This window comes from Mycobacterium sp. URHB0021 (genome assembly GCF_054057895.1).
In genome coordinates this window covers 1,368,108-1,594,276 of sequence record NZ_JBSRZT010000002.1, presented here as the reverse complement: position 1 = coordinate 1,594,276, position 226,169 = coordinate 1,368,108, and the positions used below count along the sequence as shown (strand labels likewise).

Here is a 226,169-nt window from a genome sequence, read left to right as displayed (position 1 = left end):
GCGAACCGCTGGACCTGGATTCCATTCGGCGCGGGCCGGCACCGCTGCGTCGGCGCGGCGTTCGCCACCATGCAGATCAAGGCCATCTTCTCGGTTTTGTTGCGGGAGTATGAATTCGAAAGGGCGCAGCCCGCCGACACCTATCGCAACGACCACTCGAAGATGGTGGTCCAGCTGGACCGGCCCGCCAAGGTGCGCTACCGCAGGCGCGTCAAGCGGTAGGGAAGCCATGGCCTCACATTTGCGGATCGAAGTCGACCTGGACCTGTGCCAGAGCCATGCCATGTGCGAACTCGAGGCGCCCGACTACTTCTCGGTCCCCAAGCGCGGGAAAGTCGAGATCCTCAACAGCGAACCGCCGGAGGAGGATCGGGCGGAGATCGAACAAGCGGTGTGGGCCTGCCCCACCCAGGCACTGTCCATCAAAGAAGAGGAAGACCAATAATGCCGTCACTGCGCCGCGGGGACCTCGACAAATGGGTCGACGAATGGCTGGACGCCAACCGCGCCTGCGAACAGAAGGGCGACTGGAAGCCGCTGGCCGATTTTTACGCCGACGACGCCACGTACGGCTGGAACATCGGCCCTAAAGAGGACGTGATGTGCGTCGGCCGCGACGAGATCCGCGACGTCGCACTGGGTCTGGAGATGCAAGGGCTGGACAACTGGGTCTACGAGTACCAGAAGGTGCTGGTCGACGAGAAGCTCGGCGAGATCGTCGGCTTCTGGAAGCAGATCGTCAACAAGACCGACGGTACCCGCGACGAGATCTACGGCATCGGCGGCAGCTGGTTCCGGCTCGACGAGAAACTGAAGATCGAGTGGCAGCGCGATTTCTTCGACTTCGGTCACGTGTCGAAGATGTTCATGAAGCTGATTGAATCCGGCGATCTCAGCGTTGGAATGCAGAAGCGGATCGAACGCTCCCTGGCCGGCGAGAAGCTGCCCGGCTACTACCCGCTGGGACAGGCGCCGGTAGCTATCTGGTAAACCAGCAATCACACGTGTGACCTAGATAACTTAGTCCGACACGGGGAACCCTGAGAGAAAGACAGGTTGGCGATGAAGACAAAGGGCGCTCTCATCTGGGAGTTCAATCAACCGTGGACGGTCGAGGAGATCGAAATCGGCGATCCCGTCAAAGACGAGGTCAAGATCCAGATGGAAGCCGCGGGGATGTGCCATTCCGATCACCATCTGGTCACCGGCGGCATCCCGATGGGCGGCTTCCCGGTGCTGGGCGGCCACGAGGGCGCAGGCATCGTCACCGAGGTCGGCCCGGGTGTCGAGGACATCGCGCCGGGCGATCACGTGGTGCTGTCGTTCATCCCGTCCTGCGGCAGGTGCAAGTCCTGCCAGGCGGGCATGCGCAATCTGTGCGATCTGGGCGCAGGACTGCTCAACGGCGCGGCTGTTTCCGACGGCACGTTCCGGATCAAGGCCAGGGGCGAGAACGTCTTCCCGATGACCCTGCTCGGCACCTTCTCGCCCTACATGGTGGTGCACAAGACCTCGGTGGTGAAGATCGACCCGTCCATCCCGTTCGAGGTAGCCTGCCTGGTCGGCTGCGGGGTCACCACCGGGTACGGCTCGGCAACCCGGACGGCCGACATCCGGCCGGGACAGGATGTTGCCATCTTCGGTGTCGGCGGCGTCGGCATGTCCGCGCTGCAAGGTGCGGTGAACGCGGGCGCGCGCTACATCTTCGCCATCGACCCGGTGGAGTGGAAGCGCGATCAAGCGCTGAAATTCGGTGCCACACATGTGTATCCGGACATCAACGCGGCGCTGATGGGCATCGCCGAGGCGACCGTGGGCCTGATGGCTCACAAGGTGATCGTCACCGTGGGCGAGCTGAAAGGCGAGGACGTCGACAACTACCTGATGGTCACCGCCAAGGGCGGCACCTGCGTCGCGACCGCGATGGGCAGCCTCCTGGAGAATCAGGTGACGCTGAACCTCGCGATGCTGACTTTGATGCAGAAGAACCTGCAGGGCACCATCTTCGGTGGCGGAAACCCTCAGTACGACATCCCGCAGCTACTCTCGATGTACAAGGCGGGCAAACTCAACCTCGACGACATGGTCACCCGCCAGTACAAGCTGGAGCAGATCAACGAGGGCTACCAGGACATGCTGGACGGCAAGAACATTCGCGGCATCATCCGCTACACCGACGACGATCGGTAGGTCATGTCTCAGGAAACGGTCGAGAAGACACCGGTGGTCGCCGCCTCGGAGGCGTCGTGGCGATGCGTGCAGGCGGGCGACAAAGACGGTTGGCTCGCCCTGATGACCGACGATGTCGTCATCGAGGACCCGATCGGCCCTTCGGTCACCAACCCCGAGGGCACCGGCATTCGGGGCAAGGAAGCGGTCGGCGCATTCTTCGACACGAACATCGGACCCAACCAACTGACGGTGACGCGTGAAGCGACGTTTCCGTCCAGCTCTCCCGCCGAAATCGCCTACATCCTCACGCTGCGGACGAGGTTCCCGAACGGGTTCACCGCGACCGTGCGCGGCGTCTTCACCTACAGGGTGGACGACGCCGGCCGGATCACGAACCTGCGTGGCTACTGGAACATGGACGCCATGCAGTTCGGGCAAGAGGGCGAAGGCGATTAACCAACCGCTGGCGGGCCGCGGTGCGGTGGTCGTCGGCGGCTCACGCGGCATCGGCCTCGCCGTGGCGGAACTGCTGGCCGTGCAGGGCGCCGGTGTCGTCGTCGACGGGTGCGACCGAGGTGCGGTGAACGTCGCGGCGCGACGCATCCCCGGCGCCGTCGCGCATCCGGGGTCCCCGCCGACCCGGAGATCGCCGACGTCCGGATCGACAGGTGGGTAACCGAATTCGGGCGAATCGACATCCTGGTGAACTGTGCGGGCACCGTGGCTGGCCACCGAGTCGATCCTGAAGGTGACCAGCGCACAGTTTCGCGACCTGATCGACGCGCACCTCGGCACGACGTTCGAGACCTGCCGCGCCGCGGCGCCCCACATGGTCGCCCACGGCGCCGGTTCGAGTTGAACGAGCACGGTGTGCGCGCGAACGTGGTCTGCCCCGGCGCGAAGACGCGGCTGTCCACCAGGACTACGAGGGTCACATCACGGCGCTGAACCGCCGCGGCCTGCTCGACGAGTTGAGCACACCGACGGCACTCGACTCGCCACCGTGGTCGGGCGACGAGATCCATCCGATGGTCACGCGGTGAGCTTTTTTGTCGGACCGGCACGGCATAATCGAACATGTGAGCGAATCGAATCGGCCGTCGCGCGAGGAGATCGTCGCGCGCTTTGACCGGTTGTTCGCCAAGGCCAACGCAAGCGATACCGACGAGACCCGGTCGTTGATCGCGCGGATCGGTGCGGCGTCGCGAGCCGAGGCGATGGCCGCCGCCGAGCGGTTGGTGGCCATCGGTGAGCTGTTCGCGGCTCGGCTACGCACGTTCGGCGAGACCGAAGACTGGGCGGTCGACACGACGGAGGTGGTGGCCAGCGAGGTGGCCGCCGAGCTACGCATCAGCCAGGCCATGGGCATCAGCTACCTGCGCTACGCCCGGGCGATGCGCGAGCAGCTTCCACAGTCGGGCGCGGTGTTTCGCTCCGGCGACATCGACTTTCGGATGTTTCAAACGCTGGTGTATCGCACGGATCTGATCACGGATCGCGATGTGCTCGCGGCGGTTGACGCAGAGTTGGCGCTTGCCGCGCCGCGGTGGCCGTCCATGACGCAGGGCCGGCTGGCTGCGCAAGTCGACAAGATCGTCTGGCGGGCGGACCGGGACGCGGTGCGGCGACGCCGAGAAGCCATTCGCGACAGGGAAGTCTGGATCAGCGACCGTCATGACGGACTCTCCGATATCCACGGCACCCTGCTCACGCCTTATGCGCATGCCCTCGGCAAGCGCCTGGCCGGGCTGGCCGCCACGGTATGCGACGCCGACCCTCGCACGGCAGATCAGCGCCGCTCGGACGCGGTGGGCGCCCTGGCCGCCGGCGCGGACCGGTTGGATTGCCAATGCGGCCAGGACAATTGCCCGGCAGGCGGTAAAGCAGCGGGTCCAGTGGTCATCCATGTGATCACCGACCAAGCCGCGCTCGAGGGCCGATCTTCAGGATTCGGCTCTGAGGTCGGCGCCAACGCGTTGATCCCACCAGAACAGCTCACCGAGTTGGCGAAGTCCGCGAAGGTCGTTCCAGTGATCCATCCGTCGGATGCGCCCGCCGAGTGCGGCCGCACGCCGTCACGCGCATTGGCTGACTTTGTGCGTTGCCGCGACATGACGTGCCGCTTCCCCGGCTGTGACCGGCCGGCCACGTGTGCCGACATCGACCACACCATTCCGTCCGGTGATGGCGGGGCCACGCACGCATCCGATCTGAAATGCCTTTGCCGCCTGCATCATCTGCTGAAGACCTTCTGGGGTTGGCGAGACGAGCAACTGCGCGACGGCACTGTGATCTGGACGTCTCCGTCGGGCGAAAAGTATGTGACCACTCCCGGATCGGCACTGCTCTTCCCCAGCCTCTGCCAACCGACGGGTGTTGCGCCCGTTGGCACCCCGGAGTACGTGAACCGTTGCGGTGACCGGACGGCCATGATGCCCGGGCGGGCACGCACACGAGCGCAGAACCGAGCCCAGCGCATCGCAGCCGAACGTCGGCTGAATCGCACGGAACGACAGCTGCAATCGGATCCAGTCGTCGACTACTTCAACCTTCCGCCACCGAATCCCGACGATCCGCCTCCACCATTCTGATCTCCCGTCCAAGGGTCCGAATGGTCTGCAGAGCATCGGTGACGTCACCGTCCGTAGGTCACGGTGGCGGCCGGTGTCAACCGCCTTGGGACTCCTGAAGTCCGATGCACTCACCCGTGTTGGCGCCGGTGCATGGAATGCCATCGACCGCCGGAAGATCTGGGTTACCGGGGATGGACGCCGGCATGTTGGGTGCCGGTGCTGCGCCGCAGGCCCCGGTCGCGGGCTCCGCGACCATCCCGGGCGGGCACTCGGCGACAGGTATCGACACGTTCGGAGTCGATACGGCAAGGATGGCAACCGCTGGGGCCGCCGCAACCGCGGCTACGAACCCACTGACAAGGATTGCTCGCCGTGCTGGAAGGTGAAAGGAAATCATTGGCCACACCTGTTCTGAAGTGCGAACTCTGCGCCCGGCTCGTTCGTCGGCAAACGCCAGTTTCGCTGTTGGGAACTCTATACACCGCATCTGGTGTCTGGTTGTGGAATGGCATTTTGACGAAGACAGACGCGATGCCGCCCGGGGCAACCCCGCATCACTCGGGCAGCCGATGGTCGCGATACTGCTCGCGCAGCTTCAGCTTGAGCACCTTGCCCGTGGCCGTGTGCGGCAGTTCGTCGACGAAGACCACATCGTCGGGTAGCCACCACTTCGCCACCTGGTCCGACAGGTGGGCCAGTAACTCCTCGCGAGTCGCCGAGTGGCCGGATCGCAGCACCACCACCAGCAGCGGACGTTCCTGCCACTTGGGGTGCGGCACGCCGATGACGGCCGCCTCCGCCACCGCGGCATGCCCTATCGCGGCATTCTCCAGGTCGATCGAGCTGACCCATTCACCGCCGGATTTGATGACGTCCTTGGCACGATCGACCAGCTGCAGATAGCCGTCGGGATCGATCGTCGCAACGTCGCCGGTGGGAAAGAACCCGTCGTCGTCGAGCAGGGTTCCGGCCTCGCCCTTGAAGTAGCCGCTGGCGATCCAGGGCCCGCGAACGTACACCTCGCCGAACGCCTTGCCGTCCCAAGGCAACTGGCGCCCACCGTCATCGACGATCTTGAGGTCGACGCCCCACATCCCCCGGCCCTGCTTCACCTTGACCCGGAGCTGTTCGTCGGGCGGCAGCGAGGCATGCTTGGGCAGCAGCCTGCCCATCACGCACAGCGGGCTGGTCTCGGTCATGCCCCAGCCCTGTCCCGCCTCGGAGCCGAAGTCACGCGCGAATCGTTCGATCATCGTCGCCGGCAGAGCCGAGCCGCCGGAACCGGCCCACTGCAGACCGATCTCGCGCGGGTCGATCTCGGGATGCTCGTCGAGGTAGGCGAACAGCATCATCCAGACGGTCGGCACCCCCTGGGTGAAGTTGACAACCTCCTGCTTCATCAGGGCGTACACGCTCTCGCCGTCCAGGTGCGGACCGGGCATCACGAGCTTGGCGCCCACCATCGCCGCCGCATACGGCGTGCCCCAGGCGTTGGCGTGGAACATCGGCACCACCAGGAGAATGACGGAACCGCTGTGGATGTCGCCGGTATCGCGCGACAGCGCGGCCAGCGTGTGCAGCATCGTCGAACGATGTGAATACAGAACACCTTTCGGGTGGCCGGTGGTTCCCGACGTGTAGCACAGCGATGACGCGCTGCGCTCGTCGAACACGGGCCACTCGTATGAGGTCGAATGTGATCCGATCAGATCGTCCCAGCAGAGCGCATCAGGCACAGCGATATCCGGCATGTACTCGTGGTCGGTCATCGCGACGAAGGCCCGAACGGTCGTCAGCTGCGGCGCCAGTTGCGCGACCAGCGATGCGAAGGTGATGTCGAAGAACAACACCTGGTCTTCAGCGTGATTGATGATGTAGACGATCTGGTCGGGGAACAGCCGTGGGTTGACCGTGTGCATGACGGCCCCCGCGCCGGAGACCCCGAAATACATCGCCAGGTGCCGGTCACTGTTCCAGGCCAGTGTCCCGACCCGGTCGCCCGGCTCAATTCCGAGCTGGGACAGGGCGTTTGCCACCTGCTTGGACCGGTCGCGCACCTCGGCCCAGTTCGTGCGCCGGACCGGCCCCTCGGGCAGCCGCGAGACGATCTCGGTATCGGGGTGGAAGGTGGCCGCGTGGTCGATGAGCGACGAGATCAACAGCGGCCGATCCTGCATCAGTCCCAGCATGATCCGAGGCTAGCTTCTTCAGCTGGGTGGTAGGCCCCGAGTCGTCAAGGACAAGCCGCGTAGGGCGGAGATCCCTCCTGGATGGACCGGAGCTGAAGCGACAGGCGCAACAGGGCGAGCCACTCGTTCGTGGACGTATACATCGGGTCTGGGCCATAGCCGCCATGCCAATACTCATCGGCGCTGGTGCGCGTCAACACCGCATTCGGGTCGCGCTGGACGCCTTTCCAGGTTGCCTCCGTGACCGGCGCGGTGAACAGTGCCGGATCTATCACCATGCGCTGGGTGAAAGGGAAACGGAAGAACGGAAAGCCGATGCGCTCGCGCACGCACAGCGTGGGCGCGACGTGGAATGTCCACTCGACAAAGCAGTGGGGATTGTTCCTGGTGTTGACGTGCAACAAGTTCTGAGGGCTGCAGTCGATCCACACTTTCCGCGGCGACAACCCGCTGTTGATCATGAGGCGGCACATCTCATGGGCCCGAGCAAAGCAGCCATCGTCGGGATAGCGGAACGGGATGCAGGGCGGCGGGACCGTCAGAGGATCACAGGTGGTGACAGCCACCGAATCGAACGCTTGCTGGGCACTCTCCCTCGACACGCATTCGAACCAGAACCACCAGGGCCACAGGAGCCACCACCGGATCCACCGCCGCAACCGGGCAAGCCAGTCCAGGTCAGGGATCGGGGTCAGCGGGAAAGGGGGCAACAGCCGCCCAAGGGTATCCAGGTCGTCGGGTGTGAGGGTACGGACGCCGATGATCTGGTGGGAGTCGTCACCGACGACGATGACCGGCTCCGAACCCCTCAGAGCGCCGCGCAATTCACGCTCGAGTTGGGCGAAGTCCGGATTGTCCAGCCTCAAGCGGTGAACGGCGTGCGACGCGTCCAGCGTCACCCTGAAGGCACCTTCGGCGTCGTAGTCGATGCGGGCCACCCTGGCCACCGTGGGAATGAGTAGGCGCGTCAGTGCTTCGGTGTCGGAATCGATCTCCAGATAAGCCGGCAGCCTCTGACTGCCGAGACCGTCGAGGACGCGGGCGAATCCCTCGGAGCGCGGATCGGTCGGGTCCAGGCGGGCGCGACGTTCGTCGTCCAGTTCCACCGAGACGCCGGCACCGCGCCTCAGCGTTTCGAGGGCCTGATCCAGGGGTTGCTCGAGTCGGACGCGGATCGAGATGATGGCGGTCGGCATTCCCGTCACAGTATCGGCGCGATCGGCGCCGCACCGCCATTCGGTGAATCATCTACGATCGTGCGCCGAAAACCCTTCGCAGGGCGATGAATCGGACCAGCGTCGCGACCAAGTTGGCGAGCACCAGCGCCGCCAGCTCCACGCCCTTGCCGACAGTCGAGTCGTAGCGATGCAGCAGAAACAGCGATCCGCTGGTGATGGCCAGGCCGAACGCGAACACCAGGAGGCCGTGCAGCTGATGGCGCGCGACGCCGGTGCGTCCACGAATGCGGAAGGTGAACGCGCGGTTGGCCGCGGTGTTGCCGATCGCGGTGATGAGCAGCGCGGTGAGGTTGGCGGCCTGCGCCCCCATCGCGGGATGGAACAACAGGTACAGCAGCGCGAACGCCACGGTGCTGGCGATGCCGACGATGCCGAACCGCACCATCTGGCCGACCATGCCGTGGGGCACGCCCGCTACGAGCGGCTCCCGGCCGAGGCTGCGCTGAAGCTCGCGGACCGGCAGTGCGCCGGTGGCCAGCGCGCGGCCCACCCGCCAGCAGCCCTTCAGATCGTTGATGGCCGTGTTGACGATGTCGACCCGCGAATCGGGATCGTCGACCCAGTCGACAGGCACCTCGTGGATACGTAGCCCGGCGCGTTCGGCGATCACCAGGAGTTCGGTGTCGAAGAACCAGCCCGTGTCGACGACGTGCGGCAGCAGCTGCCGCGCCACATCGGCGCGGAGGGCCTTGAAACCGCACTGCGCATCCGAGAAGCGCGCGCCCAGAACACTTTTCAGGATCAGGTTGTAGCTGCGCGAGACGAATTCGCGCTTCGGCCCGCGGACCACCCGCGACGATGCCGCCAACCGCGACCCGATCGCGACGTCGGAATGCCCGGAGATCAGCGGCGCGACGAGCGGCATCAAAGCCGAAAGCCCGGTGGACAGATCGACGTCCATGTAGGCGACCACGTCGGCATCCGACGACATCCACGCCTCGTGCAACGCACCGCCGCGGCCCTTGGCATCCAGATGAATCACGTCGACGTCCGGCAGCTCGTCGGCCAGGGCATGCGCCACCGCCAGCGTGCTGTCGGTGCTGGCGTTGTCGGCCACGGTGATTCGCGACGCATAAGGGACTTCGTCCGCCAGATATCGATGCAGCCGGCGGATGCTTCCAGGAAGGTCGATTTCTTCGTTGTAAACCGGGATCACGATGTCGAGGACGTAGCTGCGCGTGACGCGCGAATCCACCTCCGACGGACTGGGCCCCGCCAGGTCGGTCATGGCGTCCACCGTCTCCGAACCAGCTGCTACCCCACTGCGCCGCGGCTGGGAGCTTCCTGGAATGCTCGTGCCCATGGCGACGGTATTCACCAAGATCATCAACGGGGAGCTGCCAGGCCGGTTCGTCTACGAAGACGACGACATCGTGGCGTTCCTGACGATCTCACCGATGACGCAGGGCCACACGCTGGTGGTGCCACGGGCCGAGATCGACCAGTGGCAGGACGTCGAGCCGACGGCGTTCGGACGCGTCATGGAAGTCTCACAACTCATCGGCAAGGCCGTGTGCAAGGCGTTCGGGGCACAGCGTGCCGGGGTGATCATCGCCGGCCTGGAGGTCCCGCACCTTCACGTGCATGTGTTCCCGGCGTACCACCTGACCGATTTCGGTTTCGCCAACGTCGACAACAACCCGTCGCCGGAGTCCCTCGACGAGGCGCAGGCAAAGATCAAAGCGGCACTGACCGAAATAGCCTGAGCCCTAATGGACGTGGGCCACCACGTCGGCGATGCGTGGCAGATTCACCTTGAAGCGGCAACCCGCGCCAGGCGCAGTGGTGATGCTCACCGTGCCGCCGTGCGCGTAGACCAGCGAGTCGACGATCGACAGGCCGAGGCCGGTGCCGCCGCTGGTCCGCGCGCGTGAGGAATCGGCCCGGTAGAAGCGCTCGAATACCCGGTGCGCATCCTCGGTGCTCATGCCCGGGCCCTCGTCGCACACCTCGACCACGGCCTTGTTGTCGTCGGTGCCCACCCGCACCGTGATACCGGCGGTGTCCGGCGTGTGTTGAAGCGCGTTGGCCACCAGATTGCCGAGCACCTGGCGCAGCCGGGCCTCGTCGCCGAGCACCTCGGGGGTGCCGGGCCCGTCGAGGACCTCCATGGTGATGTCGCGCTGCGGTGCGATCGACTGCGCGTCGTGCACCGCGTCACTGGCGAGCGCGAGCAGATCGACGCGATGCCGTTCGAGCGGACGCTGCGCGTCCAGACGGGCCAGCAACAAGAGATCCTCCACGAGCAGACCCATCCGGCGGGACTCGCTTTCGATGCGGCTCATCAGCATCTCGACGTCGCTGGCGGCGCCCTGCCGGTAGAGCTCGGCGAAGCCGCGGATGGTGGTCAGCGGGGTGCGCAACTCGTGGCTGGCGTCGGTGATGAACCGGCGCATCCGGTCCTCGGAGCTGCGGGCGTGTTCGGCCGAGGACTCTGACGACGCCACCGCACGCTGGATCTGGGCGAGCATGCCGTTGAGCGCCAGAGAAAGTCGGCCGACCTCCGTACGCGGGTCGCGCTGTGGGATACGGCGTTCGAGTTCTCCTGCTGCGATCGCGGCGGCGGTCTGCTCGACTTCCACCAGCGGCCGCAGACTGCGGTGCACCACCGCGTAACCCACGACACCGAGCACCAGCAGCACGGCCGCGCCGATGCCGACCTGGGCGTAGGTCAGCGCACGGACCGTCGACTGCACGTCGGAGAGGTCGATCGCGACGGTGGTGAGCTCACCCTGCGGGCCGCGTACCGTCATCGCCCGCCACTCGACATTCGAGTGGGCGATCGATCCCAGGGTCACCGGCACGGGGCCCACGTCGTTGTCGGCGGGCAGATTGGGTTCGGCCTCACGGTCGTTCACGGCCATCCACACGTGACGGTCGGGGTCGATGCCGCGGACGTAGAAGTTCGATGGCGGCCTGGCCGGGTTGGGCCCTTCGATCGGCGGTGTCGGCATGCGCCGCGGTGCCTGCGCCCAGCTGCGGGAGGCGTCCAGCAGAGTCTCGTCGACCCGGCTGATGAGGTCGTGGCGCAGAATCGAGGTCACCGCGATTCCCGATGCCAGCAATCCACCGGCCACCAGCACCAGCGTGGCGGCCACCAATCCGACCCTCAGGGGTATGCCTCGTCCGCGCAGTACGGCCACCCCTCTATTCTTCGCCAGAGATCAGCGCACTTCCCGGCTCTTCGCGCAAGCGCTCATCGCGGTTCGCGGAGGACGTATCCCACGCCCCGCAGTGTGTGGAGCAGGCGCTTCTCACCGGTGTCGATTTTACGGCGCAGGTACGAGACGTAGGACTCGACGACGTTGACGTCGCCGCCGAAGTCATAGCGCCATACGTGGTCGAGGATCTTGGGTTTGCTCAGCACGGTGCCCGCGTTGATGATGAAGTACCGCAGCAAGGTGAACTCCGTCGGCGAGAGTGAAACCGGCTGGCCGGCCTTCCACACCTCGTGGGTGTCCTCGTCGAGCTCGATGTCTGCAAAGGTGAGCCGGGCGTTCCGGGGCTCCTCGATACCGCGGCCCGACCTGCGCAGGATCACCCGAAGCCGCGCCACCACTTCTTCCAGGCTGAACGGCTTGGTGACGTAGTCATCGCCGCCGAGCGTCAGGCCGGCGATCTTGTCCTGCAGCGTGTCGCGGGCGGTCAGGAACAGCGCGGGTGAGTCGATTCCGTCGGCGCGCAGCCGGCGCAGCAGACCGAACCCGTCCATTCCGGGCATCATCACGTCGAGGATGACGGCGTCGGGGCGCACTTCGCGCGCCTTGTCCAGGGCCGCGGGCCCGTTCGACGCGGTATGGACCTCGAAACCCTGGAACTTCAGACTCACCGACAGAAGCTCGACGATGTTCGTCTCGTCGTCCACGACGAGGACGCGGGCCTCCGGAGTGTTGTCAGGTAGTGCAGCCATCGCCATTCCGCCAATGTTCGCGACTTCCCTTGGAATCATGCTGCAAGAAGCCTGTCAACTTCCTGTGAGTTTGATTCCCGTTAGTCGCGACGAAGCATCCGGTGACCTGACCATACGCCCATAAACTGGGTCGATGAACCTCGGCAAAACCCTTACGGACCTGGCGACCGCACCGATGCGCGTCGGCCTCGCGGTCGCCGACGCCGGCCTGGGAGTGGCCAACGGCGCCCTCGGAGTCGCGCAGCGCACGCTCGGCGAAGCCAACACGAACACCTGGTCAGGCTCGGCTTCGGTGGCGCATATCCTGGGGATCGACGACGCGGTCGAGCGGGCGAACCGGTTGGCCCGGCTGATGGACGAGGACCAGCCGCTGGGCCGGGCGCTCGCCCCGGACGGACCGATGGATCGCCTGCTCAAGCCCGGTGGCCTGGTCGACCGGCTGACCGCGCCCGGTGGCGTGCTGGACCGGCTGACCCAGGAGAACGGCGGGCTGATGCGCGCCATCGAGCCCGGCGGCCTCGTCGACCAGCTGCTCGACGAGGACGGCCTGATCGAGCGACTGCTGGCCGAGGACGGTCTGGCCGACCGGCTGCTTGCGGAAGGCGGCGTGGTCGACAAGCTGACCGCGCGCAACGGGCCCCTGGAACAACTCGCCACCGTCGCGGACACCCTGAATCGGCTGGCGCCGGGGCTCGAAGCGCTGGAGCCGACGATCGAGGCGCTGCGCGACGCCGTCATCACGCTCAGCCAGGTCGTGAACCCGCTGAGCAGCATCGCCGACCGCATTCCGTTTCCCGGAAGGCGGCCGCGAGGACGGCCGACGACCCGGCCGGTGACATCGCAGCGCATCATCGATGCCGACGAGTGAAGCCCGATAAGCTTTGAGCCCGCAGGCCTCCTTAGCTCAGTGGTAGAGCACTCGCCTTGTAAGCGAGCGGTCGTCAGTTCAATCCTGACAGGGGGCTCCACTCGCGGCTTGATCCGGCGGCTAACTGTCGGTGGCGAGTCATAGCGTCGAGCGCATGAGACAGTGCCGCGGCTGGTTCAGCACTCTGGAAGCGGCCTGAATCCGGCGAAGCGCGGACTGACGGCGTTTTGGACCGCAAGTACCGCCGACAGCGATACGCCAACGGTCAGTCGGACTGGCATGGGCTCCGATGGCACTGATCACGCCGGCCGGATCGGCCTCCGGAATGCGAATAGTCCCACGGCTGGCACCGGTCTATGCGGATTAGATCCGGTCTATGCGGATTAAATTCAGCCCTACCTGTGCGTAAGCGTCCGGCAGGACGGACCAGCGCCGCCACGCCTCTTTCACGCTTCCAAAGTCGTACGGGAGTTCACCTACCTCACTTACCAGGTCCACCAGCAGAGCGTAGGTTTGCGTAAAGAGTTCTAGGTTTCCGTTGATCGTAGAAGGTATCAAAAGTGAAAGGGTGCTACCGGGAATCCACGTGGAGCTCTGCAAAAGCGCTTTCTCGATACGGTTGGCCACACTTCGATCACGCCCCATACGCCCCTCTTGTTCTGCGTAAGCGGCGAAAAACGCCGTGAACTGCGGAAGCATCGGGTAGAAGAAGCGCACGGAATCATTGGCGTCGGTTATCAGTGCTGTTCCGCCGGGCCGAGTCAGCTGCGAAACGCAGTCGAGTGCTGCCGGAATATCCTCAAGATGCTGAAGCAAAAGGCGCATCAGGACGAAATCGTACGTACCATTGTGATCAAATAGATGACTTTTTTCAAATGAAATATTATTGGTGCGTGTCTCCTGATTGGCAATACCGACAAGCTCAGGGGAGATGTCAATGCCGGTGTAACTCTTGTCGGGGAATCGTGCCGCGATCTGCTTGAGGTAATATCCGTTTCCGGTTCCGACATCAAGCACAGTACGAGCCTCATGCCATTGAGGTGACGTGTAATAAAAGCTGAGTTCTTGAGCGATTGCAAACTCGGTCTGAAGCCGCTGCATCTGGTCCCAGATTCTCTGGATAACTGCTTTGTGGGTACCGAAGTGCGGATCGGGTTCAGCGTCGGATTGTCGAGTAGTCATCCCACACCCCGCGTAGGGAGATGTGCTGTCCCATTACTAATTTCAATGTACGCGATCAGCAGGTACATCCGGTGGGGCCCGTTGAAGTCGCCATCGATCACCTCAGCAGCCATGCAGGGAAGGAAAGACTTACAGCTAAATCGATCATCTGGGTGAGAGCTGTTGATCCTTAGTGGAACAGTCGCTCGAGCGAACCCATAATTCTTAACCACGGTTTCGGTTAGCTTCAGCTGCTCCTGCAAGAACTCGTTCCAGTCCTCGCTGTCTGAAAATTTCTCCATCCGTTTGAGCAATCGGTCCAATGTAAGCGGTCTGTCCCCCTTCGCGGCGGTCTTGCCTGCATAACCGTAGAGGCGGCTAAACTCTTCATCAAAGTCGACAACTCTCGTCGGGGCATTCGGGTCGTCGAACTCGCCATATCTCGAGAATGTGACTTCGACAACCGAAAACGGATAGAACCGGGTGATCGACTCAGACAGCATGCCACGGAGTTTCTGCACAGGATCAGGTGACGGCGCCTCAAACTTACTTTCGATTTCTTGGAGAGCCAATTGCAAGTTACTTATAAGTGTGTCATCTTTAGCATCGATCACATCCTTCAGAGCTCCGGGTATATCTACTTGGAAGTCGTCTAAAGCGGGAAAATCGTTGCCCGCAATGGAGTCGATTTCCTCCAAAACCTTGTCCTGTCTCCATTCCTGATAAGCCACTGCAGACTCATAAACGGGAAGATCGTCTTTCGAGTCGACCATCAGAATCACGGGGGTTTCGTTCTCGCGGGCGCGACGATATCCAAGTTCGTAGGTCACGGTGGGATTACGCTCCGACAGCAGCGCGATCAGAATATCAGCGTTATAGATCTGCGAGAGCGCATTTCTGGGGATCTGATCCGTAACGGCCCTCGCCACTTCCACGTCGTAAGTTAAACGCATTCCCGTCGTGTGAGAGCCGGTAGGGACCACCTGACACTTCTCTTCTATAATGTATTTGAGGCGTCTGAAATTCAGAATTGCCTTCCTGCGTTCCGCTCCCGGCCTGCCAAAAGGCATCGCCACCACCACATTCCTTTGCCTCATTTCCACACCTCTTTCTTTTTACTCGGGAGTGGGAGCGGCTCGACCAAACAGATTGAGATCGTCATCACCGGCGAGAGGCCCAGATGAAGCTTTTGAGTGAGGCGATGGCCGATGAAAGCGGCGAGCGCCTGTTCGACGTCGCTCATGTCCGTGCTCTTGTTCTTGATCGTGCCTTTTGACTGTGACAGCAGGCCGTTGGTGGCCCTTGCCATGCATTTCGGCCGCCGATCCAGCTATTCGACGTCCTACAGACTCCGGCGTCGCTGTTCTTCATCGCCCGGTTCAGCTCATCAGTCCAGTGCCGACCGGGACGCACCATGTCGGCGTTGAAAAGGATGTCGTTCGCCGGCGGCGGCTCGTGCCGTAGCAACGACCTGCGCGCGTTGTCCTCACCGAACTCGGCGCTGGCATGACTAATGAAGATTCGGTACATGGCCGTGCCAAATCAGAAGGCGCGCCGTCGCCGCGCCGGTGTTTCCCCGATCGTTCACCGCTACCCCTCACGTCGGTTGGTGGGAGTGTATGCAGGGCTAACGATCGGGGAATAGAGTAGCGAACTACCTGCTTCGCGCGGTCTTGTGGCATCGACAAACTTCCCCGGAATGCCATTCTTTTCTCCGGCTCGAGCTCACCCGCCTAGAGGCGATGGAGCGTGACGCCATCGTCCGTAGCCTGTCGGAGGGCGACGTAGCAAGGTCGACGCCGCCGAGACGACGTCCCACGCCACGATCTACCGCAAGATCAAGACTTCGGCATCACCTGAAGGTTCAGACCGACGGGGTGCAGCACCCTGGCCGCACCACAGTCCCTAACAGGCGGTGTTCGGTGTTCGCCGGTGGATTCGACCTCCAAAGTCGATGCGCGGTCGCGGGATTCGATCAGATCGACGACTCCCCCGGTGCTGCGTGCGTCTGCGTGAGTCATGCGGGCGGGAAGTGTTGGCGCCCCGCATAGACACCAGTAAGGAGTCGCGGCGATATCGAGAAAACTCTCGCAGGCCGCGTGTACGCGGTGGTCCACCTACATCGTGCTGCTGATGCATCTTGGGTTCGATTAGCGTGGGCCGCGGCTATGTGCCTCCGCGGCTGGCCCGCGCCGATGCCCGCTCGGCCGCCTGGGTGTGCTCGGCGGCGGTGACTATCACCGCATCCGAGCCCGGATACACCGTGGCCTCGTGGCCGGTCACGAGCCAGCGCACCACATAGGGTGGCGAGCCGTCTTGCGAGCGGACCTCGATGATCTCCGCATGCTGATCATGCCGTTCGGTAGTCGAGCCCTTGACCACCAGGAAGTCGCCCACCTTCGCCTTCATCGCCCGCTCCCTTCCTCAACCGTGTGAGATCGCAGACGCCTCCATCGTGCGCGCGATTCGAACTCGGCGGAAGCGGATCGGACAAGGTGAGTTCGAAAGTCCGTCGTCCCGGCCTACGCCACGCCAGGATCTACCGCACGATCAAGGACTTCGCATCACCTGAGGATCCTGCGCACCATCTCTTCCCAGGGCGCCAGTCCAGTCGCAACAGCTTTCGAGAGACTTGTCCGTGGACTGGTTCGCGACTTGCGTGACAGCCCGGGCACCCAGATACACATTTCCACTTTCCCGGCCGCGGACATCGCCTCGTCAGGTCAATCCTGACAGGGGCTCCGCGTTCAGCGCACGGACGAATATGGTTCGGCCCGCCCCCGCGGGAATCTGAGGGGACGGGCCGAAACGAGCAGATTCCTATTTTTTGAATGCGTCTTTGACCTTCTCGCCTGCATCCTTCAGACTCGACTTGGCCTGATCGGCCTTGCCCTCGTTCTCGGTGCTCTTATCGCCGGTTACCTTGCCCAGACCTTCTTTGGCCTTACCGCCTAGGTCGTCGATCTTGTTGCTTGCCTTGTCGTCGGCTCCCATGATGCGTCCACTTCTTTCTGGTGAGTTCGGGACTCGGAATTGAGCCTCACAGTTCGGATACCTCACCCTGGTGATTCCGAAACGCCGCTGTGACATGAAACTCGCCGGTGGACGCGGAGCGGCCTCAAACCGCGAGCAGTCGGTCGAAGAATTCTCGGTAGCGTTTGAGGGCGACTCGAAGATCCTCGGTGGACGCTTCTTCGCCGCGACCCCAGTGTTGTTCGAGGCGCGAACGCGCCTCTGTGAAGCCCCTCGTCAGGTGTTCGACCACATCCGACACCAGACCATCAGCCTTGTGCACGCAGTCTTCGGGGTCGTCGACGAAGCCTTTCTGGACGTGGTCCCACCGCGCACGGAGTTCGGCAAGCTCGCCCTCTGCGAAGAGCGGTCGGTCAGTTGATGCTTGCGTTCCAGACTGGACTGGATCTGCGGTCTCGCCGGCCGGTTCGGTACGTGTGATCACCGGGCCGCTGTTGGCGGGCGACGAAAAAGCTTCATGCCCAGTTTGATTGGCGATCGGACCCTCCGTCTGTACGTGCTCAGTCGGCGCGTTCGACAGACCGAGGGGAGGCGTGGTCTCGTTGCGTTGATCGTGCGTGGTCATGCCCGTGCCTCCTGTGCCTTATCGGTGCCGTGCGGCCTGCCATTGTTGTTGTCCGCAGAGAGCAGCCTCTCGAAGAGCGCGCGGTAATGGACGAACGCCTGGCGCTGCTTCTCGGTGCCGACGTCCACGTTCTGCTGCGACAGGTGAATCGTGTGCGCAGCCCGGTAGTTCTCTACCACCGCTGGGTGATCGACGGAGATATCGGCGGCCCGCTGATCGAAGTCGTCGACGGGGTACCCGCGTTCGCGCATGACTTCGGTCACGAGCCGATCGGCTTGGCCCACCGCGGCCGCCGGACTATCGACGAATGCAGTCTGTACTGCGCGCCAGCGGTCCGCGTACCCCTCTAACGCAGCCCGTGTCAGTGGACGGATGTCGAGCTTGTCTCTCTTGCGTTCGCGCGCGACAAGTTCTTTTTCGGCCGCCTTTTGTTCGCCAGCCTCGGCAACTGTTCGCTCGTACTCGGGGCCGAACTGTTCTTTGAGGCGTTCCGTCCGTTTACGCCTCGCCGCCGAAACGGCGAGGATGAGACAAGCGACGGCTACCACGACAATCGCTGCGATGAAAAACCATCCCCAGATAGGCATTTGGAGCTCCTTTCGTTGATTGGTGAAGCGTGGGGAACCTCGGCGGTCAGTAGTAGTGGCGGCGGCGACCAACAGCTCGGCCGGTCGTGTGCAGGAGTGCGGGCAAGATGAGCCCGAGGATGACGAGAATGATTCCGAGCACGATCATGGTTCAACCTTCCTGGCTTGGCGCCGGATGCGGCGCTTCATAATTCGGACCGGTCAACAGTGCTTGGCACTGAAACCAATGAAAGACCCTCTGGGGAGGTTGCAGTACACCCCTAGGGCGGTAATCTCTGGCACAGCCTCAGCGACCGGGAATCCGAGATCCTCGCGCGCATCGCGGGAATCAACAGCAACGGGTGGCCGGGATGGACTCGCGTGAGCCAGCCGATCAGCCGCGATCGTCGACGTGCGGTTCACGGAACACGTCGACGCGATAGCGTCCGGTCGCGGGTTCGCGGAGCCATGTCTGGTGGTGGTTCGCCAGCTGTTGGGGGAACGGCCACATCAGGCCGTCGTGACGTCCCATTCCAAGCCGGGGAATGCGGCCATGATTCGCCGAATCGCATTGCTAGTACGGCTATTACGAGATCGCCGCGGGCACGGGCGGCGACACCGGTGAACAACTCCAGCCCCACCCGGCCGCGAGGTGCCCACGGCGCCGTGACCCCCGACATACGCCGGGCGACTTGAGTGGCTGTCCACGCCTCCCACAGATCGCTGATCTCGGGCTTCACGCGTCACCGCTGATCGTGCGCATTGCGATCGCGATCGCGCCGCGTCCTCGGCCAACCAATCGAAACCCCTTTCGTTCGTATAAGTGCGCCGCCGGGTTCCGTTGGTGCACGTTCAGCATGATCGCCTCGTACCTGCCCGTGCAGCGCACGATCAACTCGTCGAGCAGCGCGCCACCGACACCGTTTCCGCGCATCCCGGGCCTGACGGCGATGGTGAGTTCAGGAAGCGAAACGGCGTCCGCGTCCACCAGAAGCGGAGGGTCGTGGTGAAAGGTCCAGACGGCTCCTGACCTGAGGTCGGTCGCATCTTCGGCGACAACTGCCACGTCGTCGCTGCCCGGCAGTAGGCTTTGCGTCTCTTCCGAGTCCACGTCCGGAAGGGGCCAATCCTCGATGACGCAGGCATGGCGAGCCATCTCGACGATGAAGGCGCCATCTCGTGCGGTTGCGGCGCGCAGCCTCATATCCGCAGTAAGGGGCATTCGTCCAGCCGACGGTCGAGTATCGCTCTACTCCACCCCTGGCGACGTACGCGAGTGACTATTGATCGATCACCACACGCGAGAGGGCTCACCGATGCTGCCTGACGAGACATTCGGCGCGGATATCGCCGCAGTCCAACCCATGACGCCGGTACTTGAGCTCAGGGGCGTCGGCAAGACGTACCGCAGGGGCGACGAACAGGTGCAGGTGCTTGTCGACTTTGACTTCACGCTGGACGCGGGGGAGTTCGTCGTCGTGACCGGGCCCTCGGGGGCCGGCAAATCGACCCTCCTGCATATTGCCGGCGGATTGGACGCACCGGACAGCGGCACTGTGGCGGTGACCGGCCAGGATGTGTGGTCGATGAGGACCGGCGCACGCGCGGCGTTCCGTCGGCGCAACCTCGGATTCGTGTTCCAGTTCTTCAATTTGGTGCCGATGCTGACCGCTGTCGAGAACGTGTCGTTGCCGCTGGTTCTCGACGGTATACCGGCCCGATCAGCCGACGCACGCGCGCGGGAGCTACTGGAACGGGTCGGGCTCGGCGACCGCGCGCGGCATCGGCCGGCCGAATTGTCGGGTGGACAGATGCAGAGGGTGGCGGTGGCGCGCGCGCTGGTGGCCCGGCCGTCCCTCGTCCTCGCCGACGAGCCGACCGGCAATCTGGACAGCCATTCGTCGACCGAGGTTTTGAAACTCCTACGCTCACTGTCAGACCAGGACGGCACGGCGGTCGTCCTGGTGACACACGACCAGGCGGCCGAACGCTACGGCTCGCGCAGGCTGAATCTCGTCGACGGGCGTGCGTACGCCGTCGACGCCGCCACGCCCGGCGGTGAGCAGTGATGCAAGCGCTGCGCGCCGGATGGCTGACTTTCCGGCGGCTCCACGTCGCCGCGTTGATCGCCGACCGGCGCCGGACGCTGCTCAGCGCGATCGGCGTCGCCTTGGGCGTCACGGTGGTACTCGGGACGTTGATGCTCAAATCCGAGCTCGTCCGCCCGTTCGAATCGTTCGGCCCGGCCCTCACTCACGCCGCCGACAGTGGCGTCATCGAGGTCAGCCCGAACATCAACGGGCGGTTGCCGATCGAGACAGTCAACCGCTTACGCGCCGAGGTCACGGGTGCGGACGCGGTCATCCCCATCGTCGCCGCCCTGATGCCCGTGGACATCGCCGGCAACAGTCACGGGTTCTTCCTGCTCGGCGGTTCCTGCCAGATCGAGTTGCTGGTCGGCCCCTTCGATTGCGAGCAGCGCGCCCACAGCGTCGGCCCCGCAGCCGGACCCGGGGTGCCGCTGCAAATGCCCGAGGCCATTGCCCAGCGACATGGCCTGAAGCTCGGCGAGGAGGTGCGCATCCCCGGCCTGCCACCAGGTTCGGCGCACCTGGGCTGGACATTCCCGGAGTTCGACCGCGTCGAGGGCATCAACGACGGCTACGTGTTGTTGGCCCCTTCCGCGGACATTGCGGCCGGCATGCTCTCGACCCCCGGTTACGCCACCGCCGCGTTCGTCCTCCCGAGCCACGGCACTTACCGCACCGCCATCACGGCCGACATCGACCGCGCCATCTCCGGCGTCGCAACGGCAGGCCCACCTCGCCCGCACCTGCCTGCCGTGTTCGAGAACAGCAAGCAGAGTTTCGACCTCGTCGCGTTGGCCGGCATCATCGTCGGCATCCTCATCGCCGTGAACACCATCCTGCTGGCCGTGGAGGACCGGCGAGCGGTGATGGGGACGATCGGCGCGATCGGCGCCAAACCTCTCGGGTTGTTCGGCGGGATGCTCTGCGAAGGCGCCTTGGTGGGCCTCCTCGGGGGACTGCTCGGAGTCCCAGGCGGTTTCCTGCTAGGGACGTATCTGGTGGACAGGTTCGGGAAGGCCATGTTGGCCGGGTCCGGCGGCACCATCACCGCGGACTTCACGCCGAACCTGATCGTGATCGGGGCAGCCGCGGGCGTCGTGTGCGGGGTCCTCGCGATGATCGGGCCGGCCGCCAGGTTGGTCCGCGACGGGCCGCTGGCCTCGATGGCGAGCGCCGGCGGGGTGCAGCGCGCCAGGAAGATACCGGTGTGGCCGCTGGTCGTCGGGGTTGCTCTCCTGGCGGGCTCCGTCGTCGTGTTGAAGATCTTCGAGCGCGGGTCGCTGCCGCTGAGCGTGGGCGTCAACGGCATGACGGTGGCGTTGTGCGGGGTGGTGCTGGTGACGGTGTGGATCGCCCCGCGTGGCGCCCGGCAATTGACCGAGTTGCTCACGATCGCGCGCCCCGCCGTCGGGCGTCTGCTGGACGCCGATATCAGGCGCTACGCGCTGCTGTTCGCGCTCTCCGCCGCGCTGCTCGCCGAGAGCACCAGCCTGGCCATCGGCTCACAAAACATGCAACTGCTCGGCGCCAGGCAGATTGCCGCGCAGAAGGCTGACCGGTTGCCCGGCGCCTTGTTGATTTCCGCCCAATCGGTGCTCGATCAGCGGGACGGCCGGCTATCCGACTCCACGTTCGATGTGGTGACCGAGGCCGCCGACGGGCGGAGCCTGTCTTCGCGCTGGCGGTCGACCATCTCGTCGGGGACGTCATCGCGCCTCGTCGTCGGCGTCACACCGGGCGATTGGTACAGCCAAGCGTTGTATGAGCCGACCGATGTCCCTGACGGGTTCTGGCAGGGTTTGCGCGACGAGGAGATCGGCCTGAGCGAGATTGCCGCCAGCCGGCTCGGTGTCGGCAGGGGCGACACCGTCGAGCTGCCCACCGTCAAAGGGCCGAAGCAGTACCGGGTGGCCGGCATCGTTGCGCCACGGATGGTCGATGACGCCGCAGTCGGCGATATCGTGCTGGTCTCCGAAAGATTGGCGCGCACCGACTGGGCTGCCGTACGCGACCAGGTCGCGGTTGCCTATCCGTCCGTCGTCGACGCGACGGCCCACCGTGCCGATTTCCTCGACCTCGGCGCCGGATTGTGGGTGTATGACAACGAAGAGTGGCGCGCGGTGGCCACCACGGGGATCACCCGGTTCCTGGAGCCGCTCACGATCGCGGGGTACGTGGTGATGCTTGCTGCCGGCTTGAGCCTGCTGAACGTGTTCGTGCTGGGACTCGTCCAACGCAAGCGTGAGCGAGCCGCGTTGCGGGCGATCGGGGTGACCCCGGGGCAAGAACAGGCCGTGATCGTCGCCAACGCCGCACTGCTCGGCCTGCTGGTCGCCGGCCTCGCCGTGCTCGGGGGTATCGGCCTCACGTATCTGTGGTCGTTGGGCTCATCCGTGTACTACGGCATCAAGATCGAATGGGATGTGCTACCGCTGCCGCTGTGGACCGGAGTGGCGGCCGTGTTCGTGCTCGTCCTGACCGCCGCGGTTTATCCGGTGGTGCATGCGCGGCGGCTGGAGACCGCCGAGGTACTGCGAAGCAGTTAGCCGAGAATCCGGGCCGCGTTGACGGCCGTGGATAGACGATCAGAGTTCGCTGCCTTCGCGAGTACTCATGTTCACACGAGTACCCAGCACCTATGAAAACAGGTAGTGCAGTACTGATTTCGTCCGCTTCATGGCACGGAAGTATTCACGGTGAGCGTGATCCGCTCAGCACCGCAGCCGAGAACGGAGCACGTCATGAACACAAGGCGGCCACGGTGATACCGCCCCGGGTTGCGGTCGGCGCCGCCGGCAGGCTGGCGTGGCGAGTGGGGCGCGCCGCCGTCGTGCAGGTATCTGAAGTCGCGCTGGTCGCCTCGGTGGCCACCAACATGGTCCGGCAACTCGTCGGGGTAGACGACGACAGGACAGGCGGCTCGTCGCCGACAGTGGCCTCACGCGGTGACCCGTTGCCGCGCCCCGTGCTGTTGGTGCACGGATTCTGCGGCACGCAGTCCAGCTGGTCTGTCCTGGCCGAAACCTTAAGCGCCCATGGCTTGATCGTCGTCGTGGGCTCCTATCCGTCATTCGGGACGTCGGTGGAACAGCTCGCCGATCATCTGGTAGCCGAGGTCGAACAGATCGTGGAGCACACCGGCGCACAGAAGGTCCATCTGGTCGGACATAGCCTCGGAGGGGTCGTCATCGCCCAGGCGATCGCCAGCGGTCGGCTCGACGGGCGTGTCGATACGGTCGTCACCCTGGGATCACCGTTCGGCGGCTCTCCGTGGGCGAGTCTGTTGCCGTTCGGCGGCATTGCGCGCGCGCTGCGAGGCGGTTCACCGCTGCTGCGCCGGCTTGCCTCGGCGCCGGTGCCCGAGGGTGTGCGATGGCTGTCTTTCACAGCGTCGTTCGACATGATCGTGCCCGGTCTGCGCTCGGTGCCTCGGAACAGCGATGTCCAGAGCCTCACTGTTGGCGACGTCGGACACAACGGAATGCTGATGAACACCAGGGTGATTCGGCACATCGTCGACGCTCTGCCGGGCTGCGGTCATGGACCGCATGCCTCGGCACACGCGGTGCCCGCATAGGAGCGGAAGCACCGCCCATCGGCTCCCTTTCCGACTGAGACGCGGCCGTCAGCCGTGAACGTCGCGGTGCAATCGTGGAATGTCGTCGCCTGCGCGCCGAAACCGGTGCATGTGTAGCCGAATCGCGGGGCTCGATGCCGCTTCGAATTCCCGGGGCGGCAATGACATCTGGAAGACCAGTCCGCGGCCTGCCGCCCCGTCCACGAGGGCACCGAGTCCGGCGACGGGTAGTTTCAACACCAGCGTGCAGTAGGACGGAAAGGTGTCCTCGAACTGGATGCGATAAACGCCGACGCCGCTCAGGTTCGTGACAAGAGGGTTCCACCGAGCCGAATTGAACGCCGTGGATACGCAGCGAGCGGCCCGCCACGCTCCGGCAGCGTCCAAGAACTGTTGATTGACGCGCATGTCGCAGTGTTCGTCGGCGAAATGGTTCACCATATGGCGAATGCGTTCGGCAATCGAACTGGCGGTCTCTCCCTGGTGTACGTCCACGTTGAGCGTCGTGATGATATTGCCGATGAGCATCGGGTCGAGGCCACAACGATTCCGCGCATTCACGGCGATCGCGAGGATACGATGCTCCACCGCGGGATCGGCATTCATGAGCGCTTCCGAAACATGTGCGCATACCACGTCATTCGCGGACAAGCGCATCCGGTTGCCATACGCGTCTCGCATTCGGGCGATTTCTTCTTCTCCGAAGTACAGACTCAGCGTCCGCTGTCTTCGCGCATCCTTCGCGAGGTACAGCGCACTGCGGGCAAGTTCGGGAAGCCCCAGGCAACGTACGCCAGGCTCGCGAGCCCCATCCGCAGGGAGATGCTCATCGAGGTAGGCGGCGCGGTCTTCGACGATCAACGGCTGCGAGAGTGGCGTTGCTGCTGCGGCGGCGGCCCACGCGTTCATAAAGTGCATCAACGTCTGCATGTCGCCGATCGCGTGGTGCCATGAGAAGCCGATCGCGGTCGCATCGTCCGCAAGATGGGTGATACGCACCTTGCACAGGGGACCCCATCCCCATCGAGCGATCGCGCCGTTCACCGGGTCGACGAGCCATCCCCCGCTGTCCTCGGACCGAACGGATCGCTTCACGAAGCGTGCGACCGGACGATACACACGTGAAAGGCACCCCATGTCCCGCACATTGGATTCGCATCCCGCCGACACCCATGGCCATTCGACCCGCGAAGACCGGAAGGTTCTCCAGCGCCTGCGCAAACGCATCGGCGAGCAGTTTGGTGTCGAGATGCCGCTCGAAGAAGAAGACAACATGGATCGCCAAGTTGGCGACAATGGCATCGCCGACATTGCAGCGGATTTCGAACCGCTCTGTGCGCCTTGGTTTGATCAGTTTCGTCGACACGGTGCGCTACGTTCGGCGATTCACTGCTCGGCGGTCAACTGCGATGCGGCCGCCGAGTTTCGGAATATGAGCGACTCCCCGGAAGTACGACTTCTCGTCGGCGGCGGCATCGGTCCGGACCCGGAAATTCCGGAGCACCGTCCGCAGCACGATGTCCATTTCGGCGATCGCGAACTCAGCGCCGATGCACCGCCGGGCTCCGCCACCGAACGCCAACCATGCCGGTGCCGCCGGCCCGGTGCCGCGGAAGCGATACGGATCGAATTGTTCGGGGTGAGGGAAGATTTCCGGATTCTCGTGAAGATCGGCGATGCGCACGACCACTGTGCGGCCGTGCGGAATCCGCCACTCGCCGAGGTGGAAGTTCGGCGCGCTGACCCGGCGGCCGGCCACATCGATGACGGTGCGTACCCGTAGCACCTCCGAAATCGTGGCCCGACGGAAGTCGCTGCCTCCCTCGTCGACCTCTCTGATCAGTCCGGCCAGCACGTCCGGGTGCCGCCGCAACCGCTCGAACGCCGAGCCCAGTGCCGATGACGTGGTTTCGTGGCCCGCACCGATGAAGGTCAACAGTTCGTCGCAGATATCCAGCCGCGGCAGCCTACTGCGCACCAACACGGCCAGGATGTCGGTCCGCTCATCGAGACCCGGATCGGCATAGGCGTGAGCGATCAGCGTCAATGCGATCCGGTTGAACGCCTTGCGGAACTCGTCCAGCTTCCCCCACGGACTGTGACGTCGGACCGCGGACGGCGGCGCCGGCGCGAAAGCCACGAGCTGTCCGAGTTTCATATAGGGCGGGATGATCCCACGGAGTTCTTCCAGTTCGTCGCGTTCCGACTGAGCAGCGTCGAACAGCGTGTGCAAGACCACGTTCAAGGTGATCCTGTTCATCGGTTCGAGTATCCGGAATTCTGTACCCTCAGGCCAACTCGCGCTTTCACGCAATGTCGCGTCCGCGACCACCGTCTCGTAGCTCTTGAGGCTCTGACCGTGAAATGCCGGTGCGAGCAGCCGGCGCCGATCGCGATGCCGGCTGCCGTCGAGCCCAAACATCGACCCGGGCCCGAACCAATTGCTCAGATTCGGCTGCACGTTGACCAATTCCTCGGCGCCCGCGGCACACACCGCCCTCACCAGAGCCGGGTCGGAAACGACGACCGACCGGCCAAAGAACGGGATGTTGATTTCGAAGATGGGGCCGTGCCGCTTGATCCAATGCCGCATCGCCGTGCGGCGAAACACCGCGAACCCCACACCCTGCGCGACCTTGGGTAAGCGCACTGCCGGCGGGTACAACCCGTTCGGCGTCGACGTTCGGCACGGATTCGCGATGGCCGGATCGGTCATGCGCTCCCCAAACTGCGATGTGGCCTCGGCACCACCGCGGGTCACCAAACGTACTCCGCGTCGCGCACCGGAGAGATCGCTCGACGACATTCGTCCAAGTCGACTCGTCAGGACCGGACGGCTTGCACCGCATCGGCGATGGCGTCCGACGGCAAAGTCCAGATCCTCGTCCACCATCGGAGTGGAAAGTGCCAACACGCGTTCGTGCCGGCCTTGAGGGCACCGGTGACTGCGCGCTCGATGGGCTCAAAGCGGTGGCCGAGGACCAGCGACGTATAGTGTTGTTGCAGTCCAGGATTCGAGCGCCGCTTTCGTCGGTGAGCCACGCGCCCTGGCCGCTGCGCGCCATTGGAACGGCCAGCGGGACGAAGAGCGTCGACCGGGATGTCCCACTGGGGATGACCGCGCGAGCGCGGGCGGAGAGATCCGCGGGGAACTCGGTGGTCGGAGAACGAGCAAGCCCTTCTCGAAGCAACGGTTCTGGACAAGGTTGGCCACCTGGCCGTCGGGAACCTCGACGCCGATGAACAAGCCCACCCCGCGGACGTCCCTGACGATGTCGGGGCCACATCGCGCAGCGCGCTGCACATCTCGGAGTAGATCGGGAGATAGCAGTCGGAGGCCGAGTGGTGGAGGATCTCGGCGGCTTGCCGCTGCACAGGCTTGAGGTCACCGTGATCCCGGCGTTGAAGTCGAGAAAAACGTTGCCGTCGACGTCCTCGACATTGCACCCGTGGCCGCGCTGCGGGACGAGGGGATAGGCGCGCGGCAGGGACGGGCTGATGACGGCGTTGTCCCGGGCCAGGACTTCACAGGCGCGGGGGCCGGGCAGCGCCGTCCGGATTCGCGGCGAGTTCGGGTATGCGTCCTGTGCGGCGGTGATGTTCAACAGGTTTCTCCTTTGAGGTCTGTACGCGGCCCGCTAACTGTCTCGGCGCAGCCGCCAGATCGCCTCCGCCGGCCAGCGCCGGGCCCAGGCCAGCGCCGCGGCCGACCGGTACGAGCTGATGGCGTCCGGCGCAGGCCGCGGCTCCATCAAGTCCTCGACCACGAACCCGTTCGCGCGAAACAGCCGGATCCATTCGCCGTACGGCAATTGGAAGCACACTTCTTCCCCGTAATCGATGGTGTGCATCCCGAAGTAGTCGAGCGCCAGCCGCTCGCCGACCTCATCGGCGTCGAGTGGCCAGCAGATCGTCTCGAACGGCGAGTGATGGTTGAATGCGAACAGCCCGCCGGGACGGAGCAGGCGCGCCACTTCGGGGACGGTCCGGTATGGGTCCGCGAAAGTCATTGCACCGTGGTCGCAGAACACCACGTCGAAGCTGGCGTCCGGGAGCGGCACCGCCTCGGCGCTGGCATGGACGAGCGGGAACTCGACGCCGGCCTCGGCCATCAGCCGGCGAGCGTGCTGGAGCTGGCGATCGGACAGGTCCAAACCGACCGGACGGGCGCCGAGCCGGGCCAGCGCGATCGACCATTGCGCAGCGCCACAACCGAATTCAAGGACGTCGCGACCGGCGACATCGCCGAGCACGCGCAGCTCGGATTCGGACATCTGCGTCGTTCCCCAGGCGTACCCGCCGCTGGCCGCCAAGTCGTCACCGTGAGTGGACTGGTACTCGTCGCTGTAGTCGTCCCACATGGCCCGGTTGCGGACGGCGTGTTCGGTCAGGGTGGCGGGGTCGGTCGGCGGGGCGGGGTCGCTCGGCATTCAGTCATGCTAGAGAGACCCCAGCCCGTCCAGCGCCGAACCGACCAGCTGGCCCAATGTCGGTAGATGGTAGCCGCCCTCCTGCACGACAACGGTGGGAAGTCCGAGCGCGCCCAAGGCATCTCCGGCCCGCCGGTAGCCGTCGACCGTCACCTGCAACGGACTCTCGGGATCGTCCACCGCTGCGTCCACCCCGAGGGCGAGCACGAGGGCGGTGGCGCCGCAGTCAGCGGCGGCGTCTGCGGCGCGCTCGACGGCCGTGAGCCATTCCTCGTCCCCGGACCCCGGCGCGACCGTGAGGTTGAGATTGGCATTCTGTCCCGCGTTCCGCCCCGTCTCGTCCGCGAAGCCGACGTGATGTGGGAACCAGCCTGCACCCGGATCGACGTGCACCGATGCCGTGAAGACATCGGACCGCTCGTAGAAGATCGCCTGGGTGCCGTTGCCGTGATGGGCGTCGATATCGATGACAGCGACTCTCGCGTAGCCGGCCTCGCGCAATCCCTGTGCGGCGATCGCCGCGTTGTTGAGGTAGCACGACCCGCCGTACGCCGACCTCGTCGCGTGGTGACCCGGTGGCCGCGTCAGCGCGTATACACAGGGCGTGCCGGAGGCAACAAGGTCCACCGCCGTGCGGGCCACGTGGGTGGCTGCGCGCATCGCCCGCCAACTGCCTGGGCCGATCAGCGTCATCGTGTCATAGCAATACATTCCCACCTGGGCATGCAGTGCCGTGGGCATCCGACTTGGGAGCCCGTGAAGCAGTTCCGCGCTGGGTAAGAGATACGGCACCACGCGCTCCGCGCCGAGGTCGGGGTAGCCGGCGGTGACCCACCGGTCCCACACCGTGGCGAGATGGTCGATCAACTCGGCCGAATGCACGCGGGTTAGCCAGGTGTCATCGAACTCGCGCGCACGCACCACGTCGTGGCCTAGCCCGCGCAGGGTCGATTCGATGACGGCGACGCGTTCGGCGACCTCGGTGCCCGGAGTGGTCACCCCCAGCCAGATCTCCGCCCCGGGGTCGTGGTCGCGGCAAAGCGGGTCGACGACCAACGGAATCCGCCCCGCCACCTGCGCAGCATGACACGATGCGCGGATGAGCGGAAGTGTTCGCCTGGCCGACTGGTCGATCACCATCGGCACGCTCCCCCGTGGGCACACCAACTCGGTACTGGATGTGCCGGGCGTCGGGCTGGGCCACGCGACGGTGATTTCGGATCAGCCCGAGCCGCCGGCCGGCGCGGGCATCGCGCGCACCGGCGTCACAGTTCTCGATCCCGGCGGGGATCTGTGGGCTTCTCCCATCCCGGCGGGAGTGTCAATCCTCAACGGCGCAGGCGAATTGACAGGTCGCACGCAGATCGACGAGTGGGGCCTTGCCGAAACACCGGTCTTCCTCACCTCCACCATGCAGGTCGGTCGGGTCTACGACGCGGCGTGCCGGCTACTCATCGACGAGCAGCCGCGGATCGGAGTCGACGACGTGGTTATCCCGATCGTCGGTGAATGCGACGACTCGTGGCTGACCGACAGCCGCCGCATGCACGTGCAGTACGACGATGTGGCGTCCGCCCTCGCGGCGGCACGCCGGTCGGTCGGCGGCGATCACGTCGGCCTCGGCGCCGTCGGTGCCGGGACAGGGATGTCCTGCTTCAGCTGGAAGGGCGGCATCGGGTCGGCGTCGCGGTTGCTTCCGGACGGCCACGTCGTCGGGGTTCTGGTGCTCGCCAATTTCGGGTGGTGGGATCGACTCACGATCACCGGGGTGGCTGTGGGCCGCGCCCTGGGTCCGCCGCCGCATATCGCACCGCCACCTGCCGGCTCGTGTCTCGGTGTGGTGGTCACCGACGCGCCGATCGACGCCGCGGGTTGCGCCCGGCTGGCGGCGCGGATGGGCCTCGGGCTGGCCCGCACCGGATCGACCGCCCACCACGGCTCCGGTGAGATATTCCTAGGCCTGGCACAAGGTTTGCGCATGGATCGATCGACCGCCAGGGCGGCGGCCGCCATCTGCGGCACAGGCCTCGACGCCTACTTCGAAGCGACCGTCGATGCGACCGAGGAGGCCGTGCTCGACGCGCTTCTGAGCGCCACGACGACCACCGGAGTCGGCGCCAGGACCATCGAGGCGCTTCCGCTCGATCGAGTGCGCACGATATTAGGAGTGCAGTGACAGGTACCCGCCGCGACGAGTGGATCCCGATGTCCGACGGTGAGCGCCTCGCTGTCACGCTCTACCTTCCCCAGAGCGGTGTGCGGCCGTGCATCCTCGAGGCGCTGCCGTACCGGAAGGACGACCTCACCGCATCCTTCCGCCCCGAATACACCCGCCTGCGAGACGAATTCAGCTATGCGGTAGCACGTCTGGATGTCCGCGGCACGGGCAGCAGCAGCGGACGCGCGACCGACGAATACCCGTACCAAGAGCAGCGCGACCTGGCGGAGGTGATCACCTGGCTCGCCGCCCAGGACTGGTGTGACGGCAACGTCGGCATGTACGGCACGTCCTACAGCGGCTTCAACTCACTGCACATGGCCGCCGAGCACCCGCCCGCGTTGAAGGCCGTGATCGCGATCTACGCCACCGACGATCGCTTCACCGACGACGTGCACCTCTGCGGCGGTTCGCGACGTTGGCTGGACCTCGTTGACTACTGCCACTACATGACGCCGATGAATGCGCTGCCACCCGTGCCCGCGCTATGGGGTGACGGGTGGCGCCACGAGTGGGCGGCGCGGATCGCCGAGCACGAGCCGTGGCTGTGGCGGTGGCTCGAGCACACCCGCCGCGACGGATACTGGGAGCACGGATCGATCCGCCCGTCCTACGACGACATCGGGTGTCCGGTGCTCATCGTCGCCGGCTGGGCGGACGGCTACCGCAACAACTCGTTCCGCACCGTCACGGCGTTGCGCGCGGCGGGACGGCACGCCGAACTATTGGCCGGACCGTGGCCGCACGCGGCGACCTCCTCGTGTCTACCGGGCCCACGCATTGACCTGGTACCGGAGATGGTCGCGTGGTGGGACCGGTGGCTGCGTGGCCGCGCTCCGACCGTCGAACCGCCGCCCGTGCGCTGGTACGCGAAGGCCTCACACCGGCCGGCGCCCGACCTCGATCACGTCCCCGGCGCGTGGCGAGCCGACGAGTGGCCGACGCCGCGCACGAGGGATCGAAAATGGCCGCTGTCGCCGAAGCCGCCGTACCAGGTGGTCGCCGATATCGGGCTTACCGCGTGGCTCTCGTGCAGTGGACACCTGCCTTGGGGTCAAGCCGACGACCAACGCGTGGACGACATCCGGTCGCTGACGTGGGACTGGCCCCTCGCCGACGCTCTGGAGATCGCCGGATATCCACTTGTGCGACTGCGGATTTCGGCGACCGCATCGGTAGCCGGTGTCGCCCTGCGACTGTGTGACGTGGCACCGGACGGCACGTCGACGCTGGTGTCGCGCGGCTTTCTGAACCTGACCCGTCGCGGGGGGATGGCGACGGCGGCGCCTCTCGTCCCCGGTGAGGTGTACGACGTCGACGTCGAGATCGACGCCACCGCCTGGCAGTGGACACCGGGCCACGTGCTGCGACTCGCGTTGGCCGGCGCCGACTGGCCGAATGTCATCGCACCTCCCTCGCCGTCGGCCCTGACGGTCCACGGCGGGGAGATGGTGCTGCCGGCCTACGATCCGGCCGGGAACCCTTATCCGGCACCGGTATTCGAACCGGGAGACGAGACGGCCGACGAGGAACCCTCCGCCGTCACCTGGCGGACGTCGCGAGACGTTCTCGCCCGGGTCACCGGTGCGTTCGTCGAGCACGGCGGCGCGCCCTACGACACTCCGTATGGCCGCGCCGGCGAACACTACGTGGGCGAGGTGACCGTGCAGACGGAGACATTCGCGCAGTCGGCGCGATCTGACGTCACGTTCGTGGTGCACTACGACGACGATGGGTCGGGCGTAGCCGTCGACTGCGTAGCCCACTCGTTGCTCCGCGTCCAGGCCGACGGGACCGATCTCGACGTGACGATTGAGCTGACTTGCACGGAAGGGCAGCAGGTGGTCGGAGAGCGGCGTTGGCATCGACGGTTCAGCCGCGATCTCGCATGAGCGGTGGTGTTGACCGGCTGCGGTGATTGAACCTAATTCAGTGTGGGTGGTGGTTGGGGTTGGAAGGGTTGATACCACCAGCAGTGGGCGCGTTCGCCGGTGGGTCCCGGATACGGTGGGACCGCCGATGGGGGTTGGGTTGGGGGGCGGGCCAGCGATCCCGGGGTCAGGGTGCGCCCGGCGCTGTCGGTGACGCACAACTGGGCTGGGGGTCCGGTGATGGTGATGCCGCCGCGGTGGTGCAGCCGGTGGTGATAGGGGCACAGCAGCACCAGGTTGTCCAACTCGGTGGGGCCGCCGTCTTCCCAATGCCACAGGTGATGAGCATGCAAACCCCGGGTGGCCGCACACCCGGGCACCGCGCAGCTGCGGTCGCGGTGCTCCAGGGCGCGGCGCAGCCGGCGGCTGATCACCCGGGTCGCCCGCCCCGCCCCGATCGGCTGACCGGCGCGTTGGAACCACACCTCGCAGGTGGCATCACAGCTCAGGTAGCGCCGATCGGCAGCCGACAGCAGCGAACCCAGATGCAACTGAGCGACCTGGTCCTTGACATCGACGTGGACCACCACGGTGGTGTGCTGCCCGTGCGGGCGGGCCGCCGCCTCGGCGTCCCAGCCGGCATCCACCACCGCAGAAACGCCGCGCCGGTGGACGGGAGCGGCGGCCGCCGCCCGGACGCGTCACCGCCGGCGGCGTGATCGCGTTTGCCCTCGGCGACCAGCGCCTCACGATGAGACCGCAGGGCCGCGTCGAACTTCGCCGCCTCCAGATGCGGCAACGTGATCCGATACTGGGTGCACGTCTCATCAGAGGTGGAGCTGATCGAAACCCGCGGCTCGGGGTCGGGCCGGGGCTGGGGCTGGGACTCGGGGCCGGGCTGGACGTCGGGCTGGACGTCGGGGTCGGGGTCGGGGTCGGGTCGGGGTTCGAGCTTGACCGCGGTGCGCAACTGCGACACCGAGGCGACACGGGCGAACTCCGCGTAATGCTCATCGGAGCCATCGGCGGCGCCGCCGGCGATCACCCCGACCTGATCCAACGACAGCCGACCCTCCCGCATCCCCTGCCCGCAGCGCGGAAACACCGGCAACCGGTGCGCGATGGCGGCGATCGTGGCGGCGTTGCCCGACGAGGCGCCCAGCTTCCAGGCCACCAACGCCGCGATCGACCGCGCCCCCGTCGACCCGCACAACCCGTCGTGATCCAACTCCGCGACGATCTGCACAATGCGCCCATCAATGGCATTGCGCTGCCCCGCCAACTCCGACAACTCCCCGAACAACACCTCAACCCGCTCCCCAGCCCGCACCACCGCCACCTCAAGCGACGCGGTCGAAGACATAACCCCATCATCGCAGCCAGGTCCGACAAATTCGGGCCACCCCAACCGGCCGTCAGATGTCAACAGGCTCAGCATGTTCGGCCACCAACCGCTGCGCAGCCGCGCCAGGAAGTCGAGGTTCACACCATCCAGTTCGCGACGTAGGAGGGATCGGTGAGCGCCGGCCGGTCGAGGTGAAAAGCAGAGAGATCATAGGAACTTTTGCCCTCAACCGCCATGTCGGCGAGGAGGCGTCCGAACAGTGCCGCGAACTTGAACCCGTGCGCCGCGCCGAGACCGACTGTGCTGGGATGTCCGGGAAGTCGATCCACGACGAAGTCTCTGTCCGGAGTGAGCGTGTAGAGACAGCGTTTGGACCGGGCCGGGCAACCGGAACCGGGCAGGACGTTGCGCACGAACGCCGAAAGTCGTTCGCGCATCACTTCGTCAGGCTCGCCACTCCGGTCATCACCCGTGACGATGGGGTCCGCCGCAGTCCTGTGCGGCCTTGACCGTCGCTTCGCCATAGGTGGGGAACCCGTAGTAGGACGGCTCGTCCATCCAGATCCAGACCGGAAACACGTCCGGACCGAACTCCGAAGGCCGGGACGGAGGGAAGTAAGTGACCTGCTCCTCGGTGACGGTCACAGGCAGGTCGACGCCGAGCGGGGCGAGCAGGCCGGCGGTCCACGCATCGGTGGTGACCACCACCCGTCCCGCGCTGACCACGCCGTTGGAAGTGACGAGCTCAACATCGTCGGCGCCGGGCACGATCGCCTCGACATGCGTGTGGTCATACAGAGCGGCGCCGAGTTGGCGGGCGCGCCGGGTCATCGCGGCGGTTCCCGCGGCGGCGGGGACAATTCCGGTGCGGGCCTGATGGATTGCGGTCGTCCCGGCGGGCAGCACGAACGCCGGCCACCGTTCGCCGACCGCGTTGACATCCAGAACGTCGTAGGTGATGTGATGTGCCTTCATCGACGACGTGTAGTCGCCCATGGAGATCTGTCCGCCGGGCGGAAACAGGTCCAACCCACCGGTGACCGTCATGAAACTCTCGCCGGTCTCGTCCTCGAGGCGGGACCACTCGTCGTAGGCGCCGAAGGTCAGGGCGACGTAGGCCGGGCTGTGGTAACTGTGCCGGATGATCCGCGAGGTGTCGTGCGAGGCGCCGCGCTCGTGCCCGAACTCGAATGCCTCGATGCCGACCACACTCAGCCCGCGGCTCGCGGCGTGCCATGCGGTCGAGCTGCCGAGCGCCCCGAGGCCGATGACAGCCAGGTCACAGGTCTCAGCCATGGCCGGTCGAGCCGAGGCGTTGGAGCCGGGGAAGCAGCCAGCGTCGGATGTCGAGGGAGGAATCCTCCATCGGCGCGAACCATCCCTGCGTGTAGTACCGCGACGACATTCCCCGCTGCACCGATTCGCAGATGGCCCAGTCCTGCCGGTTGACCAGATCCCAGAGATCACCGGCGTCCGTGGGGTCGAAACCCGGCTTCGCGGCCTCGTCCGGCGCGAAGAGCAGATCGCAGGTGATCTCGGTGCGGTCAATCCCGTTGGGCTGCAGCATGAATGCCGCAACGTGTTCGGCCGCCAACGACAACAGCAGGTTCGGGTAAACCAGCTCGCCCTTGTGCCGCACCCGTTCGGCGTCGTCGAGGTCGGGGAACGGCGCCCGGTCGGTCGTGCCGGACAGGGTGAACGTCCAGGAGCCCTCGCGGTGCGGGATGCCGTCGTCCCACGCGAGATCGGCGGCGCCGCCACCGAACGCGGGCACCAACCGGGACAGTTCCGGGTGAACCGGGCCGCAGTGATAGCACTCGTTGTAGTTCTCGGCGATCACCTTCCAGTTCGCCGCGACCGAATAGGCCAGCCGCATACCCACCACCAACGTGTCGAGTGGATAGCGCCGCACCCGTTCCGGCACCGGACTCAACGCCTCGACGACGGCAGGCGCCTCCAGATCCTCGGTCAGCCAGAGGAATCCGCCCCAGGCCGCGGCGCGCAATGCCCGTAACCCGAAGGCCGAGGTGTCGAAGTCGACGTCCTCGGTATGCGGCGCATGCAACAGCCGGCCGTCCAGCCCGTAGGTCCAGGAGTGGTACGGGCAGCGCAGTGATTTCGCGTCGCACGGCCCAGGCGGCCTGCCCGGCTCGACCGGCACGACCTGGGAGCCCCGGTGTCGGCACACATTCGCGAACGCGTGCAGCGATCCGACTCCGTCGGCGGTGACGATGATGGACTCCCCCAGAAAGTCCACGACCGTCCGGCGATCGGCACGGACGTCGCCCGACGCGGCAAGACCGAGGTCGTCGAGGCGACCGACACACATCCACTCCCGCCGCAGCATTTCCGCCTCGCGCACGAAGGACGACGGGTCCGTGTAATGGTGCCGATCGAGGGCCGGCTGAAGTCCTCGCAACGGTGTCGGCGACACAGCGTCACCTCCCTGCGTGCGCCGTCACGAGATGACAGGCGCTGGCATGGATGTCTGCGCCCGCATCCGAGGCGAGCACGGGCAGCGCGACATTCCGGCAGTTCCCATCGACCCCTGCGGCCGCGGCCGTGCCGTCTGCCAGCGCGGGGCAGCGGGTGTGGAACCGGCAGCCGGCGGGAATCCGGGCGGGGTCGGGCGCCTCGCCGGCTAGCACGATCGGCTCGAGGTGAGCTGTCTCCGGAACCACCGAGAGCAGCGCCTTGGTATAGGGGTGCTGCGGCGAGGACATGATCTCCTCGGTCGGGCCCACCTCGATGATTCGACCGAGGTACATGACCGCCACCCGGTCGGCGATGTTCCAGGCCAGACCGAGGTCATGCGTGACGACGAGCAAGGTCAAACCGAGTTCGTCGCGCAGGCGCAGCAGCAGCGCGAGGATTTCCCCCCGCACCGATGCGTCCAGGCTCGACACCGGCTCGTCGGCGACGATGATATCGGGGTCGAGGACGAGAGCGCCCGCGATCACCACTCGCTGGCGCTGGCCGCCGGACAATTCATGCGGATAGCGCAAATAGAAGCGCTCCGGCGGACGCAGCCCCGCACGCGAGAGGGCGTCGGCCACCTTGGCCTCCTCGCCCACGTGCAGACCGTGTATCCGCAGGCCCTCGGCTACCGCCTCGTACACGGTGTGCCTGGGGTTGAGCGCTCCGGACGGGTCCTGCAGGATCAGTTGCGCCCGCCGGCGGTATGCCTTCAGGTCGCGGGACCGGTACGACAGCGCCTCGCCCGCGACGTAGACCGCTCCCGACGTCGGCCGCTGTAGGCCCAGAATCGTACGCACCAATGTCGTTTTCCCGGAACCGCTCTCGCCGACCAGGGCCAGGATCTCGCCGCGGCGGACGGCGAGGGCGACGCCGTCGACCGCGCGCGCCACCCCACCACCCCGGATACGGAACTCGACCCCCAGCTCACGCGTTTCGAGTGCCGCGGCGCCCGTGTCGGACGTTGTCGTCACACGAGCACCTCCCGTACGCGATGGCAGGCGGCGTCCCGATCGCCGTAGGTCTCCAGCACCGGCTCCGATGTTGTGCACCTGTCACCCGCCGACGGGCAACGCGGGTGGAACGGACACCCCGCAGGCAGGTCGCCCGGGAATGGCGGATCACCCGGCACACCGGCCGGCGCGTAGCGGAACTGTATGTCGCCGATCCGGGGAAACGCCGCCGCGAGCGCTCGGGCATAGGGATGCAGCGGCCGGGTGAAGACGTCGCCTGCCCTGCCCTGCTCGACGATCCGGCCCGCGTACATGACCGCGACCCGGTCACACCTCGCGGCCAGCACGGACAGGTCGTGGCTGATGAATACGACACCCAGGCCGAGATCGGCAACCAGCGACGACAGCAGGTCGAGAACCTGCGCCTGAACCATGACATCGAGCGCGGTGGTGGGTTCGTCGGCGATCAGCAGGCGGGGGCGGCAGGACAGGGCCATCGCGATCATCACCCGCTGCTTCTGCCCGCCGGAGAGCTGGTGTGGGTAGTCGCGGGCCCGACTTGCCGGCAGACCTACTTGCTCCAAGAGCTCACAGACACGCATGGATGCGGCCTTCGGTCCGACGTCCTCGTGCAGCAGGATCGGTTCGGCGAGTTGGCTTTCGATGCGCTGCACGGGGTTGAGCGCGTGCATCGCACCCTGGAACACCACCGCGGCCTGCGCCCAGCGAACTGCACGCAACTGGCCGAATTTCATCGCCATGACGTCCTCGCCATTCAGGCGGACCTGGCCGCTCACCTGCGCAGACTTCGGCAGCAAGCGTAAGACGGAATTGGTCAATGTGGTTTTCCCGCAGCCGGATTCGCCGGCGATGCCGATTGTCTGGCCCTGCGGCACGGACAACGACACATTGCGGACCGCGGGGACCGGACCCTGCCGGGACTGGTAGGTGATGCTGACGTCGTCGAACTCCAGAAGCGTCATACGTGGGCGCCTCGCGGATCGAGGATCTCCTCGAGCGTTCGCCCGATGAGATTGAAGGCCAGAACGACCAGTACGACGCAGATGCCGGGGGCCGCCAGATACCACCATGCGCCCGATGAGATGGCCCCGCCGGCGAAGGCGTCGTCGAGGATCGTTCCCCAAGACACCGCGGTCGGGTCGCCCAGCCCGAGGAACGACAGCGTCGTCTCGGAGAGGATGGAGATCGACACGGCCAGCGTGGTATTCGCCAGCACGAGCGGCATGACGTTGGGCAGAATGTGCCGCGTCATCTGGTGCAGGTCCCCCCCGCCAAGGGCCTTGGCCCGCTCCAGGTACGGCCTGCCCTCGACGGAGAGCGTCTGAGCCCGGATCAGCCGGGCGGTGGCGGGCCACGAGGTCACGCCGATCACGATGATGATGTTGAGCAGGCTCTTGCCGAGAACGGTGGCGAGGACGATGGCGAGCGGCAGGAAGGGGATGACGAGGAACCAGTCGGTGAGCCGGTTCAGGACTCCGGCGACCAGTCCGCGGTAGTGCCCGGACGCGATACCGACGGCGGTGCCGATGACCATCGCCAGCACGGTGGCGCACATCCCGACGAGCAGGGAGATGCGGGCACCCCACATCACCATCGCCAGCACATTCCGGCCTGCGTCGTCGGTGCCGAGCCAGTACTGCCCCGACGGGGATTCATAGGTTCCGCCGGTCGCCTTGGTGACGTCGAGTTGCGACTCGTCGAACAGGACCGGCGCGAGAAGGGCGAGCGCCGCGAAGATGACGAAGATCGTCAGCCCGAGCATGCCCTGCCTGGACCGGCGGAACTGACCCGCCAGGTTGTTCCATGACCGGCGTCGACGGGCCCAGACGATCGAGCGAGACGACACACGAGCAGTGGCGGTGCTTGTCGGCTCTCCCCGTGCCCTTCGGGGGGGCGGTTCCCCGACGCGCGAGCGCTCGTCGGTGGTCATGTTCGCACCCGCGGATCGAGTCGGGCGTAGAGCAGGTCGGCGACGAGGTTGGCGAGAATCACGGCCGCGGAGAACAGCAGGAACAGCGTCTGTAGCAGGGGTATGTCCGGCCCGCGCAAGGCCTGCACGGTCAGCGAGCCCAGGCCCGGCAGCGAGAACACGTACTCGATCGTGATCGCCCCGCCGATGACGAAGCCCAGGTTGAGGAAGATCAGCGTCGTCGTCGGCAGCATGGCGTTGGGTACCGCATGCCTGCGGCGTACGTCGGTATCGCGCAAGCCCTTGGCGCGTGCGGTCTGCAAATAGTCCTGGCCCATCTCGTCGATGAGTGAGGCTCGCATGACCAGGGCGTACTCGGCGAGATAGACCACGGTGAGGGTGAAGACCGGCAGGACGAGATGCCAAGCGACGTCGGCCAATCCGGCGAAGGTGCCGGTGTCGATGCCCGGTGTGGACAGCCCGCCGACGGGGAAGATCCCCGGGAGTCCGAACACACCGACCGAGAACACGATCAAGAGGATCATCCCGAACCAGAACTCCGGCATCGAGTACAGGACCAGAGTTGTTGTGGTGGCGACCTTGTCGAAGCGCTCGCCGCGTTTCCAGGCGCTGCGGATGCCGAGCCGGACTCCGAGGACGGTGGCGAGCACGGTCGCCGTGCCGACCAGCAACAGAGTCGGCCCGATCCGCGGGATGATGACGTCCCAGACCGGCACGCTGAACTGCTGCGAGGGCAGCTCAGGCACGAACGGGTTCTTGATGTACTGGACGAACTGGTCGGCGATCGGCGCGTTGAACTTGGCCTGCATCTGCCTCCTGATCTCCGGATCCACGTCCCGCCCTCGGGTGTAGAGGGCGATGGGATCGCCGGGCAGCAGTCGGAAGAGGAAGAAGTTGAACAGGATGACGAAGATCAATGTCCCGATCGACGACAACACCCGTGACACTGCGAACCGAGCACCCGGCCCGAAGACGCGCCCCCGCCCCTTGGCCGCAGGAATGGGCGCGGCATCGGGTGCGCTGATCAGCGCCATGATTCTGTCACTCCCGGTCGTCGGCTGCCCCGGCGCGACGCCGTCGCAACAGTAGGACGGCGACCCCACCGAGGACCACGACGGCTGCCACGATGCCGCCGATGAGCGCGGGCGACGGGCCACTTGACTGCCCAGCCGCCGCGACGGGCTTCAGGTTCTCGTAGGTCCATGTCCCGTACTGGAACAGATAGGAACCGTCAGGATCGGGCTGCGGAATGAAGCCCTCGAACTTGTCCGTGCGGTAGGCGACCAGGTTGTCGTAGTAGTAGGTCAGCGCGTACGGCCAGTCGTTGTAGAGAATCTGCTGCATCTGCTTGACGATCTCGGTGCGCTTGGCGACGTCGGTCTCGCTGCCTTGGGCCTCGAAGAGCTTGTCGTACTCGGGATTGCAGTAGAAGGAATCGGACAGGCCGGCCAGCACGCTTCCGTTATCCTCGTACGACCTGCTCTCGCAGGTCATGGTGGACAGCTGGTAATTCGGGTCGGGCTCGACGACCCATCCCCATTCGAACATGTCGTACTCGCCCTGGCCGATCTTCTCGGTGAGCGCGTCCTCCGAGATGAGCGTGACATTGGCTGCGATGCCCACATCGGCGAGATAGCCCTTGATGTACTCGACGGCCTTCTTGGAGAACGGGTTGTCCGACCGGCCGAAGAGACGGAAATCGAGCCGCGCGCCGTTGTCGGCGCGGCGGACACCGTCCGGTCCCATGCGGTAGCCCGCGGCATCCAGGAGCTGCCTGGCCTTCTCCGGGTCGTAGCTTGCCTGGTTGGCCGGCGTGAGGTGCAAGCTCGCAAACATCGGCGGGATGATGGTCGAACCCGGGCTGCCGTGTCCCCCGAGAACCTTGTCCGTCAACGTCTTTCCGTCCAGCGACCAGCCGATCGCCTCACGCAGGCGCTTGTCCTTCAGCAGTGGGTTGCCGTCCCCGATCGGCTTGCCGTCTACCAGCGCGGCCCCGGTGTTGAAGGCCAACTCGTTGAACCCCGAGTAGAGCTGAGACTTGCGTTCGATGTTCGGCGTATCGGCCAGGGAGTCGTAGACATTGGGCTGCAGATCGTTGGCATAGTCGATCTCGCCCTTCTTCAGCGCCTGGCCGAGGGCGTCCGGGTTCGCATAGTTCTTGAAGACGACCTCGTCGACGGCGGGCTTGCCGCGGTAGAAATTGGGGTTGGACACCAGCCTGGTGAACTGGCCGACCTGGCGCTCGGCGACCAGATATGGCCCCGCTCCGACGATGGGTTTGCCGCCTTGAGGTTCGTTGTTGTAGCTCTGGATGGCCGTTTCGTCGATCTTGGAATAGACGTGCTCGGGCAGGATGTAGACGGCGAGCGTCTGCATGATCGGTGTGGGTTTGTCGACGCGCAGGATCAGCGTGGTGTCGTCGGGTGCCTCGGCCTTGGTGATGTTGCTGACGTAGTTGCCGTAGTTGGTCTTCTCGAATGTCCCGTTGATGATGCGGTTGAAGGTGTATGCGGCGTCCTTGGCGGTCAGCGGGACGTCGTCGCTCCACTTCAGACCCGGCCGCATCTTGTACGTCCAGAACGTCTTGTCCGGAGACTCTTTCCACGATTCCGCCAGCCCCGGCACGACGGCGAAGGTCTTCGCATCCCACTCGGTCAGTGTCGGATAGACCATTTGGAACATGTCGTAGGCGGCAACCGTCACCCCGATGAACGGGTTCAGCGAGTCGACATCCTGCACCACCCCCACGGTGAACACCGACTTGGGCGGTGGGTCGTCGGCGGCGCTGGAGAGTCCGGTTGCGAGCAGGAGCAGCCCCACAACGGTGGCAATCGCGGCAACGAGGCGGGCGGGCCCCCGGGATCGTGACAAGGATGTCATCACATGCCCCTCAAACTTGAACGGCGGATCAGGACGCACCAAATACACCATGAACTGTCGAGTTTTGGAGGCAGTCTGGTGATCTTGAGGATTTCCATCAACACAGTCCCGGAGGTTCCGTGCCTTATCACCATGATGCTGACTCCGCCCTCGCACCGCCGGTCGCGCGGACCGCAGATGACGGCCGCGACCCGTACGGCTGGATCACCGAGCCGACGGCGGAGCTGATCGAGCTGCTCGACGCCGAACGCGCGTACTACGAGATGCGGACCGCGCCGCTCGCCGGACTGCGCGCGACGCTCGCCGCCGAAATGACCGCGCGAGTTCCTGACACGTCCGAATCCGCGCCGTGGCGGTCGGGCGCCTTCACCTACCGTGAAGTGCACGCGGCGGGGGCCGAATTCCCCACCCTGGTGCGGCGAACCGACGGCGGCCGGGATGAACCGCTGATCGACCTGCAAATGGTGGCCGACGCTCATCCCGACGCCGAGTTTCACCGCGGCGAGATCGAGGTGAGCCCCGACGGACGACTGTTGGCCTGGTCGTACGACGTCGTCGGCGACGAGCGGTACGGCCTGCGGTTCCGCGACCTGCGGACCGGTGCGGATCTGCCTGGTGTCATCGAGGCGACGTTCCCCAGTGGCGGGTGGAGCGCGGATGCGACGACGTATGTGTATCTGCGCACCGACGCTGTCAATCGGCCGCACCAGGTGTGGTCGCACACGCTGGGCGCCGATCCCTCCACGGACGTCATGGTGTTGGAGGAGCCCGACGAGCGGTTCGAGGTCAGCGTCCACGTCACTCGCTCGGGGGCGTGGTTCGTGATCACCGCATCGTCGCGGAACACGTCCGAGGTCCACCTGCTGTCGACCGCGCACCCTGCCGGCACACCGATTCTGGTTCGTCCCCGCCAGGCTCTCGTCGAGTACTTCGTGGAGCACGCGCCGGGACCCGAGGGCGATCGCATCCTCATCGTCACCAATAGCGTCACGCACAGTGACCCGGAATCGTTCCGCATCGCCACCGCACCGGTCGATGCACCGGCGGACTGGAGCGTCTGGGGTTGGACTGACGACGTCGCCGAGGAGGATCCGGCGATGCGCATTTCAAAGGTGGATGCGTTCGAGTCGGCCGTCGTGGTGTCCGCCCGGCGCGCGGGCGTCGGGATGCTGACTGTGTGCCCGTACGGCGCTGCGCCCTACCACGTCTGGCCCGATCAGGCCGGCGGGCTGGTGACACTGGGCCGCAACGAGGTGTTCGACGCCGACTTCGTCACCGTCGTTGCGCAGTCGTTCATCCACCCGACCCGCCACGAGGACATCGAGATCGCGTCCGGCCGACGCAGCCTGCGTCACGTCGAGCGGATCGTCGGGGTGGACACCGACGCCTACGGCAGGAGCGTCACCTTGCCCCGGCAGCGGACGGTAGCCGGGTGCCCGTCGTCGCCGTGCACCGACGCGACGTCGACCTCGACGGCACGGCGCCACTCTATTTGTACGGCTACGGCTCCTACGAAGTGTGCATGGATCCCGATTTCGGCTTCGACTGGTGGCGCTCACTGCCGTCGCTGCTCGACCGCGGGGTGGTGTGCGCGTTCGGCCACCCCCGCGGCGGAGGCGAGCAGGGTCGACGATGGTGGCTCGACGGTCGTCTGCGCGCGAAGCCCAACACTTTCGACGATCAGGCCGCCGTCGCCGATTTTCTCGCCGGGAGGCTGATCGACGGCACACGGATCGTGACCCGCGGGCTCTCGGCAGGCGGCTTGCTGCAGGGGGCGCTGTACTCACGGCGCCCCGAACGCTTCGCCGGAGTGGTCGCCGAGGTGCCGTTCGTCGATGTGGTCACCACGATGCTGGACCCGTCACTGCCGCTCACCGTCCCCGAGTGGGACGAGTGGGGCCACCCCACCGATCCCGATGACTACGCCGTCATGGTGTCGTACTCACCGGTCGACAACCCGCCATCGGTGGACGCACGGCCGGCTCTGCTCGTCACGGGAGCCGTCCACGACACCAGGGTGCTCGTCCGGGAGCCGGCGAAGTGGGTCGCGACGCTGAGAGCCGGCGATCCCGACCACGGCGCCGGCATCGATCCGACCTCGGCGGTGTCCCGGCGCACGGTCCTCTTTCGCGCCGAGACCGGCTCCGGCGCCCACGCCGGCCCTGCCGGGCGCTACTCCCAACTCGAGTACGAGGCCGAGATTTACGCCTGGATCCTCACGTGCTTCGCTGACGAATCGGCGCGTGCTCGACAATTGCGATCGCAGCGCTGATTCTGACTGGCGCCGATGACGCATTGAGAGGAGAACCCCATGTCTGAAGCCGCGGGCGATGAGATCCCGACCTACACCGATGTTCCGGTGGGTATCCACGCCCAGGGATCGCGGGACGAGTTCGACAGCCTCGGATCTGTCGACGTCCCGGCGGATCGGTACTGGGGTGCTCAGACACAGCGTTCGCTGATCCACTTCTCCATCGGGAACGACCACATGCCGATCGAGGTCTACCACGCCTACGGTCTGGTCAAGAAGGCCTGCGCGCTGGTCAATGAGCGTGCCGGCCGGCTGTCCGCCTGGCAGGCGAAGGTCATCGTCCAAGCGGCCGATGAAGCCATCGCCGGGAAGCTCGACGACGAGTTCCCGTTGTTCGTCTGGCAGACCGGTTCTGGAACGCAGAGCAACATGAACGTCAACGAGGTGCTCTCCAACCGCGCCATCCAGCTTCTCGGTGGAGAACTCGGCAGCCAGCGGCCGGTCGGCCCGAACGATCACGTCAACATGGGACAGAGCAGCAACGACACGTTCCCGACCGCGATGCACATCGCCGCCGTCACCGAACTCGATGACCGGCTGATACCCAAGGTTCAGGCGCTCGCGGGCGAGATCGACGCCAAGGCAACGCAGTGGGCCGACGTCGTCAAGATCGGTCGCACCCATCTCGAGGACGCAGTGCCGCTCACCGTTGGACAGGAATGGTCGGGTTACGCCGCGCAGTTGCAGGCGTGTATCGACGACCTCCGTCACGTTCGCGAGGGCCTTCTCGAGCTGGCCGTCGGCGGAACGGCCGTCGGGACCGGACTGAACGCGCCCGCCGGCTTCAGCGCGGATGTCGCGGCTGAGTTGGCGAAACTCGTTGGGGCACCGTATGTCACGGCTCCCAACAAGTTCGCGGCGTTGGGATCGCTGGATCCGATGGTCAGGGCGCACGCCGCGCTACGTGGCCTCGCGGTCGCGCTGATGAAGATCGCCAATGACATGCGGTGGCTGGCTTCCGGCCCACGGTGTGGCCTGGGCGAACTACTGTTGCCTGCCAACGAGCCGGGCTCGTCGATCATGCCGGGGAAGGTAAACCCGACCCAGTGTGAAGCGTTGGTGATGATCGCGATTCAGGTGCTGGGCAACGACACTGCTGTCTCGATCGCCGGTTCCCAAGGTAACTTCGAACTCAATGCCATGCGTCCGGTGATCATCAACAACTTCCTGCACTCCGCCCGGATACTCGGCGACGGCTGCCAGAAGTTCCTCGAATTCTCGGTTCGGGGAACAACTCTCAACACAGAGCGGATAGCGAAGTACGTGTCCGAGAGCCTCATGTTGGTGACCTCCCTCAGTCCGTCGATCGGTTACCAGAACGCCGCGCACATCGCTGAGGACGCGCTGGCCAGGGGAACGACGCTGCGCGACGCCGCGGTGGCGTCGGGCCACGTGACCGCAGAGCGGTTCGATTCGCTAGTCAACCCCCTCGGCATGGTCGGCGACGGCGTCGGCGGCGCTTGATGCCCGGTGCTGATCGACCCGGTGAACGAACCGCTTCGGTCGATGGACGCGATGCCGTCGACATCGTGATGGATGCCGCGGTACTGCTCCATCTCAACGGTCAGTCCACGAACATGACGATGACCGCGGTGGACCGGTTGAATCGCGGGCTGGGTACGACGAGCACGCTCATTCCGTCGTGGGCGTCGCTTCTTCTCGTCGGCCCGGAAGTCTCGACACGGGTAGCGGCGGTGTCACCGACCGGTATCAGCATGCGGCGGGTCGCGACGGCGATGACAATCATCGACAAGGCCCAAGACGGCCCACTGGACCGCGATGCGGTACGCAAGGGATTGGCTGCGGCGCACCGGGAATCAGTCTCGAACACCCTCATCTTCAGTGGCGCCTGCGCCACGGGAGCCGGTGCACTGGCGGTGATCTTCGGCGCACAACACCCCCTCACGGTGCTGATCGCCGCAGTCAGCGCGGCGCTGGGTGGCCTGGCGCGACGCGGTCTGGCCCGCGTCGGAGCCGGCATCCTCACCCAGGCGTTCGCCGCCGCGCTGATAGCGGGGTTGATCGGGGTTACCGCCGCACACCTGCGCGTCGACGGTGCGTTGGGACTCGTGGTGCTCTGCCCCGCCATGGTGCTGGTACCAGGACCGCACATCCTCAACGGAGCGCTGGACCTGCTCGCCCTGCGGGTGACGCTGGGCATCGGCCGCCTAGGCTACGCCGCGCTGATTCTCGCCGCGGTCGCTGCCGGGCTCATCGTGGGACTCGCCGTTGATGGCCGCAGTCTCGCGGTAGCACAAACCAGTTCGGCCGTACCGCTGTTCGTCGACGTGATCGCTGCCGGAATCGCCGCAGGGTCGTACCCCATCTTCTTCTCCATGCCGTACCGGATGATCGGTTGGCCCGTCGCCGTCGGAATGCTGGTTCATGCCGCCCATTGGTGGGCACTTGCGCACTGGCACATCGACATCGCCACCGCCGCCCTGATGCCCTGCCTCATCGCGGGAGTCCTCCTGGTCCCGATAGCGCACTATCTCCGAATGCCTTTTGCGGCTGTCGGATTCGCGTCCGTCGTCGCCATGGTTCCGGGTGTCTATGTATTCCGCATGCTCAGCGGGCTGGTGGACTTCGCGCACCGGCCGACATCTGACCTACTGACCACCCTCACGTCCGACGGCGCCGTCGCGACGCTCGTCATCACCGGCATGGCGAGCGGTCTCGCCGTACCCATGCACGCCTACGCGGTACTGGCCGCAAATCGATCGTGGACTTCATCGTCGACAGGAACTTGACGGACTTCGTTCTGGTCGAGCACGGCTACGGCGGCTGGCATCCCGACAAGATCGTCGAGGCGAGGTGCGGCCAGCGGCGCCACGAGTTACGCCCATCCTCAATCGGAGGACATGTCCTCAGGGAGTTCGGCGTAATTCCATTGATGCTGACGCGCCAGGGCGCACGCTTCGTCGATGGCGCCATCGATCAGCGAATCGAGAAGAGCTTGATGATCGGTCGCTATCGCGCCGAGGTCCGGAGTGGTCGCCATTATGGTCACCGACGTCCGAGCCTCGATCTGTAGGTTCTCCCAGGTGCGCTTGATGAGCTCGTTCCCGGCCGCCTCGATGATGTGGCGGTGGAACATCACGCTCTCCAGGCTGACCGCTTCGGTGTCATTTTCTCGTGCCGCGCGCTCCATCCGGGCGACGTCGTCTCGGAGTCGCTCGAACGGAACATTCCCGGCCATGAGTACGAGCCGGGTGGCGGTCTCCTCGAGCGCGGCACGTAACACATAGCTTTCATGCAAGGTCTCCCGAACGAACGACCGCACGAACGTGCCGCGTCGCGGCTTGATCTCGACGAGTCCGAAGGTTTCCAGCTCCCGGAGCGCTTCCCGGACGGGGGCCTGGCTGGTGCCGAACGTGGCCGCAACTCTGGTCTCCACCAACCGCTCGCCGGGTTCCAACTCGCCAGACACGATCTGACGCACGAGCGTGTCCCGGATCCGGTGACTGAGCGTCTGCGGAAGGTACGACGGATGGCTCGGCGGCATGTTCTGAAGATACGGAGTCGGACGGCCCGACTACAGGTCGACGACCAGCACAGCACTCCTGGATCTGGAAACGCACGGCAATATGACCTGGTTCGAGTCCCGCTCGGCGTCGCTGAGAATGTCATCGTGGTGTTCGGGGATGCCTTCGGCAACGCCCAGTTCACACGTACCGCAGATGCCGGCACGGCACGAGTTGTCGATGTCGAAACCCGCCTCTTCGAGTACTTCCAGGAGTGTCCTGTCCGCCGGTACCCGGAGGCACTTTCCTGACCGTGCCAGCCGCACATCGAACTCGCCGTCATCACAACTGCCCGAAACGTCTTTCGGCGTGAAGCGCTCCACGTGCAGCGCGCCTGCCGGCCACCTAGTGCACCGCTGCTCGACCGCTTCAATCAGGGGACCGGGGCCACAGCAATACACCGCAGTGTGCGTGCGGGGGGCGCCGATGAACCGATCCAGATCCAACAAGCCGTGTTCATCCTCGGGCATGACCTGCAAGTCACCGCCCGATATCTCGCCCAACTCGTCGACGAAAGCCATCGACGCGAGTTTTCGCCCTCCATAGAGCAGCGACCACGGTTTGCCGCGCGTGGCGACCTCTCGGACCATCGGCAGGATCGGCGTGATGCCGATTCCTCCCGCAATGAAGAGGTACCGATCCGAATCCACCAGGGTGAAATTGTTGCGGGGTCCCCTGGCGGACACGACGTCGCCCGGGCGGATGGTCTCATGAATAAGCTTCGAACCACCCCGGCCGGCCGGCTCGCGCAGTACGGCAATCCGCCATAGTTGGTCGTCATCCGGGTCGCCGCACAGGGAGTAGTGGCGAACGATTCCGTCCGCGAGTTCGATCTCGATATGCGCCCCGGGAGTCCATTCAGGCAGTGACGCCCCGTTCGCGGCGCGGAGTTCAAGGCTCAGAACACCGTCGGCCTGTCGATGCATGGATGCAATCTGCAGTCGCGACTTCAGCGTCCTGACCGAAAGCAGCAATGGTTGTGCCATGACGAAACCTCGTGGACCGACCGTCCTCAGGACGTCAGCAGACGCGTTGCGGACTCCGGCGTGAACATACTCATGGCGATGTCGTGCATGCCACGCATCGCCCGCAGAATCTCGTTCCGGTCCTCATCGGTTTTCGCGTAGCGTCCGAGGACCTGCCGCCCCAGCCCGACATGGAATTTCTCGTCCATCTCGATCTTTCGGTGCACTCGGACGACCTCGTCGAAGCCGTGACGCTCCCCGGCCAGGAAGGTCGGTTCCAAGCTCCCGGTCGCCGAGGTCTCCGAGGCGTTCCACGCCGCGACCGCGGCGAGGGGATGGCGGTCGAGGCACTCCCAGAGGAACTCGCTCCATCGCTGAGAGTCCGGAGGAACAGACGTCGGTGCGGTACCGCCGAGCGACTCGACCGCATTGCTCACCAACTCGTAGTGCTCAGCCTCCTGGAATGCCTGCTTGGCCAGCAAGGTGATGTGTTTGCGTTCGAAGCCCAACCCGTATCGGTGGATCTCCTCGTTCAGCAGGAACACGTAGTCGATCTCCCGCCAGGCACGAGTGGCCAACCACTCCGCCAGAACGATGGGTTGAGGATTCTTGTCGAAAGACTCGAAGAACTCTTCGCTGGTGCGCCTCGCATTCGCGAACACGGAATCGAGAATCTCGTCGACTTCGCCGCTGATGGGATCGAGGCCTGTGCCGCCTCTGACGTTCCTGACGTTGACCATTGCGCTCGGCATCCTCTCGTTTATCGATAATCGATTGTAATGTGAGACGACGGTCACAGTCAAGGCTCGTTGCCGCCGTACTCGACGGAGCCGACCCGCGTGAGCGGGTCGGCTCCGGTCGAACTGGCGGACCTACTTCTGCAGCCGCGAAGGCACGTTGCGATCGGCGGGCGATGCCAGGGGGTCGCGTGGCGCAAACATGCGTCGCATCGCCAGGTAGATCACTGCCGCGACGATGCCGGACACGAAGTAGCTCAGGTCGGCGCCATCAAGGCTGGCACCGATCGGCCCGGTGTAGAAGTCGTTGGCCATGAAGGGCACCGAGACGAGGACGCCCACCAGCAATGCCACCAGTCCCGCCACGTTGAACCGCCCGAACGCGCCCGTGGGGGTATAGAAGTTCTCCACCGGCAGCATTCTCCGTCCGGCCCGTTGGACGACGTAGTAGTCGATCAGCAGGACCGCGACCCACGGCGTGATGTAGTACGACAAGACGTGCAGGAAGAGCAGGAAGTTCGCCTGGAACTGGTCTCCGCCGAACACCAAGGCGATCACCAGCCCGATGAGACCCGCAATCGTCACCGTCACCCACTGCGGCAGTTTCACGTCACAGGTCAGCGTGTTCATCGCGCCGCTGTAGAGATTGACGGAGTTGTGCGGGATGGCCGACAACCCCAGGGTGAGCAATACGACGTAGCGCAGCCAGTCAGGCAATGCCAGGCCGAAGGTGTCGAGCACATCGCCGTCCGGCAGGAGCGTGATGAGTCCGGCGCCGAGGCACATCATCCAGGTGGTCGACGCGAACAGACCGAGGGTGGCTGCGCCGAAGATCGACACCGGCTTGCTGTTCTCGGGCAGATATCGCGAATAATCCGACGCGTACGGCGCCCAGCTTGCCGTGTAGCCGAATACGGCCGTGAAGAGCACCGACCACGCCAGCCAGTAGTCGGCGCCAGAGGCGGTGGCCTCCGTTCCCGGTCCGCCGCCGTGGAAGAGCAGGACGACCGAGACGACGGTCAGTACGACGATGCTCACATTCGTGATGATCTTGCCCATCGTGTGCAGGATGCGGTATCCGAAGATTGCGATCAGGATGCTCACGGCAGCGACGACCACGACGGTGGGGGCGTACGGGGCGTTCAAGAGTCCGGCCAGCGACTTGGCTCCCAGCACCGTGCCGACGCTGTAGTAGCCGATGCACATCAGGAGTGTGAGGAACGCGGGCAGATAGTTCCCGAAGTACCCGAACGGGGCTCGTCCCATCGGCAGCTGCGGCATCCCGAGTCGCGGGCCCATCACTGCGCACAAGCCGGTGACGATCGACCCGAGGATGTTGGCGAGAACGATCGCCGTGACGCTTCCGGTGAAGCCGAGACCCAGGGGACCGCCGCTGGCGCCCAGGTAGATGCCGGCGAGATAGATGACGGGCGCGAATCGCACCGTGAACTGATTTCGCGGGTTGCCGTAGCGCCGGTCCGTCGGGACGTGGGCGATGCCCCGCCGTTCGAGCGCCAAGGTCCTGCCGGGCTTCTCAGCGGAGGGCGACTTCAGGCTTGTCGTCATGTGCGCGCTGTGGTCATTCATCGGGTTCCTCGATTTCCAGGCCAGGAGGAAGGTGTGATGGCAATCACGCTAGAGTCGGCGCGTGCTCTTGCACACATGATCGAGAGCCAACTTCGACGCCGAATCTTTGTCACGAGGTGCCAACCGCCACGCGGCGAGCGGCAATTTCAGCAAACTGCGCACTATCACAAACGAGAAGGATGCGTGTGGTATCAGGACCGAGAAGAAAGCGCTCCGGCGCCCTGCCGGACGTCCGCCCCGAGCCCGAAGAAATCAGCCGCCGCGGCCGTGTCACCGACGTGGGCGAACACATGGCTCATGGACATCAGGGCAGCCTCTTGGCGCGGAGGACACGTCGCGTCCACCGCGTCCCGAAGCACATAACACCGGTAGTCGAGATTGCGCGCCGTGATAACCGAGGACAGCACGCAGATGTCGGTACAGACCCCCGCGAAGATGAGGTTCTCGATCCGGAGCCCGCGCAGGAGCAAATCCAGCTCGGTTCCGAGGAACGCGTCGTACCGGCGCTTGGCCGATATGACGAAATCGGCCTTGTGCGGTTCCAGACCGGCGACGATCTCGGGCCCCGTGGTTCCTTCGAGACAATGGGGCGGCTCGAAGCAGCCTTCGATGCCGAAGTCCTCGAGCTTCGGTCGGTGCATCTCCCGCGTGTAGACAACCGGGAAACCACGCTGTCGGCACGCCTGGGCGAAGGCGGCGATGATCGGAATGAGCCCCGCGGCGCCCGGCGTCGACAGCTTGGCCTCCGGGCGGACGAAGTCGTTCTGCATGTCGATGATGAGCAGCGCCGTCCGGCTGGGATCGGCGATGACCTCGCACGCGCTGACTGATGCCGCCTCGATCACGCTCTTGTCACCGACAGTGCTCACAAAATCCCCCCAGGTCACCGGTATGACTCAGATCACAGTGCCTTTGAAGCCTAAGAGCTCCACCGCCACCCGTCATTGTCACCTGTCGCCAGTGCAGGGCTTCGCGCTTTGGCGCCTCACCCCATCGCCGCCCCTATGCCGAGATGCGTCACCTGGATGCCGGCGTGGGTCTTGTTGCGGATGTTGATGCCGATGAGGACCGGGGTGAGTCCTTCGAGAAGGCGGCTCATTTCGAGCGACCCAGCATCGACGACACGGAGGCCGTCAATACACTCCAGGGCCTCGGTGACCACAGCCTTCGCCGCCCGATCGCCGCAAATCAGCGTGTCCTGATCGAGTGGACGGCCGAGATTTCGCAGTGCCGCTGCGCTGATCGTGTGCAGTCCCGAGGCGACGGCGACATCGCCACTGATCGCTGCGCGTGCTTGCTGCGCGGCCGAGCCGTGCCAGGGCTCGACCAGATGGGTCGGGCGTCCACCCACGGCGGTGGCCAGCGGAACCGTCGTATCCAACAGCACCTGACCGGGCCGCCACCGGTCGGCGACGCCTTGCAGGATCGCCACGTGGCTCGCGAACGGCACGGCGGCCACGACCAGCCGATCGGCCTGGGCAACCGCGTCGTCGTTCAGGCAGCCGATGAAGTTGTCACGGCCGATCAGGTCGTGTGCCCGCCGGGCGGCCGCCCGTGCCCGCTCAGGGTCACGAGACCCCAGGCAGACCGAGTATCCGGCGACACCGAGGCGAATCGCGAGCCCGAAGCCCAGGTTGCCCGTGCCACCCAGGATCGCGACGGTCTCGCTCATGAGACGGCCACCGACCCGGCATACCAACTCTGCTGCATGATGCTCCTCCTCATCGGTACCGCGAGCGTCGGCGCACGCCGGCCGGTATCCAGGACCATACGAACTGTGGCACGGGGAACCCATGGCTACTATTACGAAAAAGTGCCGAAATCGTTGGCAGTCTGCGCCTAGGCTGGCAGCCCATGGAGCAACATGACGCCGCGGCCGAAACCTCGGGCCAGACCCTCACCCTTGCCGAGTTGCTCAACGACGAGGTGCTGACCGGCGCCAGCCTGGTTGCCGGACGCGCCGGTCTAGGACGATCCATCAGCGCGGTGAACGTCATGACGGTTCCGGACATCGGTCGGTGGGTCAGGCAGGACGAGTTCCTGCTCGCAACCGGCTATCCGCTGCCCCGCGACAATGCGGGGCAGGGCCAGCTGCTGACCGACCTACACCGCCTCGGGCTGGCGGGATTCGGCATCAAACTCGATCGGTACATGCCCGAGCTCTCGCAAGAGATGATCGACATCGCCGACCAGCTCGGCCTGCCGCTGGTCGTCATCCCGGAACGCATACGGTTTGACGACATCTTGAGCAAGGCGTTTGCCACCATCGTGAACCGGCAGGCCGCCGCGTTGGCCAGAGCCCAAGAGATCCACCATTCTTTCCTCGAGATCACACTGTCCGGAGGTGGTCTTGCCGAGTTGGCGCGCAAGCTGTCCGGTCTTCTCGGCGACGCGAGCGTCGTAATCTCGGATCCCCAGGGAAGCGTCGTGACCCTCGCGGGAGACGAGGCTCCCTTGGCCAAACTGCGTTTGCTGACCTCGGACTCGGTGGATGTCATGCGGCTGGGCTCGGCGGGCACCCACACCGACGAGTCGACGGGGAAGCGTTGGGCTTCACATGAGATTCGCGCCGGCCGGCTCCATCACGGCTTCGTGATCGCCGTCGAAGCGGACCGGCCGTTCGGCGAGTTCAGCATGGTGGCCGTCGAGCAAGCCGCGATCGTGGCAGCACTCGAGGTGACGCGTGACCTCGCGGTCGGCGCCGTGGAGCGCCGCTTCGCGTCCAACGCGCTGTTCGAGCTGATCACCGGCAGCGATTTCGAGTCCGCGGAATACGCCACCCTGGGTTCGGGCTTCGGATGGGATCTGGAGCGCAACATCGTCGTGCTGGTGGGCCGCAGGGAAGGCAAGGAAGGCACTGCCGACGAAACCCATCGCAGCAAACGCCAGTCCCGTCTGGCGGACGAGCGGGCCATCGAATTCTGGGCGTCCGCGGTGCGGGGCAGGGACCGGTCAGCGGCGACCGCCGGCCTCGGCTCCGAACTGGTGGCAGTCATCGGAGCAGACAAGGACGTGCTGGCCATCGCGCGCTCGGTGCAGGCCGAGGTGGCGCAGTTCGCGCACGGCGCGTACGCCATCGGCGTCAGCCGTAGATACGGGGGGCCCGGCGGCATCTCGACCGCGTACCAGGAGGCTCGCACCGCTTTACGGCTGGGATACCGGGTGTCGGGGAAGAACGCGGTGACCGCGTATGGCGAGCTCGGGCTGTTCAGACTCCTGGCTCAGGTCGGCGACGAGGACCTGCGCACGTTCGCAGAGGAGACACTCGGGCCGCTGATGCGCCTCGGCGAGCCCGAGAGATCAGAGATGTTCCAGACGTTGGAGACGCTGATCGAACACAACATGAATATGGCGGAGGCGGCGCGTCACCTCCACTACCACTACAACACCCTGCGCTACCGGCTGGCCAAACTCGAACGGCTCCTCGGTCCGTTCAGCACGAGCACACCGGTGGCGATCCAGGTAGGCGTCGCACTACAGATCACCGAGATGCAGAAAACCCTTGTGCCCCAGCCAAGGTGAGGCCTGGGGCGGCCAAAGTGCGGTCGGGTGTCTCGTGGATCGCGCCGGCTGTCTGGTTGAGGTGCCGCCCGGTGCCGCCCCAGCGCCGGGCGATGATCTCGGCGACGATGGAGATGGCGGTCTCCTCCAGGGTACGCGCACCGAGGTCCAGGCCGATCGGGCTGAACAGCCGATCCAGCTCCTCCTCGGTGAGCCCGGCCCGCCGCAACCGATCCATCCGATCCCGATGGGTGCGTCGCGACCCCATGGCCCCGATGTAGGCGATCTCCGGCATTCGCAGCGCCACCTCGAGCAGCGGCACGTCGAACTTCGGGTCGTGAGTCAGCACGGTGACCACAGTTCGCGGGTCGATCCTGCCGGCCTCCTTTTCGGCGCTCAGATAGCGATGCGGCCAATCCACCACCACCTGGTCGGCCTCAGGGAATCGGCTGCTGGTCGCAAACACCGGCCGGGCGTCGCACACCGTCACGTGATAGCCCAGGAAGGAACCAACCCGGGCTACCGCGGCGGCGAAGTCGATCGCACCGAACACCAGTAACCGTGGCTTGGGTGCGAACGCCCAGACGAAGATCCGCATCCCCGCTCCCCGGCGCTCGCCGTCGCAGCCGTAGGTCAGCGTTGCGCTGGTGCCGGCGGCCAGGAGCCCCAAGGCGTCGTCCCGCACCGCGTCGTCGGCGCGCGACGATCCCAGTGTGCCCTGCGACTCGGGCGCCCCCTCACGGCCGGGACGCACGACGAGCCGTCGTCCCAACCACGACGGATCGGGGTGCTCGATCACGGTGGCGAGCGCGACCGGGCGGGCGGCCTCGACGCACTGAGCAATCTCGCCGAGTTCGGAGAAGGTCTCCCGATTCACCTTCTCGATGTAGACGTCGAGAATTCCGCCGCAGGTCAGTCCGATCTCGAAGGCGTCGTCGTCGGAAACGCCGTAGCGCTGCAACACCGGATCCCCCGATTCGACGACCGACTGCGCGAGGTCGTACACGGCGCCCTCAACACATCCGCCGGATACCGAGCCGACCGCCGACCCGTCCGGGCAGACCAGCATCGAGGCGCCGGGCGGCCGGGGCGCCGATCGGAACGTCGCGACCACCGTGCCGAGGCCGACGGTCTCGCCCCTCTCCCACGACTTCATCAACTCGGGTAGCACGTCGCGCATGCGGCAGTCCTTTTAGCCGCTCGTCGTGGGCTCGGGATGCACTGCGGCAGTCGGGGCGGTGCCTCCTCGCGCCAGCGCTCTCTTGCGCGACAACGCCCAGGGGTAATAGATCGCGAACGACACCAGCGCGCCGGCGAAGAGACTCAGGTCGGCGCCGCCGAGAAATTCCGTCATGAGTGGCGACGCGAAAATGGGAGTGTTCGCAAAGGCCACGGAGACCACGAGGCCCAGCACCCAGGCAACAATCCCGGGGGTGAAGAACCGCCCGGCGACACCGTTTTTCGCGACCAGGTCGGTCTCGGTGTAGTGGCCGCGGTGGACGAGGAAATAGTCGGTCATCGTGATCACGAACCACGGAGTCAGCCACATCACCAAGGTCAGCATCCACGCCTTAAAGGTGGACCCGAACTCGGGCTGGTAGATGCCGACGACGGCGATGGGGGTGCCGACGAGGGCGGTCACGAGCACGCCCTGGAGGCGATTGAGGCGCAGGCCCGCGGTTTTGAGCACCGCCGGTCCGACGAACAGGTTGACGAGGTTGGCCGGCAGGAGGCCGAGAGTCATCACCAGCAGGACCGGCCAGGCCACCGCTTCCGGTAGCGCCGCCTCGACCGTCTTGCCGACATCGAGGCTCGACGCCGCGCTTGTCGCAATGATCGCCGAGAGGGAGAAGGTGCAGAACGTGCCGACGTACATACCCGCGCTCGCCATCAGAAAGAGCTTGCGCTGCGGCGCGTCTCGGCGGACATACCGGCCGAAGTCGTGTGCGAACGGGGTCCATGAGACGCCCCACCCGATGCCCAGGGCTGTCACCAGCACGGCGATCGCACCAAGCCGCTCCGCGCCGTAAACGGTTGCGGGATGGCCCCAGTCGACACCGCCCGCGAAGGCGCCGATGGCGATGACCACCAGCGAGAGCCCCATCCCGATGAACGCGACGCGCTCGTATTTCGTGATCAGTCGGTACCCGTAGACGGCAACAAGCACGAGCAGGATGGTCAGCACCACCAAGAGCACCACGTCGGTTCCGCGACCACCGGCGACGCCGAACTGCCCAGCGATACTCCTGGCGGCCGTGACGCCGAAGTAGCTGTTGACGCCGAACCATCCGGCGGTGGTGAAGAACAGCAGTACCGCAAGCAGCCGCGCACCTTCGAACCCGAACGCCGGTCGCGCGTTGACCATGACCGACGCGCCCGTTCGCTGTCCCTGCAGGACGCACAGACCCACGCAGGCCGACCCGACGAAGGCGCCGAGGAAGTACACCAGCAGGACGTCGGCCAACGACAGTCCCAGCACGATGCCCAGCGCGCCGACGGCGAGGTTGGTCACCGCGACGTTGACACCGGCGAAGACGAAGAACATCTCCCGCGGCACGCCCCCGCGCTCGGCCTCCGACGTGAAATCCAGATCGTCGGCACCCGGCTTCGCACTCATATCGCTCGATTCGCTCATGGCTTCCTCGCAGATTCAGGGGCCGACGGCGGTCGTCAGCTCGGCCGCACGCGAATGCTCAGCCGCTCCAGGAAGTCGGCGAAACGAGTTCTGGTGACCGTCCAGAGCAACGAAAAGACCTTGATTTCACTCGTCGCCGCCTGATCGAGTGGCGGCCGGCCGGGCGCTGCCGCGGTCGTCGTGGCCGTTGCGGCCTCCCGGTGCTGCGCCCTCGGCGCCGGGGTGGTCTGGCCGGGGTGCTCGACGCGCGCGCTGAGCTGATCGGCGAATGCGACGAACATCGTGTTCGAGACGTCGCGAATCCCCCGCCCCAGCGAGGCGATTCGGCCGGTGAGATCGATATCGGAGACGACGTCGATCCGGCTGCCCGAGTCGGTGGGGGCCACCTGCAGCTGGACGTGGGCCGCGACGGAGCCGGAGCCGCGTCGGTCGCGGCCGCTGGCGTCGAGCACGATGCGGTGCGTTTCGGCGTCGCGCTCCACCACCGAGGCCTCACCCGCGTAGTTCATCTTGAGCGGTCCGATACCGACCCGCAGCACACCCTCATAGCGGTCGTCGCCGAGGTCGTCGACGAGCTCGGCGCCGGGCATGCACTGGACCACCGCCGGCGTGTCCTGCAGGAACGCCCACACGTCTTCGGGTTTGGCACCGACACTGGTCTGGTGTTGAAGCTTCACGGACGCTCTCCATTCTTGGTCGCCTGCCGGGCGCGTTGGTCGAGCAGTGCCAGCACCCGCTCGGCGGTGATGGGCAGTTCGGTGGGCCGAATACCGATGGCGGCTTCCACGGCGCTGGCGATGGTGGCCGCGGGTGGGCCGATCGGGGGTTCGCCGACGCCGCGGGCGTTGAGCGGGCCTCGGCCCTCGCCGCTTTCGACGATCGCCACCCCGATGTCGGGCAGATCCATGGACGACGGGATCAGGTAATCCGCGAACAATGACGACATGGGATGGCCTTCATCGGTGACACAGTCCTCCATCAGCGCGTAGCCGATGCCTTGCGCGGCGCCGCCGATGATCTGGCCCTCCACCCGAACCGGGTTGATGGCTCGTCCGACATCGTGGCAGGCGGCGTACTTGAGTAGCTGGATGTCGCCGGTCTCGAGGTCCACCTCGACCTCGGCGGCGTGGGTGCCGAAGGTGTAGTCCGGGAAGGTGTGGCCCTGGCCCTCGTTCGGATCGAAACCGCCGGTCCGTGCCCGCCAGGTGTTCAGCACGGAGGTGTCGACCCGCGCTTCGTTGGCGACGCGGACAAGCTCGGGCAGGCTCAGGCCGGTATCGCCGCCTTCGGTGCGCACCATCCCGTCGGCCCAGACCAGTGCGTCTTCGTGGACGCCGAGTTCCTTGGCCGCCAGCGGGGTCAGCTGGTCGCGCAGCTTCCGCGCCGCCCGCAGGATCGCGTTGCCCGACATGTAGAGCTGACGGGTGGCGAAGGTTCCACCGGCCGGCGGGTTCAGCGCGGTGTCTCCGATATAGACGCTGATGTCGCTCAGCGCGACGCCGAGGATCTCGGAGGCGATCTGGCACAGGCTGGCGGCTTGGCCCGCGCCCAGATCGGTCACGCCGCTGCGGATCAGCAACGTGCCGTCGGCCTGAAGCGTCACCCATGCCGCAGCGTGGTCGCGGAACCAGATCGTGCGCCCATAAGGCTGCATGCCGCAGCCGAAGCCTTGCCCGACGACCTTGTGTGGGCCCCTGGGCCGGTTGGGCTCGCCGAGCATTTCCAGGACGGCTTGCCTGGTTTCACGAACGGCGACCGCGGTGGTGACTGGTTCACCAGCAGCGGTGAGATCGCCTTTCTCTATGTAGTTGCGGTCGCGTACCTCCTCGCGGCTGAGCCCGAGCTGTGCGGCCAGCGCATCCATCTGGGATTCGTACGCGAAGTGCACTTGCATGGCGCCGAAGCCGCGGAAGGCGCTGGCAGGCACGTTGTTGGTGAAGACGGCCCTGGATCGGACGCGGACCGCGGGCACCCGGTACGGACCCGTCGACAATGCTGCCCCTGCGAACAGCACCCTGGCACTGAGGCAGGGGTAGGCACCGGCGTCGCCGACGATGTCGGCCTCGACGGCGAGGATCTTGCCTTCCGCGGTGGCCGCGGTGCGGTAGTGCATGGTGAACGGGTGCCGCTTGGTGCTGGCCAGGATGGACTCCTGCCGCGACCAGACCATCCGCACCGGCCGGCGGGTCCGCCAGACCAGCAGGGCGATATACGGCTCGACGGTCATGTCCTCCTTGCCGCCGAAGCCGCCGCCCATATACGAGGCGATCACGCGTACCTGGCTCTGCGGCAACCCCAGGATGTTCGCGATCTCGACGGCGTGCTCGATGACCTGCGTCGAGATGCGCAGGGTGACCACGTCGTTTTCGAGCCAGCCCACACCGGCTTCCGTTTCGAGGTAGGCGTGCTCGACATGCTGGCTGCGGTAGGTGTTTTCGACGACGACACTCGCTTCAGCGAATGCCGCGTCGATGTCGCCGCGATCCAGGTGCCAGTTGACCAGCACGTTGCCTTCGTCGTGCACGAGCGGAGCGCCATCGGCCAGCGCGTCCTGCGGGCTGTACACGCCCGGCAGGGGTTCGTAGTCGACTTGGACAAGGTCCGCGGCCTCGGCCGCGGTCTCCGGGTCGGTGGCGGCCACGATCGCGACCGGCTCTCCGACGTATCGGATCCGGTCGACGGCGAGCACGGGCTGCTCGACGGTGAGTTCGCCGAGTCCACCGCTGGCGTGCTCGACGATCGCGTTGTGCGGCACGTCCGCCGCGGTCAGGACGGCAACCACGCCCTCGAGGCGCTCGGCGGCCGAGGTGTCGATGCTGACGATCTTGGCGGAGCCGACGTCGGAGCGGACCACTCTTCCGTGGACCATGCCCGGCAGGCTCCAATCGGCGGCGTACAACAGGGTGCCGCGGACTTTGTTGACGAAGTCGTGGTGCGCCGGTGACTGGCCGACGATGCGGAAGTTCCGCTCGCGTTCCTGAGGCCCCGAGTCGGCGTCCGGGTTCCACTCGGCAGGGGCGTGAGGCGGCTCGGTGGTGTCCGGTGTGGTTCCGGGCTCGACAGTGGTCATTGGGCACCGCCCGCCTCGGCGGTCTGGTCTGCCAGCGTATGAAGATGGTCCTCGACCGCGTCCACGATCGCCTGGTAGCCGGTGCATCGGCACAGGTTGCCGACCAACTCGTGGCGGATCTCCTCTCGAGAGGCCCCCGGGTTTCGCTCGGCCATGGTGGCCGCGGTGAGCAGCATGCCTGCGGTGCAGAAGCCGCACTGCGAGGCGCCGCGCTCCAGGAACCGCTTCTGCAGCGGATGCGGCTCGTCCTGGGGGTCTGACCAGCCGCGCAGGGTGACGATCTGATGGCCCTCTGCCTGGACGGCGTAGACGGTGCAAGCGCTGACGGGGTCGCCGTCCATCAGGACGGTGCAGGTGCCGCAGACACCCTCGGCACAGCCGTAGCGGACGTCGGGCATCCCGAGGTCGTCGTGCAGGACGTCGAGCAGGGTGCGGTCGTTGCGCACCCAGACCTCGTGCTCGCGGTCGTTGACGCGGAGCGTGAGTTGGGTCCGGATCATGCTGCACCTCCCTCGGTGAGTACGTGCTCCAGCAGGCGCCGGGTGTGGACGGAGACCAGACGCCGTCGGTAGTCGGCGGTTGCGTGTAGATCGGTGTCGGGGTCCAGGGACGCCGCGATCGCCTCGGCGCTCTCGCGGGCCCGATCGGGGTTGCCGGGGTCGCCGAGCACCGGCTCGAGCAGGTTCTGCTCGACGAGGATCGGCCGGTCGGCGACGCCGCCGAGCACCACGCGTAGCTGCGGAGGGCCGCCCGTCGGGTCGGGCCTCGCGAGGACGCTGACGCTCACGGTGGCGAAGTCGGAGTAGCGGCGGACGACCTCGTGAAAACCCCAGCGGGCATCGCCGGCGACCGGAAACCGGGCGCCGGTCACCACCTCGTCGGGTTCCATCGCGGTCGTGAGGTAGGTGATGAAGAAGTCTTCGGCGGCGATGGTCCGCTCGCCTGCCGGTCCCTGCACGACGATCTCGCCGCCCGTGGCCAAGGTGATCGCCGCGATCTCGGCGGTCGGATCGGCGTGCGCGAGCGAGCCACCGAAGGTGCCGCGGTTTCGCACCCGCACGTTGCCGACGAACTGGACGGCGTGCGCCAGCAGCGGGGCATGCGTGCGGACGGCCTCGGAACCGGCGAGCACGCGGTGGCGGGTGTTGGCGTCGATCACGAGGTGGTCGCCCTCGACCCGGGGTTCGGCGGCCGCGACCGGGTTCACGTCGATGAGCGCGGCCGGGAACGCCAGACGCAGGTTCAGCATCGGGACCAGGCTCTGGCCGCCGGCCAGGATCTTGGCCTCGCCGTCCCACAGCCCGAGCAGCTCGACGGCGTCGGCCCAGGATTCGGCCCGCTGGTATTCGAAACAGGTCGCCGGGGTGCGGTCGGCGGGGGACACCGTCTCTTGAACCGTCATCGCGATGCCTCCCTGCCACCCTCTTGCGGACCGCCCACGAGGTGCCGGAACAGCGCGAGCTCGTCGTCCTCGACCGGGGGTAACTCGTCGAGCGGATCGTGCACGAGCAATTCGAAGCCGGTGGATTCCTGTACCTGATCGAGGGTCACGCCGGTCTGCACGGCCCTCACCCTCATCCGGTGGGACTCGGGGGCGAAGTCGAGCAGCGCCAGATCGGTGACAACCCACCGCGGGCCGCCGTGCAGGAGCCCGCTGTCGCACCGGCTGGTTCCGCCGGTCAAGTAGCCCGGGCTGGTCACGAAGTCGACCCGCTCGACGAAACGGCGGCGTTCATGCTGGGTGACGACCACGACCTGGTTGCACATCGACGCGATGTCGTTGGCGCCGCCCGGCCCGGGCAGCCGGACCGTCGGCTTCGCGGGGTCGCCGACGACGCTGGTGTTGACGTTGCCGTACCGATCGACCTGCGCCGCGCCGATGAATCCGTAGTCGAAGTAGCCGCGCTGCGCCATCAGGAAGATATCGGTGGCGGTGGTGAGCATCTGGGCTCCGACCGCCGCGCGAACCTCGTTGGTCGAGGCGGGCAGTTCGCCCGGCATCAGCTCGATGCCGATCATGCCGCCCTCGAGCAGGACGGTGAGGTTCGGCGCCTGGCGACGCTTGGCGATCGCGGCGGCTACCAGTGGCTGGCCGATTCCGGCGAACAGCACCTTGCCGTCCTCCAGGAGCCGGCTCGCGGCGACGGTCATGATCTCGTCGGGCCGGGCATCGGTGTGCTGGGGGCCGACCCGCGGGTAGGTCACTGAATCTGTCATTGCGGCAGCATCTCCTGAGCGGTTCGCCGGACCACCGCCAGCCGCGCCGGGTCGATGGAGGCGAGGTAGGCGTCGTGATCGGGGTGGGCGATCAGCGCCGCGACGTACGCGCGCGCGCCGTCGACGCCGCCGGCCTTCACCGCCCGCATATAGGCGGTGAACTCATCGCCATCGGCCTCGTAGTGGCCGTAACACTCGTGCGGGTAGGCGCCCATCGGTTGGTGGACGACGGCGTCGACGGCGAATCCGGGGATGACGGTGCGGGCGGGGTCGCGGCGGAACTGGTCGGTGGTGACGATCTCCTCGGCGGTGACGATCACCCGACGGGCGGCGAGCACGAGGTCGGTGTCCATCAACTGGTAGCCGTCGATCTGCGCGTTGCCGAGTTTGTCTGCGCGCTGGACGTGCACCAGCGCCACGTCGGGGTTGAGGCTCGGCACCGCGTTGAGGAGCTGGCCGGTGTAGGGACAGGTGACCTTCGCCAAGTCCAGCTGCCGGTCGATGTCGGAGCCGAGCATGCTCACGGTCGGGAGGTAGGGGACTCCCATCGCCCCGGCCTTGTAGCGGAGTCCGATGCCGAGGTGGCTCCACTCCTCGAATGTCGCGCGCCCGTTCTCGACCAGATGACGCAACACCGGGGCGAGCCCCCAGCCGTGGCCGATGCCGACCCAGCTGGTCATCACCCGGTCGGCCATCCCGGTGGCCAGCATCAGCTCCACTTCGAAGCACGACAGCGGGCGGGTCATCGTCAGCCCGGTACGTCCCTGCCGGAGCACCTCGATCAGCAACGCCATGGGTGTGCGGGCGTGGTTGGTGCCGCCCACCCCGATCACCGCGTCGTCCGGCACCAGCCGACGAACGGCTTCCGCGGCCGTCGTCAGCTTGTCGTCGGTGGTCCGGGCGAGCTCTTCGAGCTCGGCGCGTGCGACGTCGACGCCGGGCGTGGCCAGTCGTGCGCTCACGCCGCCCCCTTCGTCCTGCCGAGCAGCGGCAGCACCTCGGCGGCGCAGCGCTCCATCTGCTCGGGGTCGTACCCGTGCGGGATCAGGCAGATTTCGCCGACGCCGGCGTCGAGGTGCGCCGCGATCTGCTCGGCGCAGTCCTCCGGAGTCCCGCAGATGGCGCTGTCGGGTGTCGCACTGCTCCACTCCGGCGTGTCGAAGTACGACGCGAGCCACGGGCCGGTGAGGGCCTGGGCCCGCTCCTTCGAGGAGCCGATGCAGATCGGCAGCTGGTTGACCGAGCGCAGTCCGGCAGGGTCGCGGCCGGCCTCCTCGGCGTACCTCCGGATCTTCGACCAGGATGCGGTGAACGCCTCGGGTGTGTAGAAGTAGGTCAGCCAGCCGTCGCCGAGCGTGGCGACACGCTTGAGCACCCGGTCGACGTACCCGCCGATGAGGACCTGGGGCCGCGGCTGCGGGACCGGGAGCATCTTCACGCGGCGGAACGACAGGTCGTCCCAGGTGCCGGTTACCTCGTCCTGCGTCCAGAGGTTCATGCAGATCTCGAGGTTGCGCTCGAAGATGCGGCCCCGGGTCTTGAACGGCGTGCCGGTGGCGTCGAACTCGCGCTGGTACCACCCGGCCGCCACCCCGAGCCGTAGCCGCCCGTGCGAAATCGCCTGGATCGTGGCCGCGGTCTTGGCCAACAGCGCCGGATCGCGGATCGGCAGCACCAGGACTCCGGTCCCGAGCTCGATGGTCTTGGTGTGGGTGGCCAGCACCGCCAGCGTCGACAGGGCCTCCAGTTGCGGGAAGGGCTGTCGACTGCCGAGGAAGAGATGGTCCCACGCCCAGAGAGAGGTGAACCCGAGCTGCTCGGCTCGGCGAGCCGTGACGAGCAATTCCTCGATCCGGGGCGTTTTCTGGGCGGAGGTGAAGTTCTCCAGGGCCAGCCCGAAAGTCGCCGACATGTCGTCCTCTCTGTTTGCGAGGCCTATGAAAAACCCACGCTATTGCAAATATTGACTGTGCTCCATGTCACAGATAGCCAACTGACATCCGTCCATTTGTCACCTGTTCACAGCTCTGCGTGGCGGCGTGGCTGGAACCGGATGCGCGTGCCGGGCACTGCTTGCGCGGCCCGGTTCACGCCCGACTGTGGCACCACTCCGATGACCGGGTACCCGCCGGTCACGGGCCGGTCCGCGAGGAACAACGTCGGCCGGCCCCGGGTCGGCACCTGTAGCGCGCCGAGGACGACACCTTCGCTGGCGAGTTCCCCACAGCGAAGCCGCGGCAGGTCTGGACCGTCCAACCGGATGCCGATGCGGTCGGCATCGGAGGTGACGGTGAACTCGTCGGCCGCCAACCGATCGAGCGCCTCACCGGTGAACCAGTCGTCGCGCGGGCCGAGTAGCAGCGGCAGTTCGAGAAGTCCGGTTGGCATCGCCGCAACGGGCGCGAGATCGGTGGCCGGCCACTCCGCCGCGACATTGCCGACCTCCAGGACGTCGCCGGGTTGCAGGGGCGGCGTCCCGAGCTGGGCCATGGTGTCCCACGACGCCGACCCGAGCACCTGCTCTCCCGCGATGCCGCCGCGCACCGCGATGTAGGTGCGCAGACCGGTCGTCGGCGCCCCCAAGGTGACGGTGTCGCCCGCGCGGGCCGGGAAGGCCGCATTGACCGCCTGGGCCCGGGCGCCGCAGCGGATGGCGACGGCGGCTCCTGTCACCGCGACCAACGCCGGCGCGTCGACGCGGAACGCGAGCCGGCCCAGCGTCGTCTCGATGCACGCGGCGCCCGCCCGGTTGCCGACCAACCGGTTCGCCAGGTCGCAGGAGGCGCGGTCGGCGGCGCCGGATCGTCCGACGCCAAGGTGCGCGAAACCGCGGCGGCCGTGGTCCTCGACGAGAGCCAGCACGCCAACGGATTCGACGATCAGCCTGGTCATCACGTCACGTCGCGGAACTGGACCACCGCGCCGGGCCGCAGCAGTGCGGGCGGGTCGGCGCCGGCGTCCCACAACACCGCGTCGGTGTGGCCGAGCAGCTGCCAGCCGCCGGGCGAGACGCGGGGGTAGATCGACGAGAACTCGCCCGCGATGGCGACGGCTCCGGCCGGCACCCGGACGCGCGCCTCGTCGCGCCGCGGCACGCGCAGCCGCGGGTCGCCGCCGACGAGGTAGGAGAAACCCGGCGCGAAACCGCAGAACGCCACCCACCACGGCTTGCCGGTGTGGGCGTCCACCACTTCGGCCGCGGACAGTCCGGTGAGGCGGGCGACATCGTGGAGGTCCGCGCCGTCGTAGCGCACTTCGATGACATGTCGCTCGTCGCCGCTCGCCGTCTCGGAGCCGGGCTGGAGTTCGGCGAGCGCGGCACGAAGGGTGGCCGCGCTGGCGACGTCAGGATCGAGGCTGACCAACAGCGTCGTCAGTCCCGGAACCACTTCGCATACGCCTGGCAGGCCGGCCTCCCGCACGGCGGCGGCCCAGCGGTGGACCAGCCGATTGTCACCGAGATCGAGCAGCCACGCCGCGTCGCCGCACGGGCGAAGGACCGGCGCGGACGCCGGGGACGCGGTCACCGAATGGGAACGAGCTCGACCCCCGCGGCCTCCAGTGCAGCACGGGTCTTGCGCGCGATTTCGACAGCGCCGGGGGTATCGCAGTGCACCAGCAACGCCTCGGCCTTGACGTCGACCTCGCTGCCGTCGTTCGCCGTGAGGTGGCCTTCGGTGACCATCTGGACCGCCCGCGCGGCGGCCTGGTCGGGATCGGTCAGCAGCGCGTTGGGCTCCAGGCGGGACTGAAGCAGGCCCTCCGGCGTGTAGGCCCGATCGACGAACGCCTCGGCGATCATGCGGAGGCCCGCCTGCTCGCCGAGCCGCCAGACTTCGGTGTTCGGCGGCGCGAGAAGCGGAAGATCCTTGTTGAATTCGACGGTCGCGTCGACGATCGCCTGGGCATGTTCGGTGTCCTTGGTCATGACGGTCCAGAGCGCCCCGTGCGCGCGGACGAAGTCGACCTGACCCCCCGCGATCCGTGCGAAGACTTCCAACGCCCCCATCTGGTACAGCAGATCGTCGCGCAGTTCGGCGCCGGGGATGGCGATGTATCGGCGTCCGAAGCCGTGCAGATCGCGGTAGCTCACCTGAGCGCCGATGGCGACGCCGTTCTTGACCGAGATGGCGCATGTCCGGCGCATGGTGCCCGGATCGCCGCCGTGGAAGCCGCATGCGATGTTGGCGCTGGTGACGATGTCGAGCAGGGCGTCGTCGTCGCCGAGACTCCAGCGACCCAGTCCCTCACCGATGTCGGTGGTCAACGCTACTTGTGCGGCCATGCGTCCTCCTGCCCTCGTCGGGGTCGTTATGGCCCAAGTATCACCGTCACGGCAGCGCCAGAACAGCGCCGGTCACTGACTGCTATTAGTCACTGAGACTGCCGATTCCGGAATTGGCCGCGCAGTGCGCCCCGAACCGCCCGTACCGACGGATCCCCCTCCCTGGCTTCTCGGGCCAGCGACACCAGGGTGCGGGCCCATCCCGTCTGCAGCCGGGTCAGCGCGGCGGTCTCCCTTTGCGGCGGCAGCACCAGACTCGGCAGGATGCTCGCCGCCGCACCCTGGCGGACCAGCAGCAAAAGCAGGTCGAGATCGTATGACTCGTACTGGACCTGTGGACTGAAGCCGAGTCCGAGGCAGTGCTGGACGGCCCAGGCGCGGGATGCCGCGCCGACGGGCTCGAGGGCCCAGGCGAGGTTGCCGGCCTCCTTCAGCAGGTCGCGTCCCCTCAGCAGCGACGCGGCCGCCACCACCTCCAGCGGATCGGTGCCGAGCACCTCGCGGTTGACGTGACGCGGTGGTTTCGAGCTGTTGCCCGGATACTCCTCGCTGACTACCAGGTCGAACTCTCCGCTCAGCAGCGCCGGGACCGCCACCTCGGGCTCGGACTCGACCAGTTCGACACGCAGGCCCGGGTGCTCCTGCTGGCAGTCGAGCAGCGCCGGGACGAGGGCACGGGCAGCGCTGCCGAAGGCGGCGACCCGGCAGGTGCCGGTCGGCGGATCCTCGGAGGAGCGCAGCTCGGCCTGGGCCAGTTCCAGGGCGGCCAGGATGTCCGCGCCCCGTTCGGCGAGCCGGCGACCCGCGTCGGTCAGCCGCACGCCGCGACCGACCCGCTCGAGCAGCGCCGCCCCGGCCTCGCGTTCGAGCAGGGCGAGCTGTTGGGAGATGCCGGACGGGCTCATGTGCAATGCGTCGGCCACCGCCGCGATGGTCCCGCGGTGGCTGAGCTCGACGAGAAAACGGAGCCGCCGCACATCCAGCACCGCACGAGTGTAGAAGATCCTTCAGTGATACTGCCGGATCAGCGGCAGCAATCTGTGATGTTGTTACGGCCCGACCGTGCCTAGGGTTCGGAAGCAGGAGGTGTGCCGTGCAAACCACCGAGCCATTTTTGCTCAACTCCCGCTGGACTCCGGGTGGCGCCGCCGAGCCGCGCGAGACCGAGAGGATCCGTCGATTCCATGAGGGTCTGCCCGATTACGCCGTTACGCCGTTGGTCCGGCTCCCGACGGTGGCGGCCGCCTTGGGCCTCGGCTCAGTGCTGCTCAAGGACGAGTCACTGCGGCTCGGGCTGCCGGCGTTCAAGATGCTCGGCGCGTCCTGGGCGGTCCACCGAGCACTCTCAGGTGAGCGCGACAGGCGCCGGCTGGTCACCGCCACCGACGGCAACCACGGCCGGGCCGTCGCGCGGATGGCGGCGCTGCTCGACCTCCCCGCCACGGTCGTGGTGCCCGACGGCGTCTCCGAACAGGCCATCGCGCTGATCCGCAAAGAGGGAGCCGAGGTGAGGGTCGTCGACGCACCCTACGACGACGCCGTGCGGGAGGCAGCGCTGCTCGCCACGGCCGACCCGGACGCGCTGCTCGTGCAGGACACCTCGTGGCCCGGCTATGAGGAAGTGCCGCAGTGGATCGTCGACGGCTACGCGACCCTCTTCGACGAGGCCGCGGAGCAGGCAGCGAAGCTGGGCACCGGCATCGACCTCATTGTGGTGCCCGCCGGGGTCGGCTCGCTCGCCCATGCTGCCGTGCTCTTCAGCCGCTCGCGCCCGGGCTGCCGCGTCGTCGCGGTCGAGCCCGACGTCGCCGCCTGCCTCCGCGCCAGCCTGGCCGCCGGTGCACCGACCACGGTGCCAACCGGTAGCACGAGCATGGCCGGGCTGAACTGCGGTACGCCGTCCTACCTGGCCTGGCCGGACCTCGAGCGGGGGCTGGCCGGTGCGGTGGTCGTCGACGAGACGGCCGCCACGCAGGCCATCTCCGAACTGGCGGCCCTCGGCGTCGACAGCGGGCCGTGCGGCGCCGCGAGCCTGGCCGCCCTGCGAGTGCTGGCCGCCGAGCCCACCCGCTCACTTCTCGGACTAGGACCCGACTCGTCAGTCGTGCTGCTCAACACCGAGGGTTCCGACGCGTCCGGATAGCGACCGGACGAGCTGCGGCACCTCATCCAGGCGCACGCTCGGATGTCTCGCCGAGGAGGGCCCGACGTAGATCGACGCCATTCCCACGCCGCGCGGCCCCGCGGCTTGCGCGAGCCGGCGGTCAACGAGGTGATGACGCGATCGATGGCGGTATGCAGGCCGAAGCGTCGGACCAGTCGCGGCACGAGCGACGGGTGATGGGTGTTGCTGACGATGCTCAGCCGGTAATCCGCTGGGAGGTCGGTGACGCATTCGAGGGCGTGGGCCGCCGGCGATACATTCTGCGACCAGGCGTCGAGGTACTCGGCAGTGAGCTTCTCGATAGCGCCCCCGGCCAGCGAGGGAGCCGCGATCGAGCGCCAATACTGCTGGGCCACTTGATTCATCGAGTATTCGCGTCCGGTGCCGACGTCGTGCGCCTCGAGGCGTTCCCAGGCTTGCTGCCAGTGCGCGTCGGATGCCGTCTCGTCGATGGTGGATCCCGCGCGGCGCGCGAATGCCAGGGTGCGTTGTATGCAGGGCGTACGGACGGGTTGTAGTCGACGAGCGTGCCGAAGAAGTCGAACAAGACGTGCTTGACCAAAACGATCCCTGCCTCTTTGTCTTGATGGTGTCATGCCCATCGGGCAGCTCGCGGCACATCGGTGCGTCAACACGGCCGCTCCCGGTGTGATGATGGACCCATGACGACTGGCAGCCTGACGGTCATCTACCGCAGCTATCTTCAGTGTCTGAACGAGCGGCGGTGGAATGGCCTTGGTGAGTTCGTCTGTGACGACCTGTCTTACAACAAGAAGCCGTTGAGCCTCGCCGACTACCGGGCACTGCTGGTCGCCGACGCCGACGCAATACCGGATCTGCGATACGAGGCAGAGGTCATCGTCGCCGAAGGCGACTTCGTGGCCTGTCGGCTGGCTTTCCGGTGTACGCCGCGGGCCACCTTCCTGGGCTTCGAGCCGACAGGCACGTCCGTCGCGTTCGCCGAGCATGTCTTCTACCACTTCTCCGACGGCAAGATTTCGGAAGTTTGGTCGCTGATCGACCGGGATGCCCTCGCCGCTCAGATCTCCGAGTGAGGGGATTACCACGGGTGGCTTCGCAACGGCGGGAAGTCGTTGCGCAGGTCGAGGTGGACAGCTGAGCCATGCGCTCGGGGCGGACCAGGTCACGAAGCGTACGGCAGCCGAAGTCGATCAGCCACGAGTGCGCGGGGAGCGATTCACCGATGAGATCCCTTGTCGCGCCGGACATCAACGTCTGGCCTCCGTGGGCGAGCTCGCGTATCCGGGCCGCGCGGTTGATCGTCGGCCCCATGTAGTTGCCTTCATCGCGCAACTGCACTTCACCGGTGTGCACGCCGATTCGCAGCCGGATGGGTGCCAAGCCGGCCTGCTGTAGGGCGAGTGCGCAGGCGACGGCATCGCCCGCGTGGGTGAAGGCCACACGAAGTCGTTTCCTTCACGGCCGCACGCCGTCGGTGGCGGCAACGAGTACGGCCAGCACGCGATCCATGGTGGCAGCGCGGCCGCCATCCGGTCTGGGTCGGACTCCTGAAGGCGGGTGGAGCCGCTGAGACAACACCATCCGTCGCGCGACCGTTCGGTTGCTGGAACCGGTGGCCAGTTCGGCGAGCACCGCCCGTTCTCTGGGGTCAACCGGCTCAGCGTCGCGGCGGAACGCGGTTGGGCAGTCCGGGTGCGCGGTCCGGATCCACCGCGCCAGCCGAATCCCTTCATCGGTCGACGTGGGTGGCATGCGGATGTCACTGACCACGATCGCAGGCCGGTGCTTCTCGACGAGTTCGACGGCCGAGTCGTAATCCTCGGCGCCACCGACGGCAGTTAGATCGGGCGTGGTCGACAAGGCCCGCTCGAGGCTGTCTTAGACCAACAGGGAATCCTCGGCAATGAGGATCGGAATTCGATCACTCATCTTCTCGAGGTCCCTTCCCGGCCGATCATGATCATCAATACGGTATAGCCCGGCCTTCCTCCCGTTACGCAACGCCGCCCGGGGCCGACGGTATCGAGATGGTTACCGTGGCGGTATGGGGTTGTGGATGGCGGATCCGCCCTTGTTCAGCGGCGCCGGAGAGGGTCTGCGTCAGATCATCGAATTGGTGGTGGCCTTCGGCCTGACGTCATTGATCGGGCTGGAACGCCAGCTACAGGGCAAGAGCGCGGGTTACGTACGCAGAGCATTGTCGGCACGTCGGCGGCGCTGATCCTACTGGTCAGCAAGTACGGCTTCGCCGGCGTGCTGACGCCCGGTCAGGTCATCCTTGATCCGTCACGGGTGGCGGCTCAGATCGTCTCCGGGATCGGGTTTCTCGGCGCAGGCATCATCATCACCCGTCGTGGGGCGGTGCTCGGGCTCACGACGGCGGCTGCGGTATGGGAATCGGCGGCGATCGGCATGGCCGCCGGGGCCGGACTGCTGCTTCTCGCGTCTGTGACCACGGTGCTGCATTTCATCATCGTGCTGGGGGTCGCGCGGCTCGCCGTCCGGCTGTCGACGCGTCTGCACGGTTCGGTCACACTGCATGTGATCTATCGCGACGGACGAGGTGTACTGCGTCAGCTCCTACGGGCCTGTGACGAGCATCGGTGGCAGTTGACCGGCGTGGCAGCCGATCCGCCCGGCGCCGCGCGCACGGCCGAGTCACTGAGCCCTCCGGCGGCCGGCGACGTCGGCATTGTGCTGACGCTGTCCGGCGGAGGTGTCGGCGCAGCCGTCAATGTGCTGGCGGCGACAGACGGCGTCAGGAGGATCGCCAGACTCGACGATGACGTGGACGACGTGGAATGAGTCGCGGCTATGTCTCGTCGGCGACCTGTTCCCGGCGCTGGTGCCCGCCCGGCGCTTCCGGATCCTCGTGCTGGTGATCGAGCTTCTCTTGCAGCTCCTGCTGCTCTTCGGTTGCCTTGGTGGCGTCCTTCGGCGTGGACGGCGGATTGTTGGTGTCTGTCATGGCTGACCTCCTGATCACTGCGGACCGCGGCTTCATCACATGAGGCCAGGCGCCCGGCGCGGCGGCCGAACACCATGCCCGGGGATCGACTCACGGGAGTCCCGAATGACGAGAATGCCAGCGGATAGCCCTGGCGTTCAAGGCGGGTTGGTGAGCGTACGGTTCGACTGGTTGTCGGGTGTGAAGGCATCCCATTGCACGCTGTGTGCGGTCGACCAGTCGCCACCCGGCGGTCGTCGACCACCAACGCCGTCGCCCGGGTGCCGTACCGGACCTCCGTGCCGAGTTTTCGCCGCGGCGCGGGCGTGGTCGGCGAATGCAGCCAGCGGACGGTGTCCTGCGCCTCGGCGACCAGGACACCGGCCAGTTCGGCGTCGGTGCGACCCTCGGCGACCTTGCTCAGGTCGGCGAGATCTCGGCCGGACTGTAGGGCGGCACCTCGGAGTGCTGGTGTCGTTCGCCGGGTTCGATGAAGTCCACGATGTCGTCAAGGCCTGCGTGGTTGATGCGGGTCGCGCCGGCGGTATAGAAGCCCCGGTCGCCTCGATCGCGTTGCCGCTTTTTCGGCGCCGACGGGCGAAGGCCGAGGGCCCCTCTCAGCCGTGTAGCTTGGCGAGCTCGCGCTTTGCGTACCGCTCCACGAACAGCGGGACGAAGTCACGAACGGGTCTGCCGTTGAACCGCTCGTGCTCCTGGCGGACCACCCGCGTCACGGCCTCCGGCGGGACCTCGGGGTGGATCCCGGTCAGCCGTTCGGCGATCTGATCAATGATCTGCTGCTCACTCAACGCGACCATGGGATTAGGGTGCGCTCAGAATCGACGGTCGGTCAACGTGAGGAAGTCGGTCTCGAAATTGCGAATAACCAGCCGTCCATGCGGCGTTAAGCGGTAGTCGGTTGTTCATTCATCATCAGCTCGCTGTTCGGTCAGGTCGGCGAGCACGTCCGAATCAGGATGCCAGACGCCGCATGTCGATGGACAGCATCGACGCGTTGCGCTCCAGCGCCGGCTTGAGCGCGTCGACATCTCTGCGCGACGGCGAACCGAGTCCCAGCACCGCGACGTCCCCGGACGGCAGCTCCAAGGGCGTCGCGATGGCATAGCAGTTCGGGTGCGTCTCGCCGTAATCCGTCACCAATTGACCCCGCTCCAGCGCGCCCCAGAGCGCCTTCGTCGACTGCTCAGCCGACGCCACCTGCTCGGCCACGGTCATGATGCCGTTGAACAGCCGTCCGTAGGACCGAGAGACCGGGGTCAGGGCGTCTCCCGACTTCGCGTAGAGGAACACCGACGCTCCGGTGGCCTGGGTGAACGCGTACACCCTCGGATGGGCGGCGGCACCGAGATCAGAGAGCCTACGGTCGACCTGACTGAGGCCCGTGCCGAGCGACCACTTGTGATCGTGGCGTGTGACGACGCCCTCCAATGCCAGCTGCTCGAGCAGTCGGTGTGCCGTCGTTTTGGCGATTCCCAGCTCGATGGCAAGCCGCGTGACTCCGACCGGATGTTGCATACGGCCGAGCACACGAAGGAGAGCGAATGTCCGGCGCACCGTAATACCCTGGGGCGCTTCAAGATCAGCCACATTGACCAGAACGCCCCGCGTGCACCACCTGATACCAATCGGAACCTGTGCCGGCGTGCCGGCAAGGGACCTGCAGTGAAGACAACCGCCGAATCCGTGGATACGGCTTCTATGCCGCTGCAGTTCCGTGTTGACGGATGCTTTCTCGCCTTGGCGCCGATTATGCGGATACCATGTCGTCGTGCCGATGATCCGCGTTCGCGATGCCGCCGACCTGCTGGGAGTCAGCGACGACACCGTCCGGAGATGGATCGACGACGGCGCGCTGCCGGCCGATCGTGACCCGTCGGGCCGCAAGGTCGTCTCGGGCGAGGCGTTGGCTCAGTTTGCCGTCGCACATTCGGGCGCGGCGCCGAAGGATCCCTTGGGCGTCGCCAGCTCGGCGCGTAACCGCTTCACCGGCCTGGTCACCAAGGTTGTCGCCGACGGCGTGATGGCTCAGGTCGAGATGCAGTGCGGACCGTTCACCGTCGTGTCGCTGATGAGTTCCGAGGCCGCGCGCGAGTTGGAGTTGGCACCCGGCAGTGTCGCCGTGGCCGTTGTGAAAGCCACCACCGTGATCGTGGAAACCCCGGGCGGATTGTCGTGAAGATAACGCTTTTCGGTGCAGCGACGGCCGCATTACTGCTGTGCGCGGTCAGCGGTTGCGGCTCGAGCGAGCAGGCTTCGTCGACGTCTTCGTCGGGCGCATCGAGCAGCGCCGCCGCCGGTGGCAAGCTCATCATCTTCGCCGCGGCATCGCTCAAGCAGCCGTTCACCGACATCGGTCAGCAGTTCGAGAGCGGCAACCCGGGCAGCGCCGTCGAGTTCTCGTTCGCCGGCTCGTCGGATCTGGTCACCCAGTTGACGCAAGGCGCTCCGGCCGATGTGTTCGCCTCGGCCGACACCACCAACATGGACAAGGCCGCCAAGGCCAACCTGCTGGCAGGCGACCCGGTGAACTTCGCGTCCAATACGCTGACCATCGTTGCGGCGCCGGGGAATCCGAGGAAGATCGCCTCGTTCAACGATCTGACCGCACCTGGGTTGTCGGTGGTCGTGTGCGCGCCGCAGGTGCCGTGCGGGTCGGCCACCAGGAAGGTCGAGCAGGCTTCCGGCGTGACACTGAACCCCGTCAGCGAAGAGTCTCAGGTGACCGACGTACTCACCAAGGTGACCTCCGGAGAGGCCGACGCCGGTCTCGTCTACGTCACCGACGCCCGGGGCGCGGGCGACAAGGTCACCGCGGTGGCGTTCCCCGAGTCCGCCGACGCCGTCAACACCTATCCGATCGCGGTGCTGCAGCAGTCCAAGACCCCCGAGCTGGCCCGCAAGTTCGTCGATCTCGTCACCGCCGAGGCGGGCAAAAAGGTCTTGACCGCTGCGGGTTTCGCCAAGCCCTAGGCGCGGTGCTACTTGGCGGCCGCGGACTCGAGGACCCAGTCCTCGTACCGTGTTTCGCCCAGGGTCGCACCCTCGCCCGGGGTCAGGGTGTATTCGCCGACCGGGGCGCCCCAGTAACCCGCCGACGGATCGGCGACGACAATGCGGGGATCCCGGCGTGCGGCCAGCGCGGTCCTGATGAGCTCGTCGAGCCGGACTTTCTCAGGACCGCCGATTTCGCGGATGCCGTTCAGCGGTGCGTTGACGGCGGTGATCGCGACGGCCTCGGCGACGTCGCCCGAGGCCATCGGCTGGAAGTACACCGGGGCAAGCCGGACGGCATCGCCGTCGGTCGCCTGGTCGGCGATGCCGTTCACGAATTCGAAGAACTGGGTGGCGTGCACGATCGAGTACGGGACGCCGGACTCGGCGATCAGCTCCTCCTGGGCCAGTTTCGCCTTGAAGTAGCCGCGCTCCTGCGCCAGCTCCCTGGTGCCGACCACTGACAACGCGACGTGATGCCCGACGCCGGCCGCCCGCTCGGCGGCGAGAAGATTCGGTGTCGCGGCCCTGAAGAACTCCTGCGCCGCGTCGCCGTCCAGCGACGGCGAGTTGGATACGTCCACCACCACGGCGGCACCGGTCAGGGCCTCGGCCAGCCCTTCGCCGGTGAGCGTGTTCACCCCGGTGTTGGGCGAGGCGGCAACTGCTTCGTGCCCCTGCTCATCGAGCAGCCGAACCACCTTCGAACCCACCAGGCCGGTTCCCCCGATGACGACAATCTTCATGCTGAGCCCTTTCTCGTCGCTGCACGGCCACCAGTAGCCATCCAGTCGTAAGCAAGGACCGGACAGCCGCCGGATTCGTGACAACGCCTGCGGGCACGACAGCCGAATGTGGCGGCATCGATCCGTCACACCCGGCTCCGCGCCGGCGAGAATCGCTCGAGTTCGGCGGGCGGTCCCTCCAGCCCGGGCGGTGGCAGTTTCAGCGGGACTCCGTCCATGACTCTGGTCACTTCAGAGCTGGACCGGTCATAGTTGAGCGTGCCGTGCTGGAAGTTCTGCACGATCCACTCCGGCTGCTGAATCTCCCCGCTGGTCGGCAGGCCGAGCGCGCCGCGCTCGTAACCCAGGGTGGCCCAGGCGTCGTAGATCGCCCCCATCAGCGGGTGCGCCCCACACTCGGGCGACCAGTAGACCGCCCCCCTGTCGAAGGTGACGTATCGCGCAGAACCCGCGCCGAAGGCCTCCGGTGAGGTGGGCGCACCGAGAACACCGTGCATGCCGCCCATGGCCTGCCAGCACGAATATATGGCACCGCCTCGCAGTGAGTCTGCGAGTTCCTGCGCGTTGGCCGGTTTGTTGTACCGGGCGGCGAATTGGCGGATCGTGTCCAGGGCGGCGTAGCCGAATCGGCCGGGACACGCGGTGTCTCCGACGTCGCGATGACCGAAGATCGTCGCCAAGGTGGTCGTGACGCCCCGCGGGAAATGGGTGTAGGGACCCCCGTGCGACGTCATCGCCACACTGCCGAATGGCTTCACCGCATCCATCGCCAGTCGCCAGCCCAGTAGCTGACCCACCGCCTGTAACTGGACCATCGGTGGCGGAATCTCATCGAAGTTGCCGATCATGGCCACCGCCCAGGTGTTGGTGTTGAAGCCACCGGTGTGGGTGCCCTCGACCGGGCGGGTGATGCCGCCGAAGAGCCCCTCGAACACCTGCCCGTAACGGTCCACCAGCGCGTTGTAGGCGATGTCGCCCCAGCCGAGGGTGGCGGTGTGATAGCGGTAAATGCCCCGCACAATGCCCGCCGAATCGCCGAGCGCGTAGTCGTTGGCAGTGGCGGTGTGGTGAACTACCCCGGCCCTGATGCCGTTGTCGAACACCGGCGTTCCGCGCCGCATCGATTCGTCGGCCCCCCACTGGGCGCGCCCGATGATGCGCGGCGCCGGCCCGAGCCCACCGGGCGCGGAGGACAGTGCCGGCTCGGCCCGCGCTCGCGACAGCCCTGCCGAGTTCGACATCGCACTCAAGCCCACCAGAATCGGGGCGACCGCCAGGTACTTGAGAACACCGCGCCGCGATAGCGTCGATGACGATCCGCATGGGCAGCGATCTGTCACCGCGGCAACATAACTCGTACATCCGAACCAACGCAGCCGACCCGCCGCGCGCGGTGCCGGCAGCGTCGGACGAGGTCGATGTGATCCCGCCCTCACTCGTCGTCTCCGATGTCACAGATCGCGCTACTGCTCGGTCCTAACTTTCATGAAGACTTTCGAGCAGCAGATCTGCGCGTCCGTTCTCGTCATCGGGACGGGTGGATCGGGCCTGCGGGCAGCAATCGAACTGGCCGAACGGGGCGTCGACGTGCTGGTAGTGGGCAAGCGGCCCAAGGCCGACGCTCACACCACCCTGGCTGCCGGCGGTATCAACGCGGCGCTGGCAACCATGGATGCGCAGGACAGCTGGCAACAGCACGCAGCGGACACGTTGAAGGAAAGCTACTTCCTGGCCAACCCACAGACGGTGCAGATCGTCGCGGAGGGCGCCGCGCAGGGGATCGCCGACCTCGAACGCTGGGGCATGAACTTCGCCCGCGAACAGGACGGCCGAATCTCGCAACGCTTCTTCGGCGCGCACACGTTCCGCCGCACCGCCTTCGCCGGTGACTACACCGGTTTGGAGTTGCAGCGCACCCTGGTGAAACGCGCTGCGCAGCTCGACATCCCGATCTTCGATTCCGCCTACATCACCAGACTCCTCGTCCGCGACAACGTGATGTTCGGCGCATACGGATTCGATCTGGGCGACGGCACCCGCTATCTCATCCGCACGGACGCCGTGATCCTCGCTGCCGGTGGCCATACCCGCATCTGGCGGCGCACCTCGTCACGACGAGACGAGAACACCGGCGACTCGTTCCGGTTGGCCGTCGAGGCCGGCGGCCGGATCCGTGATCCCGAACTCGTTCAGTTCCACCCATCGGGGCTGATCGAGCCGGAAGACTCCGCGGGGACGCTGGTCTCGGAGGCAGCCCGCGGCGAGGGCGGAATTCTGCGGAGCGACCTCGGCGAGCGCTTCATGAAGCGATACGACCCGGACCGGATGGAACTGTCGACCCGTGACCGGGTGGCGCTGGCCGCCTACACCGAGATCAAGGAGGGCCGCGGCACTCCCCGCGGCGGCGTCTGGCTGGACGTCTCGCATCTCCCGCGGGAACAGATCATGGACCGCCTGCCTCGCGTCTATCAGACGCTGATGGAACTGCAGTTGCTCGACATCACCACCGCGCCGATCGAGATCGCGCCGACCGCGCACTACTCCATGGGCGGCGTCTGGGTGCGCTCCGAGGACCACAGCACAGGTGTGGACGGCCTCTACGCCATCGGCGAGGCCTCCAGCGGACTGCACGGCGCGAATCGGCTCGGCGGAAATTCGCTCATCGAACTCCTCGTCTACGGCCGAATCGTCGGCGCTGCAGCGGCGGAGTATTCGTCGGGGCTGAGCGCCCAACAGCGAAGCGCTGCAGCCATTTCCGCTGCCCGTGACGAGATCGACGCACTTCTGGCCGCCACCGGAACCGAGAACGTCCGATACCTGCAGCGCGGCGTCCGCAACACCATGACCGAGCACTGTGGCGTCGTACGGGATGAGGATGGTCTGCGCGCCGGACTCGGCGAGATCGCCGCCATCGCCGACACCGCGGAGCGCATCGGCGTGCACCCGGACATCGCCGGATATCAGGACCTGGCGCACGCATTCGACCTCCGATCGAGCATCATGGCGGCGACCGCGACGCTGGAGGCCGCGCGGAAAAGACGCGAATCCCGCGGCTGTCACAACCGGTCCGACTACCCGCAGACCGATGAATCGCTGACGGCCAACCTCGTCTGGTCCGCGCCGGGACAACTCGTCCGCGAACCCATCCCCGCCATCGCGTCCGACGTCGCCGGCCTCATCCTCGACGTGTCCACCCACGGCAAGCTCGTCGAATAGCACCGGCTGTCACAAATCGGGCATCTGCCCGGTCTTACCCCTAGTAACCGGAAACAACGACCGAAGGAGCCGGCATGGCCAGCGACACGGCAGCACCGCAACCCGCGTGGATGAACGCGCTCACCGTCCTGCAGGAGGTGACGCCGCCGGCCATTCCCGAAGGGGCGCATGCGATGACCGTGACCATCGAGTACCCGCCCGGTGATCCCGGCACCCCGGCGCACCGGCACAGCGGGCCGGCGTTCGGCTATGTGCTCGAGGGTGAGATGAGGTTCGAACTCGAAGGCGAGGCACCCCGGGTCGTGCGGGCCGGCGAAACCTTCTGGGAGCCGGGCGGCGACGTGATCCACTACCAGGACGGCAACGCCCGCGACGACATCAAGGTCCGCTTCCTCGTCACGATGCTGTGCGTTCCGGGCCAGCCCATGCTGACATTCGTCGACGACGAGGAACTCGCCGCCCGCCGGGACCGCCGCGTCCCGGCCGAAGAGAACAACAAGTGAGGGAACAGACTCCGATGTCGAAGATCCTGCTTCAGACGACCATCGTCGAATATCCCGACGACTGGGACATCAGCCGCTTCTCGATGCTCGCCGACGAACTGCGGTCCGCCGGCCACCAGGTGACGGCGCGCAACCGGCTCAGCCGTGCCGACGACTGTCCGATCCTGAGCCGCCTCGATGAGCTCGACTACGACCAGCTCTGGCTGATGGCCGTCGACATCGGTGACGGCCTGACCGCTGCCGACTCCGAGGCGATCGTGCGCTTCCGCGAGAACGGAGGCGGGGTGCTGACCGCCCGCGACCACCAGGACCTGGGCAGCTGCCTACTCGGGCTCGGGTCGCTGGGCGAGGTCAACCAGTTCCACGACAAGAACCCCGACCCCAGCGCGATGTGCGATGACCAGGACACCCCCACCATCTCATGGCCCAACTACCACTCCGGCGCCAACGGCGACTATCAGCCGGTGTTCGTTGAAAGGCCGGTGCACGAGTTGCTGCGCACCACGCGCAGCGACAGTGGACGGATCGAGTGGTTTCCGGCGCACCCGCACGAGGGCGCGGTGACGGCACGGGCGCCGTACGCCGCTGCCCTCGCGCAGGGCCGCAGCACCGCGTCGGGGCGGCGATTCAATCTCGCGGTCGTGCTGGACGGCGAACCCGGTCCGGCCGGCCGGCCGATGGGCCGGGCGCTCGCCGCGTCGACGTTTCACCACTTCGCCGACTACAACTGGGATCTTGATCGAGGAGCGCCGTCTTTCGTCACCGAACCGCCGGGCACCGCGATCAAGGCGGACCCGTCCCGGCTGGCGACCTTCAAGGACTACGTCCGCAACATCGCATCCTGGCTGCATCCCGTAACCGACCGTCATGGCGTCGGAGCCGCGATCACAACGTCCGCGGCCGCCGCGGCGATTCTCGACTAGAAGGCGTCGTCGCTGAGCTCCATGACAGCGAGATCGTCATTCTCGATCGTGAGCCGAAGGGCGGACAGATGCGGCAGCACCGTGGCGGCGAAAAACCGTGCCACCGCCACCTTTCCACGATAGAACTCCCGATCACGAACTGCGTGTTGATCGAGCGCCCGAAGCGCGATGCCGGCATGGCGAAGCAGAAGCCACCCGATCAGCAGGTCACCGAGGCCCAGAAGGAACGGCACGGACTGCAATCCGATCCGGTAGAGGAGCCTGGCATCGCTGCCCGATTCTCGGTGGAGATCGGCGAAGCGCGCCACGATCGCGTCGATGTCGGCAAGAGCCACCGCCAACCGATCCATGCCGTCCCGCAGGCGCGGATGCACGGTCGTGCTCTCGGCTTCCTGCCGCACCTGCGACAGGACATGATCCAGCGCGCCGCGTCGATCACGAAAAATCTTGCGAAACAACAGGTCGTGCGCCTGGATCCCGGTGGTGCCCTCGTAGAGTGAGTCGATCTTGGCGTCGCGGATGTACTGCTCGAGCGGGTAGTCGGTGAGGTAGCCCGAACCACCGAGGATCTGCAACGACTCGGTGAGGTACTGGTAGCTCCGCTCCGCCCCCGCCCCTTTGACGATGGGTAGAAGCAGGCCGTTGACGCGCGCTGCCATCTCGGCGTCGGCTTCCGACACGATCTGCGCCGCCGCGCCGTCCTGGTGCGCCGCGGCGTAGAGATACAGCGCACGCAGGCCCTCGGCGTATGCCTTCTGCATGAGAAGCGATCGGCGGACATCGGGGTGACCGACGATGGCGATGCGGGGCGCGGCCTTATCCGTCATCTGGGTCAGGTCGGCGCCCTGCAGGCGGGTCTTGGCGTAGTCGAGTGCGTTCAGATATCCGGTGGAAAGGGTGGCAATTGACTTGATTCCCACCATCATTCGCGCGAATTCCATGATCCTGAACATCTGCACGATGCCGTTGTGGGTGTCCCCGACGAGCAGGCCGACGGCGGGCACATCGTGCTGCCCGAACGTCAGCTCGCACGTGGCCGATGCGGTCAGCCCCATCTTGTGTTCCAGCCCGGTGGCGAAGACGCCGTTGCGTAACCCGGGCTCGCCGGTTTCCGGGTCCGGCAGATATTTGGGCAGGACGAACATGCTCAGGCCCTTCGTACCCGGCTCGGCGCCGACCGGCCGTGCCAGTACGAGGTGGGCGATGTTCTCGAAGAGGTCGTCGGAGTCCCCCGACGTGATGAACCGCTTGACACCGTCGATGTGCCAGGTGCCGTCACCTTGGTCGACCGCCTTGGTGCGGACCGAGCCGACGTCCGAACCGGCATCCGGTTCGGTGAGCACCACGGTGGCGCCCCAATTGCGTTCCATGCCGAAGGCTGCCCAGCGGCGTTGTTCGGCGTTGCCGACGCTGTAGAGCACGTCGAACATGGCCGGCCCCACCAGGTAGAAGAAGGCCGCCGGTTGTCCGCCGAAGAGGAACTCGTTGATGGCGCACACGACCGTGCTGGGAGTGCGCACGCCGCCGGTGGCCTCCTCAAGGCCGACGCGGGACCAACCCGCGTCCATCCAAGCCCGCACCGCGGACTTGAACGCATCGGGCAGAGTCACCCCGTGTGTGCGCGGATCGAAGGTGGGGGGATTGCGGTCCCCCTCGGTGAAGGGTTCGGCCAACGGTCCCTGCGCCAGCCGCGCGGCCTCGCCGAGCATGTCCCGGACCGTATCGCCGTCCAGGTCGCCGAACTCGCCGCCGGCCAACGTCTTCTCGAGTTCGAGCTACCTCGAACAGATTGAATTCCAGGTCTCGGACGTTGGGCTTGTAATGCCCCATCGTGCCCCCCATCGAGCCCAGGTCTCTGCCGGGGGCCGACATATCGATCGTTTCCCCGAGCGGGTTCGAGGGTAGACCCCCACACCCGGTCCTGGCACCGACGGCATAGCCGACATCGCGCCGACGTTGCGCCGAAGTTGCGCGCTTTTCTGCCATGGTTGTGTCGGCTGGTAGAGGAGAGACATGGCTGAGGCGGGATTCTGGATCGCGTGGGGGTTGCCGGCGCGTGGCCGCGAGAGGCAGGCGCTGGAGCTTCTGCGGGAGTCCACCACGGGCTACCTCGAGCGACTCCGGGACGACGGTCGGATCGAACGTTTCGACACCGCGATCCTGAAACCGCAGACCACGGAGCTGGGCGGCTTCATCCTCATCCAGGGCAGCCAGGAGCAGATCGACTCGCTGCGCCGCGACCCGGATTTCCAGACCTGGGTGAATCAAATCCAGCTGGTCGCAGACCGGGTCGGGATGGTCGACGCGTGGGTCAATGCGGGGCTCGGCGAGGCCATCGGCCGGTACGAGGAGGCGCTGCGGCGGCTGGAGTGAATCTCGCACCACCGCTATTGCTGCCGCTTTTCGGCTGGAGACAAAGCCCAACAAGATCAGAAACTGCAGCGACGGCTGAGGTTCATGGGACATTTGTCCCTTTTTGCTGTGCGGTGGTTTCGCGTGCTATTTAATAGCCCTGATTGTCGGGGAAGGAGCAATCGGAGGAACACGCATGGGCGCAGCAGCCTATATCGGTCGAGTCGGCGGCCTTGCGGTCTGTTTGGGGGTCGGCACAGCGATCGCCACCGGACACGGCGTCGCATTCGCCGACGACACCCCGTCGGACACATCGAACTCGACGAACTCGAACACCTCCTCCGGCACTGGAGCGGATACCGGTACGAATTCCGGTACCGACTCGACGGGCGCTGAGTCGGCGACGGCAACCACGCCGGGAGCCTCCACCACCCAGTCGACCCAGTCGACCGAACCGGCGCAGACCGGACAGTCCGGCACCGCCTCCCAAACGGGGACGGCCCAGAACACCCAGACGCAGACGTCGACCACGACATCGACGACGGTCGCCGACGGCGTCGTGGTCAGCGCCCAGACCAACACCGGGTCCAGTGGGTCGACCGCAGCGACACCGACGCAGAGCGCCGAACCGGAAGAAGCCGAACTCGTCGAGCCCGAAGAAGTCGACCCCGCCGACGAGACCGACGAGACCATCAAGACCGTCGAGCCCACCAGACTCGAGGTCACCCCGGCGCTGTCGGCTCCCCCAGCGTCGTCGATGGTGACGTCGAATTCGAAGGGGGAGAACAGCACCGTGGCCCCAGGGCCGAGCGCGACCACCACGGTGAACGCGCGAACCGTGGCGTCGCTCAACGATCCGGGCACCAACATCGGCGCGACCGACAATGTTGCGGTGTTCACCGATGCGCGCGTGCTAGCCGCCGCGGCGCCGACGAACGTTTCACCGATGATGGCGGCCCTGGCCGCGACGCCACCGCCGCCGGCCGCGTTGCCGGATCAGCTGACGGCGATCGCCAATGTCGTTTCGAACGTGGTGGACTGGGTGCTCAATCCCTTCGCCGGCGCGGTACCGAGCACGCCCGCGCAGCCCCCTTTCATCTGGGGCCTGCTCGCCTTCGCCCGGCGAGAGTTCGACAACTTCTTCAACGCGTTGACTGGCCGGTCCGCACAGAACGTGTCGACGCTGCAAACCACCAGCCTTCCCGTCGACCAGCTGTACCTTCCGTTCCCCGGCCAGGTCAGCCCGTCGACACAGTTCGTCAGTTGGGTGACGGGCGGCTATGCCTACGAGGACCCGACCCTGGCCAACACCCTGGCCCGCTACTCGATCTACGGCACCGACCTCGGGATCATGTGGGACAACGGCATTCCCGACGATCCGGCGACTCCCGACATCGACGAACACCAGGTGCTGATCGCGGTCGGCGACACCTTCGGCGGCCCCAACTCGGCCGACTGGCGGGCGAACACAATCCTGCGGAGTTCCGACACCGATCTCACGAACGGCATCACCATTCCGAATGGACAGTGGTACACCGGCAACTGGTTCGGCGGAGCGCCTTTGGGCCCCGATGGGTTCCCGACGAGGGCGCGACAGGTGATCTTTCCCAGCGGCCTGCCCGCAGGAGTGACGCTGATCCCGACCGCGGGCGTCTCCGTCCTGACCCCGGGTGTCGGAGATTTCGGTGTCACGCAGTACATGAGCTTCATGTCGGTCACCCAATGGGGTGCGCCCGGTCAGTGGTCGACGAATTACTCCGCGCTCGCCTACTCGATTGACAACGGCGAGAACTGGACGGTCGCGCCCCAGACCGTGCGGTACAACCAACCCTGGAGTGGAAACCAGAACTTCCAGCAGGCCGCGTTCGTCCGGCCCGGGGATGGCTACGTCTACCAGTACGGCACCCCGAACGGGCGCCAGGGCGCCGCGTATCTGTCGCGTGTCACCGAAAAGGACATCCTCGACCTGACCAAGTACGAGTATTTCAACGCGGGCTCACCCGGTGGGTGGTTCGGCTGGGGAGCGACGCCCGCGGGCTGGTATGCGAACAATCCGGCCGCGGCGACACCAGTGTTCGGTGTCGACACCGGCGCGTGCGGCGTCGCCAACGCCGGCAACCAAGTCAGCGAGATGTCGGTGCAGTACAACAAGACACTGAAGAAGTACGTCGTGCTCTACGGCGACCAGTTCAACAACATCGTGATGCGCACATCCGACACGCCGCAGGGCGGATGGTCGGGCGCAAAGGTGTTGATGGGGCAGCAGAACGGCGGCATCTACGCGCCGATGATGCATCCGTGGTCGCCGTCGACCCAGGGCACGGGCACCGACCTCTATTGGAACCTGTCGCTGTGGTCCTCGTACAACGTCATGTTGATGAAGACTGATCTGACCAAGGTGTAGTCAGGTGCACCGGACCGCACTTGCCGCCGCCGCGCTACCTACGGCGCTGCTGTTCGGCGCGACAGCGTGGGCCGATCCCATTACGCCGCAGTCGGACACGCCATGCGCACCCGAACTGTCCGGTGTGATGACGTGGCCGCAGAACGACACGCTGCCGCTGGTGTGCGCCGATGAACCCGGTGGCCGTCAGTGGCAGCGTGTCACCACCCCACAGCCGCCCAACGACCGATGGTTGAGCACCGGGCCCGCGGTGACGCTGCACGGCGAAGGCCAGCGAAACCCCAATGTCGAGTCGGGCAACTGGACCGCGACTCCGCAGGACCCGGCCGGCCGGTGTCGGGCCGAGCAGCGGGTGGTCGTCAGCCCGGGTGTCCTCGGAACGCCGACAGTGTCGGAAGGCGAGCCTGGACAGCCGCTTTCGTTCCAGGTGCCGCCGCGGCTCTTCACCATCGTCTTGAGCGGCAATTGCCTGTGGGCGCACGGCTAGGTCGCGAAAGAGACTGCCGCTAGCCGACCGGGACATCGAGAATCGGCCGGTCGACCGACGCGCCTGGACCGTCGAAGTGCCACCACTCCCCCGAATACACCGTCAGGCCACCGGTTTTCATCGCGTCGCGCAATCGCGCCCGGTTCGCCTGCTCCGCCCCGCTCACGCCGTCGGTGGCATACGCGAGACCGCGCGGAGAGAAGTCGTCGAAGTCGGTGCCCATGTCGACAAGGGCGCCGTCTTTGGCGAGCGTCACGTCCACGGAGCGTCCCGCCTCGTGGCTGCGCGCGTAAGAACCGGGCCGGGCCACCCAGGCCGGGTTCGGCACCGCGTCGAACATCTTCACCTGTACGGTGTGCGGCCGGTAGCAGTCCCAGAAGACGAGTACCTCACCGCCCGCCCGAAGTGTCTGCGCGGCCGCGGCCAACCCGGGCGCCATCGATTCGTGGACCAGGCAGCGCGCATCGGGCGGGTACAGAGGTACCCCGACGAAGTTGGTCGACGACGCGTACCGAAGGTCGATGACGGCGTCGGGCACAACGGTGCGGACATCGACCAGACCGGCGGCCTGCGCCGCATCGGAAACCGGGGGTACCGGCGCCGCCGTCGCCGTCCCCGCCGCACCGAGGACCGCGGTGCACGCGCTGATCAGAATGGCGGCCACCCGGACCCGCACAACCCACCCCCTCCGCCATTGAGGTAGGCGCCCCCACATTCAGGTACTCGCCTACGCTATCGGCCCACCTTATGCGGCCTGACGATGAAGGCGTCCGCGTACAGGAGGCCATCATGACTGTCGCCACCGTCGAACCGTCGTGCCCGAGCGTGTTCGAAGCCGACCTGCCCGCCCTCTCCTACGAACAGGCGCCCAACCTGGAAGCCGCGTACCAGGACATCCAGCGGGCGCTGGGACAGCGACCGATCGCCATGGGCTCGCACGGCCCCGAGGTGCTGGGCTACGAATTGGTCCGCACCACGCTTCGCGACGTCCGGTTCTGCCCACCTCCCGGACTTGGCCTCGAGGCACAGGGCACCACCTCCGGGCTCCTGTGGGACCGCGTGACCACCAGCCTGCTCAGTGTCAACGGCGCCGACCACGCGCGTCTGCGCCGGCTGGTGTCGAAGGCCTTCACACCACGGGCCGTCGGTCGGCTCGACACGACGATCACCGACATCATCAACGAACTGATCGATCCCCTCGCCGCCACCGGACGCTGCGAGGTCGTCGCCGACATCGCCCGGCCATATCCCGTTCCCGTCATCTGCGAACTGCTGGGCGCACCGCGCGGCGACTGGCAGCTGTTCTCCGACTGGGCCGACTCGTTTTTCAAGACCTTCACCTGGAACGCCGCCGAGTATGAGCCCGAAATACTGGCCGCCTGGGGCGAACTCGACGACTACGTCGACGGCATGGTGGCCGAGCGGCGCCATGATCTGACCGATGACCTGATCTCCGATCTGATCCGCGCGGAGGACGACGGCGACCGGCTGACCATCGAAGAACTCCGGATGCTGGCGGGCGGCGTTCTGATGGCCGGCACCGACACGACCCGAAATCAGGTGGCCGCCGCGGTGGACGCCTTCTGCGACCATCCCGCCCAGTGGGAGTTGCTCGCCGAACACCCCGAACTGGCCATGAACGCGGCAGAGGAGGTGATGCGCTACTACCCCGTCGTCTTCGGTGCGATGCGCATGGCGACCGAAGACGTCGAGATCGGCGGAGTGGTCATCCCCGCGGGCACATTCGTGACGGTGAATACCGCCTCGGCCAACCGCGACCCCGGCGTCTACGACGAACCGGATCGGCTCGACATCACGCGACAGGGTGCGCCACCGATGCAGACCTTCGGTGCGGGTGCGCACTACTGCCTCGGCGCGAACCTGGCGCGCCGCGAACTCGCCGAGGCGCTCGCGGTGATGTCGCGGCGGATGCGCAAGATTCGCCGCGCGGGCCCCGCCACGTGGAAGCCGATGATCGGAATCACCGGCCCGGCGTTGCTGCCAATCGAATTCGACGCCATTTGGCCGGGCTACCATCCCCCGGGATATTCCATGTGGCAGGCATAGACTGCGACAGTGCGTGACGTTCTCGATGACTTGCTCACGGTCTGGCAGAGCGGCGGCACAGCGGGTGTCGCAACCGTCGTGCGGACCATGCGCTCCGCGCCGCGACCGCCGGGCGCGATCATGGTCGTCTCCCCCGACGGCACGGTCGCCGGGTCGGTCTCCGGTGGCTGCGTCGAGGCCGCGGTCTACGAACTCGCCAACGAGGTGGTCGAGTCGGGTCACCCCGAGCTTGCCCGATACGGCGTCAGCGACGACGACGCGTTCGCCGTCGGACTCACGTGCGGCGGGATCATCGACATCTTCGCCGAACCCGTCTCGCGCCAAACCTTTCCGCAATTGCAGGCGATCGCCGACGACATCGCATCGCACCGACCGATCGCCGTCGCCACTGTCATCGCCCACCCCGACGGCGGCCGGCTCGGACGCCGGCTGGTCGTCGGCCCGCACGCGGTCGAAGGCTCCCTGGGCTCGGCGCGTGCCGACGACGCCGTCGCCGACGACGCACGGGGGCTGCTGGCCGCCGGCCGCACCACCGTGCTGTCCTACGGACCCGATGGTCAGCGGCAGGGAAGTGGCATGGAGGTCTTCGTGGCAAGCCACGCACCGCGGCCCCGGATGCTGATCTTCGGCGCGATCGACTTCGCGGCTGCGCTGGCCCAGCAGGGGGCCCTGCTCGGATACCGGGTCACTGTGTGCGATGCCCGACCGGTCTTCGCGACCAAGGCCCGCTTTCCCGGCGCCGACGAGGTAGTCGTCGACTGGCCCGACCGGTACCTCGCCGCCCAGGCCGAGCAGGGTGCGATCGACTCGCGCACCGCGATCTGCGTTCTCACCCACGACCCCAAGTTCGACGTACCGGTGCTGCAGGTCGCCTGTCGCCTGCCCCAGGTCGACTACATCGGCGTGATGGGCTCGCGGCGTACCCACGACGACAGGATGGACCGGCTGCGCGAGGCCGGCCTGTCGGACGCCGACCTGGGTAGGTTGGCCAGCCCGATCGGCCTCGACCTGGGCGCCCGCACCCCCGAGGAGACCGCGGTGTCGATCGCCGCGGAGATCATCGCCCGTCGCTGGGGTGGCGGCGGCCGGCCACTGGCGGAGGTCGACGGCCGAATCCATCACGAGCAATGAGACAAAACCGCTGTAGATGCCGCTCTCCGATGCGATAACGTCGCTCTTCTAGCGGCGATGGGAGTGATGGATGACCGCAGCCCGGGTGGGGAGCGTCGCCACCCGCTACGCGGGCACCCGGGTCTCTCGTGTCGAGGACAACCGCCTTGCGCGGATCCGCGGGCGAGGAGGCTGTCGTCGGCCGCCCGATCGGCGATATCGCAGCCGACGAGATCGGCCTGCTCGCGATCGGCGCTGTCGGTGACATTCCCGCCGATCTGCAGGGGTCGGCCGCCTACCGGGCCAGGGTCGGGGCCACGATGGTGGCTCGCGCCTGGGAAGCTGCGACGGCGGAGGCACGCCATGCATGACCGGCCCGTGCAGGTGTCCGTCAACGGGCGGGCGACCGAGGCGACCGTCGAACCGCGCCTCACGCTCGCGGACTACCTCCGCGACAACTGCGGCCTGACGGCACCCACCTCGGCTGCGAACACGGTGCGTGCGGGGCGTGCACCGTGCTCCTCGACGGGCAGGCCGTGCGGTCCTGCCTGATCTTCGCCGTGCAGGCCGACGGCACGGAAGTGACGACGGTGGAGGGTATCGCCGCCGAGAATGGCGAGCTATCAGCAGTGCAGGCCGCGCTGCGGGAATGTCACGGTCTCCAGTGTGGATTCTGCACTCCAGGATTCGTCACGACGATCACCGCCCTGCTGCGCGACAACCCGAACCCCACCGACGACGAGATCCGGGAGGGGCTGTCGGGGAACTTCTGCCGCTGCACCGGCTATCAGGGCATCATCAACGCCGTGCGGCGGGCGGCCGAGATGCAGACGTAGCGGTTTGCTGAGGTACGTTTTCTTCGGGCGGGGTCCTTCCATGGGGGTGACGAATGAAAATTGGGCATTTGTTGGCTGCGGCCGTGGTCGCTGTCGGCACCGCGACCGTGCTTGCCGGTCCGGCACATGCCGACGACCAGCTCGACCAGCAATTTCTGCAGACCTTGCGGGACAAGGGCATCACCGTCAAGTCCGATGCCTTCGCGCTCGACCTGGCCCACTCGACATGCACCGTGCTCAACGGCGGCGGCTCGGTGGAGCAGGCGCTGCGCAAGATCAAGTCCGAGACCAAGTGGTCGGACAAGAAGTCAGTCGACTTCGGCGGGCTGGCGGCGTACGCCTACTGCCCGGACAAGCTGCCAAAGTAATTCGCCCGATCAGTCTTCGAGTTTGGCGACGACCGCCTGGATTCGAACGTGCCCGGGTGTCGGCTTTCTCGCCTCCAGCACGGACCGCTCGGCCTCCTTGCGGTACGTATAGGAAAGCTTGTCCCACGACGCGGCGGCGCTCGCTGAACCACCGCTGGTGGACTCGTTGCCACGCTCGGCGCTGAACGGCAGCAGATATCTTCCGCCCATCGGCGCCACCGTCGATCGGTACTCGTAGCCATTGACGTTGACCACGACAGCCGGCCGCTTGCCCGCCACGAGCGCGGCCACGATGTCGGCAGACACTTCGATGCCGGTGTTGTTTCCCTGCTGGAACATCGTCGTCGAGAATTTCATTCACACAGGATTACCCGGCATCGTGGACACCATGAGAATCGGGTTCATCGGACTGGGCAACATGGGCGCCGGCATGGCAGCGAATCTGCTGGAGGCCGGCCACGAGGTGACGGCGTACAACCGCTCCCCGGACAAGGTCGCGGCGCTGATCGAGAAGGGAGCGAAGGCGGCGCACACGGTGGCGGAGACATGTGGCGGCGAGGTCGTCATCACGATGCTCTCCGACGATGAGGCCGTCGAGGCGGTCGCATACGGTGAGGGTGGCATCCTGGCATCCCTGGGCCGCGACGCCACGCACATATCGTCGAGCACCATCAGCGTCGCGCTGTCCGAGCGATTGACCGCCGAGCACGACGAGGCCGGCCAGCGCTTCGTCGCGGCGCCGGTGTTCGGTCGTCCCGAAGCCGCCGCGGCGGCAAAAGCTTTTCGTAGTCGCAGCGGGAACCCCCGAGTCTGTGCAGTCGGTGTCGTCCCTGTTCGACGCGATCGGTCAGCGAAGCTTCGTGGTTTCGGAGGAACCCAAGGATGCCAGCCTGGTGAAGCTCAGCGGCAATTTCCTCATCGCCTCGGTCATCGAGTCGCTCGGCGAGGCGATGGCCCTGGTCGGCAAGGCGGGTGTCGACAAGGAGCAGTACCTCGAACTTCTGACGTCCACACTGTTCAGCGCACCGATCTACAAGACCTACGGCGGACTAGTCGCCCGCGAGGAGTTCGAACCCGCCGGCTTCGCGGCGCCCCTCGGGCTCAAGGACGTACGGCTTGCCCTCTCCGCGGGTGACGCCCTGCAGGTCCCGCTGCCCATCGCCAGCCTGTTGCGCGATCGGTTCCTGACGCTGCTCGCCAACGGCGGCGCTCACCTCGACTGGTCGGCCATCGGCGCGCTGTCCGCATGGGAAGCCGGCGGACCGAATCCCGCCGCGAGTTAGAAGGGTGGGGGCTTGTTGTGTTCGGCGGCGTGCTCGTTGTTGAGTCGGCGTTGGGCTTGGATGCGGTGGGCGCGGTTCTGTGCACGGGTGCGGGTGCGGCGGGGCATGGCCAGTCCGCGGCTTGGTGGATCTGGGGGCATATCGACCCGCGCGGCCGGCGCATTGATGGGTGCGGTGGGTGTGCACAGGGTGGGGAACAGTAGCCGGCTGCCGGGGTGGGTGGTGTAGGTCTGGCCGCTGGGGGCTGTCCGTTGCACGGTGCCGTCGGGTAGTTGGCGGTCTGACCAGTCCCAGAACGTGTTGAGCAGGTGGTGTTACCGACTGGCTGAAGTACATTTTTGGGCAGCCCATTGCCGTGGCGCTACAGTGGCGTCGCCTGAGCCGACCGGTATATTCACCACGGCTGTACGAGTGCGAGGGGCTTGTGAGTACGCGAGCAGTAGTCGAGCGTTGGTTGTCGCTGTTCAATGCTGGCGATGCTGACGGTATTGCGGACCTCTACACGGAAGATGCCGTCAATCATCAGGTCGCTTTACAGCCGGTTGAGGGACGCGCGGCCATCAAGGAATTGCACCGCGGCGTCTTCGCCGCAAAGCCGGTATGCACGCCGATCAACCTCGTAGTTGATGGTGAGTGGGCGGGGCTTGAGTGGGTTGATCCTGAGGGCTTCCGAGGATGTGGATTCTTTCAGGTGCACGGTGGCCTCATCGTGCACCAGCGCGGGTACTGGGACAGCGCGCAGCTAAAGGTGACTCACCCAGACATGCACTGATCGGACCTAGGAGCGGTTATAGGGTCTTCCGCCCCAGGTGTTTTCGGCATAAACATTTCAGGTTGGAGGCGCAGGTCGGGCCGGCCGGGTAGGCGATGGTGTGGTCGAGGTCGCAGATGTAGGCGGGTTCCTCACAGCCCGGGAACCGGCACGTCAGATCCCGGCAGGGCACGAAATCGGCCAGCGCCCGCGACGGGGTGTAGCGCGGTTCGGGCCCCGCGGCGCCGGGATGGACCAGCCGCCGGAGGGTGGCCGCGCCGGCCACCTTGGCCGCCAGCAGCGGCGCGGGCAGCAGCCCACCGCCCACGATCACCGCCGGGCTGGTATGCGCGGTTGCGCCCGGGGCCGGCGGGGCCGGCTCGGTCAGCGCCTCGGCCGGGGTCTGCTCCCGCAGCGGTGGGGCGGCTCGGTCCGGCGCCGGCGGGGCCCCGTCGAGTACGGCCGGGGTGTCGTCGGTCAGGCTGTCGGCCTCGGCGATCACATGCACCACCGCCGCCGCCGATGGGCCGCCCCCGCCGCCGGCCGGGCACGCCGTCGCCCCGCACAGGCAGGCGAGGTGGTCCTGGCCGCGGCCCAACGCGCCCAGCGCATCGGCGCGGCGCTGCTGGCCGGTGCGCGGATCCGCGGCGCACACCGCGGCGGCCATCACCGCCAGACGCTGATCCAGCACCGCGGCGTCCGGGGCGAACAACACCCCCTCCACCCCGGCCGTGCCGGCACCCCCCGCACCGTCGAGCACGTCGAAGTGGCGGCCCCGGGCCCGGCGTTCCCACCGCCGCAGCGCCTGCGGGTCGTGACGGTCCACCAGTTCATCGAGGGCCCGTTCGGTCCTGGCCACCGACCACGGCCCCCACCCCACGGCCTGAGCGGCGATCTCGATGTCGACCTTGGCGCGGGCATCGGGGTCGGTGATCAGGGCGGTGCGGTAGACGATGGTGTGGACCAGCCGAGCAGAAATCAGTCCGGCGGTGAACACCTCACCCACCCGCGGCAACCGCTCCCGCAGCGCCCAGGCCAGCGTCAGCTGATGCGAGGCCACCCCCAGCGACACATTGAACGCCGCGCCGATCTCGGCGCAGACCGCATCCCAGTTGTCCAGACACCACTGCTCGCGCTCGGCGCTGCCCTCGGCGCCCCACCGCCGCGCGAGCCCATCGGCCATCGCCGCCAGCTTGCGGGCGCACGCCGCGTTCTCCACCCGCGCCCACGCCCCCACCGCACCGCCACCCGGCACACTGGCCGCCGCCACCAACTCATCGAACATACGATCGAATCTAGGCGCGTCCACTGACTCAAACTTTTTGGCAGGGTCGCAAGTTGTGGATAACTGCGGCCATGGCTGAAAGGTGGTGGACATGGTTCGGTCGCGACGGACGAAGATTGCCGCTGAGGAGAAGACGCGGTTGGTGGTGGCCGTATTGGCCAACGAGATGACCTGTGCCGAAGCAGCGCGCCGGTGCGGGGTCACGGCGGTGACGATGACCAAGTGGAAACACCAGTTCTTGGCCGCCGGTGCTGAGCGGCTCGAGGAGGTTCCCAGTGGCCCGCCGGGTGCTCGAGGCACCCCCGAGCAGCGGCGGTTGCAGATTGAAAATGAGCAGCTCAAGCTGGCGTTGGCCGAAGCGACCGTACAGCTGCGGATCTGGCAGCGCGGCGCAGCTTTGGCCGATCAGGTCCCTTCACCGACCTCGAAGCCCTAAGAGAAGCAGCGGGGCTGCCGGTTTTGAGGTACTGCGTGTTGGCCGGCATCCCCGAGCGCACCTACCGGCGACGCCTGGCTCGGCTACACCACCACGACCCGCCCAAGGGCCCGTGGCCGGCGCCGGTGGTGGACCGGATCGAGGCGCTGGCGGCCAAATACGCCGAAGCCTGGCCGGCCTGGGGCTACCGCAAGGTCGCTGCACTGATGCGCGCCGATGGCCACGAGGTCACCAACTCCTCGGTGGCTCGTGCGCTACGGCGCCGTGGACTGCTTCTGCCGCAAGGATTCCGGGCCGACCGCAAATCCTGGGCGGTACTGCGCCGAAAAGTGTTTCGGGATCCACCCACCGAACGCAACCGGGTCTGGCAGACCGACTTCTCCGAATTCGAAACCACCAACGGCGGTATCTGGCGCATCTGCGCCGTCATCGACTACGTCACCAAATACTGCCTGGCCATCACCGTCACTCCGACCGGCCGCGGCATCGATGCGCTGCACTGCCTGCAACATGCCGTCACTGAAGCCCAACGCCTACTCGGCCTCGACGACCTGCGTGCCGACCGCGGCGTCATGGACATCCTCGACGCTAACGACACCGTCATCGGACAGGCCCCAGCCCCGATCGCTGTGGTCTCTGACAACGGCCCCTGCTTTCGCGGGAAAACCTTCCAAACCGCCTTCACCGATGACGACCCCCTGTTACGACACGTCCGCACCCGGGTCAAGTCACCCCAGACCAACGGCGTCGTCGAGCGGTTCTTCGGCACCCTCAAATACGAGCACCTCTACCGCGGCTACATCGGCGACGGCGACGCCCTCGACATGGAAGTCCACCGATTCCGGATCATCTACAACACCATCCGACCCCACCAAGCCCTAGGCGACCGAACCCCCAAACAGGCCTACCTCCACCAACAAAACCTGCCAACTTCTTGACTCAAGACACGCACACCACAACGAAAACACCCCACCAAACATCAGCCTGTGCACAAAACACCACTGTGGATAATCCGGGCAGCACCCGCGGAACTAGCCGGTCACGACCCCGCGCAGGCCGTCAGCGCCGAAGATCGGCTCGAGCATCGACGAGTAATCGGGCCCACGGCGGAGCAGCAGCCCGCCGTCGACGTTGATGACCTGGCCCGTGATGTAGCTGGCGGCATCGCTGAGGAGGAACACCGACGCGGACGCAACGTCATCGACGTCGCCGGGCCGCGGCAGCGGTGTACACGACGCGTAATCGGCCCTCAGCTCGGGTGATTCCAGGACCGGCGCAACAAGCTCGGTCCGAATGAGGCCTGGGCGGATGCAGTTCACCCGCACCCAGGATGCGCCGAGTTCATCGGCCGCCAGCTGCATCAGGTGGTCGACGCCCGCCTTGCTCACCCCGTACGCGCCGAACCATCGGTGGGTGTTGCTCGCCGCGATCGAGGAGATGCCGACGAACGAGCCTCCGCCACCGCGAACCATCTCGCGCGCCGAGTGCTTGAGCACATACATGGTGCCGTTGATGTTCAGATCGACCGTGCGCCGCCACAACTCCGAGTCGATCTGGGTGACCGGGCCGATCGTCTCGCTGCCGCCGGCGCAGTGCACCACCCCGTGCAGCCGGCCGGTCCACGCCGTCGCGGCGTCGACCACCCGGGCGACCTCGTCCTCGTTGGTCACATCGGCAGGCTCGTAGAGCGCCCGCCCGGCGCCGGAGCCACCCAGACCGGTGATCTCATCGGCTGCAGCGCTCAGCTTGTCGGCGTTGCGACCGACCAGCATCGCATTGCCGCCCGCGGCCACCACCGCCGCCGCCACACCCTTGCCGATTCCACTGCCACCACCCGTGACCAGGAACGTTCGATCGGACAACGACAACTGCACCGCGACCCCTTCGTCGAGTAACTAGAACAGGTTCCAGTTATACGTCAGGGCGTGTCCGGGCGTGCCGGCTTCGGCGCTCCCAGCGTCCGCCAGTCGGGGACGTCCGGCGGCAGCCCGACCGGGTACCGGTTCTCGTTGTGAGCCGCCCAATGCGCATGATCCAGTTCGTGGATGTGGAAACCATGACGCAGCGCTTCGGTGAAGCCCATCGCATCTGGCCGCATTCACCAAATCCTTGATCAGAAGCGCCGCCATGGTGGGTCGCTCAGCGATTCGGCGCGCGAACTCCAGCGTTTTGTCCTCCAGCTCACCGCGAGGGAACATCTTCGACACCATGCCAAGCGGTAGGCCTCCTCAGCGTCGACCGAATCACCGGTCAGCAGAAGTTCTTTGGCCTTGCGAGGGCCGAATTCCCATGGATGCGGGTAGTACTCGACTCCCGGCATGCCCATCCGGACACCGACGACGTCACTGAACTTCGCATCGTCGGCGGCGATGATCAGATCGCACGCCCAGATGAGCATCAGCCCCGCCGAGATAGCGTTGCCCTGCACCGAAGCGACGGTGATTTGCGCAAATCACGCCAACGACGGGTGTTTTCGAAGAAGTAATGCCACTCCTGGAGGTAGGTTCGCTCCGCAACGGCCGGCACGGTCGCTCCGTGTGACTGAAAGGTCGGGTACTGCGCCGGCCCCGGCATGTGTTCGAGCAACGCTTCCTCGGAACCGAGACCGTGCCCGGCCGAGAAGTTCTTGCCCCGCGCCGCGAGAATCACCAGGCGCACCGCATCGTCGGCGTCCGCCCGGCCGAAGGCGTCATCCAACTGCACCAACAGCGTTCGCGAGTGGGCGTTTTTGCGCGTCGGGGCGGTTGAGCCAGATCCACGCAATCCGTCCCTCGCCAAGGGTTTCGTAGGCCATCTGTCGGGGTGCATCGCCGCCGGCGGGTTCGGCATTGCTCGGATCAGGACTCGCCACAGCGGACCACCTTGTTCGCTTGGGTTTCGTTCGACGACCTGCACATTACGGCGTCACAAGCCGCCTCAGGGAGGGGACGCCACAGCCGATTGACAGCAACCTTTCAGAAATGGCACATCCGCACCACTTTTATCGACGATGGCGAGGCATTCCGCAGTTCATCGGCGTAATCTTCAGGCGTCGAGCAAATCTAGAGAAAGTGACGATGGCCATCATGAAGCTTCAGCGACTGATAATCGCCGGCGGATTTGCGGTCGCGGTTGCAGCCGCCCCGGTGATTGGCGTTTTCGCGGTGCCCACCGCGGGCACATCCGCACCGCATATCTCCGCGTGCCCGGGCGGCGAGTCAGAGGACACCTTCACCGGCGAGTGCACTCCCGATCTCGTGCCGAATTCCCCCGAGTTCAGCCAGACCTCGCCTGGCGGGCTCCCGGCGATCGACAACATTCCGTGCACTGGCGGCAACTCCGGTCAATGCATCGGGCTGGGCGAAGAGCAGCAGTCCGAAGGGCCGCAGCCCGTTCCGCACTCCTCGGTGAGTTCGAGCCCGTAACCGAATAACAACGAAAAGCCGGGGACTATTGGCCCCGGCTTTTTTCGTGCGCATGTTCTCGGGGCCGACATGCATTTTCCGGCGATCGCGAGAATGCGCTCAGAAATCTTTTAGCTTCCATACAATTCAGCCGACCCGACATTTCATCGACGGAAGGCAGACACGATGGCGAGTGAGTGGGGAACGGTGCGACGACTTCTGGTCGCCGGTGGATTCGCCTTGGCGCTGGCCGCGGCGCCCGCCGTCGCGATCGTCGCTCAACCCGCCCCGAGCACACCAGTCGCCGCCTGCGATTCCGGTGAGGAAGAAGACGTCTTCACCACCAGCTGCACCCCGATGCTGGTGCCCAACTCGCCGGAGGGGTTCACGACGAACGCGGCGAATCCGGACATTCCGGAAATCGACGGGGTGCCCTGCACCGGGGGCGATTCGGGCGCCTGCATCGGGCTGGCCGAGAACGCCGAGGCGGAGGGGCCGCAGCCGATCCCGCGCTCGACGATCAGCTCGAGCCCGTAGACCCCTCCCGGCCGCCACCGCAAGACCAAAACGCGAATTCCCAGGGAACTCGTGGAACTTGTGCAGATTTCCCGCAGCTTCCATAGAATTCGGGCGACGACTCGGTCAATAACAACAGAAAGCGTGACGATGGCGACCTTCGAGCTAGCACGACGACTGATCATTGCCGGTGGATTTGCGGTCGCTGTTGCCGCCGCCCCGGCGATCGCCGTCGTCGCAGCACCCAGCGAATCTGTTCCGCTGGCCCAGTGCCCTTCAGGTGAAGAGGAAGACCTTTACACCGGTGAATGCGTCCCCCACACCGTGCCGAATTCTGGCTCGTCGTTCAGTTCCACCCTAGGCAATCCGGAGCTGCCATCGGTGAACGTCCCGGGTGGCGGTGGCTCGATCCCGTGCACCGGCGCCAACTCCGGGCAGTGCATCGGCCTGGCGGAGGAAGCTCAGGCCGAGGGTCCACAGCCCGTCCCCGAGTCCACGGTGGGCCACAGCCCGACCATCACCGGCGGCGAGTGACCAGCCGCTGACCAGGGCGACAGCGCCGTCGCCTACAGTTGTCGTATGCCTGCCAAATCTGATCCCGCCGAGCTCGGCGACGTCGAGCCGCTTGCTGACAGCACCGCCCGACAGGCCAGGCGCGTGGTGGCTGCCTACGCGACCGACGCCGACGAGTGCCGGGTCTTCTTGTCGATGCTCGGCATTGGACCCGCGAAACTCGAGGCCTAAATGACTCCGGAGGGCGGCCAGAAGGTCGGCTCCGGGAATTCCGATTTCGTCGTGGTGGCAAACCGGCTACCGATCGACATGGAGCGCCTGCCCGACGGCACCACAACGTGGAAACGGAGCCCGGGCGGCTTGGTGACCGCGCTGGAGCCGTTGCTTCGCCGGCGACGTGGCGCGTGGATCGGCTGGCCGGGCGTCCCCGATGTCGATGAAGAGCCCATCGAGCAGGATGAGATGACCCTGTACCCGGTGCAGCTGAGCACCGAGGACGTGGCCGAGTATTACGAGGGCTTCTCCAACGCCACCCTGTGGCCGCTGTACCACGACGTCATCGTCAAGCCGACCTACCACCGCGAGTGGTGGGACAGCTACGTCGACGTCAACCGGCGCTTCGCCGAGGCCACCGCGAAGGCCGCCGCCCAAGGAGCGACGGTATGGATCCAGGATTACCAGTTGCAGCTGGTGCCCAAGATGCTGCGCATGCTGCGGCCGGACCTGACGATCGGCTTCTTTCTGCACATCCCGTTTCCCCCGGTCGAGCTGTACATGCAGATGCCGTGGCGCTCTGAGATCATCGAGGGCCTGCTCGGCGCCGACCTGGTGGGCTTCCACCTGCCCGGTGGCGCGCAGAACTTCCTGATCCTGGCCCGCCGTCTGGTGGGTGCCAACACATCGCGTGGCAATGTCGGCGTGCGGTCCCGCTTCGGTGAGGTCCAGATCGGTTTCCGGACCGTGAAGGTCGGCGCGTTCCCGATCTCCATCGACTCGACGGCGCTCGACCAGCAGGCGCGCACCCGCACGGTCAGGCAGCGCGCCCGGGAGATCCGTAACGAGCTGGGCAACCCACGCAAGATCCTGCTGGGCGTCGACCGGCTCGACTATACGAAGGGCATCGACGTTCGGCTGTGGGCGTTTTCGGAGCTCCTCGACGAGCAGCGCGCCAAGCGGGACGACACCGTGCTGGTGCAACTCGCGACGCCGAGCCGTGAGCGCGTGGACAGTTACATCGAGATGCGGCAGTCCATCGAGCGCCAGGTCGGCCACATCAACGGCGAGTACGCCGAGGTCGGCCATCCGATCGTGCACTACCTGCACCGACCGGTCCCGCGCGATGAACTCGTCGCGTTCTTCGTGGCGGCCGACGTCATGCTGGTCACCCCGCTGCGCGACGGCATGAACCTCGTCGCCAAGGAGTACGTGGCGTGCCGCAGCGATCTGGGCGGGGCGCTGGTGCTCAGCGAATTCACCGGTGCTGCAGCTGAACTCCGCCAGGCCTACCTGGCGAACCCACACCATCTCGAGGGGGTCAAGGACGCCATCGAGGCCGCGTTGAACCAGACTCCTGAAGAAGGCCGACGACGGATGCGCGCCCTTCGCAGGCAGGTTCTCGCCCACGACGTCGACCGCTGGGCGCGGTCGTTCCTCGATGCGCTGGCATCCACCAGGGGCGACGGCGCTAAATCGGAGTGATGTACTTGATCAGCCACTTACCGTCGATCTTCTGATAATCGACGCGCAGCCGGCTGCCGTCATACACCGGCTGCTTGGACTTGTCGGTGATCGTCCGATTCAAATACACCATCACCGAGGCCGAATTCCGTTGTGCGTCGAGCACTCCGACGCCCACCACATTGGCCTGGCTGACCAGCTTCCTCTCCCGCGCCTGCGGGATGATGTCCTTGGTCGCACGGTCCTCGAACTCGTGGCGGTAGTCGGGTGTCAGCAGTGGGTACACCGCGTCGAGGCTGCGTTCGACGGTCTGGTAGTCGTAGCCGAACACCTGCGGAATCTGTTGCGCCGCCAGGGGTCCCAGGACCTCGCGGGCGGTCTGTTCGCCGTCGAGTTGCACCCGGTTCCAGTAGAACCAGCCACCGACCCCGGCCAGTCCGACGAAGCCGACGGCCAGCAGCACCGTGAGCACGCCGAGCAGCGTGGCGGTCCGGCTGCGCGCCCGCGCCATCAATTGCCCCCTTCGGGGTATTTGAGGTCATAGGCGGTCATGTGACCGTTGTCGTCTTCGTGCACGATCACCCGCAACCGGTACGGCCGCGACGGGGTGTTCACCCCATCGAGGTCGGTCACGGTGACCCGCACCGACACCAGCACGGCGGCGTTCTTGGCGATTTCGTCGACCTTGCCCTCGAGGGCGGCGCCGTTGATCACGGCCTCGGAACTCGCGTTGGTGTCGCGGAAGATCGCCTTGAGGTTGTCGACGTTGCCGCTCTGGCTCATCATGTCGCGCAGCGGTCCGCTGGTGCCGTCGACGAATCGGTTGACGCTCTCGTCGATCGTGTTCTGGCTGTAGCTGAACATGTTCACCACGGTCTGTGACGCCGTGTCGACGAACTGTTGTTTGCGGGCCAGCGCGGCCTCGGCGGCCCGGTCTCCGTCGAAGGCCAGCCAGGTGAACAACCCGGTGACGGTCGTAACGACCAGGACGACAGCCAGTGCGACCGCGGCGACCAGCATGCGGTGCGGTTGGCGTCGCGGCGGGGGACCCAGTTGCGGCATTCGGACCTTGACGGTCGTGGGCGCCTCCACCCGAACGTCCTCGGACGTGGCCGCCGGCACCCCACCGGCCGGGCCCGCCGCCCGCGACGCCCGGCGGCGTACGGTCTTGCGCGCCTCGGTTTCCTCCGCCATCACGCCTGCCTCGGAGCCAACATCAGATCAACCCAGTTCTCCGCAGGCGCCAGTTTGTCAGCACCGGGCGCGAATACGCCGGTTCCGCCTGCTGGGTCGACGAACTTACCGTTCCGGTCGTACGTCGCCACACCCGGCCCCGAGGCCAGCGGCGGCGACTCCGCCGGAAGCGGCGCGTCGGCGGGCGGCGGCGCGTCGGCGGGCGGCGCCCCCGGAGGCGTGCGTCCGTACGGCGGCACAACCTGGTCCGGTGGCGCGAAATACGGCCACGGCGGCGGTGGCGGTCCCGGCTCGTTCGGCGGCACCGGCAGCGGGAACGGCGCGTGCGGCGCGGGGCCGGGTCCCGGCGCGACACCCGGCGGCAGCTGCACCACCGGCGGCCCCGGATCGGGGTCCACCTGCGGCGGGATGTACGGGAATTTGTTGGGCGGCAAGGTGTTTCGCCCCGGGGGTTCGTAGTGGTTGTCTTCCCGCTGATCCATCGGGGTCCCGACCGCAATCGGCGGACCGCGCCACGGGTTGTTGCCGATCGGCACGTAACCATTCGGGTCGCGGCACAGCTGAATGGTCGGCGCCCGCTTGCCGGGGAACTCCTGGCACGGATAGTTGCGGGCACCGCGCACCACGGCGGGATCGTTCTGCGGTGTCTTGCAGTACATATCGGTCGGCAGTTCGCGCAGCGTGGTGTCCGCGGGCGAGCGAATCTCCGACGGCGGGATGAAGCCGGTCGAGCAGGGCGGCGGATCCTGCAGCTGGACTTTGAAGTCGAGCTTGCCCCCCTCGTCGAACGGGAGTCCGCCGGCGACGGTCAGCAGCGCGGCCATCAGCGCCGGGAAGATCACCAGGGACTGCTCGAGCGACTTGTGGTAGATCACCCCGATGCGCCCGAAGTTGGCGAGGTTGGCCGCCAGCATCGGGAACGTCGGCCGGATGCCTTCGAAGGTGGTGTTGGCGGCCGCGGTCGCCCCGGGCACGTTCTCCAGCACCGACCGAAGCTGCGGGTCGGCGTCGGCGACCTCGCCGGTGAACCTCCCGAGCCCCTCGGCCAGGAGCTTGATGTCATCGCCGCTCTGGATCTGGGCGTCCAGGAACGGGCCCGCCTGCTGGATCAGCTGGTTGACCTGCCCGTAGTTCGCGTTCGCCTCGTCCACCAGCAGCCGTGACGACTGGATCAGCCGCGCCAGCTCGGGACCGGAACCGTTGAACGCCTTGAAGGTTTCGCGCAGCAGGTCGTGAAGGCGACTGTTGCTCACGCTGCTGACCAGGGTGTCGGCCTCGGTCAACAGGCCCGAGATGTCCTGTCCGATCCGGGTGTTCGCCTGGTCGATGTTGGAGCCGTTACGCAGGGTGCCACGGGCGGGTTCGTCGGGCGGCACCAGGTCGACGTACTGCTCACCAACCGCCGAGACGCTCTTGACGGTCGCGGTGACGTTCTCCGGGACCGGCGTGCCGCTGTTGAGCCTCATGTGCGCGACGACGCCGTCGTCGGACAGCGCAAGGGATTCCACCCGCCCGACGGTCACACCGCGATAGGTGACATTCGCGTTCTGGTAGAGCCCGCCGCCCGCGACGAAATCTGCGGTCACCTTGTAGGACCCGATGCCGACGGCCGCGGGCAGGTGCAGGTAGAAGATCGCGATCGCGCCCACGGTGAGCACGGTGACGACCGCGAAGATCGACAGTTGAATGCGGGTCAGCCGGTTCAGCATCAGGGCGCCTCCGTGTGCTGCGTGGCCGTGCCCGGAGGGATCTTGAACGGGTCCGCCGCCTGACCGGACAGGTTCGCCATTGCGCCGGTGAGGAAGTCGGGCGGGTTGACGACCTCGCTGAGGTGCTTCATGTTCGGGTCCAGCCCCAGCGAGGTGGTGAACACCGACTCGCCCATGCGCCGCAACGTCAGGTCAAAGGTTACGAAGACGTTCAGGTAATCTCCGCGGACGGCGCTCTGCAGGTACTTGTAATGGAACGGGAACGTCGGCAACAGCTCCAGATCCTTGATGACGTCGTCGGCGTTGTCGTTGAACGCCTTGATCACCGGATACAGATCCTTGATGTCGGCGGTGAAGTCGTCCTTCGTCTGCGCCAGGATCCGGGCGCCGACGGTGGCGAAACTTCGCAGGGCGGTGAACGCATCGACGATGTTGGCCCGATTGTTGTTGAGCACGTTCAGCGCCTCGGGCAGCGAGTCCAGCGTGCGGCCGATGTTGTCCTTGCTCTTCGCCAGGATGTCGGCGAAGCGGTCCAGCCCCTCGGCGGCCGCGATGATGTCGGTGGTCTGCCGGTCCAGTGAAAGGGTCAGCTCGGCCAGCCGGGGAAGCAGATCGGTGAACGAGCCCGCGCGGCCGGCGACCGCGTTGTACGTCTCGTCGGTGATGTCTTGCAGTGCGCCGAGATTGCCCTTGTTCACCACCACACCGAGGGAGGACAGCACCTCCTCGGTGGTCGGATAGCGACCGGTGCGGTCGAGCGGGATCTCGGACCCTTGCTTCAACTTGCCTTCACCGGGCTGGTCGGCCGGGGCCGCGAGCTCGATGTGCTGGGAACCCAGCAGCGACGTCTGCGCCACCTTCGCCGTCGCGTTGGCGGGTAGGTTGACATTGCTGTCCAGCGAGAGTTGGACGGCGGCGTAGAACGTGCCGTCGGGACGCTGCACCGCGTCAATGCCGGAGACACTGCCGACGGTGACGTCGTCGATCATCACCGGCGAGTTCTGCGGCAGCGTCGCTACGTCCGGCAACTGGACGACGATGTCGTACGAACCGGGCCCGTGCCCCGCCGTGCCCGGCATGTCGAGCGAGTTCAGTCCGCCGAACTGACAGCCCGCCAGGAGCAGCGCCGCAGACGAGATGGCAAGTGGGGCGCGAATCTTGCCCATCAGCCACCACCCGATTCGGTCGGCTGCCCGGGTACCGGCTGCGGTGCCGGCGGAGCCAGTAGCGCGCTCAGGTCGGCGTCGGCCGCCATCTCCGGTGGCGTCACACCGGGCGGCGACTGCCATTGCAGATACGGCACCGGGGTCTGGGCCTTGGCCTCGGTCTCCGGGGTGTCGTAGATGATCTGGCCCTTGTAGGCGGTGATGCTGTTGATCGGGTGGAACATGATTGGCGGGTAGTTCATCGTGATGCGCTTGAGCACCGGCCCCATCCGCTGCCGGCAGATCTCGGCGCGCTTGTAGTTGTCCGGTGAGGCCCCGACGTCGAATGTGCCGCCGCAGATGAACTGAACGGGGTTGGCGAAGTTGGGCAGTGTCAAAAGTCCGCCGACTGTGCCCTGGGCGGGGTTGTAGATGTTGTAGAAGTTGGCCAGGCCGTTGGGGGTGATGTGCAGGATCTGCTCGATGTCGTCGCTGTGGTCGGTGAGGATCTGGGTGAACTGCCCCAGTTTGGAGATCTGGTCGATGAGCGCCTGGTTGTTGTCGTTCAGGAAGCCCTTGATGTCGCCGAGGGCCTGGTTCAGCGTGCCGAGGGTGTTGCCCAGATCGCTCGAGCTGTCGGCCAGCACCTGCGATACCGAGGCGACGTGGTTGGAGAACTGCACGATCTGTTCGTTGCTGTTCGACAGGGCGTTGACGAGCACCTGCAGATTCCGGATGGTGCCGAAGAGGTCGGTGCGCGAATCGCCCAATCTCCCCGCGGTCTGCGACAACTCGCGCAGCGCCTGCCGGAATGAGTCGCCGTTCCCATCGAAGGTGTCTGCGGCCTGGTTGACGAACGCGGCCAGAGGGCCCTGCACGGAACCCTGCTGCGGCCCCAGCTGCGTGCTGAGCTGCGTGAGCTGCTCCTTCACCTCGTCCCACTCGACCGGAACCGCCGTTCGATCCAGCCCGATCTCCGCACCATCGGCGATCGCCGCGCCGCCGGTGTAGGCGGGTGCGAGCTGAATGAAGCGGGCGGACACCAGGTTCGGCGCGATGATGAGCGCCTTGGCGTCGCCGGGGATCTTGACGCCGTCCTGCATCGTCATGGTGATCTTGACGTCGGTGGCCCGGGGTTCGATCGAATCGACTCTCCCTACCGGGACGCCGACCACCCGGACCTCGTCGCCCGGGTACAGACCGACCGCCGAGGTGAAGTAGGCGACCACCTTGTGCCCGACGCGGGACGGCCAGACCAGGTACACGCCCACCAGCAGCGTGACCACCAGCAGGGCGGCCAACGCCGGACGCAGCCAGCGACTGCGCCCCACCGATGAATCAGCATGTGTCATGGCGACTTCGGCCTCAGGATCAGTCGCTCGGAGATGTACCCGCGCAGCATGTCGGCGAGGCTGTCGGGCAGCTTGCCGGGTTGGAAGTAGAGATCCAGGAGGACCTCCGAGGTGCTTGCCGGCGGCAGGCCGTACAGGTTGATCTGGAAACCGGGCCCCGATCCGACCACCTCACCGAGCGCGGTCGCATACGGCGGCAGGCGCTTCAGTGCCTCACCGATGTGCTCCTTGCGCTCGAGCAGGTTGTCCATCACCAGATTGAGCTTGTCCAGCGCAGCCTTGAACTCTTTGCGGTTGTCGGTGACGAAGCCGGAAAGCTGTTGTGACACATCGTCGATGCCGGCGATCAGATTGCTCAGTGCCTGACGGCGCTCGTCCAGCGCGGCGAACAGCAGGTTGCCGTCGGTGATCAGCTGGTTCACCTGACCCGCCCGCTGAGCCAGGGTGTCGGTGACGTTCTTGGCGTGGGTGAGAAGTTGTTCCAGCGCCTCGTCACGTTTGTTCAGGCTGCGTGACAGGTTGGCGACCCCGTCGAGCGCGCCGCGCAGTTGCGGCGTCGCATCGCGCAGCGTATCGGTGAGCGTCTGCAGCGCCTGTTCGAACTTCGGTTTGTCCAGCTGGCTGGCGGTCTGGCCGAGGTCCTGCAGCGCGGTATTGAGCGTGTAAGGAGTCGTGGTGCGGCCGATCGGGATCACTGTCGACTTACCCGCCCCGCGAGGGGTGACGGCCAAGGACTTCTCCCCCAGCACGGTATCGGTCTTGATCGAGACCAGGGACTGGTCGCCGAGCTGGATCTTGCGGTCGACGGTGAAGGTCACCTTCGCGGTGTCTCCGGCGAGCGCGACGCCGGTGACCTTGCCGACATTGATGCCCGACACGTTGACGTCGTTGCCCGGCGAGATCCCGCCGGCGTCGGTGAAGTAGGCCTCGTACGGCTTGCCCTGCGGCCAGAACGGCAGGTTGGTGTACCCGAACGACACCAGCACCAGACATGCCACCAGGGCGATGCCGAAGATCCCGGTGCGCAACGGATTGCTGTCATCCGGCCTAGCCATTCTCTGAACACCTCCCCTTCGACGGGTCCGGCGGGCCACCGAACGGGATGAGGATGTCGCTGCCCGCCGGGCCGTTGATCTTCATCCGGATCGAGCAGTAGTAGATGTTGAAGAACGACCCGTAGGCGCCGAGCGCGTTGAGCCGCAGGTAATTCTCGGCCAGCGGTTCGATCACCTTGTTGATGTCGCCCCTGCGCTCGTCGAGTCGCTGCGCGAACGGTCGCACGTTCTCGATCACACCCTGCAGCGGACGCCGCGACTCCGTCAGCATCTCCGTGAGATCGTTGGACGCCGACGCCAGCGGCGGAATCGCACCCGCGATGGGATCGCGGCCATCCGCGAGACCGGTGATCAGCTTCTGCAACTGGTCTACGCTGGCGTTGAACTGTGCGCCCTTGGCGTCGACGGTGCCCAGCACGGTGTTGAGGTTGTGGATCACGTCGCCGACGAGCTGATCTCTGGCAGCGAGGTTCTCGGTGAAGGCGCTGGTGGTGGACAGCAGATTCGACAGCGCACCGCCCTGGCCCTGGAGAAGCTCCATGACGGCGTTGCTCACCTCGTTGATCTTGGCGCCGTCGAGACCCTTCAGTACCGGTCGCAGGCCACCGAGCAGGGCGTCGAGGTCGAGTGCGGCCTGCGTGTTCTGCTTCGGGATCGTGGCCCCGCGCGGAAGCTTGCGCAAATCACCTGGGCCGGAGGCGATTTCGAGGTAGCGGTCACCCACCAGGTTTTCGTAACGCACCACCGCCCTGGTCGAGGTGTACAGCTGGTAGCGCTCGTTGACGTCGAACGCCACGTCGACGGTGTTGTCGGGGTTCAGCTTGACGTCCTTGACGGAGCCGACCGGCACGCCGGCGATCCGGACGTCCTGACCCGCCTTGAGCCGCGAGGCATCGGTGAAGGTCGCGTGGTAGGAACTGTCGGAGGCGAACCGGAACTCGCCGAACACGATCACCAGCACAGCGGCCACCAACACCATGGCCACGGTGAAGATCGAGACGTTCAGAAGCGTCCTGTCCCGCGCCATCAGAAATCATCCCGCTCGGCAAAGGCCCCGTTGAACAGGAACTGCAGCGTCGAGGGCGCGTCGAACTGCAACTCGGTGTTCGGCTGGTAGGGCAGGTAGGCGTTGTCGGTGACCAGAAATGGCGTGTGGTACCAGGAGCCGCCGTACTGTTTGGTCGGAACATTCGGAAGGCCACGGCAGTTCGGCCCGCCGGATGCGTTCACGATCGGCAGGCTTTCGGGATAGGTGTAGGCCGGCGCGCCGGGCAGGAAGTTCGACGCGACGAACAGGCCTGGCCGGATGCCGCCGATGATGGGGGCGAAGGTCTCCACAGCGAGGCGGATGCCCTGGAAAAGGCAGCCGAATTCGGGCGAGTAGTCGGAGGCCACCTGTAGCGGCGCTCGCAACCGCTGGATCGCGGCGATGTAGTCGTCCGCTGCGGGCTGCAGCGTCGCGGTGCCGTTGTTGGCCAGCCCGGTGGCAGCCAGCAGGGTGGCGTTGAGGTTGTCCTGCTGGTCGACGATGGTGTCGGCGATCGCAGGCGTGTTGTCGAAGATCCGCGCCAGATCGGCTCCCGCATCGCCGTAGATATCGGCCACCACCGCTGTCTTCTGAATGTCGTCCTGCAACGTCGGCAGGTTCGGATTCAGCTGCTGCAGATAGTAGTTCAGCCCCGACAGGGTCGCGCCGACGTCGTCGCCGTTGCCGCGCAGTCCCTCGGCCAGCGCTGACAAGGTCGCGTTGAGGTTGATCGGGTCGATCTTGTGCAACACGTCGGTCAGGGTCTGGAACAGCGTGTTGACCTCCAGCTGCACATCGTTGGCCTGTACCTGCGCACCGGGGCGCAGCGAGGTGGGAAGCGGCTGGTCCGGCGGCACGAACTCGACGGACTTCGCGCCGAAAATCGTTGTTCCCGCGATGCGCACGATCGCGTTGGACGGGATGTACTTCAGCTCGTCGCTGCGGATCGCCAGCGTGAGCTTGGCCTGATCCCCGGTATAGGAGATGGTCTTCACTTCGCCGATCTGGATGCCACGGTATTTGACCTTGGCGTCGCTCTCCATCACCAGGCCCGCGCGCGGTGAGGTGACGGTCACGGTGTCGGTGGACGTGAAGGCGGCGGTGTACGACAGGTACGTGAACACAGTGGCGGCCACCAGGATCGCAGCCAGGATCGCCGCAGCAATCCGCACATGGCTGCGCTTTGCGTCACGGTCGGCCATCGTCTGGCACCTACCCGGAGAGGTTGAAGTTGCCGGACGCGCCGTAGACGGCGAGCGAGATGAACAGCGTGATGGTGACCACGACGATCAGCGAGGTGCGCACCGCCTGACCCACCGCGATACCGACGCCGACCGGTCCGCCGGATGCGTTGTAGCCGTAGTAGGTATGCACCAGCATCACTGCGACCGCCATCACGATCGCCTGCAGGAAGGACCACAGCAGATCGGTCGGGATCAGGAAGGTGTTGAAGTAATGGTCGTAGAGGCCGGCGGACTGGTTGTTGATGAACACCGTGGTGAAGCGGGCGGCGAAGAACGCCGCGAGGACCGACAGCGAGTACAGCGGGATGATTGCGACCATCCCCGCCATCAAGCGGGTGGAGACCAGGTAGGACACCGAGTGCACGGCCATCGACTCCACGGCGTCGATCTCCTCGGCGACCCGCATCGCGCCCAGTTGTGCCGTGGTGCCCGCACCGATCGTGGCCGCCAGGGCGATGCCTGCGATCACCGGCGCGACGATGCGCACATTGAGGAATGCCGAGAGGAACCCCGTCAGCGCCTCGATGCCGATGTTGCCCAACGACGAATAGCCCTGCACGGCAATGACACCGCCGGAGGCCAGGGTGAGGAACGCAGCGACGCCGACGGTGCCACCGATCATCACCAATGCGCCGGTGCCCATGGTCATCTCGGCGATGTTGCGGATGGTCTCCTGGCGGTACTTGGTCAGCGCGCTAGGGATATAGCGGATGGTCTCGCCGTAGAACAGGGCCTGCTCGCCGACGGCATCGATGGCCTTCGGCACGCCGCGGAAGAAGCGGCGCAGGCGGACGGTGGCGTCGTAACTCATGATCGTCTGTTCTTCGCGCGAACGCTCATCACCTCACCAAGACCCTCACGCCGATCGCCGTCATGATCACGTTGATCACGAACAGACAGATGAACGCGTAGACGACGGTCTCGTTGACGGCGGTGCCGACGCCCTTGGGGCCACCCTGCACGGTCAGCCCGCGGTAGCAGCCGACCAGCCCCGCGACGACACCGAACAGCAGGGCCTTGATCTCGGCGAGCACCAGTTCGCCGAGGCCCGTCAGGACGGTCAGGCCGTTGATGAAGGCACCGGGGTTGACGCCTTGCAGGAAGACGGAGAAGACATAGCCGCCGGACAGCCCGATCAGGCAGACCAGGCCGTTGAGGAGCAGCGCGACGAACGTCGAGGCCAGCACGCGGGGCACGACGAGCCGCTGGATCGGGTCGATGCCCAGCACGCGCATAGCGTCGATCTCTTCGCGGATGGTGCGGGCGCCGAGGTCGGCGCAGATCGCGGTCGCGCCCGCGCCTGCCACCACCAACACGGTCACCACGGGTCCGAGCTGGGTGATGGTGCCGAACGCGGTGCCTGCGCCGGAGAGGTCGGCGGCGCCGATCTCGCGAAGCAGGATGTTGAGCGTGAACGCGACGAGGACGGTGAAGGGGATGGCCACCAACAGCGTCGGCACCAGCGAAACGCGGGCGATCATCCAGGTCTGTTCGAGGAACTCCCTGAACTGAAAGGGGCGCCGGAAGATCTTGACAAACGTGTCCAGAGACATCTCGACGAACCCGCCCACGGCCCTGGCCGGTGCCGCAAGCTGTTCGATCAACCTCGGCTCCGTTCTCGGCGCGGCGTGTTTGATGAAAAAATGCCACGGCGAAGAGTCGAAAACTGCTTGCCGCGGCGCTTCTCCCACCCCTTGGTTAAGCGTTGCTCTCAGTGAGCCGGATCATACTAACTAGAACATGTTCGCAGTGTCAAAGAACGCTTCTCACAGTCGCAAATGACCCTTTTACGAGGTCAGAGCAAGTGTGACGTACGTCATTCTGCAACGTGTTCTAGTCGCCGCCGGACCGTGACAACAGGGGCTGTCAGTGTCACTCGCCCATCAGCGCGGTGGCCGAGAAACTCCGTTCGGGATCGCGCCCAGCAAAGTAGCCCTGCAACGTATTCGATAGCTCAACGGGGTCCCAGGCATCGGAATCGGCAGTGAACTGCTTTTCGGCCACCGGTGCCGCAACCAATGTCACCGTCGGACCATAGACGATGAACAGCTGCCCGTTGACCCCGTCCGAAGCCGGCGACGCGAGGAAACGAACCAGGTTGACGACGTGGTCGGTCGACAGCGGGTCGACCTGCCCGTCGGACAGCGCCGGCACATCACCGAACACCTCGGCGGTCATCGCCGTGCGGGCCCGCGGGGCGATGGCATTGGCGCGGACGCCGAACCTTTCGAGCGCCCGGGCCGCCGACAGGGTGAGTGCGGTGATGCCCGCCTTGGCGGCGCCGTAGTTCGGCTGGCCGATCGGACCGGACAGTCCGGCCTCCGACGACGTGTTGATGATGCGCCCGTAGACCGAGCCGGAGCCCGCCTTGGCCTTCGCCCGCCAATAGGTCGCGGCGTTGCGGGACAACAGAAAATGTCCCCGCAGGTGCACGGCGATCACCGCGTCCCACTCGTCGTCGGACATGTTGAACAGGATCCGGTCGCGGGTGATGCCCGCGTTGTTGACGACGATGCCGAGCCCGCCGAGGCCGTCGGCGGTCTCGACGAGCTCGTCGGCCGTCGCGCGCTCGCTGATGTCCCCCGCCACGGCCACACCCTTGGAACCGGCCGAGGCGATCTCGTCCATGACATCCGATTTGTCGAGTGCGGCGCCGATGTCGTTGACGACGACGGTGGCGCCGGCGCGCGCCAGGCCGACGGCTTCCGCACGCCCCAGGCCGGCGGCCGCACCCGTGACCACCGCGACGTATCCCGAGAGGTCGGTCGCGGCCGATCCCTCTTTATCCGTTGTCAATTTATTACTACCTCTAGTCTCTACGGATCAGGGCGGCTCGGGGGCATTCGGCGATCGACTGCTCCGCCAGTTCCTGCTGGTCGGCCGGCACCGGGTCCGTTTTCACCACGGCGTAGTCCTCGTCGTCGAGATCAAACAGGTCCGGCGCAATTCCGATGCACACCGCGTTGCCCTCGCAGCGGTCGCGGTCCACTTCAACTCGCATCCCAACCTCCTCGCCGATCCGCCTTCTGCAGGGCGCCGGGGTGGCACCGCCCTGGACCCCAAGACTAGAACGTGTTACAACCGGTTGTGAATCGGGGCCAGGCGAAGGGTTCCTGAACACAAGAGAGATTAGGACGAGGCGATGCGGATCGGCTACAGCCCAGAGCAGGAGGAGTTGCGCCGCGAACTGCGCGCGTACTTCACCAAGCTCATGACTCCGGAACGCGCCGAGGCGCTGGCTTCCAACGACGGTGAGATGGGCCGCGGCAACGTCTACCGCGAGACCGTCGCGCAGATCGGCAAGGACGGCTGGCTGACGTTGAGCTGGCCCGGGGAGTTCGGCGGCCAGGCCCGCCCTCCGATGGACGGACTGATCTTCAATGACGAGGCGGCGATTGCGAATGTGCCCGTTCCGTTCCTGACCATCAACAGTGTCGCGCCGACGATCATGGCGTTCGGCACCGAGGAGCAGAAGAAGTTCTTCCTGCCCAAGATCGCGGCGGGTGATCTGCACTTCTCGATCGGCTACTCCGAACCCGGCGCGGGCACCGACCTCGCCGCCCTGCGGACCACCGCGGTTCGCGACGGTGACGACTACGTCATCAACGGCCAGAAAATGTGGACCAGTCTCATCGCCTACGCGGACTACGTCTGGCTGGCGGTCCGCACCAACCCGGAAGCCAAGAAGCACCGCGGCATCTCGATGCTGATCGTGCCCACGGATGCGGACGGCTTCTCGTGGACGCCGGTGCACACGATGTCCGGTATCGACACCAGCGCAACGTACTACCAGGACGTCCGCGTGCCCACCGGGAGTCTGGTGGGTGAGGAGAACGGCGGTTGGAAGCTGGTCACCAACCAGCTCAACCACGAGCGGGTCGCCCTCGTCTCGGCTCAGCCGATTTTCATGGCACTCAACGGCGTTCGCGAATGGGCGCAGAACACCAAGGACACCCACGGTAACCGGCTGATCGACTCCGAGTGGGTACAACTCAACCTGGCCCGGGTGCACGCCAAGGCCGAGGTGCTCAAACTGATCAACTGGGAGCTGGCCTCCACCGAGGATGCCGCGCCGTCGCCGGCCGACGCGTCGGCGGCCAAGGTGTACGGCACCGAGCTGGCCACCGAGGCTTACCGCCTGCTGATGGAGGTGCTCGGCACCGCGGCCACGGTGCGGACCGACTCCCCCGGCGCCCTGCTGCGCGGCCGCATCGAGCGCATGCACCGGTCGTGCCTGATCCTGACGTTCGGCGGCGGCACCAACGAAATTCAGCGTGACATCATCGGCATGGTCGCCCTTGGCCTGCCCAGAGTGAACCGGTAAGGACTGACAATGGATTTCACGACGACCGAAGCGTCGGACGATCTGGGCGGCCTGGTGCGCACCATCACCGAATCGGTGTGCACGACGGACCACCAGCGTGACCTCGACGGGCAGGACGAACGCTTCGACCGCGACCTGTGGAGCAACCTGATCGACGCCGACATCCTGTCCACGGCCGCACCGGAATCGCTGGGCGGCGGCGGTTTCGGCGTCCTCGAGCAGGTCGCGGTGCTGGTGGCGCTCGGCCGCCAGCTGGCCGCGGTGCCGTATCTGGAGTCGGCGGTGCTGGCCGCAGGCGCGCTGGCGAAGTTCGGGTCCGAGCAGCTGCAGCAGGAATGGGCGGTGGCTGCCGTCAACGGCGAGAAGATCCTCACCGTCGCACTGGACGGCGACATGGGCGACGGGCCGGTGCGGGCCACCGGCAACGGCTCGGAGTACCGCCTGACGGGGACACGCACCCAGGTAGGGTACGGTCCGGTCGCCGATGCCTTCCTGGTACCCGCCGAAACCGATGCGGGTACACGTGTTTTCCTTGTCTCGGCAACCGATCCGGCGTTGACCGTCACCTCGCTGGACACGACGGGCCACGGCAGCGTCGGACATCTGGAACTGCAGGGCGTCGAACTCGGAACCGACCGGATCGTCGGCGGCGATCAGGTAGGCGCGGTCGTCGCGTGGCTCACCACTCATGGCACCCTGGGCCGCAGCGCCTTTCAGCTGGGTGTGCTGGAGCGGGCGTTGGAGCTGACGGCCCAATACGCCCGTGAGCGCGAACAGTTCAACCGACCGATCGGCAGCTTCCAGGCGGTCTCATCGCGACTGGCCGACAGCTACATCGACATCAAGGGGCTGCGGCTGACGATGACGCAGGCGGCGTGGCGGCTGTCCGAGGACTCCCGCTCAAGCGGCAAGGACCCCCAACCTGCGACGATCGACGTCAACACGGCGGCGTTCTGGGCGGCCGATGCCGGACACCGGGTCGCGCACACCACCGTGCACGTCCACGGTGGTGTCGGAGTCGACACGGATCATCCCGTGCACCGGTACTTCCTGGCGGCCAAGCAGACCGAGTTCGCCGTCGGCGGCGCCACCGGACAGTTGCTTCGCATCGGTCGCGACTTGGCCGACACCCCGGCCTGAACGTGAGCGAGCGGCTCCCCACCGTCGCCGGCCTGATCACGCCACTGGCCGAGGTCGACGATCGGGGTGTGTACTTCGAGGACACGTTCACCAGCTGGCGCCACCATCTCGAAAACGGTGCCGCGATCGCGGCGGCGCTGCGGGCTCGCCTCGATCCCGACAAACCGCCCCACGTCGGGGTGCTGCTGCAGAACACCACATTCTTCTCGGCGGTCCTCATCGCGGCGGGCATGACCGGCATCGTCCCCGTCGGCCTCAACCCGGTACGCCGCGGCGCGGCACTCGCTCGCGACGTCATGCACGCCGATTGCCAACTCGTGCTGGCGGATTCGGTGTCAGCGCCCGTCCTGGACGGCGTCGGCCAGATCGTCGACCACGTCGTCGACCGAATCGACGTCGATTCCCCGCAGTGGGCCGCGGAGGTGGCGACCCACCGCGGCGCACCGGTGGCGGCACGATCCGCCGATCCGGCGGATCTGTTCATGCTGATCTACACGTCGGGCACCAGCGGCGAGCCCAAGGCGGTCAGGTGCAGCCAGGGCAAGGTGGCCATCGCGGGGGCGACGATGACCCAGCGCTTCGAACTCGGACCCGACGACAGGTGTTATGTCTCGATGCCGCTGTTCCACTCCAACGCGGTGCTCGTCGGATGGGCGGTGGCGCTCGGCTGCCGGGGCTCACTTGTGTTGCGGCGCAAGTTCTCGGCGTCGCAGTTCCTGCCCGACGTCCGCCGTTATGGCGCGACGTACGCCAACTACGTGGGTAAGCCGCTGTCGTATGTGCTGGCCACGCCCGAGCGCGCCGATGATGCCGACAACCCGTTGCGCGCGGTGTACGGCAACGAAGGAGCCCCGGACGACCTCGACCGGTTCGCGCGAAGATTCGGCACCGTGGTGATGGATGGGTTCGGATCGACCGAGGGCGGCATCGCCATCGCCCGTACACCGGACACGCCGCCCGGCGCGCTGGGCCCGCTGCCCGAGGGCACCCAGATCATCGACGTCGAAACGGGTGAATGCTGCCCGCCGGGTGTGACGGGCGAACTGGTCAACGTCTCCGATCCCGGCCGTTTCGAGGGTTACTACAACGACCCGGCGGCCGACGCCGACCGGATGCGCGGCGGCGTCTACCACAGCGGCGACCTGGCCTACCGTGACGAGGACAACTACGCCTACTTCGCCGGCCGGCTCGGCGACTGGCTACGGGTCGATGGCGAAAATCTGGGGACGGCGCCGATCGAGCGAGTGCTGTTGTGCCACCCCGACGTCGTCGAGGTGGCGGTCTACGGGATCCCCGCGACCGATGATGTCGGCGATCAGGTGATGGCGGCCCTGGTGCTCTCCGCCGGCGCCGAGTTCGACGCCGAGAAGTTCCGTACCTTCCTCACCGAGCAACCTGACCTCGGGCCCAAGCAATGGCCGTCGCTCGTCAGGATCAGCGGCGCACTGCCCCGTACCGAGACGTTCAAGGTGGTCAAACGGCAATTGTCGGCCGAGTCCGCCAACTGCGCCGATCCGGTGTGGCCGATCCGGCGCTAGCCTGGGAACGTGGGCTACCGCGAATACGCACCGCCCGCTGCGCTGCGCGACACCGTCGAGTGTTCGTGGGTGGTGGATGGTCCACCCGCTCCGGTGCGGGTGCTGCCCGACGGGTGCATGGACCTGATCCGGATGAACGGCCGGATCATGGTTGCCGGGCCGGACACCAACGCGTCCGTCAGTCCCCGCGGCGATGGCGAACCCTTCGTGGGCCTACGGTTCCTCCCCGGTGCTCTGCCGCGCCTGCTCGGCGTGCCCGCGGCCGAACTGCGCAACCAGCGGGTTCCGCTGGGCGCGCTGCGACCGGTGGCGTCATATCGCTCCTTGGTCGACGTGGCCGTCGCCCTCGACTCGGAAGCCGCCCGGCCCGAAACCGCGCCGTGGTCGCTGCCGTTGCTGCGTCATGTGACCGCCGCACTGGCCGGCGGCGCCACGGTCAGCACGGTGGCGCGCGACATCGGCTGGTCCACCCGCACGCTGCAACGCCACTGCTCGGCCGTCTACGGCTACGGGCCGGCGACCCTGCGCCGCGTCCTGCGTTTCCGGCGCGCTGTCGCACTGGTCAACGACGGCAATGCGCCGGCAGAGGTGGCCTCCCGGGCCGGCTACGCCGATCAGCCGCATCTGCACCGCGAGGTTCGCGAGCTTGCCGGCGTCGCGCTGAGTCAGCTTGCGAGCGGCGCGAACAGATCCACCCAGTTGCCGTCGGGGTCCGCGACGGTCGCATAGCGCTGTCCCCAGGGCGCGTCGTAGGGCTTCAGCGGTCCGGCGTGGCCTGCGGCGGTCACGGTCTCGAAGAGCTCATCGACCTGCGCGGGGGCGTCGACGCCGAACGCCAGCGCGAGCCTGCCGATCGGCGAAGACGGCGGCGTCCAGCCAGGATGCATACCGGCGATGGTGTCCTCCGTGTCGAACGACAGTGTGTTTCCACCGGGGAGGTCCACCGCGACGTGGGTGTCGCCGGATACGGGCACGGGCAGGCCCAGTAGCCGGTAGAAGGACAGCGATCGGGCTACGTCGTGCGCGAAGATCTGGAACACGGTCGATTTCGGGCGAATGTTCATGCCCGGCACGTTAGATCGGTCACGCCGGCGTTGTCATGAACAAATCGGACACGACGGCCCGGCCCCGCACAACCCGGCCGTCAGCAAACGAGCTTCGTCGTCACCGCAAACGTGCAGCATTTCCGGCTACGCTTCGCTACGGCGCGCACACAGACTGTGTTTGCCGTTGATGCGAGCTTGCGTACAACAAACTGACAGGAGTTGATCCATGGGGCGTACAGCAATCTCTGGCATCGTCGCGGTGGCCGCGGCGCTGGCAATCATGCTGTCCGGCTGCGGCTCTGACACCAAGACCGAACCGAGCACCTCGGCTTCGGCATCGACGACCACCAGCTCGGAGACGAGCACCAAGGCGGCGGCCCCGGCGACGAAGTCCAAGATTGCGCCGCGGGACGAGGACGCCGCGGGACCGAACCCGACGATCGCCAGCTACATCGCCGACAACAACATTCAGGAGACCCCGGTCAAGATGGGCGACCCCGGCGCACCCAAGATCGATCTGCCCGCCCCCGATGGCTGGGAGCCCGGCGGCGAGAACACCCCGGACTGGGCCTACGGCGCCATCGTCTACAACGGCCCCGACGCAGGCGATTACACACCGAGCATCGTCGCGCTGATGTCGAAGCTGGCCGGCAACGTCGACCCACAGAAGATCATCGACCTGGCACCGGGCGAGTTGCAGAACCTGCCGGGCTGGAAGGCGATGAACGAGGGTCAGGCCAGCACGCTGGGCGAGTACCCGGCCTATCAGCTGGGCGGCACCTGGAGGCAGGACGGCCAGACGAAGATCGTGGCGCAGAAGACCGTCGTCATTCCGGGTTCCGACGGGCTCTACGTTCTGCAGCTCAACACCGACGGACTCGAGGACCAGGGTGACATCGTCGGTTCCGCAACGGATGTGATCGACCAGCAGACCAAGATCACACCCTGACGAACTCGATCAGCTGTCGCGGATGCCGTCCAGCCGCCGGGCGGCATCCGCGAACCCGGCCACCAGCTCGGCGATGATGTCGGCGACGGGGCGGATCTCGTTCATCCGGCCCACGATCTGGCCGACCGGCATCGCCACGGTGTCGGGATTGTCCGATTCGTTCATCCGCTGGTGCGCCTCGCTGACGAGGATGTTCTGCAAGGGCATCGGCAGGGGCTCCGGCGCCTCCGGTGCATCCCAGGCCTCGGTCCACTTCGTCTTCAGCAGACGGGCGGGCTTGCCGGTGTAGATCTTCCGGCGCACCGTGTCGGCGGAGGTGGCGCGCAGCAGCCCCTCCTGGATCGTCGAGACACCGCCGGGCCTGCGGTGGCCGAGATCGTATTCGGCCGATGTCAGGAACGCCGAGCCCATCCACACCCCGGACGCTCCCAGCGCCAGTGCGGCGGCCACCTGCCTGCCGGTCCCGATGCCGCCGGCGGCGAGCACCGGCGTCTTGCCGTCGAGGGCATCGACGATCTCCGGCCAGAGCACCACCGAACCGATCTCACCGGTGTGGCCGCCGGCCTCGTGGCCCTGCGCGACCACGATGTCGACGCCGTTCTCCACATGCCGCAGTGCGTGTTTGGCGCTGCCGGCCAGCGCCGCGACGGGCACACCGGCCCCGTGTGCCTGGTCGATGACGTCCTTCGGCGGCGAGCCGAGGGCGTTGGCGATCAGCTTGATCGGATGCTTCAGGGCGACTTCGACGTGCGAGCGCGCCACCGAATGCAGCCAGCCGAGTACCCCCTCGGACCGTTCCTCGCCCTCGGGCAAAGGTGGAACACCAAGGTCGGCAAGGGTTTTGGCGACAAAGTCGCGGTGTGACTGCGGAATCAGCTTGTTGATGTCCGTTGCCGTGCCCTCGGTCGGCACCTTGGCCGGCATCACGATGTCGACACCGTAGGGCCTGCCGTCGGTGTTCTCGTCCATCCAGCACAGCACGTTCTCGAGGTCGTCGGCGTCGTTGAACCGCACGCAGCCCAGCACGCCCAGCCCGCCTGCCTTGCTGACCGCGGCCGCGACCTTCTCCGACGGGGTGAAGACGAAGATCGGATAGTCGATGCCGAACCGGTCACACAGGTCAGTGCGCATCTATTTCACCCCAGCGTGTTTGGCGTGCACGTCGTCGGCCGGCCTCGCCTCGGTCTGGTCCTTGGCCCACCGGTAGTCGGGCTTGCCCGCCGGCGAGCGCTTCACCTCGTCGACGAACCAAAGGCTGCGCGGCACTTTGTATCCGGCGATCTCACTGCGGACGAAACTGTCGAGTTCGGCCAGGCTCGGCCGGGCACCCTCGCGCGGGTGCACGACGGCGGCTACGTGCTGGCCGAAGCGCGGGTCGGGAACACCGACCACCAGCGCGTCGAAGACGTCGGGATGCCCCTTGAGCGCGGCCTCCACCTCTTCGGGGTAGATCTTCTCGCCGCCGCTGTTGATCGATACCGAACCGCGACCGAGCATGGTGACCGTGCCGTCCCCCTCGACCTCCGCATAGTCACCCGGGATGGCGTAGCGCACGCCGTTGAACGTCTTGAACGTCTCGGCAGTCTTGTTCTCGTCCTTGTAATAGCCGACCGGGATGTTGCCCTTCTTCGCGATCACACCGCGCACGCCGGAGCCGGGCGCAACCTCGTTGCCGTCCTCGTCGAGCACGACGGTCCGGTGGTCGATCGTCACCCGCGGTCCACCCATGTGGTGTTCGCCCTTGGCGACGATGCTGGTGCCGCCGAATCCCGTCTCGGACGAGCCGATCGAGTCGGTGATCACCCGGTTGGGCAACAGTTCGAGCAGCTTCTCCTTGATGCTCGACGAGAACAGGGCGGCGGTGCTGGCCAGCAGGAACAGCGACGAGAGGTCGTAGGTGTCACCCGCCTCCTGGCGGGCCTCCAGCGCGTCCAACAGCGGGCGCGCCATCGCGTCACCGGTGAAGAACAGCAGGTTCACCTTGTGTTCGTGGATCGCCTTCCAGACCTCGTCGGCATTGAATTCCGGTGCCAGCACGGTGGTCTGACCGGAGAAGATCGACATCCAGGTGGCCGATTGGGTGGCGCCGTGGATCATCGGCGGGATCGGGTAGCGGATCATCGGCGGGTTCGCCGCGGCCGCCTGGGCCAGGTCGTACTCGTCTTTGATGAATTCGCCTGTGGCGAAATCGGTTCCGCCGAAGAGGACCCGGTAGATGTCCTCGTGCCGCCACATCACACCCTTCGGGAAGCCGGTGGTCCCGCCGGTGTAGAGCAGGTAGATGTCGTCGGCGCTGCGCTCACCGAAGTCGCGTTCGGGTGAGCCGTGCTCCAGCGCGGAGTAGAACTCCACACCGCCGTAGCTTCGGTAGTCCAGAGCTGAACCATCCTCGACAACCAGGATCGTCTTGACGTTCTGGGTCTCGGGCAGCACGTTGGCGACCTTGTCGGCGTACTGGCGCTCGTGCACCAGCGCGACCATGTCGGAGTTGTCGAACAGGTAGCGCAGTTCGCCCTCGACGTAGCGGAAGTTGACGTTGACCAGGATCGCCCCCGCCTTCACCACACCGAGCATCGCGATCACGATCTCGATGCGGTTGCGGCAGTACAGCCCGACCTTGTCGTCCTTCCTGACGCCCCGGTCGATGAGGTAGTGAGCCAGCCGGTTGGCCCGCTCCTCCAACTGGGCGTATGTCAGCTGTTCCGCGCCGCAGATGAGCGCGACGCGGTCCGGTACGGCGTCGACGGCGTGCTCGGCGAGATCGGCAATGTTCAGGGCCACAGGACCTAAACTAGAACGTGTTACATTTCGTGACAAGTCTGTGGCATCTACGCAGGAAGGCGGACATCCGTGACCGAGGCAGGTGCTGGTACCGGAACGGCCCCCGACAAGGGCCCCGACGCCCTCATCGAGCAGCGCGGACAAACCCTGATCTTGACGCTGAACCGGCCCGAGGCGCGTAATGCGCTGTCCACCGAAATGCTCTCGATCATGGTAGCCGCCTGGGACCGGGTCGACGCCGATCCCGAAATCCGGACCTGCATCCTGACCGGCGCGGGCGGCTACTTCTGCGCAGGGATGGATCTGAAGGCGGCGACCGCCAAGCCACCGGGTGATTCGTTCAAGGACGGCAGCTACGACCCGTCGCGGATCGACGCCCTGCTGAAGGGCCGCAGGCTCACCAAGCCGCTCATCGCGGCCGTCGAGGGCCCGGCCATCGCCGGCGGCACCGAGATCCTGCAGGGCACCGACATCCGCATCGCCGGCGAGAGCGCCAAATTCGGCATCTCTGAGGCGAAGTGGAGCCTGTACCCGATGGGCGGCTCGGCGGTCCGATTGGTCCGCCAGATTCCGTACACGGTGGCCTGCGATCTGTTGCTGACGGGACGGCACATCACGGCCGCAGAGGCCAAGGAGATGGGCCTCGTCGGATATGTCGTGCCGGACGGCTCAGCGCTGGAGAAGGCGTTGGAGATCGCCGAGGTGATCAACAACAACGGCCCGCTGGCGGTCCAGGCGATACTCAAGACGATTCACCAGACCGACGGCATGCACGAGAACGACGCGTTCAAGATCGACACCAAGATCGGTGTCGAGGTGTTCCTGTCCGACGACGCCAAGGAAGGCCCACTGGCGTTCAAGGAGAAGCGCGCACCCAACTTCAAGATGAAATAGTGGCTTATCTGCCGCCGGTGTGAGGAATGGCGATGTATGACTTGGACGAAGCCATCAACGCCCGTCGGTCGTCGCGTCTCTTTCTACGGGACAAGCCAGTACCGCACGCACTCGTGCGGGAGGCACTTACCCTGGCGATGCGCGCGCCGTCGAACTCCAACGTGCAGCCGTGGCACCTCGTCCTCACGTCGGGACCGGCCAGGGACCGTCTGGTCGAGGCGCTGCTGGAGGAAGCCCAGGCCGAACAGCCGAAGGTCCCCGTGCTGCCCGAGTCGTTTGCGCACATGCGCCGCGACCTCGGCGCACTGGTGTACGGGGCGATGGGGATTGCCCGCCACGACGCGGAGGCCCGAAGGATCGCCGTGTTGCGCAACTGGGAGTTCTTCCGGGCACCACTGGCCGGAGTCGTCTGCATGCACCGGGATCTCGACTATGTCGACGCCCTCGGCGTCGGCATGTTCATCCAGACCCTGCTGCTCGCGTTGACGGCACGTGGCCTGGGGACGTGCGTCCAGGTGTCCATCGCCGGTTACCCCGAGATCGTCCGGGCCCAGCTCGGCATCGGCGAAGAGATGCGGGTGCTGTGCGGGCTGGCCATCGGCTACCCGGATCCGTCGTTTCCGGCCAATTCGTTGCGGGTGCCTCGCAATCCGGTGGAGGCCAATGTGGTGTTCGTCGAGGACTGACCGGCGAGGTATCGGGCGCGGCTCGCTCGCCGGGCCAGCTTGCCGCTGGTGGTCCGCGGAATGGCGCCGGCGGGTACGAAGCGGACTTCGGACACTGCGAGCCCGTGTTTCCGCGACACCGCGGCGCGGACGGCCTCGACCGCGGGCTGCGGATCGGCGCGACTGGTGCCCGCGGCACGCTCGGCGATGATCACGAGGCGCCCGGCGTCGTCGGTGAAGGCCGTCACGTAGCCCCGCCGCACCATCGGCGACGCCTCCGCCGTGGTGGCCTCGATGTCCTGCGGATAGTGATCGAAGCCGTCGATGGTCACCAGGTCGGCGCGTCTGCCGGTGACGTAGAGCTCACCGTCGAGATAGACCCCGAGGTCCCCGGTGCGAAGCCACTCGCCGTCGCCGGGGGCACCGTGCGCATGGGTGCCCGCGGGTAGCCGGGTCCGCAGACGCGCGCCGAACGTCACTCGGCTCTCGTCGGGCCGGCCCCAGTAGCGCCGGCAGACGTTGTCACCGTGCAGCCAGATCTCGCCGACCCTGCCGTCGGGCAACTCCTCACCGGCACCGGAATCGACGATCACGGCCCACTGGCTTCGCGCCACCTGGCCGCACGCCACATGCGCGACGGCGTCGGGATCGTCGGCCGCGGCACGCACGGCCGCACCGGCCCCCAACCGTTCGCGGTCGAGGTAGAGCACGGTCGGCTCTGCTACGGGGTCGATGGTCGAGACGAACAGTGTCGCCTCGGCGATTCCGTAGGACGGCTTGAAGGCCGATCGCGGTAAACCAAAGGGCGTGAAGGCCTTGTCGAAGGACCGGATCGCATCCATGCTCACGGGTTCGGACCCGATGATCAACACCACGTTGCTCAGGTCGACACCGTCGGCCGGGTCGGGCACGCCGCGCTGGGCGGTCCATTCGTAGGCGAAGTTCGGCGCGGCGGTGATCACGCGGCCTTCGCGGGATCCGGCGGACAGCGCATGAATCCATCGTTGCGGCCTGCGGATGAACGCGGTGGGCGCCATCAGCGTCGAGTGGCCGCCGTACACCGCGGGAAAGCCGATCATCGAGAGGCCCATGTCGTGGTAGAGCGGTAACCAACTGACGCCGTGGGTGTTCCGGTCCAGCAGGTCGATCGAGAGGATCATCTGCAGGAGGTTCGTGCCGACCGCCCGGTGGGTCACCTCGACGCCGACGGGAGGCCGCGTCGCACCCGAGGTGTACTGCAGATGGGAGATGTCGTCGACGTCGATTGCCACCGGGGCGAAATCCTGCGCCGCCGAGTCGGTTATCTCGTCGATGACGAGGACGTGCGGTCGTCGCGCGGGCGGACGCACGGCCAGGAACGCTTCCAACGCTTCCCTCGCGGGCGTCGTCGTCAGCACCACGGTCGGCTCGGCGTCGTCCAACGCGGTCTGCAGCCGCTCCACATGGCCGGGCAGTTCGGGCGCGAACAACGGCACCGCGATGGTGCCCGCCTTCACCGCGGCGAAGAAGCCCGCGACGTAATCGAGGCCCTGCGGCGCCAGGATCGCCACGCGGTCTCCGCGTGCGGCAACCTGCTGGACGCGCGCCCCGATGGCGCGCAGCCGGACCCCGAGTCGCGTCCAGGTGATCTCGGTGGGCTGCCCCGCGTCCGAACCGCTGAAGTCGAGGTAACGGTAGGCGACCGAGTCGCCGACGTTGGCGATGTTGCGGTCGATGAGCGATATCAGGTTGACCCCCGGCGGCAACACGATGTCGCCATCGGCGTTGAGGCAATCCTCGATCTGCAGCAACCCGTCGCGCCGAACGGATTGCGGCGGCACGCCACCATCCATGCCCGCAGTTTATTCATCGGGGCGCGCTGTGGCCGCGCCCCGTGATGGAGCTCTCGCTATTCGGCGAGCCTGGGCTTGGTCGGGGTGAAGACGACCGGCATCGTCTCCAGGCCGGAGACGAAGTTCGCGGGTCGCAGCGGCAGCGCGTCGTCGGAGGCCAGCCGCATGTCCGGGAGCCGCTGCAGCAGTTTGGTCTGCATGATCGAAAGCTCGAGCCGGGCCAGCTGGTTGCCCAGGCAGAAGTGCGTGCCGAAGCCGAACGCGAGGTGGTTGTTGGGATAGCGGTCGATCTTGAAACTATCCGGCTCGTCGAACACCTTCTCGTCGAAGTTCGCCGATTCGAACAGCAGGATCATCTTCTCGCCCTGCTTCAGCTCGGTCCCGTGGAACTCGGTGTCGGCAGTGACCGTTCGCGCCATGTTCTTCACCGGCGCGGTCCAGCGCAACATCTCCTCCACGGCATTGGGCAGCAGCCCGGTGTCGCCGAGCAGCCGCCGGTGCTGATCCGGGTGGCGCAACAGCTGCCGGGTGCCACCGGACAACGTGTGCCGGGTGGTCTCGTCGCCACCGATCAACAGCAGCAGAACCTCGGTAACGATCTGGTGGTCCTCGAGCTTGGCGCCCTCGACCTCCGCGTGCACCAGAACACTGACCAAGTCGTCGGTGGGCTGTGCCTTGCGGGCCTCGATCATTCCCATCATGTACTGGCTGTAGGCCGCGAACGCATCCATCGAGACCTTGAACTGCTCCGGGTCGGCCGTGCTGCTCAAGAAGCTGACCAGGTCGTCGGACCACTTGAGGAACATCTCGCGTTCGTCGGGTCGGACGCCCAGCATGTCGCCGATGACCGCCATCGGCAGCGGCGCGGCCAGATCCCACACGAAGTCACACTGGCCGCGCTCGCAGACCGCATCGATCAGGGTGTCGCACAACGGGCCGATCGAGGACTCCAGATCCTTGACCCGCTTGCGCGTGAAGCCGGAGTTGACAAGCTTGCGCCGCAACAGGTGTTGCGGGTCGTCCATCTCGATCATCATCTCGACACCCGGCTGGTCGGGCCGGATCCCGCCCGCGTTGGAGAACAGCTCCGGGTTCCGCTCGGCCGCGATCACCGCCGCGTATGTCGAGGCGGCCGCCAGGCCATTGCGGTGGCGGAAAACCGGTTCGTTGCCGCGCATCCACTTGTAGACGGACCGCGAGGCACCGGCGTAGAACGCGCCGTCGGTGAGATCCACATCCGGTCTTGTCGCCGGCATCGTCGCCGTCATGGTGAAACCTCTTCCGCGTCGCCGAACGACATCTCCACGTTGCCGGCCGCACTCGATACCAGCGCGCGTTTCGGCAAGCCCAGCGAGGCGAGTTCCCTGGCGTAGGGATGTGCGCCCAGGCGGACCCGGGCGCCGCCGAGCCGGTAACGCACGCCTTCGAACGACACCTCATAGGGGCTCTCACGCGTCAGGCCGTCGAGGCACGAGTACGCACGCAACTCCTGTGAGCGTGGCGTCAGCGCAGACGGAACCGCAAGCCCGGGAGCGAATTCCATGCCGATCACAAATCGCCCGTCGATGCTGGCGTCGAAACCGAACTGTCTGCCCTCACGGAGAGTGAAGTCCGCCATGACTTTCGGGAAGCCCCAGATCGTCCGCCCGGCCTCCAAGGTGAAGGCTTGGTCGACGAACATGTGTGCAACAAACGCGGATTGCAACGCCAGGGCGCCGGCACCGGGAGGCCTGACCATCACACACGTGCTGTATTCGTAATACGGGCCGAGGTCGCCATCGATGAAATGAGTCAGTATCAGCGTCGCGATGGCGCGGCCGGGAAACGGCCGGTAGACCCGCAGTCCGCTGTGGTCGATCAGTCGCTGTGCGGCGTCCGCGTCCACCGCGAACATGGCGTTGTGCTGTTGGGCTTTGCGGATTCGCACCGGCATGGTGAGCACAGTGTCGGCGATGGTGTACACCGAAGGCATTACGGTATCGGCCATCCGGCCAATCTAGAACGTGTTATAGACAAGTGGCAAGAACTGGCTATACCAGGGTTGCGAGCTCCTGGATCTGTTCGGCGTTGCGGCCGGTGACCACCATCATCGTGACGCCTGCGGCCTCCCACATCTTGATCTGTTCCCGGACATGGCCGACGTCGCCGACGATCGCGGCGTCATCGACCAGCTCATCGGGTATGACGGTCGCGGCCTCGTCCTTGCGGTCGGTGCGGAACAGCTTCGTCACATCGTCGACGACTTCGGCGTAGCCCATCCGGCGATATACGTCGGCGTGGAAGTTGGTGTCCTCGGCGCCCATCCCGCCCATGTACAACGCCAGGAACGGCTTCATGGCCTCGAAGGCGGCGCTCCGATCGTCGGTGATGACGATGTTGGCCGTCGCGCAGATCTCGAAGTCCTCGCGACTGCGGCGAGCGCCGGCCCGCGCGAATCCCTCGTCCAGCCACTCGTTGTAGGTGTCGGCCATCCGCGGCGTGTAGAAGATCGGTAGCCAGCCGTCGCATATCTCGGCGGCCATCGCGACGTTCTTGGGTCCCTCGGCGCCCAGCATGATCGGGATGTCCGCGCGCAGCGGGTGGGTGATCGGCTTGAGCGCCTTGCCGAGGCCGGTCGTGCCGTCGCCCGACAGCGGCAGGGGATAGTGCGGGCCGTCGCTCGACACCGGCGCCTCGCGCGCCCACACCTGCCGGATGATGTCGACGTACTCACGGGTGCGGGCCAGCGGTTTGGGGAACTTCTGGCCGTACCAGCCCTCGACGACCTGCGGTCCGGAGACGCCCAGCCCGAGAATGTGCCGCCCGCCCGAGAGGTGGTCCAGCGTCAGCGACGCCATCGCGCAGGCGGTCGGGGTGCGCGCGGACAGCTGCACCACCGAGGTGCCCAGCCGCATCCGGCTCGTCGCGGATCCCCACCAGGCCAGTGGGGTGAACGCGTCCGACCCCCACGCCTCGGCGGTGAACACGGTGTCGAATCCGGCGTCCTCGGCCGCGGCCACCAATTCCCCATGGTTGGCCGGTTGCTGCGCGCCCCAATATCCCAGCTGAAGTCCGAGCCTCATCAGAGCTGCCTTTCCCAGGGGTCCCTGCGGCGCCTTGAAACCGTTCTTAGAACCTGTTCTACTCGATGCCGTGACGACCAGCCAAGGCAGCCCGGTGCAGATCGATCATCATGAGCCGCCACTTTCAGCGCCGCTGAGGCTCTCATTCGACTACACCCGTTCAGTCGGACCACTCCTCAGCCAATTCTTCACCGCCCTGCGCGCGCGTCGCATCGTCGGCGTGCGGGGCTCGGACGGGCGGGTGCACGTGCCGCCGGCCGAGTTCGACCCGGTCACCTATGAACGACTAACCGAGATCGTACCGGTGGCCGGAGCCGGAACAGTGGTGTCGTGGACGTGGCAGTCGACACCGCTGGAGGGCCAGCCGCTGGACCGGCCGTTCGCGTGGGCGCTGATCAAACTCGACGGTGCCGACACCCCCCTGCTGCACGCGGTCGCCGCGCAGCAGGGCGAGGTCAGCACCGGTGCCCGGGTCCACGCGCACTGGGTCGACGAACCCGTCGGCGCGATCACCGATATCGCCTACTTCGCACTCGGCGATGACGAGGAACCCGCGGCCGACACGGATCACGACGACCGCGACGCGGTGACGATGCTCGTCGTCCCGACCTCGATCGAAATTCAGCACACCGCTTCGCTTCCCGAGAGCGCGTTCCTGCGGGCACTGGAGGAGGGAAAGCTGCTCGGAGCCAGGACCGGGCATGGCGGGAAGGTGTACTTTCCTGCGCGCGAGGCGGATCCGGCCACCGGCCAGCAGCTCGACGAGTTCGTCGAACTGCCCGACAAGGGCACGGTGACGACCTTCGCGATCATCAACATCCCGTTCGCCGGCCAACGCATCAAGCCGCCGTACGTGGTGGCTTACATTCTGCTCGACGGCGCGGACATCCCGTTCCTGCACCTGGTCACCGAGATCGACGCGGCCGATGTCCGGATGGGCATGCGGGTCGAGGCGTTGTGGAAGCCCCGCGAAGAGTGGGGGCTCGGCATCGACAACATCGACTACTTCCGGCCGACGGGTGAGCCCGACGCCGACTACGACACCTACAAGCACCACCAGTAAGGGCTCCCCAATGACTTCTCATGACGTTGCCGTCGTGGGCTTCGCGCATGCACCGCATGTGCGCCGCACCGAAGGCACCACCAACGGCGTCGAAATGCTGATGCCGTGCTTCGCCGAGTTGTACGCCGACCTGGGCATCAAGCAGACCGACATCGGGTTCTGGTGCTCGGGCTCCTCGGATTACCTTGCCGGGCGGGCCTTCTCGTTCCTGTCGGCGATCGACGCGATCGGGGCGGTGCCGCCGATCAACGAGTCGCACGTGGAGATGGATGCGGCGTGGGCGCTCTACGAGGCCTACATCAAGATCTTGACCGGCGCGGTCGACACCGCGCTGGTGTACGGCTTCGGCAAGTCGTCGGCAGGCGTCCTGCGCCGCGTGCTCGCGCTGCAAACCGACCCGTACACGGTCGCTCCGCTGATGCCCGACGCTGTGTCGACAGCAGGACTGCAGGCCCGGCTGGGACTGGACTCGGGAAAGTGGACCGCCGAGCAGATGGCCCAGGTCGCATTGGACTCGATGAGCGCGGCACCCCGCACCGACTCCGTCGAGCCGGCGAGCTCGATCGACGAACTGCTGGCCCGGCCGTACTTCGCCGATCCGCTGCGCCGACACGACATTGCACCGATCACCGACGGCGCGTCGGCGATCGTGCTGGCGTCCGGCGACAAGGCGCGCGAACTCCGCGAGCACCCGGCCTGGATCAGCGGAATGGAGCACCGCATCGAGACGCCGGTGCTCGGCGCCCGCGACCTCACCGCCTCGCCGTCGACCGCGGCGTCGGCGGCGGCGGCCACCGGTGGTGATGCCGGCTCGATCGACGTGGCCGAGCTCTCTGCCCCGTTCACCCATCAGCAGCTGATCCTCACGCAGGCCATCGGGCTGGGTTCGTCGACCAAGATCAACCCGTCCGGCGGCGCGCTGGCCGCCAACCCGATGTTCTCGACCGGCCTGGAGCGCATCGGCTTCGCGGCCCGGCACATCTTCGACGGTTCGGCGCAGCGGGTGCTGGCGCATGCCACGAGTGGTGCTGCGCTGCAACAGAATCTAGTCGCGGTCATGGAAGGGAACTAGGTCATGGCAGGCAAGCTGGCCGCGGTGCTGGGCACCGGGCAGACCAAGTACGTGGCCAAGCGCAAGGACGTCTCGATGAACGGCCTTGTCCGCGAGGCCATCGACAAGGCGCTCGAGGACTCGGGTTCGACGTTCGACGACATCGACGCTGTCGTGGTCGGCAAGGCGCCCGACTTCTTCGAGGGCGTCATGATGCCCGAGTTGTTCATGGCCGACGCCGTCGGCGCCACCGGTAAGCCGTTGATCCGGGTGCACACCGCCGGGTCGGTCGGCGGCTCGACCGCCATCGTGGCGGCCAGCCTCGTGCAGTCCGGCAAGTACAAGCGCGTGCTGACGATGGCGTGGGAGAAGCAGTCCGAGTCCAATGCCATGTGGGCACTGTCGATTCCGGTGCCGTTCACCAAACCGGTCGGCGCCGGCGCCGGCGGATATTTCGCCCCGCATGTGCGGTCCTACATCCGGCGCTCGGGGGCTCCGACGCACATCGGTGCGATGGTCGCGGTCAAGGACCGGCTCAACGGCGCGAAGAATCCGCTGGCCCATCTGCACCAGCCCGACATCACGCTGGAGAAGGTGATGGAGTCTCAGATGCTCTGGGATCCCATCCGCTTCGACGAGACCTGCCCGTCATCGGACGGCGCCTGTGCGCTCGTCATCGGCAACGAGGAAATTGCGGATCGGCGCGTTCAGGAAGGCCACGCCGTCGCGTGGGTCCACGCCACCGCGCTGCGCACCGAACCGCTCGCGTACTCCGGGCGCGACCAGGTCAACCCGCAGGCCGGCCGCGATGCCGCCAAGGCGCTGTGGCATGACGCCGGGATCACCAGCCCGATCGACGAGATAGACGTCGCCGAGGTCTACGTCCCGTTCTCGTGGTTCGAGCCGATGTGGCTGGAGAACCTGGGCTTCGCCGCGGAGGGTGAGGGCTGGAAGCTCACCGAGACCGGCGAAACGGCGATCGGCGGTCGTATTCCCTTCAACCCGTCCGGCGGAGTGCTGTCGAGCAATCCCATCGGCGCGTCGGGCATGATCCGGTTTGCCGAATCGGCGATCCAGGTGATGGGCAAGGCCGGCGACCACCAGGTCGACGGCGCCAGGAAGGCGCTGGGCCACGCATACGGCGGCGGCTCGCAGTACTACTCGATGTGGGTTGTCGGCAGCGAAAAGCCCGTAGAAAGGCCCGTAGCCAAGCCGGTGGACAGGCCATGAGCAGGATGCAGTACACGTGCAGCGTGGCGATGAGCGCAATCAACGATCTCGTTGAGATCGCCAGCACCGCCGAGGAACTCGGGTTCGACTCGATCGCACTGCCGGACTCGATCTTCTACATGGAGAAGCAGTCGACGGACTATCCCTACACCCCTGACGGTTCACGGATGTGGAACGCCGACACCGAGTGGGTGGACCCGCTGATCGCCGCGGGCGCCATGGGCGCGGTGACGTCGACGCTGCGGTTCTACACCAACGTGATGAAGCTCGGCTCCCGCAACCCGCTGCTGCTGGCCCGCCAGGTGGGGTCGGTCGCCAACCTGACCAACAACCGGTTTGGGTTCGGTGTCGGGATCGGTTGGGCGCCCGAGGAATTCGAGTGGTGCGGCGTGCCGTATCCCGAGCGGGGCAAGCGCGTCGACGAGATGATCGACGTGATCAAGCTCCTCCTGGGCGGTGGCATGGTCGAATTTCATGGTGAGTTCTACGATTTCGACAAGCTGCAGATGAGTCCCGGGCCGTCGAAGCCGGTGCCGTTCTACGTCGGCGGTCACACTGATGTGGCGCTGCGCCGGGCCGTACGGATCGGTGACGGCTGGACCAGCGCGATGATGAAGGGCGAGCAGATCGCGGAGACGATCGGTGCGCTCAAATCGCTGCTGTCGGAAGCCGGCCGGGCCGATGATCCGTTCGAATACCAGGTGGTGTGCATCGACAAGTTCGGCGTCGACGGCCACCGTGAACTCGCCGAGTCCGGTGTCACCGACTACATCACCATCCCGTGGATGTTCGAGGGATTGGGCTTCGACCCGCCGCTGGAGCAGAAGAAGGATGCGATGAAGCGCTTCGCCGACACCTATATCCACTCCGGCTGGCAGGAGTGAAGTCGAGGACCCGATGAGGCCGTCGCACTTCCACCCGGAAGGCAACGGCCATCGGGGCAAGGAAGCGATATCTCGCTTCTACGACATGGCCATCACCCGCAGCGAACTCGAATTCAACTTCGAGAGCTCTCAGTGCGGCAACGAGGAAGCCACGTCCACACCATCGTGATCAGGGCCGGCGGTACGAGGTCGTCGCCGAAGGCGAGATCTGTCGCTCCGCGCGTTCTGGGACCTCGACCGGGCCACCGCCGCCGCGCGCAAGATCTTGGGCATGCCTGACCAGTGTCCCGGGTGTGGCGCCTGAGGCTTGGGGTACGTCGCTTTTCAGCTGCTTTCGGATGCTCACTGGTCGATATGGCCGGGCACGAAGGCGGCAACGTCATTGAACGCCGTTTGAGCCTCGTCACGCAGTGGCGTGGTCTGGCCCACCCGCTGCGACAGACGCGCAAGCATGAGGCCCGCGGTTCGTATCCGAATGCAAGTTCTCGAGTTCTATGTCCGGGCGGCCGGCGATTGCTAAGCGAGCCTTGCGACGCGTATGGTTCGCTCACATGGTGAGGCATGGCCCACAAAGTAGGTAGCGCAGAGATGGCGCTAACACCGGAAGGACAGCACGCGATGACGATGGTGGCGGATGACAATCCGATGACGGTGGCTGAGATCGGGCATCGCCTGGACGCGCTGCCGATCGGCCGCATTCACCGCAAGGTCGTCGTGGCGGTCGGTCTGGGACTGTTCTTCGAGATGTACGAGATCTTCCTGTCGGCCACCATCAGCACCACGCTCAAGACCCAGTACCACCTGGACGGGATGACGCTCAAACTGCTGCTGGCGGCGTCGTTTTTGGGAATGTTCCTCGGTGCCGCGGCGCTGGGACGGTTGGCCGATCGGGTTGGCCGCCGGCGTGCGTTCCTTTTCAATCTGGCCTGGTTTTCGCTGTGGACCCTGGTCGGGGCTTTCGCTCCCAACCCATGGTTCTTGGTGGCGACCCGATTTCTAGCCGGTATCGGGGTCGGTGCCGAATACCCCGTCGCCGACGCCTACCTATCCGATGTCCTGCCGAAGTCACATCGCGGCCGGCTGGCAGCCTGGGCCTACACTTGCTCGTTCACCGCCGTGCCAGTGCTGGGCTTCCTCTCCCTCGCCCTGAGCGGGCGCAGCCTCGCCGGGATCTCGGGCTGGCGGTTGTTGCTGGTAGTCGGTGCGGTTGGCGCGTTTGCGGTGCTGTTGTTGCGGCGCGGCCTGCCCGAATCACCGCGCTGGCTGGCCGGTGTCGGCCGCACGGCCGACGCCGAGGCGGCGATGCGCAAGTTCCAAGACGGCGCCGGTCCGACGCCGCTCGGTGACGCCGGAACATCGGACACTGCGGACGCCGCACCGCACCCCACCACCGTTACCGAGTCACGCGCCGGCATTCCAACGAATCCGGCTCGGCGCCTGTCGGTTTCGCCGTATCGAGAGCGTTTGGGCATGTTGGCGGTGTTTCACACCTTCCAGGCATTCGGCTATTACGGCTTTGGCACCCTGGCCGCCCTGGTCCTCGTCAGCCGCGGATACGATGTCACCGCCTCGCTCCTGTTCACGTCGCTGTCCTACCTCGGCTACCCGATCGGCTCGCTCGTGGCTGTCCCGCTGCTGAAATGGTTCGAGCGCAAGTACCTGATCATGGCGACGGTTGCTGCCATGGCGGTGTTCGGTCTGCTCTTTGCGGTGATCCACAACGCTGCGCTGATCGTGGTCTTCGGATTCCTCACCACCGCGGCCAGCAACGCCTTCTCCAACGTCTACCACGTGTATCAAGCCGAAATCTTTCCCACCGATGTGCGCGCTACCGCCGTCGGCTGGACGTACTCTCTTTCGCGGCTGTCCAGCGGCGTGCTGCCCTTCATCTTGATCCCGGTACTCGACAACTACGGCGCTGCGGCCATGTTCACCGTCGTCCTGGCGGCGCTGGCCGTCACCATCGGCGTCGTGGGCTGGATCGGTCCCCGCACCAGCCGGCGCAGCCTCGAAGAGATCAATCCGGTATGAGCGCTCAATATGGAAGGCGGCCGCCGAGGGGCCCTCGGGGTTGAGCCGCCGGTTACCTTCCCGGCGACGGCGCCGCAGGTGTCCGCTATCGATCATGTTGACAGGCACCGGCTCTCAATAAATCAGCTGTTCGAGCCGACGATGCGTCTGCAGGGCAAGGCAATCCCACCGTCGAGCGCCGGTAACCCGAGTTGGCCGCCCGCTCCCACGCGACGCTGACGAGCTCGATCGACAACACCGATGACGTCATCACCTACCTCGGTATCACCAAGGCCGTTGAGTCCCCGGCCCACCTCCAACGAAGGAGAACTATGCTGAATCGCTTTGCCGCACTGGCCGCCTGCACACTGCTGCCGCTTGCGACGGCGCCCATCGCGTCGGCTGACCCGTCGCCCGCCGCGAATCCGGAACCGGAGCCGGACAACGGCGTGGTGGCGTCCAATCCACCCGGCGTGGTGACGAGTCCGGACGGTTGGGTGCTGAACGTCGCAGCGACAAATGAGACTCAGCTGCCGGTCGCGCCGCTGACGACCGCGACGTCATCGCGCGAGTATCTCGTCGGAGGCACGTTCACCGGTACGGTCACGGGCGTCGGCAAGACGAGCCTCCACGGCGGCACGCTCGAGGCGGGCTACCAGATCGGCTGCGGCATCGACCTTGCCTGGGTCGAACTCTTGGGCCAGGCGGGTGCAGGGCTCACCTTCGGGTCGGCGACCGGTGTGGTACCCACCGGCGTCAACTTCCCGGTCTCCGGCACCATCGCGATTTCCCCGAGGCCCGGCACGGTCTCCACCGTCGTCGTCGACAAGAAGTCCTTCAAGGCCGCGCCCGCGCGCGTCACTCTCAAGGACGTCCGCATCAAGGACGACGGGTGCATCGGTCAGTCGTTCCTGCGGTCGTACGCAACGCTTACCAGTGCGACGACCGACACAGACGACGTCGTCGCCTACTACGGCGTGATCAAGGCCATCTGACGTCAAGCATTACGCGATGGCTTCGGGCAGGCGAATATGTCCATCACCGCCGCAGCCGTGGCTCGGCGACCACTAGCTCCCCCGGTTCGACGATCACCTTCAGGCCCCGCCGGTCGGCGGCGACGGCGAAGGCCTCTTCGACGCTGTCGAGACGGTAGCGATGGGTGACAATCGAGGAGACGTCGATGAGGCCCTCGCCGACCAGCCGAATCGCCCGCGGATACGCATCATTCATACGCCGCACCAGCACCAGCGTGAGCCCCTTGCGCCGAGCCGTCGACGCTTGAAAACTGGTCCGGTCGCCATCCGGGATTCCGCCGAGCACCACCCGCGCACCGGGCCGCGCGGCACGCACGGCGGCCTCGACGGCCCTGTCGGAACCGGCCATCTCGAACACCACGTCGGCGCCGAGGCGAGCGCCCGCGCCCGATAACGCCTCCGTCAGCAGCATGTCATCACCGGCCTCCGTCGACCCGAGCGCGACATCGGCCCCGAAACGGAGCGCGGCGTCGCGGCGGTGCGCCAATGGTTCGACGACCACCACCCGGCCGGCGCCGGACCGCCGGGCGGCCTGCACCAGAAGCAGGCCGATGGGCCCGGCACCGATCACGGCGACGGTCGACCCGATCCGCAGATGTCCCAGATCCAGCGCGTGCAGGGCGACTCCGAGCGGCTCGAGCATGGCGCCGTCGGCGGCGGACAGCGATTCGGGCAACGGGTGCAGCGCCGACGACGGCCACGCGATGTACCGCCGCAACCCGCCGTCGACGCCGCCGTGGCCGGCGAAGACGATGTCCGGGCACAGATTGTGATCACCGCCCACACAGACCTCGCACCGCCGGCAGGGCAGCGCAGGGTCCACCGCCACCGGCATCCCGTCGCGCGGGCCGCCCTCGATCACCCCGGCGAATTCGTGCCCGGGTATCAACGGTTGGACCAGCCGGGCGTCACCGATGCCGGCCTCGGTGAACCAGTGCAGGTCCGAGCCGCACAGCCCGACCGCGTCGACACGCACCAGCTCCTGGCCGGCGGCCGGGGACGGGACGGCGTCCGTCCCCGGCCGGACGTCGCGCACGCCGTGCAGGCGGGCGACGGGTGAGGTGCGGGATGCGTTCAACATGGATCTCCTGGAAACACGGTCGACGGGATTACGATGCGACGACCACCGACTGGCTATTGACAGGCCCCTGACGGCTCGGGAGGAGGTCGCGGAGATGGCACAGACTCCGGACCGGCCGACGCCCGATCAACGCCGTCCCGTCAACATGTTCGACGTCGCCAAGTGGGCCGGGGTATCGCATCAGACCGTCTCGCGGGTGCTCAACGATCCGGGGGCGGTGCGGGAGTCCACCCGCCACCGGGTGAACACTGCCATCGAGGAACTCGGTTATCGCCGTAATCTCGCCGCGCGCGCCCTCGCGACGCACCGGTCGAAGACCCTTGGCGTGGTGTGTTTCGACACCACGCTCTACGGGCCGGCGAGCATTCTCTACGCGATCGAGCACGCCGCACGCGCCGCCGGTTACTACGTCAGCGTCGCCAGTGATTCCACGGTCGACAGCACGACCCTGCCCAGGGCGTTGAGCCGCCTGGCCGAACAGTCGGTGGAGGGCGTCGTGGTCATCGCCCCGCTCGCCGAAACCCGGCAGGCCCTGGTCCTGTCGCGCAGCGCCACCCCGATCGTGGCGGTTGATGCCATCGGTGGTCTCGGCCTGCCGATGGTGAGCGTGGACCAGTTCGACGGGGCGCGCCAAGCCACCCGCCACCTCCTGGATCAGGGCGCTTCGACGGTGTGGCACGTCGCGGGGGCGGAGGGCTGGACCGAGACGGAGGCCCGGCTGGCCGGCTGGCGGGACGAGTTGATCAGGGCCGGCCGGTCGATATCCGAACCGCTGCAGGGCAACTGGTCGCCCGCCTCCGGTTATCGGACCGGCATCGAACTGGCCGCCCGGACCGACGTGGAGGCCGTCTTCGTCGCCAACGACCAGATGGCACTCGGTGTCTTGCGGGCATTCGCCGAAGCCGGTCGCCCGGTACCCGAGGATGTCCTGGTGGCCGGCTTCGACGACGTGCCCGAGTCGGCGTACTACTCGCCGCCGCTGACCACCGTCCGGCAGGACTTCGCGACGGTCGGCCAGACGAGTGTCGAGTTGCTGACGGCGAGAATCGATCAGCCCGACAACCCGCCTCCGGTCGGCGAACCGATCCTGGTGCCTGCCCAACTGATGATCAGGCAGAGCACAACACGTCGATGAGATCGGGCCGCGGCCGCGGTTCAGCGTCCGCCCTTGCGCTTGTTGTACACGTCGAATCCGACCGCGGCGAGCAGCACCAGCCCCTTGATCATCTGCTGTACGTCGCTGCCGATACCGAGGATCGACATGCCGTTGTTCAGCACGCCGAGCACCAGCCCCCCCACGATCGCACCGAAGACGGTGCCGACTCCGCCGCTGGAGGACGCACCGCCGATGAAGGCCGCCGCAATGGCCTCGAGTTCGAAGTTGATGCCCGCCTGCGGGGTCGCCGAGTTCAGCCTCGCCGCGAACAACAGGCCCGCGACCGCGGCCAGCATCCCCATGTTGACGAACACGAGCAGGGTGGTCCGTTCGTTACGGATTCCGGAAAGTGCTGCCGCGGCCTTGTTTCCGCCGACCGCGTAGATCTGCCGCCCGAGGACGGTGTTGCGCATGACGAAGGCGTACACCAGCGTCAGCACGACCAGGATGATGCCCACGATCGGCACCCCACGGTAACTGGCCAGCAACAGCGTGACGACCGCGAGTGCGACCACGATCCCCGCGCATTTCGCAACGAACAGCGCGATCGCCGAAACCTCTTGGCCGTAGCGGATCTGGGAGCGCCGCCGACGTATCTGCACCGCCACCGAGGCCACCATCATCACCACGCCGAGGATGACCGTCGGCCAGTGGTAGACCGCGTTGACCCCGATCTCGGGCAGAAAGCCGCTGCTGACCTGTTCCAGCCCGTGCGGCATGGGCGCAATCGACTGACCTTCCAACAGGTACTGCGTGGCGCCGCGGAACACCAGCATGCCGCCGAGCGTGACGATGAACGAAGGGATGCCGACGTAGGCGATCCAGAAGCCCTGCCACGCACCGATGATCGCGCCCATGCCCACGCACAGCGCCACGGCCACCGGCCACGGCATGTCATTACGCACCATCAGGACGGCGGACATGGCACCGATGAATCCGGCGATCGAGCCGACGGACAGATCGATGTGCCCGTTGATGATCACGATGACCATCCCGATCGCCAGCACCAGGATGTAGCCGTTCTGCTGAATGATGTTGGTGACATTCAGCGGCTTCAGCAGGATGCCACTTGTCCAGATCTGAAACAGGGCGACGATGGCCACCAGGGCGACCGCCATCCCGGACTGGCGCACGTGGGACATCAGGAACGCCGAAACGCGTTCCCGTAAACCGGGCGGTGTCGGCGCCGCACCGCCTGGGCGCTGCGGTGCCTGTGGATTTCCGGACGGCTGTTCGACGGTTGTGGTCACCTATGTCCGCCCTTTCATCATGTACTTCATCAGCGTCTCCTGAGAGGCGTCGGCCCTCGGCACCTCGCCGGTGAGGCGACCCTGGCTCAGGGTGTAGATACGGTCACAGAGGCCGAGCAGTTCGGGCAGCTCGGACGAGATGACGATCACGGCCTTCCCGCGTGCGGCGAGTTCGTTGATGAGCGTGTAGATCTCGTACTTGGCGCCGACGTCGATGCCGCGCGTCGGCTCGTCCAGGATGAGGATGTCGGGGTCGGTGAACAGCCACTTGCTCAGCACGACTTTCTGCTGATTGCCGCCGGAGAGCTTGCCGGTGACGGCCGATACCGAGGAGGCCTTGATCTTCATCGAGGTGCGGAACCGCTCCCCTACGCCGGCCTCCTCGTGGTGGTTGATGACCCATCGCCGGCTGACCTTGCGCAGTGAGGCCAGTGTGATGCTCTCGGCGATGGTGTCCATCAGGTTCAGGCCCAGGTGTTTACGGTCCTCGGTCGCGTAGGCGATGCCGTTTCGGATCGCCTCGGCTGCTGTCCTGGTTCTGATCTCCCGGTCACCCTTGAAGACCTTGCCACTGACGTACTTTCCGTAGGCGCGACCGAAGACGCTCATCGCAAGTTCGGTGCGGCCAGCGCCCATCAGACCTGCGATGCCGACTATCTCACCCGCGCGCACGTTGAGCGACACGTCGTCGACCACTTTCCGGTGCTGATCGATGGGATGCAGGACGGTCCAGTTGGACACCGCGAAGGCGATGTCCCCGACCTCGCGTTCCAACCGCGGCGGAAACCTGTGGGTGAGGTCGCGGCCGACCATGCCGCGCACGATGCGATCCTCGGTGAGCTCCTCATCGACGCCGATGGTCTCGATGGTGCGCCCGTCGCGGATGATGGTGATGGTATCCGCCACCTGCATCACCTCATTGAGCTTGTGCGAGATGATGATCGACGTGATGCCGTACGTACGTAGCTCCACGATCAGGTCCAGCAGGTGGCGGCTGTCCGAATCGTTGAGCGCCGCGGTCGGTTCGTCGAGGATGAGGAGCCGCACCTTTTTCGACAGCGCCTTGGCGATCTCCACCAGCTGCTGTTTGCCCACGCCGATGTCGGCGACCCGGGTCTGCGGGCTCTCGGCAAGCCCCACCCGTTCGAGCAGGGCCTGCGCCTCGGTCAGGGTCCGGTCCCAGCCGATCACGCCGTATCTGTTGACTTCGTTTCCCAGAAAGACGTTCTCGGCGATCGACAGGTAGGGCACCAGCGCGAGCTCCTGGTGGATGATCGCGATACCACATCGCTCGCTGGAGCGAATGTCCTTGAACTCACACGGCTTCCCGTCGAACAGGATCTCACCCGCATAGCTGCCGTGTGGGTGAACCCCGGACAGCACCTTCATCAGTGTCGACTTCCCCGCCCCGTTCTCCCCGCAGATCGCGTGGATCGCGCCGGCGCGCACCGTCAGGTCCACCTCGGAGAGCGCCGTCACGCCGGGGAACTCCTTGGTGATGCCGCGCATCTCGAGCAGAGTCGTCACTGCACGTCGCTCTGGCTGTAGTAGCCGGAGTCGATCAGCACCTTCTGATAGTTCGACTTGTCGACACTGATCGGCTGCAGCAGGTACGACGGCACCACCTTGACCCCGTTGTTGTACGTCTTCGTGTCGTTGACCTGCGGCGCACCACCGGTGAGCACCGCATCACCCTCTTGCACAGCGGCTTTAGCCAATTCCCTGGTGTCCTTGAAGACCGTCTGGGTCTGTTCGCCGGCCACGATGGATTTCACCGACGCCAGCTCGGCATCCTGACCGGTCACCACGGGCAGCGGTTTGGCGGCGTTGCCGTAACCGGAACTCTTCAGCGCCGAGATGACGCCGCGGGAGATACCGTCGTAGGGCGAGAGCACCGCGTCCACGCGCGCCGTCGTATAGGCCTGACTCAGCAGGTTGTCCATCCGGGACTGGGCCAGCCCGCCGTCCCAGCGCAGGGTGCCGACCTGGTCGAAGGACGTCTGCCCACTGCGCACGACGAGCGCTCCCTTGTCGATGTAGGGCTGCAGCACGCTCATGGCACCGTCGAAGAAGTAGGTCGAGTTGTTGTCGTCGGGCGAACCGGCGAACAACTCGATGTTGAACGGGCCCTTACCCTGAGCCAGTCCGAGCTGGTCGACGATGTAAGTGCCTTGCAGCACACCGACTTTGAAGTTGTCGAACGTCGCGTAGTAGTTGACGTTCGGGGTGCCCTTGATCAGCCTGTCGTAGCTGATCACCGGGATCTTCATATCGGCCGCGTGCTGCAGCGTGTTGGTCAGCGACGAGCCGTCGATCGGCGCGATGACCAGCAGCTTGACGCCCTTGGTGATCATGTTCTCGACCTGCGATACCTGGTTCTGGACCACGTCGTCGCCGTACTGCAGATCCGTGCTGTAGCCGAGCGCCTTGAACTGATCGACCATGTTCTTGCCGTCCGCGACCCAGCGCTCCGACGACTTTGTCGGCATCGCGATACCGACGGTGCCCTTGGCCCCGTCTCCCCCGCCTCCCCCGGCGGTGCCGGTATCGGCCGCTCGCCCGCATCCCGAGAGCATGACAGTGATGAGCATCGCCAGCGCCGCTGCGAGCCAGGTTATCTTCCGCACGAAATCCTCCTGAGTGGGCCGCGCGCGCGGTATCCACCCGCGGCAGCAACGATCCAGAAAGCCTGCAGGTCGTGCCGCAGGCCTTGGCATCCCGACCGAAATGTGAGCGTTAACATTCCGCGTGTCAGTATGTGAGCCACTTCACTGGGTTGTCAACAGTCTATTCCGTAATCGTGGTTGAACTGGTAATTCCCGCCCATATCGAGATCGGCGGGCCAGTGACAGGTGAATCGTGCCTTCGTGGAACAGACCGTTGACAGGCGGAAAATGTTAGCGCTAACATCCTGCACTGTTACGCGGGTCACATCCGCGGTCGGGGTCTGCTTCACCACCCCGGCCTTTCGGCAAACGACCGCAGCCAGTCCACAGACCAAGGAGTCGTGATGAGACGAACAATCACAGCCGCGCTCGCAGCGGTGACGGCGTGCGCGGCGGTCGCGTGCGGCAGTGGGCATGCGCCCGGTAGCGGCGGCGCGGATGACGGCCGGCTCACGTTGGGCTTCTCCCAGGTGGGCGCCGAGAGCGGATGGCGCACCGCCAACACCAAATCCATTCAGGACGCGGCCGCCCCGGCCGGCATCGACCTGAAGTTCTCCGACGCCAATGGCAAGCAGGAGAACCAGATCTCGGCAATCCGGTCGTTCATCCAGCAGCACGTGGACGTCATCGGGTTCAGCCCTGTGGTCCGCACCGGCTGGGATGCGGTGCTACTCGAGGCGAAGAACGCCGGTATCCCGGTGATCCTCACCGACCGGGCCGTCGACACCCAGGAAACCGATGTCTACAAGACTTTCGTCGGCGCCGACTTCGTCGAAGAGGGCCACCGGGCCGGGGACTGGGTGGTCTCCCAGTACGCCGCGGCGCAGGCGCCGGTCAATATCGTCGAACTGGAGGGAACCACCGGCGCCGATCCCGCCATCGACCGGAGTAAGGGCTTCTCGGAGTCCATCGCGGCCAACCCGAACCTAAAGGTAATCGCTTCGCAGACAGGCGATTTCACCCGGTCGGGCGGCAAGCAGGTGATGGAGGCGTTCCTCAAGGCGAACCCGAAGATCGACCTGGTCTTCGCACAGAACGACGATATGGGCCTCGGCGCGCTCGAGGCCATCGAAGCTGCCGGTCTGAAGCCGGGACAGGACATCAAGATCGTCGCCGTCGACGCCACCCATGACGGCATGCAGGCCCTGGCCGACGGCAAGTTCAACTACCTCGTTGAATGCAATCCCCTGCTCGGGCCGCAACTGATGGATCTCGCCAAGAAGGTGGCCGCCGGTGAATCGGTGCCGCCGCGGGTCGTGACGCCCGACCAGACGTTCACCCAGCAGCAGGCCGCCACTGTCCTTCCGGATCGCAAGTACTGAGCGCATGTGTGCGACACCCAACGAGGCGCCGCCCGCGCCGGTGGTCGACATGCGCCCCGTGGTGGAAATGAGTGGCGTCAGCGTCTCGTTCCGCGGCGTCAAGGCCCTCGACGGCGTGACGATGCGGCTGCTGCCCGGAGAGGTGCATGCGCTGATGGGCGAGAACGGGGCCGGCAAGTCGACGCTGATCAAGGCACTCACCGGCGTGTACGGCGTTGACAGTGGGCACATTTCGGTGGGCGGTCAGGCGGTTCGTTTCTCCGGTCCCCGGCAGGCGCAGGACGCAGGCATCAGCACGGTGTATCAGGAAGTCAACCTGTGCCCCAACCTCAGCGTGGCGGAAAACATCATGCTGGGTCGTGAGCCACACCGATACGGCCGCATCGATCACCGCGCCATGAACCGCAAGTCCCGCGAGCTGCTCTCGCACCTCGAGCTCTCCGTCGACCCGCGGTCGACCCTGGGCAGTCATCCCATCGCCATCCAGCAGCTCGTCGCCATCGCCCGGGCCACGGCGGTATCGGCCCGGGTTCTCATTCTCGACGAGCCGACATCGAGTTTGGACTCCGGTGAGGTCGCCGAACTGTTCCGGGTGGTCCGCCGACTGCGGGACGCCGGCACGGCAGTGCTGTTCGTTTCGCATTTCCTCGACCAGGTGTACGAGATCTCCGACCGGATGACGGTGTTGCGCAACGGCCGCCTGGTCGGCGAGTTCCGCACCGCCGACCTGAGCCGTCACCAGCTCATCGCCGCAATGCTGGGCCGCCAGCTCGACGTCCTCGAGGACATCGGCCACCCGGCCGCCGGCGTCAGCCGCGACGACAGCGTGGCGCCGATGCTGCGTGCGGTCGACATCGGGCGCAGACCCCGTGTCCATCCGCTCAGCATCGACATCCATCGTGGCGAGGTGGTCGGGCTGGCTGGTCTACTCGGCTCCGGCCGGACGGAACTGGCGCGCTTGCTGTTCGGCGCAGATCGTGCCACCGGCGGCCAGATTGCGATCGACGGGAAGCCGACCCGACTGCGCTCACCGCGGGCGGCGATCGCCAGACGCCTCGCATTCACTTCTGAGGACCGCAAAGGCGAGGGCATCGTCGGCGATCTGACGGTCCGCGACAACCTGGTGCTGGCGCTGCAGGCCCGGCGCGGTTTCGCCCGGCCACTTCCGATGAAGACCAAAAATCAACTGGTCCAGCGTTATATGGAAGCCCTCGATATCCGCCCACGGGATCCGGACGTGCTGATCAAGAATCTCAGCGGAGGCAACCAGCAGAAGGTACTGCTGGCGCGCTGGCTGATCACCGGGCCGAGGCTGCTCATCCTCGACGAACCGACCCGCGGTATCGACGTCGGCGCGAAGGTGCAGATCCAGAAATTCGTGGCCGATCAGGCGACGGACGGGATGGCCGTGCTGTTCATCTCGGCCGAGCTCGACGAGGTCGTCCGGATCAGCGACCGCGTCGCCGTGATGCGCGACGGGCACAATATCGCTCAAATCGACGGTCGTACCACTGTTTCTGAGTTGACCGCCCTGATCGCAGGCGGAGACGTCGCATGATCCGCCGCCTGACCGCCTCACCGCTGCTGTGGCCCGCACTGGCGCTGGTGGCGTTGCTGGCGGTCAACGTCGTTATCACCCCGTCTTTTCTTACCGTCCGGATCGAAGACGGTCATCTCTACGGCAGCCTCATCGACATACTGCGCAACGGCGCACCGACGATGCTTGTCGCGTTCGGTATGACACTGGTCATCGCCTCCCGCGGTATCGATCTCTCGGTCGGCGCGGTGGTGGCCATCGCCGGCGCGCTCGCGTGCGCGCATGTCGCGTCGGCGGCCGACCCGACGAGCGTGACGACCATCGCGGCAGCGATGGCGATTGCGCTCGGCGCCGCGGCCGTTCTGGGGTTGTGGAACGGCATGTTGGTGTCTGTGTTCGGGATTCAACCGATCATTGCCACCCTGGTGCTGATGACCGCCGGTCGCGGCATCGCTCTGCTCATCACCGGCGGCCAGATCGTCACTGTCGAAGGTGAGCCGTTCAAGGTTCTGGGCGCGGGGTACGCCCTCGGTCTGCCGGTGGCGATCCTGGTGAGCCTCGCGGTGTTCGCCGTGGTCGGGCTGGTCACCCGGCGCAGCGCATTGGGCATGCTGCTCGAATCGATCGGGGTCAACCCTGACGCCAGCCGGCTCGCCGGGGTGCGATATCGCACCATCGTCTTCGCGGTGTACGTCTTCTGTGCGTTGTGCGCGGGCATCGCCGGGCTGATGATCGCCTCCAACATCTCCGCCGCCGATGCGAACAACGCCGGACTGTGGATCGAGATGGACGCGATTCTCGCGGTGGTCATCGGCGGCACCTCGCTGCTGGGCGGTCGCTTCAGCCTGACCGGGACCATGTTGGGTGCGCTGATCATTCAGACGCTGACCACCACCGTCTACACCGCTGGGATCACCCCCGAGACGACGCTGGTCTTCAAGGCGTTGGTCGTGATCGCCGTCTGCCTGATGCAGGCGCCGAAGTTTCGTCATCTGCTGGCCCGGCGACGCGCCGGCTCGGCGACGGGGTTGGGTGCCGCAGCCATGTCGGCCCCGGCTTCCGCGTCCTCGACACCGAATCCCGACAAGGTGGGTGCCGCATGAGTGTCCCCGTTCTGCGCCGCCCGGATATCACGCTGTCCACCGTCACGGGACGGGCCAGGGGCCGTTACCTGTCACCCATCGCATCCCTGGTGCTCTTCATCGCGCTGTTCACGATCGTCGTCGTGCGCTACGACTTCGCCAGCCCCGCCCAGGTTTTCCTCAACCTGCTCGTCGACAACGCCTACCTCATCGTCCTGGCCGTCGGGATGACGTTCGTGATCCTCACCGGCGGAATCGATCTCAGTGTCGGGTCGGTGGTGGCGCTGTCGACGGTCATCCTGGCGAAATCCCTGCAGTGGGGCTGGCCGACACCCGTCGCGATCGTGGCCGTGCTCCTCGTCGGTCCGCTGTTGGGGCTGCTGATGGGGACCATCATCGAGGCCTTCGACGTCCAGCCGTTCATCGTGACGCTCGCCGGCATGTTCCTGGCCCGCGGGCTGTGCTACGTCATCAGCGTCGACACGGTGGCGATCAAGGACCCGCTGCTGCGTGCGCTCGGTCTGGACTACCTCTATCTGTACGACGACAAGTTCATTCGATGGACGGTGGTCATCGCGCTGACCTCGGTCGTGGTGGCGGCCTATGTGCTGCACCAGACCCGCTTCGGCAGAACGGTTTACGCGATCGGCGGCAGCCGCCAGTCCGCGCAGCTGATGGGTCTGCAAACCGCCCGCTCCCGGGTGTCGGTGTATGTCATCAGCGGGTTCTGCGCCGCGCTGGCCGGCATCCTGCTCGGCGTCCAGAAGCTGTCCGGCTACAGCCTCAACGGGGTGGGCCTGGAACTCGACGCGATCGCCGCCGTGGTGATCGGTGGCGTCCTGCTGTCCGGCGGCGTCGGATTCGTGCTCGGTTCGCTGATCGGCGTTCTGGTGCTCGGCACCATTCAGGTCCTGGTCACCGCTGAGAATCTCGACTCCTATTGGACCAGGATCATGACCGGCATCCTGCTCCTCGGATTCGTCCTGGTGCAGCGCGTCCTGGTCAGGGACAGCAGATGAGGACAGACCCGATCCCGCGACGGCCGGTGATGGCCGATGTGGCACGCCTGGCCGGCGTCTCGCACCAGACCGTCTCCCGGGTCATCAACGGCTCCAACAGCATTCGACCCAGCACGCGGGCGCGGGTGGAGCGGGCGATTGCCGATCTGGGGTATCACCCCAACACCGCCGCGCGCGCACTGGTCACCCGCAAGTCCAAGATCATCGGGATCATCGCCAGCAACACCGCGCTGTACGGACCGGCCAGTATCCAGTACTCGATTCAGGAAGCCGCCCGGACCGCCGGTTACTTCACCAGCCTGGTGACGCTGTCCGCGGTCACCCATGACGAACTGCGCGGCGCGCTGGAGCATCTGAACCGTCAGTCGGTGGAAGCGATCGTGATGATCGTGACACAACAGGACGCACTCGCGGTGGTGCGCTCCGAGGCCACCGCAACGCCGCTGATCGTGGTCGAGGGTGAACTGTCCGGGCGGGGCATGAGCGTCGGGGTGGACCAGACCGCGGGCGCGCGGTTGGCGACCCAGCATCTCGTCGACCTCGGCCACCGCGACATTGTCCACATCAGCGGTCCGCTGAGCTGGACCGAAGCCCGTGCCCGCCGCGCCGGATACGTGGAGACCATGCGCGAGGCGGGCCTGCCGGTGCGCGCGGACCTCGAAGGTGACTGGAGCCCGGCTCGCGGCTATCTGGCCGGCCGGGAACTGGCCAGGCACCGTCAGTTCTCGGATTTCTCGGCGGTATTCGTGGCCAACGACCAGATGGCGATCGGCGTACTGCACGCCTTCGCGCAGGCGGGCATCGACGTGCCCGGTGATGTCAGCCTGATCGGCTTCGACGACGTACCCGAGGCGGCGTATGTCAACCCCGCGCTGAGCACGGTCCGGCAGGACTTCCACGCCGTGGGGCAGCGGGCGATCGAACTGCTCACGACCGGCCAGGCCGGCGTCGAATCGGCCACCCCGTTGCTCGCCCCGGAACTCATCGTACGCGACAGCACCCGATCACCCGCCCCCAAACCATGAGGACAGGCATGTACCGTGAGAAGTTTACTGTAGGAGTCGATTTCGGCACACTGTCCGGCCGCGCGGTGGTGGTCCGGGTCGATGACGGTGAGGAACTGGCCACCGCCGACCACGTCTACGAGCACGCCGTGATGACCAGATCGCTGCCCGTGGGCGCCGCACAACTGCCCGCCGAATGGGCGCTGCAGGTGCCCGAGGACTACCGGAACGTGTTGCGGACCGCGGTGCCCGACGCGATCGCCCGCGCGGGTGTCGACCCCAGGGACGTCATCGGCATCGGCACCGATTTCACCGCTTGCACCATGGTCCCGGTGCGGGCCGACGGCACGCCGCTGTGCGAGCTGCCGCAGTTCGCCGAGCGGCCGCACGCCTACGCCAAGCTGTGGCGACACCATTCCGCGCAACCGCAGGCCGACCGGATCAACGCGGTGGCCAGGGACCGAAACGAACAGTGGCTCAAGCGCTACGGCGGATCGATCTCCAGCGAGTGGGAGTTCGCCAAGGCCCTGCAGATTCTGGAAGAGGATCCGCAGGTGTACCGCGCGATCGACCGCTGGGTCGAGGCCGCCGACTGGATCGTCTGGCAACTGTGCGGGACATACGTGCGCAACGCGTGCAGCGCGGGTTACAAGGGCATCCTTCAGGACGGCCGGTACCCGTCGGCGGGCTTCCTCGCCGCCGTTGCGCCCGGATTCGCCGACTTCGTCGAGACCAAGTTGGCCCACCCCGTCGGTGCGCTGGGGCATGCCGCGGGCAGTCTGACCGCCGAGGCCGCGCAGTGGACAGGTCTGCCCGCCGGGGTACCCGTGGCCGTCGGCAACGTCGACGCACACGTCACCGCGGCGGCGGCGGACTCCACCGAGCCGGGCCAGCTGCTGGCCATCATGGGCACGTCGACCTGCCACGTAATGAATTCGGATGTGCTGGAAGCGGTTCCGGGTATGTGCGGCGTCGTCGACGGTGGCATCGTGGCGGGCTACTGGGGCTACGAGGCGGGGCAATCAGGGGTCGGTGACATCTTCTCGTGGTTCGTCGACAACTGCGTTCCCGAGTCCTTTCAGCAGCAGGCCCGGCAGCGCGGGGTGTCGGTGCACGATCTGCTCACCGACCTGGCCACCGGGCAGCCGGTCGGCGCCCACGGCCTGGTCGCCCTGGACTGGCACAGCGGCAACCGCTCGGTACTGGTCGACCACCAGCTCTCCGGCGTGATCGTCGGGCAGACATTGGCCACCACGTGTGTGGATATGTACCGCGCCCTGCTGGAGGCCACCGCCTACGGGACCCGGATGATCGTCGAGACCTTCGTGAAGAGCGGCGTGCCGGTGCGTGAGCTCGTGGTCGGGGGCGGCCTGCTGAAGAACCGGCTGCTGATGCAGATCTATGCGGATGTGGTGGGAATGCCGCTGTCGACGGTCAATTCGGCGCAGGCGCCGGCGCTGGGTGCGGCGATTCACGCCGCCACCGCCGCCGGCGCCTACCAGGATGTGCCCGCCGCGGCCAAGCAGATGGGCGGCCGGACCCGCGACGCCTACGTTCCGATCCCCGACAACGTCGCCCGATACGACCGGCTCTTCGCGGAGTACGTCAGGATGCACGACTGGTTCGGTCGCGGTAACGCGATGATGCGCACCCTGCGCGCGATTTCGGCCCCCGCCAACATTGGAGCGTCCCGATGACCGTCACCTCGGAGATCACCACCGCCGTGGCAGCGCTGCGCCGGGAGGTGTGCGACCTGCACGCGCAGCTGACGAAATACCAGCTGGTGACGTGGACGGCGGGCAACGTCTCGGCGCGCGTACCCGGCCATGATCTGCTGGTGATCAAGCCGTCGGGGGTGGATTACGACGCGCTGACCGCCGACGACATCGTGGTCTGCGACCTGCACGGCAATCTGGTCGACGGTGCGCTCGCGCCGTCGTCGGACACGGCGGCCCACGCTTACGTCTACCGGCACATGCCCACCGTCGGCGGTGTGGTGCACACCCACTCCACCTACGCGACGGCGTGGGCGGCACGCGGTGAGCCGATACCGTGTGTGCTGACGATGATCGCCGACGAGTTCGGTGGCGATATCCCGGTGGGGCCGTTCGCACTCATCGGTGACGACTCGATCGGCCGCGGCATCGTGGACACGTTGCGCGCCAGCCGATCTCCGGCGGTTCTGATGCGCAACCACGGGCCGTTCACCATCGGCCGCGACCCGCGCGCCGCGGTCAAGGCCGCGGTGATGGTCGAGGACGTCGCGCGGACCGTGCACATCGGCCGCCAACTGGGCGCGCTCGACCGGCTCGACGGCCGCGACGTCACCCTTCTTTTCGACCGCTACCAGAACGTGTACGGCCAATCGTCTGCCAACGTGCACGGCGTGCAGGAGAGGTGAACGCTCCCATGATCGATTCGCGCATCCACGACAGCGAGGTGTGGTTCGTCACCGGGAGCCAGTCGATGTACGGCCGGGACACGCTGGATCAGGTCGCCCGGCAATCCCGCGACATCGCGGAGCGCCTCGACGGCTGTTCGGAGATCCCGGTGCGCGTGCACTGGGTGCCCACCGTCGTCAGCGCCGACAACATCGCCGCGGTGATCCGCGCGGCCAACGACGACGACCGCTGCATCGGGGTCATCGCGTGGATGCACACGTTCTCCCCGGCCAAGATGTGGATCCGGGGCTTGCGCAGCCTGCAGAAGCCGCTGCTACACCTGCACACCCAGTACGGCGTCGAATTGCCCTGGGAGTCCATCGACATGGACTTCATGAACCTCAACCAGGCCGCGCACGGCGACCGCGAGTTCGGCTACATCCAGACGCGGCTGTCCACGGCCCGCAAGACGGTCGCCGGGCACGTGGACGACGAACGAACCCGCGTCCGCGTCGGGGCCTGGACCCGCGCCGCCCTGGCCACCGCCGAACTCGCGACACTGCGGGTGGCGCGCTTCGGCGACAACATGCGCGATGTCGCGGTCACCGAAGGGGACAAGGTGGAGGCCGAGGCGCACTTCGGTGCGTCGGTCAACACGTACGGAGTCAACGACCTAGTCGCCACCGTCGGGCGAGTCTCCCCCACCGAGGTGGACAAGCTCGTTCGCGAATACGAGCACGCGTACCGCCTGGCACCCGAACTGCGGCCCGGCGGCGACCGTCACACCTCGCTTCGGCACGGCGCGCAGATCGAAGCCGGTTTGCGGAAGTTTCTGGAAGCCGGCGGCTTCCACGCATTCACCACGAACTTCGAGGATCTCGGCGGGCTGCGCCAACTGCCGGGGCTGGCCGTGCAGCGGCTGATGGCCGACGGATACGGATTCGGCGGGGAGGGTGACTGGAAGACCGCGGTGATGTTGCGGGCGGTGAAGGTGATGGCCGAGGGGCTGCCCGGTGGCACCTCGTTCATGGAGGACTACACCTACGACCTGACCGCCGGAGCCGAGCGGGTGCTGGGCGCCCACATGCTCGAAGTGTGTCCCTCCATCACCGATGAGACACCGACCCTGGAGGTGCATCCGCTGTCCATCGGTGACCGCGAAGACCCGGTCCGGCTGCGTTTCACCGCGACGCCGGGCGACGCGGTGATCCTGGGCATCAGCGATATCGGCACGCGATTCCGCCTGGTGCTGAACGAGGTCCGGGTGGTGCAGCCGACGGCGCCGATGCCTCGGCTACCGGTGGCATGTGCCGTCTGGGAGCCCAGGCCCAGCTGGTCGGTCGCCGCCGAGACCTGGCTGATGGCTGGCGCACCCCACCACACGGTGCTGTCCACCGCGGCGGGCACCGACATGATCGAGGACTTCGCCGCGATGACGAACACCGAACTGCTGGTCATCGACGCCGACACCACGGTTCGCGGGTTCATCAAGGAGCTGAAGTGGAACGACGTGTACCACCACGCGGCCGCGGGGCTGTGACTCCCGGCGGCGGGCGCCCTTAGACCTCGGTCAGTCCCGACAGGTATCGGCGGGCGAGGTCCTGGTACGCGGCGGGATTGCCGTCCACCCAGATCGCGGCGCCGGTGCCGGCGATCGGGCCCCTGACCTTCGCCGGGGCGCCGGTCACCATGACTTCGTCGGGGATCTTGGTACCGCCGACCACCAGCGAGTGCGCGGCGATCAGGCTGCGCGAGCCGATGACGGCTCCGTCCAGCACCGTGCACTGGTTGGCGATCACCGCCTCGGCGCCGATGTGCACCCCGTGAATCACGCAGCCGTGCGCGATGGTGGCGCCCGGGCCGACGTCGACGGGGATTCCGGGCGGCGCATGCAGTACGCAGCAGTCCTGCACGTTGGCGCCCTCGCGGACGATGATGGGGGCGAAATCGGCCCGCAGCACCGCGTTGAACCACACCGAGGCGCCGGCCTCCACATGGACGTCGCCGATCAATGTCGCGGTGGGGGCGATGAAGGCGCCGGGGTCGACCGTCGGTGAACGGCCCTCGAATGCGTACAGGGGCATTGTCTAGATATACCGCAGGTAGAAACTGATGAGATTGCGCGCCGTGAGGTAAAAACTGTAACGTGTTCTAGTTGGAGAGCACAGATTGGGAGGCCACAGGTGAGCACCGAAACCGCAGGCATTCGCGAGATCGACACCGGCGCCCTGCCCGACAGGTACGCACGGGGCTGGCACTGCCTGGGCCCGGTCGGGGATTATCTGGACGGCAAACCCCACTCCATCCAGGCCTTCGGCACCAAATTGGTGGTGTTCGCGGACTCGCACGGGGACCTCAAGATCCTCGACGGGTACTGCCGTCACATGGGGGGTGACCTGTCGCAGGGAACCATCAAGGGCGATGAGGTGGCCTGCCCGTTCCACGACTGGCGCTGGGGCGGCGACGGCAAGTGCAAGCTCGTGCCCTATGCGAAACGGACACCGCGACTGGCCCGCACCCGGGCCTGGTCCACTGACGTCCGCAGCGGCCTGCTGTTCGTCTGGCACGACCACGAGGGCAATCCGCCGACACCCGAGGTGCGGGTCCCCGACATTGCCGAGTTCGCCAGCGATGAGTGGACCGACTGGCGGTGGAACTCGATCCTGATCGAGGGCGCCAACTGCCGGGAGATCATCGACAACGTCACCGACATGGCGCACTTCTTCTACATCCACTTCGGCCTGCCGTCGTATTTCAAGAATGTGTTCGAGGGCCACATCGCGTCGCAGTACCTGCACAACGTCGGCCGGCCCGACGTCAATGATCTGGGCACCTCGTACGGCGAGGCTCATCTCGACTCGGAGGCGTCGTACTTCGGGCCGTCGTTCATGATCAACTGGCTGCACAACAACTACGGCGGCTACCAGGCCGAGTCGATCCTGATCAACTGCCACTACCCGGTCACCCAGGATTCGTTCGTGCTGCAGTGGGGCGTCATCGTCGAGAAACCCAAGGGCCTCGACGAAGCGATGACGGAGAAACTGGCCACGACGTTCACCGCAGGAGTCAGCAAGGGTTTCCTGCAGGACGTCGAGATCTGGAAACACAAGACCCGTATCGACAACCCGTTGCTCGTCGAAGAGGACGGCGCGGTCTATCAGATGCGCCGCTGGTATCAGCAGTTCTATGTCGACGTCGCCGATGTGTCGCCCGATATGACCGACCGCTTCGAGATCGAAGTCGACACCACCGCCGCCAACGAGAAGTGGCATGTCGAGGTCGAGCAGAACCTCAAACAGCAGGCCGAAGCGAAGGAAGCCGAGGAGCAACCGGCGACATGACCCAGACGCCCGACGTCGACCGGCTGGTCCGATCGATGTTGCAATTGCACGGAGACCACGACGACGAGGGTCAGCCGGCAGGCAGTGGCGAGTCCGTAGTTTGGGGCGGGAGTTGGTCCAAGGCACCGGATTTCGCAGCCGACCCTGACCGCGCCGCGGCCGTCCACCAGGCGACTCGACGCGATCGCGACCGCTATCTCACCGCGGGCCTGACGCCCGTCGACTGCCGGTTCTGCCATGTGGCGGTCGACGTCAAGAAACTCGGGCCGGGGCATACGGCCGTGCAGTGGAACAGCGAGGCATCGCAACGCTGTGCGTACTTCGCCGAGATCCGGGAGTCCGGTGGCGAGCCGGCCCGCGCCCGGTCCTGCCCGAAGCTGGCCGACAGCATCAAACACGCCGTGGCAGAAGGCTGTTTGGAGGAGGTATCGAGCGCGCCGTCACCCGGCGACGGCTGAGCAGGACCCCGATATCTGGAATGCCGTCCGTCTTTCAGGGATACGGGGGTATGGGTGGCAGCACGTCCGGTGCCACGACGCTCGAACGTGGGCTGGGGCTTCTCGACCAGGTGGCCAACGGCGCCGTGCGGCTCGACGACATCGCCCGCGCAGCAGGGTTGAGCCGTTCATCGACCCATCGAATGCTGACCACGCTCGTCGACACGGACTTCCTCAGTTTCGGCGTCAACCACCAGTACCGCCTTCGGATCAAACTGCTCCAGTTGGGCGGCTACGCGCAGGCAACCATCGATGTCTCCCGCGAGATACAAGGTGCGCTGGAAGCGGTTTCAGCCCGCACGCTGCAATACCTGCGCGACTCCCGGCCCGCGCTGACGCCACTGCTACCCGCACGCTTCCAATCACATTGGGGCGCAGCCCCCAGCGCGTAGGCGTTCGCGCGTCATCGTGTTGCGTCCGCCTCGGTGAGCAGGTCTCGGTCCGCGGTTTCCAGCGCGCGGATGGTGGCCACCACTGTGATCGCCATGATCGCCATCATGTAGATCGCTACCGGCACCCCGTGCAGTGACTCAGAGTCCCTTGAAGCGTTCCTTGACCTGTTGGTCGGTCAGACCGTAGTCGGCAAGCGAGTAGGTGTGCTTCGGCGCGCGCGGCCCCTGCTTGCTCTCGGCGTCGCCGGCCTCCATCGCCGACCGGGCCGCCTCGGTCATCTCGATTCCGAAGTACCGGTAGACGGCTTCTACGGTCCGCACCGGGTCGGCAATGAGTTCGAAGTAGTCCATGTCGTAGAACTGAGCCGGATCATGTTTGGCCCGTTCGGCATCGAACAGTTCCAGGCCGCGTGACCAGGTCTCGAGTGAGTCCCGGCCGATCGTGTCTCCCACGAACGAGTTGGACCAGCCCTCGGTCGTGTGCTGCGCCAGCGAGCACATCGACGCCATGATGGTCTCGGCGGGCCGGTGGCACTGGATCACCAGCGCATCAGGATATGTGGCGAGCAGTGCGTCGAGCGCGAAGAGGTGGCTGGGGTTCTTCAGTACCCACCGCTTCCCCGCGTCGTTCAGCCCGATCAGCTGGAGATTTTTGCGATGCCGCCGATAGGGCCTGGTCCAATCCTGCTTCGACAGCCACCGCGAATAGGTCGGGATGTGGGCCAGCGTCTGGTAGGACACCGAATGCAGCGACTGCCGCAGCAACTGCCAGCACTCCTCGACCTCGTCGGCGGTCATGTAGTGCAGGCCCGTGTAGTCGGGGTTCGCCTCGTGGGCCTTGGTGAATTGGGCGTCGATCTGCTGGAAAACCGGGTTCTGAGACCATGTTTCGCGTGGCGGACGCGGTTGTGGAAATTCCGCGAGCCACAACTCGAGCCCCTGATGCCTGGGATCGGCAGTCAGCAGTCGGTGCACCGCGGTGGTGCCGGTGCGCGGCAGTCCGGTGACGAAGATCGGGCGCTCGATCGAGACGTCGGCGTGCTGGGGATACTGCTTGAACGCCGCCTCCGACACCAGCCGTGCCACCAGCGCATTGCGCACGAAAAACCGTTGCATCTTGCTGCCGATCTCCGTCAGATCGGCGTCCCGGGCATAGGAATCGAGCAGCACACCCAGGGCTTCCCGATAGTTGTCGTCGTCGTCGCCGAAATCGTCGAGACCGCACGCCTTCGTCGCCGAGACGTGCAACTCGTCGACGGTGCCGACATCGGTCCTGATGGTCATCAGGCCTTGTACTCCCCGCAGTTCACATCGAGGGCTTGGCCGGTGATCCCGCTGGAGAGATCGCTTGCCATGAAGAGGATCGCCGAAGCGACCTCATCCTCGGTGGGCAGTCGCTTCAGGTCGGAGGCGGCGGCGGTGGCCTGGTAGATCTCGTCGACGGTAGTGCCGTATTTCCCGGCCTGGTGGCTGAAGTAGCTCTCCAGCGTGCTTCCCCAGATATATCCGGGGAGAACCGAATTCACTCGGATGCCCTGGTCACCCAGTTCGGTCGCCAGCGACTGGGACATCGCCAGCAGCGCCGACTTCGCCATCTTGTAGGCGCCGTACTTCGCCTGGGAGTGCCGGACCACCATCGAGTTCACATTGACGACCGAACCCTTGGCTTCGGCCAGTGCGGGTGTGAAGCCCTGAATCAGCCGTAGCGCACCGAACACGGTCAGCTCGATCGCATCGCGCATGTGGTCAAAGGTGGTGTTGGCCAACGTCTTCATCGACGGCACGCGGAATGCATTGTTGATCAGCACGTCGACCTTGCCGTAGGCCTTCAGCGCCTCGTCCACGAGATTGTCGACCTGAGCCTCGTCGGTGATATCGGTGCCGACCGAGACCGCGCGCCTGCCGAGGTCGGTGATCTGCTTGGCCACATCGTCCAGGCGCTCAACGGTCCTGGCGGCCAGCACCAGGTCGGCGCCCGCCTCGGCGCATCTCCGGGCGAGTGTGGTGCCCAGCGCCGGCCCTACCCCGCTGATCACAACGACTTTGTTGTCCAGCATCAACCCACCATCCTGTCGGCAATCTGCTTCTGGCGCAGAGCGATCCGCGCGCGCCAGTCCCCCTCGGAGATCTTGTTGGACTCGTGATACGGCAGCGCCGCCGCGACCTTGTCCAGCTCGACGAGTTCCACAGTGGGACCGTCGGCCGCGGTGAGTTCACGTGACAACCGCTGCCAGCGGAACTGCAGATAACCCTTCCGGTGTCCGACGGTCTCGACCCAGTTCGTCACGCCCGGGTTGCCATCGGCGACCACGTAGCGGATTTTGCCGTCCGGATCCGCCTGCGCCTGAGTTCCGTTCAGCGAGGTCTGGTGGTTGATGTAGTCGAGCGAGATGTACCACAGGCTGCCGAGCTGGAAGCCGAGGTACGGCGCGTCGGTGACGGGCAGGGTGATGATCAGCGCCTGTTCCGGCGTCAGGTCGAAGTGCCCGACCGACGAGTATTGCGTCGCGAGTCCTCCCGGCGTCAGGCGGGGCGCAACCATCGTGTTGACGGGAAGGTTGTTGTAGAACCATTGCGGGAACTGCAGCCAGGTCTTGACCCGTTGCACCAGTTGCTTTCCCGCTACGGCATAACGCTTTTCGATCAGCTCCCGGGTCAGTGGTGGCGGTGCGGTGCCCGCGGTGTCCGTTCTGGCGATACCGATGTATCCGCGCTGGGCGGACCAGTCGTTGTACACCTCGCGCACGACCAGCTGCGAGGGACTGTCGGGGGTGATCCGCCACTCGAAGAATCCGTCGTCGTCGATGTCGAGTTCGCGGTCGTCGAACGCCGCCTGGCTCTCGGGCACGTTGTCGTCGGTGTACTCACCGCCGAGCATCTGAAAAACGAGGTCGGTGGTGGTGCCCCGCTTGCCGGTGACGACGTACTCGTGTCCGGGCTGCACGCGGGTGCCGAAATACATCGCGTCCGGGTTGTCCAGCCCCATCTTGGTGAACGGCCCGGTGCCGGACTGCATGAACGGATGGTCCCGCTCGTAGTCGAAGGCCAGATGCGTGCATCCCGCAATGCAACCGGCGAAGTACTGGAGGCCCTCGAGGAGGTCGGGTTCGGATTCGATGAACGGAGCGGCGGCGATGAGACTCTCGGCCTCGGTGATCGCATCGGTCAGCGGCTGGGAGTACACCCCTAGAAACTAGAACGTGTTTCTGTTTTACGTCAATAGCGAACTGTTCAGCACGTCGGCCGGTACCCAGCAGGGCTAGTAGGTATAGGTGTTCGCGGGCTTGTCGATCCGCTGGGCGCTCTCCACCGCCACGGTGGGGATGAAGTTGCTCGATGGCACAGACGTCCCGGGGACAAGCCGGCCCTCCAACTGCAGCCAGGTGTCCTCGGGGTAGCCGGAGACCTCTGCCTCACCGGGGCCGGACAGATGGATCCGGGCCAGCTGGGCGTCGGCCGCGCAGCAGACGATCACCACCCGGCCGAGGTCGGTGCCCTGCGGGTACTTCAGCGTGAAGCCAGTGACCGTGACGCGTCGCCCGTCGAGGCTGTTGGTGGAATCCGCGGCGGCCCGCATGACCAGATCGGGCAGCGAAACCGACGGGGAAGGTCCGGCCGGTAGCGGCGGGAAGGGGCGGCGTTGCGGTTGTGCCGCCGCGACCGCCTCCGGGGTGGCGCCGCGGGCACCGATCGGCGGCGGCACCACGAAGGTGATGAACGCGATCGGTACCACCAACAGCCAGCCCGGCCAGGACCGGTGCCGATGACCGTCGTCCGCAGGGTGGTGCGACCCGTGTCGCAGATCCGACACGATCGCCGTGACCGCGAGCACGACGAGCACGACGGCGGCGGCGACCAGCCACGGCAGCAGCGATGGCTTGACGTAATGCAGATACGAGCCCTTGAACACCATCACCGCGGCACTGAGGCCGACGAGCAGCAGCACGGTGTTCTGCGTACCGCGGCTCATCGCGTACCGCCGAGGATCACCAGGCCGACAGTCGTGGCGACGGCGGTGGCCACCACGAACGTCGTGGGCCCGAAGCGGATTGCGAACGGACGGCCGAACATGCCGGCCTGCATTGCAGCGAGTTTGACGTCGATGGCGGGTCCGACAACGAGAAACACCAGTCGTGGCAACACCGGCAGCATCGTCAGGCTGGCGGCCACGAAGGCATCCGCCTCCGAACACAACGCCAGGATGACCGCGAGCAGGGCCATGCTCAGCACATCCAGGACGAGGTGTCCGGCCAGGTGTTCGAATACCCACGCGGGCACCACGACTCGCAATGCGGCCGCGGCCGCGGCGCCGACCACGAGAAAGGACGCCGCCTGCAGGAAGTCGTGGCGGGCGGCTTCGGTGAACACCGTCCAGCGTGAGGCGTCGGGCGCATGAGCCACCGGCAGCCTGCGGGTCACCCATTCGGCGCGACCCCACCGCAGCCACAGCAGACCCATGAGCACGGCGGTCACCAGTGAAGCAACGCAGCGGGCCAGCACCATCGCGGGCTGGCCGGGGAACGCGACCGCGGTGGCGACCAACACCACGGGGTTGATGGCGGGTGCGGACAGCATGAACGTCAGCGCTGCCGCGCCCGAAACGCCTTCGCCGAAGAGGCGGCGCGCCACGGGCACCGAACCACATTCACATCCGGGCAGGGCCGCACCCCCGACACCTGCCACGGCAACGGCGACCGCCGGGCGGCGGGGCAACCACCGGGCTAGTCGCTCTGCCGAGACGAAGGCGGCGATGAGTCCACTGACCACGACGCCGAGCACCAGGAACGGGAGCGCCTGCACGAAGACTCCGCAGAACACCGTCGCTGCCACGCTCAGGTCCGCGTTGCGTGCCACGAACGAACTCATCGCGCCGGCGGCGAGTGCCAGCGCGATGAGAGCTACGAGCAGGACCTCCATCGACCCGGCACGTCGGCGGCGGCGATGATCGGTGAGGGAGGCGGTCACCGCCCCATCTTGCCCGCACTACCTGGTTGTCAGACCTGGCAAGCACATTGGCGGCGTCGAGTGAGCAAGACCGCCGGTCAGACCTCGGCGAGTAACCGCCAGCGCATCGATGGGGCCACCTGCAGCCCCCAGGGGTCATTGAAGGCGTCCGACGGCGCCTGATTGGCCGCGGAGGCCGAGCTGTTACCGATGGGGCGCAAGTGGCTGGTCAGCTGGTGCTGGCGAGGGCAAAGGGCAGCACCTCTGGGGCGCCCGCCGCGCGCACGACGCGGGCCGCCATCGTCACCGTCCATCCGGTATCCGACAGGTCGTCGACCAGCAGCACCGGTCCACCGGCGCCCGCAACGGTGTCCGGGTCGGGCGGCACCCATGATCCGTCCAGCGCGGCGACACGGTAGGCGGAGTTCGCGGCCGTCACCGGCCGGCGCCCGGGCGCGTACTGCAGTGTGCCGAGATCGGTCAGCCGGCCCAGCCGGGCGAGTTCCCGGGCCAGCGACGAGATCAGCTCCGGACGGCGGTCCGAGTCCAGCGCCATCACCGCGGTCGGTCGGGCCGCCCAGTCCCACGATGCCAACACCTTGACCGCCGCCTGTACCACGTCGTCGGACACCTGCCCGTCGGGCTGATCGAGGAGCGCGCGCAACCGGGCGCCCCAGCCCAGATCGGTGAGCCTGCCGATGACGCGGCCGGGTGCGGGTCCGTCCCCGATCTTCCCGCTCAGGCTCACGCCGAGCTTGGCCAGACCGGACGGCCATTGCCTACGCGGCGCCAGCTCCACCCCGGGCCGCATGAGCCGCTGCCTGGTGTCCTCTGCGGTGGACGCGTCGACGTCGGCGCTGGCGCGGACCCCCGTGCAGTTGTCACAGCGGCCGCAGCGCTCACCCTCACCGAGCTCCGGGTCGTCCAGTTGGCCGCGCAGAAACGCCATTCGACAGCCCTCGGTCACCTGATAGTCGAGCATGGCCTGCTGTTCGCGCCTGCGGGCTTCGTCGAGTTTGCGGTAGCGCGGTTCGTCGTAGGCCCACAGTGCTGCGGTGCCGATCCAGCCGCCCTTGACACGCCGCACGGCGCCGTCGACATCCAGCACCTTCAGCACCATCTCCAGCCGGGTCCGGCCGAGGTCGACGAGGGGCTCCAGCGCCTGCGTCGACTGGGGCCGATCCGGTTCCAGAGCTCGAATCACGTTGCGCACCATGGATTCCGACGGGAACGCGACCGAGGAGAAGTAGCGCCAGACATCCTGATCCTCATGCCCGGGCAACAGGATGACCTCGGCGCTGGCCGTCGACCGGCCGGCGCGGCCCACCTGCTGGTAGTACGCGATCGGCGACGACGGCGCGCCGAGGTGCACGACGAAGCCGAGGTCGGGCTTGTCGAAGCCCATACCCAGCGCTGACGTGGCGACCAGTGCCTTGACCCGGTTCGCCAACAGGTCCGCCTCGAGCTGTTCGCGTTCGGCGGCTTCGGTCGAGCCGGTGTACGCCGCGACCTGATGACCCTGTTCGCGCAGGAGCGCTGCCACGTCGTGGGCCTGGGCGACGGTGAGCGTGTAGACGATCCCGGATCCGGGGAGCGAATCGATGTGCGCAGCAAGCCAGGCCGCGCGCTGTGCGGGATTGCCGGCCTTCACCACCGACAGCCGCAACGACTCACGGTCGAGCCCACCGCGCAACACCAGGGTGTCCTGCCCGCCCACACCCAGCTGCGTCGCCACGTCTTCGACCACCCGGTCGTTGGCGGTGGCCGTGGTGGCCAGCACCGGGACGTCGGCGCCCAGTTCGGCGATCAGCGTGCGGATGCGCCGGTAGTCCGGACGAAAGTCGTGACCCCAGTCCGACACACAGTGCGCCTCGTCGACCACCACGAGGCCGGCGTCATGCGCCAGCGCGGGTAGCACCTCGTCGCGAAAGTCGGGATTGTTCAGCCGCTCCGGGCTGACGAGCAGGACGTCGAGTTCGCCCGCCCGCACGCGATCGTGGATCTCGGCCCAATCGGCGACATTGCTCGAGTTGATGGTCGCGGCGTGCACACCGGCACGCTCGGCGGCGGCCACCTGGTTGCGCATCAACGCCAGCAAGGGCGACACGATCACCGTCGGTCCGTGTCCCTGCGCGCGAAGCAGCTTTGCGGCGATGAAGTACACCGCCGATTTTCCCCATCCGGTGCGTTGCACGACGAGCGCGCGCCTGCGGTGCACCACCAGCGCCTCGATGGCCGTCCACTGGTCGTCGCGCAGCGTCGCGCCGGATCCGGCCAGTTGTTCCAGGACCGTCTGCGCCTGCTCGCGGGTCGTCATGCCCCCATCGTGCCCGCATGGTCTGACGACTCGAATGCGCCGCCGATGCTCGCCCCGCCATGACGCGTCGCGGCTGGACAGCGCAGTTTTTTCGTGCCCGCTGAAAAGTTCGTTGGTGTCGCTAGCGCGCGGCCGGCTGGCCGCTGTCGCGTTCGCGCTTGATTTCCAGTGCGATGTCGATGAGCTGGTCTTCCTGGCCGCCGATGAGTTTGCGCTGGCCGGCGCGGTGCAGCAGTTGATGTGCGGGCACACCGTAGCGCTCGGCCTGCCGGATGGCGTGTTTGAGGAAGCTGGAGTAGACGCCGGAGTAACCCATGATCAGCGCGTTGCGGTCCAGCAGGCATTCGGTGGGCATGGCCGGGGCGACGACCTCTTCGGCCGCATCGGCGATGTCGAAGAAGTCGATGCCGGTCTTCACCCCGATCTTGTCGAACACCCCGATGAGCGCCTCGACCGGAGCGTTGCCTGCACCGGCGCCGAAGCGGCGGCAGCTGCCGTCGATCTGCTTGGCACCCGCCCGCACCGCCTCCACACTGTTGGCCACGCCCAGGCCGAGGTTCTCGTGGCCGTGGAAACCCACTTGAGCAGCCGACCCCAATTCGGCGACCAGCGCCGAGACCCGGTCGGCCACCCCCTCGAGGACCAGGGCACCCGCCGAGTCCACGACGTAGACGCACTGGCAGCCGGCGTCGGCCATGATCCGCGCCTGCTGCGCCAGCTTCTCCGGGGTGATCGTGTGGCTCATCATCAGGAAGCCGACCGTCTCCAGTCCGAGCTCGCGGGCCAGCCCGAAGTGCTGGACGGACACGTCGGCCTCGGTGCAGTGGGTCGCGATCCGGCAGATCGAGCCACCGTTGTTCTGGGCCTCTTTGATGTCTTCCTTGGTGCCGACGCCCGGCAGCATGAGGAAGGCGATCTTGGATTCCTTGGCGGTCTCGGCGGCGAGTCTGATCAGTTCCTGCTCCGGGGTCTTGGAGAAGCCGTAGTTGAAGCTCGACCCGCCGAGCCCGTCGCCGTGCGTCACCTCGATGACCGGTACACCCGCGCTGTCCAGTGCCGCGACGATCGCGCGCACTTCCTCTTTGGTGAATTGGTGACGCTTGTGGTGCGAGCCGTCGCGCAGCGACGTATCGGTGATCCGGATATCCCAGATGGGGTTGAAGAAGATGTCCGTACTCATGCCTGGCCTCCCGCTCCGGTTGTCTGCTCCTCGCGCGAGCGCTCGTCGGCGGTTGTCTGCTCCTCGCGCGAGCGCTCGTCGGCGGTTGTCTGCTCCTCGCGCGAGCGCTCGTCGGCGGTTGTCTGCTCCTCGCGCGAGCGCTCGTCGGCGGTTGTCTGCTCCTCGCGCGAGCGCTCGTCGGCGGTTGTCTGCTCCTCGCGCGAGCGCTCGTCGGCGGCGACCAGGGACTCCCGGGCGATCTCCTCGCCGACCTTGGTGGCCGCCGCCGTCATGATGTCCAGGTTCCCCGCATACGGCGGTAGATAGTCGCCCGCGCCCTCCACTTCGATGAAGGTCGTGACGAGCGCCTGACCGCCGGAGTTGATCGACGGGTCGTCGAACTGCGGCTCGTTGAGCAGCCGGTACCCCGGGACGTACGTCTGCACTTCAGCGACGACATCGTTGATGGACTGCGCGATGGCGTCGCGGTCGGCGTCTTCGGGGATCGCGCAGAAGATGGTGTCGCGCATGATCATCGGCGGCTCGGCGGGATTGAGGACGATGATCGCCTTGCCGCGCCTGGCGCCGCCGATGACCTCCACGCCTCTGCTGGTGGTCTTGGTGAACTCGTCAATGTTCGCCCGGGTACCCGGGCCCGCCGAGGCCGAGGACACCGACGCCACGATCTCGCCGTAGGGCACCTCGACGACGCGGGACACGGCGTACACGATCGGGATGGTGGCCTGGCCACCGCAGGTGACCATGTTGACGTTCGGCGCGTCGAGGTGTGCGCGCAGGTTCGCCGGTGGTATCACTCCCGGTCCGACCGCGGCGGGCGTCAGGTCGATGGCGCGGATGCCCGCCTCGGCGTAGCGCGGCGCGGCGTCGCGATGCACGTAGGCACTCGTCGCCTCGAAGACCATGTCCGGCTTCTCGTACTGGGCCAGCAGCCAGTCGACGCTCTCGTGGCTGGTCTCCAGACCGAGCTTGCGCGCCCTCGCCAGGCCATCGCTGTCGGGGTCGATGCCGATCATCCAGCGCGGCTCGAGCCACTGCGACCGAAGCAGTTTGTACAGCAGGTCGGTGCTGATGTTGCCCGAACCGACGATGGCGACCGAAACCTTCTGCGGCATGTGTCGTCTCCCTTATCCGAAACTCAGTCGTACTGAACCCAACCCGCTGAAGTCGGCGACGAAATTGCTCCCGGGCAGGGCATCTATCGCACGTGTGCACGAGCCCGGCAACACGATGTCTCCGGCTTTGAGACGGACACCGAAACCCTCGACTTTTCGCGCCAGCCACGCCACGGCGGTCACTGGATTGCCCAGCACCGCATCGCTACGCCCCTCGGCGACCACCTCACCGTTGTTCGTCAGCACCGCCTCGATGGCGCGGATATCGACGTCCTTGGGCGATACCCGGGCCTCGCCCAGCACCCATCCGGCCGACGAGGCGTTGTCGGCAATCGTGTCGCAAAGCTTGATCTTCCAGCCCTTGATGCGGGTGTCGATCAGCTCGATCGAGGGCGCGAAGGCGGCCGTCGCCGCCAGCACGTCGTCGTCCTCGGTGCAGCCCGCGCCGGGCAGATCGTCGGCCAGGATGAAGCCGACCTCGACCTCGACCCGCGGGTACAGATAACGGCCGGCCGGAACGGGTCTGTCTTCAAAGACAGCCATCTCGTCGAGCAGGTGGCCGTAGTCGGGCTCGTCGACGTTCATCATCTTCTGCATGGCCTCCGACGACAGACCGACCTTGTGCCCGATCACCCGGGCGCCCTCGGCGACGCGCTGGCGGATGTTGATCAACTGGATCTCGTAGGCGTCGACCACATCGATATCGGGATTGCCGGTGGTCAACGGATTGATCGCGACGCGGCTCCGTTCGGCCTGCGCGAGGTCGGCGGCCAGCTCGTCACGCACCTCGACACTGAGCATCTAGCTGAAGTCCCCTCGTATCTTCGACCGGGTCAGTTGTCCCCGAGCCGGGCAATTCTATAACGTGTTCTACATGAGTGGTCAGGAGTACGACGTCGTTGTGGTGGGAAGCGGCGCCGCCGGCATGGTCGCCGCCCTCACCGCGGCCCACCAGGGATTATCCACCCTAGTCGTCGAGAAGGCCCTGCACTATGGCGGATCGACGGCACGGTCCGGCGGCGGAGTCTGGATTCCGAACAACGAGATCCTCGAGCGCGACGGCGTCAAGGACAGCCCAGCCGCGGCGCGCGCGTACCTGCACTCGATCATCGGCGACGTCGTCGAACCCGAACGCATCGACACCTACCTCGAGCGCGGCCCGGAGATGCTGTCGTTCGTGCTGAAGAAGTCGCCACTCAAAATGTGCTGGGTGCCGGGATATTCGGACTACTACCCGGAGACGCCGGGCGGACGGCCCGCGGGCCGTTCCATCGAACCGAAGCCGTTCGATGCCCGTAAGCTCGGCGCCGATTTGCCCGGGCTCGAGCCGCCGTACGGCAAAGTTCCACTCAATGTCGTTGTGATGCAACAGGATTACGTGCGACTCAATCAGCTCAAGCGCCATCCACGCGGTGTGGTGCGCAGCGTCAAGGTCGGCGCACGCACGATGTGGGCCAAGGCGACCGGCAAGAACCTCGTCGGCATGGGACGCGCGCTGATCGCGCCACTGCGCATCGGCCTGCAGAATGCCGGTGTACCGGTCCGCCTGAATACGGCCCTCACCGACCTCTACGTCGAGGACGGGGCGGTCCGCGGAATCTACGTGCGGGACACGGCTGCGCCGGAATCCGCTGAGCCGGAACTGGTCCGCGCTCGTCGAGCCGTGATCCTCGGATGCGGCGGATTCGAGCACAACGAGCAGATGCGGGTGAAGTACCAGCGCGCACCGATCACCACCGAGTGGACGGTCGGCGCCAAGGCCAACACCGGCGACGGCATCCTTGCGGCCGAAAAGCTCGGCGCGGCATTAGAAATCATGGAGGACGCCTGGTGGATCCCGACGGTGCCACTAGAGGGTGCGCCGTGGATCGCGCTGTCGGAGCGCAACTCCCCCGGTGCGATCATTGTCAACGCGGCAGGCAAGAGGTTCATGAACGAGTCGATGCCCTACGTCGAGGCCGGCCACCACATGTACGGCGGCACATACGGTCAGGGCCAGGGGCCGGGCGAGAACATTCCAGCCTGGCTGGTCTTCGATCAGCAGTACCGCGACCGCTACATCTTCGCGGGTTTGCAGCCCGGGCAACGTATTCCGAGGAAATGGCTCGAATCCGGCGTCATCGTCAGCGCCGGCACTCTTCAGGAACTGGCCGCCAAGACCGGCCTGCCCGCCGAGTCCTTCGCCGCCACGGTCCAGCGCTTCAACGGATTCGCCCGATCGGGATCGGACGAGGACTTCCGGCGCGGCGAGAGTGCCTACGACCGCTACTACGGCGATCCGACGAACAAACCCAACCCCAACCTCGGCGAGATCAGCCATCCGCCATACTACGCAGCCAAGATGGTGCCGGGTGATCTCGGCACGAAGGGCGGTGTCCGCACCGACATCCACGGCCGTGCCCTGCGCGACGACGGCTCGGTGATCGAGGGCCTCTACGCAGCGGGCAATGCGAGTGCGCCGGTAATGGGACATACGTACCCGGGCCCCGGCGGAACGATCGGTCCGGCCATGACATTCGGGTACCTGGCAGCCTTGCACGTCGCGGGGAAGAACTGATGCCGATCAATCTCGACGAGGCGCTCGGCGCAGAGCTCGAGCCGGCCGAATTTACCTGGACGAGTAGCGATGTCCAGCTCTACCACCTCGGACTCGGCGCGGGTCGGGACCCGATGGACAAGCGCGAGCTGCGATACCTCGTCGACGACATCCCACAGGTGCTGCCGACGTTCGGCAATGTGGCGCAGAGCCTTCACATGACGGAGCCACCCTCGGTGAAGTTTCCCGGCATCGACATCGACCTGTCCAGGGTGCTACACGCAAGCGAGGCGGTGTCGGCTCCCGGCCCGATCCCGCCGTCGGGTACAGGTCGGGCCGTCACCCGGTTCACCGACATCTGGGACAAGGGCAAGGCCGCGGTGATCTGGTCGGAGACCACCGTCACCGCACCGGACGGAACCACGCTGTGGACGCAGAAGCGGTCGATCTTCGCCCGCGGCGAAGGCGGCTTCGGCGGCGAGCGCGGCCGGTCCACATCTTCAGAGCCGCCAGGCCGCGCACCCGATCTCGAGCTGGCCATTGCCGTGGCGCCGCAGCAGGCCCTGCTCTACCGGATGTGTGGTGACCGCAATCCGCTCCATTCCGACCCTGACTTCGCTGCGGCGGCCGGGTTTCCGCGCCCTATCCTGCACGGCTTGTGCACCTATGGGATGACGTGCAAGGCCATGGTCGACGCCCTGTTCGACGGCGACGCCGCGCGCGTCGGCGGATACGGCGCACGATTCGCCGGCGTGGTGTTCCCCGGCGAGACACTGAAAGCCAGCATCTGGAACGAAGGCGACAGCTTCCGGGCGGTCGTCACTGCGCCGGAGCGCGACCATGCGGTTGCGCTGGCCGGCGTGGAGTTGATGCCGGTCTGATTCGTGGCTCCTCAAACGGACGCGAGGCTGCGGATAGTAAGCTACCCGCAGCCTCGCTGCATGTAAGTCTCGGAAACTCGTTACGCACCAAGCAGTTCGGGGGGTTCCTGCTGGAGCGTCGCGCACAACCAACGGATCGTGCGTCGAACACCCTCCGCGAGGTCGACCGCCGGGGTCCAGCCCAGTTCGTTTTTCGCCTTGATCGCCTCCAAGGCGATGGAGTCGGACTCGGCGCCGACATCCACGGCGAAGCCGGACGGCGACGGTCCATCGAGGATCGCCGACATCAATCCGTGTACCTCGGTCAACGTGACGTGCCGGCCGTTGCCGATGTTGAAGGTCCCGGTCATTTCCATGGGAGCGGAAGCGGCGCACATGAACGCGTCGACGGCGTCGTCGACATAGACGTAGTCGTGTGTGACCGCGCCGTCCCGATAGGCCACATAGGGGCGGCCGGTGACCATGGCGTGACCCAGACCCGCGATCACCCCGCCAGCCCCGTGGGGATGTTGCCGGGGACCGTACACGCTGGCCAAGGCGAGGCAGATCGGTGCCAGGTCATACATTTCGGCATAGGCACGCAGATACAACTCGCCGGCGAGTTTGGCGACCGCAAACGGTGACAGCGGATCGACGCCGTTGCTTTCGTCAACCAGAGAACTTCCGGGTGCGCCGTAGCGCGATTCACCTGACGCGGCATAGACGATCCGTCGAACACCGGCCCGCCTGCTGGCTTCGCACAGGTTGATCGTGCCCAAAACGTTGCAGCGCGCGTCGAACTGAGGGTCGGAAACCGACGCGTCCTCGTCGACCTGTGCCGCCAGGTGGAAGATCACCTGCGGATTGGCGCCCGCGACGATGTCGCAGAGTTCGGGCGCCAGAATGTCGCCCTGTACAAACGTGAACTGGCGCGGACTCGACTCGGTGCAGCCGAATGCGTGCTCGAGATTGGCGGTGACTCCCGTGCGAAAGTTGTCGATGCCTATCACCTGATGACCGTCGGCCAGCAGCCGGTCGACAAGACTCGAACCGATGAATCCCGCTGCGCCGGTGACCAGGGCGCGCATCAGGGGGCTCCGAATCGATCACTCCGCAGTTCTGGCACGGCATACCCTTCCGACCGGGGGCGTCATCGCAACATGTTACGGATTAGCTGTCAAGATGCTGGACGGTTTCTGATCCCGTAATCTATCATCGGCAGGTCATCGCGAACATGCAATTTAGCAAATTTTATTCTCGGTGCACCGGTTGCTCGCTCCTCGCGAGGTCAATGTAGGAAACAGCATCACCGAGCGCAGGCAAGAATGGACGTGCCGAACATCGGACAAGTCGGATCTTCGTCTGGAACTGTGCTGGCACCACGTCAGTTAGCAAATCAAACTTGAAGACGCAAAGGTTCATGGAATCGAGACGCCTCCGCGAGACACCTGCGTCGCTATAGCATCACTGGCAACTACCCCCAGTGATTGCCGAGAGGAGACCCATGCCACCTCTCCTCAACGTGAAGTCCTACGCCAGAAGGCTGGCTCCGGTCGAGACACTACTGGCCAGGAGGCGCGGGGCCGTCAGGGCAAACTTCCTCGAGCGGACCATTCCGCACGGCGGCATCGGAGCGGAGATCGGCGTCTACAAGGGCCACTTCACCCGCTTCATCCTCGACGCGACGGCGCCGGCGAAACTTCACCTGATCGACCCGTGGTACCTGATCGGCGAAAGATGGCCGTGGGCCGACGGAAACAAATCGACCGTCGACGCACTGGCCCGCGTGCTCCGAACGTACGCCGCGGAACTCACCTGCGGCAGGGCCATACTGCATGTCGGATACGACCTTGAGGTGCTCGCCACATTCCAGGACGACTATTTCGACTGGGTCTACCTCGACTCGACGCACGATTACGAGCACTCGGTCGACGAACTCGAACTCCTCGCAAGAAAAGTGAAGGCGATTGGTGTCATCGCGGGGGACGACTGGCAGACCGACCCCGCCCACGTTCATCATGGCGTCTGCCGCGCGGTGCGAGAGTTCGTCGGCCGCGAGCCCTATGAGTTGTTCTATGCCGATGATACGAACAAGCAGTGGGCGATCCGCCGGCGTCAGAGCACGACGCCGGACCTCTGACGCACCAACCTGGGGACCCACAGTAGGTCCGGCAAGACCTGTGCGGCAAAGATGCCCAGTGCTGCGGCACAGGCGACCCCCACCGCTCCGAAGTGGTAGGCCACCAGGCAACCCACGGCGACGCTCACCACCGCCATCGCCATGGTCCACCGCGCCTGCCACCGCGCCTCGTCGGGCCTGGTCAGCAGCACGAAGGTAGGCAGGTGTATCGCCTGCCCCAACAGAATCACACCGAATGCCATTGCAAGCCAAGGTGATACATCGATCCGGCCGCCCGACAGCACCTTCGCGGCCCACGGCCCGAACGACGCCATACACACCATCGCGACAATCGCGCAGCCGGCCAGCGCTGCGGTGAGCCGCCACCACAGTCGAACGGTCTCCTCAGTCGCCGCGCGCCGTTTGACGAACACCGGCCAGTACGCGAGCGCGGCCGTCGACACGACCTGCCAGCAGATGGCGTAGAACTGTGCCATCAGCGCATAGCCAGACAACTCCACCGGCGTCGACAAGTGGGCGAGCACAAGCCGTCCGGACTGCGTGCCCGCTGCCAGCCCGACCCCCACCGCGAACAACCACATGCTGCCGGCGAGCAGGCGGCGGCGGGTAGCCGATGGTGTCACGCGCGCGAACGCCGATCGGCCGAGCCCGGTGATGCGCAGCGCGAGCGCCGTCCCGATGGCCTGACCGATGACAACACCGCCGAGTCCCGAGACGGCGTACCAGATTCCGTCGGCATCGATCACGTACAGCAAGGCCGTAAATCCGAGTGCGAACACCGGGCAGCTCATGAAAATCAACGTGGCCAATGGATTCCGATCGATACCGATCAGGATGCGGACTCCGAGGCCGGTCGGAATCGTCAGCGCGAAGACACATGCCGCTACCGTGATCGCCCACCGGTCGGACGGACCGCTTGCAAATCCGACGAGGTAGGCCCAGCCGTTCACCGCCATGACACCGAGCGCGGCCACGACGATGACCGCCGCTACGGAGCACAGCACGTGGTAGGCCCGGCGGATGACATCCACCGCGGCCGGGTCCCGGCCCGGCCCCGTCAGTTGCGCACTCGCGCTGAGGACAGTGGCACCGATACCGAGATCGGCGAACGGAAACAACAACGTCAGGGTCGAGATGAGCGCAACCAGTCCGTACACCGCCTCGCCCGTCTCGCGCACGATGACGGCGGTGTTGATCAGGCTCAGCGCGGCGACGACGGGTGTGCCGATGACCCGATAGAGCGGGCCGTACAGAAATGCCCGACGCTCGGCGGGCGCAAGGCGGGCCAGGCCGGCGGTCATCGGCCGACTGCGGCGCGTGATGGACGCATCACGATCCTGGCCGCGTTAAGGACCGCGTAGCACAAAGCGAAGGCCCCGGGTTGTCCGTATCGCAACCCGGACTGCATCGATCGGCGCACTCCGGCCAGTGATCGCGCGGAGACTGCGGCGCTGACCGGACTGGTGCAGAGATAGTCGCCGAGCACTCGCGGTGACTCGTTGGCCAAATACTCGAGGCCCCAATCGATGTACTCATCGGTGCGGTCGGAGGTGTCTCGCGACACCGAGGCGTTCGCGACGTTGTAATCGCTGAGCGCCTCTGCCACCTGGACCACTCGTACCTCGGGGACCGTGCGCTGAACGCGGATCAGCCAGCTCGGTTCGTCATGCGGTTCGTCCGCGTGCGCGTCCCATCTGACCTTGCGGGCGAGTTCTACGGGGAAGCACAGGGTGGAGGTCTGTAGCGCCGCACCACCGAACCCGAGTTGGGTGAACCGGAACAAATAGTCGGCAATCGGTTCGCCCGGTTCGATGAGCCGGCGCGGCCACGTTCGTCGACGAGTACCCGGGCCGATTGCCACCAGGCGCGACGACGCGATCCAGGGCCGGCCCGTCGCCGGTCCCACCGCATCGAGCTGCTTCGCCAGCTTTGTCGGGTACCACTCGTCGTCATCGTCGAGCAAGGCGATCACCGAGCCGCGAGCCGCATCGATGCCGAGCTGTCGACACCGCGCCGGACCACTCCGAGACCCGCTACGGAGCAGCACGATCCGCTTGTCGGGCGGCATCGGCACGGGCCGGTCGGTATCCACCACGACGACGATCTCCGTCACCGGATATGTCTGATCGAGGACGGACTGCAACGCACGGCCAAGCGAAGGCCGCCCGATCGTGGGTATCACCACACTGACGTCCGGAGTCACGGCGGGCTCGGCTCCCTACGGAAGTGCACGGCGCAGAACAACAACGCGATGCAGGCGTGCTCGGGGATCATGTTGTAGGTCCAGGAGGTGTACATCAGATCCCAGATGCCCTGGAGGCCGACAGTCACCGCCAGCGGGGCCCATGGGCCAAAACGCGGGTAGTTCCAGACGATTCCCAGGCACGCCACCAATAGCCACAACGGAAGAAGCACGGCGAGCACGCCGCCCTCGGCCCAGGACCCCATGAGGACGGAGTGGGTCGCGGAGTAGTCGAAGACCGGCAACCGCCAGTACACGTCGAAAGGAAATGTCGCCGGATAGCCCATTCGAACCGCGAGATGCTCTGCCTGCGTATACAACTCGGTCGTGAAGTTTTGGCCACTGCCCCACCCGAGGATCGGACGCTGAAGTATCGCGGCGATGTTCATCGGTGGCTCTGTCCGGCCGACCAGGAGCAATGGCAGGTCCGTGGCGTCCTGCTCCATCGTCTTCTTCTGAAGCGCAGTGCCGAACAATCCGGTTCGGGCCACGATCGGCATCACATAGGCGAACAGCAGTCCGAACACGAGGATGACCGCGAATCGCCAACCCCGCCGCAGCCGTGAACCCAGGAATCGGTGAGCGAAGAAGACGGCCGCGGCAAGCAGGCAGACGAGCGCGTGTGACCGAAAGTTGAGGCCGAGGCTCACCAGCCCGAGCAACGTCAACGCGATGGCCGGTACCAGCGGCGCCACCCGCGCCTTGATGAGCCCGTAGAGAACGAGGATGGTCACCGCATGGGCGATCCCGTACTTCCACAGGTTTCCGAAGCCGCCGCTGTGCGTCAGGTCGATCCCCTGGAAAACGAAGAACGCGACCGAACCGGCGGCGACGCCCGCAAGGAGTGTGGCGGTGCGGTCCACACTGCGGCCGGTGAGCACGGTGAAGCCCATCAGATACAACGAGAAGCCGGCCGGCGCCATCGCGTTCGGCCACAGCACGCTGACGTCGTTCACCAGACCGGACGCCAGGAACGAGATCCAGCCCAACGCCGCCAGCACCAGCGGCACCAGGTCGACCCCGCGGTGCCTCATCAACAGAAAACCCGGCACCACGAGCAGGCACACCAGCGACAGCGCCGTGACCGAGATGTTGGCAACCTGGATAGCTGACAGGGCACCGACGGCCAACAGCCCGGCCTGACCGATGAAGCTTCGCCGGATATGCTGCACGTCTGCACCCGTCCGGACGGGAATCACCCCGTCATCGGTCGCGACGTTTGCACTCGTGGCGGTCACTGACACAGACTAGACGATAGCTGTTGTTGAAAATAGATGCGGATTATGCACAATTTCACTAGTGTGAACGCCACCAGAAATATTTGCCAGCAGAGAGGTGAGTCCGTGTCGTACGTGCGACCGACCCGATCGCTCGGAGCGGCCCGCGGTCGTTCCTACGACAAGGGCCGCGGGTTTGCCGCACAGGCGCTGTGGGTGGCGGTCTCGACACTGATCTTCACCAAGGTCTGGTGCCCCAACCGGCTGCGCTGCGCGATCCTGCGCTGGTTTGGCGCGCAGATCGGCGAAGGAGTGCTGATCCGGCACGGTGTGACGGTCCAGTGGCCTTGGAAGCTGTCGGTCGGCGACAACTCATGGATCGGCGTCGGGACGGAGTTGAGCAACCTCGAATCGATCGTGATCGGCTCCGACGTGTGCATTTCGCAACGCGCGTATTTGTGCACCGGGAGCCACGATCGTTCGTCGCCGATTTTCGAGTTCGACAACGGCCCGATAGTCATCGAGGACGGAGCGTGGCTGTGCGCCCGCACCACGGTGCTGCGAGGCGTGACCATCGGTGCCGATTCCGTCGTCGCCGCCACCTCGCTGGTTTCCCAGGACGTGCCGCCGCGTTCCATCGTCCGCCCTCCTCAGCCGAGCATCAGTCAGATCTAACGGACATGCGGATATTGCAGGTGGTCAGGCTGGCCAGCCCGGACGGAACATCCGGCGGGACGATACAAGTCGCGCTCAACCAGAGCGCAGAGCTGATCCGCCGCGGCCACCAGGTGACCGTTGTCGCCGCCACGCGCGGCTATGACGTGGTCCCCGACGAGCTCGACGGCGTGCCGGTAACCCTGTTCCCGGCTCGGACATTGGTTCCCGCAACGGGTTTCGCGGGCATGGGCTCGCCCGCGCTGAGCAGATGGTTTCGCGCCAACTGGACGCGCTTCGACATCGTCCACATTCATTTCGCCCGCGACCTCGTGGTGCTACCGCTGGCGCTGGCCGCGCGCCGACGGCGTCTTCCGTGTGTGCTCCAGCCTCACGGGCAGGTGGTGCCCTCGACTCATCCGTTCGCAGCACCGCTGGATGCGATGTGCACCCGGAAACTGTTGCGCGCCGCGGAAGCGATTTTCTATCTGACCCCAAAGGAGCACGATCAGCTGGTTGCGGTCGGAGGTCCGGACCTACGGTTGACCCAGCTGGGCAATGGCGTGCCGGAGTACCCCAGCGCCGTGCCGCCTGCCGGGCCGCCGGAGGTTCTGTTCGCCGCCCGCATGCACCCGCGCAAGCGGCCGATCGCCTTCGTCGAGATGGCCAAAGCGCTGCTGGAGGCGGGCGTGGACGCCCGGTTCACTCTCGTCGGGCCCGACGACGGCGAGGGCGTGGCGTTACGTGCTGCCATTCAAGGACAGTCGCGGATCACGTGGGAGGGTGCCCTTTGTCCCGGGACGGTACCGAAGCGGATGGCTTCCGCCAGTGTGTACGTGCTGCCGTCCGTGCGTGAGCCCTACCCCATGGCCGTGCTCGAGGCAATGTCGGTCGGACTGCCAGTGGTGATCTCCGCCGATTGCGGTCTGGCCCAGCTGGTTGAGCGCGCGCGCTGCGGTGTCGTGGTCGAACCCGAAGTGCCGGCCTTGGCGGCTGCGGTCGGTTCGATCCTCGCCGATCCACCGCTGGCGTCGGCGATGAGTGGCCGGGCGCGCGAGGCCGTGCGGGCCGAAGTCTGTATGGACCAGATCGGCGACCAGTTGGTCGACACGTACACCCGAGTCGCAGGTGGTGTCCGATGACCGCTTGGCGCAATGTGCTGTTCGCCGTCGTTCTGCCGGTGGTGTTGATCACCGAGCTGGTCGTGGCGTCCGTGCTGGCGTTCAGCGCAGAAAGCAAGGCGACACAGTCGTCGTCGCTGAGCATCGCGGTGGTTGGCGACTCCTATGCCGCCGGGCGCTACAACCGTGCGGTGTGGCCGACCCTGCTGGCCGAGCGAACCGGTTGGTCGGTCGCCAACTTCGCGCTGCCTGGCGCCGGATACGACGCCGACGGTCAGGGCGGTTACGCGTTCACCTACCAGGTCGACCGCGCGCAAGGCGTCCAACCGCAGATCGTTCTCTTCGCCGGGGGTCTGGCAGATACCAGTCTGGCCGATACCGCGAGAATCACCGTGGGCGCCATCGACGCGATCAACAAGACCAAAATCGAAGGGCAACGGGCGCTTGTCGTGGGCCCCACCTGGTACGAGACGCCCGTGCCCGACGCCGTGCGGCACGTGTCGGATGCCGTCCGTACCGTCGCGGATCAATCCGGGGTGCCGTTTCTCGACGCCCTCGACCCGCCATGGCTGACGCGCGACGAGATGCGCGACGACCTGAGCGGACCGACCGACGCGGGTCAATCGGTGATCGCCGACAAGATCGCGGCGTGGCTGCGAGCCGAGGTCGTCGCATGAACCGAATCCGTTGGATCGACATGGCCGCGATCGTCGCGACGATCGCCATTATCGCCGGACTCGGCTTCGCGATGCGACCGGTCGACACTGCCAAATCGACGATCCAACCTACAGCCGCGCACACCGAGCGCCCGCGACCGTTGGATGCCAGTCGCCCGACGGCGTTGTTCATCGGCGACTCGTATCCGCTCGGCACCGGCTCCGCAGAGATGTCGTATGCATGCATGGCTGCGGTACGCGTCGGGTGGTATTGCAAACTCTCGGCTCTGCCCGGCACCGGATTCATCAGCGGAGGAACGGCGAATCGGTTCCTCGTCGACCCGTACCTCGGGAACTCGACGTCCTTCATCGAACGCATACCGCACTTGGCGGACCTCTACCAACCCGATGTCGTGGTGTTCGACGGCGGCCGGAACGATCAGATGGCGCCCGTCGAAGACGTTTTCGACGTGATGAGAGGCACGATCGAGCAAGCCAGACAGGTCTGGCCGAAAGCCACCATGGTTCTCATCAGGCCGAGGTTCCTCGCGAGGCCAGATGACGACCTGGGATACGACGACGACTTCTTCACCGGACTGGTGGACGACATCCCCGGTCTGGTTGTCCTCGACCCCCTCAAGAAATTCTCCGACTACGACACGTCGGCCATGTTGAAGAAAGACCGCATCCATCCGAATCGACTGGGAGACCTGGCAATTACCGCAACACTGGCCGAATCCCTGTCATCTCACCGATTGGCCAATCCGACATGAACACTGCTCTTAGCGCTTACGGTCGAATACTTCGCGCGCGGTGGCGCTGGCTGGTGTGGGGCGTGCTCATCGCTGTCGGCGCAGCCACCGTGCTGTTGATCGTGCAGCCACCTCTGTACCGTTCGGAGGCCACCATTTTCGTGCGAACGCCCGGGGACGTCAGCCAGGTCGTCGACGGGGGCGACACATACGCGCAGGCCCGCGCCAAGACCTATGCCGCCCTGGCCGGCAGTACGAGCGTTTCGGCTCGCGTCATCGCCGATCTGGGGCTGGACCTCGATTCCGAGACCCTGTCGCGGCGTGTTCAAGCGTTCAACCGGCCTGGGACGGCGCTCATCGACATCGCGGTCAGTGCACCGTCCGCGGCCGAGGCCCGCCAGACCGCGGAAGTCATGATGTCGGAATACTCGGCGACCGTTCGGACGCTGGAGTCGGTTCCCGGATCGCTGGTACCGCGGGCGGAACTTGTCACCGTCGACCCACCGCGGGAGGCGGTGCGCGTAGTGGCGTGGGGCGCGCCCGTCCCGCTCGTCCTCGCGGCCGCGACCGTGATCGGGCTGGTGCTCGGATCGCTTGGGGCCGTGATCCGTTCAGTTTTCGAAAGTCCGTCTCGCCATAGGGGCGACGCTTCTCAACCGGAGCAGGTGACAGTGTGAACCTGAAAGAATTCTCCGCTGCTGTGGCTCGATACCGATGGACGGCCGTGGTGGCGGCGGCGGCGGTACTGGTCTTCGGCCTTGCCGTACTGCTTCTGCTCCCCGCCAAGTACGTGTCCAACACGCAGCTGCTGGTGACCATCGAGGGAGCGACCACCGCTGACGCGTACCAAAACGACGAGGTGGTCGCGGGACGGGTCAATTCCTACGTGGGGCTGTTGACGAGCGGCGCCGTCGTTCAACGTGTCATCGACTCGCTGCATCTGCCGCTGGACGCTTCCACTCTCGCAGCCAAGATCAGCGCCACCGAAGTTCCACCGAGAACATCGCTCATCGATGTAGCCGTCACCGACGATTCACCGGAGCGGGCGCAACAGATCGCCACCACACTGACCCGCGAGTTCATCAGCTACACCGACGCGCTGGAGACACCGACCGGTCAAGACGGCCAGAAGGTGCACACCAGGGTCGTCACCGAGGCCAGTCAACCGCACGCGCGCACCGCCGAGCGTCTGATGCTCGGCGCGCTGATCGTCCTCGCCGCGCTGCTGGCGGCGGCCGTGGCGGTATGGGTCCGGTCGCGAACCGACCCTGTCCTCCGGTCACCGGACCAGGCCGAAACCGCCGCAGGTGCTCCTGTGCTCGCAAACCTCATGACGGACGGCGACCGTGCCTCCGAGCTCAACGAATACCGCCGGCTGCGCACCCGGCTGGGATCGATCGCCGCACCCGCGAGGGACGACGGTCGCGGACGTGTTCTCGTCTTGGCCTCGGCCGCAGACGAGCTCGATACGCCGTTAGTCGCTTCCAATCTCGGTCGCGCGATGCAACTCTCGGGCGGCCACTCGATCGTGCTGGATGCCTGCCCAACTCGATCCCTGGCCGATGAGACGGACACCGAGCGTCCACCCGGCCGGCATGCAGACCTGCCGGAAACGCGTCCCATGCGTGCGTGGGTGGACGAACCGAATCAGTTGGCTACCAGGGTGGCGGCGGAATTGATCGATGAGTTGCGCGGAAAATACGACAACGTGCTCATCGCCACTCCCCCCGTACTGTCCACGGTCACGGCGTCCACCGTGGCCGAGTACGCAGACGCGGTCGTGCTCCTGGTATCCCCGGGGACGACCGCCAGGCGTGGTGTCGCCCGTGCCGCAGCCGACCTGCGCGCGACCGGGGCGCCATTGATCGGCACGATCGTTTGTCGAGCAGGAAACCCGTACCAAGCGCCGCTCCGGCCGGATGCCGGGTCGACTGTCGAAGAGTCGAATAACGAAGTGCTGCGTAGATTTGCTTCATCCCAACGAAGGGGGTCGATGACTTGGACCTGATCGATGTCATACGTGCGTGCGTTCGACGCTGGTATGTCTTCATCCCGCTGCTGGCCTTCGTGGCCTGGTTCAGTTACTCGTCGTACAGCGCGATCAAGCCCGTTTACTACGCGAATGCTCTGATAAGCGTTGCGCCGCCGAGCACCAGGATCGACAACGCCCCGGCCGGGGTCGCCATCCCCCGAAACGGGCTCCTCGATGTCGGTGGGGCGGCACTGATCGCCAACATGGCGACGTTCAGCCTGCGCGAACCGAGCGTGGTGAACGAGGTGGTCGCCGCCGGCGGTCAGTCCAATTACACCGTCAGATTGCTGCCGGCGCAGGGCACGACGGCACCACAACCGGTCATCATGATCGAGACCTACGAAGCGAATCCGACCGACGTCACCACGACGCTCGAGTTGGTCATCGCCAAGGCTGACACGTCTCTGCACAACCTTCAGCAGAATGCGAGGGTTCCCGAGGATCAGATGGTGGTGCCCTTCGTGGTCTCACCGCCCGGCGCCCCGGCAGCGGAGATGCCGTCGTCCCCAGCCCGTTTGGCCATAACGATGTTCGCAGGCGGACTCGTGGCGGCCGTCCTGACCGCACTGCTGGTTGACGCACTGCTCGGTCGTCGCAGACGCTGGATCAGGGCACGTGCTGCACGGACGACGTCGACGGTGGCCGGTCCGGCCTGTGACTACACAGCAACAGACCTCACCAAGCGCGATGGTGCCATTCCGATCAATCACAGTCCGGTAGACGCACACTGAGGGGCACGCTAAGCCCCGAGAATTCGCCGAAGGGCCTCTGAAGCCCTTGTCCCCACCAGGGTTCGTCGCGGCGGTCCGTTCAGCCGACTCGCCGGTGCATGACCTCGACGGTCCCACTCAACCGCGTCGGCACGCTGAAACACGCAGCGCGAGAGGCGGCCCCAGCTGAGAGCTGGTCGAAGATCCATCGGTAGGTGCGCTCGAGGCCCTCCTGCAGATTGATCGTCGGCTCCCAGTTGTAGAGCTCTTTGATCATCGTGTTGTCGCTGTTGCGTCCCCGCACTCCGCGTGGGGCGTTCAAGCGGTAGGTGCGGTCAACGGTGATTCCGGCGATCCGCTCGATGATGCTGACCATTTCGTTGATGCTCACCCGTTCGACACTGCCGACGTTGACCGGCAGCGCGTTGTCGCCGGCCATCAGTAACAGGACTGCATCGACACAGTCGTCGACGTAGAGGAAACTACGCGTCTGCTCGCCGTCGCCCCAAATGTCGATCTCGTGCCGCCCGGACAGCACGGCCTCGGCGATCTTGCGGCACAGAGCGGCGGGGGCCTTCTCCCGACCGTCGTCGTAACTGCCGTGAACGCCGTAGATGTTGTGGAAGCGGGCCACCCGCGTTTCGAGACCGAAATCCTCATGGAAGTGCCGGCACATCCGCTCACCGAACAGTTTCTCCCAGCCATAGCCATCCTCGGCCATGGCGGGGTACGCATCGGATTCCTTGAGGGGCGTGACGTCGGGCTCGGCCTGTCGGTTCACGTTGTACACGCAGGCCGAGCTGGCGAAGAAGTAGCGGTGGACGCCGGCATCCCGAGCGGCAAGCAGCAAGTGTGTGTTGATCAGCACCGAGAGCATGCATTCGGCCTTGTGCGAATTGATGAACCCAATGCCACCCATATCGGCCGCAAGGTTGTACACCGTGTCCATGCCGCGGACAGCCTGCTGACAAGCGTCGAGCTTCGATAGATCGAGCCGTAGGCACTCAACACCTACGGGCATCTGATGCCATTGGTCGAAGGGTTTGATGTCGACGGCTCGAACAAGAAAGCCCCGTTTCACAAGCGCCGCGGCTAGATGGCCTCCGATGAAGCCACCACCACCCGCGACGAGCACGGCCTGTCGTCCGCTTATCAAGTGCATGCACTCCCCACACGTTTGCCCACTCCTGCGGATCCAGTCGCGCAGTGAGCACCACATTACGGGTCGCAAGCCGAAAATGCATGCGTGTCCGCAAACTCCGTTTTCTTTGCTTAACCTACAGATTTGTGCGGTTATTAGACATGTAGCCCCATTGGCGGACATGGTTTACCTGTTGCTGTAGCTACGGTTGGCGAGATAGCTAACTCGGCCTACAGCGTCCGTGCCCAGGCCTTCGACCAGCTGGCAAACATCCGATCAGGCGGTGCCGCAACCGGCGAACCGCAGCCGCCGGCCGTCATCAGCGGCGCGCCCCGACGGCGAAGCTCAATAAATTAGCTGCTAGGCTGCCAGCGAGCGAATCTTCAGCGTGTCAGCCGCGAGGTATGATGCGTCTCACCTGCAGAACCTTCCCGGGAGCTTCGCCTTGACCACGCTCATGAACGCCGTGAACGCGACATCGCGGACGCCATAGATGGCAAATTCGACATTTCCGCCGACAGAGACGCCCGGACTCGCCGCGCCCCGCAAACGACGGCGTTGGCTCCGGCGCTTCATCACAGCCGCCTGCGCGCTGCTCTCCGCCGCCTTGATCGGTGGCTTCCCGGTCTACGTGCGACCACAGATGGATCAGCTGCGCCATGCCGACGCGATCCTGATCCTCGGCGGCTACGGCGATTACCGATACATCTACGGCCTAGAGCTCGCGAGAGCGGGATGGGCGCCCAAAGTCGTGGTGTCGAACCCCCGCGGCGAAGACGATCGTTGGCTGACGGACTACTGCGCCACCCGGCACGCCGAGTTTGATTTGAACTGCTTCGCCCCGAACCCGCCGACCACCAAAGGTGAGGGTCGAGAGCTGCGACGACTCGCTTCGCAGTACGGGTGGCGGACCGTCATCGTGGTGACGTTTCCGCCGCATCTATCGCGAGCACGGTTCATCTTGGAGCGCTGTTTCGACGGTGATCTCGTGATGGCGGCCAGCCCGGATCGACTGTCGGCTGTCGACTGGGCCTTCGAATACGTCTACCAGACCGCGGGCTACGCGCGCGCGGCGTTACAACCGGGATGCTGAGCGCCGCGCGGCCCGCGAGCATCGGACCATATCACTTCCGTCAGATTCGCTACGCTTTGTCCGTTGCGCTTAAATGCCAGCACTTGATAGGTTGATCGGGTATCTTTGGCGTTGCCACGGCTCGGCGCACCGGATCTTCAGCTAATCCCAACAAGAGTCTGGATGCAGAAGGGGAACTGACTTGGACCTATTCGATGTGGCGGGGTCATGCGCGCGGCGCTGGTATGTATTCCTACCGCTGCTTCTCCTCGTCGGCTGGTTCAGCTATGACATCTACAGCTCGGTCAAACCGGTGTATTACGCGAACGCCGTGATAGGTCTGAACCCTCCGAGCAACAAGATCTACAACGCGGAACCGGGCGTACCGCTACCACGCAACGGTCTTCTCGATGTCGGCGGAGCAGACCTGATCGCCAACATGGCTGCGGTGGGTCTCCGCGAACCGTCGACCGTCGATCGCGTGGTCGCCCAAGGCGGCATGGCCGATTACGGCTCGAGAATGTTCCCGGTGCCCGCCAACACTGCGCCGTTGCCACTTGTGATGGTCGAGTGCACCGCCCCGAATGCGGCGGCGGCTACTCGAACCCTTGACCTCGTCATCGCGCAGGCCGGCGCGACGCTGCGAACACTTCAGCAGCAAGCACAGGTCCCAGAGAGCCAGATGGTGGCACCCTTCGTGGTATCGCCCCCGGGCGACCCCGCCCCCGGTATGCCTTCCCGAACGCGTTCGACCGTCGCGATCTTCGCCGCGGGAGCCGGGCTCACGGTCGTCTTGACGGTCATCCTGGACGTGCTACTCGTTCGCCGAAAGAGCAGAAAGGTTCTTGGGCCGGCCGAGCCTGGCGAGGGCTCCAAACCCGCCGACTCGAGCGTTGATGACACCAAGCCGACGCAGGTCACCACCGCCCCCGAGGCCGCGCTGGAACCCCGATGACAGTCGTTCATCGCACCCCGGCGGAGCCGGACCGTGATACCCCCAACCAATTCCGCACCGACACAACGCAAACCATGGACTCGCGCGAACGAACTCCGTGGCTGCTCGGCTTCCTCTGTGTGCTGATTTCAATTCTGCCCGCATTCGTCGTTCCTGCGGGGCCGTTGAAGAGCAACGGCTCGCCCGCGAAGTTGCTCGCGGTACTGTTTTTCGGCCTGGCCGTGGTCGGCTTCATCTTCATCCGGCGAACCGCCTCGACACGGACGCTTCGCCCAGGTGTCGCAATTGTCCTGGTCTACTTTCTGCTTCAAGTCGCTGTCTATGGAGTGGGACTCACCCATGACGACAGCACGATCGTCGAGGCGAACAAGACCCGGGCGCTGATTATTCTGGTCGCGAGCGTCGGCGTTGCGCTTTACACCTTGAGTCGGATCCGGACACTTAGGCAACGTAACTTTGTTCTCGGCTGTCTCGCAATAGGTCTCACCTTCGCCTGTCTGGTCGCACTACTCCAGGCACTGTCCCCCATCGACCTGCGGTTCCTGTTCCAGCCGCCGGGTTTCGTACAGAACATTGACACCGAGAATCTACGTTTCGATCAGCGACTCGGTGCCACGCGCGTCGCCGGTACCTCGCTTCACCCCATCGAATTCTCCATACTGGCCGCCATTTCGGTGCCTCTGACAATCTATTTCGCTCGCAACGCGGCGGCACGGGTGGTCCGCTGGGCCGCCGCACTGGCATGCCTCTTGGCATTGACATCAATGCCTGCGGCGGGCTCGCGGTCCGGCGTGGTTGCGCTCGCCGTGTCCCTTTTTGTGTACATGTGGAGCTTCACAGTCCGACAGATCGCCACCGCGTTGTTCGCCGGGATCACCGCGGTGGGGATCTACGTCGCTGTGTTCCCCAACATGGCCCTGGCCTTGTGGCACGCGATAACCGGGGCGCGGGAAGACGACAGCATCAAGGATCGGATCGCAGACTACGCGCAGGTGTCACAGACTTTCCACGATCATCCGGTGTTCGGCCTGGGCCTCGGCGGGGCACCACCCGATGTATACGGACTGCTGGACAATGAGTGGCTCCGGGCCATTGTGCAGGGCGGCGCGGTAGGGGTCATCGCTATGATCCTCCTGGCGGGCGGCGGCATCTTCGGCATCACGGCCGCGCTGCGCGCCGCCACCAATCGCACCGAACGCGAGCAGGCCTACATGCTCGGTGCCGTATTCGCCGCAATCCTGTCCTGCAGTTTCACTTTTGACCTCTTCTTCTACCAGCAGGCAACCTTCATCATGTTCATGGTCTTCGGTCTGCTGTGGTCGAATTACACCGTTCCGGTGGCCCCAGGCCCTGAACCAGCAACGGCTCGGCCCACGAATCACTTCCGGGCTTAGTCGCCCTTTGCCGCGGTTTGAGTGGACAAGCGTGCGCCGCGCAGGCGGCGGGCCATCTGGCGCAGTCCCGGCCCGGCCGGCGAGGCCTTGGCGGCGTTGATCGTGGCGTGGCGCGCCTTGCGCAGCTTGTGCCGCGCCCTACTGCGATTGACGCTCCCCTGGCTCACGCTGACCTCGCCCGTCTTGGCACGTCGCTTGTAATCGTCGTCGCCTCGGCCGAGGTCGATCCGGTTGATGCCGAGAGTCGGGGTGGCGGAGATAAATTCACGCAAAAGAATCCAGCCCGGAGACAACGGGGCGAACTCGCGATCGTAGACCGGAAACCACCAGTGCAGCACATGGTCGGAGCGGATGCCGAAGTGTGCGCCCATCAGACGATCACCAACATGCACAGTAGACAGCACGCCACCGAAGGCAATGTCCCGAGTATGCAGAAGGCGATGGATCAGCTGGGTCCGCTCCGGCTTGCCGAAGTAGTCCCGACTTCCAGTGGCGGCATACTGCGCGCGCTTGAGAGCGATCACCTGGTCGAGCACGGCGTCATCGACTACGTCGGCGGCAAATCGCATCAAACCATGGGTGCGTTCTGCTTTAGCGAGGCACCGCCGCGCTTCCTTCATCTTGTCCTTGCCGCTGCGTGATGCGCGCGACAGGTACCCGTCGAGGCCTCCGGTCGTGTCCAGATACGGCGACGGCTGGCGAGCGATGACCCAGGGATCGAACTCGGGCCCCGGTGGAAGCAGATGATCGAAGTCGAACTCTCGTATGCCGTCGACGAGAAACTCCGTCGGGTGCAGTTCTGTGCCCGGCTCGAGGACGGGTCCCTGAAAGTCGGCGCCGGGCCACCCGACCGGCCGCAGACGCCTTCCCTCCCGATGACCGGGCAGCAGCGCAGACACCTTCCCCGCCGCGTCACGCATCACCACCACAGAGACGGGTGGACCACTCGCATGCACGGCCGCGGCGAACCCCGGGTGGAAGTACGGGCTGTCCAAGCCCGGATTGGCCGCCCGCAGTGCGCGCCAGGAGCCGAGTTCCTCATCGGAAAGGGCGTCAAATGGCACGATACGGTTCACGTCGCCAGCTCCCGCACCCGGCGCGACGGCCGCACAAGGGCCAGAAAGGAAGCGCGAGACGTGCGTCGGCCTGCGGCCGCCCGGAGCCCCTCACCGACCGCCACAGCAGCGAAGTAGGCCGCCGAGCGCAACCGGCTGTGGCGGCGGCGGAACAGCCTCACCTTGTTGACCGTAAGCAGCGAAGCGAGCGCGGGATTGGTATCCGAGGCGCCGCCGACGTGCTCGAAAACCGCCTTGGGCTCGTACCACGTGCACCAGCCCTCATCGGCCGCGCGCAAACAGTACTCGGTCTCCTCGCTGTAGAGCAGGAAGGACTCGTCCCATGGGCCGACCTCGCGCAGCGCGGGCACCGACAGCAGCATTGCCGCACCGGTCGCCCATGCAGTCGTGCCTGGCCGCTCGTATGTCTCGAGATCCGTGATCAGCTCGCCGATGGATCCCAGACGTCCGGCGAGTTCACCGGGCAGCATCGCGGCGACCAGTGCTCGGCCCACCGTCGGCGTGCGGTGCAGGGTCCGTTGCATGAAGCCGTCGGGCTGAACCAGGCGCGGCACGATGATGCCGCGCCCGGGATCGCGGAGCGACGAGGCGAGCACGGCCAGCGAACCGGGCAGCACGCGGCAGTCGGCGTTGAGAACCAGAATCGCGTCCAGCCTGATCAGCTCCAGCACTGCAATACCCGCGTTCAGCCCCGCCGCATATCCCGCGTTGCGTCCGAGTTCGACGACCTGAACGGGAAGCCCGGCGAAGTTCTTCGCGATGTCAACTGTGCCATCCTTGGATGCGTTGTCCGCCACCACAATCGCGGCCAACGGCGTCTCCTGCTCGGCCAGCGAGGTGAGACAGTCGCCGATGACGTCGGCGCTGTTGTAGGTAACGATGACGACAGCCACCTGTGTCGGGTGTGTCACGCGGGTGCTCCTAGTCCCGAAAGGGACCTTCCACGAAGCCGTTTCACGGTCCGCGCGGCGCCGCCCCGAGCGCGCTGGATCAGCGGAGTGCGAGCGGCGAGCAGGTGGGCGATCCAAGCGGCGTCGGTGTCTTGACGCAGGCTGTTACGCGGCTGCAACCAGGCGTCCGGCCGCGCGCGTCCGCCATCACTGGTGAACGCGCGCGTCACCCCAGCCGCCCGCAACCGACGGAGCACATGGCGGTCGTAAGAACCGAACGGGATTGCCACGCGCGACACGGGGCGACCGATGACCTCGCTCAGCGCTTCGGAAGCCGCGGTCAACTCTTCCCGCGCCTGGGCGTCGTCCATCCGCCGCCAGTCCCTGTGCAACCAGCCGTGGGACCCGATAGCCATGCCGGCGTCCAACAGTGCGCCGATAGCGTCACGGTCGACCCGTCCACGCTCGCCCAGAAGGCCTGCGAGCACAAAGAACTCAGCCGTGAGGCCGCGCTCCACAAGCCGGGGCAATGCAATCTCCACATCGGAGGAGTTTCCGTCGTCGAAACTGATCCTCACATCTGGCCGGTCCACCACCGCATCGAGCAGCCGCTCGAACTGGGAGGTCCCGATCCAAACCTGATCCTCGCCGGGATCGAGTTGGCGGTCGACGGGACCGATCCCATGGACCACGATGTTGACCACCGAGCGCGCCATCAGACTCGACTCCGAATATAGGGTTTCCGCAATGGCCCGGGCGACAGGCCCAGTTTCGGCCGCAACTTGAGGAACCACCCGCGGTAGTACGCGAATTGCAGGAGATCTGCCCAACGCACTACCAGCACGGTACGCCAGCGCGCAGATCTGGTTCGCCCGCTGATGACGACCCGGCGCAACGAGTGTTCTTCGGCTCCGAGCCGGAGCTTGTATTCGTAGTGCCCCGGTCCCCCTTCGACCATTCGCTGCCCGCTCTCGATCAGCATCCGGAACATCTCGGTGAGGCTCACTCTGCCGATGCGGAGCTTGTCCAACTCGGGATCGGGATCGCGGGCAGGCAACCTCCAGTAACACCGGTCGCCGAGCACAAAGCAATACTCCATGGCGAGCACGCGGTCGTTCTCGCCGGCGACTTCGTAGAAGCGAACCCGTCCGGTCTCTGCCATGGCGGCAATGAGATCTCTGTTGAACTCGGCGCCCGCCGGCCAGTCACCGAAATGGCCGAGCTTGCCCCGCTGCTGCCAGTACGCGGCGTGCAACTCGGCGAAGCGGTCGAAGTACGCGACCGCCTCGCCACCGCTGACCGTTCGAAAGGTGATGTCGTACTGGCTCTTCAGCTTCCGTAGATAGCGGCGGTGAGTCTGACGCTGTGAGCTGCTCAGGTTCTGGAGGTACTCGTCGAATGATGCCGGGAACCGGAAGACCGTGTGCACACCCGGACTGTCGGAGCGCACGATTCCGAATCCTTCACCGACGGCGGCCTGCTCAGCGGCGCCTGCTGCGCGTGATAGTCCCGACAACGGCGAGAGACTGACGGCGTCACAGCGTGCGTCGAACAGCGATTTCAGGGCGAGACGCATCACCTGCTCCTCGAAGCCATCCACAAGGGCCGGCGTGAAGACCGGGAGAGTCGAGTCGGCCCCGACGAATTTCGCCAGCCGCACCGGTGCCGGCCCGGCCCAAACCCGTTGAACACAGAAGGGCAAGACGCCAACGATCCGCCGACCGTCCCACACGACGACGCCATGAAACGTTCGTCGTTTCCCATAATGCTTCCACCATGTCTCGAGCCAGTCGACCGTGAAGTAGATGTCGCTGCCGCTCTGCTCGACGAAGCCGTCCCACTCGTCGCGGATCCGCGCAAGTGCCTCAAGCGAATCGACGAGTTGGACGTGCAGACCAGGAGCGGTCTGTGCGGGCGGCTCCACATCACTGTTGGTCCGGCTGCTCTCGTCGCGTTCCCACCCGCGTGCCCTGCGGGGACCCCGCCGCTTGGCCAGCGCCATGCCAAGGAAAACCGCAGCGTCGACCGCTGATTGAGGACCGCGGATCGTACGCACGACCGCGGCCGCCGTGCCCGCGCTCGCCTCACGCTTGCGCATCTCCGGTCCCTGCCCAGGGGTCGAGAGTTCGGCGGTGCCTCGGCGGCCGCGGCGTAGGATCGCCAGCAGGCTCTTGGTATCGGTGGGCGTCTTGACGACCGACGGTTCGGTTGCCACCACGGCCTTCTCCGCCTGGTCGAAATGAAGTTCGACATACAAGTCGTCGCTCGTGACCATCGGGAACGCGCCGATGCGCCGATGCCCTTCCGCACTGAGGCCGTACGCGCCAGCGCCCCACATCGCACGCCCGTGCTGCGGGATCCGCGTACGTGCCCGGTAGAAGCTGCGCACAAGCGCACTGGCGCCATCGGTGTCGTATCTGCAAACGGGGCGGGCTGCCAACACATCTCCGCGCGCGAGCCGATCGAAAACCGCGAAAACAGCGGCGGCGGAGATTTGGATGTCCGCATCGAGATACAGTCGCGGCCACAGCGTTGCGCTCTCATCACCGGCGTTGAGCGCCGCGGGCTTTGATCCCTGCTCCAACTCCACGACCCGCACCCCGGGGACACTTCGGGCAACGGCGGCGGTGTCATCGACGCAACCGTTACACACCACGATCAGCTCGATGACTCCGTCGACTGCCGCGGCGCTCAGTGGGGCGAGCGTACGCTTGATCACCGACGCTTCGTTATATGCCGGAATGATCACCGCGCCGCGCCGAACTTGTGATACGAGAACTTGGTTCAGTGTTGTTCTCGAGCCGTCGACGAGCTCCTGCTGACCATTCACTCTCATGCCCTCACTGCTGTTGGTATACGCGGATGTAGTCGACTTCGAGCTGGTCGACGAGCAGCTGGTCGGTGAGAACCAGCCCCGCCTCTCGCTCCCAATTGTTGTCGACCATCATGTGGAGAATCAGTTGCATGGGCCCGTTTTCTATGCGCGAGGCGTCGGTGAACTCTCCGCATTTGACTCCGTTGATGTACCAGGCGATGTGGTCCGGTTGCCAGTCCACGCCTAACCTCGTCCAGTCCCGCGAGTAATCCCGGACCGGGCAGGCACCGTTATCCGTTTTGTCCGGCGCCGAATTGACCTCGGACTCCTGCTCGCGGTTGTCGTAGTGGTAGGTCATGTACACCTGTTCGGGATCCCCGCCCAGAATCTCGGCGATATCGATCTCGGTCCGGTAGTCGTATGACGGATCGGTCGGCAGCATCCAGAACGCGGTGAAGAAACCCGGGACGGCGGGGTATTTGATCCGGGACTCCACATATCCATAGGTGAACGGAAACAGGTATTTGCCACCCTTGTCGGCGTTCGGCCGGGCGGTGGAGAGTAATCCGGCCTTATAGGTACACATGTTCTCGTAGCACGCATCTTCGGGCACCGGCGGAACCAGGGGTTCGGCAACGAGTTTGGCCGTGCCATCGCTCACCCGGACCTGCGCCGGCCGGTACGTTTCCTTGCCCTTGTTGAAAGTGTCGGTGCAGGCGTCCGCGTAGTTCCAGTCGAAGCACGGCGTCAGCTTGTTGTGGTCGAAGTCATTGCCGTTGAACTCCTCGGAGAAAACGAGATGCCACGTCTTGCCAGGAGCCGCGGGGGCGGGGGGCGCAGTGACGCAATTTGGCGGCGAGCCGATCTCATCGGTGGCGCAGACTTCGGCGGTCGTACCGATCGAGCCGGATACACCGCACGACGGCAGCATCAGCAGGACCGCGACCATGGCGAGGCCAACCCTGCACGCGCGCAGCACAGCACCGGCCAGATGCGCTCTTCGCATCGGCTTGCGGGCCTTCGAGCCGGTGGCCTCAACGACGTGCACGGATTACTCCTCCAGGGCAGACCCGCGGATCGTCGCACATCCGGGCCCCCTTCGTATGTTGATTGCCAATTATGCATCTAGCTATTCGTGCACGCTATGTTGCGGCGGGTTTTCCCTTTCGGGGTTGCGAGACCGCAGGGGCGGCATCGCCGCAGCCGATGGTCATCCGTCGGATTTGGGACCTGATCAGCCGTCCTTAATACAAGATCGAGCTGTTTCACAGCGGTACCACCAGGCGCGATGGCGCCCATGAAGACAGCGCGGACTGACGTGGAAGTGAATATCTATGGCTATCATAGCCAAGTTCGCTGACTTGCAGCACCCGGGAAATCTAACGACCCGCGCGCCGCATATCCGCCAGATCACCGATCCAGGCTTCGTAGCGATCCAAAGCGGCATCTTCCGACAGCTGCTCGCTGCAGTACCGCTGACCGGCCTCACCGAGCTCGGCGGCAAGAGCGCGGTCGGTGCCGAGCCGAAGTGCCTCACTGAGCAAGACGTCAGGTTGGTCAGCGGCCACCCAAACACCGGCACCCGACGCCGCCAGTTCCGCGGCCGTCAAACCGGCGGGATCGGTGGCGGCGAGAATCGGCTTGCCGGAACGGTAATAGGAAGTCAGCTTGCTTGGCACCGCCATCTGCGCAACACCCGGACGCTCGTTCACCAGCAGCACGTCTGCAGAGCCGAGTGCGGCGGGAAATTCTTGTTCGCTCACGGGATCCAGGAACTCCAGATTTCCCACTCCGGCACCCGCCGCCTCCAGATTTGCGCGCTGATTGCCGTCGCCGAGAAGGACGAACCGCGCCCGACTGTTGCTGCGAGCGGCGAGCTTCGCCGCGGCGATCACGTTTTCCAGGCCTTGTTTCACTCCCATGTTGCCCGCGTGCAGGACCACCACGTCGTCGGGGCTCCAGCCATGTGCATGTCGAAAAGCGGCGCTTGCGCACGGATCCGGTGCGGTGATGTGAGTCCAGTTTTTAACCTCGCGGACCTTCTGCCGGTCGACGCCGAGGTGATCGACCAGATCGGCGGTGAATCCCCCATGGATCACTCCCACCCCGTCGGCCAGCCGGATCGCCGACGACTCGACGACGCGCACGGCACGGGCGACAAGACCGGATGCGGCGCCGGTCTCGGCAACACCGCGGCTGTACGAATCGTGCAGCAGGACCCCGATTGCGGGTCTTGGCCGGGTCAACCGGCCGCGCACCGCCGACATCGCCGCGGCCAACAGCGGCGGGGTAACACAGACCACGACCTCCGGCCTGCCCCAACCAGCGGTGAGCAGCTGCAACCCGAACGTCAGCTCCATCGCGGCCCGCCCGGGCCAAGTCACCTTTTCTGGCACGTGATGGTTGAACCGGCGAATACGTACGCCGTCGATCTCGTCGTCGGATCGGAAGCCGGCACTGCCCCGGTAGCGCTTCCACTGAGGATAGTGCGGATAACCAGTCAACACTCGGACGTCGTGTCCCCGTTTGGTCAGACCTGACGCGAGCCCTGTCGTATAGGGCGCTATTCCCGTCGGTTCCGGCGTGTAGTTAATACCCAGAATCGCCACTCTGACCGCGCGACGAGACATGTCGTCGAGCTTAGTTGGCGCATGCGCGCAGGTGAGGGCGTTTGACATCGCCGCCCGATCTTGACGGGTCGACGAGCGCCCAGGACGCGAATCGGGATGCCGCAAAGATGCTCCAACACTCTCTGGTGATGCCGGCAAGCCCGTGGACCCACTCGGCAATCCGCACGTCATTTTAGTTCTGGCAATGTATCGCCAGTTTGCCAACTGGGCTGTAGCATAGGCAACTGACGGCCCGCCTGATGATGACCACCAGGATTGCGATCCCGACCAACGGGTTTCGCGTCGCATGGTCCCTCTGGGTGTGGGGAGCAACAATATCGAGGGGATTTCGCGATGAGTCGTCCGTATCGTATCGCCGTCATCGGCGCAGGTTATTGGGGTCCTAACCTGGTCCGGAACTTCCGTGGCTCACCAGACTGGGATTTGGTCGCGGTGTGCGACCTCGACGAGGCGCGCGCCCGTAAGGTCGTCGGTCCGCGGACCATGGTCGACATCGAGACATCGGTCGAGCGCCTGCTCGCCCGCGACGACGTCGATGCCGTTGCTATTGCCACTCCGGCGAAGACGCATGCCTCGCTCGCATTGACGGCCTTCGCTGCAGGCAAGCATGTCGTCGTGGAAAAACCGATAGCGCAGACAACCGAAGAGGCGGCCGCGATGGTGCGGGCCGCGGACGAGGCCGGGCTGACGCTGATGGTCGATCACACCTACTGCTACACGCCGGCAGTCCAGTACATCCACGACACCATCCGGCGGGGCGTACTCGGCCACATCCTCTACGTGGATTCGATCCGCATCAATCTTGGTTTGATCCAGCCCGACATCGATGTCTTCTGGGATCTCGCCCCCCACGATCTGTCGATCCTGGACTACATTCTGCCGGGCGGACTCCTGCCGGAGGAGGTGTCTGCCACCGGCGCCGACCCGTTGCATGCGGGCAAGGCATGCGTGGGCTATGTGACGATGCCTCTCGCTACCGGCGGCACCGCACATGTCAACGTCAATTGGATGTCGCCCACCAAGATCCGTCAGATGGTGATCGGCGGCAGCCACCGAACCCTGGTGTGGGACGACCTTAATCCCCAACAGCGCGTGGCGATCCACGACCGCGGCATTGACCTGGCGACCCAGGGCACCCGCGACGCCGATCAGCGCCGGGCCGCCGCCATCTCGTATCGACTGGGTGACATCACCGTTCCCGCATTGCCGGAAAAGGAGGCCTTGTCGTCGATGGTGACGGAGTTCGCCTCCGCCATTCGTGAGCAGCGTCCACCGCGGACGGATGGACGAGCGGGTCTGCGGGTGCTCTCGGTGCTCGAGGCCATCTCGGAAAGTCTGGTCGCCCGCGGCAAACCGGTGAGCCCGGAAACACCGGTGGCCTTGTTGGACGGCACGCTGGCGTGAAAGTTCCTCTGGTAGATCTCGGCGCGCAGCACCGGGAGATCGCGGACGAGATCACGCCGCAGTTGCAGGAAATGCTGGAAAGCGGCGCCTTCATCGGCGGTGCCGCGGTTGCGGAGTTCGAACGGGAGTATGCGGAGTTCGCCGGGGTCAGCCACGTCGTCGGCGTCGCCAACGGCACCGATGCGCTCGAACTTGCCCTCCGCGCAACCGAAGTGATGCCGGGTGACGAGGTGATCGTCCCGGCCAACACCTTCATCGCCACGGCTGAAGCGATCAGCCGCATCGGAGCAATCCCCGTACCGGTGGACGTCGACCCCGAATACCTGTTGATCGATCCGGTCCTCGTGGAGAAGGCGATCACCGGCAAGACAAAAGCCATCGTGCCGGTCCATTTGTTCGGGCAAACCGCGCCAATGGACAAGCTGCTCGATGTCGCGGGCACGTACGACCTGGCGATCGTGGAGGACGCCGCTCAATCGCAGGGCGCCACACGCGCGGGCAAGGCGGCCGGCAGCTTCGGTGTCGCCGCGGGCACGAGCTTCTACCCCGGAAAGAATCTCGGCGCAGCCGGCGACGCGGGTGCGGTCCTGACCGATGACCCGGACATCGCGGCTCGGGTCCGCACCATCGCGGCACACGGCAGCGACCGCAAATACGTGCACGACGTCGTCGGCTTCAACTCGCGCCTGGATGCCATCCAGGCGGTGGTGCTGCGGGCGAAGCTGCGGCGGCTGAGTAGATGGAACGATCTGCGGCGAGGCGCCGCCGCGAAATACCTTGAACTGCTTCGCGAAGTGCCCGAGGTCCGCATCCCCGTGACCGATCCCGCCAATGAGGACGTGTGGCATCTTTTCGTGGTCCAGATCGACGATCGCGACCAGGTGCTCACCGAGATGAATGCCGCTGGCATCGGGGCCGGTATCCACTACCCCACGCCGGTTCACCTCACTGGCGCCTTCGCCCCGCTCGGCTATCGCGCGGGCGACTTTCCGGTTGCCGAGGCAGCGGCGAAGCAGATTCTCTCGCTTCCGCTGTACCCGCACATCACCCAGGCGCAGCAGCAGCACGTCGTGGCCACGCTATCCGCGGCGGTCAACCCAACCTGACGAGTCCCGTGGGTTCATCCTGGTAGGAGAGCCCGCACGCGCAACGCAGACAATCATCAAGCCGCGTTCCGCATTCGCACGCCCAGCCGATCACACGACCGGGGTTTCCGACGACAAACCCATGCGCGGGAACGTCTTTGGTAACCACTGCGCCCGCCCCGATGAATGCATGCGCACCAATCGTCGAACCGCACACGACGACGACACCGGCCCCCAACGTGGCGCCCGCCCGGACCACCGTCGGAAGGAGGCCTTCGCCGCTGCGCTTGATCGCCGCCCGCGGTCGCATGTCATTCGTGAAAACGACCGCCGGCCCGAGAAATACATCATCCTCGACCGTCACACCCTCGAACAGGAGGACACGATTCTTGACCGTCACACGGTCGCCGATCGTCACACCGCCTTCGACGTAGGCATGGTCACAGATATTGCAGTCGCGCCCTATCTCAGCGCCACCCAGGACGTGCGCGAACGCCCAGATCCTGGTTCCGGCGCCGACATGCTCACTCTCGCACAGTCCGTGTGGATGGACGAAGACTCCGTTGGGGGTTCCTGAGTTCATGACAAATCTTGTCTGACAGACAGTTTCGACTCTATCGAGCGACATTCGCCGGCAGGCCGATCAGTTGCCGATAGAACTCAACCAGCTTTCGGCTGGATACGTCCCAGGAGAGTTCTTCCTGGACACGTCCGCGCCCCACTTCACCCATCGAACGCCGCCGCACCGGATCCTTCAATAACTCATCGATCGCCAGCGCGAAGGCGTACTCGTCGTTGCACGGGACGTACACGGCTGCGTCACCGGCCGAAACGCGTTCCTCGGCAAGATCGAATGCCACGATCGGCCGGCTCATCGCCATGTACTCGGCGACTTTCGTCATCGTCGACACATTGTTGAGGGGACTCATGGGGTCTGGCGCCAGGCATACGTCGGCGCTGGACAGACCGCGTTGAATGGCGTCGTCCCCCACCCAGCCGGCGAACTCCACCATATCGGTGAGCCCCAATTCGTCACTCAACGCGACCATCTCGTCGAGCGCGTCCCCCGAGCCCATGAAGAGACAATGGACGTCGTCACGCCCGATCTTGTCTTTGAGCAGCGCGAGTGCGCGCAGAGCGTAATCAACCCCGTCCTGGGGCCCCATCACGCCCAGATACGCGAGCAGGTAGTCCTTGCCACGACGCAAGTTCGGGTCCGGATCACGTTGGGCGAAGCGGCGGAGATCGGGCGCGTTGCGGACCACCACGACCCGGTCGGGAGACATCTTGCCGCGGTCGATTGCGATCTTGCGATATGTCTCGTTGGTCGAGATCACCGCATCGGCGGCGGCGAAGTTGAGTCGTTCGGCATACCTCACCAGCCGGTGGAGAATGCTCCCGCCGTCGGGGAATCGGGACTGAAAGAGCTCGGGCACCAGATCGTGGTGATCGAAGACGAACCGCGCGCCGAACGGGCGCAGCACGAGCGCGATCAGGAACAGCAAATCGGGCGGGTTGCACGCCTGCACGACATCGATGCGGCCTTCCCGGCGCACTTTGACCGCGAGGCGCAGGATATGCCACAGCGCCATCGTGTACTCCCGGAAGTAGCCGACCACGCCCCCTGCCGCCGGCCGCAACGGGAATCGCAGGATGCGAATCCCGTCGATCACCGTCTGGCGTTCACGATCGCGGGTGGGGCCAACCGGGCAGATCACCGTCACCGCGAAACCCGCCTCGACCAGCGCACGACTCTCCTGCCACACCCGCCGGTCGGACGGCACCGACAGGTTCTCGACGAGGATCAAGATGTGGCCTGCCCTCGGAAATGAAGGGGGGCGGGCGTCATCGAGTACTTCGCTGTCACCAACGTCATCAGCCATCAACGGACCTCCCCGGCACCCATCTCAGATTCCCAGTGGATTGATTGCGGAAATATACTCGCACGGGCTTGTCACGCAGCATACGGCCAATATCGACGGGAGTCATAGCATTGCCCGTCCAGTTCCTCCCGGATCGCATGGGCAGTACACTTCGGGCCACTCCCGAAGTTTGCGATCGGGGGCGGTGTCTGGCCAGCTCCGCCCGGGTTTTCGGATCGCAGCACCGCATGAATACCGCAAGTGGCGGTGCTGGCAACTGTTCATAGGTTTCCTGCAATCGAAACTATCGTCAGCGTCGCCGAGTGATCGCCTCCGTCCACGCTTGATCGCGCTGCCGGTGGGACAGTGGTCGACGTCATGCACTCGATGGACCGCCACCCCACCCATTCGTGCGGCACTACTTCCCTGATAGTGGCCTTCAGGTCACCAGGGAGCGTCACGCTGTGAGCATGCTGTGAATATTCGGTCCGGCGTGCCGCCGGGGCAGGGCCGGCGCGATGCGAATTTAACTGACTTCAGAAGACACGAGGCCTTCGTCGAGCTATTATCGGTTGGCTGGTAGCCATCACAGCAAACACATGCTAGTTTTCACGCGTGCTTTCAGCATCTATTTGAGTCAGCCGGCCATAGCGGCGGCGGATAGCGGCGGCAAGCGCCAAGGGGGTAGGACGAAGTGGTAACTAGGACAACGCGGCTGGCGACCACCGCGACTGCATCGGGATTACGAGTCGGCGATCTTGTCGAGGTGCGCAGCTCCGACGAAATCATGGCAACCCTCGATGAACGAGGTGAGTACGAGCGTCTGCCGTTCATGCCGGAGATGCTCAAGTTCTGCGGCCAGCGCCTCACGGTGAACAAGGTGGCACACAAGTTCTGCGACACCATCAGCGGCACCGGCCTGCACAGGATGGAGAACGCGGTGCACCTGACGAATTCGCGCTGTGACGGTGCGTCGCACGGCGGCTGCCAGACCGCGTGCCTGATCTATTGGAAAGAGGCCTGGCTCAAGCGCGTTGAGCCGGGTGATGCGGCTTCTGCGAGCCCCGGCCGGATCGATTTGCCGCTGCTGGAAGTCAATACCCGCAGGGAGCCCGGACCCGACGGTGAACCGCGGTACTCATGCCAGGCCACTGAATTGATCCGCGCCGCCCCGATCTGTCTGCCCACTCGCAAGCTCGGCCAGTACGTCACCGACGTCAAGACCGGAAACGTCACAGCCTGGGCGTCGTTCATGGCTTTCCTGGTGGTGATGTTCAATCGGCTGCAGAACCTCAACAAACAACTGCTGCCGAGGCGGCTCTGGTTCCGCGACGGCCTGCCATGGGGCTTCGTGAAGGGACGCGTTGTCGGCACGACACCGACCGAGCGGCTCAATCTGCAGCCCGGCGAGATGGTCCGCATCAAGACCAAGGAGCAGATCGAGGCAACGCTCAACAAGGACAGGCTCAACCGAGGGATGGGCTTCGAGGAAGAGATGGCGCGCCTCTGCGGCCAAACAGCGCGGGTGGCGGCGCGGGTGACCAAATGCATCGACGAGGAGACCGGGAAGCTGCTGACCATGAAGACCCCGTGCATCATGCTGGAGGACATCGTCTGTAGCGGCGCGAATCACGCGAGCTGCCCGCGCCAGTTCATTCCTTTCTGGCGGGAGATATGGCTTGAGCGTGCCTGAGGGCGCTAATCTGGCGGCCACCGACACGAACGCGGAGCACGTCGAACAGATCGGCCGGAAGGCGGGCCGGGGGCTGACGTGGAGCCTGGTCGGGCAACTCATCACGAAGGTGTTCTCGTTCGCCCTGGGGCTGGTGCTGGCCAGGCTGCTGTCCCCTGCGGACTTCGGGGTGTTCGCAGTGGCGCTCGCCGCGAACACCTTCGCCATGGTGGTCAATGACTTCGGCATCATCGCGGCCTGTGTGCAGTGGCGCGGCAAGCTCGAGGACATGGCGCCGACCGCAGCCCTGATCGCCCTTTTCTCAAGTCTTTTCGTCTACGGGATGCTGTTTTGGACCGCGCCTGCCATCGCGACGCTGTCCGGCGTCCCGGAAGCCACACCGTTCATACGGCTACTGACACTCATCATCGTCGTGGACGGCATCACCGCCGTGCGCGCGGCCGCGTTGATGCGCCGATTCGAACAGGACCGGCTGACCAAGGCCAACGTCATCGGCATGCTGGCCAATGTGGCGGTGGCCCTGCCGATGGCTGCCGCGGGGGCGGGCGCGTACAGCATGGCGACGGGGCAGGTCGCGGCGGCTGTCGTCACGGGCATCATCGTCTTCAAGATGGGCGATCTGCCCATCAGGCTCGGGCTGGACCGCACGGTCACCAAGAGGCTGCTCATCTACGGCGCACCGCTGGCGGTCAGCCTCGGCATCGAAGCCGTGCTCCTGAACGCGGACTTCGTGCTCGTCGGCAATGTGCTCGGCGTGGTGGCACTGGGCTACTACCTGTTGGCATTCAACATCTCCAGCTGGGTACCTGGCCTCGTCGGCACCGCGGTGCGTTACGTGTCGGTGCCGGGCTTCTCCCGGCTGGCCGAGCAGCATGATGACGCGCTCGCGCTCGGTGTTCGCCGATCGGTGCCACCGCTGGTGGCGGCGATCCTTCCCGTCGCGGTGGTGATGGCGACCCTCGCCCCTGAAATGGTCGATTTCCTCTACGGCGAGAAGTGGGAACCGGCGGCCCTCGCGGTGCGCTTTCTGTCCATCCTGATGATCGTACGCATGCTGACGTCATTCGCATTCGACATTCTGATGTCCGTGGGCTCTACCAAGGCCACCGTGTGGTTGAACGCCGGTTGGGCCGCCGCGCTCGTGCCCGCGCTGTGGATCGGTGCCCGGCTGGATGGCATCCAGGGAGCGGCGATGGCCCACGGCATCGTCGGGGCGTTCGTCGCCATGCCGCTGGCGGTGTTGGCGCTGCACCGTGCCGGCGTCAGCCTCAAACCGACACTGCCGGCGTTGGTGCGACCCCTCATCGGCGCCGCCACAATGGCGGGTGTGATCCTGCTGATCGAATCGTTTCTCGACGGAATTGCATTCATCCACCTGCTGCTTGCCGGCGGAACGGGATTGATCGTCTACATCCTGGCCGTCGTTCCACTGCACAATTTTCGCCGGGTAACCGCGCTGCGGCACCACTTCCGGTAAGTGACAAGGGAGTTCAAATGCGCGACACCAAGTCGTTGGTCTCGATCGGACTACCGGTCCGCAACGGCGCCCACCTAATCGAACGCGTAGTCAAATCCGTGCTGACCCAGGATCACGAGAATCTGGAACTGGTGATCTGCGACAACGCCTCCACAGACGAGACCGAGGAGCTGTGTCGCGGATTCGCTTCGAATGACAACCGAATCGTCTATCACCGCCACCCAATTAATATGGGGCTGCTGAACAACTTCATGAGCGCGATGAGGCTCGCGACGGGCACATACTTCCGCTGGGTGGGCGACGACGACTGGTTGGAGCCGAACTGCGTTTCGCGGGCGCTGGAGGCGTTCGAGACCGACGCTCGGCTGATCCTGGTGACCAGCCAGATCAGTTACGTCGGCCCGGACGGTCTGAGCCAAACCGCTGCATACGACGGCGCCGGGCTCGGCTCGGACGATCCGGTCACCCGTTTCTCCGAGATGCTGAGGCTGCTCAACGAGAGCTACCTTCTGATGGATCCTCTGTACGGCATGTTCCGGCGCGAAGCCGTGATGGGAATCGAGCGGCGCAACATGCTGCGCGAAGACGAGGTGTTCGCCACCAAGCTCGCGCTCGCCGGGCCGTGGGCGCACGTGCCAGAAATACTGGTGAGGCGCAATTGGGGACATGAGCCTCTGTCGGTCCTCGCGCGCAGGCTCGAAACGCCCTCGTGGCATGCGCGTTTCGCGACCACGTTGCAATGCCGGGAGATGCTTGGCTGGCTCGAGAGGTGTGACCTCGACGATCAGCAGCGGAGCCGGGCCAGGTCGGCGGTTCTCCGGATGTACGTGCGTCGCCAGCGGCGGGTGGCCGTGCGCCGAGGTCGCAAACTGCTGAGCATCGCGCGGGGACTGGTCAGTTGAGTCGTTCGATGATTCGACTGACTGCGTCGACATCGGGACCGAGATTCCAATAGGTGATACCGAACCGATCCCGCCACTCCAGGAGTTGATCGGCGCACTCCGCCGCCGTGCCCTCCAGGACTGCGGGAGAATCCTTCAAGTGGTCCTTCTCGGCCTCGACGAAAGCCGCCCACGATGAACGTGGGCCCTGGCGGTCGGGTGCATCCGTGACGCGGACGTAATGACAGCTGAACTGCAGACGGGGCGCAGGCCGTCCAGCGGCATCGGCGGCTGCGCGCACCCGCCTGATCTTGTCCTGGAGCGAATCGGCCGTCAGGTCGGCGACCACGGACCTGCCGATCCGTCCCTCGCCCATATACGCATGGATACCGACGATGTCAGCCTTCCTTCCGGCCAGCTCGAGCATCCTCGGTCCGCCTGCCCCGACCAGTATCGGTGGATTCGGCCGCTGCGCACATCGCGGCAATGCCGCCAGCTCTTCTACACGATAATGCTTGCCTTCGAAATCGACTGAAGCGCCGTTGAAGTAACGCCGGATGATCTCCAGCGACTCGGTCAACTTCTCGACTCTGTGCCGCCCACTACCGAACACATGCCCAATTGACGTGTAATCGCCTTTATCCCAGCCTATTCCGATGCCCAGTTCGACGCGGCCACCGGACAGCACGTCGATGGTCGCGATGTCCTTGGCCAGCAGCGCGGGATGAAAGAGACCGTTCTGGGCGACGAGGGACAGCACCCGCGTCCGCGTGGTGCTGGCAGCGATGAACGCCATCGCGGCGATCAGGCCGAGTTGCCAGCCTCTGGTGAGGTGGTGGGATACGGAGATGGTATGGAAACCGAGATGTTCCAACCGCTGAACCTCAGTGACGAAACGTCCGCCGTCGAACGACAACGGTGGCATCGGTGCAATGAATCTGAGTGGATCACCCATCCACCGTCAACCCTTCATAGCCGAGCGCAACGTCCTCGGGCATCCGCTCGAGATCAGATGCGCGCAGGAAGTCCCGCAACGATGTTCCCGTGCACTCGGAATCGACATTCGGTGCCTCATTGCGGGTCAACACGTCGTCGATGTTCACCGTCCGGAAGTCGATGCTGAACCTGGTCCGACCCGATGTGTTGGGCACTGTCGAGTGCAGCTGGTTGCCGGAGAACAGCATCACACCACCGCCTTCCGGCACGACCCGGACATGGGGCTCCAGTTGCACCGGCTCCTCGGGCTTCGGTTGGTCGCGCGTGTCGGATGTGATGTGCTGAGCGGCCGTCTGGCGGCTCGTCTGGTTCCATTCATAGTAGTTGTAGCGCCGAGATCCGTTGCGTACCGGATCGCGCCAGTGCTGGGGGTGGAAGGCCATCACGTTCTCGGGTACCACCGGGTAGATCGGCATCCACCAGTTCAACTGGCTGAACGGCGCGGAGTACCAGGTGTCCCGATGCGGATGGAACGCATACGAGATACCTGAGGTCAGATAGCCATCCGATGTCGAGGTGCGCAGGCGAGGCACGTCGAAGTAGGTCCGGTCCGGGTTGCAATGGTAGGAGGACAGTAGTCGCCTGATCAGTTCCTTGGACTCGGGATGATGAATGAACTTCGGCTTCAACTCGGCCAGCAGCCGCGCGTACTCCTCGACCGGCATCTCCGCCTGCGCGGTTTGCGGATCGAGGGTGCCGAACGCCTCGGTGATGAGATCGCGTGCGTGCTGCACGAGAGCAAGGGACTCCGGGGAGGCGCCGTACACCAGCACCTGCCCGTTGTACAGACGCGCGCGTCGCTCGTCATCGGTGGCGGCGGGGTTGAAAAGGATTGTGGTCACTGGGGTACCTGCCTTTCTGGTGTTGTCATGGTCCGGCGATCTTCCACCGACCGTCGAGTTGCGGGTACCGGGCGCTGACCTCGGGTAGCAGATCAGGCAGCGTCAGCAGAACCCGATGCGGGTTCGCCCTGATCAGTTTTTCCGGCGACACGATCGGAATGTTGGTGCCCGGCATGCGTCTGCCCTGCTTCGCAGGTGAGGCGTCGGCGACGGCAGCCAGAAGTTTGGAGGTGAGTCCCGCACGGCTGAAGAGGGCCACCGCACGCGATGCCGCGCCGTAGCCGAAGATTCTGCGTCCGGCGTCCGCCTCTTCTTCCAGCCAGATTCGCAACGAGTCGATGTGCCAGTCCGCGGTGCTCTGCAGGCTACCGACCACGACCGGACTGGTGATACCCATCGCGTTCTCCGTGTCGAGGATGCTCAGCACAGACTCGTCAGGATCTGCCTCGCCGTGCACGGCGGCGATCAAGACCGTTCCCCCGTACAGGTCGAATTCCCATGCCGTGACAACGCTGAGTCCCACCTCGCCGAGCAGGCGCATCAGTGTTGTCATCGAGTAGTACGCGAAATGCCCGTGCCGCAGCGCATTCCATTGCCCGTCCTCGACGATGGTGACGATCGAGTGATATTGGAGAAGCAGCACCCCATCGGGGTGCACGACATCCGCACGCCGGGCGAAGGCCTCGCGCTGGTCGGGTTCGTGCATGATGCCGAAGCAGTCCAGCACCACATCCGCTCCCGATTCCACCGTGCTGTACCCGCGCTCCGTCAGCAGCGGAAGCCAGCTGCCGCCGTGCGGGCTGCCGAATTCCAGCACTGTGTGCCCTCGTAGATAGCCGTCCGCGTCGACGCGTGCGACGGCATCCTCGGCCTGATCCTTGAGCGCCTGGGGTTCCACACCGCGGGGCTCGTCGGCGACGGTCTGGTCGTCGGCGAGCTGCGCCAATCCGCAGTCGCCGCACAGATCCATCGCCAGCTCGTGCGACTCGTCCTGGCGCTTCGATTCTGACGCGAGCGGGAAGTAATCAGCCGCCGGCACCTTTCCGAGATCAAGGACCCGGCTCAGATTTGTTTTCGCGCATCCGCGGCACACACTCATGACACCATTTCCATGTGGATGTTGAAGAGACTGATCTTGCCGACGTCGTGGTACTGGTGCCTCAGCCGTTCAGGGACGATCGTGGCCTGTTCACCCGGACTTTCGATGCAGACGTCTTCGATGCTCACCTCGGCGTCCCGGGGGCCGCCGCCTCGTTCGTCCAGGACTCGCAGTCCCGGTCGGCGAAGGGAGTGATCCGGGGTATGCACGGCCGTTCGGGACGCGGTGAGGCCAAACTGGTCCGCTGCGCCAACGGTGCGGTGCACGACGTACTGATCGACATCCGAAGAAAATCGCCAACCTTCGGTCGGCGGCAGGCTTTTCTCCTCGATGACAGCGATTTCCGTCATCTTTACGTACCGCCCGGCTTTCTGCATGGGTTCCAATCGCTGACCACTACTGCCGACGTGTGCTACCGCATCGATCGGCCGCACGACCCGTCCGAGGACCTCGGGGTGGCATACCACGATCCGGACCTGGCGATCAGCTGGCCGCTGCCGGTTTCGACGGTCTCCGAGCGTGACGCCAACGCCGGAAGCTGGGCCGAATTGCTCAAGCATCTGTCGTGATTCGTCGCATGGATTCATCGAGCACGCCACTGTCGCGGAGAGCTTCCAGATGAGGAAGGCGGGTGAACTTCTTCGCGAAGTCCCGTTCGGTCAACCCCGCCGAGATGTATTCCTTGTAGAGTTCGGCGGCGCCTTCGGGCACCGTCCACGCCGCCTCGTATCCCAGCGCCTGACGGATTGCGGAGAAATCCACCCGATAGGAACGGGGATCGGCGCCCGTCTCACCGGTGATCAGTAAGTCGGCCCCCGGAACCACGTCAACCACGGATTGCGCGATCTCGGCGACAGTCAGATTGTTGAGCTCGCTTCCCACGTTGTAAGCCCGGCAATGGATCTTGCTGATCGGCGCGTCCAGTGCGATGCGGAACGCGAGAGCGATGTCCTGCGCGTGCACCAGTGGACGCCACGGGGTGCCGTCCGAGAGGACTCGTACATCGCCCGTAAGGACCGCGTGCCCGACCAGATTGTTCAGCACGATGTCAGCGCGAAGCCGCGGCGAGAATCCGAATGCAGTGGCGTTGCGCAGGAACACCGGCGAGAAGGAGTCGTCGGCGATCGCGGCGACGTCTGCTTCGACCCTGACCTTGCTCTCCGCATAGGGGGTCAGTGGTCGCAATGGGGCATTTTCGGTGACCAGATCTCCCCCTGCGGCTCCGTACACCGAGCAGGTGGAGGCATAGAGAAACCTGCGCACTCCGGCAGCCTTCGCCAACCTGGCAAGCCGGACCGAGGCGTGATGGTTGATGTCGTAGGTGATCTGCGGCGCCAACGCACCCAGTGGATCGTTGGACAGGGCCGCCAGATGAATGACCGCGTCGAAACCCTCGAGCTGCTTGACGGTGACGTCCCTCAGGTCCACCCGCATCCCCGGCGGATCATTGGGGATTGCGCCTAGTATGCAGTCGGCGAAAAAGCCGGCGTCCAAACCGGTTACGTCGTGGCCGGCTTCCTGGAGGATCGGCACCATGACGGTGCCCAGGTAACCCTGATGACCTGTAACGAGTACTCGCATGTCAATTCCTCCCGCGCCCCTCAGCGCCGCTCGAATGTGATGGTTGCCTTCTCGATGACGAATGCTTCGGCATGGCGGCTGCGGCATTGGACGCCGCGGAGTCTGGAGAGCCCGAGAAATGCTTGCTCATCGAACCAGTCATGGTTCGTCTGCGATGGGTAATGCTTGAGCAACAGCCGCGCCTTCTCTTCGGCCACGCCGATCTCGAGTGGATGGAAGATGGTGGTTCGCGGTGTGTCGGTTTCCCACTTGAGGATCTCGTAGCCGAGCACGAGATGATCACGGAACTCTGTCGGTAGGAGTTCCGCGAGCAGCCGATGATCCTGATGTGCGTCGTCGCGTTGTGGACCGAATACGATCTCGGGGTTGCAAGTCCGGCGAAAATCGCTCAGCTGCGCTTTGATTCGTTCCCAGTGCGCCGGCGCGCGACCGTCTGGAATGTCGAGGATCTTCATCTCCACTTCTGCACCCGGGCAGAAGGCGGCCAAGGCCGAGATCTCCTCGGCCTCGCGTTCAGTGCCCCCGCCGGAGAGCACCAGCCCGCGGATCCGCAGCCCGGGGTGGCTCTTGGAAAGGCTCATCAAGGTGCCACCCATCCCGATCGCGATGTCGTCACAATGCGCTCCGACGACAGCGATCTCGGTATGTGCGTCAACGGAGATCGAGATCATGGCGCCCCGGCGGTGGCGTATGCAGCAGACTCCTCTTGATCCCAGAGCGCCCACGGCCTCTCGCCGCTGTGGTACTTGGCATCGAGTTCAGCCCGTTCCTTGAAGGTATCTGCCGGCTTCCAGAAGCCTTCGTATCTGTAGCCGAACAGCCGGCCCTGCCCCGCGAGCGTGCCGCAGACGTCGGCGACGAGGTCCCCACCCGGAGGCAGCAAGTCGAAGATCTCCTGGGAGAGCACGAAGAATCCGCCGTTCTCCCAGATGGGCAGGTCGCTGACCGGGGTGATGTCCTTCACCTCCCCTGTCTCGCTGACCTCGACACAGTGGAACGACTGTTGCGGCGGCACGATCATCATCGACGCGGCCGCGCCGGACCGGTGGAATTCCTCGATCATGTGGTCAAGCGGCGCGTTCGTCAGGACGTCGGCGTAATTCGCGAGGAAGTAGTTATCGCCGTCGAGGTGGGGCCGTACCCGACGAAGCCGCTCGCCGATTGCCGACTCGAGACCGGTGTCGACGAAAGTGATCGACCAGTCACTGATGTCGGAGTGCATCAGCTCGACTCGACCTCCACGCATCACGAAATCGTTCGACACGGATTCCTGATAGGTCAGGAAGTAGTTCTTGATGTGCGACGCTCCGTAGCCGAGGCACAAGACGAACTCCTTGTGACCGAAGTGGGCGTAATAGCGCATCACGTGCCAGATCAGCGGTCGGGGACCGACCATCTGCATCGGCTTCGGCACGGAATCCTCTGCGCTGTTCCGCATTCGCATGCCGTAACCACCGCAGAACAGAACAACTTTCATGGTGTTTGCCTCCTCTGGCCCTCGGAGTTTCCGAAGGCGGCAGTGTGTAGCTCCGGTAGCGGGAACACGAGCTGTCCCCCCCATTCGGTGATGTATTCGAGCTGCTCGGTCAACTCGATCTCGAGATTCCACGGCAGGACCAGCACGACGTCCGGGCGGTCTTTCTCGATCTGGGCCGGATCGTGGATGGGAATGCGTGTGCCCGGGGTGAAGCGACCGTGTTTGTACGGATTGCGGTCCACCGTGTACTCGAGCAGGTCGCTGCGGATGCCGCAGTAGTTGAGCAGTGTGTTCCCCTTACCCGGGGCCCCATACCCGACCACCCGCTTACCCTCGGCGCGGCACTGGAGAAGGAACCGCAACAGCTCATGGCGGACGGCCTCGGTCCGCGGGCGCAACTGCAGGTAGCCGTCCACCCCATGCAGACCCGCTTGCTCCTCGATCCGAAGGACCTCCGCGACTCGCTCGGTCGGTGCTCCCGCACTCTCCTCGGGCCGCGCCCACAGCCGGATCGAGCCGCCATGCGTCGGAACCATCTCGACGTCGACGACCGCCAGACCCGCCGTCGCGAGAGCGCCCATCGCGGATAACACCGTGTAGTACTGGAAATGCTCGTGATAGATGGTGTCGAATTGGGCGCGCGTGACGAGGTTCAAAGCGTGATGTACCTCGATGCTCAACCAACCGTCTCGGGCCAGCAGTCCCCGCAGGGATCGGGTGAAACCAAGTAGGTCGGGGATGTGCGCGTAGACGTTGTTGGCCACCACGAGGTCGGCCGGACCGTTCTGGGCTCGCACCATAAGCGCGGTTTGCTCGTCCAGGAAGGCTGTTTGCGTGGGCACCCCCCGGGTGCGAGCCGCGGCTCCCACGTTGACCGACGGTTCGATGCCCAGACAAGGTATGCCCGCGGCGACCACGTGCTGAAGCAGGTAGCCGTCGTTGCTGGCGACCTCCACAACAAATGAGTCGGGGCCGAGACCGAGCCGATCCACGGCATCGTCGACGTACCGCTTCGCATGATGCACCCAACTGTCGCTGTACGACGAGAAGTAGGCGTACTCCGCGAACGTGTCCTCGGGCGTGATCAACGCTGGTATCTGCAGCAGTAGGCAGTCTTCACAGAGCCGGAGGTGTAGCGGATACGTGGCTTCCGGCAGATCCAGCTCATCGGCGGTGAGGAACGTCTCGCACGGTGGCGTCGCGCCCAGATCGAGGACGCTCATCAGACGATTCGAATCACAGAGTCGGCAACGCAACTGGATCCTCGATTCCTTGGTGTGACAAGGTGATTGGCGCTTTCTTCAGTTCGCGCCTCCTGATCTGACTCTCTGGCAGCCCACGAGATGGCCGGCCCAGCGCTCGGTATGCCCAACCAGCTGCGCACCACGCCGCGGCATCCAGACAGTTGCGTCCGTCGATCACCGAGGCGGATCGGACGATGCTCCTGAGTGCGACGGGATCGATCGAACGGAACTCCGCCCATTCGGTCAAGACCAGCACCGCATCGGCGCCCTCGCATGCCTCGATTGCCGACGTCGCATAGTTCAGCGTGGGAAACAGCGCGCGCGAATTGTCCATCGCCTGGGGGTCGAAGACGTTGACAGTCGCACCCTGCAGCTGGATCTGGCCTGCGACATTCAGTGCGGGGGAATCCCGCACGTCGTCCGAGTCGGGTTTGAACGCGGTGCCCAACACCGCGACTCTCGCACCGATGAATTCGCCTCCACACGCCTCGCGTGCGATCTCGACGGTCCGTGTTCGCCGTCGCATGTTGATGCTGTCGACCTCACGGAGAAAAGTCAGCGCCTGATTGGCTCCGAGTTCGCCCGCCCGGGCCATGAAGGCCCGGATGTCTTTGGGCAGACACCCGCCACCGAAGCCGATCCCGGCGTTGAGGAAGCGGCGCCCGATTCGCCCGTCGTGCCCGATCGCATCGGCGAGAACCGTCACGTCGGCACCAACTGCTTCGCACACCTCGGCTATGGCATTGATGAACGAAATCTTCGTTGCCAGGAATGCGTTGGCCGACACCTTCACCAACTCTGCGGTTGCCAGATCGGTCACGATGAGCGGAATACCAGCACCCAGCAGGTCGGTGTAGATCTCCCGCGCAAGCCTTTCGGCCCGCCCGGACCCGGCTTCATCGACGCCCAGAACCAGGCGGTCAGGGTGCAGGGTGTCCTGCACCGCGAAGCCCTCACGCAAGAATTCCGGATTCCACGCCACCTCTACGGCATCGCCGGCAGGCGAGAGATCGCGGGCAAGCTCGCCGAGCCTCGCGGCCGTCCCCACCGGTACCGTCGACTTGCCGTAGATCACCGACGGCTTGTTCAGCAAGGGCGCCAGTGTGGCGATGACCGCGTCGACATGGGCCAGATCGGCGCCGTATTCACCCTTCTTCTGCGGCGTGGCGACAGCCACGAAAAAGACGTCGGCGAACGCCGCGGCCTCTTCGTATGACGACGAAAAGCGGAGGGTCCCATTGCTTGTTGCCCGCCTCAGGTACTCGGCGAGTCCCGGTTCGTAGAACGGAACCTCGCCCGCCGCGAGCTTTGCCAGCTTGGCGGGATCGATGTCGACCCCGAGGACTTCATGGCCCAGTTCGGCCATGCATGCCGCGTGCGTGGCGCCGAGATAACCTGTTCCGAGGACAACCATCTTCATTCGTCAGACCCCGTTCTCAGTAGGCGCCCGCGCGGCCGAAAACGGCCCGCAGCGTCTTGGCAACGATCAACAGGTCTCCGATCATCGACCAGTTGTCGACATAAGCGAGATCCAGCCGAACGGCCTCATTCCACGAGAGATCGGCTCGCCCACTGACCTGCCACAGACCGGTGATGCCCGGCTTGACAAGCAGCTTTCGCAATACGTCACAGTCGTAGGCCTCGACCTCGCGCCGCAAAGGCGGACGGGGGCCTACGACACTCATCTCATGCCGAAGCACATTGATGAACTGGGGCAGCTCGTCGATGCTGAACCGCCGCAGGATGCGCCCGATCGGGGTTATCCGTGGGTCGTTTGCGATCTTGAAATGCGGCCCCTCGAATTCGTTCTGCGCCAATAATTTAGCCAACTGCTTGTCGGCATCCTTGACCATGGTGCGGAACTTCAGCATCGCAAACGGCTTGCCGTCGATCCCGATGCGTTCACTGGCGTAGAACACGGGCCCTCGGCTGGTGAGCTTGACCGCGATCGCCGTGGCGAGCAGGATCGGCAAGGTCCCGACCAGGGCCGCCAATGCGAAGCAGAAGTCGAAGGCGCGCTTTTCGAAGCGTTTGGCGCCGAGGTACTGCGGCTTCTCGATGTGCAGCAGCGGCAGGCCGGCGATGGGCCGCATCACCAGGCGAGAGAGCGCGACATCCATGACGCCTGTCGACACGACGAGGTCGACGCCCATGGTCTCGAGATCCCAAATCAGTCTGCGGATGCCCCGAACACCGAAGTGTTCCGTTCCGGCGATCGCGACGGTGTCGGCACCGCAGGTTCGGATTGCCTCCAATGCGTGCGTCTCATCTCCGACTACCGGGATCATCCGGCCGTTGACGGTGATTTGTTCGCCCCGGGGCGGGCCATAACCAGGGATTGCCACGCCGGTGACCTGAAATCCATCCATTGAATTGCGGCTCAGCTCGGTGGCGAGAAGTTCCACCGCATCACGTTCGCCGATGGCCAACACGGCGGTCAGATAGTCGCCCTGCCCGCGCCGGCGAGCCACATAGCCGCGCCAGAAAGACCTCGTCAGAACCAAGCCGATGGTTCCGGCAGGAAGCGCCACGGCGAGATAGCCGCGTGCGATATCTAGTTTGAGGAGCAAGGTGACAATTGCGATCGCGCCGAAAGTCCAGAATGAAGCGGCAACCACGCGGCGAAATTCCTCGATCCCGGTTCCGATCAACCTCGGAGAACGGCTATGGAATCCAGCGAGGGCAGACAGCCAGACGATGGCAAACAGTACCGAGAAGGCCGGCACGTAGTACTTGACGTATCCGGGCGGCGACATCGTCCCGAACCGCGCGTACTGCGCCAGCACCACCGCTGCCGCTACCACCAGAGTGTCGGTCAGCTGCAGTTTGGTGATGTATCGGCGCTGCCACCGGGTGCGTTCGAAAACCTGGCTGGGAAGAAGGCGCGAAATAGTCAACGGGGCAGTCCCGTTGGAGCCGCGATGATCGAACACTGGCGCGATCTGCTCACCGACGGCGTCTGAATTGCCCGACCCGTTGGGCGGTCGGTCGTCGACCCCCCTGGTGTCGATATCCGTCTGTGTCATCGCCGCACCTCAGCTGTGACACTGGGTGCGGATACGCGGCTATCTACCGACGATCGAGGTGACATTACCGTGTTCTCCAATCCTGGTTAGAGTCGAGGCGTGGTTTGATGCCGAGGAGCTGCGAAAGCTGATGCGGCGCAGAGGAATAGCGCTGTGCATCTTGGCCAGGCAACAGTTGAGGTATTCGACTATGCGATCGGTGGTCGACGGGCGCCGAAAAACGGACCACTCGACAAGTCGTTGGCGAAGGCGACGCCGCTCGGTCAGGGCACCGGGACTGTCCTGGCTTTCGTGGACCGTCAAGACAGGTTCAGGCAGATAAAAGAAGTCGCCGAACCGAAGTAGCCGGATCCACAGATCAAGCTCCGGCGACGTCGCGAAATCCTCTGTGAATGCGCCACAGCGCCTGAAATCCGTACGTCGAAACATCGTCGCGGTCAAGGGACCGATCGGATTGTCACCACGGAGGACGATCGTCTTGACCACGCGCCGCGCGGAGTAGCGGCCGACACTGCGCGCAAAAGGTCGGCGACGCGCCACAACTCGGCCGGCATCGTCGGTGTACTCCGTTCCGCTGGAGACCAGCGCGACCCCGTGATTCGACTCGAGCACCTTGACCTGCTCAGCGATGACGTCGGGGTGAAGGGTGGCATCAGGGCTCAGTAGCTTGACAAACCTTCCTCGACTGTGCCGAACCGCGAGGTTGAAACTCTCACACGGGGAGAGCACAGCATCCGTCCTGATGATGCGCAGACGCTCGTCTGCCGGCCGCGCGAGCATGGCGCGCTTGATATACAACGTTGCGTTGCCGACGACGACGATCTCCAGGTCCTGGAACCGTTGCCCGAGGATGCTGTCGATCATCGCCTGCATCCGGCGCGACGGCCGGTTGGCGACGATGCAGACCGAGACCGTCGGCCGCCGCACGGAACGCTTTCCGCTCGGCGTGGCGGTCGGTCGACGGTATGCCTCGGCGATGTCCGACCAGCTTCGGACGGCGCTGGTTACTGGAAGTTCGAGCAGCGTGCCCATGTCAGTCACCGAGCCGCGTCGAATGAACTTCGGGGTTCGCCAGGAACCCCGCCGCACGGCTCGCAACGGCAACAAACCGGGGCAGGGTCGGAGCTAAGTCGATGCGCGTTGCCCTCGAAAGCGAGAGTCATGGCGTACTTCCGATCCGCTAAGTAGTTGCAGTGATTGAGCACTGCGAACTGATCCGTCTTGTCTCGGACCGGCTCCTCCGGCCCCCCGTTGTGCGTTTTCGTCCAGTTCGATGGCATCCGACCGCCGAGCGCGCCCTGTCGCCGGGCTGCACGTTCGGCAACACATCGCCCCGTTTGCTGTTCTCCCCACCGAAGCGTCATGATCGCCGCGATTGGGGAAAAGGTATCAATTGCTGCCGCAGTCGACAAGCAAAGTTTTCGCCTTATTTGTGTTCGCAACTACCGACCCCCGCGCCACCACGGCGCGCGCAAAGTTCACCGCGTTGTTTGCCCAGTTGAACTGCTAGATCCGCTGCGACAACAGATGTCTACCGAACGGCCTACGTTTGCGTGAGCCGTCATAAATCTGCAGTTTCAGCAATCGGCGGGAACGTCAATCTCGCCGGGGATCGGCCGACTCGCCACCGTGACCGCCGGCCATCCCGTTTTCGGCCTGATGTCATCGCCGCAGCGCTTTCGAGCAATTAAGTTTGGTGGCGTATCCGAGGGCGAAAATCGCGGACAAAACGGTTGGCGCTAAGGGTTGCTGTCCGCGCCGGCGACGCTCAACGGCTTGGGTACCGGCGCCGTCATGCGGTCGATTTCGGCCAGCGGTCGTCGGGCCGGCGGCCCCGGCGACGCCCTGGTTCAACGCGCCACCGGAAGGACCCGGAGAAGCGACCCAAGCCAACGACGGCGTGGGCGGCGACCCACCCGGCGGGCCCCGGCACCCGGCGGCCCCGCCACGACGTGTCGCGATCGCGCCCGCCTCGGCACGCAAGGGACAGTTCGCCGACGTCCGCCAGTTCGCCTGGCAGGGGTTTTGCCACTCAGCACGACGACGCCGTGGCGGTGCCACCCCGGCTGCCGCCCGGCGCGCGGGGCTCCCGGTCGGCCAATCGTAGGACCGTGCCACAGACAGCTTTGTAAAAAGTACCTAAAATCGCAGTTTCAGCAAACTATACTCGGGGAAACCGGCAATTCCTGCTCGGTCCGGGGGGCACTGGGCGACCCCCTCTCCGCGCACGACGGGCATGCCAACTATCCGGCAAACGAAAGGCTAACCACGGTTCAGCAATGAAAACCGACATGCTCGCTTCGGACGCCCGTGCTGACCTTGCCTGCGGCCTGCTTGATCGAGCAAATAAGTTAGCGTTGCTTACTCGGCATCTGACCAACGCGTTGGCCTCAGTCACCGTGCTGCTCGCCCCCACTTCTTCGGCGGGGCCGGCCGGCATATGGCTGGTCGCTGTGCTGGGAGGGTGGGCCACATACCGGCTCACCACCAGATCGTCTCGGGGCATCCTTCTCGCGGTCGATTGCGCGTTCGTGCTCGCGGTGTGTGCGGCGGCTCCATCACTCGCCGTCTCCGGACCATCAGCGCAGGGCTTGAGCGTGCAATTCGTGGTCGCGACCACCACCGTCATGGGCTTGGCCGTCGTCTTGACTCCACCGATCTCCGTGACCACGACAGCGCTCATCTTGGTCGCCTATGCGTGTGGCTCGGCGCCGTTGGTCGGCTGGGAGAGCGTGGCCGGCGGTGTGTCGTTGCGGTATCTGGCAATGGCCGCGGCGATGGGTCTGCTGCTGCGGCTCACACTACTGCGCGTCGCCGCGGTGAACAGGTCAGCGCGCCAGGACTGCAGCCGGGCCGACGACATCCGTCGGCGGGCAGCGGCGGATGTGCGCAATTACCGAGACGAACAGCGTGCGCTGCTGCATGACACCGTCGCGTCGACGCTGTTGCTGGTGGGCAATGGCACGCCGATCCCGACGGACCGGCTGGCCGCGCAGGCGAGTAACGCGCTGGACATCCTCGATCGCAGGCGATGCATGGCTCCCCCGCGGCGCATCGAGTTGGTGTCGGCGTTGCGCGAAGTGGCGTGCGGCACGTGCACACCTGTCCGCTTCGAAGGCGCCTCTGAGCTATGGCTTGATGGAGAAGTCGGCACAGCCATCGCCGCAGCGACCCGCGAGGTGATGAACAACGTCGACCGGCACGCGCACGCCACGCATATCCGCATTGACATATCCGGCGACCGGATGATGGTCAGCGACAACGGATGTGGTTTCACCCCGGGTGTCCTCACCGGGACCCACGGCATAACAAACTCGATCGTCGGCCGGGTAAAACGCGTCGGTGGCTCTGTCGCCATCCGCTCTGCCCCCGGTCAGGGCACGGCGGTGACATTCACATGGCCAGGCAATCGCCCCGGTGGTGAGCCACCTGCCTCCGCGCCGGATGCCGAATCACTCGTCAAGGCGATCCACGAACGCTACACGTACACGTTGATCGGATGGGCCTTGATCGTGATCGTGCTCACCCTGCCGTACTGGCTTGTGCAACAGTCTCATCCGCATGTGCAGCTGGCCCTGGCGGCGGTGTCGGCGCTGGCCTGCCTGTGCGCCGTCCCGACCCTGCGGGAATCTACCAGCGCGCTTCGTTGGATCGGTATCTCGGCGCTACTGGCCGTCACGGTGCTGCAGCCGGCTGTGCTGTCGCTGGGCCGGGTGTCCGCGGCGGCGGAATGGTCACTGTGGGTGACCGGCTGGTGTCTGACGCCACTGCTGCTTGGCTTACCACTGCGCTGCGCTTTCGCCGTCATCGGCGCCAATTCGGCGGGGGCGTTCGCCGTCACCCTCGCGCGTGCCCCGTCCGCCGAAACCGCGGTCATGCTCGGCTTTTGGGCTGCATCGCTGGCCGTGCTCCTGGTCGCGGCCCAAATGGCCGACCTGATGTTCGCGGATGCGGTGACCGATACGCAACTGCAGACCACGGCCCGACTCGACATGCTGGCGCACCAACGAATCGCCGCCGACGCCGATGACGAGTTCCGGCGAGGCGTGGCCGACATCCGGCGCAACGCGGTGCCGTTACTCGCAGCGCTGACTCGTGGCGAACCCGTCGACCCCATACTCCGGCACCGGGCCCGCATTGAATCTCTGCGTATCAGAGCATTTCTGGACTACCAGTCGACCTCTGAGCATCCACTGTTGCGGGCCATCAGACCGGCCCTGGAGGCGGCCACCTACCGGGGCGTTGAGGTCAGCGTTCACGTGCAATCCGATGCACCCGCGCCGGATGAGGACGGCGTCGAACGGCTCGTCCTTTCGATCTCCGACATCCTGGAGAACAGCACGGAGGGGTTCCGCATGGTGCTGACCACCGCCGAGTCCGATCTTGTGGTCAGCCTGGTGGCGCGCGGCTGCGAGAGCGACATGACGAGCATGGATGGCGACGAAGAGGTCGTCCGGCGAGGGGACACGTTGTGGGTCACGATCCGCCGCAGAGTAACGGACACGACACTGGAGAACGCTTGACATGACTGCGCCTCAAAGCATTTCAGTTGCGTTGATCGACGATCACGACGTCGTGCACGCAGGTGTCGCGGTCTGGCTCAGCCGCACCGATCCGCCCATCGAGCTGGCAGGCAGCTACCTGACTCCGGAATCATTCTTGCAGGAACACCCCCGAGGGTCGGCCCACGTCGATGCCGTCGTCGTCGACCTCGAGATGCGGAGCCGGCACCTTGACCTCGCCGATCTCGAGCAGATTCTCAGGACCGGCCACCAGACGATCGTCTTCTCACACATCGAAACCGATGAGATCATCCTGAAATGTCTTGACATGGGGGCGGTCAGTTACATTGCGAAGTCAGAAGGTAAGGACCATTTGACCGGCGCGATCGCGGCTGCCGTGTCGCGTACCCCCTACGTCGCGCCCCGGATGGCCGGCGCCATGGTCAGGGACCGCAGTATCGGTCGGCCCAATCTTCCGGCACGGGAAAAGGAAGTCCTGATTGCCTGGTTTCAGACGGACAGCAAGGACCTCGTCGCGGACAAGTTGCAAATCGCGCCATCGACCGTGCGCACACATCTGCAGCGCGTGCGCGCCAAGTACGCCGCGGTGGGGCGCCCGGCACCGACCAAGGCCGCGCTGGTCGCGCGGGCGCTTCAGGACGGGATCATCAACATCGACGAGCTGTAGCCCTGCGGCGAGCTCAGCCGAGGATCAAACCCGAGGTGGGGACGCCGGTGCCCGCGGTGACGAGCACGTGCTCGACGTCGGGCACCGGATTGACCGAGGTGCCGCGCAACTGGCGGACACCTTCAGCAATGCCGTTCATGCCGTGAATGTATGCCTCGCCCAGCTGACCACCATGGGTGTTGATCGGCAGCCTGCCGCCGACCTCGATGGCTCCGCCTGCGATGAATTCTTTCGCCTCGCCCCGGCCGCAGAACCCCAACTCCTCCAGCTGGATCAGCGTGAACGGTGTGAAATGGTCGTAGAGGATCGCCGTCTGGACGTCGGTCGGCTTCAGCCCCGACTGCGCCCACAGCTGCCGGCCCACCAGACCCATCTCGGGTAGCCCGAGTTCGGGACGGTAATAGCTGACCATCGAGTACTGGTCCGGGCTGGCGCCTTGCGACGCCGCCTCGATCACCGCGGGCCGGTGCCTGAGGTCCTTGGCGCGCTCAGCTGACGTAACAACCAGTGCCACACCGCCGTCCGTCTCCTGACAGCAGTCCAGCAGCCGCAGAGGCTCCGCGATCCACCTCGAGTTCTGGTGGTCTTCGATGGTGATCGGCTTTTCGTAGAAATAGGCCTTCGGGTTCTTGGCGGCATGCTTGCGGTCCGCGACCGACACCATCCCGAAATCCTTGCTCGTCGCGCCCGAGAGATGCATGTACCGCCGGGCGATCATCGCCACCTGCGCGGCCGGTGTGGACAGGCCGTGCGGGTAGGAGAACGAGTTGTCGACGCCGGTCGAATCGGCGTTCTCCACCAGTCGCAACTGCACCTGGCCGAAACGTTGACCGGAGCGCTCGTTGAAGGCCCGGTATGCGATCACACAGTCGGCCACGCCGGTAGCCACTGCTATCGCCGCCTGCTGCACGGTCGCGCAGGCCGCGCCGCCACCGTGGTGAATCTTCGAGAAGAACTTCAGCTCACCGATGCCCGTCGCCCGGGCGATGGCCACCTCGGTGTTGGAGTCCATCGTGAACGTGACCATGCCGTCGACATCGCCCGGCGTCAGCCCCGCGTCGTCCAGTGCGTCGAGCACCGCCTCCGAGGCGAGTCGCAGTTCGCTGCGATCAGAGTTCTTGGAGAAGTCGGTGGCGCCGATTCCGGCGATCGCCGCCTTACCGGACAGGCCCTCGGTCACTTCGCGCCCCCGATGGTGAGCGTGGCGGTGGCGACGACGTGGTCGCCAAGACTGTTGCTGCCGACGATCTTCAGCGTGATCAAGCCGCCGACGACCTCGGTTACCTGGCCGGTGAACGTCACCGTGTCGTAGGCATACCAGGGCACTCCGAGCCTCAAACCGATCGACTTGATGACGGCGTTCGGGCCCGCCCAGTCGGTGATGAAGCGCTGGACGAGTCCGGTGTCGGTGAGGATGTTGACGAAGATGTCCTTCGAGCCCTTGGCCTGTGCCTTGTCCCGGTCGTGGTGCACGTCCTGGTAGTCACGTGTCGCGATCGCGGTGGACACGATGAACGTCGGGTCACCGTAGAGTTTGAGCTCGGGCAGCCGGGTGCCCACCTCGACGGTCGGCGCGCTCACGTCTCCGGCTCCCAGGCGTACAGCGTCCAGGCCGGACCTGATTCGCTCTCCGGAAAGTCGATATACGTTGCGTGCACCGGCAGTCCGATCTCGACGCGTGACGGGTCGACGTCACGGAGCTCGCCCAGCATCCGTACTCCTTCTTCGAGTTCCACCAGCGCGACCACGAACGGCAGCGTGCGGCCGGGGACCTTGGGGGCGTGGTGTACGACAAAGCTGAACACGGTGCCCCTGCCACTGGCCACAAGATAATCGGACGACACCACATCGTCGTTGTGGTCCCGCCAGGTCGCGGGCACCGGTGGATGCTGGAGACTGCCGTCCTGGCGCTTCTGAATGCGCAGTTCGTGTGCGTTGACACCGTCCCAGAAGAACTTGGTATCCCTCGACGACGCCGGCCGCATCATCGACGCGGCGTCGAGGTCGTCGGGCACCTGCGCCCCTGCCGCGTCCCTCTCGGCCGGCCGGAATTTCATGATGCGCCACATCATCTCGGCGATGTCCTCGTCGCCGACCTGCCAGGTGATCCGCTGCGTGATGAAGAATCCCTCGCCGAGCGCGGTCCGTTTCGGACCGACGACATCGGTCAGCTCGGCCGCGACGCTGACTTCTTCACCGGGCCGCAGATAGCGGTGGTAGGTCTGCTCGCAGTTGGTCGCCACGACGCCGATGTAGCCTGCCTCGTCGAACAATTCGAGGATCTTGCTCAGCGGATCGTCGTCCGGACGGACACCGCCGAACCCCATCATGGTCCACACCTGGATCATCGCGGGCGGCGCTACGACGCCGGGATGGCCTGCCGCCCTGGCCGCCGCGTCGTCGGTGTAGATGGGATTCTTGTCGCCCATCGCATCGAGCCAGTGATCGACCATGGGCTGGTTCACCGGGTGCCGGCCGGTCCGTGGCTTGCTCTTACCCTCGGCCTTGATTCGCTCGGCCGCGGCCTTGATGTCGTCCGTCGTCGTCATGATTCTCTGTTCTTCGCGACACCCCTGGTCTGCTCTTCGCGCAAGCGCTCATCGCGGCTCATCGCCGCGGAACCCTCGGAACCTTCAGTCCCGCCGCCGCGATCATCTCCCGCATGACTTCGTTGACCCCTCCACCGAACGTGATGACGAGGTTGCGCTTGGTCTGGCTGTCCAGCCATTCGAGCAGTTCGGCCGTATCCGGATCCGCCGGATTGCCGTGCGTTCCGACGATCTCCTCGGCCAGCCGCCCCGCGTATTGAATGCGTTCGGTGCCGAACACTTTGGTCGCCGCCGCATCGGCCACGTCGATGGTCTCCCCCGACGCCGCCACCTGCCAGTTGAGCAGTTCATTGATGCGCCACATCGCTTTCAGTTCGCCGAGCGAGCGTTTGACGTCGTGGTGGTCGAGCGGAATGTCTCCGTTGCTTCCGGGCTTGGACGCCCACGCGTGTATCCGGTCGTACAGGGCCGCGAACCGGCCGGCGGGCCCCAGCATCACGCGCTCGTTGTTGAGCTGCGTGGTGATCAGCCGCCAGCCACCGTTCTCCTCACCGACGAGCATCTCGGCGGGCACCCGCACGTCGTTGTAGTACGTGGCGTTGGTGTGGTGTGCACCGTCGGACAGGATCATCGGCGTCCACGAATAACCGGGGTCGGCGGTGTCCACGATGAGCATCGAGATGCCCTTGTGCTTGGTGGCTTCCGGATCGGTGCGGCATGCCAGCCAGACGTAGTCGGCGTCATGTCCGCCGGTGGTGAACACCTTCTGGCCGTTGATGATGTACTCGTCGCCCTGACGTATCGCCGTGGTTCGCAGCGATGCGAGGTCGGTGCCCGCCTCCGGCTCGGTGTACCCGATCGCGAAGTGCACCTCGCCGGCGAGGATGCCCGGCAAGAACTTCTTCTTCTGCAGTTCGGTTCCGTACGCCTGCAACGTCGGTCCGACGGTCTGCAGCGTGACGGCGGGCAGCGGCACGTCGGCACGGTGCGCCTCGTTGACGAAGATCGACTGTTCGATGGGGCCGAAGCCCAGCCCGCCGAACTTCTTGGGCCAGCCGACGCCCAGCTTTCCGTCCGAACCCATGCGCTTGATCACCGCGCGGTACGCCTTGCCGTGGCGGTCCTTCTTCATCTCCTTCGCCTCTTCGGGGAAGATGAGGTTCGAGAAGTACTGCCGCAGTTCTGCTTGCAGGTGCTTCTGCTCGGGGGTCAGTTCGATGAACATTGTGCTCCCACCAGATCGAGGCGGTGCGACGGACCGCCCACCAGCCGGGTCAGGTCCTTGACCGTGGAGTAGTACCGGTCCATCGGGTAGGCGATGTCCATACCCATGCCGCCGTGCAGGTGGTGGCAGATCTGCATGACCGGAGGCGCCTGGGAGGCCAGCCAGTAGCCCAGGATGTCGAGATCGCCGTCGGCGTCACGGCCCTCCGCGAGCCGCCACACGGCCGAAGTGGCCACCAATGTCAGTGTGCGCGAGGCGATGTAGACCTCCGCGAGTTGCGCGGCGACCGTCTGGAACGTCGACAGCGGCTTGCCGAACTGCTGACGGTTGGCCACGTAGTCGGCGGTCAGGCGCAACGCACCGGCGACGAGACCGGACGCGAACGCGCCGATCGCGGCCAGCGCCAGTTGATTCGCCCGATGCGGTTCAGCCCCGGACAGCACGTCATCGTCGCTCACGGCGACGTCGCTGAACGTGACGGTGTACTCGTCGCCATGGTTGGACGTCGGCGTCTTGGTCACCTGCACACCGTCGGCCGTCGGCGACACCACCACCACGCCACTGTCGGCCGTCACGACGATCCAATCCGCCTGCCCCGCATACGGAACCGCGACCTTGGTGCCGTTCAGTCTGCCGCCCGTATAGCTGGCTGCAGGACGGTCCGGCAGCGCAACACCCGGTTCGTTGAGGGCGGCCGTCAGCACCGAGCCCTTGGCGACTCCCGCGAGGTAACGGTCCTGCTGGGCCTCGGTGGCCATCTCCCGCAGGACGGCGGCGCCCAATCCCAGGGTGGCCAGCGCAGGACTGATGGTGCCGTGTCTGCCGATCTCGACGAGCGCCGTGGCGATCTCGGAGAGTCCCACGCCGTCACCCCCGAGGCGTTCGGGCACGGCCAGCGCCGACACCCCTCCGGCGACCAGCGCCTCCCAGCTGTTGTCGCGTTCCAGCACCGACGTCACCACATCGGCGACAGCCTGCTGCCCTTCGTCTGGACTGAAGTCCACCCGAATCCTCCTCGATCCCAGGCGTTCAAGCGCCCGCGCCGGTGTAGTCCACCTGCCAGTGCTTGATCCCGTTGAGCCAACCTGACCGTAGCCGCTCGGGTTCGCCGATGGGCCTGAGGTCGGGCATGTGGTCGGCGACCGCGTCGAAGATCAAGTTGATCGTCATCCTGGCCAAGTTTGCGCCGATGCAGTAGTGCGCGCCCGTGCCACCGAAGCCGACGTGCGGGTTCGGGTCGCGCAGGATGTTGAAGCTGTGCGGGTCCTCGAAAACCTCATCGTCGAAGTTGGCCGATCGGTAGGACATCACCACCCGCTGGCCCTTCTTGATGGTGACCCCGCCCAATTCGACGTCTTCGTTGGCCGTGCGCTGGAACGCCGAAACCGGGGTGGCCCAGCGGATGATCTCGTCCGCCGCAGTCGACGGGCGCTCGTTCTTGAACAGCTCCCACTGGTCTGGGTTGTTCGCGAAGGCGATCATGCCGTGGGTGATCGAGTTGCGAGTGGTCTCATTGCCGGCCACGGCAAGCATGATGACGAAGAAACCGAACTCGTCGTCGGAGAGCTTCTCGCCGTCGATGTCGGCCTCGATCAAGGTGGTGACGATGTCGTCGGTCGGATTCTTACCGCGCTCATCGGCCATCGCCATCGCGTACATGATCAGTTCCGCCGAGGACTGTGCAGGATCCACGTCGGCGTACTCGGGGTCCGTGCCACCGGTCATCTCGTTGGACCAGCGGAAGAGCTTGTCCCGGTCGTCCTGTGGAACCCCGAGCAGGCCGGCGATGGCCTGCAGCGGAAGCTCGCACGACACCTGCTCGACGAAGTCGCCGCTGCCCTCGGCGGCCGCGGACTTGGCGATGTTCTGGGAACGCTGGGCCAGTTCCTCCTCCAGCCGTCCGATGGCCCTGGGCGTGAACCCCCGCGAGATGATCTTGCGCAACCGGGTGTGGTGCGGGGCGTCCATGTTGAGCATGACGCTGCGTTGCAGTTCGACCTGCTCACGTTTCATCTCTGGCGGCCAAATCGGGATGGCGCCGTTCAGCCAGCTGGAGAAGACGTCGTTACGCTTGGACACCTCCCTGACATCGGCATGCTTGGAGACGATCCAGTACCCCTTGTCCTCGAAGCCGCCCGTGCCGTCAGGCACGTCCACCCAGTGGATCGGCTCGACCCGACGAAGCTCGGCCAACTCCTCGACGGGCAGGCCGGCGAGGTTGACGTCGGGGTCGAGGAAGTCGAAGTCAGCCGGAAGATTGGGGGGTGCCATAAAATTGGTCTCCTCAATTGCAACGTGTTCTAGTGCCAGTAAAACATGCCTCCACCGCAGATAAAAGGCACGTCGGCATCCTCGCTTGTCAGACTAATGAAACGTGTTCTAGCCTGTCGAAATGGGTAACCCTGTCATCGTGGAGGCCACTCGCAGCCCCATCGGTAAACGAAACGGATGGCTGTCCGGCCTGCACGCCACCGAGTTGCTGGGCGCCACGCAGAAGGCGCTCGTCGAGAAGGCCGGCATCGACGCCGGCTTCGAAGCTGGCCAAGTCGAGCAGATCGTCGGCGGCTGCGTCACACAGTTCGGCGAGCAGTCCAACAACATCACCCGGGTGAGCTGGCTGGTGGCCGGCCTGCCCGAGCACGTGGGTGCGATGACGGTCGACTGCCAGTGCGGCAGCGGTCAGCAGGCCAACGGATTGGTGGCCGGCCTCATTGCGGCGGGCGCCATCGACATCGGCATCGCCTGCGGCATCGAGGCGATGAGCCGCGTCGGGCTGGGCGCCAATGCGGGCCCCGATCGCAGCATCCTGCGGCCCGCATCCTGGGACATCGACCTGCCCGATCAGTTCACCGCCGCCGAACGCATCGCGAAGCGCCGGGGCATCACCCGCGAGGAGATCGACCGGTTCGGCTTCGACTCGCAGCGCAAGGCGGCCCAGGCGTGGACCGAGGGCCGGTTTGACCGGGAAATCTCGCCCATCGAGGCGCCGGTGCTCGATGAGAACAAGCAGCCCACCTCGGAGCGTGCGCCGGTCAGCAGGGACCAGGGCCTGCGTGACACCACTCTCGAGGGTCTGGCGTCGCTGAAGCCGGTGCTGGACGACGGAATTCACACGGCGGGCACGTCGTCACAGATTTCCGACGGCGCGGCCGCGGTGCTGTGGATGGACAGTGATGTAGCCAAGGCGCTCGGGCTGAGGCCGCGTGCCCGCATCATCAGCCAGGCGCTGGTCGGTTCCGAGCCGTACTACCACCTCGACGGCCCGGTGCAGTCGACGGCGAAGGTGCTGGAGAAGGCGGGGATGAAGATGGGCGACATCGACATCACCGAGATCAACGAGGCCTTCGCCTCAGTGGTGCTGTCGTGGGCCCGCATCCACGAACCCGACATGGACACGGTCAACGTCAACGGCGGCGCGATCGCACTCGGCCATCCGGTGGGCAGCACCGGCAGCCGACTGATCACCACGGCATTGCACGAATTGGAGCGCACCGACAAGACGACGGCGCTGATCACGATGTGTGCGGGCGGCGCGTTGTCCACCGGCACCATCATCGAGCGGATCTAGTGACCGAGACCCGGGTCTTCACCGAGGCAGAGCGGATCGCCGCCGCCCAGACGTACATCGATGCACTGGTCAGCCATGACGCGGATGCGGTCCCGTTCGCCCCGGGCTGCATCCGGATCGAGGTGGGGCTCAAAACCGGTTTCTCAGGCAATCACCTGCGCCGCAGCCTGAATGGCGGCCCGCAGTACCGGGTCATCCGGGCGACGACAGTGCCGGAGTTCTCCGTCGACGGCGATCGTGTCCAGGCCCGTTTCGATCTGGTGACCAAGCCGACGCTCGCCGGACGGCGGGTCGGCGCCCACATCGACGAGACCTTCGTGATCCCCGCATCCGACGGGCAGATCCACCACATCCGCGCCGACATCCGCCCGTTCCTGACACCTGACCGCCCATGAGGCCAATGAAGAAGAGCGGCAACAATACTGGGCAAGGTCGGTGGCCATGTGCCCGATGTTCGAGGACTACCACGGTATGACTTGCCGGATGGAATCCGTTTCGTCAGCATGACTTCAGCAGAAGTGGGGCGATTGCTGAGCGCCTATCGGGCGTCGGGGCAGACCTTCACCGCGGGCGGCATTTCATCGTTCCTGCTCGACTACGGCGCACGCGACGCTCCGGCGGTGGTCTGCGTGCACGGGGTGCCTGCGTCGGCGTACGTCTACCGCAAGGTGGTGACCGCCCTGGCCGACAAAGGTCTGCGCGGGATCGCCGTCGACCTGCCCGGTCTCGGTTTGGCGCAGCGACCCTCGGATGCCGACTACACCTGGGCCGGGCTCGGCCGTTGGCTGCTCGCCGCGACCGACGCGCTCGAACTCGACCGGTTCCACCTCGTCGTGCACGACATCGGCGGACCGATCGGCTTCGAACTCGCCCACACCGCACCCGAGCGGGTGCTGTCGATGACGCTGTTGAACACGATCATCGCGGTGGACGCCTTCCATCGACCATGGCCGATGGAGCCGTTCGCCCACCGCGGCCTCGGCGAGGCGTGGCTTCAGTCGCTGCGGGTGCCCGGCGCGTTTGCGGCGATCATGCGGTTGGTCGGGGTGAGCCGGCACGTCCCCACCGCCGAAATCGGGTGCTGGCTGCCGTTGCTGTTCGGCGAGGACAACGGACGGGCATTCCTGAAGATCATGCGGGGGTTTCAGCTGACGGCCGCGGATCGGCGCCGCTATCTGGATGCGGTGCGCAACACGCCCTACCCCGTACAGATCGTCTGGGGCGAGCGGGACCGGATGCTCCCCTGGCGCCGGTACGGGGTGCAGGCCCAGCTGGCATCCGGCGTCGACGACGCAATCCTGTTGCCCGGCAAGCACTTTGTCCAGGAGGACTGCCCGGACGAGGTGGCGGCTGCCGTACACCGGTTCATCGCGTCCTGAGCGACCGCGGCACGGGCACAATTGGGGTATGACCTTTGACCCGATCCCTGCAGACCTGCATTTCTACTTCGACCCGGTGTGCCCGTTCGCCTGGATGACGAGCAAATGGGTGCGGATGGTGGCCGCCCAACGGGAATACCGGGTGGACTGGCGGTTCATCTCGCTGCGGATCGTCAACGCCGACGTGGACTACGCAGCGCAGTTCCCCGAGGATTACGAAGACGGGCACACCGCCGGCCTGCGGCTGCTGCGGGTGGCCGCGCGGGCGCGCGCCGAACACGGCCGCGACGCGGTGGCGCCGCTGTACGAGGCGTTCGGCACCCGCATCTTCGACACGTCCCGTGACGTCGATCCGCTCTCGGCGAAGGGCCGGGCCGAGCGAGGCACAGTCGAACCCTTGTTGCGTGCGGCGGGCCTGCCCGCGGATCTCGCCGACGCACTCGACGACCAGACACTCGACGACGAGATTCGCGCCGAGACCGAGGAGGCGCTGGCACTGACCGGGCGTGACGTCGGCACACCGATCCTGCACTTCGCACCGCCCGGTGGCACGGCGTTCTTCGGACCGGTGATCAGCCGGCTGCCGAACCCCGACGACGCCGGCCGCCTCTGGGACCACATCGTCGGCCTCGCCGGCTTCGCCGGATTCGCCGAGCTCAAGCGCAGCCTGCTGGAACGACCCCAGCTGGCCAGCTTCGGCGTCGACGAGGCGTCGACGGGCATCGAAGAAGATTGGCACGGCGGAAGCCGTCGGCTGAAGAAATAGTTTGCGCGTCGCCGATCGCGGCAAGTCATGCGGTATGGCCCAGCGGCGACGGATCAGGAATTCGAGCGCTCTCGTGCTGCTGATGAAGTACTTCGCACGTGCACATATCTGGATCTATCGGCGCACCGACGGGCGGCTGGGGGCGAAGCTGCTGTGGTTGCCCGCCGCCTTGATCACGACGACGGGTCGTAAGACCGGCAGACAGCGCACCACCCCCACGCTGTATCTGCGCGAGGCCGGGCGGGTGATCCTTCCTGCGTCATTCGGCGGCCGCACCAGCAACCCCGGCTGGTACCGCAACTTGAAAGAAGATCCCAACGTCCACATCCAGATTCGTGACGAGCACCTCGATCTTGTCGCACGCGACGCCACCGACGAGCAGCGAAAAACTTACTGGCCCAAGCTGATCAGGATGTATCCGCCGTACCGCGGCTATCGAAATGCGGCGGATCGGGTGATTCCGCTGGTCGTCTGCGAGCGATGACACCGTCCAGGTGGGCGGTTTCATGTTGGAACATTCGTCGATCAAACCGCTGGCCGGCATGTCCACGATCTCGCCGTCGACGTCCACGCCGGTGAGACGGGCTCAGTCGGCCCGAGCAATCGAAAACATCACGCCGGGAGCCGATAGACAACCCTCCCTGTCGATTTCGGGATGCGTTGAAGAAAAGGAGTATCAGACTTCTCGCGTACCGGATTCACCACCGCACCGCGCCGGTCGGCGGGCTGGTGCAGGATCGGGTCCCCGAGGACCGGATGGGTTTGATGGGTTCTATACGACAATCGCCGGCCTGGCGCCGGTCTATTCGTGATTCTCCGCATCATCACCGTCTGGCCGGTCGCGTGACCGGTCAGCCGAGCGAAACAGGTTCAGTGCCACGGCCACCGCGAGCAGACCGGCGCCCACCGCCATCGTGATCGGGTGGAGGTAGAGCAGCAGCGCCGCGGCCGGCACGCACAGCAACCGCTCGGGCCAACCCGCCCGGTGCACGAGCCACCCACCGGTGACCACGGCCAGCGCCCCCACCGCCACCCCACCGACCACCGCCGTCCAGACCATATCGGGAAACGATCGCAGGCCGAGTATGCCTTCACCGTTGTCGGTCAGCACAAACGCGAACGGCACCAGGAACGCGGGCAGCGTGTACTTCCACGTCTGCCACATGGTGCCCATCACCCTGCCCCCGGTGATCGCGGAAGCCGCGACCGCCGCAAGCGCCGTCGGTGGCGTCACTTCCGACAGCACCGCGAAGTAGAAGACGAACATCGCGGCGGCGGGGGCGGCTACGCCGAGATCCTGGAGGGCCGGCCCGATGATCACCCAGCTGATCACGAAGGAGGCCGTCACCGGGACTGCAAGGCCGAGCACCGACACTGCCAGCGCGGCGAAGATCGCCGTGAAAATGAGGACCGCGGTGGGGTTTTCGCTGATCGACCGAGCGGAGTTCACCAGAATCGAATTCAGCTGCAGGCCGAGGCCGGTCCTGGTGATCATCGCGGCGATGACACCGGCGGCGGCACACACCGCCGCCACCGCGAGCACACCTCGCACGCCCGTGGCCAATGCGCGGTACAGCTTCAGCGGGGTCAGGCGGTGTTCGCGGTCCAGGTACGACAGCACGATCTGCACCAGGGTGGCGTAGACGACCGCCCGGATCGCCGAAATGTCCATCGCCAGGAACACCACGATCATCACCAGTGAGATCAGGTGATAGCCGAATCTCCCCAGTAGCCGCCAGGTCGATTCCGCTCCGACGTCGACTTCACGGGTGGCGTAGCGCCGGGCGTCGATCTCGACGGCGAGCAGGATGCCGAGGTAGTACAGGATCGTTGGCACGATCGCCCACACCAGGACGGTCAGGTACGGCACCCCGAGGTACTCGGCGATGATGAAGGCCGCGGCGCCGAGAGTCGGCGGCGAAAGGATGGCGCCGATACCGGCGGCGGCGAGCATTCCGCCCGCGTTCTCGCTCGGGTAGCCCGCGCGACGCAGCACCGGCCATGTCACCGAGCCGAGGCTGACCGTCGTCGCCGTCCCGGAACCGGACACGCTGCCCATCAGGAATCCCGCCAGTGTCACCGTGCGGCCGGGTGCCGCCCGGGATCGACGGAACGCGGAGAAGGAGAGATCGATGAAGAACTTGCTGGCGCCGGACGCGTCCAGCACAGCGCCGTAGATGGTGAACAGCACGATGTAGGTGGCCGCCACGTCCAGCGGCACCCCGTAAAGGCCGGTCGATTGGAGGAACGATGCGCTGACGATCTGGTTCCAGTCCACGCCGGCGTGCGCGATCGCCGCTCCTTGGGGCAGGTAACCGCCGTAGTAGGCGTAGCCGAGCGCGATCAGGCACACGATGGGCAGCGCCGCGCCAGTGGTCCGGCGGCAAGCCTCCAGGACCAGCACGATCACGATCGTGCCGACGAGCACGTCGACCGTCCCGGGAGTGCTCTGCCGGCTCAAGAACTCATCGAACCCCCCACCGCCGTCGGCGATTTCGAAGGGCATGACCGGATAGAGGCACACCACCAACGCCACTATCGCTAGCAGCCAGTCGATCGGTGTCGGGTTCGCCCGCGGGGGCGCGGTCTTGTCACGGCGCAGCCGCAGCCCGGAGCGGTAGCACAGCAGTGTCAACGGCAGCACCGCTGCCAGGAACCAGATCAGCGAGACCTGGTTGCCCGCCGCGAGCGGAAAGAACACCTGGTACAGCGCGAACAACCCGATCACGACGCAGGCCGCGGTCACCAGATGGTGGACCCAACCGGTCAGCTGGCGGGCCGGCTTCTCTTCTTCGTAGGAAGTTGTCGCGACGACGTCTCCGGCCGGTGCCGGCCGGCCGGTCTCGCGAGCGCTCTCGGTCAGCTGGCTGCGCCCAGTTCGTCGAGCGCCTTCTTGGCGCCGGGATGCAGGGGTACCGGGTCGGTCTGGCGTGCGGTCTCCAGCGTGATGCCGTCCGCCGCCTTGTTCGCCTTCACCAGGTCCGATTTGTGGTCGAACAGCGCCTTGGTCAGCACGCAGGCGGTGTTTCCATCCATATCGTCTTTGACCAGAAGCACATTCGGCACGACCACGGTCGGCACGTCCGCCGGTGTCTGATAGGTGCTGGCCGGGATGACGCCGCGCTCGTAGATGGAGTTGATCTCCTTCAGTTTCGGCAGTGTGTCGGTCACGTCGAGGAATTTGACGCCGTCACGCCGGCTGACGAACAGATCGGTGATGCCGCCGGTGGGCAGTCCGCCCGACCAGAACATGGCATCGATCGAACCGTCTTTCATGCCCTCGACGGTCTTGCCGAGTTCGGTGCGCTGCGCCTGGATGTCCTTGGCCGGGTCGAGTCCGGCGGCTTGCAACATCCGGTTGGCGATCACCTCCGTGCCGGAGTTCGGCGCTCCGGTGGACACTCGCTTACCCCGCATGTCGGCGATCGAGTTGACACCGGAGTCGGTCAGGGCAATCACCTGGGTGTAGTTGGGATACAGCCGGGTCAACGCCGCGATCGGCTGTTTCTCCGAGAACGACGCGGTGCCGTTGACCGCGTCCGCGGCGGTATCGGCCAACGAGAA

205 protein-coding genes, 1 tRNA gene and 16 pseudogenes (2 of these 222 cut by a window edge) are annotated in these 226,169 nt (G+C 65.8%); 98 read left to right on the top strand and 124 right to left on the bottom strand.

From position 1 onward, the window contains the following. From ACVWWN_RS10025 to ACVWWN_RS10005, 5 genes and pseudogenes are all read left to right on the top strand, one after another. Window positions 1–222: pseudogene (locus ACVWWN_RS10025) on the top strand (cytochrome P450) (it extends 1,132 nt beyond the left edge of the window). 7 nt (window positions 223–229) lie between these two features. Continuing rightward, window positions 230–445: a ferredoxin gene (locus ACVWWN_RS10020; RefSeq protein ID WP_457143762.1), complete on the top strand. Its 216-nt coding sequence runs from the start codon at window positions 230–232 to the stop codon at window positions 443–445. Further along, a complete protein-coding gene (locus ACVWWN_RS10015) occupies window positions 445–990 on the top strand; it encodes a nuclear transport factor 2 family protein (RefSeq protein ID WP_457143761.1) in 546 nt (181 codons plus the stop codon). Before ACVWWN_RS10020 ends, ACVWWN_RS10015 begins: the two co-directional genes overlap by 1 nt. Window positions 991–1,062: 72 nt before the next feature. Then, on the top strand, window positions 1,063–2,190 hold the full coding sequence (locus ACVWWN_RS10010) for an NDMA-dependent alcohol dehydrogenase (RefSeq protein ID WP_457143760.1): 1,128 nt from the start codon (window positions 1,063–1,065) through the stop codon (window positions 2,188–2,190). 3 nt (window positions 2,191–2,193) lie between these two features. After that, window positions 2,194–2,628, top strand: a complete 435-nt coding sequence (locus tag ACVWWN_RS10005; protein WP_457143759.1) for a nuclear transport factor 2 family protein — start codon at window positions 2,194–2,196, stop codon at window positions 2,626–2,628. 40 nt (window positions 2,629–2,668) lie between these two features. Here the strand turns inward: ACVWWN_RS10005 and ACVWWN_RS10000 are convergent, their stop codons facing one another. Continuing rightward, window positions 2,669–2,794 carry a hypothetical protein gene (locus ACVWWN_RS10000; RefSeq protein ID WP_457149472.1) on the bottom strand — a complete coding sequence of 42 codons (126 nt, stop codon included), beginning with the start codon at window positions 2,792–2,794 and terminating at the stop codon, window positions 2,669–2,671. Here ACVWWN_RS10000 and ACVWWN_RS09995 point away from each other — a divergent pair. Then, a pseudogene (locus ACVWWN_RS09995) lies at window positions 2,753–3,176 on the top strand (SDR family oxidoreductase); the annotation flags it as partial. The gene ACVWWN_RS10000 and the pseudogene ACVWWN_RS09995 sit on opposite strands and share 42 nt — an antisense overlap. Window positions 3,177–3,251: 75 nt before the next feature. Then, a complete protein-coding gene (locus tag ACVWWN_RS09990) occupies window positions 3,252–4,763 on the top strand; it encodes an HNH endonuclease signature motif containing protein (protein WP_457143758.1) in 1,512 nt (503 codons plus the stop codon). Window positions 4,764–5,299: 536 nt separating this feature from the next. On the opposite strand, the gene ACVWWN_RS09985 is transcribed toward ACVWWN_RS09990, so the two are convergent. The 3 genes from ACVWWN_RS09985 to ACVWWN_RS09975 are packed head-to-tail and all read right to left on the bottom strand — an operon-like array spanning window position 5,300 to window position 9,400. Beyond that, on the bottom strand, window positions 5,300–6,934 hold the full coding sequence (locus ACVWWN_RS09985; RefSeq protein ID WP_457143757.1) for a long-chain-fatty-acid--CoA ligase: 1,635 nt from the start codon (window positions 6,932–6,934) through the stop codon (window positions 5,300–5,302). Window positions 6,935–6,978: 44 nt separating this feature from the next. Then, window positions 6,979–8,130 (bottom strand): protein-glutamine glutaminase family protein, encoded by a 1,152-nt coding sequence (locus tag ACVWWN_RS09980; protein ID WP_457143756.1) that lies wholly within the window; start codon window positions 8,128–8,130, stop codon window positions 6,979–6,981. 52 nt (window positions 8,131–8,182) lie between these two features. Further along, window positions 8,183–9,400, bottom strand: a complete 1,218-nt coding sequence (locus tag ACVWWN_RS09975; RefSeq protein WP_457143755.1) for a glycosyltransferase — start codon at window positions 9,398–9,400, stop codon at window positions 8,183–8,185. 73 nt (window positions 9,401–9,473) lie between these two features. Between ACVWWN_RS09975 and ACVWWN_RS09970 the strand changes: the two genes are divergently transcribed. Beyond that, window positions 9,474–9,878, top strand: a complete 405-nt coding sequence (locus ACVWWN_RS09970) for an HIT family protein (protein ID WP_457143754.1) — start codon at window positions 9,474–9,476, stop codon at window positions 9,876–9,878. Window positions 9,879–9,881: 3 nt separating this feature from the next. On the opposite strand, the gene ACVWWN_RS09965 is transcribed toward ACVWWN_RS09970, so the two are convergent. Then, window positions 9,882–11,315 (bottom strand): sensor histidine kinase, encoded by a 1,434-nt coding sequence (locus ACVWWN_RS09965; RefSeq protein ID WP_457143753.1) that lies wholly within the window; start codon window positions 11,313–11,315, stop codon window positions 9,882–9,884. Between the two features lie 53 nt (window positions 11,316–11,368). Beyond that, window positions 11,369–12,088, bottom strand: a complete 720-nt coding sequence (locus ACVWWN_RS09960; protein ID WP_457143752.1) for a response regulator transcription factor — start codon at window positions 12,086–12,088, stop codon at window positions 11,369–11,371. A gap of 127 nt (window positions 12,089–12,215) precedes the next feature. Between ACVWWN_RS09960 and ACVWWN_RS09955 the strand changes: the two genes are divergently transcribed. After that, the gene (locus ACVWWN_RS09955; RefSeq protein ID WP_457143751.1) at window positions 12,216–12,950 is read left to right on the top strand and encodes a hypothetical protein; all 735 of its coding nucleotides are present in this window, start codon (window positions 12,216–12,218) and stop codon (window positions 12,948–12,950) included. Between the two features lie 25 nt (window positions 12,951–12,975). Then, a tRNA-Thr gene (locus ACVWWN_RS09950) sits at window positions 12,976–13,050 on the top strand. A gap of 263 nt (window positions 13,051–13,313) precedes the next feature. Here ACVWWN_RS09950 and ACVWWN_RS09945 read toward each other — a convergent pair. The 8 genes from ACVWWN_RS09945 to ACVWWN_RS09910 all read right to left on the bottom strand — a co-directional run bounded on the left by ACVWWN_RS09945 (window position 13,314) and on the right by ACVWWN_RS09910 (window position 19,479). Further along, window positions 13,314–14,132 carry a class I SAM-dependent methyltransferase gene (locus tag ACVWWN_RS09945; protein ID WP_457143750.1) on the bottom strand — a complete coding sequence of 273 codons (819 nt, stop codon included), beginning with the start codon at window positions 14,130–14,132 and terminating at the stop codon, window positions 13,314–13,316. Beyond that, window positions 14,129–15,208 carry a hypothetical protein gene (locus ACVWWN_RS09940; RefSeq protein ID WP_457143749.1) on the bottom strand — a complete coding sequence of 360 codons (1,080 nt, stop codon included), beginning with the start codon at window positions 15,206–15,208 and terminating at the stop codon, window positions 14,129–14,131. Before ACVWWN_RS09940 ends, ACVWWN_RS09945 begins: the two co-directional genes overlap by 4 nt. Further along, the gene (locus tag ACVWWN_RS09935; protein ID WP_457143748.1) at window positions 15,205–15,420 is read right to left on the bottom strand and encodes a hypothetical protein; all 216 of its coding nucleotides are present in this window, start codon (window positions 15,418–15,420) and stop codon (window positions 15,205–15,207) included. Before ACVWWN_RS09935 ends, ACVWWN_RS09940 begins: the two co-directional genes overlap by 4 nt. An 857-nt stretch (window positions 15,421–16,277) precedes the next feature. Beyond that, on the bottom strand, window positions 16,278–16,520 hold the full coding sequence (locus ACVWWN_RS09930; protein WP_457143747.1) for a DUF1918 domain-containing protein: 243 nt from the start codon (window positions 16,518–16,520) through the stop codon (window positions 16,278–16,280). 411 nt (window positions 16,521–16,931) lie between these two features. After that, the gene (locus ACVWWN_RS09925; RefSeq protein WP_457143746.1) at window positions 16,932–17,105 is read right to left on the bottom strand and encodes a CsbD family protein; all 174 of its coding nucleotides are present in this window, start codon (window positions 17,103–17,105) and stop codon (window positions 16,932–16,934) included. Between the two features lie 124 nt (window positions 17,106–17,229). After that, a complete protein-coding gene (locus ACVWWN_RS09920; protein WP_457143745.1) occupies window positions 17,230–17,709 on the bottom strand; it encodes a hypothetical protein in 480 nt (159 codons plus the stop codon). Beyond that, window positions 17,706–18,296 (bottom strand): hypothetical protein, encoded by a 591-nt coding sequence (locus tag ACVWWN_RS09915; protein WP_457149069.1) that lies wholly within the window; start codon window positions 18,294–18,296, stop codon window positions 17,706–17,708. Before ACVWWN_RS09915 ends, ACVWWN_RS09920 begins: the two co-directional genes overlap by 4 nt. A gap of 715 nt (window positions 18,297–19,011) precedes the next feature. Further along, window positions 19,012–19,479, bottom strand: coding sequence for an N-acetyltransferase family protein (locus ACVWWN_RS09910; protein WP_457143744.1), 468 nt, complete (start codon window positions 19,477–19,479; stop codon window positions 19,012–19,014). A 112-nt stretch (window positions 19,480–19,591) separates the two neighbouring features. Between ACVWWN_RS09910 and ACVWWN_RS09905 the strand changes: the two genes are divergently transcribed. The 3 genes from ACVWWN_RS09905 (at window position 19,592) to ACVWWN_RS09895 (ending at window position 23,942) form a co-directional block, all read left to right on the top strand. Then, the gene (locus ACVWWN_RS09905; RefSeq protein ID WP_457143743.1) at window positions 19,592–20,344 is read left to right on the top strand and encodes an ABC transporter ATP-binding protein; all 753 of its coding nucleotides are present in this window, start codon (window positions 19,592–19,594) and stop codon (window positions 20,342–20,344) included. Beyond that, on the top strand, window positions 20,344–22,911 hold the full coding sequence (locus tag ACVWWN_RS09900; protein WP_457143742.1) for an FtsX-like permease family protein: 2,568 nt from the start codon (window positions 20,344–20,346) through the stop codon (window positions 22,909–22,911). The genes ACVWWN_RS09905 and ACVWWN_RS09900 overlap by 1 nt, the downstream gene beginning before the upstream one ends. Before the next feature lie 92 nt (window positions 22,912–23,003). Next, window positions 23,004–23,942 (top strand): esterase/lipase family protein, encoded by a 939-nt coding sequence (locus ACVWWN_RS09895; protein WP_457143741.1) that lies wholly within the window; start codon window positions 23,004–23,006, stop codon window positions 23,940–23,942. A 48-nt stretch (window positions 23,943–23,990) separates the two neighbouring features. On the opposite strand, the gene ACVWWN_RS09890 is transcribed toward ACVWWN_RS09895, so the two are convergent. The 4 genes from ACVWWN_RS09890 to ACVWWN_RS09875 all read right to left on the bottom strand — a co-directional run bounded on the left by ACVWWN_RS09890 (window position 23,991) and on the right by ACVWWN_RS09875 (window position 29,446). Continuing rightward, on the bottom strand, window positions 23,991–25,037 hold the full coding sequence (locus tag ACVWWN_RS09890) for an acyltransferase (RefSeq protein WP_457143740.1): 1,047 nt from the start codon (window positions 25,035–25,037) through the stop codon (window positions 23,991–23,993). A 277-nt stretch (window positions 25,038–25,314) separates the two neighbouring features. Beyond that, entirely contained in the window at window positions 25,315–26,658 is a 1,344-nt protein-coding gene (locus tag ACVWWN_RS09885; protein WP_457143739.1) for a cytochrome P450, read from the bottom strand. Between the two features lie 922 nt (window positions 26,659–27,580). Beyond that, window positions 27,581–28,372: a class I SAM-dependent methyltransferase gene (locus tag ACVWWN_RS09880; protein ID WP_457143738.1), complete on the bottom strand. Its 792-nt coding sequence runs from the start codon at window positions 28,370–28,372 to the stop codon at window positions 27,581–27,583. Window positions 28,373–28,381: 9 nt separating this feature from the next. Continuing rightward, on the bottom strand, window positions 28,382–29,446 hold the full coding sequence (locus ACVWWN_RS09875; protein ID WP_457143737.1) for a histone deacetylase family protein: 1,065 nt from the start codon (window positions 29,444–29,446) through the stop codon (window positions 28,382–28,384). Between the two features lie 25 nt (window positions 29,447–29,471). Between ACVWWN_RS09875 and ACVWWN_RS09870 the strand changes: the two genes are divergently transcribed. Next, window positions 29,472–30,548, top strand: coding sequence for a P1 family peptidase (locus tag ACVWWN_RS09870; RefSeq protein ID WP_457143736.1), 1,077 nt, complete (start codon window positions 29,472–29,474; stop codon window positions 30,546–30,548). Continuing rightward, window positions 30,545–32,482 carry a CocE/NonD family hydrolase gene (locus tag ACVWWN_RS09865; RefSeq protein WP_457143735.1) on the top strand — a complete coding sequence of 646 codons (1,938 nt, stop codon included), beginning with the start codon at window positions 30,545–30,547 and terminating at the stop codon, window positions 32,480–32,482. The genes ACVWWN_RS09870 and ACVWWN_RS09865 overlap by 4 nt, the downstream gene beginning before the upstream one ends. A gap of 32 nt (window positions 32,483–32,514) precedes the next feature. On the opposite strand, the pseudogene ACVWWN_RS09860 reads toward ACVWWN_RS09865, so the two are convergent. The 9 genes and pseudogenes from ACVWWN_RS09860 to ACVWWN_RS09820 form a co-directional block, all read right to left on the bottom strand. Further along, a pseudogene (locus tag ACVWWN_RS09860) lies at window positions 32,515–33,824 on the bottom strand (DUF222 domain-containing protein). Between the two features lie 119 nt (window positions 33,825–33,943). Then, window positions 33,944–34,243, bottom strand: coding sequence for a hypothetical protein (locus ACVWWN_RS09855; RefSeq protein WP_457143734.1), 300 nt, complete (start codon window positions 34,241–34,243; stop codon window positions 33,944–33,946). Between the two features lie 28 nt (window positions 34,244–34,271). Further along, window positions 34,272–35,102, bottom strand: coding sequence for an FAD-dependent oxidoreductase (locus ACVWWN_RS09850; protein WP_457143733.1), 831 nt, complete (start codon window positions 35,100–35,102; stop codon window positions 34,272–34,274). Further along, entirely contained in the window at window positions 35,095–36,240 is a 1,146-nt protein-coding gene (locus tag ACVWWN_RS09845; protein WP_457143732.1) for an aromatic ring-hydroxylating oxygenase subunit alpha, read from the bottom strand. Before ACVWWN_RS09845 ends, ACVWWN_RS09850 begins: the two co-directional genes overlap by 8 nt. 4 nt (window positions 36,241–36,244) lie before the next feature. After that, a complete protein-coding gene (locus ACVWWN_RS09840; protein WP_457143731.1) occupies window positions 36,245–37,255 on the bottom strand; it encodes an oligopeptide/dipeptide ABC transporter ATP-binding protein in 1,011 nt (336 codons plus the stop codon). Further along, window positions 37,252–38,217, bottom strand: a complete 966-nt coding sequence (locus tag ACVWWN_RS09835) for an ABC transporter ATP-binding protein (RefSeq protein WP_457143730.1) — start codon at window positions 38,215–38,217, stop codon at window positions 37,252–37,254. Before ACVWWN_RS09835 ends, ACVWWN_RS09840 begins: the two co-directional genes overlap by 4 nt. Beyond that, window positions 38,214–39,101, bottom strand: coding sequence for an ABC transporter permease (locus tag ACVWWN_RS09830; RefSeq protein WP_457143729.1), 888 nt, complete (start codon window positions 39,099–39,101; stop codon window positions 38,214–38,216). The genes ACVWWN_RS09835 and ACVWWN_RS09830 overlap by 4 nt, the downstream gene beginning before the upstream one ends. 80 nt (window positions 39,102–39,181) lie before the next feature. Further along, window positions 39,182–40,219: an ABC transporter permease gene (locus ACVWWN_RS09825; RefSeq protein WP_457143728.1), complete on the bottom strand. Its 1,038-nt coding sequence runs from the start codon at window positions 40,217–40,219 to the stop codon at window positions 39,182–39,184. Between the two features lie 7 nt (window positions 40,220–40,226). Beyond that, complete coding sequence (locus tag ACVWWN_RS09820; protein WP_457143727.1) at window positions 40,227–42,065, bottom strand: ABC transporter substrate-binding protein; 1,839 nt, start codon at window positions 42,063–42,065, stop codon at window positions 40,227–40,229. Window positions 42,066–42,184: 119 nt separating this feature from the next. Between ACVWWN_RS09820 and ACVWWN_RS09815 the strand changes: the two are divergent. The 4 genes and pseudogenes from ACVWWN_RS09815 to ACVWWN_RS09800 all read left to right on the top strand — a co-directional run. Beyond that, window positions 42,185–43,405, top strand: a pseudogene (locus ACVWWN_RS09815) (hypothetical protein); the annotation flags it as partial. 182 nt (window positions 43,406–43,587) lie between these two features. Beyond that, window positions 43,588–44,337: a prolyl oligopeptidase family serine peptidase gene (locus ACVWWN_RS09810; RefSeq protein ID WP_457143726.1), complete on the top strand. Its 750-nt coding sequence runs from the start codon at window positions 43,588–43,590 to the stop codon at window positions 44,335–44,337. 39 nt (window positions 44,338–44,376) lie between these two features. Further along, window positions 44,377–45,840, top strand: coding sequence for a class II fumarate hydratase (gene fumC / locus ACVWWN_RS09805; protein WP_457143725.1), 1,464 nt, complete (start codon window positions 44,377–44,379; stop codon window positions 45,838–45,840). Then, window positions 45,840–47,126, top strand: a complete 1,287-nt coding sequence (locus ACVWWN_RS09800; RefSeq protein ID WP_457143724.1) for a threonine/serine exporter family protein — start codon at window positions 45,840–45,842, stop codon at window positions 47,124–47,126. Before fumC ends, ACVWWN_RS09800 begins: the two co-directional genes overlap by 1 nt. A gap of 98 nt (window positions 47,127–47,224) precedes the next feature. Here ACVWWN_RS09800 and ACVWWN_RS09795 read toward each other — a convergent pair whose 3' ends face one another. The 6 genes from ACVWWN_RS09795 to npdG all read right to left on the bottom strand — a co-directional run bounded on the left by ACVWWN_RS09795 (window position 47,225) and on the right by npdG (window position 52,861). Further along, window positions 47,225–47,881, bottom strand: coding sequence for a GntR family transcriptional regulator (locus ACVWWN_RS09795; RefSeq protein ID WP_457143723.1), 657 nt, complete (start codon window positions 47,879–47,881; stop codon window positions 47,225–47,227). A gap of 30 nt (window positions 47,882–47,911) precedes the next feature. Beyond that, window positions 47,912–48,886, bottom strand: coding sequence for a PDR/VanB family oxidoreductase (locus tag ACVWWN_RS09790; RefSeq protein ID WP_457143722.1), 975 nt, complete (start codon window positions 48,884–48,886; stop codon window positions 47,912–47,914). Between the two features lie 26 nt (window positions 48,887–48,912). Beyond that, complete coding sequence (locus tag ACVWWN_RS09785; protein ID WP_457143721.1) at window positions 48,913–49,605, bottom strand: hypothetical protein; 693 nt, start codon at window positions 49,603–49,605, stop codon at window positions 48,913–48,915. Window positions 49,606–49,737: 132 nt separating this feature from the next. After that, the gene (locus ACVWWN_RS09780) at window positions 49,738–51,168 is read right to left on the bottom strand and encodes a purine-cytosine permease family protein (RefSeq protein WP_457143720.1); all 1,431 of its coding nucleotides are present in this window, start codon (window positions 51,166–51,168) and stop codon (window positions 49,738–49,740) included. Between the two features lie 212 nt (window positions 51,169–51,380). Beyond that, window positions 51,381–52,058 carry a cysteine hydrolase family protein gene (locus ACVWWN_RS09775; protein WP_457143719.1) on the bottom strand — a complete coding sequence of 226 codons (678 nt, stop codon included), beginning with the start codon at window positions 52,056–52,058 and terminating at the stop codon, window positions 51,381–51,383. Between the two features lie 116 nt (window positions 52,059–52,174). Next, on the bottom strand, window positions 52,175–52,861 hold the full coding sequence (gene npdG, locus ACVWWN_RS09770) for an NADPH-dependent F420 reductase (RefSeq protein ID WP_457143718.1): 687 nt from the start codon (window positions 52,859–52,861) through the stop codon (window positions 52,175–52,177). Window positions 52,862–53,043: 182 nt separating this feature from the next. On the opposite strand from npdG, the gene ACVWWN_RS09765 reads away from it, so the two are divergent. After that, a complete protein-coding gene (locus ACVWWN_RS09765; RefSeq protein ID WP_457143717.1) occupies window positions 53,044–54,711 on the top strand; it encodes a PucR family transcriptional regulator in 1,668 nt (555 codons plus the stop codon). Here the strand turns inward: ACVWWN_RS09765 and ACVWWN_RS09760 are convergent. The 13 genes from ACVWWN_RS09760 to ACVWWN_RS09700 form a co-directional block, all read right to left on the bottom strand. Beyond that, window positions 54,671–55,870: an XdhC family protein gene (locus ACVWWN_RS09760; RefSeq protein ID WP_457143716.1), complete on the bottom strand. Its 1,200-nt coding sequence runs from the start codon at window positions 55,868–55,870 to the stop codon at window positions 54,671–54,673. The two genes, ACVWWN_RS09765 and ACVWWN_RS09760, sit on opposite strands and share 41 nt — an antisense overlap. Before the next feature lie 12 nt (window positions 55,871–55,882). Beyond that, window positions 55,883–57,325, bottom strand: a complete 1,443-nt coding sequence (locus ACVWWN_RS09755; protein ID WP_457143715.1) for a purine-cytosine permease family protein — start codon at window positions 57,323–57,325, stop codon at window positions 55,883–55,885. A gap of 35 nt (window positions 57,326–57,360) precedes the next feature. Beyond that, window positions 57,361–58,002: an SRPBCC family protein gene (locus ACVWWN_RS09750; RefSeq protein ID WP_457143714.1), complete on the bottom strand. Its 642-nt coding sequence runs from the start codon at window positions 58,000–58,002 to the stop codon at window positions 57,361–57,363. Beyond that, complete coding sequence (locus ACVWWN_RS09745; RefSeq protein ID WP_457143713.1) at window positions 57,999–60,395, bottom strand: xanthine dehydrogenase family protein molybdopterin-binding subunit; 2,397 nt, start codon at window positions 60,393–60,395, stop codon at window positions 57,999–58,001. Before ACVWWN_RS09745 ends, ACVWWN_RS09750 begins: the two co-directional genes overlap by 4 nt. Beyond that, window positions 60,392–60,895, bottom strand: a complete 504-nt coding sequence (locus tag ACVWWN_RS09740; protein ID WP_457143712.1) for a (2Fe-2S)-binding protein — start codon at window positions 60,893–60,895, stop codon at window positions 60,392–60,394. The genes ACVWWN_RS09745 and ACVWWN_RS09740 overlap by 4 nt, the downstream gene beginning before the upstream one ends. Then, entirely contained in the window at window positions 60,892–61,797 is a 906-nt protein-coding gene (locus tag ACVWWN_RS09735; RefSeq protein WP_457143711.1) for an FAD binding domain-containing protein, read from the bottom strand. Before ACVWWN_RS09735 ends, ACVWWN_RS09740 begins: the two co-directional genes overlap by 4 nt. Beyond that, window positions 61,794–62,612, bottom strand: coding sequence for a CoA-transferase subunit beta (locus ACVWWN_RS09730; RefSeq protein ID WP_457143710.1), 819 nt, complete (start codon window positions 62,610–62,612; stop codon window positions 61,794–61,796). Before ACVWWN_RS09730 ends, ACVWWN_RS09735 begins: the two co-directional genes overlap by 4 nt. After that, window positions 62,609–63,574 (bottom strand): CoA transferase subunit A, encoded by a 966-nt coding sequence (locus ACVWWN_RS09725; RefSeq protein ID WP_457143709.1) that lies wholly within the window; start codon window positions 63,572–63,574, stop codon window positions 62,609–62,611. The genes ACVWWN_RS09730 and ACVWWN_RS09725 overlap by 4 nt, the downstream gene beginning before the upstream one ends. Further along, window positions 63,571–64,524 carry an LLM class flavin-dependent oxidoreductase gene (locus ACVWWN_RS09720; protein ID WP_457143708.1) on the bottom strand — a complete coding sequence of 318 codons (954 nt, stop codon included), beginning with the start codon at window positions 64,522–64,524 and terminating at the stop codon, window positions 63,571–63,573. Before ACVWWN_RS09720 ends, ACVWWN_RS09725 begins: the two co-directional genes overlap by 4 nt. 107 nt (window positions 64,525–64,631) lie before the next feature. Further along, window positions 64,632–65,504: a 5-oxoprolinase subunit C family protein gene (locus ACVWWN_RS09715; RefSeq protein ID WP_457143707.1), complete on the bottom strand. Its 873-nt coding sequence runs from the start codon at window positions 65,502–65,504 to the stop codon at window positions 64,632–64,634. Continuing rightward, window positions 65,504–66,139, bottom strand: coding sequence for a 5-oxoprolinase subunit B family protein (locus ACVWWN_RS09710; protein ID WP_457143706.1), 636 nt, complete (start codon window positions 66,137–66,139; stop codon window positions 65,504–65,506). Before ACVWWN_RS09710 ends, ACVWWN_RS09715 begins: the two co-directional genes overlap by 1 nt. After that, window positions 66,136–66,897, bottom strand: a complete 762-nt coding sequence (locus ACVWWN_RS09705; RefSeq protein ID WP_457143705.1) for a LamB/YcsF family protein — start codon at window positions 66,895–66,897, stop codon at window positions 66,136–66,138. Before ACVWWN_RS09705 ends, ACVWWN_RS09710 begins: the two co-directional genes overlap by 4 nt. Window positions 66,898–66,986: 89 nt before the next feature. Beyond that, window positions 66,987–67,883, bottom strand: a complete 897-nt coding sequence (locus tag ACVWWN_RS09700; RefSeq protein ID WP_457143704.1) for a LysR family transcriptional regulator — start codon at window positions 67,881–67,883, stop codon at window positions 66,987–66,989. A gap of 107 nt (window positions 67,884–67,990) precedes the next feature. On the opposite strand from ACVWWN_RS09700, the gene ACVWWN_RS09695 reads away from it, so the two are divergent. Both ACVWWN_RS09695 and ACVWWN_RS09690 read left to right on the top strand, forming a co-directional pair. Beyond that, window positions 67,991–69,040, top strand: a complete 1,050-nt coding sequence (locus ACVWWN_RS09695; RefSeq protein ID WP_457143703.1) for a pyridoxal-phosphate dependent enzyme — start codon at window positions 67,991–67,993, stop codon at window positions 69,038–69,040. Between the two features lie 683 nt (window positions 69,041–69,723). Next, complete coding sequence (locus ACVWWN_RS09690; protein ID WP_457143702.1) at window positions 69,724–70,116, top strand: ester cyclase; 393 nt, start codon at window positions 69,724–69,726, stop codon at window positions 70,114–70,116. A 20-nt stretch (window positions 70,117–70,136) separates the two neighbouring features. On the opposite strand, the pseudogene ACVWWN_RS09685 reads toward ACVWWN_RS09690, so the two are convergent. Both ACVWWN_RS09685 and ACVWWN_RS09680 read right to left on the bottom strand, forming a co-directional pair. Continuing rightward, a pseudogene (locus ACVWWN_RS09685) lies at window positions 70,137–70,614 on the bottom strand (adenylate/guanylate cyclase domain-containing protein); the annotation flags it as partial. 115 nt (window positions 70,615–70,729) lie between these two features. Then, a pseudogene (locus ACVWWN_RS09680) lies at window positions 70,730–70,903 on the bottom strand (DNA-binding response regulator); the annotation flags it as partial. A gap of 184 nt (window positions 70,904–71,087) precedes the next feature. Between ACVWWN_RS09680 and ACVWWN_RS09675 the strand changes: the two are divergent. Further along, window positions 71,088–71,848: pseudogene (locus tag ACVWWN_RS09675) on the top strand (MgtC/SapB family protein). 7 nt (window positions 71,849–71,855) lie between these two features. Here the strand turns inward: ACVWWN_RS09675 and ACVWWN_RS09670 are convergent. The 3 genes from ACVWWN_RS09670 to ACVWWN_RS09660 all read right to left on the bottom strand — a co-directional run bounded on the left by ACVWWN_RS09670 (window position 71,856) and on the right by ACVWWN_RS09660 (window position 73,565). Then, on the bottom strand, window positions 71,856–72,011 hold the full coding sequence (locus ACVWWN_RS09670) for a hypothetical protein (RefSeq protein WP_457143701.1): 156 nt from the start codon (window positions 72,009–72,011) through the stop codon (window positions 71,856–71,858). A 596-nt stretch (window positions 72,012–72,607) separates the two neighbouring features. Next, complete coding sequence (locus tag ACVWWN_RS09665) at window positions 72,608–72,808, bottom strand: three-helix bundle dimerization domain-containing protein (protein WP_457143700.1); 201 nt, start codon at window positions 72,806–72,808, stop codon at window positions 72,608–72,610. Window positions 72,809–72,962: 154 nt separating this feature from the next. Continuing rightward, window positions 72,963–73,565 carry a helix-turn-helix domain-containing protein gene (locus ACVWWN_RS09660; protein WP_457143699.1) on the bottom strand — a complete coding sequence of 201 codons (603 nt, stop codon included), beginning with the start codon at window positions 73,563–73,565 and terminating at the stop codon, window positions 72,963–72,965. A gap of 214 nt (window positions 73,566–73,779) precedes the next feature. Between ACVWWN_RS09660 and ACVWWN_RS09655 the strand changes: the two genes are divergently transcribed. Beyond that, the gene (locus ACVWWN_RS09655) at window positions 73,780–74,187 is read left to right on the top strand and encodes a TOBE domain-containing protein (protein WP_457143698.1); all 408 of its coding nucleotides are present in this window, start codon (window positions 73,780–73,782) and stop codon (window positions 74,185–74,187) included. Continuing rightward, window positions 74,184–74,981 (top strand): molybdate ABC transporter substrate-binding protein, encoded by a 798-nt coding sequence (gene modA, locus ACVWWN_RS09650; RefSeq protein ID WP_457143697.1) that lies wholly within the window; start codon window positions 74,184–74,186, stop codon window positions 74,979–74,981. The genes ACVWWN_RS09655 and modA overlap by 4 nt, the downstream gene beginning before the upstream one ends. 8 nt (window positions 74,982–74,989) lie before the next feature. Here the strand turns inward: modA and ACVWWN_RS09645 are convergent, their stop codons facing one another. Next, the gene (locus ACVWWN_RS09645) at window positions 74,990–75,748 is read right to left on the bottom strand and encodes an SDR family oxidoreductase (protein WP_457143696.1); all 759 of its coding nucleotides are present in this window, start codon (window positions 75,746–75,748) and stop codon (window positions 74,990–74,992) included. Between the two features lie 125 nt (window positions 75,749–75,873). Further along, window positions 75,874–77,088 (bottom strand): N-acetylmuramoyl-L-alanine amidase, encoded by a 1,215-nt coding sequence (locus tag ACVWWN_RS09640; protein ID WP_457143695.1) that lies wholly within the window; start codon window positions 77,086–77,088, stop codon window positions 75,874–75,876. Window positions 77,089–77,233: 145 nt separating this feature from the next. Between ACVWWN_RS09640 and ACVWWN_RS09635 the strand changes: the two genes are divergently transcribed. The 3 genes from ACVWWN_RS09635 (at window position 77,234) to ACVWWN_RS09625 (ending at window position 80,390) form a co-directional block, all read left to right on the top strand. Beyond that, a complete protein-coding gene (locus ACVWWN_RS09635) occupies window positions 77,234–78,964 on the top strand; it encodes an L-aspartate oxidase (protein WP_457143694.1) in 1,731 nt (576 codons plus the stop codon). Between the two features lie 74 nt (window positions 78,965–79,038). Beyond that, complete coding sequence (locus ACVWWN_RS09630) at window positions 79,039–79,467, top strand: cupin domain-containing protein (protein ID WP_457143693.1); 429 nt, start codon at window positions 79,039–79,041, stop codon at window positions 79,465–79,467. A 14-nt stretch (window positions 79,468–79,481) separates the two neighbouring features. Then, on the top strand, window positions 79,482–80,390 hold the full coding sequence (locus ACVWWN_RS09625) for a hypothetical protein (RefSeq protein WP_457149068.1): 909 nt from the start codon (window positions 79,482–79,484) through the stop codon (window positions 80,388–80,390). Here ACVWWN_RS09625 and ACVWWN_RS09620 read toward each other — a convergent pair. Beyond that, window positions 80,387–82,220, bottom strand: a pseudogene (locus ACVWWN_RS09620) (acyl-CoA dehydrogenase). The gene ACVWWN_RS09625 and the pseudogene ACVWWN_RS09620 overlap by 4 nt on opposite strands. A gap of 183 nt (window positions 82,221–82,403) precedes the next feature. Here ACVWWN_RS09620 and ACVWWN_RS09615 point away from each other — a divergent pair. From ACVWWN_RS09615 to ACVWWN_RS09605, 3 genes are all read left to right on the top strand, one after another. After that, window positions 82,404–82,763, top strand: coding sequence for a hypothetical protein (locus tag ACVWWN_RS09615; RefSeq protein WP_457143692.1), 360 nt, complete (start codon window positions 82,404–82,406; stop codon window positions 82,761–82,763). A 175-nt stretch (window positions 82,764–82,938) separates the two neighbouring features. Continuing rightward, complete coding sequence (locus tag ACVWWN_RS09610) at window positions 82,939–85,146, top strand: DUF4185 domain-containing protein (RefSeq protein ID WP_457143691.1); 2,208 nt, start codon at window positions 82,939–82,941, stop codon at window positions 85,144–85,146. A gap of 4 nt (window positions 85,147–85,150) precedes the next feature. Next, on the top strand, window positions 85,151–85,633 hold the full coding sequence (locus tag ACVWWN_RS09605; RefSeq protein ID WP_457143690.1) for a hypothetical protein: 483 nt from the start codon (window positions 85,151–85,153) through the stop codon (window positions 85,631–85,633). A gap of 19 nt (window positions 85,634–85,652) precedes the next feature. Here the strand turns inward: ACVWWN_RS09605 and ACVWWN_RS09600 are convergent, their stop codons facing one another. Beyond that, window positions 85,653–86,348 carry a M15 family metallopeptidase gene (locus tag ACVWWN_RS09600; protein ID WP_457143689.1) on the bottom strand — a complete coding sequence of 232 codons (696 nt, stop codon included), beginning with the start codon at window positions 86,346–86,348 and terminating at the stop codon, window positions 85,653–85,655. Between the two features lie 74 nt (window positions 86,349–86,422). Between ACVWWN_RS09600 and ACVWWN_RS09595 the strand changes: the two genes are divergently transcribed. From ACVWWN_RS09595 to ACVWWN_RS09575, 5 genes and pseudogenes are all read left to right on the top strand, one after another. Beyond that, a complete protein-coding gene (locus ACVWWN_RS09595) occupies window positions 86,423–87,700 on the top strand; it encodes a cytochrome P450 (RefSeq protein WP_457143688.1) in 1,278 nt (425 codons plus the stop codon). 9 nt (window positions 87,701–87,709) lie between these two features. Continuing rightward, window positions 87,710–88,831: an XdhC family protein gene (locus ACVWWN_RS09590; protein ID WP_457143687.1), complete on the top strand. Its 1,122-nt coding sequence runs from the start codon at window positions 87,710–87,712 to the stop codon at window positions 88,829–88,831. A 140-nt stretch (window positions 88,832–88,971) separates the two neighbouring features. Beyond that, window positions 88,972–89,181: pseudogene (locus ACVWWN_RS09585) on the top strand (FAD binding domain-containing protein); the annotation flags it as partial. Next, a pseudogene (locus ACVWWN_RS09580) lies at window positions 89,174–89,646 on the top strand ((2Fe-2S)-binding protein). The pseudogenes ACVWWN_RS09585 and ACVWWN_RS09580, both read left to right, overlap by 8 nt. Window positions 89,647–89,699: 53 nt before the next feature. After that, entirely contained in the window at window positions 89,700–90,014 is a 315-nt protein-coding gene (locus tag ACVWWN_RS09575; RefSeq protein ID WP_457143686.1) for a DUF732 domain-containing protein, read from the top strand. Window positions 90,015–90,023: 9 nt separating this feature from the next. Here the strand turns inward: ACVWWN_RS09575 and ACVWWN_RS09570 are convergent, their stop codons facing one another. Then, window positions 90,024–90,371 (bottom strand): DUF1905 domain-containing protein, encoded by a 348-nt coding sequence (locus ACVWWN_RS09570; RefSeq protein ID WP_457143685.1) that lies wholly within the window; start codon window positions 90,369–90,371, stop codon window positions 90,024–90,026. Between the two features lie 31 nt (window positions 90,372–90,402). Between ACVWWN_RS09570 and ACVWWN_RS09565 the strand changes: the two are divergent. Next, a pseudogene (locus ACVWWN_RS09565) lies at window positions 90,403–91,297 on the top strand (NAD(P)-dependent oxidoreductase). Here ACVWWN_RS09565 and ACVWWN_RS09560 read toward each other — a convergent pair. Continuing rightward, the gene (locus ACVWWN_RS09560; RefSeq protein ID WP_457143684.1) at window positions 91,294–91,554 is read right to left on the bottom strand and encodes a hypothetical protein; all 261 of its coding nucleotides are present in this window, start codon (window positions 91,552–91,554) and stop codon (window positions 91,294–91,296) included. The pseudogene ACVWWN_RS09565 and the gene ACVWWN_RS09560 sit on opposite strands and share 4 nt — an antisense overlap. Window positions 91,555–91,652: 98 nt before the next feature. On the opposite strand from ACVWWN_RS09560, the gene ACVWWN_RS09555 reads away from it, so the two are divergent. Beyond that, window positions 91,653–92,069, top strand: coding sequence for a nuclear transport factor 2 family protein (locus ACVWWN_RS09555; RefSeq protein ID WP_457143683.1), 417 nt, complete (start codon window positions 91,653–91,655; stop codon window positions 92,067–92,069). A gap of 16 nt (window positions 92,070–92,085) precedes the next feature. On the opposite strand, the gene ACVWWN_RS09550 is transcribed toward ACVWWN_RS09555, so the two are convergent. Then, window positions 92,086–93,333: a DUF222 domain-containing protein gene (locus tag ACVWWN_RS09550; RefSeq protein ID WP_457143682.1), complete on the bottom strand. Its 1,248-nt coding sequence runs from the start codon at window positions 93,331–93,333 to the stop codon at window positions 92,086–92,088. A gap of 91 nt (window positions 93,334–93,424) precedes the next feature. Here ACVWWN_RS09550 and ACVWWN_RS09545 point away from each other — a divergent pair, with 91 nt between their 5' ends. Further along, entirely contained in the window at window positions 93,425–93,769 is a 345-nt protein-coding gene (locus tag ACVWWN_RS09545) for a transposase (protein ID WP_457143681.1), read from the top strand. Between the two features lie 35 nt (window positions 93,770–93,804). Next, window positions 93,805–94,707, top strand: coding sequence for a transposase (locus tag ACVWWN_RS09540; protein ID WP_457143680.1), 903 nt, complete (start codon window positions 93,805–93,807; stop codon window positions 94,705–94,707). Window positions 94,708–94,800: 93 nt separating this feature from the next. On the opposite strand, the gene ACVWWN_RS09535 is transcribed toward ACVWWN_RS09540, so the two are convergent. Then, window positions 94,801–95,643, bottom strand: a complete 843-nt coding sequence (locus tag ACVWWN_RS09535) for an SDR family oxidoreductase (RefSeq protein ID WP_457143679.1) — start codon at window positions 95,641–95,643, stop codon at window positions 94,801–94,803. Between the two features lie 44 nt (window positions 95,644–95,687). Next, window positions 95,688–96,563, bottom strand: a pseudogene (locus ACVWWN_RS09530) (enoyl-CoA hydratase). Between the two features lie 262 nt (window positions 96,564–96,825). Between ACVWWN_RS09530 and ACVWWN_RS09525 the strand changes: the two are divergent. The 5 genes from ACVWWN_RS09525 (at window position 96,826) to ACVWWN_RS09505 (ending at window position 99,879) form a co-directional block, all read left to right on the top strand. Next, window positions 96,826–97,173 carry an intersectin-EH binding protein Ibp1 gene (locus tag ACVWWN_RS09525; protein ID WP_457143678.1) on the top strand — a complete coding sequence of 116 codons (348 nt, stop codon included), beginning with the start codon at window positions 96,826–96,828 and terminating at the stop codon, window positions 97,171–97,173. 165 nt (window positions 97,174–97,338) lie between these two features. Further along, window positions 97,339–97,689, top strand: coding sequence for an intersectin-EH binding protein Ibp1 (locus ACVWWN_RS09520; RefSeq protein ID WP_457143677.1), 351 nt, complete (start codon window positions 97,339–97,341; stop codon window positions 97,687–97,689). Between the two features lie 129 nt (window positions 97,690–97,818). Next, window positions 97,819–98,202 carry an intersectin-EH binding protein Ibp1 gene (locus ACVWWN_RS09515; RefSeq protein ID WP_457149067.1) on the top strand — a complete coding sequence of 128 codons (384 nt, stop codon included), beginning with the start codon at window positions 97,819–97,821 and terminating at the stop codon, window positions 98,200–98,202. Window positions 98,203–98,247: 45 nt separating this feature from the next. Then, a complete protein-coding gene (locus tag ACVWWN_RS09510) occupies window positions 98,248–98,412 on the top strand; it encodes a hypothetical protein (protein WP_457143676.1) in 165 nt (54 codons plus the stop codon). Beyond that, window positions 98,413–99,879 carry an alpha,alpha-trehalose-phosphate synthase (UDP-forming) gene (locus ACVWWN_RS09505; protein ID WP_457143675.1) on the top strand — a complete coding sequence of 489 codons (1,467 nt, stop codon included), beginning with the start codon at window positions 98,413–98,415 and terminating at the stop codon, window positions 99,877–99,879. Here ACVWWN_RS09505 and ACVWWN_RS09500 read toward each other — a convergent pair. From ACVWWN_RS09500 to ACVWWN_RS09445, 12 genes are all read right to left on the bottom strand, one after another. Then, the gene (locus ACVWWN_RS09500) at window positions 99,866–100,369 is read right to left on the bottom strand and encodes a mammalian cell entry protein (protein ID WP_457143674.1); all 504 of its coding nucleotides are present in this window, start codon (window positions 100,367–100,369) and stop codon (window positions 99,866–99,868) included. The genes ACVWWN_RS09505 and ACVWWN_RS09500 overlap by 14 nt on opposite strands. Then, window positions 100,369–101,052 (bottom strand): mammalian cell entry protein, encoded by a 684-nt coding sequence (locus tag ACVWWN_RS09495; RefSeq protein ID WP_457143673.1) that lies wholly within the window; start codon window positions 101,050–101,052, stop codon window positions 100,369–100,371. The genes ACVWWN_RS09500 and ACVWWN_RS09495 overlap by 1 nt, the downstream gene beginning before the upstream one ends. Beyond that, window positions 101,052–102,761 (bottom strand): MCE family protein, encoded by a 1,710-nt coding sequence (locus tag ACVWWN_RS09490; protein WP_457143672.1) that lies wholly within the window; start codon window positions 102,759–102,761, stop codon window positions 101,052–101,054. Before ACVWWN_RS09490 ends, ACVWWN_RS09495 begins: the two co-directional genes overlap by 1 nt. Beyond that, window positions 102,761–103,927, bottom strand: a complete 1,167-nt coding sequence (locus tag ACVWWN_RS09485; RefSeq protein ID WP_457143671.1) for an MCE family protein — start codon at window positions 103,925–103,927, stop codon at window positions 102,761–102,763. The genes ACVWWN_RS09490 and ACVWWN_RS09485 overlap by 1 nt, the downstream gene beginning before the upstream one ends. Then, window positions 103,927–105,258, bottom strand: coding sequence for an MCE family protein (locus ACVWWN_RS09480; protein ID WP_457143670.1), 1,332 nt, complete (start codon window positions 105,256–105,258; stop codon window positions 103,927–103,929). Before ACVWWN_RS09480 ends, ACVWWN_RS09485 begins: the two co-directional genes overlap by 1 nt. Continuing rightward, window positions 105,255–106,313: a virulence factor Mce family protein gene (locus tag ACVWWN_RS09475; RefSeq protein ID WP_457143669.1), complete on the bottom strand. Its 1,059-nt coding sequence runs from the start codon at window positions 106,311–106,313 to the stop codon at window positions 105,255–105,257. The genes ACVWWN_RS09480 and ACVWWN_RS09475 overlap by 4 nt, the downstream gene beginning before the upstream one ends. Then, complete coding sequence (locus ACVWWN_RS09470) at window positions 106,306–107,340, bottom strand: MCE family protein (RefSeq protein WP_457143668.1); 1,035 nt, start codon at window positions 107,338–107,340, stop codon at window positions 106,306–106,308. The genes ACVWWN_RS09475 and ACVWWN_RS09470 overlap by 8 nt, the downstream gene beginning before the upstream one ends. Beyond that, the gene (locus tag ACVWWN_RS09465; protein WP_457143667.1) at window positions 107,340–108,542 is read right to left on the bottom strand and encodes an MCE family protein; all 1,203 of its coding nucleotides are present in this window, start codon (window positions 108,540–108,542) and stop codon (window positions 107,340–107,342) included. Before ACVWWN_RS09465 ends, ACVWWN_RS09470 begins: the two co-directional genes overlap by 1 nt. Before the next feature lie 10 nt (window positions 108,543–108,552). Then, the gene (locus ACVWWN_RS09460; protein ID WP_457143666.1) at window positions 108,553–109,395 is read right to left on the bottom strand and encodes an MlaE family ABC transporter permease; all 843 of its coding nucleotides are present in this window, start codon (window positions 109,393–109,395) and stop codon (window positions 108,553–108,555) included. Between the two features lie 28 nt (window positions 109,396–109,423). After that, entirely contained in the window at window positions 109,424–110,188 is a 765-nt protein-coding gene (locus ACVWWN_RS09455; RefSeq protein ID WP_457143665.1) for an MlaE family ABC transporter permease, read from the bottom strand. 268 nt (window positions 110,189–110,456) lie between these two features. Then, window positions 110,457–111,380, bottom strand: coding sequence for a 3-oxoacyl-ACP reductase (locus tag ACVWWN_RS09450; protein WP_457143664.1), 924 nt, complete (start codon window positions 111,378–111,380; stop codon window positions 110,457–110,459). Window positions 111,381–111,393: 13 nt separating this feature from the next. After that, complete coding sequence (locus ACVWWN_RS09445) at window positions 111,394–111,585, bottom strand: ferredoxin (RefSeq protein ID WP_457143663.1); 192 nt, start codon at window positions 111,583–111,585, stop codon at window positions 111,394–111,396. Window positions 111,586–111,726: 141 nt separating this feature from the next. Between ACVWWN_RS09445 and ACVWWN_RS09440 the strand changes: the two genes are divergently transcribed. The 4 genes from ACVWWN_RS09440 to ACVWWN_RS09425 are packed head-to-tail and all read left to right on the top strand — an operon-like array spanning window position 111,727 to window position 116,315. Continuing rightward, window positions 111,727–112,908 carry an acyl-CoA dehydrogenase family protein gene (locus tag ACVWWN_RS09440; protein ID WP_457143662.1) on the top strand — a complete coding sequence of 394 codons (1,182 nt, stop codon included), beginning with the start codon at window positions 111,727–111,729 and terminating at the stop codon, window positions 112,906–112,908. 9 nt (window positions 112,909–112,917) lie between these two features. Further along, window positions 112,918–114,048: an acyl-CoA dehydrogenase family protein gene (locus tag ACVWWN_RS09435; RefSeq protein WP_457143661.1), complete on the top strand. Its 1,131-nt coding sequence runs from the start codon at window positions 112,918–112,920 to the stop codon at window positions 114,046–114,048. Between the two features lie 2 nt (window positions 114,049–114,050). Beyond that, complete coding sequence (gene fadD17 / locus ACVWWN_RS09430) at window positions 114,051–115,586, top strand: long-chain-fatty-acid--CoA ligase FadD17 (RefSeq protein WP_457143660.1); 1,536 nt, start codon at window positions 114,051–114,053, stop codon at window positions 115,584–115,586. A gap of 9 nt (window positions 115,587–115,595) precedes the next feature. Then, window positions 115,596–116,315: a DUF6597 domain-containing transcriptional factor gene (locus tag ACVWWN_RS09425; protein ID WP_457143659.1), complete on the top strand. Its 720-nt coding sequence runs from the start codon at window positions 115,596–115,598 to the stop codon at window positions 116,313–116,315. Here the strand turns inward: ACVWWN_RS09425 and ACVWWN_RS09420 are convergent. Next, the gene (locus tag ACVWWN_RS09420; RefSeq protein ID WP_457143658.1) at window positions 116,252–116,650 is read right to left on the bottom strand and encodes a VOC family protein; all 399 of its coding nucleotides are present in this window, start codon (window positions 116,648–116,650) and stop codon (window positions 116,252–116,254) included. The two genes, ACVWWN_RS09425 and ACVWWN_RS09420, sit on opposite strands and share 64 nt — an antisense overlap. A 208-nt stretch (window positions 116,651–116,858) precedes the next feature. Here ACVWWN_RS09420 and lpqN point away from each other — a divergent pair, with 208 nt between their 5' ends. Then, window positions 116,859–117,581 carry an envelope biogenesis lipoprotein LpqN gene (lpqN, locus tag ACVWWN_RS09415; RefSeq protein WP_457143657.1) on the top strand — a complete coding sequence of 241 codons (723 nt, stop codon included), beginning with the start codon at window positions 116,859–116,861 and terminating at the stop codon, window positions 117,579–117,581. 9 nt (window positions 117,582–117,590) lie between these two features. Here lpqN and ACVWWN_RS09410 read toward each other — a convergent pair whose 3' ends face one another. Beyond that, window positions 117,591–118,712, bottom strand: coding sequence for an NAD(P)H-dependent flavin oxidoreductase (locus ACVWWN_RS09410; protein WP_457143656.1), 1,122 nt, complete (start codon window positions 118,710–118,712; stop codon window positions 117,591–117,593). Beyond that, on the bottom strand, window positions 118,713–120,362 hold the full coding sequence (locus ACVWWN_RS09405; protein ID WP_457143655.1) for an acyl-CoA synthetase: 1,650 nt from the start codon (window positions 120,360–120,362) through the stop codon (window positions 118,713–118,715). Between the two features lie 69 nt (window positions 120,363–120,431). On the opposite strand from ACVWWN_RS09405, the gene ACVWWN_RS09400 reads away from it, so the two are divergent. After that, window positions 120,432–121,256 carry a crotonase/enoyl-CoA hydratase family protein gene (locus ACVWWN_RS09400; protein ID WP_457143654.1) on the top strand — a complete coding sequence of 275 codons (825 nt, stop codon included), beginning with the start codon at window positions 120,432–120,434 and terminating at the stop codon, window positions 121,254–121,256. Window positions 121,257–121,288: 32 nt separating this feature from the next. Further along, the gene (locus ACVWWN_RS09395) at window positions 121,289–121,942 is read left to right on the top strand and encodes a nitroreductase (RefSeq protein ID WP_457143653.1); all 654 of its coding nucleotides are present in this window, start codon (window positions 121,289–121,291) and stop codon (window positions 121,940–121,942) included. Here ACVWWN_RS09395 and ACVWWN_RS09390 read toward each other — a convergent pair. From ACVWWN_RS09390 to ACVWWN_RS09375, 4 genes and pseudogenes are all read right to left on the bottom strand, one after another. Further along, a pseudogene (locus ACVWWN_RS09390) lies at window positions 121,927–123,753 on the bottom strand (fatty acyl-AMP ligase); the annotation flags it as partial. The gene ACVWWN_RS09395 and the pseudogene ACVWWN_RS09390 sit on opposite strands and share 16 nt — an antisense overlap. Before the next feature lie 56 nt (window positions 123,754–123,809). Next, window positions 123,810–125,021 (bottom strand): cytochrome P450, encoded by a 1,212-nt coding sequence (locus ACVWWN_RS09385; RefSeq protein ID WP_457143652.1) that lies wholly within the window; start codon window positions 125,019–125,021, stop codon window positions 123,810–123,812. After that, window positions 125,018–125,740 carry an acetoacetate decarboxylase family protein gene (locus tag ACVWWN_RS09380; RefSeq protein ID WP_457143651.1) on the bottom strand — a complete coding sequence of 241 codons (723 nt, stop codon included), beginning with the start codon at window positions 125,738–125,740 and terminating at the stop codon, window positions 125,018–125,020. The genes ACVWWN_RS09385 and ACVWWN_RS09380 overlap by 4 nt, the downstream gene beginning before the upstream one ends. A gap of 43 nt (window positions 125,741–125,783) precedes the next feature. Continuing rightward, on the bottom strand, window positions 125,784–126,815 hold the full coding sequence (locus ACVWWN_RS09375) for an LLM class F420-dependent oxidoreductase (RefSeq protein WP_457143650.1): 1,032 nt from the start codon (window positions 126,813–126,815) through the stop codon (window positions 125,784–125,786). Between the two features lie 70 nt (window positions 126,816–126,885). Here ACVWWN_RS09375 and ACVWWN_RS09370 point away from each other — a divergent pair, with 70 nt between their 5' ends. The 8 genes and pseudogenes from ACVWWN_RS09370 (at window position 126,886) to ACVWWN_RS09335 (ending at window position 134,048) form a co-directional block, all read left to right on the top strand. Continuing rightward, window positions 126,886–127,878 (top strand): Zn-ribbon domain-containing OB-fold protein, encoded by a 993-nt coding sequence (locus tag ACVWWN_RS09370; RefSeq protein ID WP_457143649.1) that lies wholly within the window; start codon window positions 126,886–126,888, stop codon window positions 127,876–127,878. A gap of 10 nt (window positions 127,879–127,888) precedes the next feature. After that, a complete protein-coding gene (locus ACVWWN_RS09365) occupies window positions 127,889–128,950 on the top strand; it encodes a thiolase domain-containing protein (RefSeq protein WP_457143648.1) in 1,062 nt (353 codons plus the stop codon). 3 nt (window positions 128,951–128,953) lie between these two features. After that, a complete protein-coding gene (locus tag ACVWWN_RS09360) occupies window positions 128,954–130,159 on the top strand; it encodes a thiolase domain-containing protein (protein WP_457143647.1) in 1,206 nt (401 codons plus the stop codon). 5 nt (window positions 130,160–130,164) lie between these two features. Then, window positions 130,165–131,043, top strand: a complete 879-nt coding sequence (locus ACVWWN_RS09355) for a TIGR03619 family F420-dependent LLM class oxidoreductase (protein ID WP_457149066.1) — start codon at window positions 130,165–130,167, stop codon at window positions 131,041–131,043. A gap of 13 nt (window positions 131,044–131,056) precedes the next feature. Then, window positions 131,057–131,212 carry a hypothetical protein gene (locus ACVWWN_RS09350; RefSeq protein WP_457143646.1) on the top strand — a complete coding sequence of 52 codons (156 nt, stop codon included), beginning with the start codon at window positions 131,057–131,059 and terminating at the stop codon, window positions 131,210–131,212. Between the two features lie 449 nt (window positions 131,213–131,661). Further along, entirely contained in the window at window positions 131,662–133,074 is a 1,413-nt protein-coding gene (locus ACVWWN_RS09345; RefSeq protein WP_457143645.1) for an MFS transporter, read from the top strand. 200 nt (window positions 133,075–133,274) lie between these two features. Next, window positions 133,275–133,352: pseudogene (locus ACVWWN_RS09340) on the top strand (MspA family porin); the annotation flags it as partial. A 33-nt stretch (window positions 133,353–133,385) separates the two neighbouring features. Then, window positions 133,386–134,048: an MspA family porin gene (locus ACVWWN_RS09335; protein WP_457149065.1), complete on the top strand. Its 663-nt coding sequence runs from the start codon at window positions 133,386–133,388 to the stop codon at window positions 134,046–134,048. A 43-nt stretch (window positions 134,049–134,091) separates the two neighbouring features. Here ACVWWN_RS09335 and ACVWWN_RS09330 read toward each other — a convergent pair whose 3' ends face one another. Beyond that, a complete protein-coding gene (locus ACVWWN_RS09330; protein WP_457143644.1) occupies window positions 134,092–135,168 on the bottom strand; it encodes a zinc-binding dehydrogenase in 1,077 nt (358 codons plus the stop codon). Window positions 135,169–135,262: 94 nt separating this feature from the next. On the opposite strand from ACVWWN_RS09330, the gene ACVWWN_RS09325 reads away from it, so the two are divergent. Continuing rightward, on the top strand, window positions 135,263–136,303 hold the full coding sequence (locus tag ACVWWN_RS09325) for a LacI family DNA-binding transcriptional regulator (RefSeq protein WP_457143643.1): 1,041 nt from the start codon (window positions 135,263–135,265) through the stop codon (window positions 136,301–136,303). Between the two features lie 20 nt (window positions 136,304–136,323). Here the strand turns inward: ACVWWN_RS09325 and mmsB are convergent, their stop codons facing one another. From mmsB to chvE, 3 genes are read right to left on the bottom strand one after another with little or no spacing between them, the layout of a single operon-like run. After that, the gene (mmsB, locus tag ACVWWN_RS09320; RefSeq protein ID WP_457143642.1) at window positions 136,324–137,574 is read right to left on the bottom strand and encodes a multiple monosaccharide ABC transporter permease; all 1,251 of its coding nucleotides are present in this window, start codon (window positions 137,572–137,574) and stop codon (window positions 136,324–136,326) included. Further along, on the bottom strand, window positions 137,575–139,083 hold the full coding sequence (gene mmsA, locus ACVWWN_RS09315; RefSeq protein ID WP_457149064.1) for a multiple monosaccharide ABC transporter ATP-binding protein: 1,509 nt from the start codon (window positions 139,081–139,083) through the stop codon (window positions 137,575–137,577). It abuts the gene before it with no gap. A gap of 14 nt (window positions 139,084–139,097) precedes the next feature. Continuing rightward, complete coding sequence (gene chvE / locus ACVWWN_RS09310; protein WP_457143641.1) at window positions 139,098–140,201, bottom strand: multiple monosaccharide ABC transporter substrate-binding protein; 1,104 nt, start codon at window positions 140,199–140,201, stop codon at window positions 139,098–139,100. A gap of 383 nt (window positions 140,202–140,584) precedes the next feature. Between chvE and ACVWWN_RS09305 the strand changes: the two genes are divergently transcribed. The 8 genes from ACVWWN_RS09305 to araA are packed head-to-tail and all read left to right on the top strand — an operon-like array spanning window position 140,585 to window position 150,125. Beyond that, window positions 140,585–141,562 carry an ABC transporter substrate-binding protein gene (locus ACVWWN_RS09305; protein ID WP_457143640.1) on the top strand — a complete coding sequence of 326 codons (978 nt, stop codon included), beginning with the start codon at window positions 140,585–140,587 and terminating at the stop codon, window positions 141,560–141,562. A gap of 49 nt (window positions 141,563–141,611) precedes the next feature. Continuing rightward, the gene (locus tag ACVWWN_RS09300) at window positions 141,612–143,120 is read left to right on the top strand and encodes a sugar ABC transporter ATP-binding protein (protein WP_457149063.1); all 1,509 of its coding nucleotides are present in this window, start codon (window positions 141,612–141,614) and stop codon (window positions 143,118–143,120) included. Then, the gene (locus ACVWWN_RS09295; protein ID WP_457143639.1) at window positions 143,117–144,202 is read left to right on the top strand and encodes an ABC transporter permease; all 1,086 of its coding nucleotides are present in this window, start codon (window positions 143,117–143,119) and stop codon (window positions 144,200–144,202) included. Before ACVWWN_RS09300 ends, ACVWWN_RS09295 begins: the two co-directional genes overlap by 4 nt. Further along, the gene (locus tag ACVWWN_RS09290; protein ID WP_457143638.1) at window positions 144,199–145,200 is read left to right on the top strand and encodes an ABC transporter permease subunit; all 1,002 of its coding nucleotides are present in this window, start codon (window positions 144,199–144,201) and stop codon (window positions 145,198–145,200) included. The genes ACVWWN_RS09295 and ACVWWN_RS09290 overlap by 4 nt, the downstream gene beginning before the upstream one ends. Further along, window positions 145,197–146,225 carry a LacI family DNA-binding transcriptional regulator gene (locus ACVWWN_RS09285; RefSeq protein ID WP_457143637.1) on the top strand — a complete coding sequence of 343 codons (1,029 nt, stop codon included), beginning with the start codon at window positions 145,197–145,199 and terminating at the stop codon, window positions 146,223–146,225. The genes ACVWWN_RS09290 and ACVWWN_RS09285 overlap by 4 nt, the downstream gene beginning before the upstream one ends. 8 nt (window positions 146,226–146,233) lie before the next feature. Next, a complete protein-coding gene (gene araB, locus ACVWWN_RS09280) occupies window positions 146,234–147,901 on the top strand; it encodes a ribulokinase (RefSeq protein WP_457143636.1) in 1,668 nt (555 codons plus the stop codon). Continuing rightward, a complete protein-coding gene (locus tag ACVWWN_RS09275) occupies window positions 147,898–148,605 on the top strand; it encodes an L-ribulose-5-phosphate 4-epimerase (RefSeq protein ID WP_457143635.1) in 708 nt (235 codons plus the stop codon). The genes araB and ACVWWN_RS09275 overlap by 4 nt, the downstream gene beginning before the upstream one ends. Before the next feature lie 8 nt (window positions 148,606–148,613). Then, window positions 148,614–150,125 carry an L-arabinose isomerase gene (araA, locus tag ACVWWN_RS09270; protein ID WP_457143634.1) on the top strand — a complete coding sequence of 504 codons (1,512 nt, stop codon included), beginning with the start codon at window positions 148,614–148,616 and terminating at the stop codon, window positions 150,123–150,125. Between the two features lie 19 nt (window positions 150,126–150,144). Here araA and ACVWWN_RS09265 read toward each other — a convergent pair whose 3' ends face one another. After that, window positions 150,145–150,669 carry a gamma carbonic anhydrase family protein gene (locus tag ACVWWN_RS09265; protein ID WP_457143633.1) on the bottom strand — a complete coding sequence of 175 codons (525 nt, stop codon included), beginning with the start codon at window positions 150,667–150,669 and terminating at the stop codon, window positions 150,145–150,147. Between the two features lie 99 nt (window positions 150,670–150,768). Here ACVWWN_RS09265 and ACVWWN_RS09260 point away from each other — a divergent pair, with 99 nt between their 5' ends. Genes ACVWWN_RS09260 through ACVWWN_RS09250 form a run of 3 tightly spaced genes read left to right on the top strand, consistent with a single transcriptional unit; the run spans window position 150,769 to window position 152,815 of the window. After that, the gene (locus ACVWWN_RS09260; RefSeq protein WP_457143632.1) at window positions 150,769–151,926 is read left to right on the top strand and encodes a Rieske 2Fe-2S domain-containing protein; all 1,158 of its coding nucleotides are present in this window, start codon (window positions 150,769–150,771) and stop codon (window positions 151,924–151,926) included. Further along, window positions 151,923–152,384 carry a hypothetical protein gene (locus ACVWWN_RS09255; RefSeq protein WP_457143631.1) on the top strand — a complete coding sequence of 154 codons (462 nt, stop codon included), beginning with the start codon at window positions 151,923–151,925 and terminating at the stop codon, window positions 152,382–152,384. The genes ACVWWN_RS09260 and ACVWWN_RS09255 overlap by 4 nt, the downstream gene beginning before the upstream one ends. Window positions 152,385–152,434: 50 nt before the next feature. Further along, window positions 152,435–152,815 carry a helix-turn-helix domain-containing protein gene (locus tag ACVWWN_RS09250; protein WP_457143630.1) on the top strand — a complete coding sequence of 127 codons (381 nt, stop codon included), beginning with the start codon at window positions 152,435–152,437 and terminating at the stop codon, window positions 152,813–152,815. 138 nt (window positions 152,816–152,953) lie between these two features. On the opposite strand, the gene ACVWWN_RS09245 is transcribed toward ACVWWN_RS09250, so the two are convergent. From ACVWWN_RS09245 to ACVWWN_RS09205, 9 genes and pseudogenes are all read right to left on the bottom strand, one after another. Next, a complete protein-coding gene (locus ACVWWN_RS09245; protein ID WP_457143629.1) occupies window positions 152,954–154,099 on the bottom strand; it encodes a sulfotransferase family protein in 1,146 nt (381 codons plus the stop codon). Further along, on the bottom strand, window positions 154,099–154,872 hold the full coding sequence (locus ACVWWN_RS09240) for an SDR family oxidoreductase (RefSeq protein ID WP_457143628.1): 774 nt from the start codon (window positions 154,870–154,872) through the stop codon (window positions 154,099–154,101). Before ACVWWN_RS09240 ends, ACVWWN_RS09245 begins: the two co-directional genes overlap by 1 nt. Then, window positions 154,872–155,999 (bottom strand): hypothetical protein, encoded by a 1,128-nt coding sequence (locus ACVWWN_RS09235; protein WP_457143627.1) that lies wholly within the window; start codon window positions 155,997–155,999, stop codon window positions 154,872–154,874. Before ACVWWN_RS09235 ends, ACVWWN_RS09240 begins: the two co-directional genes overlap by 1 nt. Window positions 156,000–156,074: 75 nt before the next feature. Further along, entirely contained in the window at window positions 156,075–156,785 is a 711-nt protein-coding gene (locus ACVWWN_RS09230) for a TIGR03943 family putative permease subunit (RefSeq protein WP_457143626.1), read from the bottom strand. Then, window positions 156,782–157,732, bottom strand: a complete 951-nt coding sequence (locus ACVWWN_RS09225; RefSeq protein ID WP_457149062.1) for a permease — start codon at window positions 157,730–157,732, stop codon at window positions 156,782–156,784. The genes ACVWWN_RS09230 and ACVWWN_RS09225 overlap by 4 nt, the downstream gene beginning before the upstream one ends. A 256-nt stretch (window positions 157,733–157,988) precedes the next feature. Beyond that, the gene (locus tag ACVWWN_RS09220; protein WP_457143625.1) at window positions 157,989–160,076 is read right to left on the bottom strand and encodes a RecQ family ATP-dependent DNA helicase; all 2,088 of its coding nucleotides are present in this window, start codon (window positions 160,074–160,076) and stop codon (window positions 157,989–157,991) included. A 121-nt stretch (window positions 160,077–160,197) separates the two neighbouring features. Beyond that, window positions 160,198–161,256 carry a 4-hydroxy-2-oxovalerate aldolase gene (dmpG, locus tag ACVWWN_RS09215; protein ID WP_457143624.1) on the bottom strand — a complete coding sequence of 353 codons (1,059 nt, stop codon included), beginning with the start codon at window positions 161,254–161,256 and terminating at the stop codon, window positions 160,198–160,200. Between the two features lie 203 nt (window positions 161,257–161,459). Next, window positions 161,460–162,368, bottom strand: a pseudogene (locus ACVWWN_RS09210) (acetaldehyde dehydrogenase (acetylating)); the annotation flags it as partial. A 12-nt stretch (window positions 162,369–162,380) separates the two neighbouring features. Beyond that, window positions 162,381–163,169: a 2-keto-4-pentenoate hydratase gene (locus ACVWWN_RS09205; RefSeq protein WP_457143623.1), complete on the bottom strand. Its 789-nt coding sequence runs from the start codon at window positions 163,167–163,169 to the stop codon at window positions 162,381–162,383. A 73-nt stretch (window positions 163,170–163,242) separates the two neighbouring features. On the opposite strand from ACVWWN_RS09205, the gene kstD reads away from it, so the two are divergent. Both kstD and ACVWWN_RS09195 read left to right on the top strand, forming a co-directional pair. Then, a complete protein-coding gene (gene kstD / locus ACVWWN_RS09200; protein ID WP_457143622.1) occupies window positions 163,243–164,925 on the top strand; it encodes a 3-oxosteroid 1-dehydrogenase in 1,683 nt (560 codons plus the stop codon). Beyond that, complete coding sequence (locus ACVWWN_RS09195; RefSeq protein ID WP_457143621.1) at window positions 164,925–165,785, top strand: MaoC/PaaZ C-terminal domain-containing protein; 861 nt, start codon at window positions 164,925–164,927, stop codon at window positions 165,783–165,785. Before kstD ends, ACVWWN_RS09195 begins: the two co-directional genes overlap by 1 nt. 80 nt (window positions 165,786–165,865) lie before the next feature. Here the strand turns inward: ACVWWN_RS09195 and ACVWWN_RS09190 are convergent, their stop codons facing one another. After that, window positions 165,866–166,852 (bottom strand): NAD-dependent epimerase/dehydratase family protein, encoded by a 987-nt coding sequence (locus tag ACVWWN_RS09190; RefSeq protein ID WP_457143620.1) that lies wholly within the window; start codon window positions 166,850–166,852, stop codon window positions 165,866–165,868. A gap of 416 nt (window positions 166,853–167,268) precedes the next feature. On the opposite strand from ACVWWN_RS09190, the gene ACVWWN_RS09185 reads away from it, so the two are divergent. Beyond that, the gene (locus ACVWWN_RS09185) at window positions 167,269–167,904 is read left to right on the top strand and encodes a class I SAM-dependent methyltransferase (RefSeq protein ID WP_457143619.1); all 636 of its coding nucleotides are present in this window, start codon (window positions 167,269–167,271) and stop codon (window positions 167,902–167,904) included. On the opposite strand, the gene ACVWWN_RS09180 is transcribed toward ACVWWN_RS09185, so the two are convergent. From ACVWWN_RS09180 to ACVWWN_RS09170, 3 genes are read right to left on the bottom strand one after another with little or no spacing between them, the layout of a single operon-like run. After that, window positions 167,880–169,205 carry a lipopolysaccharide biosynthesis protein gene (locus tag ACVWWN_RS09180; protein ID WP_457143618.1) on the bottom strand — a complete coding sequence of 442 codons (1,326 nt, stop codon included), beginning with the start codon at window positions 169,203–169,205 and terminating at the stop codon, window positions 167,880–167,882. The two genes, ACVWWN_RS09185 and ACVWWN_RS09180, sit on opposite strands and share 25 nt — an antisense overlap. Further along, window positions 169,202–170,107, bottom strand: a complete 906-nt coding sequence (locus ACVWWN_RS09175; protein WP_457143617.1) for a glycosyltransferase family 2 protein — start codon at window positions 170,105–170,107, stop codon at window positions 169,202–169,204. Before ACVWWN_RS09175 ends, ACVWWN_RS09180 begins: the two co-directional genes overlap by 4 nt. After that, window positions 170,104–171,384, bottom strand: a complete 1,281-nt coding sequence (locus ACVWWN_RS09170) for a hypothetical protein (RefSeq protein WP_457143616.1) — start codon at window positions 171,382–171,384, stop codon at window positions 170,104–170,106. The genes ACVWWN_RS09175 and ACVWWN_RS09170 overlap by 4 nt, the downstream gene beginning before the upstream one ends. A gap of 105 nt (window positions 171,385–171,489) precedes the next feature. Here ACVWWN_RS09170 and ACVWWN_RS09165 point away from each other — a divergent pair, with 105 nt between their 5' ends. The 7 genes from ACVWWN_RS09165 to ACVWWN_RS09135 are packed head-to-tail and all read left to right on the top strand — an operon-like array spanning window position 171,490 to window position 177,309. Next, window positions 171,490–172,038 (top strand): DapH/DapD/GlmU-related protein, encoded by a 549-nt coding sequence (locus tag ACVWWN_RS09165; RefSeq protein WP_457143615.1) that lies wholly within the window; start codon window positions 171,490–171,492, stop codon window positions 172,036–172,038. Between the two features lie 5 nt (window positions 172,039–172,043). Beyond that, complete coding sequence (locus ACVWWN_RS09160) at window positions 172,044–173,159, top strand: glycosyltransferase (RefSeq protein ID WP_457143614.1); 1,116 nt, start codon at window positions 172,044–172,046, stop codon at window positions 173,157–173,159. After that, window positions 173,156–173,815: an SGNH/GDSL hydrolase family protein gene (locus ACVWWN_RS09155; RefSeq protein ID WP_457143613.1), complete on the top strand. Its 660-nt coding sequence runs from the start codon at window positions 173,156–173,158 to the stop codon at window positions 173,813–173,815. The genes ACVWWN_RS09160 and ACVWWN_RS09155 overlap by 4 nt, the downstream gene beginning before the upstream one ends. Next, on the top strand, window positions 173,812–174,567 hold the full coding sequence (locus ACVWWN_RS09150) for an SGNH/GDSL hydrolase family protein (protein WP_457143612.1): 756 nt from the start codon (window positions 173,812–173,814) through the stop codon (window positions 174,565–174,567). The genes ACVWWN_RS09155 and ACVWWN_RS09150 overlap by 4 nt, the downstream gene beginning before the upstream one ends. Next, window positions 174,564–175,223: a YveK family protein gene (locus tag ACVWWN_RS09145; protein WP_457143611.1), complete on the top strand. Its 660-nt coding sequence runs from the start codon at window positions 174,564–174,566 to the stop codon at window positions 175,221–175,223. The genes ACVWWN_RS09150 and ACVWWN_RS09145 overlap by 4 nt, the downstream gene beginning before the upstream one ends. After that, window positions 175,220–176,554: a Wzz/FepE/Etk N-terminal domain-containing protein gene (locus ACVWWN_RS09140; protein ID WP_457143610.1), complete on the top strand. Its 1,335-nt coding sequence runs from the start codon at window positions 175,220–175,222 to the stop codon at window positions 176,552–176,554. Before ACVWWN_RS09145 ends, ACVWWN_RS09140 begins: the two co-directional genes overlap by 4 nt. Continuing rightward, window positions 176,545–177,309, top strand: a complete 765-nt coding sequence (locus ACVWWN_RS09135; RefSeq protein ID WP_457143609.1) for a hypothetical protein — start codon at window positions 176,545–176,547, stop codon at window positions 177,307–177,309. The genes ACVWWN_RS09140 and ACVWWN_RS09135 overlap by 10 nt, the downstream gene beginning before the upstream one ends. A 79-nt stretch (window positions 177,310–177,388) precedes the next feature. On the opposite strand, the gene ACVWWN_RS09130 is transcribed toward ACVWWN_RS09135, so the two are convergent. Continuing rightward, window positions 177,389–178,450, bottom strand: coding sequence for an NAD-dependent epimerase/dehydratase family protein (locus tag ACVWWN_RS09130; RefSeq protein ID WP_457143608.1), 1,062 nt, complete (start codon window positions 178,448–178,450; stop codon window positions 177,389–177,391). 472 nt (window positions 178,451–178,922) lie between these two features. Here ACVWWN_RS09130 and ACVWWN_RS09125 point away from each other — a divergent pair, with 472 nt between their 5' ends. The 3 genes from ACVWWN_RS09125 (at window position 178,923) to ACVWWN_RS09115 (ending at window position 181,850) form a co-directional block, all read left to right on the top strand. Continuing rightward, window positions 178,923–179,522 carry a YdcF family protein gene (locus tag ACVWWN_RS09125; protein WP_457143607.1) on the top strand — a complete coding sequence of 200 codons (600 nt, stop codon included), beginning with the start codon at window positions 178,923–178,925 and terminating at the stop codon, window positions 179,520–179,522. A 181-nt stretch (window positions 179,523–179,703) separates the two neighbouring features. Then, window positions 179,704–180,456 (top strand): hypothetical protein, encoded by a 753-nt coding sequence (locus tag ACVWWN_RS09120; protein WP_457143606.1) that lies wholly within the window; start codon window positions 179,704–179,706, stop codon window positions 180,454–180,456. A 74-nt stretch (window positions 180,457–180,530) separates the two neighbouring features. Next, window positions 180,531–181,850, top strand: coding sequence for an O-antigen ligase family protein (locus tag ACVWWN_RS09115; protein WP_457143605.1), 1,320 nt, complete (start codon window positions 180,531–180,533; stop codon window positions 181,848–181,850). Here the strand turns inward: ACVWWN_RS09115 and ACVWWN_RS09110 are convergent. From ACVWWN_RS09110 to ACVWWN_RS09085, 6 genes are all read right to left on the bottom strand, one after another. Further along, a complete protein-coding gene (locus tag ACVWWN_RS09110; RefSeq protein ID WP_457143604.1) occupies window positions 181,847–182,749 on the bottom strand; it encodes a GNAT family N-acetyltransferase in 903 nt (300 codons plus the stop codon). The two genes, ACVWWN_RS09115 and ACVWWN_RS09110, sit on opposite strands and share 4 nt — an antisense overlap. 173 nt (window positions 182,750–182,922) lie before the next feature. Then, window positions 182,923–183,837 carry a glycosyltransferase family 2 protein gene (locus ACVWWN_RS09105; RefSeq protein ID WP_457143603.1) on the bottom strand — a complete coding sequence of 305 codons (915 nt, stop codon included), beginning with the start codon at window positions 183,835–183,837 and terminating at the stop codon, window positions 182,923–182,925. Beyond that, window positions 183,834–184,532, bottom strand: coding sequence for a polysaccharide deacetylase family protein (locus ACVWWN_RS09100; protein ID WP_457143602.1), 699 nt, complete (start codon window positions 184,530–184,532; stop codon window positions 183,834–183,836). The genes ACVWWN_RS09105 and ACVWWN_RS09100 overlap by 4 nt, the downstream gene beginning before the upstream one ends. After that, window positions 184,532–186,652 (bottom strand): GNAT family N-acetyltransferase, encoded by a 2,121-nt coding sequence (locus ACVWWN_RS09095; protein WP_457143601.1) that lies wholly within the window; start codon window positions 186,650–186,652, stop codon window positions 184,532–184,534. Before ACVWWN_RS09095 ends, ACVWWN_RS09100 begins: the two co-directional genes overlap by 1 nt. Window positions 186,653–186,656: 4 nt before the next feature. Then, the gene (locus ACVWWN_RS09090) at window positions 186,657–187,679 is read right to left on the bottom strand and encodes a glycoside hydrolase family 16 protein (RefSeq protein ID WP_457143600.1); all 1,023 of its coding nucleotides are present in this window, start codon (window positions 187,677–187,679) and stop codon (window positions 186,657–186,659) included. A gap of 331 nt (window positions 187,680–188,010) precedes the next feature. Then, the gene (locus ACVWWN_RS09085; protein ID WP_457143599.1) at window positions 188,011–189,261 is read right to left on the bottom strand and encodes a glycosyltransferase family 4 protein; all 1,251 of its coding nucleotides are present in this window, start codon (window positions 189,259–189,261) and stop codon (window positions 188,011–188,013) included. A gap of 333 nt (window positions 189,262–189,594) precedes the next feature. Here ACVWWN_RS09085 and ACVWWN_RS09080 point away from each other — a divergent pair, with 333 nt between their 5' ends. Together ACVWWN_RS09080 and ACVWWN_RS09075 are read left to right on the top strand one after the other, a co-directional pair. Continuing rightward, window positions 189,595–190,665, top strand: a complete 1,071-nt coding sequence (locus tag ACVWWN_RS09080; RefSeq protein ID WP_457143598.1) for a Gfo/Idh/MocA family protein — start codon at window positions 189,595–189,597, stop codon at window positions 190,663–190,665. Then, on the top strand, window positions 190,662–191,771 hold the full coding sequence (locus ACVWWN_RS09075) for a DegT/DnrJ/EryC1/StrS family aminotransferase (protein ID WP_457143597.1): 1,110 nt from the start codon (window positions 190,662–190,664) through the stop codon (window positions 191,769–191,771). Before ACVWWN_RS09080 ends, ACVWWN_RS09075 begins: the two co-directional genes overlap by 4 nt. Here the strand turns inward: ACVWWN_RS09075 and ACVWWN_RS09070 are convergent. Together ACVWWN_RS09070 and ACVWWN_RS09065 are read right to left on the bottom strand one after the other, a co-directional pair. Further along, window positions 191,758–192,333 carry an acyltransferase gene (locus ACVWWN_RS09070; protein ID WP_457143596.1) on the bottom strand — a complete coding sequence of 192 codons (576 nt, stop codon included), beginning with the start codon at window positions 192,331–192,333 and terminating at the stop codon, window positions 191,758–191,760. The two genes, ACVWWN_RS09075 and ACVWWN_RS09070, sit on opposite strands and share 14 nt — an antisense overlap. Window positions 192,334–192,364: 31 nt before the next feature. After that, window positions 192,365–193,633 carry a glycosyltransferase family 4 protein gene (locus tag ACVWWN_RS09065; RefSeq protein ID WP_457143595.1) on the bottom strand — a complete coding sequence of 423 codons (1,269 nt, stop codon included), beginning with the start codon at window positions 193,631–193,633 and terminating at the stop codon, window positions 192,365–192,367. A 745-nt stretch (window positions 193,634–194,378) separates the two neighbouring features. Here ACVWWN_RS09065 and ACVWWN_RS09060 point away from each other — a divergent pair. Genes ACVWWN_RS09060 through ACVWWN_RS09050 form a run of 3 tightly spaced genes read left to right on the top strand, consistent with a single transcriptional unit; the run spans window position 194,379 to window position 197,684 of the window. Continuing rightward, window positions 194,379–195,305 carry a hypothetical protein gene (locus tag ACVWWN_RS09060; protein WP_457143594.1) on the top strand — a complete coding sequence of 309 codons (927 nt, stop codon included), beginning with the start codon at window positions 194,379–194,381 and terminating at the stop codon, window positions 195,303–195,305. Further along, window positions 195,298–196,782 carry an oligosaccharide flippase family protein gene (locus tag ACVWWN_RS09055; protein WP_457143593.1) on the top strand — a complete coding sequence of 495 codons (1,485 nt, stop codon included), beginning with the start codon at window positions 195,298–195,300 and terminating at the stop codon, window positions 196,780–196,782. Before ACVWWN_RS09060 ends, ACVWWN_RS09055 begins: the two co-directional genes overlap by 8 nt. Before the next feature lie 17 nt (window positions 196,783–196,799). Next, a complete protein-coding gene (locus ACVWWN_RS09050) occupies window positions 196,800–197,684 on the top strand; it encodes a glycosyltransferase family 2 protein (RefSeq protein ID WP_457143592.1) in 885 nt (294 codons plus the stop codon). Here ACVWWN_RS09050 and ACVWWN_RS09045 read toward each other — a convergent pair. Genes ACVWWN_RS09045 through ACVWWN_RS09035 form a run of 3 tightly spaced genes read right to left on the bottom strand, consistent with a single transcriptional unit; the run spans window position 197,677 to window position 200,600 of the window. After that, window positions 197,677–198,618 carry a TIGR03621 family F420-dependent LLM class oxidoreductase gene (locus ACVWWN_RS09045; protein WP_457143591.1) on the bottom strand — a complete coding sequence of 314 codons (942 nt, stop codon included), beginning with the start codon at window positions 198,616–198,618 and terminating at the stop codon, window positions 197,677–197,679. The two genes, ACVWWN_RS09050 and ACVWWN_RS09045, sit on opposite strands and share 8 nt — an antisense overlap. Beyond that, window positions 198,611–199,501, bottom strand: a complete 891-nt coding sequence (locus tag ACVWWN_RS09040) for a phytanoyl-CoA dioxygenase family protein (RefSeq protein ID WP_457143590.1) — start codon at window positions 199,499–199,501, stop codon at window positions 198,611–198,613. The genes ACVWWN_RS09045 and ACVWWN_RS09040 overlap by 8 nt, the downstream gene beginning before the upstream one ends. 25 nt (window positions 199,502–199,526) lie before the next feature. Further along, window positions 199,527–200,600 carry a transferase gene (locus tag ACVWWN_RS09035; RefSeq protein WP_457143589.1) on the bottom strand — a complete coding sequence of 358 codons (1,074 nt, stop codon included), beginning with the start codon at window positions 200,598–200,600 and terminating at the stop codon, window positions 199,527–199,529. A 14-nt stretch (window positions 200,601–200,614) separates the two neighbouring features. Here ACVWWN_RS09035 and rfbC point away from each other — a divergent pair, with 14 nt between their 5' ends. After that, window positions 200,615–201,169: a dTDP-4-dehydrorhamnose 3,5-epimerase gene (gene rfbC, locus ACVWWN_RS09030; RefSeq protein ID WP_457143588.1), complete on the top strand. Its 555-nt coding sequence runs from the start codon at window positions 200,615–200,617 to the stop codon at window positions 201,167–201,169. On the opposite strand, the gene ACVWWN_RS09025 is transcribed toward rfbC, so the two are convergent. The 7 genes and pseudogenes from ACVWWN_RS09025 to ACVWWN_RS08995 all read right to left on the bottom strand — a co-directional run bounded on the left by ACVWWN_RS09025 (window position 201,153) and on the right by ACVWWN_RS08995 (window position 208,960). Continuing rightward, a complete protein-coding gene (locus tag ACVWWN_RS09025; protein ID WP_457143587.1) occupies window positions 201,153–202,181 on the bottom strand; it encodes an NAD-dependent epimerase/dehydratase family protein in 1,029 nt (342 codons plus the stop codon). The two genes, rfbC and ACVWWN_RS09025, sit on opposite strands and share 17 nt — an antisense overlap. A gap of 20 nt (window positions 202,182–202,201) precedes the next feature. Continuing rightward, window positions 202,202–202,852 carry a PIG-L deacetylase family protein gene (locus tag ACVWWN_RS09020; protein ID WP_457143586.1) on the bottom strand — a complete coding sequence of 217 codons (651 nt, stop codon included), beginning with the start codon at window positions 202,850–202,852 and terminating at the stop codon, window positions 202,202–202,204. Then, the gene (locus tag ACVWWN_RS09015) at window positions 202,849–203,658 is read right to left on the bottom strand and encodes a glucose-1-phosphate cytidylyltransferase (RefSeq protein ID WP_457143585.1); all 810 of its coding nucleotides are present in this window, start codon (window positions 203,656–203,658) and stop codon (window positions 202,849–202,851) included. The genes ACVWWN_RS09020 and ACVWWN_RS09015 overlap by 4 nt, the downstream gene beginning before the upstream one ends. Then, a complete protein-coding gene (locus tag ACVWWN_RS09010) occupies window positions 203,655–204,914 on the bottom strand; it encodes a methyltransferase domain-containing protein (RefSeq protein ID WP_457143584.1) in 1,260 nt (419 codons plus the stop codon). Before ACVWWN_RS09010 ends, ACVWWN_RS09015 begins: the two co-directional genes overlap by 4 nt. A gap of 88 nt (window positions 204,915–205,002) precedes the next feature. Continuing rightward, window positions 205,003–206,322: pseudogene (locus ACVWWN_RS09005) on the bottom strand (UDP-glucose dehydrogenase family protein); the annotation flags it as partial. A 16-nt stretch (window positions 206,323–206,338) separates the two neighbouring features. Further along, window positions 206,339–207,928: a sugar transferase gene (locus ACVWWN_RS09000; RefSeq protein ID WP_457143583.1), complete on the bottom strand. Its 1,590-nt coding sequence runs from the start codon at window positions 207,926–207,928 to the stop codon at window positions 206,339–206,341. 39 nt (window positions 207,929–207,967) lie between these two features. After that, a complete protein-coding gene (locus tag ACVWWN_RS08995; protein WP_457143582.1) occupies window positions 207,968–208,960 on the bottom strand; it encodes a glycosyltransferase family 2 protein in 993 nt (330 codons plus the stop codon). Window positions 208,961–210,285: 1,325 nt separating this feature from the next. Between ACVWWN_RS08995 and ACVWWN_RS08990 the strand changes: the two genes are divergently transcribed. Together ACVWWN_RS08990 and ACVWWN_RS08985 are read left to right on the top strand one after the other, a co-directional pair. Next, window positions 210,286–212,451, top strand: a complete 2,166-nt coding sequence (locus tag ACVWWN_RS08990) for a sensor histidine kinase (RefSeq protein ID WP_457143581.1) — start codon at window positions 210,286–210,288, stop codon at window positions 212,449–212,451. Window position 212,452: 1 nt separating this feature from the next. Beyond that, on the top strand, window positions 212,453–213,118 hold the full coding sequence (locus ACVWWN_RS08985) for a DNA-binding response regulator (RefSeq protein ID WP_457143580.1): 666 nt from the start codon (window positions 212,453–212,455) through the stop codon (window positions 213,116–213,118). 13 nt (window positions 213,119–213,131) lie between these two features. Here the strand turns inward: ACVWWN_RS08985 and ACVWWN_RS08980 are convergent, their stop codons facing one another. The 6 genes from ACVWWN_RS08980 to ACVWWN_RS08955 are packed head-to-tail and all read right to left on the bottom strand — an operon-like array spanning window position 213,132 to window position 219,163. Next, window positions 213,132–214,286 (bottom strand): lipid-transfer protein, encoded by a 1,155-nt coding sequence (locus ACVWWN_RS08980; RefSeq protein ID WP_457149061.1) that lies wholly within the window; start codon window positions 214,284–214,286, stop codon window positions 213,132–213,134. An 8-nt stretch (window positions 214,287–214,294) separates the two neighbouring features. Beyond that, complete coding sequence (locus ACVWWN_RS08975; RefSeq protein WP_457143579.1) at window positions 214,295–214,699, bottom strand: MaoC family dehydratase; 405 nt, start codon at window positions 214,697–214,699, stop codon at window positions 214,295–214,297. Beyond that, window positions 214,696–215,667, bottom strand: coding sequence for a bifunctional MaoC family dehydratase N-terminal/OB-fold nucleic acid binding domain-containing protein (locus ACVWWN_RS08970; RefSeq protein ID WP_457143578.1), 972 nt, complete (start codon window positions 215,665–215,667; stop codon window positions 214,696–214,698). Before ACVWWN_RS08970 ends, ACVWWN_RS08975 begins: the two co-directional genes overlap by 4 nt. Before the next feature lie 58 nt (window positions 215,668–215,725). Then, on the bottom strand, window positions 215,726–216,892 hold the full coding sequence (fadE29, locus tag ACVWWN_RS08965; protein WP_457143577.1) for an acyl-CoA dehydrogenase FadE29: 1,167 nt from the start codon (window positions 216,890–216,892) through the stop codon (window positions 215,726–215,728). Next, entirely contained in the window at window positions 216,877–217,896 is a 1,020-nt protein-coding gene (locus ACVWWN_RS08960; RefSeq protein ID WP_457143576.1) for an acyl-CoA dehydrogenase family protein, read from the bottom strand. The genes fadE29 and ACVWWN_RS08960 overlap by 16 nt, the downstream gene beginning before the upstream one ends. Window positions 217,897–217,921: 25 nt before the next feature. Next, a complete protein-coding gene (locus ACVWWN_RS08955; protein ID WP_457143575.1) occupies window positions 217,922–219,163 on the bottom strand; it encodes a cytochrome P450 in 1,242 nt (413 codons plus the stop codon). Between the two features lie 121 nt (window positions 219,164–219,284). Between ACVWWN_RS08955 and ACVWWN_RS08950 the strand changes: the two genes are divergently transcribed. From ACVWWN_RS08950 to ACVWWN_RS08930, 5 genes are all read left to right on the top strand, one after another. Next, complete coding sequence (locus tag ACVWWN_RS08950; RefSeq protein ID WP_457143574.1) at window positions 219,285–220,460, top strand: steroid 3-ketoacyl-CoA thiolase; 1,176 nt, start codon at window positions 219,285–219,287, stop codon at window positions 220,458–220,460. Further along, entirely contained in the window at window positions 220,460–220,855 is a 396-nt protein-coding gene (locus ACVWWN_RS08945; protein WP_457143573.1) for a hypothetical protein, read from the top strand. The genes ACVWWN_RS08950 and ACVWWN_RS08945 overlap by 1 nt, the downstream gene beginning before the upstream one ends. A 108-nt stretch (window positions 220,856–220,963) precedes the next feature. Continuing rightward, window positions 220,964–221,839, top strand: coding sequence for an alpha/beta fold hydrolase (locus tag ACVWWN_RS08940; protein ID WP_457143572.1), 876 nt, complete (start codon window positions 220,964–220,966; stop codon window positions 221,837–221,839). 28 nt (window positions 221,840–221,867) lie between these two features. Next, the gene (locus tag ACVWWN_RS08935) at window positions 221,868–222,605 is read left to right on the top strand and encodes a mycothiol-dependent nitroreductase Rv2466c family protein (protein ID WP_457143571.1); all 738 of its coding nucleotides are present in this window, start codon (window positions 221,868–221,870) and stop codon (window positions 222,603–222,605) included. Window positions 222,606–222,639: 34 nt separating this feature from the next. Then, window positions 222,640–223,089, top strand: a complete 450-nt coding sequence (locus ACVWWN_RS08930) for a nitroreductase family deazaflavin-dependent oxidoreductase (protein WP_457143570.1) — start codon at window positions 222,640–222,642, stop codon at window positions 223,087–223,089. 318 nt (window positions 223,090–223,407) lie between these two features. Here ACVWWN_RS08930 and ACVWWN_RS08925 read toward each other — a convergent pair whose 3' ends face one another. Both ACVWWN_RS08925 and ACVWWN_RS08920 read right to left on the bottom strand, forming a co-directional pair. Then, window positions 223,408–225,468 (bottom strand): TRAP transporter permease, encoded by a 2,061-nt coding sequence (locus tag ACVWWN_RS08925; RefSeq protein ID WP_457149060.1) that lies wholly within the window; start codon window positions 225,466–225,468, stop codon window positions 223,408–223,410. Further along, window positions 225,465–226,169, bottom strand: the 3' portion of a protein-coding gene (locus tag ACVWWN_RS08920; protein WP_457143569.1) for a TAXI family TRAP transporter solute-binding subunit. The gene runs 294 nt beyond the window's last position; the window shows 705 of its 999 coding nt (coding positions 295–999); its start codon lies beyond the right edge, outside the window; it ends in the stop codon at window positions 225,465–225,467. Before ACVWWN_RS08920 ends, ACVWWN_RS08925 begins: the two co-directional genes overlap by 4 nt.

What these genes read in the sequence shown, in the direction of transcription:
- ACVWWN_RS10020 (WP_457143762.1), top strand. Translation starts at nt 230, where the DNA reads ATGGCCTCACATTTGCGGATCGAAGTCGACCTGGACCTGTGCCAGAGC.
- ACVWWN_RS10015 (WP_457143761.1), top strand. Translation starts at nt 445, where the DNA reads ATGCCGTCACTGCGCCGCGGGGACCTCGACAAATGGGTCGACGAATGG.
- ACVWWN_RS10010 (WP_457143760.1), top strand. Translation starts at nt 1,063, where the DNA reads ATGAAGACAAAGGGCGCTCTCATCTGGGAGTTCAATCAACCGTGGACG.
- ACVWWN_RS10005 (WP_457143759.1), top strand. Translation starts at nt 2,194, where the DNA reads ATGTCTCAGGAAACGGTCGAGAAGACACCGGTGGTCGCCGCCTCGGAG.
- ACVWWN_RS10000 (WP_457149472.1), bottom strand. Translation starts at nt 2,794, where the DNA reads ATGCGCGACGGCGCCGGGGATGCGTCGCGCCGCGACGTTCACCGCACC.
- ACVWWN_RS09985 (WP_457143757.1), bottom strand. Translation starts at nt 6,934, where the DNA reads ATGCTGGGACTGATGCAGGATCGGCCGCTGTTGATCTCGTCGCTCATC.
- ACVWWN_RS09980 (WP_457143756.1), bottom strand. Translation starts at nt 8,130, where the DNA reads ATGCCGACCGCCATCATCTCGATCCGCGTCCGACTCGAGCAACCCCTG.
- ACVWWN_RS09975 (WP_457143755.1), bottom strand. Translation starts at nt 9,400, where the DNA reads ATGACCGACCTGGCGGGGCCCAGTCCGTCGGAGGTGGATTCGCGCGTC.
- ACVWWN_RS09970 (WP_457143754.1), top strand. Translation starts at nt 9,474, where the DNA reads ATGGCGACGGTATTCACCAAGATCATCAACGGGGAGCTGCCAGGCCGG.
- ACVWWN_RS09960 (WP_457143752.1), bottom strand. Translation starts at nt 12,088, where the DNA reads ATGGCGATGGCTGCACTACCTGACAACACTCCGGAGGCCCGCGTCCTC.
- ACVWWN_RS09955 (WP_457143751.1), top strand. Translation starts at nt 12,216, where the DNA reads ATGAACCTCGGCAAAACCCTTACGGACCTGGCGACCGCACCGATGCGC.
- ACVWWN_RS09945 (WP_457143750.1), bottom strand. Translation starts at nt 14,132, where the DNA reads ATGACTACTCGACAATCCGACGCTGAACCCGATCCGCACTTCGGTACC.
- ACVWWN_RS09940 (WP_457143749.1), bottom strand. Translation starts at nt 15,208, where the DNA reads ATGAGGCAAAGGAATGTGGTGGTGGCGATGCCTTTTGGCAGGCCGGGA.
- ACVWWN_RS09935 (WP_457143748.1), bottom strand. Translation starts at nt 15,420, where the DNA reads ATGGCAAGGGCCACCAACGGCCTGCTGTCACAGTCAAAAGGCACGATC.
- ACVWWN_RS09930 (WP_457143747.1), bottom strand. Translation starts at nt 16,520, where the DNA reads ATGAAGGCGAAGGTGGGCGACTTCCTGGTGGTCAAGGGCTCGACTACC.
- ACVWWN_RS09925 (WP_457143746.1), bottom strand. Translation starts at nt 17,105, where the DNA reads ATGGGAGCCGACGACAAGGCAAGCAACAAGATCGACGACCTAGGCGGT.
- ACVWWN_RS09920 (WP_457143745.1), bottom strand. Translation starts at nt 17,709, where the DNA reads ATGACCACGCACGATCAACGCAACGAGACCACGCCTCCCCTCGGTCTG.
- ACVWWN_RS09915 (WP_457149069.1), bottom strand. Translation starts at nt 18,296, where the DNA reads ATGCCTATCTGGGGATGGTTTTTCATCGCAGCGATTGTCGTGGTAGCC.
- ACVWWN_RS09910 (WP_457143744.1), bottom strand. Translation starts at nt 19,479, where the DNA reads ATGAGGCTGCGCGCCGCAACCGCACGAGATGGCGCCTTCATCGTCGAG.
- ACVWWN_RS09905 (WP_457143743.1), top strand. Translation starts at nt 19,592, where the DNA reads ATGCTGCCTGACGAGACATTCGGCGCGGATATCGCCGCAGTCCAACCC.
- ACVWWN_RS09900 (WP_457143742.1), top strand. Translation starts at nt 20,344, where the DNA reads ATGCAAGCGCTGCGCGCCGGATGGCTGACTTTCCGGCGGCTCCACGTC.
- ACVWWN_RS09895 (WP_457143741.1), top strand. Translation starts at nt 23,004, where the DNA reads ATGAAAACAGGTAGTGCAGTACTGATTTCGTCCGCTTCATGGCACGGA.
- ACVWWN_RS09885 (WP_457143739.1), bottom strand. Translation starts at nt 26,658, where the DNA reads ATGACCGATCCGGCCATCGCGAATCCGTGCCGAACGTCGACGCCGAAC.
- ACVWWN_RS09880 (WP_457143738.1), bottom strand. Translation starts at nt 28,372, where the DNA reads ATGCCGAGCGACCCCGCCCCGCCGACCGACCCCGCCACCCTGACCGAA.
- ACVWWN_RS09870 (WP_457143736.1), top strand. Translation starts at nt 29,472, where the DNA reads ATGAGCGGAAGTGTTCGCCTGGCCGACTGGTCGATCACCATCGGCACG.
- ACVWWN_RS09855 (WP_457143734.1), bottom strand. Translation starts at nt 34,243, where the DNA reads ATGCGCGAACGACTTTCGGCGTTCGTGCGCAACGTCCTGCCCGGTTCC.
- ACVWWN_RS09850 (WP_457143733.1), bottom strand. Translation starts at nt 35,102, where the DNA reads ATGGCTGAGACCTGTGACCTGGCTGTCATCGGCCTCGGGGCGCTCGGC.
- ACVWWN_RS09835 (WP_457143730.1), bottom strand. Translation starts at nt 38,217, where the DNA reads ATGACGCTTCTGGAGTTCGACGACGTCAGCATCACCTACCAGTCCCGG.
- ACVWWN_RS09825 (WP_457143728.1), bottom strand. Translation starts at nt 40,219, where the DNA reads ATGGCGCTGATCAGCGCACCCGATGCCGCGCCCATTCCTGCGGCCAAG.
- ACVWWN_RS09820 (WP_457143727.1), bottom strand. Translation starts at nt 42,065, where the DNA reads ATGACATCCTTGTCACGATCCCGGGGGCCCGCCCGCCTCGTTGCCGCG.
- ACVWWN_RS09810 (WP_457143726.1), top strand. Translation starts at nt 43,588, where the DNA reads ATGGATCCCGATTTCGGCTTCGACTGGTGGCGCTCACTGCCGTCGCTG.
- fumC (WP_457143725.1), top strand. Translation starts at nt 44,377, where the DNA reads ATGTCTGAAGCCGCGGGCGATGAGATCCCGACCTACACCGATGTTCCG.
- ACVWWN_RS09800 (WP_457143724.1), top strand. Translation starts at nt 45,840, where the DNA reads ATGCCCGGTGCTGATCGACCCGGTGAACGAACCGCTTCGGTCGATGGA.
- ACVWWN_RS09795 (WP_457143723.1), bottom strand. Translation starts at nt 47,881, where the DNA reads ATGCCGCCGAGCCATCCGTCGTACCTTCCGCAGACGCTCAGTCACCGG.
- ACVWWN_RS09790 (WP_457143722.1), bottom strand. Translation starts at nt 48,886, where the DNA reads ATGGCACAACCATTGCTGCTTTCGGTCAGGACGCTGAAGTCGCGACTG.
- ACVWWN_RS09785 (WP_457143721.1), bottom strand. Translation starts at nt 49,605, where the DNA reads ATGGTCAACGTCAGGAACGTCAGAGGCGGCACAGGCCTCGATCCCATC.
- ACVWWN_RS09780 (WP_457143720.1), bottom strand. Translation starts at nt 51,168, where the DNA reads ATGACGACAAGCCTGAAGTCGCCCTCCGCTGAGAAGCCCGGCAGGACC.
- npdG (WP_457143718.1), bottom strand. Translation starts at nt 52,861, where the DNA reads ATGAGCGAGACCGTCGCGATCCTGGGTGGCACGGGCAACCTGGGCTTC.
- ACVWWN_RS09765 (WP_457143717.1), top strand. Translation starts at nt 53,044, where the DNA reads ATGGAGCAACATGACGCCGCGGCCGAAACCTCGGGCCAGACCCTCACC.
- ACVWWN_RS09760 (WP_457143716.1), bottom strand. Translation starts at nt 55,870, where the DNA reads ATGCGCGACGTGCTACCCGAGTTGATGAAGTCGTGGGAGAGGGGCGAG.
- ACVWWN_RS09755 (WP_457143715.1), bottom strand. Translation starts at nt 57,325, where the DNA reads ATGAGCGAATCGAGCGATATGAGTGCGAAGCCGGGTGCCGACGATCTG.
- ACVWWN_RS09745 (WP_457143713.1), bottom strand. Translation starts at nt 60,395, where the DNA reads ATGACCACTGTCGAGCCCGGAACCACACCGGACACCACCGAGCCGCCT.
- ACVWWN_RS09740 (WP_457143712.1), bottom strand. Translation starts at nt 60,895, where the DNA reads ATGATCCGGACCCAACTCACGCTCCGCGTCAACGACCGCGAGCACGAG.
- ACVWWN_RS09735 (WP_457143711.1), bottom strand. Translation starts at nt 61,797, where the DNA reads ATGACGGTTCAAGAGACGGTGTCCCCCGCCGACCGCACCCCGGCGACC.
- ACVWWN_RS09730 (WP_457143710.1), bottom strand. Translation starts at nt 62,612, where the DNA reads ATGACAGATTCAGTGACCTACCCGCGGGTCGGCCCCCAGCACACCGAT.
- ACVWWN_RS09720 (WP_457143708.1), bottom strand. Translation starts at nt 64,524, where the DNA reads ATGTCGGCGACTTTCGGGCTGGCCCTGGAGAACTTCACCTCCGCCCAG.
- ACVWWN_RS09715 (WP_457143707.1), bottom strand. Translation starts at nt 65,504, where the DNA reads ATGACCAGGCTGATCGTCGAATCCGTTGGCGTGCTGGCTCTCGTCGAG.
- ACVWWN_RS09705 (WP_457143705.1), bottom strand. Translation starts at nt 66,897, where the DNA reads ATGGCCGCACAAGTAGCGTTGACCACCGACATCGGTGAGGGACTGGGT.
- ACVWWN_RS09690 (WP_457143702.1), top strand. Translation starts at nt 69,724, where the DNA reads ATGACGACTGGCAGCCTGACGGTCATCTACCGCAGCTATCTTCAGTGT.
- ACVWWN_RS09670 (WP_457143701.1), bottom strand. Translation starts at nt 72,011, where the DNA reads ATGACAGACACCAACAATCCGCCGTCCACGCCGAAGGACGCCACCAAG.
- ACVWWN_RS09665 (WP_457143700.1), bottom strand. Translation starts at nt 72,808, where the DNA reads ATGGTCGCGTTGAGTGAGCAGCAGATCATTGATCAGATCGCCGAACGG.
- ACVWWN_RS09645 (WP_457143696.1), bottom strand. Translation starts at nt 75,748, where the DNA reads ATGAAGATTGTCGTCATCGGGGGAACCGGCCTGGTGGGTTCGAAGGTG.
- ACVWWN_RS09635 (WP_457143694.1), top strand. Translation starts at nt 77,234, where the DNA reads ATGAAGACTTTCGAGCAGCAGATCTGCGCGTCCGTTCTCGTCATCGGG.
- ACVWWN_RS09630 (WP_457143693.1), top strand. Translation starts at nt 79,039, where the DNA reads ATGGCCAGCGACACGGCAGCACCGCAACCCGCGTGGATGAACGCGCTC.
- ACVWWN_RS09625 (WP_457149068.1), top strand. Translation starts at nt 79,482, where the DNA reads ATGTCGAAGATCCTGCTTCAGACGACCATCGTCGAATATCCCGACGAC.
- ACVWWN_RS09615 (WP_457143692.1), top strand. Translation starts at nt 82,404, where the DNA reads ATGGCTGAGGCGGGATTCTGGATCGCGTGGGGGTTGCCGGCGCGTGGC.
- ACVWWN_RS09610 (WP_457143691.1), top strand. Translation starts at nt 82,939, where the DNA reads ATGGGCGCAGCAGCCTATATCGGTCGAGTCGGCGGCCTTGCGGTCTGT.
- ACVWWN_RS09600 (WP_457143689.1), bottom strand. Translation starts at nt 86,348, where the DNA reads ATGTGGGGGCGCCTACCTCAATGGCGGAGGGGGTGGGTTGTGCGGGTC.
- ACVWWN_RS09595 (WP_457143688.1), top strand. Translation starts at nt 86,423, where the DNA reads ATGACTGTCGCCACCGTCGAACCGTCGTGCCCGAGCGTGTTCGAAGCC.
- ACVWWN_RS09575 (WP_457143686.1), top strand. Translation starts at nt 89,700, where the DNA reads ATGAAAATTGGGCATTTGTTGGCTGCGGCCGTGGTCGCTGTCGGCACC.
- ACVWWN_RS09570 (WP_457143685.1), bottom strand. Translation starts at nt 90,371, where the DNA reads ATGAAATTCTCGACGACGATGTTCCAGCAGGGAAACAACACCGGCATC.
- ACVWWN_RS09550 (WP_457143682.1), bottom strand. Translation starts at nt 93,333, where the DNA reads ATGTTCGATGAGTTGGTGGCGGCGGCCAGTGTGCCGGGTGGCGGTGCG.
- ACVWWN_RS09545 (WP_457143681.1), top strand. Translation starts at nt 93,425, where the DNA reads ATGGTTCGGTCGCGACGGACGAAGATTGCCGCTGAGGAGAAGACGCGG.
- ACVWWN_RS09525 (WP_457143678.1), top strand. Translation starts at nt 96,826, where the DNA reads ATGGCCATCATGAAGCTTCAGCGACTGATAATCGCCGGCGGATTTGCG.
- ACVWWN_RS09520 (WP_457143677.1), top strand. Translation starts at nt 97,339, where the DNA reads ATGGCGAGTGAGTGGGGAACGGTGCGACGACTTCTGGTCGCCGGTGGA.
- ACVWWN_RS09515 (WP_457149067.1), top strand. Translation starts at nt 97,819, where the DNA reads ATGGCGACCTTCGAGCTAGCACGACGACTGATCATTGCCGGTGGATTT.
- ACVWWN_RS09510 (WP_457143676.1), top strand. Translation starts at nt 98,248, where the DNA reads ATGCCTGCCAAATCTGATCCCGCCGAGCTCGGCGACGTCGAGCCGCTT.
- ACVWWN_RS09505 (WP_457143675.1), top strand. Translation starts at nt 98,413, where the DNA reads ATGACTCCGGAGGGCGGCCAGAAGGTCGGCTCCGGGAATTCCGATTTC.
- ACVWWN_RS09500 (WP_457143674.1), bottom strand. Translation starts at nt 100,369, where the DNA reads ATGGCGCGGGCGCGCAGCCGGACCGCCACGCTGCTCGGCGTGCTCACG.
- ACVWWN_RS09495 (WP_457143673.1), bottom strand. Translation starts at nt 101,052, where the DNA reads ATGGCGGAGGAAACCGAGGCGCGCAAGACCGTACGCCGCCGGGCGTCG.
- ACVWWN_RS09490 (WP_457143672.1), bottom strand. Translation starts at nt 102,761, where the DNA reads ATGCTGAACCGGCTGACCCGCATTCAACTGTCGATCTTCGCGGTCGTC.
- ACVWWN_RS09485 (WP_457143671.1), bottom strand. Translation starts at nt 103,927, where the DNA reads ATGGGCAAGATTCGCGCCCCACTTGCCATCTCGTCTGCGGCGCTGCTC.
- ACVWWN_RS09480 (WP_457143670.1), bottom strand. Translation starts at nt 105,258, where the DNA reads ATGACACATGCTGATTCATCGGTGGGGCGCAGTCGCTGGCTGCGTCCG.
- ACVWWN_RS09475 (WP_457143669.1), bottom strand. Translation starts at nt 106,313, where the DNA reads ATGGCTAGGCCGGATGACAGCAATCCGTTGCGCACCGGGATCTTCGGC.
- ACVWWN_RS09470 (WP_457143668.1), bottom strand. Translation starts at nt 107,340, where the DNA reads ATGGCGCGGGACAGGACGCTTCTGAACGTCTCGATCTTCACCGTGGCC.
- ACVWWN_RS09465 (WP_457143667.1), bottom strand. Translation starts at nt 108,542, where the DNA reads ATGGCCGACCGTGACGCAAAGCGCAGCCATGTGCGGATTGCTGCGGCG.
- ACVWWN_RS09460 (WP_457143666.1), bottom strand. Translation starts at nt 109,395, where the DNA reads ATGAGTTACGACGCCACCGTCCGCCTGCGCCGCTTCTTCCGCGGCGTG.
- ACVWWN_RS09445 (WP_457143663.1), bottom strand. Translation starts at nt 111,585, where the DNA reads ATGCGAGTTGAAGTGGACCGCGACCGCTGCGAGGGCAACGCGGTGTGC.
- ACVWWN_RS09440 (WP_457143662.1), top strand. Translation starts at nt 111,727, where the DNA reads ATGCGGATCGGCTACAGCCCAGAGCAGGAGGAGTTGCGCCGCGAACTG.
- ACVWWN_RS09435 (WP_457143661.1), top strand. Translation starts at nt 112,918, where the DNA reads ATGGATTTCACGACGACCGAAGCGTCGGACGATCTGGGCGGCCTGGTG.
- ACVWWN_RS09420 (WP_457143658.1), bottom strand. Translation starts at nt 116,650, where the DNA reads ATGAACATTCGCCCGAAATCGACCGTGTTCCAGATCTTCGCGCACGAC.
- lpqN (WP_457143657.1), top strand. Translation starts at nt 116,859, where the DNA reads ATGGGGCGTACAGCAATCTCTGGCATCGTCGCGGTGGCCGCGGCGCTG.
- ACVWWN_RS09410 (WP_457143656.1), bottom strand. Translation starts at nt 118,712, where the DNA reads ATGCGCACTGACCTGTGTGACCGGTTCGGCATCGACTATCCGATCTTC.
- ACVWWN_RS09395 (WP_457143653.1), top strand. Translation starts at nt 121,289, where the DNA reads ATGTATGACTTGGACGAAGCCATCAACGCCCGTCGGTCGTCGCGTCTC.
- ACVWWN_RS09385 (WP_457143652.1), bottom strand. Translation starts at nt 125,021, where the DNA reads ATGACGGCGACGATGCCGGCGACAAGACCGGATGTGGATCTCACCGAC.
- ACVWWN_RS09380 (WP_457143651.1), bottom strand. Translation starts at nt 125,740, where the DNA reads ATGGCCGATACCGTAATGCCTTCGGTGTACACCATCGCCGACACTGTG.
- ACVWWN_RS09375 (WP_457143650.1), bottom strand. Translation starts at nt 126,815, where the DNA reads ATGAGGCTCGGACTTCAGCTGGGATATTGGGGCGCGCAGCAACCGGCC.
- ACVWWN_RS09365 (WP_457143648.1), top strand. Translation starts at nt 127,889, where the DNA reads ATGACTTCTCATGACGTTGCCGTCGTGGGCTTCGCGCATGCACCGCAT.
- ACVWWN_RS09360 (WP_457143647.1), top strand. Translation starts at nt 128,954, where the DNA reads ATGGCAGGCAAGCTGGCCGCGGTGCTGGGCACCGGGCAGACCAAGTAC.
- ACVWWN_RS09355 (WP_457149066.1), top strand. Translation starts at nt 130,165, where the DNA reads ATGCAGTACACGTGCAGCGTGGCGATGAGCGCAATCAACGATCTCGTT.
- ACVWWN_RS09350 (WP_457143646.1), top strand. Translation starts at nt 131,057, where the DNA reads ATGAGGCCGTCGCACTTCCACCCGGAAGGCAACGGCCATCGGGGCAAG.
- ACVWWN_RS09345 (WP_457143645.1), top strand. Translation starts at nt 131,662, where the DNA reads ATGACGATGGTGGCGGATGACAATCCGATGACGGTGGCTGAGATCGGG.
- ACVWWN_RS09335 (WP_457149065.1), top strand. Translation starts at nt 133,386, where the DNA reads ATGCTGAATCGCTTTGCCGCACTGGCCGCCTGCACACTGCTGCCGCTT.
- ACVWWN_RS09330 (WP_457143644.1), bottom strand. Translation starts at nt 135,168, where the DNA reads ATGTTGAACGCATCCCGCACCTCACCCGTCGCCCGCCTGCACGGCGTG.
- ACVWWN_RS09325 (WP_457143643.1), top strand. Translation starts at nt 135,263, where the DNA reads ATGGCACAGACTCCGGACCGGCCGACGCCCGATCAACGCCGTCCCGTC.
- mmsA (WP_457149064.1), bottom strand. Translation starts at nt 139,083, where the DNA reads ATGCGCGGCATCACCAAGGAGTTCCCCGGCGTGACGGCGCTCTCCGAG.
- ACVWWN_RS09305 (WP_457143640.1), top strand. Translation starts at nt 140,585, where the DNA reads ATGAGACGAACAATCACAGCCGCGCTCGCAGCGGTGACGGCGTGCGCG.
- ACVWWN_RS09300 (WP_457149063.1), top strand. Translation starts at nt 141,612, where the DNA reads ATGCGCCCCGTGGTGGAAATGAGTGGCGTCAGCGTCTCGTTCCGCGGC.
- ACVWWN_RS09295 (WP_457143639.1), top strand. Translation starts at nt 143,117, where the DNA reads ATGATCCGCCGCCTGACCGCCTCACCGCTGCTGTGGCCCGCACTGGCG.
- ACVWWN_RS09290 (WP_457143638.1), top strand. Translation starts at nt 144,199, where the DNA reads ATGAGTGTCCCCGTTCTGCGCCGCCCGGATATCACGCTGTCCACCGTC.
- ACVWWN_RS09285 (WP_457143637.1), top strand. Translation starts at nt 145,197, where the DNA reads ATGAGGACAGACCCGATCCCGCGACGGCCGGTGATGGCCGATGTGGCA.
- araB (WP_457143636.1), top strand. Translation starts at nt 146,234, where the DNA reads ATGTACCGTGAGAAGTTTACTGTAGGAGTCGATTTCGGCACACTGTCC.
- ACVWWN_RS09275 (WP_457143635.1), top strand. Translation starts at nt 147,898, where the DNA reads ATGACCGTCACCTCGGAGATCACCACCGCCGTGGCAGCGCTGCGCCGG.
- araA (WP_457143634.1), top strand. Translation starts at nt 148,614, where the DNA reads ATGATCGATTCGCGCATCCACGACAGCGAGGTGTGGTTCGTCACCGGG.
- ACVWWN_RS09265 (WP_457143633.1), bottom strand. Translation starts at nt 150,669, where the DNA reads ATGCCCCTGTACGCATTCGAGGGCCGTTCACCGACGGTCGACCCCGGC.
- ACVWWN_RS09255 (WP_457143631.1), top strand. Translation starts at nt 151,923, where the DNA reads ATGACCCAGACGCCCGACGTCGACCGGCTGGTCCGATCGATGTTGCAA.
- ACVWWN_RS09250 (WP_457143630.1), top strand. Translation starts at nt 152,435, where the DNA reads ATGGGTGGCAGCACGTCCGGTGCCACGACGCTCGAACGTGGGCTGGGG.
- ACVWWN_RS09245 (WP_457143629.1), bottom strand. Translation starts at nt 154,099, where the DNA reads ATGACCATCAGGACCGATGTCGGCACCGTCGACGAGTTGCACGTCTCG.
- ACVWWN_RS09240 (WP_457143628.1), bottom strand. Translation starts at nt 154,872, where the DNA reads ATGCTGGACAACAAAGTCGTTGTGATCAGCGGGGTAGGGCCGGCGCTG.
- ACVWWN_RS09230 (WP_457143626.1), bottom strand. Translation starts at nt 156,785, where the DNA reads ATGAGCCGCGGTACGCAGAACACCGTGCTGCTGCTCGTCGGCCTCAGT.
- ACVWWN_RS09225 (WP_457149062.1), bottom strand. Translation starts at nt 157,732, where the DNA reads ATGGAGGTCCTGCTCGTAGCTCTCATCGCGCTGGCACTCGCCGCCGGC.
- ACVWWN_RS09220 (WP_457143625.1), bottom strand. Translation starts at nt 160,076, where the DNA reads ATGACGACCCGCGAGCAGGCGCAGACGGTCCTGGAACAACTGGCCGGA.
- dmpG (WP_457143624.1), bottom strand. Translation starts at nt 161,256, where the DNA reads ATGAGTACGGACATCTTCTTCAACCCCATCTGGGATATCCGGATCACC.
- ACVWWN_RS09205 (WP_457143623.1), bottom strand. Translation starts at nt 163,169, where the DNA reads ATGCTCAGTGTCGAGGTGCGTGACGAGCTGGCCGCCGACCTCGCGCAG.
- kstD (WP_457143622.1), top strand. Translation starts at nt 163,243, where the DNA reads ATGAGTGGTCAGGAGTACGACGTCGTTGTGGTGGGAAGCGGCGCCGCC.
- ACVWWN_RS09195 (WP_457143621.1), top strand. Translation starts at nt 164,925, where the DNA reads ATGCCGATCAATCTCGACGAGGCGCTCGGCGCAGAGCTCGAGCCGGCC.
- ACVWWN_RS09190 (WP_457143620.1), bottom strand. Translation starts at nt 166,852, where the DNA reads ATGCGCGCCCTGGTCACCGGCGCAGCGGGATTCATCGGTTCGAGTCTT.
- ACVWWN_RS09185 (WP_457143619.1), top strand. Translation starts at nt 167,269, where the DNA reads ATGCCACCTCTCCTCAACGTGAAGTCCTACGCCAGAAGGCTGGCTCCG.
- ACVWWN_RS09180 (WP_457143618.1), bottom strand. Translation starts at nt 169,205, where the DNA reads ATGACCGCCGGCCTGGCCCGCCTTGCGCCCGCCGAGCGTCGGGCATTT.
- ACVWWN_RS09160 (WP_457143614.1), top strand. Translation starts at nt 172,044, where the DNA reads ATGCGGATATTGCAGGTGGTCAGGCTGGCCAGCCCGGACGGAACATCC.
- ACVWWN_RS09155 (WP_457143613.1), top strand. Translation starts at nt 173,156, where the DNA reads ATGACCGCTTGGCGCAATGTGCTGTTCGCCGTCGTTCTGCCGGTGGTG.
- ACVWWN_RS09150 (WP_457143612.1), top strand. Translation starts at nt 173,812, where the DNA reads ATGAACCGAATCCGTTGGATCGACATGGCCGCGATCGTCGCGACGATC.
- ACVWWN_RS09145 (WP_457143611.1), top strand. Translation starts at nt 174,564, where the DNA reads ATGAACACTGCTCTTAGCGCTTACGGTCGAATACTTCGCGCGCGGTGG.
- ACVWWN_RS09130 (WP_457143608.1), bottom strand. Translation starts at nt 178,450, where the DNA reads ATGCACTTGATAAGCGGACGACAGGCCGTGCTCGTCGCGGGTGGTGGT.
- ACVWWN_RS09125 (WP_457143607.1), top strand. Translation starts at nt 178,923, where the DNA reads ATGGCAAATTCGACATTTCCGCCGACAGAGACGCCCGGACTCGCCGCG.
- ACVWWN_RS09115 (WP_457143605.1), top strand. Translation starts at nt 180,531, where the DNA reads ATGGACTCGCGCGAACGAACTCCGTGGCTGCTCGGCTTCCTCTGTGTG.
- ACVWWN_RS09100 (WP_457143602.1), bottom strand. Translation starts at nt 184,532, where the DNA reads ATGGCGCGCTCGGTGGTCAACATCGTGGTCCATGGGATCGGTCCCGTC.
- ACVWWN_RS09095 (WP_457143601.1), bottom strand. Translation starts at nt 186,652, where the DNA reads ATGAGAGTGAATGGTCAGCAGGAGCTCGTCGACGGCTCGAGAACAACA.
- ACVWWN_RS09085 (WP_457143599.1), bottom strand. Translation starts at nt 189,261, where the DNA reads ATGTCTCGTCGCGCGGTCAGAGTGGCGATTCTGGGTATTAACTACACG.
- ACVWWN_RS09080 (WP_457143598.1), top strand. Translation starts at nt 189,595, where the DNA reads ATGAGTCGTCCGTATCGTATCGCCGTCATCGGCGCAGGTTATTGGGGT.
- ACVWWN_RS09070 (WP_457143596.1), bottom strand. Translation starts at nt 192,333, where the DNA reads ATGAACTCAGGAACCCCCAACGGAGTCTTCGTCCATCCACACGGACTG.
- ACVWWN_RS09065 (WP_457143595.1), bottom strand. Translation starts at nt 193,633, where the DNA reads ATGGCTGATGACGTTGGTGACAGCGAAGTACTCGATGACGCCCGCCCC.
- ACVWWN_RS09050 (WP_457143592.1), top strand. Translation starts at nt 196,800, where the DNA reads ATGCGCGACACCAAGTCGTTGGTCTCGATCGGACTACCGGTCCGCAAC.
- ACVWWN_RS09045 (WP_457143591.1), bottom strand. Translation starts at nt 198,618, where the DNA reads ATGGGTGATCCACTCAGATTCATTGCACCGATGCCACCGTTGTCGTTC.
- ACVWWN_RS09035 (WP_457143589.1), bottom strand. Translation starts at nt 200,600, where the DNA reads ATGAGTGTGTGCCGCGGATGCGCGAAAACAAATCTGAGCCGGGTCCTT.
- ACVWWN_RS09025 (WP_457143587.1), bottom strand. Translation starts at nt 202,181, where the DNA reads ATGCGAGTACTCGTTACAGGTCATCAGGGTTACCTGGGCACCGTCATG.
- ACVWWN_RS09020 (WP_457143586.1), bottom strand. Translation starts at nt 202,852, where the DNA reads ATGATCTCGATCTCCGTTGACGCACATACCGAGATCGCTGTCGTCGGA.
- ACVWWN_RS09015 (WP_457143585.1), bottom strand. Translation starts at nt 203,658, where the DNA reads ATGAAAGTTGTTCTGTTCTGCGGTGGTTACGGCATGCGAATGCGGAAC.
- ACVWWN_RS09000 (WP_457143583.1), bottom strand. Translation starts at nt 207,928, where the DNA reads ATGACACAGACGGATATCGACACCAGGGGGGTCGACGACCGACCGCCC.
- ACVWWN_RS08995 (WP_457143582.1), bottom strand. Translation starts at nt 208,960, where the DNA reads ATGGGCACGCTGCTCGAACTTCCAGTAACCAGCGCCGTCCGAAGCTGG.
- ACVWWN_RS08985 (WP_457143580.1), top strand. Translation starts at nt 212,453, where the DNA reads ATGACTGCGCCTCAAAGCATTTCAGTTGCGTTGATCGACGATCACGAC.
- ACVWWN_RS08970 (WP_457143578.1), bottom strand. Translation starts at nt 215,667, where the DNA reads ATGACGACGACGGACGACATCAAGGCCGCGGCCGAGCGAATCAAGGCC.
- fadE29 (WP_457143577.1), bottom strand. Translation starts at nt 216,892, where the DNA reads ATGTTCATCGAACTGACCCCCGAGCAGAAGCACCTGCAAGCAGAACTG.
- ACVWWN_RS08955 (WP_457143575.1), bottom strand. Translation starts at nt 219,163, where the DNA reads ATGGCACCCCCCAATCTTCCGGCTGACTTCGACTTCCTCGACCCCGAC.
- ACVWWN_RS08950 (WP_457143574.1), top strand. Translation starts at nt 219,285, where the DNA reads ATGGGTAACCCTGTCATCGTGGAGGCCACTCGCAGCCCCATCGGTAAA.
- ACVWWN_RS08940 (WP_457143572.1), top strand. Translation starts at nt 220,964, where the DNA reads ATGACTTCAGCAGAAGTGGGGCGATTGCTGAGCGCCTATCGGGCGTCG.
- ACVWWN_RS08935 (WP_457143571.1), top strand. Translation starts at nt 221,868, where the DNA reads ATGACCTTTGACCCGATCCCTGCAGACCTGCATTTCTACTTCGACCCG.
- ACVWWN_RS08930 (WP_457143570.1), top strand. Translation starts at nt 222,640, where the DNA reads ATGGCCCAGCGGCGACGGATCAGGAATTCGAGCGCTCTCGTGCTGCTG.